The following is a 177417-nucleotide window of genomic DNA, read 5'->3' as shown; positions in this document are numbered from 1 at the left end:
TGCCAATGCCCCCTCCGCGCTGCGTGCTGCGGACGGGGCATTGCTCGTTTACAGCCCGCCCTACCCGCCCCACCACCCCTCGCGTGCCACTAAACGGGGTAGCGAAGGGGCGGATAGCGACTTAGCAGTTGCTCCTGGAAGGAATAGGGACATCACACATGTGTATGCCTTTGCTACTTATCTAATTAGTAAAGGCTATTGCTACGGCATAAGAAAAGCCCTTAGATACTGTCTAAGAGCTTTTCTTATGCCGTAGTTACTGCACAGCAAATAAGGAATCAGGGGCCTGCAACAACTTCAGTCATACTAGTAGGCGATAGATATTCTCTAGCCAATTTCTGTATATCTTCAGAAGTTGCGGCATTGATTTGCTGCAGGAAATCAGAGTAGTATGATGCTGGTAACTGCAGGAATACGATATTCTTATACTTGTCGCACTGTTCGAATACTGTACTTAATTCATTGGCGAATTTGCCAGTCATGTAGTTCTTTACGGTCTGCAATTCCTCGGTAGAAACCAAGCTATTCTGTAGCTCTGTTAGCTCATTATATATTTCCTGAATAGCTACTTGAGCTGATGCTGCATTTACATCGGTACCAATCACAAAGTTATTGGTATGCTCCCTGGAGCCAACGCTGGCATAGATACCATAGGTAAACCCTTTGTCTTCCCGGATATTCTTCATCAGGCGGGAGCCAAAATAGCCGCCCAATACTTTGACGAGCAGTTGAAGCTTATGCGTATCTGGGTGATTGAGGTTAGGCCACAGGCGGCCAATACGCAATGATGTCTGCATGGCATCCGCAACCTGTGTATATTCCTTTACTGGCTGAGAAACGATGCCTGCTGAATCATTTATTGATACTAAAACGGAGGTAGACAAAGGTGTGGTTTCTACCTGGCCGATAGCATCTCTGACAAGCTGGAGTTGTGGAGCGCTAATATTACCGCACAAAAAAACCTCAGCTTTTGCCATTTGGTAGGCAGAGCGGTGAAATTCCTGGATAGACTCTTTTGCTACTGTTGCAAACTCGCTTTCGTTGAACATGCGACCGTAAGGATACGCAGGGCCGTAGAGAGCCTGAGCGAAGCGCTCAGAAGCCAGATAGCTAGTTTTCTGTCGTTCAATGCGCACGTTCTGGATGGTGCGCGCCTTTAACTGGGCCAGCTCCGTTTCAGGAAATGATGCAGCTGTGGCCACATCTAGTACTAAAGGCAGCAGCTTCTCTAGATGGCGTGAGAGGCAATAAAGAGTTAGTGTGGACTGATCAAACCCTTGCTCGCACTCCAGGGAGGCACCGTAAAAAGCTACTTCATCTGCAATCTGGCGGGCAGAACGGGTTGGGGTGCCCTCCAGGAGCATTCGGGCAGTAAGCAAAGAGATACCTGATGTTGACTCATGCCATTTTCCGGCTGGGAAAACCAACTGCAGGCGTACTACGGGTTGAGCATCGTTGTGAATAACGTGTAGGCGTGCGCCATTGGGGAGCGAAAACACATCAGCCGCTGGTAGCGTAACGCTGGCCAGCGGCTGAACAGGAGGAGCGACTTGACGGTCGAGCATGGAAACGGGTTAGTTGATAGGAGCGGAACCGTCGCCGGTGCCGAAAGCTTCCTCAGACTTGTTGAAGTTGAAGTGCAAGGATACACGAATTGTTTGAGCCAATGGGTTGGCACGCTGGTTGGGCACTAGATAGGTGCCATCCACGCCGAAAACCTGGTAGCGGACTCCTAAGCCAAAGCTTAAGTACTGACGGTCGCCTTTTACGGGGTTTTCATAGAAGTACCCGACGCGAGCCGACAACAAATCATTGTACCAATACTCCAAACCAGCCGAAATGTTGATTTCTTTCAGCTCCTCGCTGAAGCCACCGGGCGCATCACTGAACGAGCCAACGATACCGCTGACAATGTTTTTGGCGCGGATATCAGCATTCTTGGTTTTAATGGCTTTGCCAAAACCCACAGTATCACCTTCCATATAGTATGGAGTAGGAACCAAGAGTTTGCTGGCATCGACAGTCAGCGTGATTTTATTGTACGCGTCCAGCTCACGGGTCAGAGCAGTACCCAGCTTCAGCGTCGTTGGCAGAAAATCGGCCTGCAACGCATTGGTGTAGGTCATTTTGTTGCCGATGTTGGAGATGGTAGCACCCAGGCCCAGGTTGTAGTCGCTGGGGCCAATGGAAAGGTCCTTGGTGTAATACAGACCCAGATCGACGGCGGCGGCATTGCCTGGCTTGCCGCTGATGTTGTCGCCGGTGAGGTTGGAGCGGATATAGCGCGCTGTTACACCCACACCGAGGTTGTCACTTAGCTTTTGGCCATACGAAACGCTGACCGCATATTCTTTGGGGTTAAAGTCGCCCAGAGAGCGGTTGTCTTTGTCGCGGAAAGAAATGGTGCCCAAATCGAAGTACATTAGCGAAGCCGAGATGGCCGAGCGTTGCCCGATTTTGGAGAAACCCGACAGATAGGCCAAGCCCATGTCATCGGTTACGTTGCGCAGCCAAGGCGAGTAGGAAGGCGAAACGCCATACTTGCTGTTGAGGAAACCCAGCTTACCAGCGTTATGATAGGAGGCATTGGCATCGGGCGAAATGGCTACTCCGGCTTCACCTAGTGCCGCAGAGCGGGCGTCGGGGCTTAAGGTCAGGATGGGAACGGCCGTTGTAATCGTATTCGGGGAACTCTGAGCCTGAGCTGCGATAGACACACCCAGCAAGCCGGGTAGGAGTGCTAATCGCAAAGGCAGCTTCAACAATGTCATACAGAAGAACAAGAAAAGCGGAATGGAAACGAAAAGGGCAGAATAGTGTCGGGTGCTTAGTTCAGAATAACCAGTTTTTCAAATTTTGAGGCCGTCGACTCGTGCGTCTGACACCGCACATTTACGCGGTATACATACACGCCCCGCGCTAACTGGTCTTCGTATTCGTCGCGGCCATTCCAAGTAAGAGGTTCTGCGTCGCGGCCTACGTGGGGGCCACTAGCAATGATGGTGGTGCGTAGCGTACGTACCAAGCGGCCCGATATGGTGAAGATCTGGACCTGTACGTCCAAATCGTCGTTGGTGTGGTTATGGTCGAACTGGAAGCTGGTTTTGGTCGAGAAAGGGTTGGGATAATTCAGAACGTGTGCCAAAGCTAACTTTTCCTGATTAGCCGCAATAAACTCTATTTCCTGCTGCGCCGAATTATTGAATGTGTCCCAAGCCTTGAGGCGCAGTACGTGCGGACCGGGTGTTAGTTCTTTAAACAGGTACTTTACTTTGCCAGCCCGGAAGTTGTCGACATCGGCAGTGTAGAAGTCGTTGAGGACGGTGAGCTTCGTCGGGTCGTTGTCGAGAGTAGCCGTGATTTCGTGGCCGATACCGGAGCCGGCAGTGTTGATGCCGCTGTCGTCGGAGAGGTGCGAAATCAGTGTTGTAGTGGTAGCCGTAAGTCCCCCGAACACGAAAGACTCCCGGTCCATGAAGAGACGAATAACCGGCGGAATAGTATCTAGTGGAGCCGAATCATCGGCTCCGCCCACGGCACTAGCCCGGTAACCTTTCGCGTCAGCAATTCGAATGGAGTCTTTGGCGTAGAGCTGAATCTTGCCCAGGCCCACACTATAATTAATGTCTTTGGGAACTACGAAGTTGAGCTTGAAACGGCCGTTACGAACGGATGCCTGCCCGTCATAGATGACGTTTTCCTGAACTTTCACCGGAATAACCAAGTCATCAAACTCATTTTTCAGAGTGTTGACAACAGCTGGCTTTTCGTACACCGTCACGTGGGCTTGTCCGGTAAAACCGGTGTTGACAGCCTGGCCAGACTTAATCAAGCCGGACAGCTGAACGGTCGAAAGAGCCTTGAGCGTGTCGTTGGAGGCAGCACTGAGCAGCTTGCCATTGATGGAATCGAGGGCTATTTCCTGCTGGCCGGTAGCTAGGTGGGTAGTAGGGTCACCCAACAACGCGTAGTTACGATTGTAACTGGCGCTGACACTGTTGTTTTTAGCAATCATTACAGCTTCGCCTAGAGGGGGCAACTGACCGGTGGCGGGCTTGAAGAGGAAGTTGTAGAACTGGCTGGACAGATTGAAGCTATAGTTTGAAAAAGCCAGACGGGTCGTTGTTAGCAGACCAATGGCGCCGCCAGCAACGTCGGTCAGAACAAGCTCTCCACCGGAGTCCTCCTCGGGGTTATCGTAGGTGCTAAAGTCACAGGTACCGGTAACCATAAAGGTCATACGGTTGCGGTTCTGCAGAGCCAGCACCGACTGCTTGGTTAGAATCTGCTCGTCGGCCCAGCCTTTGGGCCCACCGTGGCCGCTATAGTGTACTAGCAAGGAGCCCTGCTCTAGCGACTCATCGAGCGCCCGGTTACATTCGGGGGAGCGTTGGCCGCCGGCCGCAATCAACTGCGGATACAGATCCAGATACACTTTATGGACATTGTATTCGGGATGCCGCACCGCAATACTATCGGCCTGCGGATTGGCCGATTCGCTGATGTGGATAGAGTTGTTGCCATCATCGGCCACGAACGTGACGCGGTTGCGCCATTTACCAAAGCTGATGGGCTCGTCGTAGCGGATCAGCTTATCAACAACCAGCGTTGCCTGCGCGGTGGAGCCGGGCTGGTCGCGTGGAGTGCGGATCGGCAACCGGCCGATACCGATGTCGATTAGCTCGTTGCTGTTGTTCTCGTCCCACTCACCTTCATCATCATCCAGGAGGCCAAAATAGTCATCGGAACAGAACGTAACGCCCTTGCCCTGAGGGAAAGAAGAACCACGCGGATATGTCAGCGCGAAGGACTCGCGCGATTCGTACGTTGGCACAAAGTTCTGGGCAATTTTGTCGCCATTGAGCGGGGAGCGTTCCGACCACCAAGGCGGCAGGAACTTCGGGTCATTGGACGGGTCTGATTTGTAGTCGTACGAGGCGTCGCCGAACAGCAGAAGGTACTTAAGCTTGGCAGCGGAAGAATTACGGTCATAAACCATCTTCATCATATCCCGGATAGCCGTTATATCCTGGCCCCCGGAGCTGAATTCGTTGTATACTTCCGTCGTCGTTACCACTTCTACCTTGAGCTTGTCGTGGATGCGGCGGTAGGCGGCCAATCGGCTAGCTTCCTGCTTGAAGAGCGGATGGGTTACGATAACCAGGTCTACATCGCCAGTAAGGCGGGCATGTAGGTTCTGGTTGGCAACGCGGCCGAAAAAGCGGGGTGGGGCCGGAAAGTCGCTGCCGGTGAAGGCCACAAATTCGCGGGCACTATCGGTAGCTGCTATAAAGTTGCCGGCCCCATTGAGCAGTATTGGCCGGGGGTGGCGCGGATTAGTGACATCCCAAACGGAAGTGCCGGCAGGGGCGCCCAGCTGAAAATCGCTGAAAGGCACGGTTGGCACGCAATTGAACTGGAGCAGGTTGCCGGTAAGCCGCAGTCGCCGCGGAGCATTTACTTCCAGATAATCGAGGTAGCCCTGGCCCGATGGGTCGCTGGGGCTGCTGAAGCTAAGCCGGACGCGCACATCGGCAGCCGGTGCGGCGGGCAACGGGTAGGAAAACGTCTGTAAGTCGGAATTGGCTACTTCAGGGTAAAAGTCCGGGGTAGAGCTATAGCCACGCACTGTTTGGACGGTACCCAGCGCCGACCCATTCAGCGCCAGCTGAAAACGAGTGGCGCTACCATATACTGACGCGCCCACCACCTGCGAGGTCAGTTGCAGGGTAGAATTGGGTACCATATCCGGAATGTTAAAAGTTACTTCCCGGGACGTGGAGTTGTTCGTGAATCCTTCGCCCAGCCACTGCCGGCCAGACTTACCCAAGTTGAGCAACTCCTGCTCGTGAAATTGGCGTTCCAGAAACTGACTAACAATAGTCGTCGACGATACAGGTGCACCAGGGACGAAGCGGGGTGAACCTACCCGCAGCCCAGCTGTAGTACCTACCGTAACAAAGTAGTAAGCCGTATCGGCGTACACGTTCAGATTGTGCCGAAAGCGCGGGGTTGCACCGTTGGGGTCGAAGCTCCAGGTGTGGGGGCCGCGGGCGTAGAAGAGTACGTAGTCGGCATCATCGAAGCTGTTGTCGGCTTCGCCGGCCACGTAAATGGCGTTTTCGGCCAGATCATCGGGACGGTAGACGCTGTTGGCCTGGGGCAGAGTACCCATTGCATTGCCGTAAATCTTGAGGCGGCGTGGGTCACGGCCCTGCATGTTGATGCCGAGCGTTTCGAGGGCTTTTTTATCCAGCTTATAAATGCCGCTGGTAGCCACACCAATTTTGAACCACTCACCTTGGTTGAGCACGGAGGAGTTGGCGTAGGTACGGGCCTGGGTACGGCGCTGGTCGGTGCTTAGAGAGTAAGCATACTCAAATGAAACCAGCTTCTCGGCCTGCCCGGTCTGGGAGTTGCGCCGCACAGCCTGAACAAGCGTAATGGTGAAGAGCTGACGCCGCTCTGTGCCCGTCGTCAGGCGTACATCGGCGGCAGCTGGCAGCTTGGCGGCATCAAACAGTTTGGCATCGGCGGCGGAAAATGGCTCGTAAACGGCATTGCGCACCTCGCCTTGGCTAACGCGCCCGGCAATGCGCAGCTGGTAGTTGGGATTTTGTTCGCCGGCCCGGAAGGCAGCACCGCCGAAAGTCGGCACTTTACGCCGTTGGCCGGTCTGGAGTATTGCCTCGGTGTAGCCCTGCCATTTCAGCTGGCCCCGCACTACTTGCTCCCCACCTTGAGCGTTGGCCGTACTAACCGCGCCAAAGGCCAGCTGCCACAAAATAACCAGTAAAGTAGAGTAGCGCATAGATGTTGGTCAGGAGCAGTAGGGTAGGTTTGCAATGAAGGATGAGCTTGCAACACGCCCACTAAAAAAGCGGTTCACCAGATCATCGGCTACTTAACTACCGACAAAGGCAAATATTGTGGTGTTGCTATCCAAAATATCAGCCGTAGGCCGGCCGCACAACCGACAGGGCTACATACAACAATACAACGAGCGGAATGGCGGTGGCGCCCAGCACAATCAGCAAAGGCAAAGCCAACAGCAGGAAGATGAACCGTAGAGAGTTATCCTGCCAGGTGAGGTTCTTGAACTTGAGCGCAAACAGCGGAATTTCGGCCACCAGCAAGCCCGACAGCAGCACCGTTAGACCCAGCAGCACCCAGGGGTGCAGAATGAAGCCGGTGAGGCCGAACGTATCGTGGGCCAGAATGAGCGGTAGCGAGGCTACTACCAGCGTGCAAGCCGGTGTGGGCAGCCCGATAAAGGAAGTCGTTTGGCGGGTGTCGTTGTTGAACTTGGCTAGGCGCAGGGCCGAAAATACCGTGACAATGAAGCCTGCGTAGGGCAGCCACTCGGGCAGGCCGGCGGCGCGGCCCAGCAAATGAAACAGGATGGCGCCCGGCACCACGCCGAACGAGACCATATCGGCCAGTGAGTCGAGGTCTTTGCCGATGGGGGAGGAGGCGTGCAGGGCGCGGGCCAGCAGACCGTCGGCAAAATCGAAGGCGGCAGCCAGGCCCACCAGGTACGCGGCGGTTTCGAGGTGGCCGGCAAAGATGTTGCACAGGGCCAGGCACCCCGCAAACAGGTTGAGACAGGTAACGGCGTTGGGAAGGTGATTCTTCATGCAGGGGAAAAGACAAACGAACTTAGCGCAAAAACGGATTGGACTGTCGCTCAGCGCCAATGGTGGTGGCCGGGCCGTGGCCGGGGTACACCGTAACGGTATCGGGCAGCGTCAGGAGCTGCTGGCGGATACTGGCAATAAGGGTGTTGTAGTCGCCGCCGGGCAAATCGGTGCGGCCGATGCTGCCCTGAAACAGCACGTCGCCGCCGATAACGACTTCAGTAGGCGCGTGGTAGAACACCACGTGACCGGGCGCGTGGCCCGGCGCAAAGCGCACTTCCAGCTCGGTGTCGCCGAATTTAACTGGGGTGCCGGGCGTGAGGAAACCGGTGGGCTCAGCGGGCTGGTACTGCGGAAAGCCGTAGGTGGGCGCGTAGGTGGGCACAGCGCGCAGGGTGCTCAGGTCGGCCTCGTGAATCAGGAACGGCACCTTATACGTGTCCAGAACAAAGGCATTACCGAAAACGTGGTCGATGTGGCAGTGTGTGTTCAGTAGCAGCACTACCTGCAGGCCCTGGGCTTCGATGAAAGCGCGTAGCGCCTGCTGCTCGGCCTTGTCATAGCAGCCCGGGTCTACTACCGCGCACTGGCCGGTGGCATCGTGGAGCAGGTAGGTATTTTCGGAAAAAGCGTTGAAAGTAAAACCAGAGACGGTCATGCAGCGGAGAGAATAAGTCGGGCAGATTGGGGAGGTAAGTTACGAGACTTGCCGGGAAGATACACCGCCCGGGCTTTGTGGAAAGCAAGTGGGGCCGGCACCAGGCCCGATTTTGCCCGACCGGCTCCGGAGTACAGCGACTGTGGTTTTCGGCTTACCTTGCCAGCCATGACTGCTTACGATTACCTGATTATCGGCCACGGCATTGCTGGCGCCACTATGGCCTATGAGCTGCGTCGCCGAGGCTACGCCGTGCTGGTGCTCGATACCGCCCAGCCCGATTCGGCTTCCAACGTGGCCGCCGGGCTCATGAACCCCGTGGCCGGCCAGCGCTTTGCCCTCACCTGGCGCGCCGATGAGCTGATGACGGCGGCCACAGCTTTTTACCGCGAGCTGGAAGCCCGTTTCGGCCTGCCTTTCTTCTTTGAGGTGCCCATTCTGAAGCTGCTCTCGTCGGTGGCCGAGCAAAATGCCCTGCTGGCCCGTAGTGCCGATAATCCGTGGCGGGACTTCGTGCAGGAAATCAACCTGAACCCGGCGCCCATTGAAGGCGTGCGACAGGATTTCGGGGGCGTTACCATCCGGCGCGGGGGCTACGTTTCCCTGCGCGAGGTACTGGCGGCGCTGGCCGCCGAAGGCCTGCAAAAAGGGTGGCTGCGGTGCGAAACTTTTGCTCCGCAGCAACTTGTTGTCGAACCTGGTGGGGTAACTTATAAGGAAGACGTGCGCGCTCGGCACATTATCTTCTGTGAAGGAGCCGCAGCCACGCAAAATCCGTACTTTAACTGGCTGCCGCTGCGGCCCAACCAGGGCGAGGTGCTCGATGTGGAGTGCGCTGGTCTGTCGCAGGCACAGGTGCTCAACAAGGGCGCCTACGTGGTGCCGCTGGGGCAGCAGCAGTTTCGGGTGGGCGCCACGTATCGGCGGCCGCCTTTTGCCGCTTCCATTACGGAGCAGGCCCGGCAGGAACTCAGCCAAAAGCTGAGCGGCATGACGGACCAGCCGTTTTCGGTTACCGGTCAGCGCATGGGAATGCGCCCGACCGTGCCCGACCGAAAACCCCTGGTGGGTACGCATCCGGCCTTGCCGGTTGTGAGTATATGCAATGGCTTCGGCTCCAAAGGAGTAATGATTGCTCCGCGGCTGGCCGCCCATTTTGCCGATGTGCTGGAAGGCACCGCGGAATTATGGCCCGAAGTCAATATCCGGCGGTATTCTGCGTTATATACAGCTAGCCTTTTCGAGGCCGGCCTTTCTTCCTGATTTCTCCGCTTTTCGCCTTCTCTATGAAGCACCTATCCTTACTCATGGCGTTATCGGCAGCCCTGGTGCTGTCGGCCGGCGACGCAGCTCAGGCCCAGACGGCTCAGGAGCCTTTTGGGCGGGTCCGTATTCAGTACAAGGACTTCAACTGGCAGCAGCTGAGCACCCAGAACTTTAATATCTACTTCTATGCCGGCGGCGAAATTACGGCCCGGCGAGCGGCGGAGTACGCCGAGAAAGAGCTCCAGCGCATCACGGCCCTGATTGGCTACTACCCGTATTCTAAGACTACTATTATGCTCTATAACTCCGTGGGCGACCTGCGGCAGAGCAACGTAGGTCTCGATACCGACAAGTACCAGACCGGCGGCGAAACCGAGCTGCTGCGCATGAGCAAGGTGCAGCTGGCTTTTCAGGGCCAGCAAACCACCTTTAAGCGTGATTTGAGCTTTCAGATTACCCGCGTGCTGCTCAACGACATGATGTATGGCGGCTCGCTGAAGGAAGTTATTCAGAGCAGCTACCTGCTCCAATTGCCCGACTGGTTTGTGTCAGGCGCTTCGGCCTATGCCGCCGAGGGTTGGAGCGTGCAGGTCGACGACTACATGCGCGACATGACGCAGAAGGTAGATTCGAACCGGCCCGCACAGTTTTTCGTGCGCAACCCCGAGTTAGCCGGCCAGAGCATCTGGAACTACATTGCTGAGCGCTACGGCTACACCACCATTCAGAATATTCTGAACCTGACGCGCATCACGCGCGACGTGGAAGTGGGCATCAGCAGCTCGTTGAATGTACCCTACAAAGTCTTTCTCAAGGACTGGATAGCCTACTACCGCCAGCTGAATGCCCAGCCCCAGACGCCGTTTGTGCTGCCCGAAGAAGCCCGGCAGCTAACCAGAAGCAACCGAAAAAATATCCTGTACTCGCAGCCAGTGCTGAGCCCCAACGGCCAACGGCTGGCCTACGTATCGAACGAGCGGGGCCGTTACCAGGTGACGGTAGTCAACCGCGACGGCTCGAAGCGGCGTACCGTGCACCGGGGCGGCTTCAAGTCGCCGGATCAGCAGGTGGAAACCCGCCTGCCGGTGCTGGCCTGGCGCAGCAATAGCCAAATGGCCGTGGCCGAGGAATACCGGGGCAGCATGACGCTCCGCTCGGTTTCGGCCGATGCCGGCCCTACCAACTTCGTGTTCCGGCTCGTCGATGACCTATTTGGCCGTAGCGGCTCCACGGTTTTCAAGCCCTTTTCACAGGTGCTGGATCTGAGCTATTCGCCCGATGGTAAGTCGCTGGTGTTTAGCGGCGTGCGCGACGGGCAAAACGACCTATATTTGCTGCGGGCCGGCAGCCGCACCCCCGAAAAGCTTACCAACGACGTATTCGACGACGTGCAGCCCGTGTTTCTGCCCGGAGGTGGCGGTATCGTGTTCAGCTCCAACCGCTGGCTCGACTCGGCCGGCACGGCCAAGGGTAATTTCGGCAGCGTGGTTAACAACTACGACCTGTTTCTCTACCACCTCGATGGCCGCGCCCAGCCCATGGAAATGCTGGTCAGCACGATTTCCAACGAAGGCCGGCCCCGAGTGGTATCCGACGATGAAATCTTGTTTCTGGGGGAAGAAAGCGGCATCAGCAGCATCTACCGCTACTCCTTTAAAACGAAGCAGCACGTACCGGTGAGCAGCTTTCAGCCCAACATCGAGAACTTCGACTACAATGCCGCTACCGGCGCGCTGGGCTTTGTGGCCGCCGATAAGTCGCGAGACTTCATGTACCTCTACCCGACGTACGCGCTGCCCGAAAACCTGATTCTGTACAAGACGGCCCGACAGGAAACCCTGGAAGACCGTTCGCGCGCGCCACAGAAAGCTGCTGTTCAGCCGGCCAAATCTGTAGCTGCCGAGCCGCAGGACAACCCCACAGCACCCCGCAAGAGCGACGCGCCGATTAATACCAGCGACTACCAGTTTGAGGAAGACGTGCCCAGCCGGGCCAACGCGCCCCGCCGCAAGCGCACCGATGTAGCCGCGCTGCCCACCGCTCCGCCCGCCGACGCGTTTGCCGTAGTGGGTCCCTACAAATACGACAAGCGCTTCAGCATCGACAACGTAGTATCGTCGCTCTACGCCGACCCATTGCTGGGTGTCGGTTTAATCGGGCAGGCCAACATGACGGATCTTTTTGAGGACCACCGCATCAAGGCCGGTATTTTTGCCCTTACTGATTTGCGTACCAGTAACATCTATGCCGAGTATACCAACCTGCGCAAGCGTTACGACTGGAGCGTCGGCTACCAGAAACAAGCCTACTTCTTCGATACCGAGACGCAGCGGCAGCGCTTTGGCCGCCACGAGGTTTCGCCGACTATTGCCTATCCACTTTCGCACAACCTAAGTGTGCGGGGCGGCCCACGCTTCGTGAACGTGAGTCGGACGGTTATTACCCAGTTTACAACTGATGACGACCTGAACCGGAACTACATCGGAGTAAGCGGCGAACTGGTGTTCGATAACTCTATTTCGACGGGCGTTAATATGATGGAAGGCACCCGAATGAAAATCGGGGTGTTGAAGCTCAACGGCATTGATGATGGCGCGCAAAATTTTGGCAAGGTTTACATCGACCTGCGCCATTATCAGAAAATCCATCGTCAAATCATATGGGCCAACCGGGCCAGCTTCGGCTCTTTCTTCGGCACGGCCGCGCAAACTTTCCGCCTGGGCGGCATGGATAACTGGGTGCTGAACACCCGCTATGACGACGCGCGCCTGACACCGCTGACGCCCAATATGAGCGACCCTACCCAGGTGTTCTACCAGCAGTTTGTAACCAACCTGCGCGGCTTCGACTACAGCAAGCGCAGCGGCCCCCGCTACGTGCTGTTCAACTCTGAGCTGCGGGTGCCCATTATTCAATATTTGTCGCGCAAGCCCATCTATTCCGGCTTCTTCCGCAATCTGCAGCTGACCACCTTTACCGATGCGGGCTCGGCTTATTCGGGCTCGAACCCATTTAATGAAAACAACTCCTTCAATACGCAGGTGAAAGGCGGCGCCGGCAACTCCTTTACGGCTACGGTGGTAAACTTCCGCAACCCGCTGCTGATTGGCTACGGCTTTGGTATGCGTACCACGCTGCTGGGTTTCTACGGAAAGGCCGATATTGCCTGGGGCCAGGAAGACTACGTGCAGAAAGGCCCCAAATTCTACTTCACGCTGGGCTACGATTTCTAAGCCGGCCTGAACTTCTGCAATTACACTGAATAGAGCCAGCCGGGGCAACCGCGCTGGCTCTATTCGTGTTTATTACCCATCTTACCCCCGTTCTACGCGCCCTTTACTTTGCTCTACTATGAAAAAAATCTTACTCCTGAGTGCGCTGTGCATCATAGCATGGCTACCCACCGCTGCGCAGTACCAAACGCCGGGCACAGGCGTGCACTGGAATCTGGCGCAGTTGGTTGCCGCTTCCAGTGGCTACGTCACTACTTCTGGCAGTACCAATTTCCAGGTGAATGACACCATCCGGATTTCGGCGCGCGACACGCTCGAAATCCGTAGCAACGCCATCATTAGGATGGCCTCTCTGGCCTTGCTCTACGTGGACGGCGTACTGTTGATTAACCCCCGCGACTCAGTCAAAATAACGGCCGTCAATCCGGCGGCCCCCTTTCACAGCATCTCGTTTTCGGGCACCAGCACCGGCTCGGAGCTACGCAAGACGGTGGTGGAATACGGCGGCGGCATCAAGGCCGTGGACGTGAGCTTGGTGCTCGACAGCTGCGTGGTGCGCTACCAAGTGGCTTCCATCGGTACCAAAGCCACCAACAGCGGGGCCATCAGCCTCTCGGGCGGTACGCCGCGCATCACTAACTGCCGCATCTATAACAACGCCCGCTCCGGCATCCTGAGCCCGGCCAACCGGCCGACTTCAGTCATCATCCGCAACAACGTGCTGGTGGCTAACAGCACCGAGAATGGCAACTGGCCGCAAATCAATCTGGGCGTGGGCGGCCCTGCTACCACTATCATCCAGGGCAACCTCGTCGTGGGCCGTTACATCATGGCCGGCGGCATTAGCGTGTCGAACCTGCTGGGGGCCAGCGCCCTGACGCAGGTGCAGATTCGGCGTAACATCGTGCGCAACAACCGCTACGGCATTGCTATTGTGGGCGGCAACATCAGCAGCTACATCACCCAGAACATCGTTTCCGACAACAACATCAACCCCAACGCCCAGACCGGCGGTAGTGGATTGAACTTCAACGGCACCCAAACGCAGGTTGGCGTAGTATCGCGCAATATTCTGCGGGGCAACCTCTACGGCGTCACGCTGCAGCGCTCCAACTCCAGCACCCCCGCCCCGCGCATCAGCTTCGGCGACCTGAGCAGTACTGATACTACCAACGTGGGCCGCAATCTGCTGACGGGTAACGGCAACGGTGGGCAAGTGTACGATATCTTCAACAATACCGCCGAGAGCTTCAAGGCCGAAGGCAACGATTGGGGCACCAGCTCGGCTGCTGAAATTGAAGCGCACGTGTACCACCAGCCCGACAACGTAGCACTGGGCGTCGTCGATTATCTGCCCTTCCGCCCCACGATACTGGCGGCCCGGCCTGCGCAGCCGCTACAGCTGGCCGTGTATCCCAACCCGGCTACCGACCTGCTCACGTTTGAGCTGCCAAATACGCAAGCCGCTGCCGAGCTGCGCGTGCTCGATCTGACGGGCCGGCTGGTAGCTACTTACGCGGCCAAACCCGTGAATGGCCGCCTTCAATTATCCACTTACACCCTGGCTGCTGGCCTCTACACCTACCGCCTGACCCAGGAAAGTGCTACCGCCACCGGCAAGTTTGCCGTGGTGAAGTAAGCCGCATCTGTCCCGAAAAAAAGCCTTCTGCCGCCGGTAGAAGGCTTTTTTGTTTTCAACAGAGTGCACCGATTCGTAGCCCCGGGGCGAATAATGAACTTAGGTGAGGCCTATCCGAAGGTTGGGTTGTATCTTTGCGGCCCTGTTCACCAGCCGCTGTACCGTGTTGCTCCTCCGCGAGATTTGGTATTTGATTCAGAAGGACTTCCGCCTGGAATGGCGGCAGCGCGCGGCCCTCAGCGGCATGCTGCTCTACGTGGGCAGCACCGTATTCGTGTGCTATCTGAGCTTCGCGCTGCGCGGTGGAGAGCTGCCGGTACCTGCCTGGAACGCCCTGTTCTGGATTATTCTGCTCTTTACGGCCGTCAATGCCGTGGCTAAGGGCTTTTTACAGGAAAGTCGGGGCCGCCTGCTCTACTACTACACGCTGGTGCAGCCCCAGGCCGTTATTATGGCCAAAATCGTGTATAATGCTTTGCTGCTCTTAGGCTTGGCCTTGGCTGGGTTTGGCCTGTATGCGGTAGTGCTGGGTAACCCCGTGCAGAATATGCCGCTGTTTCTGGCCAATGTGGTGCTGGGCGCGGTGGGCTTTGCTTCCACGCTCACGCTGGTATCGGGCATTGCGGCAAAAGCCACCAACAGCAGTACGCTGATGGCCGTGCTGGGCTTCCCGCTGATGGTGCCTATGCTACTGCTGCTCATCAAAGTATCGAAAAATGCGCTGGACGGGCTTGAATTCGATGCCAGCCGCAGCTCTTTGCTCACGCTGGTGGCCCTCAACCTGATTGTCAGCGCCGTGTCGTACTTGCTGTTTCCTTTTTTATGGCGGAGCTAATGCAACACTGGGGTAAATCCGGCACAAATGCCGGCCAGCGGAGTGTGACAAACTACCCGGCTTGGCTGTTATTCTCGGGCACCGTTTTCCCGCGTGCCACGCCGTTAATTTCTTGCTGCTTATGAAAAACAACTGGTGGAAAGCCCTGGCCGTGGTGCTGCTGCTGTATACGGCGGTGGCCGGCCTGCTGGTGCCCGTGCCCCGGCTGGCTATTCTCAACGAAACCATCCGCAATTTGTACTTCCACGTGCCGATGTGGTTCGGCATGACCTTTATTCTGATTGCCTCGGTCATCTATTCCATTCGCTACCTGCGCAACCCCACGCCCGAGCTGGATATCCGCTCCCACGAGGCGGCCCGCACCGGTATTCTGATGGGCTGCGTGGGGCTGGCTACGGGCAGTATCTGGGCCAAGTACACCTGGGGCACCTGGTGGACCAATGACCCCAAGCTCAACGGCGCGGCCATTGCCATGCTCATCTACGGGGCTTATTTGGTACTGCGCTCTTCCTTTACCGATGAGCAGCAGCGGGCCCGCATTTCGGCCATCTACAACATTTTCGCCTTCGCTACGGCTATGCCGCTGTTCTATATCCTGCCCCGCCTCACAGATTCGCTCCACCCCGGCGCGGGCGGCAACCCGGCCTTTGCCAAGTACGACCTCGACGACAACATGCGGCTCGTGTTTTACCCCGCCGTTATCGGCTGGACGCTGCTGGCCTTCTGGCTGGCCCAGGTGGCCAGCCGCATTGCTCTGCTCAAACAAAAAGTATATGAAAAACAGCTTGCTTAAGCTCCGTTCGGCCTTTTTGCTGCTGGCCGCCCTGCTGCTGCCCGTGCTGCATGCCGCCGCCCAAGCCGGCACCGACTCGCCCGAAATGGCCGACGCTCTGCGCCAGAACGGCAAAATCTACGTGGTAGTGGCCGTCATTGCTGTGGTGCTGGCCGGGCTGCTAGCCTTTCTCATCTCCCTCGACCGCAAAGTAGGTCGGCTGGAAAAGGAGCTGAAAGACTAGTAACGGCTACCACCAGCTACGGCCGCCAACCGTGCGGAGTGACCCGCCTGACGAAAATCAGGTGGTTGGGTGACAAATGAATTCCGCCCCGACGGATTTTTCGGGGACTTTTGGTTGTTCAGTAAAGCCGGTTTATAGAGTCCGGCGCTGTTGAAGCATCATGAAAAAATCTCATATTCTCGCCATTGCCGTCATTGCCGTTGCTATCGGCATCATCATGAGCACTGTCGGCGACGCCAGCGTGTACGTGTCGTTCCGCGAAGCCCGGGAGCGGGCCGCCGATGGTAACCTCACCAAAGTACACGTAGTGGGCCGTCTCCCGCGCGACGGGCAGAAGAACATCATGGGCCTGGAATATAATCCGACGCTCGACCCCAACTACTTCGCCTTCACCCTGGTTGATACCAACCGGATTGCCCAGCGCGTGATTTACTTCAACCCCAAGCCCCAGGATTTCGACAAGTCGGAGCAGGTCGTCATTACCGGCGCGATGCGCAACGACGTGTTCGTGGCTGATAAAATTCTGCTGAAGTGTCCTTCCAAGTATGTGGAGAAGGACCTCAAAGGCGCTACCGCTTCGCGGTAATTGGCAACTACTGGCTGAGCGTTGCTGCGGGGCAGCTGATTGCATAAACCTGCATTTCAGCCTCCGGCGCCTCAGTTCTTAGTTGCTGATTTTACTACTTAAAGAAAAAAGCATGCTTAATACCTTCATCGGCGACCTAGGGCACCTGAGTGTCATCGTGGCGTTTGTGGCTGCCACGGTAGCGGCATACTCCTACTACATGGCGGCCCGCAACCGGCCGCTCGGCGACACCGATGCGGGCTGGCTGCGCATCGCGCGCACGTCGTTTCTGGTACACAGCGTGGCCGTGGTTTCCATCATTGCCTGCCTGTTTACCATCATCTATACCCACCGGTACGAGTACTACTACGCCTGGAGCCACTCCAGCAACCACCTGCCGGTGCATTACATGATTTCCTGTTTCTGGGAAGGGCAGGAGGGCTCTTTCCTACTCTGGATTTTCTGGCACGTGTGCCTGGGCCTGGCTATTATGCGCTTCCACCGCCGCTGGGAGGCCCCGGTAATGGCCGTCTTTTCCTTCGTGCAGCTCTTCCTCACGTCCATGATTCTGGGCGTTGTAATTCTGGATCTGAAGCTGGGCTCGTCGCCCTTCATCCTGCTGCGCGACTTCCTGACCGACCTGCCGGTATTTAAAACCAACCCGAACTTTGTGCCCAAGGATGGTACCGGCCTGAATGCCCTGCTGCAGAACTACTGGATGGTAATTCATCCGCCCACACTGTTTCTGGGCTTTGCTCTCACGCTGGTGCCGTTTGCCTTCGCCATTGCTGGCCTCTGGAAAAATGAGCTGAGCAAGTGGATCAAGCCGGCTTTACCCTGGGCCCTGTTTGGCGGTCTGGTGCTGGGCGTGGGCGTAATGATGGGCGCTTACTGGGCCTACGAAACGCTGAATTTCGGGGGCTACTGGAACTGGGACCCGGTCGAAAACGCGGTGTACATTCCTTGGCTGGTGCTGGTGGCCGCTATTCACGGCATGGTGCTCTGGCAGCGCAGCCGCACGGCCCTGCGCACCTCTTTCGTGCTGGTTATTGCCAGCTTCCTGCTCATTCTCTATGCTACTTTCCTCACCCGCAGCGGCGTGCTGGGCAGTGCTTCCGTGCACTCCTTCACCGACCTGGGCCTCTCCGGTCAGCTGTTGATTTACCTGCTGGCCTTCGTCGGCTTGGCCCTTTGGCTGCTGGTGGCCCGCTGGAAAACCATTCCAATTTCCGAGAAAGAGCTGACCACCTACAACCCCGAGTTGTGGGTATTTGTGGGCGCTACGGTGCTGTGCCTAGGTGCTTTCCAGGTGCTCTTTACCACCAGTATTCCGGTGTATAACGCCTTCCTGGGGTTCCTGGGTATTAAATCGAACTTGGCTTTACCCGCCGACCAGATTGCCCACTACACCAAAATTCAGCTGTGGATGGGCGTGCTCGTGGCCTTCCTGACCGGCCTCGCCCAGATTATGTGGTGGCAGAAAAACGACAAGAATACCTTGTCCAACTCGTTGGCGGTGCCCGGCATCATCACGCTGCTCAGCGCGGCCCTCGTAATTCTGCTGGTGCGCTACAACAAGCTGCAGATGAGCCCGACCTATATCGTGCTGCTCACGACGGCCTTGTTCGGCGTACTGGCCAACCTGGGCGTGGTCCTCACGCTGCTTCGGCGCCGGGTGGCGCTGTCGGGCGGTGGCGTGGCCCACATCGGCATTTCGCTGATGCTGCTGGGTATTCTGGCTTCGGCCGGCTACTCCAACATCATTTCCAAAAACGTGTCGGGCCTCGTGTATTCCAAGGAATTCCCCGAAGACCTGAACCGTGACAACGTGCTGCTGTGGCGCAATGAGGCCACGCCAATGGGCGGCTACGACATTAGCTACACCGGCCAGTACTACGATGTACCCGGCGTGCCCAGCTACGTCAATAAGGAGCTGCTCTTCCGCACCGACGATGAGTACAAGGCTCTGGCCCGCGCCGATATCAAGGCTGAAGGCAAGACCTACTACAAAGCCGGCGATACGCTCGAAATCCTGCCCGAAAACACGTACTACCGCGTCGAGTACAAGCAGAAAAAATCCGGTGACGCCTTCACGCTTTACCCCCGCGCCCAGGTAAACGAGGAAATGGGCGGCCTGCTGGCTTCGCCCGACATCAAACGCTTTGCCGACCACGACATCTACTCCCATATCAGCTCCGTGCCCGACCCCAGCAAGGAAAAGGACTGGAGTGAGGTGAAGGAGCACGTACTGGCCGTCGGCGACACGATTTACCTGAACGACTACTTCGCCGTGTTCCGCGGCGTGGAGCCGGCCCACGAAACGGCTGGCCTTGGCTTGGCCAAAGACGACCTGGCCATTCAGGGCGACTTCCTGGTGTTCGGCGAGAAAAAGCAGTACCACGTGCACCCAATGTTTGTGGTGCGCAACAATCAGGTCGGCCGCGTGTCGGATGAGGTGGAAGACCTGGGCCTGCGCCTGACGTTTATCAACGTGGACCCGACCAAGCAGAAGTTCACCTTTGGCGTCAGCACCACCCAGAAGGATTATATCATTCTGAAGGCCATGGAAAAGCCCTTTATCAACCTGCTATGGAGCGGCACACTGCTCATGGCTGTGGGCTTTGGCATGGCCCTGGTAAAGCGCCGCCGCGAAGCCGCCCGGGTTGTTACGCCAGCTCCCGCAGCTTCGGCTGGCAAAGCCCCGGTGAGCCGCCAACCTAAGCCGCAGGTGGCGTAGTATATAGCTGCCATCAGCCCACAGAAAAGGCCCTGACTACGTTATAGTCAGGGCCTTTTCTGTGGGCTGGTATCTCCGCACCAGTAATTCGGGCGCTACTGTCTGCTGTGCAAGCAATGTTTACCAAGCATAGGAATGAATGCCTTGCGGCTCCTTGTAGAGGTGGCCAGCAGTATTTACTGGCTGCAGCCGCGCAACGGCTACAGTCGAGGCAGCAAGTTTGGCTGAACTCTGGCTTGTAGGAGAAGTACCCGAGGCAAACCAGAATGTGCGTACACAAAAAAAGGGCAGCCCAGTGGCTGCCCTTTTTCAATAACCGAAGACTGCAGAAATTACTTCTGGATCGACAGGTTGCGAACGGTGAATTCGTTGCCCGATTTCACTTTCAGCACATACATACCAGCCGACAGGTTCGACAGGTCGAGCTTGTTCAGCTCGTTGTCGCGCACGGAGGCTGTGTGAACCGTCTGGCCGAGCGAGTTCAGTACTTCTACCTGCATGGCACCCTTGGCTTTGGCACCCTGAATGTCAACCGTTACGATACCGGTCGAAGGGTTCGGGAATACGCTGATGGCGCGCTCCAGGGCACTCGACGTGCTGGTAATGGCAGTAGCAACCACCTGCAGATCATCGACAGAAAGGAAAAACTGGTTGGCCAGGCTGTATGCGTGGAAGCCGATGTAGTAGTTACCCGTCGTGGCAGGCTGAATGGCCAGCACAGGAATGGTGCTCGTGGCGTTAGCCGTCTGGTAGGAATTGGCAACGATGTTGGCGTTAGTCCACAGAGCCGTGGTCTGGCTGGTGGCGGAAGCAGCCGGGCCATATTTCACTTCCAGTCGCTCAGGATAGGCAGGGTTGCCACTGGTGCGGTACTTGAACGAGAGCTGATACGAAGTGCCGGCGCGCAGGAACAGGGCCGGCGTGTAGAACCAGTCGTTGGCTGGCGTAGTGATGCTGTTCTCGTTATAGTAGTACGTCATGGCGTTTGGAGCCGATGAAGCCACCACGATGTCGGTAGGGTCAGCGGGTACGGTGGATCGGTTCTGCCAGCCTACCTGGTCGGCATTCACATCTTCCACGGTAATTCCACAGGGGAGCGTGCCGGTTGATACAGCGTCAAAGTTTTCCGAATAAGGGAAAGCCGTAACGGTTTGGGGAACGCAGATAACCGGAGCCGACGTAGTGGCTTCAATCATCATCCGGCCGAGGTCAGCCGAGCCTTGGTCGCCGGGAGCACCACCATTCAGCGCGATGCTGTAGAAAGTGCTCAGACGGGTTGGCTTCTCATTTTGGGTACCAATGGGGTAGTGAGCCACCGTAGAGGCCGTCTGGGCAAGACCGGCGTAGAAATCACCAGCGGGTACGCTGGCGGGAGTGGCCAGGGTGAATACCTTGTCCGTGTTGATGTCGGCAGCTACTACCGTGTAGTTGGGCGTGCGGCCCACGATAACACCGGCGCTGTTGGTTACTACGGCATAAACTACTTGGCCAACCGAGGCTGGATCAGCCAGACGGACTGTTACGGCTGATACTTGGCGAGCAACAGTGGTATTATACTTCACGGCCAGGATCGAGGCGTTGACGCCAAAGCCGATGCTACCGCTAACAGCAACGCCGGGCTCTGCAACAGCATACGTATTGGTCGTTACCTGCTGCAAATACGTTTTGGTGCCGTTCGAGGTAATATCATCGGCAGCAGCCGTCACTGTGATGGTTTCGTTACCTACAACGGTAGGAGTAAATGGATCAAACGAAACGGTCGTTTGCGCATCTACGGCCAAGGACGCAATAGTCTTGGTGCTTGTGTAAGTATTCACACCCGCAACCGTCGCTGTAACGCTCACATTCGTCATGGGGCTCGTGCCTACGTTGCGTACTACGGCCTGGATGGTATGCGGTACGGCGCTGGTCAGCGGGAGCTTGCCCAACGAATACACGGCCACAACCGCGGCGTCGTTAGCTGCAATCTTTTGGAAACGATAGGTACGGCCGGCATCTGGCAACACCGTCAGGCGGAAGTTGTGCGCGTTAACGGTGTAGTTACCAGCCAGGAAGGTAGCCTGTGCCCAAGCAGTGGAAGATGCTTTGGTAACGGTAATAGTCTGAGTAGCCGTGCTACCCGAGCCCTTGATACCGATGGCCGAGGTTTTCAGCGCATTTGGGCCCGGACCAGCCACGGCGTTACCGTAGACAAAGTCAATCATGCTATTGGCCTCGTAGAGCTTCACCTGAAACTCCATGTTGGCGTACTGCTTGCCCAATGTTGCCGTCGAGAGCTTGTCGCTTACGTTCTTCCACTGAATAGTGCAGACACGGTTTGGGGCCGTACCAGTGGTGGCTACGCGGTATTCAGCCGGGGAGGTGCCATCCACCAAATCAACGTTGAAAGGCAGCAGTATATTCACGTCAGCGGCGTTAGTGCTGCTGATTGGGTCGCCAGTAGCGCCGTTTGGCGTGGTGTAGTACAGGTTAGCTGCCGAAGGAGCCTGGTTGCCCAGTTTGAGGAAGCCGTTCGTATTCAGAACGAATTCTGTGAAAGCAGTGCCGTTGTAGTTGAACGTAAAGCCAATGGGCTGGGCAGCCGAGTTGGCGTCGTCGGTGTTGGCCGTGGTAATGACCGTGCCCGTGGTGCCAAGGTCAGTGTAGGTGGTGGCGGTGTTTTGGGTGCCGAAAGCATTGTAGTTCAATACTTGAGCCTGGGCTGCCGTTGCACCGGTAGCCAGCAGTGCAGCCAGTGCTAGCTGCCGCCAGCGCTGAGTTGAACGACCCGTTTTGTACCAGTTTGTCATAGGTAATGGGTTGGAAGGAAAAAAAGTTGGAAAAGGAAAAGTTGAAGAAAGACACGCGCTGCTTTAAAAAATAGCCGGCGCAGGATTCGCGAGTACAAGGTGCTAAAAATCCCGGAAAAACGGATGCGGAAAAAGAAACCATTGCCGGCTACCTACTTTTTCGCTTGATTTCGGTTACCTGTATTTTCTCATGCACCAGACTCCTGTTTGCCGCCGAATTGTTCTGCTTGGGGCCGGCCGGGTAGCCCAGCATCTGGGCCCGGCCCTGTGGCGGGCTGGCCACGCCGTAACGCATATCTGGAGCCGCACACCGGCCAGTGCCGCCGCCCTGGCCGCCCAGGTTCCCGGAGCGGTGCCCGTTACCAGTCTGGCCCTGCCCGCCGCCGACCTCTATATTCTCTGCGTACCCGATGGCGCTGTGTCGGCTGTGCTGGCGACAGCCGAGTTTCCGCCCGGAGCATTGGTGGTTCACACGGCCGGAGCGCTGCCGCTGGCCGTGTTTGCGGCCTATCCGGCCGTGCGGGGCGGGGTGCTATATCCACTCCAAACCTTTAGCGCCGGGCGCAGCATCGACTGGCCTACCATACCGCTCTGCGTGGAAGCTGCCACTGCTGCCGACCAGGAATTGCTGCTACAAGTGGCATGCAGCCTGAGTCAGGTGGTTGAACTAGTGGCTACGCCCCAGCGCCAGGCCTTGCACGTAGCGGCTGTGTTTGCCTGCAACTTCACCAATCACCTGCTCGGCATCGGCCACGCCCTGCTGCAGGAGGCTGTGCTGCCATTTGGCCTGCTCGAGCCCCTGATCCGGGAGACGGTGCACAAGGCTTTGGCCCACCCGCCCTTCACAGTTCAGACTGGCCCGGCCGTGCGCCACGATGCGGCTACGCTGGCCCGCCACGAAGCCATGCTGACCGCTCATCCCAGCTGGCAGCAGATTTATAAACAGCTAACAGCCAGTATTCAAGGGCAGCAGGAGCCGCAGCCGTCAAACAACGAACTGCCCCCGCGGCTTTAATTACGAACCGGGGTGCGTACCTTTGCCCCAAATTCTGCCCTGCTCAAGTTTCTACTCCGTGAAAGCCGTTAATATTACCTTCCAGTTTCAAGACGGCCAGCCCGACCAGACGCACGTAGCGGCGGAAGGCGAATCGGTGCTCGACGTAGCGTTGAACAATGGAATTCACCTCCAGCACAATTGCGGTGGCGTCTGCGGCTGCAGCACCTGCCACGTCTATGTGCTCAAAGGCGAGAGTGACCTGCCCGAAATCAGCGACAAAGAAGAAGACTTCATCGACCGCGCCGTCGACCCGCGCATCAACTCCCGCCTGGGCTGCCAGTGCGTAGTGCAGGGCAATGAGGACGTCGTGATTCTGATACCCCGCCAGGAATTCCTGGGCCACTAACCTTTCTTAATGTGCTTATGCGGGAATGTGCGGCTGTGCTAACGCAGCCGCAGCCCTTCCCGCTGGTATTAGCACATTATCCACATTCGCACATTAGCACATTCAACCCGATGGCCCATTTTGAACTCCCTATTCATTGGAACGACCACGAGGACATTGCTATGGCCCTCTATGAGAAGTTCGGTGACTCGTTTGACGAGGCAAAAATCTACCGTATCCGTTTCACCGATCTGCTTGAGTGGGTGCTGACCCTGCCCAATTTCGTTGGTACCCGGGAGCAATCCACCGAGGGCCACTTGGAGCAGATCCAGGCCAAGTGGGTGTACGAGTGGCGCGACAACCAGAACTAAGCACCATTCCAGCCCGATTCGATTTCTCTTTTCCCGCTTGCTATGCGTACAAACGGCACTAGTCCGGACTTATCTGCTATTAAAGCCTTTATATTCGATGTGGATGGCGTGCTGACCGATGGTACGCTGCTAGCCCTCAACTCGGGCGAGCAGGCCCGGGCTTTCCATATCCGCGACGGCTACGCCATCCGGCACGCGCTGGCGCGGGGCTACCGAGTTATTGTTATTTCGGGCCGCGAGGAAGAAGGTGTGCGACGCCGCCTGGAGTCGCTGGACGTGCACGATATTTTCCTGGGGGTGGATGATAAGATGAAGATCTTTAACACCTACATCAACACCTATCGCCTCGACCCCGCCACCATTGCCTACATGGGCGACGATATGCCCGATATCGAGGTCATGAAGCGCTGTGCCGTAGCCGCCTGCCCCGCCGATGCTGCCGCCGACGTGCAACAGATCAGCAACTATACGGCGGGCAAGAACGGGGGCCACGGCGCCGTGCGCGAGCTGGTGGAGGCCGTAATGAAGCTCCAGAAAACCTGGTATTAAGCGGCCTCAAAGCCAGGCTGTTGCCCATTGTTGAGCCAGCGGAAGAGCCGGGAAAGTAGATTGCGGTTTTTCCAAAATCCCTTTATATTTACCCGATCATCCAATCATCCATTTTCTTTTTTATTTCATGAAAACAGGAACCGTAAAATTCTATAATGAGTCGAAGGGCTACGGCTTCATTACAGAAGATGGCACGAAGGAAGACTTCTTCGTCCATGTAACCGGCCTTAACGGGGGCCAGATCCAACAGAATGACCGCGTAGAATTTGAAACGCAGGAAGGCCGTAAAGGCGTGAATGCCGTTAATGTAAAGAAACTGTAAGCCAAAGGCTTATCCGGATTTTTTGCTTTTCAGAAAGCCTCTCCCGGTAGGAGAGGCTTTCTTTTTGTTGCCGGTCTGGTGGCCGCACAACATAGTACACAGTGGGTAGCTATTCTTTTTGAGGTCTATATGGCGCATTCATCCTCCAGGCAGGTTTCGACGGCTCCGGCCGGCTCCGGCGGGTGGCGGTCCATTTTGCGCCTGATCCGGCTGCCCAACCTGCTCATCATGGCCTTGTGCCTGGCGCTGGTACAAAGCTGCCTGCTGCATCCCAACCAGCCGATAGCGGCCTTGCTGTCGGGTCGCTTTCTGCTGCTGGCCCTGACCTCGCTGAGCATTGCGGCGGCGGGCTACATCATCAACGACTACTACGACGTCAAGATTGACGTTATCAACCGGCCCGACCGGCTGGTGGTGGGGCGCGTGGTGAACCGGCGGCACGCCATGCTGGCCCACCTGCTGCTCTCGGGCGGGGGAGTGGTGCTGGCCGGCGCATTGTCGCCGGTGCTGGGCGTGGTGAACATGGGCTCGGCGCTGCTGCTGTGGGGCTATTCGGCGCGCTTCAAGCGGCTGGCTTTGGTCGGCAACCTCAGCATTGCCCTGCTCACGGCCGCCCTGGTGCTGCTGCCCGAACTGCAGGCCCGCACCGGCCAAACGATGGTGTGGGTGTATGCTCTGGCCGCTTTTCTGCTGACGGTGGTGCGCGAAATCGTGAAGGACGTGGAAGACATGCGCGGCGATGCAGAGCACGACTGCCGCACACTGCCCATTGTGTGGGGCGTGGCGCGCACCAAGTGGATCATTAGCTTTTTCCTGCTGAGCTTAGTGCTGCTGGTGGCCGGAGGCGCGGCCCAGAGCTTGCAGGAGTACCGCTGGGCGCTGGGCGGTTGGCTGCTCATTACGGTGGTGGCGCCCTGCCTGGCGCTGGGCCGCTACTTGCTTCGTGCCGACCGACGCCGCGACTTCGCCCAACTCAGCGCGTGGTGCAAGTGGATTATGCTGGCCGGGGTGCTGTCGATGGTATTGGTCGCGCTGAGCTAAAACCGTAGACAAGGTGCTTGCGTTAGGCTAAGCGGGGCCGCTGAATCGTTACGGTTCAGCTTCGCCCCGCTTCTGTTTTCGCTCCAACCCGTTCCTATGCGTTTCCTGTACCCTCTGCTGGCGCTGACTTTAGCCGCCGCAGCCGCCCACGCCCAAACGGCCCCCGTGGTGCCCGATATTGCCCTGCCTGAAGCCCCGGTGCCGGCCGCCGCCAGTACAGCTAAGCCGCCTAAGCTGGGTGAAGACGACAAGCCCAACTTCATCCCTGTGCCGGTGCTGTTCTACCAGCAGGAAACCGGTTTCGGCTACGGTGGGGCCATTTTGCCGGTATGGCGCTTCGGTCAGGATACTACCGTGCGCAAGTCGAATGCCCGCCTGATTGCCTGGTACACCCAGAAAAAGCAAAGCACCATTCAGCTCACCCACACCATTTTTACGCCCGATGAGAAGGTGTACCTGGCCGGCGAGCTGAGCCAGTACGATTTGTCGTTTTTCTACTACGGGCTGGGCAACGAGACGAAATCCAGTGACGAGTCGCTCATTGGCTACAAGCTGTTCGTGTTCGATGAGAAGATAATGCCGCGCATTACGGCCCACAACCTCTACGCCGGGGTGCGCTACCGCCTCACCAATACCACCAAGGTGCGGGTGCTGGAAGACATCAACGAAATGCGGCCGAGCCTGTTCCGGAATTTACCCCTGCAGGAGCAGGCCGGTGGCATGGTGTCGGGCATCGGCCCCTCGATCCTCTACGAAGGCCGCGACAATGTGCTGGCAACCTACAAGGGTATTTACCTCGATGCCCACGCCCTGTTTATGGGCAAAGGCCTGGGTGGCGACTACAACTTTCAGCGCTACCAGCTCGATCTGCGCTACTTCAGGCCGCTGCTGGGCTCCAAGCGCACCACGCTGGCGCTGCAGTACCTGGGGCAGTTTCACAGCGGCAGCGTGCCATTTCGGGAGCTGGCCAGCATGGGCGCCAACATCGGCGGCTCGCTCTACAACAACGCCGGCATTATGCGCGGCCTCTACGAATCCCGCTTCCGCGACCGGCAGATGATGACGGCCCAGGCCGAAATTCGCCGCAACCTGTTCTGGCGCATCGATGGCGCTGTTTTCGCCGGTGCCGGGCAGGTGGGCAATAGTGTGGGCGACTACAGCCTTAGTGGTACCAAAGTAGCCGGGGGCGGTGGCCTGCGCTTCCGCTTCAACCGCCGCGACCGGCTCAACATCCGCCTCGACTACGCCGGTGGCACCGACACTGCTCCCAGCATTTACTTCGCGGTAGGAGAGGCCTTTTAGCCCCCACATTTCTGCCTTCTGTCACCACCGGGCTTCGCTGAATTCATTCGGCGAAGCCCGGTGTCGTTTTGGGTCTTGGGCAATAGGCAGGATAACTTCATTGGGCGCAACCAGAGTAGGATATTTTATTGCTTATTTGGCAATAAAACCCACCGCTTTACTTATCTGCATGCGCTTTTTGTACGCTTTATTGCTTGGCGGCCTGCTGGCACCCGGTGCCCATGCTCAAACCACCTTGCCTGAGCCGCCTGCCACAGCTGCGCCCGAAGCGCCGGCCGCCGCAAAAAGCAAGAAGGATAAACCCAGCTTCTGGCCTTTTCCCATCGTATTCTCGCAGCCCGAAACCGGCATCGGCTACGGCATTGCGGTGCTGCCCGTGTGGCGCTTTGGCCAGGATACCACCGCGCGCAAGTCGAATGCGCGGCTGCTGGCCTGGCGCACTCAGAACAACCAGAGCCTGGTGCAGCTGAACCACAATATGTTCACGCCGGGCGAGCGGTTCCTGGTTTCCGGCGAGCTGAGCTTCTACTACAAATTTCCCATCAACTACTACGGTTTCGGGCCCAACACCAGCCGCGACGATGAGTCGCTGATTGAGTATAAGGTCTTCATCCTCAACCAGCGGGTGCTGCGCCAGGTGCGCCGCAATACCTTTGCCGGCCTGCAATACCGCTTCACCAACCTGCGTGACGTGCAGGTGCGCGAGAACATCGACCAGGGCACGCCCCAACAGCGGCCCAGCCTGCTGCTCCAGCGCCCGGCCCGCGAATACGAGCAGAACAGCACTGTGTCGGGCCTGGGTCCGTCGTTTCTCTATGATGGCCGCGACAATATTCTGAGCACTTTCCAGGGCAACTATTTGGAAGTAGCAGCTCTTTTCAACGGCAGCGCCTTGGGCAGCGACTACCGCTTCAGCCGCTTCCTGGTAGATGCGCGGCACTTTCAGCCCCTGAGCAAAAACAGCAAAACCATTCTGGCCACCCAGCTGATCGGGCAGTTTAACGCCGGCAACGTGCCGTTTCGGGAAATGGCCAACCTGGGCGGCGACAAGATTCTGCGGGGCTACTACGACGGCCGCTACCGCGACCGGCAGCTGCTGGCCCTGCAGGCCGAGCTGCGCCGGCCCCTGTTCTGGCGCGTCAACGCCGTCGTGTTTGGCAGCCTGGGCCAGGTAGGCAACACCCTCGGGGCGCTGGCCGACAACCCCGTGAAGGCCAGCGGCGGGGCCGGTATCCGCTTTAAGTACAACCGCCGTGACCGGCTCAACATCCGCCTCGACTACGGCTTCGGCCGCGACGGGTCGTCGGGGCTGTATTTCAGCATCGGCGAAGCATTTTAAGTACCCCGGCGGCCGGGGTACCGTAAACTGCCCAACCTCCTTGCACGCGGCTGGGCACCGCACCGGTCGATGAAAGCCCCGCGCCAGTCGAGGCAATGCGGGCGGCGGTCCATTGCCCGGGCGCGCCGGCCCGGATTGTGCTAGGTTTGGGCTTCTGATTTGGCTCTTCGCTCCATGGCATCCTTCCCAATCCGGCGCTACCTGACGCCGCTTATTCATGTGCTGGTATGGGGCCTGTTTGGGCTGAGCCTGCTGCTGCTGAACCCCATTCTGGGCCGGTTTTCGATTCCGCCGCAGTTCTGGGTAAAGCAAGTCCTGGTGTTTGCCTTCTGGGTGGGTGCCTTCTACCTCACGGCCTACGTAAGCGTGCCCCGGCTACTATTCCGCAACCGCATCGGCTGGTTTGTGGTAGCCATTTTGCTCACGGCCGCCGCCGTAATGCTGCTTTCCCAGCTCACCGAGTCGTGGCTGAACCTGCAGCAGCTCATGGATCAGCACCTACGCCCGCCCGGCGGTAATGGCAATTTCGGGGGCGGAGGTCAGTTCCGGCCCCGGCCGCGCCGCTTCGATATGATGAGCCTGCTTACTACGCTGCTCGTACTAGGCATCAGTACCAGCATGGCGGCTGTGCAGAAGTGGCAAACCGATACCCAGCGGCGTCAGGAGCTGGAGCAGCAGAAAGTAAACTCTGAGCTGTCTTTCCTCAAGGCCCAGATCAATCCGCACTTCTTCTTCAACACGCTCAACAACATCTACGCCCTCACGGTAATCGACGCCGACGCGGCCCGGCAGGCCATCCACACCCTCTCGCGCATGATGCGCTACGTGCTCTACGAAACGCCGTCCGACGTGACTTCCCTGAGCAAGGAGCTGGCCTTCGTGCAGGATTACGTGGCCCTGATGAAGCTACGCCTCACCGAGCGGGTGATGGTGGAGCTGGAGTGGCCCGCGCCCGTGCGCGACGTGCCGATTGCGCCCATGCTGCTGCTGCCCTACGTCGAAAATGCCTTTAAGCACGGCGTGAGTGCCACCCAACCCAGCCGCATTCTGGTGGCCGTGCGCCAGCCCACGCCCCAGGTGCTGGAGCTCGAAGTTAGTAATACGCGCTTTGTCGCCCCGGCCACCAGCCTCGACGAAGGCAGCGGCATTGGGCTGGCAAACACCCGCCGCCGCCTCGACTTACTTTACCCCGGCCGCTACACCTTGCGCGTGGAGGAAGCCACGCTGGAAGGGGAGTTTCGGGTTCATTTAACCTTGCAGATAGTATGACCACGCTGAAGTGTATTGCCGTCGACGATGAGCCCCTGGCCCTGGGCATGGTGGCCGCTTTTATCGAGCAAACGCCGTTTCTGGAGCTGGTAGGCAAGTATTCGAGCGGCGTGCAGGCTCTGCGCAGCCTGCACGAGCACCCTGATCTGGACCTTATTTTCCTCGACATTCAGATGCCCGAACTCACGGGCCTGGAGCTGGCCCGGGTGCTCGACCGGGGCCAGCCCGGCACCGGTCCGCGCATCATCTTCACCACGGCCTTCAACCAGTACGCCCTCGACGGCTACCGCGTCGATGCCCTCGACTACCTCGTGAAGCCTTTCAGCTACGAGGAGTTTCTGCGGGCCGCTACCAAGGCCAAGGCCTACGCCGAGCATAACCAGGCGCCGCTGCCCGCGCCGGCCGCGCCGGCCGAGGAGGAGTTCCTGTTTCTGAAGGTGGAATATGAGCTGGTGCGCGTCGCGCTGGATGATATTCTGTACGTGGAAGGCCTCAAAGACTACGTGAAGGTGCATTTGCGCAGCGCTACCCGGCCGCTGCTTTCCCTTATGAGCCTGAAGTCTATGGAGGAAAAGCTGCCGGCCCGCCGGTTTCTGCGCATCCACCGCTCCTTTATCGTGGCCCTAGATAAGATTGAGGCCGTGCGCCGCAACACCGTGCAGATCGGGCCCGCCACGCTGGCCGTCAGTGACCAGTACAAGGAAGCCTTCGTGCAGTTTCTGAGTCGCTGGACCTGATTGCGGCGTCGAGAGAATTCGGCAAAAACGCCACCCGGTGCCCAAGCCCGGAGTGGCGTTTTTTTGTGTTGTCGATTGACAGGGTAAGGGCCGGGTTTTTCGGCTTTGCGGCCTTTTCAATGCGGGGCCGGGAGCCCGATTCCGGCCGATGAAACAGGCGGGTTGGTCTAGGAAGTAGGGGCAGTGGCCGAGTGCGGTGGCAGCCTCGAAACGCGGACGGTAGGTTTGGGTCAGTGAGTGAAAAAGCGGGAGGAAGGTCGGCGCGCTGCAACGAATCGGCCTTCCCGATGCTCCTCCTGAAAAATTAACTAACCGATTAGCTGTTTTCCGTATGAAAAAATTACTCTCGCTGGCCCTGCTTTTATTTCTGGCGCTGGGCTTCACGGCCTGCTCCAAAGACGACGACGCCACGGCCGAAATTCTGGGCGTCTGGACCAGCCGCTCGCAGTTTGAGGGCCTGGCCCGCAACTCGGCTATCAGTTTCACCATCGGCGACAAAGCCTACGTGGGCCTCGGCACCGACGGCATCGACAAGTTTACCGATTTCTGGGAATACACCCGCAGCACCAATACCTGGCGGCAGCGCGCCGACTTTCCCGGCGTGGGCCGGCAGCTGGCCGTGGCCTTCGCCGCCGATGGCAAGGGCTACGTGGGCACCGGCTACGACGGCGTAAACAAGCTGCGCGACTTCTGGCAGTACGACCCCACCACCGACCAGTGGACCCGCAAGGCCGATTTCGGGGGCTCGGCCCGCTATAATGCCACGGCCATGAGCATCGGCAACAAAGGCTACGTGGGCACCGGCTACGACGGCAATTCCAAAAAGGACTTCTGGGAATACAACCCCGCTACCGACGCCTGGACCCAGAAACCGAGCTTCGGGGGCAACAAACGCATGGGCGCCACGGCCTTCAGCATCGGTAGCACCGGCTACCTGCTGCTGGGCGCCGACAACGGCGTATTGCAGACCGATATATGGTCGTATGACCCTGCCACGGAGCTTTGGACCCAGCACAAGGACCTCGTGTACCACGACGACAGCAATGACGACCTCGACTACGACTACAGCGCCCTGCCCCGCCAGAACGCGGCCAGCTTCGTTATTGCCGATAAAGGCTATGTGGCCGTGGGCACCAGCAGCGGCACCAAAACCGACTGCTGGGAATACAACCCCAGTGCCGACACCTGGACCCAGAAAACCGACTTTGCCGGCGCCGGCCGCACCTATCCCGTCGGCTTTGCCCTCGGCGACCGGGGCTACGTGAGTCTCGGCGCTGCGGGCAGCACCCGCCTCGATGATACCTGGGAGCTGGACCCCAACGCGGAGAATGAATAAGCGCATCTTTTTCGCGGCCGACCGGCAATGGTTTGCCGGTCGCGCCTGGGCGCTGCTACTCGCGCTGCTTAGCATCATGCCGGCTTGCACCGAGGTGGAGGAAACAGTAGGCGAAGCCTTGCCCAGCCCCAGCACCGAGCTGAACGCCACCTACACCGATACCATCACCGTGCGGACCAGCACTGTTCTCACCGATTCGGTTCCGTCGTCGGCCACAAACTACCTGCTGGCCGGCCGCTACCTCGATTCGCCGCTGGGTACGCTCGTAGCCCGCAGCTATGTGCAGGTAGGCTTGTCCGGGGCCTTCACGCCCGACCCCGCCCTGCGCTACGACTCCTTGGTACTGGCCGTAACGGCCGACGCCTACCGCTACGGCGACACCACCCGCACCCAGCAGCTGGAAGTGCACCGGCAAACCCAGACGTTCCAGGCCACTAAAACCTACTTCACCGCCGATGCCCTGAGCTACGACGATGCCGTGCTGGGCCGCCGCAGCTTCCGGGCTGGGGCCCATACCGATTCACTACGGATTCGGCTAGATAATGCCCTGGGCCAGGAACTGTGGCAGGCGGGGCAAAATGGTCAGTTGACTACCTACGATGAGGTGAAGGCCCGGCTGAAAGGGCTGGTGCTTGCGCCGGGCAGCGCCGACAATGCCGCTCTGATGCGCTGGAGCGCCGCCGCCGGGGCCACGCACTTATATATGTACTACCACGACCCGGCCGCGCCCACCGAGGCGCTGGTCTACGCCTTTCCGGTAGCTGGCGACTACCCGCACTTTTTCCAGCTCTCCACCGACCGCACCGGCACCGCCCTGGCCTCGCTCTCCAACACGCGCCAAGGCATCAGCAGCGCCGCTACGCAGGAAGAGGTGTTCATTCAGGCCGGGCTGGGGCTGAAAACCAAGCTGGAGTTTCCCTATCTGGCGCAGCTGAAGGAACTGGGCGGTATTATCATTATCAACAGCGCCCAGCTGAGTCTGGAAACGATAACCAGCGCCAACAACCGGTTTCTGCCGCCGCCGGCCGCGCTGTATCCGCGCCTCACCAACCGCGCCAACCAGAACGGCTCCTATTTCCTGACCAGCGCCGGTACCATCGTCACGTTGCCCTACCAGAAGAGCACTTCGGCGCGCACCGGCCTCGAGCAGGGCAGCTACGTGCTGGGCATGACGACCTACGTGCAGGATGTGCTGCGCGGCACGCTCGTCAACGACGGTATTCTGCTGGGTACCGAAACCACGGGCTCTACGGAGCGCACCCTGCTGGGCTCGGCCCGCAACACGGCCCATCCGCTACGGCTGCGGCTGTATTTCACCCGCGTGACGCGCTAAGAAGGGATTTTGAGGAGAATATAAGGTCCGGATTCGGTCGGAGAAACCCGGGAAGCGGCCGATGGAACCGGGCTTTCCGTCGAGCAAACCGGCCTGTGGCGGCAGCGGCGCAGGAGGTGGCACCAGGCTTGCAAGTAGGGAATCAAGCGCTTGAAAAAACTTCACTGGCTTGCCCTCCACCGCTTCGGCGCGGCAGTCCTTCTCCTTCTTCCTTCCTCATATGAAAACCTCCCTGCTTTCCTTCGCTGCCGCCGTTGCCCTGCTGGCTTCTTCCACCGCTTCATTTGCCGCTCCCGCCACCGACTGGCGCGACGATGCCCGCCGCGAGGCCGAGCGCCGCAAAGATGATGACCGCCGCAACGACCGCAACGACAAAGACTTCAACTATGGCTACGACCGCAGCCACAAAGTAACCAACGCCGAGCGTAGCCGCTGGGAAGCCGCCCACAAGAACGACCGCCGCGACGACCGTAACAACGACCGTCGCGATGATGACCGTGACCGTAACAACCGGGACGACCGCAACGGCAAGGATTTCAACTATGGCTACGACCGTAACCACAAAGTGAGTACCGCCGAGCGGGCGCGCTGGGAAGCCGCCCACAAAAACGACCGGAATGACCGCAACAATGGCCGCCGCTAGTTGGCCGGGCCCGGTTTTCTCCTCTATTTATTCTCTGTCTTAAATCCTCTTTCTTGCTTCCAATGAAAAATCAATTGCTTTCGCTGCTGGCCGCTTTTGTCCTCACTATTGGCGCTGCCGCCGCCCAAACCCAACCTACCACCCGGCCCGCCGGCGGCCGTGAGCACCGCCAGCAGGGTACGCCTGAAGAGCGTGCCACTCGCCAGAGCGAGAAAATGACCACAGAGCTGGGCCTGACTGCCGACCAAAGCAGCCGCATCAAGCAGATTCTGCTGACCCGTGACCAGGAAATGCAGGCCTTGCGCGGCCAGGGTAAGCCCGCCGAAGGCTCCCGCGAGCAAATGGGTGCCCAGATGAAAGCCAACCGCGAGAAATACGACGCCCAGTTCAAGCAAGTGCTGACGGCTGAGCAGTACACGAAATACACCGCCCTGGGTAAAAGCCACATGAAAGGCGGCCGTGGTGCCGGTCTGAACCAAGGCGAAGCCGGGAAGGTGAAAGCCAAAAACGGCAAGCTGAAGGTGAAAAAGACGGATAGCTAAGCCCTGGCTTACCGCTCGTTGCCAAGCCCCGACCACATTTGGTTGGGGCTTTTTTGTGAGTTTTTAAGCCGCATCCATAGACGAATACCTGCCTGCTCGGGCCTGAGCTACTGTTGTGCTTGTAAAATATGTAGTGCGGAGCTTCTATCTTCCGACGGGCTGCCGCGTACAACCCGTTGATGACCCACGCTTCCCCTTCCCGCTTCCACGCCACCCACGACGCAGCAGCGGCCCCGGCTGTAGTTGCCGTTTTACATATTGCTGCACTACCTGCCCCCGAATTACATGCAGTGGTAATAGTGCCAGTGAAGGATGAGGCGGAAAACCTGTCCCGCACGCTGGCCGCGTTGGCCACACAGCAGGATTTGCAGGGACAGAGTCTACCAATTGGCTTTTTCGAGGTTATCGTGCTGGCCAACAACTGCCACGACCAGAGTGCGGCCGTGGCGCGCCGCTTTGCCGACGCGCATCCGCACCTCGTGCTGCACGTAGTTGAAATGACGCTGCCGCCGGCCGAAGCGCATATCGGGCGGGCCCGCCGGCTGCTCATGGACGAGGCCTGCCGCCGCCTGGAGCTGGTAAACAGCGCCACCGGTTTCATTGCCAGCACCGACGGCGACACCGAAGTAGCGCCCACCTGGCTGGCCGCCACCCTAGCCGAGCTGACTACCTACCGGGCTGCCGCCGTGTGTGGCCGCATCCTGACGCCGCCGCGCCCCACCAGCTGCCCCGTGCGGCGCTACCACCTGCGCGATGCCGCCTACCGCTTGCTGCAGGCCCGTCTCGAAGCCGAGCTGGACCCCAGCCCCGGTGACCCGTGGCCCCGGCACCATCAGCATTTCGGGGCCAGCTTTGCCATCACTGTCGCCGCTTATCGTCGGGTAGGTGGCCTGCCCGTGGTGCCTTATCTGGAAGACGAAGCGCTGTACCAGGCCCTACGCCGCCACGATTTAAGGGTGCGCCACAGCCCGGCCGTGCGCGTCTTCACTTCCGACCGCCAGGAAGGCCGCGTGGCGGTGGGCCTATCGTGGCAGCTGCGCGAATGGGCGGTGCTAAGCGTGCAGCAGCAGGAGCCGCTGGTGGCCGGTGTGCCTTGCCTCGTAGCGGCACTGGAAGTACGACGGCAGCTGCGCCACTTCTGGCAGGCCACCCGTCCGGCTGAGCCCACCGAAATTATTCCGGCCACTCAGACTCAGTCCATTGCAGAAATAGCCTCTACTCTGGGCGTTTCGGCCGTTTCCCTAACGCTGCGCGTACACCAAGCGGCTGCCTTTGGCGAGCTATGGGAATGGGTAGAGCATAGCCTGCTGACCAAAGCTAGCTGGACCCAGCAATGGCCGCCGGTGCCGCTGAGCGAGGCCGTAAGTGAGTTGCGGCGGCTCCTGTCTTTAACAACAACGGCCAAGCCTTAAACTTTCTCCAGCAGATCCAGCCGGTAGGTTTCGCGACGGAAGCCGTGCAGATGACGCAACGAGCCTCCCAGCGCGGTCTGGTCCAGGAAAAACGCGTGGACTTCGTCGCCCGTGAGTGGGTAATCGTGCACTGGGGGCGTCCAGTGCACCAGCAGCAGCTGCCCGCCTGGCACGAGGGCCGCTAGTAGCTTTTCGGCGGCGCGGGCCAGGTCGGGGGCGGCCCAGTAGTAGCCTACTTCCGACAGCACAATCAGGTCGAAGCCGGTTTCAGTGGGGAACTCCTCGGGCAGGCGCATCTGTCGGAATTCTACCTGCTGCAAATTAGCGCAACGCTGCCGGGCTTTTTCCAGGGGCGCGGCGGCAATATCTACGGCCAGCAGATGGCCGCACCGGGCCGCCAGTTGCTCGGTGAGTACCCCCAGGGAGCAGCCTACTTCAAAGGCGTGGGCATAGTGCGCGCGAGGCAGGGCCGCTACCGACGCAGCATACTTTTCGCGCTCATACGGGCTGGTTTCGAAGTTCCAGGGGTCTTCGTTGGCCCGGTATACCTCTTCGAAGTAGCCTGGGGATAGGGTATGGGGCTGGTTGGTATTCATTGGAATAACTGCTAAAAAGGACCAGGGTAGGGGCCGCCGGGGAAGCTCTTTACGAAGAAGGGTTAATCTCCAGATAGACCTCGAATGGTCGGGCGAAATGGGCCAGCATCTGCTCCGAAAGCTGAAAGCCGCCGGGGTCGTCATCAATCAGGTTGGTAAGCTGGGAGCGGTGCGCTGCTATGGCCCGCTGCTTTTGCGCCACCACCGGCCCGATATCGAGCTGCCAGCCGGTTACCTCGCCGGAGCGGGGCAAATCATCAGGCGCGGCCCGCTCCCAGGCCCACACCACGTATTCCAACAGGCGGGGCGGGGCAGCGGCGCCGTGCAAAGCGGCCTGCACCAGCTGGCTGGTGGCGCGGTGGTCGGGGTGGGGGTCGCGCCGCCAGGGCACCAGCAGGGTAGCGGGCTGGTGCTGCGCAATATGCTGCTGTATCTGGCTTGCCGCTGCTGTGAAGCCCGGGCTTTCTGCCGTGGGCACCGCGCCATCGGGCAGTCCCATATATACTGTGTCGGGCGTTTCTACCCCCAGAATTTCCAGCGCCTCGCGCAGCTCAGTCGCGCGCAACGCCTGCCGGGCCGCCGGCGGAAACTTGTGGGAGTTGGGGTGCGACATCGTACCGTCGCTCACCAGCACGGCCTGCACGGGGAGCCCGGCCTGCCGCAGCAAAGCCAGCAGCCCGCCACACCCCAGCGACTCATCATCGGGGTGGGGAATAATAACCATCGTAGGTCCTAGCGCAGCAGCATAGCTGGCGGGCTTTACGGGAAAATTGGCAAACGAAAACTCGGCCTTACTCATCTTTCCACAATGAGTAAGCCGGTGACGGCTGTTGCAGCACGAAGCGGCCAGCGTCGGCTAGGGCGGCATCGGGGGCGGGCTGGCGCAGGTAGTGGGTCAGGTCGCGGTGCAGCCGCTCAAATGGCTCGGGACGCAGCAGGCCGCGGGCCCCCACGCAACGCTCGGCCAGCAGCAGGGTTTTCAGGCAGATTTCTTCGATGGCCGTGCGCACCATATTGGCATATGCCACGGTGGCATCCGCATCGGCTTCGGGGCGAGCGGCGTGGTCGGCGGCTCCGCGCAGCCAAAGGTTGCCGCTTTCGATGAGCACGGCCATTTCGCCCAAGCGCATGCGCTGGTACGGGTCGTCGGTGCGGCCGGTGGCGCGCAGAAAGCGCCGGGTTTCGTCGAACACGGCTTCGGCCCCACCCAGCTGCACGGCCGCAAACCGGATGGCCCCGCCGCTGAAGGCAGGCTGCTGATAATAGTCGCCGGGCTGGCCCAGCAGGTCGTCGGGCCCGATTTCGGCATTGGTCAGGTCAACCCGGAAGCTGGCAGTGGCCTGCATACCAAGTGGCTGCCAGAAGCTGGGGTCAATGGCAGTGGGCTGCTGGTCGGTGGGCAGAACAAACATCTGCCAGCCGCCATCGGGCAGCTTGCCGGTGATGAGCGGGCGGGTGAGCTGGCCCGCGCCCGAGCCAAAGGTTTTACTTCCGTGCAGCCGGTAGCGGCCCCCGGCCAGCGGCTCCAGCCATACGCCGTCCTGCGCTTCGGTGTTCCAAACACCGAACAGGTGTCCGGCCCGGGCGTTGGCGGCCCACTGCTGCACCTGGGCGGGTCGGCCGTAGCGTTGCAGCAGCTGCAGGGCATTGGCGTGGCCTTCGTACACCCGCCCCACCGCCAGGTTGCCGCGCCCGATATGCTTGAGGGTATGCAGCAGATCTAAGGTGTAGGCTGGCCGCATTAAATCGGCGCCGCCCAGCTTGTGGGCCAGCGGCGCAGTTAGCAGCCCGGCCGCCCGCAGCCATTGAAATTCCTCTTTCGGAAAGCCACCGGGCTGGTCGGAGCTGGCGGCCTGCCCAAACAGGCGGGGCGCCAGAGCTGCCGCGGCGGCTACGGGAGACACAATGGCCTCTTCGGCAGTAGCTGTTTCGTCGGGGAAAACAGTCTCGGCCGCCGGCTGGAGCGGGAAAAGGGAGAGAAGTTCGGCAGGCATGAAAAGGGCAGATAAAGGAAGAAGGCCGGGTGGCTTAGGGCGCTAAGGGCGGCGTGACGGCTGGTGTTGAACGGCTGAGCTTCTTGTACGGCTGAGCTGGCGGAATGGATCAGCATAACAATTCGGTAACACGGCGGGTTGGCTCTGCGTCAGGCAGCAGGCTACCTTCGCGCCGTCAATCGTTTAGACCAAACCCCTTCTTGCTATGTCGCAGCCCATTCGTTCCGCCCTTGTTTCCGTCTATTACAAAGACCGTCTGGAGCCGCTGGTGGCGCTTCTGAAAGAGCAAGGCGTGAAGCTGTACTCCACGGGCGGCACGCTCAAGTTTATTCAGGAGCTGGGCGCCGAAGTAACGGCCGTTGAGAGCCTAACGGGCTTTCCGGAGGTGTTTGGCGGCCGGGTCAAAACCCTGCACCCCAAGGTATTTGGGGGCATTCTGCACCGCCGGCACGAGGCCGGCGACCTGCAGGAAGCCGAGCAGCATGATATTCCGCCCATCGACCTGGTGATTGTGGACTTATACCCCTTCGAGGAAACCGTGGCCTCGGGTGCCGACGAAGCCGACGTTATCGAGAAAATCGACATCGGCGGCATTTCTCTGCTGCGGGCCGCGGCTAAAAATTACCGCGATGTACTCGTCGTCAGCAGCCGTAGCCAGTACGAGGCCGTAACCGAGCTGCTGCGCGCAAAGAACGGCGCTACTGATCTGGAAGACCGCCGCTACTACGCCGCCGCCGCCTTCGAGGCCACTTCCCACTACGATACCCACATTTTCAACTACCTCAGCCAGGGCACGGCCGTAGCCGGCACCGCTCTGAAAGTAAGCCAGAAGCCTGCTACCAGCCTGCGCTACGGCGAAAACCCCCACCAGGCCGGCACTTTCTACGGCGACCTGTCGGCTCTGTTCGACCAGCTCCACGGCAAGCAGCTCAGCTACAACAACCTCGTAGACGTGGACGCGGCGGTGCTGCTGATGCAGGAATTCCAGGATGGCCTGCCCGCCTGCGCTATTCTTAAGCACACCAACGCCTGCGGTATTGCCCAGGCCGCCACGATTTCCGAAGCCTACGCCAACGCCCTGGCCTGTGACCCGGTGTCGGCTTTCGGCGGGGTGATTATCGTGAACAAGCCGGTGGATGCGGCCACGGCCGAGGAGCTCAACAAGCTGTTCTTCGAAGTGCTGATTGCACCCGAGTTCGAGGCCGACGCGCTGCCGATTCTGCAAAGCAAGAAAAACCGCATTCTGCTACGCCAGAAGCCGGTACAGTTCCCGGCCAAGCAGGTGAAAACCTTGCTCAATGGTGTAATCGAGCAGGACTTCGACCGGCAGACCGAAACCGCCGCCGACTTCAAAGTAGCTACCAAGTCAGCCCCGACGGCGGAGGAAACCGAGGCGCTGGTCTTCGCGGCCAAGGTTTGCAAGCACACCAAGAGCAATACCATCGTGCTGGCCCGGGCTGGGCAGCTGCTGGCCTCCGGCGTGGGCCAGACCTCGCGCGTGGATGCCCTGCGCCAGGCCATTGAGAAAGCCAAGTCCTTCGGCTTCGACCTGCAGGGTGCCGTAATGGCTTCCGATGCCTTCTTCCCTTTCCCCGACTGCGTCGAAATTGCCGGAGCCGCCGGCATCCGTGCCGTGGTGCAGCCCGGCGGCTCCATCAAGGACGCCGACAGCATTGCCGCCTGCGACCAGCTTGGTATGGCTATGGTCATGACCGGTGTGCGCCACTTCAAACACTAGGCTTGTTAATGTGCTAATGAATAATGTGCTGATGTGCTATTGTCCAATGTGTCATGGCGAGCGAAGCGCGGCCATCCGTCCTCTGAAATGAGCTGAGCTGCCTTCAGTAAAAAGCCCTTTCCAGAACGTTCTGGAAAGGGCTTTCTGGTAAAAGGTCATTACGTACTGCGCAGAGGACGGATTGCTTCGCGCTGCTCGCAAGGACAGATATGCAGCTGGCAGCGCAATGTTTTTGCTCCCGCGTCGTTTGGGGCGTTTTGGGTACAAATCCACTTGCTTTCGGGCCGGCTGCTTCCCGGCCATGCCATGATTATACCGGTGGCGCTTCGGCGAAACTTGTGTACTTTTGCGCCCACTTTGCACGGAGCTAAACTGTGCATTCTCTTTTAATTGCCGCTACTCAATGGGTTTCTTCAACTTCCTTACCAGCGACATCGCCATTGACCTGGGGACGGCCAATACGCTCATTATCCACAACGATATTATCGTGGTGGACGAGCCGAGCATCATCGCCAAAGACCGCACAACGAATAAAGTAATTGCCGTGGGCCGGCAAGCGCAGCAGATGCACGAAAAGACCCACGACAACATCAAAACCATCCGGCCCCTGAAGGACGGCGTAATTGCCGACTTCCACGCCGCCGAGGAAATGATAAAGGGCATGATTAAGATGATCGACACGCGTCGGCGTCTGTTTCAGCCCTCTCACCGCATGGTTATCTGCATTCCCTCGGGCATCACGGAGGTAGAGAAGCGCGCTGTGCGTGACTCCGCCGAGCACGCCGGAGCCAAAGAAGTGTGGATGATTCAGGAGCCCATGGCCGCCGCTATTGGTATCGGCATCGACGTGGAGCAGCCCATCGGCTCGATGATTATCGACATCGGGGGCGGCACTACCGAAATTGCGGTTATTGCCCTCTCGGGTATCGTCTGCGACCAGTCGATCAAAACGGCGGGTGACGTCTTCAACCAGGATATCTTGGACTACATGCGTCGGCAGCACAACCTGCTGATCGGTGAACGTTCGGCTGAACGCATCAAAATCGAAGTAGGCGCGGCCCTGACCGAGCTCGACGTGACCCCGCCCGACTTTGAAGTGCGCGGCCGTGACCTGATGACCGGCATTCCGAAGGTTATCAAGGTAACGTCGTCCGAAATTGCCATTGCCCTCGATAAGTCAGTAGCCAAAATCGAGGAAGCTGTGCTGAAGGCGCTGGAAATTTCGCCGCCCGAATTGTCGGCCGATATTTACGAAAATGGCATCCATTTGACCGGCGGCGGCGCTTTGCTGCGCGGCCTCGACAAGCGCCTGGCCGTGAAAACCAAGCTGCCGATTCACATTGCCGAAGACCCGTTGCGCGCCGTGGTGCGCGGCACCGGCAAGGCCATCAAGGACATTCAGGCCTTCAAAGGCGTACTGCTGACCTAATCCAAGGCGGAATATGGAGGGAGGAATGAAGACGGAAATTGCTCCGATATCTTCATTCCTCCTTCTGTATTCTCTGTTTTCCTGACTCCCGCATGAACAACCTGCTCAACTTCCTTTTCCGCTACCGGGGCATCCTGGTGTTCGGACTATTGGAGGTGCTGAGCTTGTATCTGTACGTGCGCAACAGCTCTTACCAGAAGGCGGCGTTTTTCAACTCGGCCAATGCCTACACCGGCGAAGTGCTGGCCGCCCGCACCCGGGTGTATGACTATTTCCGGCTGTTTGAAGTAAACCAGGGCTTGGTGGCCGAAAATGCCCGCCTGCGCCAGCAACTCTACCGTCCCGATATGGCCGGCCGCGTAGCCGATACCTTACCCGTGGCCAAAGACAGCCTAACCCAGGCCCGTCTCCAGAAACTAGGCCACCCCGACTCGCTGCTGCTCGGATTGCGCCAATTGCCGGCCCGCGACCCGGATTATCCACTGATTCCGGCCCGAGTTATCAACAATTCGCTCCGAAAAGTGGATAACTACCTTACTCTGAACGTGGGCACCGTAGACGGCGTGAAACCGGGCATGGGTGTGCTGGGTGCCGCCGGCGTAGTGGGCCGGGTGAAAGTAACCAGTGAGCATTACGCCACCGTAACGTCGGTGCTGCACTCCAAAACCTCGATTTCGGCCAAGCTGCAGCGCGACGGTACCTTCGGCAGCGTGAAGTGGCTCGGCGACGACCCTACCCACGTCCTGCTCGACTACATTCCGCGGCAGAACAAGCTGGTGCGCGGCGACACGGTGGTGACGTCGGGCTACAACGCCATTTTCCCCGAGGGCGTTATGATCGGGCAAGTGGAGTCCTTTGTGAAGGAGGCCGACAAGAACTTCTGGACGGTGCGGGTGCGCCTGGCCGTCGATTTTTCCAAGCTTACCTACGTGTACGTCGTTAGCAGCCGGCCCAAGGCCGAGCGCGACACGGTGGAAGTACGGGCGGGTATCAAGCCGGAAGAGGAGGAGAAGCCGTGAGGGGAGTAGGCGACATCATTATTCAGCTGCTGCGCTTCGTGCTGTACGTGGGCCTGTACGTGTTCCTGATCAGCGGCACCGACTTCGTGCTGTTTGACCTGGGCTGGTGCATTCTCTACATCGGCTTTCTGCTATTTCTGCCCATCGGCACGCCCATTGTGGTACAGCTGGTGTTGGGCTTCATTACGGGCTTTGTCGTCGACCTCTTTTTCGATACCGGGGGGCTGCACGCCGCCGCCGCCCTGGTGCTGGCTTACGTGCGGCCCTGGGTGCTGCGCCTGCTCACCCCGCGCGACGGCTACGACTCGGCCGATTCGGCCAGCATCCACCAGATGGGCTGGCAGTGGTTTGTGGTGTACCTGAGCCTGCTGGTGCTCATTCATCACGCCACATTTTTTCTGCTGGAGCTAGGCAGTTTCCACTTTCTGGGTCTCACGCTGGCCAAAATCCTCATCAGCACGCTCTACACCAGCCTCACGCTGCTCATCACCCAGCTGGTATTCTTCCCCACGCGCCGCCGCAGTAGGTGATTTAGCGACTTAGTGATTTAGGGAGTTTGCTGTTCAAAGCTGCGTTATTAGCGCAAGCCGAGCGACAAACTCACTAAGTCACTTAATCACTAATTCACTTCCTCACCTGTTATCTTTGTAAATCCGGCGGATGGGTCGGAAGGCGTTTACCCTCAGTTTCTTCTCGCTTTGCAATACCTTGAAGGCCGCAAATACGTTGTTCAGGCCTTATTCCTGGTCGTGGCGCTGGTATTTGGGGCCCGGCTCTTCTACATTCAGGTGCTCGACGGCAGCTACAAGCTGGCCGCCGACCGCAACACGCTCCAGCGCATCGTGCAGGTGCCCTACCGCGGCCTGATCTACGACCGTAACGGCCAACTGCTGGTGCAAAACACGCCCGTGTACGACCTGATGGTGGTGCCGCGCGAAGTAAAGCAGCTCGACACGGCCCGCTTCTGCCAGCTGTTGCAGCTGCCGCTGGAGGAAGTGCGTGCCGGGCTAAAAACGGCCCGTACCTACTCGCGGGTGAAGGCCTCACCGCTGGTGCAGAACCTAAGCACGCCCGAGCTGGCCGCCATTCAGGACAACCTGATTGACTTCCCCGGCTTCAGTATCAAGGCCCGGATGGCCCGCTCCTACAAAACCGAAAACATGGCCCACGCTCTGGGCTACGTGGGGGCCATTACGCCGGCTTTCCTCGAAAAGCCCAAGTACGCCAAGTACCTGCCCGGCGACAACCTGGGCATTACGGGTCTGGAGTCGTTCTACGAAAGCACGATGATGGGCCGGCGCGGCGTGCAGTACCGCATGGTAAACGTGCGTGGCATCGAGAAGGGCGCCTTCCGCAACGGCGAGTTCGATACGCTCTCCATTGCCGGCCAGGATTTGCACACCAGCATCGATATTGAGCTCCAGAAATACGGCGAAATGCTGATGCAGGGCAAGCGCGGCTCCATCGTGGCCCTCGACCCCAAAACCGGCGAAATCCTGGCCCTGGTGTCGGCCCCAATGTATGAACCCTCCATTCTGACGGGTAAGGGCATGGGCAACCGCTACATGGAGCTGCTCAATAACCCCGAGCGGCCCCTGTTCAACCGCCCGCTGATGGCTACCTATCCGCCCGGCTCGGTGTTTAAGATGGTGAATGAGCTGGTGGCGCTGCAGATGGGCGTGGTGACGCCCGAAACCGGCTTCGACTGCAACTGGAAGCTGGTGCGCTGCACCCACCGCCACGAGGCACCCCGCAACGTGACGCTGGCCATCAAGAACAGCTGCAACCCGTATTTCTACCAGGTAATGCGGGCCAGCGTGCTGCGCGGGCGCTCTACCAACAAGTTTGAGGATGCCCGCCTGGGCCTGGCCGAGTGGCGGCGGCAGGTGATGTCGTTTGGGGTAGGTGACAAGCTGGGCGTGGATATGGCCAGTGAGAAAAAGGGCCTGATTCCTTCGCCCGAGTTCTACGATAAAGCCTACGGCTACCACCGCTGGGGCTACAAAACGGTGTACTCGCTCAGCATCGGGCAGGGCGAAATCGGCATTACGGGCTTGCAAATGGCTAATATCATGGCCATCATTGCCAACCGCGGCTACTACTACACCCCGCATTTCGTGCGCGGAATCGGGCAGGGCGGGCCGCTGCCACAGTTCACCCAGCGCCACGTTACCACCGTCGACCCGAAGTATTTCGAATCGGTAGTGCCCGGTATGCAGGCGGTGGTAGATGGGCGCGGCGGCACCGGCAACTTCGCCAGCCTGGCCCAGTTCGGCATTTCGGTGGCGGGCAAAACCGGCACCGTGCAAAACCCTCACGGCGAAGACCACGCCACCTTCGCCGCCTTTGCTCCGGCCGAAGACCCCAAGATTGCCATTGCCGTGTTTATCGAAAACGCGGGCTTCGGCGGCACCTCGGCCGCACCCCTGGCCTCGCTCATGATTGAGAAGTACCTGCGGGGCAAAGTGGTGCGCAAAAACTGGGAATACTGGCTGCAGGGCAGCGCCGACAAATTTATCCGACGTCGTTAATCATGGCCTTACCCGCCCGCTATAGCCGCAGCATCGACTGGGTCACCGTGCTTATCTATGCCCTGATGGTGGGCCTGGGCTGGCTGAACGTGTACGCGGCCAGCTACTCGCCTGAGGCCCCGGCTGGCGGCCTCTTCAGCGGCCTAAGCTTTCAGGAGCTGATGGCCTTCAACTGGTTTAAGCAGATACTCTGGATTGGCACGGCCGTGGTGCTCATCGTTATCCTGGTCGTCATCGACTACAAGGCCTACGACACGTTTGCCTTCGTGCTCTACGGCAGCATGATTGCGCTGCTCATCATCACGCCCTTTATTGCCCGGCCCATTGCCGGCTCTCGCTCCTGGCTCGAATTGGGCCCGATTCGGCTCCAGCCGGCCGAGTTTGCCAAGTTTATAACCGCCCTGGCCGTGTCGCGCTACATGGCCGGCATCAATCTGCGCCAGCAGAATTTCCGGGACCAGATGGTGCTGGCCGGCCTCACGCTGCTGCCCCCGCTGCTGATTGTGGCGGCCAACGAAACCGGGCAGGCGCTAGTATTCGGCGCTTTCCTGCTGGCCTACTTCCGGGAAGGTATGTCGCCCCTGATTCTTATCATTCTGGCCGCGGCCGGAGCCATTCTCATTCTGGCCCTGCTGGTGCCCAAGCTGTGGCTGGTGGGCGCGTTTACGGCTATTCTGCTGATTGTTTTTGCCGTCAATACCAAGGTGCTGCGCCATCATCTGCCACTGGCTTTGGCAGTGTGGGGCGTGGTTATCGGTATGGTGTTCGGCGTTGATTTCTTCTTCAACAACGTGCTGCAGGACCACCAGCGCAAACGCATTGAGGTGCTCATCAACCCCTCGGCCGACCCGCTGGGCGTGGGCTGGAACGTGACGCAGTCCAAGATTGCCATCGGCTCGGGCGGGCTGGTGGGCAAGGGCTTTCTGCAGGGCACCCAAACCAAGTTCGACTTTGTGCCCGAGCAAAGCACCGACTTCATTTTTTGCACGGTGGGCGAGGAGTGGGGCTGGGTCGGTACCACGGTCGTTATCATCCTGTTTATGGCCCTGCTGGCCCGGGTGCTGTATGTGGCGGAGCGTCAGAAATCCGTGTTCGGGCGCACCTATGGCTACTGCGTGGCCAGCATTATCTTCTTTCACTTCGCCATCAACGTAGGCATGACCATCGGGCTGGCGCCGGTAGTAGGCATTCCGCTGCCGCTTTTCAGCTACGGCGGCTCCTCGCTGTGGTCGTTTACCACGCTGCTTTTCATCCTGCTGGCCATTGATGCCTACCGCAAACAGGATCTGGTCCGGTAATTATGAAAGTTGAGTTATGAATTCTGAATTCCGTTCGGGTCCAGGTCAGCTGCGCCAATTCAGAACTCATACATCAGAATTTGTAATTCTTTTCCTGACGCTGCTTTATCTACTGCTGCCTACCCACAATTCCTCACTGGATGCGTGGTATTACGCGGCCTGCGTGCGGCACGGCCACGAGCTGCTGCTGGCCCACCACCTGCTCTACAACCCCACGGGCTGGCTCTGGGTGAAAGCCCTGCAGGGCTTGGGCCTGCCGGTGGAGAGCCTGGCAGCATTGAAGGCCCTGAATGCCCTGGCAGCCGGCACCGGCCTGCTCGTGCTGCACCGGCTGCTACGACTGCTGTTGCCCGAAAAAGCTACCTGGCCGTGGTTGCTGCTGACCGGAGCCAGCTTCGGAATGCTGCGCTTTGCCACCGAGAATGAGACGTACGTGGAGCCGCTGCTGCTCTCGTTGCTGGCCAGCCTGGCCTGGGCGCGGTACCAGCTGGGTGGGCAGCGCGCCGGGCACCTGCTGTGGGCCGGGCTGTGGGCGGCGTTGGCCTGCCTGGTTCACCAGATTCACTTTTTCTGGTGGCTGGGGCTGCTGCTGGGCACGGGTTGGTACGCCGGCCATAAGCTCCGCAGCCTGCTGCTCTACATCCTGCCTGCACTGCTGGTGCCCCTTGCCTACGTGGCCGCGCTACCCTCGTGGCACGAGCCGCTGACGATTTCGGCCCTGTGGCGCTTCGTGTTTCACGATTACTATGCCGGCACGGCGGGCGGCAGCGTCTCGGGTCATGGACTACTGCTTTCGGGTATCAATCTGGTGCGCACCTTTGGGCAGCTCCACGGCTCCACGCTGGCGCTACTGCGGCTGTATCCGGGGTTGTGGGCGGTAGCAGCCGGGTTTCTGGGGCTGTTGAGCTACGCAGCCTGGCTGCTGTGGCAGAGCTTTCGGCAGCGTCTTCGGGTGCCCGTGCCAGCAACTGCGCCGGCAGTGGGGCCTGTTATGCGTACCCATCTGCTGATTCTGGCCCTGCAGCTACTCTTCGCAGTGTACTCCGAAGGCAATGCCGAATTCATGGTGATGGTGCCCGCGCTGCTGGCGGTGGTAGCCAGCGTGGGTTTGCCGTGGGTGCCGGTGCGGGCGGTGGCGGTTCTGGGAGTTGCTTTGCTGGGCTGGAACCTGGCTTTCGGACTGGTGCCGGCCAACCAGCTGCGCTTTACCAACAACGATGCGCTGCTGACCCGCATCCAGCGGGAGCCGGCCAGCTGGTTTTTGCTCGATAATCATAACCTGGTACTCAACCAGCTGCATTACCGTACCGGGCAGCCCGTAGCTCCGCCCAACGTGCTGCCCGTGCCCACGCTGCTGGTGCAGCGCCCCGGCCAGTCGCCGGCCCGGCTCCGGCAGTGGCTGCGCGCCCAGCTGCAAGCCGGGCACCGCGTATATACCAACGGGCTGGCCGGTCCGCAGCTGCTGGACCGGGCCCAGTTGGTGTATGGCAACCAGAACGCCGAGCTGCTTCAGGGCTTCCAGACGCAGAAAGTCGACTCCTTTGCCACTTCGTTCGGCTCGTACTACCTCACCGAAATCCGCTAGTCTTGCAAGGGGCGCTGAGCCGGCGTTGCCGCCAGGCAGCTACTTACGCACCCAAACAGCCACAGCGCCCCTTGCCTTTACCGGTAAGAAGTTCTGTGTACTACTCCGGTATAACTATCATCGAGTGAGGAAGCGCGTTTGATAGTAGGTAGACGACCTTGCCAAAAGTAGGACGGTCGTCTACCCACTTAGGTAGGCGACCCTGTCAAAAACCGGAGGGTCGCCTACCTGAGTGGATTGGGCTACTCCGGATTACAAGCCGCCTGAGCGTTTTTCGAGGCTTCCGATGGACGCGCCCAGAGCCACTGGAAGGCTGGGTGGTGGGTTAGAATCAGAGCAAAGGCCACGGCAAACACCGGCGCGGCCAGGTAGCCCATGCGGCCCAGGTCGCCGGAGAGCAGCATGTGCACCAGCACCACGGCCAGCAGCGCGGCCCCGCCCGCGCCCAGCGGCCGGAGCCACCGCCCGGCCCCGCCGCGCAGCCCTACCAATAGCACCAGCCAGAAGAAGCCGAAGATGCTGAAGATTTCCCCCGCGCCCTTCACCGACAGCAGCCGGCGCAGGGAGTAAGCCAGGTTGTGGAGATGGTCGAGGGCATTGCTCAGGCTTTCCTGGGGCGGGGCACCCACCTGCGCGTCTATCCAGTGGCGCACGCCGTAGGCCACGGCCCCCGAAACGGCCAGCCACACCAGTTGCCGGGGCCAGGGCATGGCCCGGTGGCCAAACCACAGCAGCCAGGGCACCAGAAAAACAAACGACTCCTTGGCGTGCGGCCCCAGCACAATGCAGGCCGCTACGGCCACCGCCGAGCCACTCCGGGCCCCGTAGAAAGCCAGGGCAAACACCAGAATATAGAGGCTGTCGACCAGTGGCAGGCCGGCCGTGTACACAGCCCAGCGGCTCGCCAGCACGGCTACCATGGCCAGCACGGCCGCCCCCGGCGACGCCCCGTAGAGCAGGCAGCTGCGAAAAAACACCAGCCCGGCCCCGGCCAGCACCAAGGTGTTGACAAGATAAAAAGCCAGGCGCAACGGCCAGTCGGTGGCGGCGCGCTGGGGCCAGATGCGGGCGTAGACCTGCTCTACAGGCCAGGCCACCGCCGCCGCTACAGCCGGCACCACCACCCGGTAGCGCCGCGTAATGCTCACGCCCCGAAACTCGCCCCGGGCAATGCTCAGGTAGCTGCGCGTGTCGAGGGAGTGGGAGAAGTCGTAGTGCACGTACATGGTGTAGGCACTGCCGGCCAGCAGGCCCACGGCCAGCACGTACACTAGCAGCAGATGCTGCCAGCGCCGCCCCGCAGAAATCAGCCCGTCAGCCGCGGAAGGATGCACGCCGCGCTTCGGTTAAGCAAACTTGCGGTCCAGCAGCTTGAGCAGCTTGTTGACGTGCTCTTCCTTGCGCACCCAGCCGTATTTATGGGCCAGGTCTTCCGTCACGTAGCGCTTGGCCACGTCGGCGTTGGGCAGAGTGTCGAGGTGTTGAATTGCGGTATGGTACTCCATATTCTCCCCGTTGAACAGCTCGTTGATGAAGCTGAAGCGCTGGTTGATGGAAATGGCTTCCCGCAACGACTCCACCTTGGGCGCTGACTTCTCGGCCAGCGTGGCGCTAGGACGCTCCCCGCGCAGGGTTTCGCTGAGCGGGGCCGAAGTCGGCCGCTCAGCGCGCAGCTTTTCGTGCAGCGGCACATTGGTGGAGGCAGCGGCTTCGGCCAGCGGACGGCGCTCTGGCTCCGGTTCGGCTGTTTCCTGCGGCGCTGCTGGTATCGGGGCTGGTGCCGGCGTTGGGGAGGCTACGAAGGTCGGCGGGGTGGGTGCCTCAGGCTTGGCCGGGGCAGCTTCTGGTAGGGGTGGGGCAGTAGTTTCCTTCGGGGCCGGCGGGGTTTCCACGGCCGGGGCCGGGGCTGGGGCTACGGCCCCGGCTACCGGAGTTTCCACGGGCGTTTCAGCAACGGGTGGCGCAGCCTGCGGAGCAGCCAAAGAATCAGTTGCCTCCGTCAGCTCGGCGGTAGTCAGGGGCCGCAGCTGGTTGAATTCGGCCACAATCTTCTCCAGCGGCGCGTGGTTTTTGTAATTGGCTTCCTGATAGAGGCGGAAGCGGTTTACCAGAAAGTCGCGCTCCAGCGCTGGGCCAGGCGTCAGCGTGTCGAGGAAGCCCTGGAAAAGCGCCTTATCCAAGTCCAGGTAGCGCAGCGCGTCGCGGAGCTGCTCGGCCGTGGCCGTGGGCTGGTTACCCAGCAGCTTCTGCTCGAAGGTCAGCACTGGGTCGGTGGCTACGCCCAGCGTGTCGCTGATAGCCCGGGCCAACAGGGGCTCGAAAGCGGCCCGACTCAGCTTGATGCGGCGCGACAGGATGTTCATAAACTGGGTGAGAGCCTGCCGCACGTCGTCGGCTTCAAAGTCGAAATAGGGACTGCGCAGCCGGGCCATTTCAGCCGTCCACTGGGCCAGCAGCTGCTGCACCACAAACAGGTTTACCTGCCGGATCGGGGTGAAGCGCAGTACGGCCGGGCCGTCGAGGGTGGTAGTGGGCGTACCGCCAAAGTGCTGGTCGCAGAGCTGGGAGGCCAGCTGCTGGCCGTATTGTTCGCGTTTTGCTGAGCTATATTTGTCCTTCATCGAAAGCCTGGTTCAACGGGCAATTTAAGCAAAGATGCCCACTCTAACCGTGCAAAACCTGCCTGGCGCCGTAGTTTCCGTGCCCGCCGGCACCACCTTGCTGGCCGCCCTGCAGGCCGCCGGCCACGACTGGATGCACGCCTGCGGCGCGAAAGGACGCTGCACTACCTGCCGGTTGGAGGTAGTCAGGGGGCTCGAATTACTAACGCCACCCACCGACGCCGAGTTGCGCTACCGCACGGCCGGCCGCCTGCTGCCCCACGAGCGGCTCACCTGCCAGGCGCGCCTGCCCGATGGCGACGTAGCGGGCCGGGTGCCGCACGCCACCATGCTGCCCCACCAGCGGTATTCGGAGCCACTGGAACCGGGCGGGTAAACCCCAATCGTATTTCCAACCGGCTGATACTCTAGCCGGTGATGAAAACCTCCGGAATTGACCTTTGAGGCTCCGGCCCGAAAGCCGTACTTTAGAGGTTCCAACCGGAGCCGGCGTGCCTGCTCCCGACCACCGCCAACTGCTACCACCGTGTTTATAGAACCTCGCGTCGGCACGAGCCGCGACACGCCCCGCCGGGGCTGGATTGAAGTAGTGTGCGGCTCCATGTTTTCGGGCAAAACCGAGGAGCTGATCCGGCGGCTGAACCGGGCCAAGATTGCCCGGCAGCGCGTCGAAATCTTCAAGCCCGCCCTCGACACGCGCTACCACGCGCAGGATGTCGTGTCGCACAACTCTACCAGCATCCGCTCGACGCCCGTGCCGCTGGCCCAGGAAATGCTGCTACTGGCCGGCTCCTGCGACGTAGTGGGCGTAGACGAGGCCCAGTTTTTCGACGAGTCGCTGGTGGAAGTGTGCACCCAGCTGGCCAACCGCGGCACCCGCGTCATCGTGGCCGGCCTCGATATGGACTTCATGGGTAAGCCTTTCGGCCCCATGCCCACGCTGATGGCCATTGCCGAGTTTGTTACCAAAGTGCACGCCGTGTGCGTGTGCTGCGGCGAGCTGGCTACCTATTCCTTCCGCATTGCCGCCTCCGATGACAAGATTCTGCTGGGCGAAACCGACTCTTACGAGGCGCGCTGCCGGGCCTGCTTTCAGGAGGGCATGAAGGAGAAGAGCACCGAGCCTACTACGGCCGCCACTGTCAAGCACTAATCCGGCCGGCGTGGCGTTATGGCTGCCTGAGCTTATCTTCCGGGACTTTATTCGCTGCCAATGAATCGTTTGCTACGCGCCTGCCGGTGGTCCGGTGTTGTCTTCCTACTGTTACTTACCCTGTCCCACAACCGGACCCTGGCACAGAGCACCGCCGGCTACGGCGACTGGCAGCTGCACCTGCCCAATAACCGCACCCTGGCCTTGGCCGAAGCCGGCAACCGCATTTACGTAGCTACCGAGGACGCCTTTTTTTTCTACGATAAAGAGCTGAATACCACCCAGCTGCTCTCTAGTCGCGACGGTCTGAACGATGTGGGCGTGAGCAGCGTCGGCTACGACCCCACGACCAAGCGGGTGCTGGTAGCCTACCGCAACGGCAACCTGGATGTGCTGACCAATGACGGCTCGATTGTCAACATCGGCGACATTGCGCGCAAGCCTCTTACGGGCAGCAAAAACATCAACCATATCAGCTTCAGCAAGGGCCGTGCCTACCTGAGTTGCTCTTTTGGGCTGGTAATAGTGGATATGGCCAGGCAGGAAATACGGGATACGTACACCAGTATCGGTCCCGCCGGCGCGAATGTGGAAGTATATGCCACTACCGTGCTCGACAATACGCTGTTTGCCGCCACCTCGGCGGGCCTGATGCGAGGTCTGCTGACTGACAACCTGCTCGACTACCGGCGCTGGACGATAGATTTGCCGGGCATCAACAGCAGCTACACGCCGTACCATACCCTGGCTACGCAGGGTAAAAACGTGTATGCCGGCCGTGATGGGTTGGCCGTGCTATGCTACAACTGCAGCAGTACCCGTTGGCAGCCCCTGCCCGATACCTACGCCGGCACCTACCGGCAGCTCAGTGCCGCTACGGCCGGCCTGTTTATCATCGGCGACCAGAAAGTGCTGCTGCGCAAAACCGACGGCACCACAACGCAATTGCTGACCACGGCACAAAGCCCGTTTCCGGCGGCGGCTATTCAGAGCCAGGAGGGCCCTTACTACATTGCTGACGCGCAGAACGGCCTGATAAAAACCGCCGACGGCAAGCAGTCGGAGAATTTTGTTACCAATGCCCCGGCTTATGCCCGCTCCTTCAGCGTGCTGGCCGACGCCCGCTCCAATACGGTGGATATCTTCGGCGGCGGCTATTTTGACCGGTATGGGCAGCAGGAGTTTCTGGGCGGTTTTTATGAGTACAAAGACGGCCGCTGGACCAACTTCACCAATGAAAATGTTCCGCCTACCCCCGGGCTACCGAAATTTAAGGACATCAGCCGAGGTGTGCGGACCAAGGACGGCACACTATACATTGCAACTTATGGTGATGGTGTGCTGCAATGGAAAGGCCCTTCAGACTACAAGCAGTTTACCCAGGGAACCCCTGGCGTAACCTTGCGCAGCGAATACGTTGATAATCCTAGGTACACGCGTATTACCGACCTGGCAGTCGATTCCAAGAACAATGTCTGGGTTGTAAACCGCCATACCTTACGGCAAAGGACCTCGGGCCTGCACAAGTATACTCCTGCTGACAATACATGGCAGAATATGCCCTACTTCACGGGCTTCGAAAACCTCGAACGTATCGTAATCGACAATAATGATTATGTGTGGGTTTCTCTGTCGCGTAAAGACGGCACCGGGCTGGTTGCCTACGACCCGGCAAACCAAACCACTCGCTACTTCAACAGTGGCAACAGCCAATTGCCTTCCGACGAGGTTTACGACATTGCCAAAGACCGTAAAGGCGACATCTGGGTGGCTACGGCCAAAGGTATTGCCGTTTTTCCTGATCCTAGCTCGGTGTTTCTGCCCGAGTCGAATACCTTTCAGCAACCCATCATCCGGGGAGGTATTACGGATGGCTTCCGGGCCCTGCTCAACGAGGTAGTGAAGGCCGTGGCCGTGGATGGCGGCAACCGCAAGTGGTTTGGTACTGACCGGGGCCTGTGGCTGTTCAGTGAGGAAGCCGACGAGAGCCTGCTTCATTTTACCACCGAAAACAGTCCGCTGCCGTCCAACAACATCGTGGATGTGGAGGTGAATGACCGCACGGGCGAAGTGTTTGTCGTAACCGATGCCGGCGTGGTGTCGTACCGGGGCGCGGCCAGCATAACGGAAGGCAAGCCCGACTGCGCGAAAGTGTCGCCCAACCCCGTCCGCACCGATTTTACCGGGCAGGTGGGCATCAGCGGCCTGGCCAACAACGGCATTGTGAAAATTACCGACGTAACGGGCAAGCTCGTGTACCAGACCAAGGCCAATGGCGGCACCGTGGTCTGGACCCTAACCGACTACAACGGCCGCAAGGTGCAGTCGGGCGTGTATCTGGTGCTGTCATCGGATGCGGACGGGAAAAACGGCTGCGTCAGCAAAATTGCCGTTGTAGAGAAATAATGGCCGTTTACGGCCGCCAGCGGGAATAATCGGGCCCCGCAGTTTGTTGCAGATCAGGCGGCGCAGCTTATTGCTGCGTCCATACCAGCTTCTCGCTTTCCCATGCTGATCAAAACCCGGGGCATCGTCCTGAGCTACATCAAATACCGCGAAACTTCCATCATTGCCCGCGTTTACACCGAGCGGCTGGGGGTGCAAACCTACATCGTAAACGGGGTGCGCAAAGCCAAGCCGCCGGGGCGTATTGCGCTGTTTCAGCCCTTCACCCTGCTCGATCTGGTGGCTTATACCTCGCGCAACGGCGGCATCACCCGGCTTTCGGAATATCGGTGCGCCGTGCCCTTTAGCACCTTGCCCTACGACGTGCGCAAGAGCAGCGTGGTGCTGTTCCTGTCGGAGGTTGTGAGCCGCACGCTGCTGGAAGAGGAAGAGAACGAGCCGTTATTTCACTTCCTGCACGATTCCATCGTGGAGTTTGACCAGCAAAAAGAAGGCTTCGAGAACTTTGCCCTGGTATTTCTGATACAGCTGGCCAGCTACCTGGGCTTCGGCATCGAGTCGGGAGAAGAAATTACCTCGCAGGTGGCTTTTGCCACGGTGGCCCCGGCCACGTCGGCGGTCAGTACGCCGGCCGCCCTACGCTTCCGCGAGTTCGACCAGTATTTCAACGAATTGCTGCACAACCCCGAGCAGGCCACAATTCCCAACGGCCGACTCCGGCGCGAGCTGCTCGACGTGCTCATTCGCTACTACCAGCTCCACGTCGAGAAGCTGGGCGACATTCGCTCCCTGGATGTGCTGTCGGAGGTCTTGGCTGAATAAAGAGGCGGCCGAAAAGGATATAAAACCAAAAAGACCTGCCGTTTCGGGTAGGTCTTTTTGGTTGTGGGAGCTAAGGTTACCGTACTTTCACTACCTCCACCTCAAAAATCAGGTTGGCGTTAGGTGGTACGATAAACTGCGTCTCGTCGTCCGGGTTGCGGACTCCGGCGCTGCCATAGGCCAACGCGGCCGGAATCCAGATGCGGGCCCGGCTACCCATGGGCAGCAGTAGCAGCACTTCGTCCCAGCCCGGAATTACCTGACCGGTGCCCACGCGGAGCCGCAACGGCTTGCCTTGCGCCACCGACGAGTCGAAGATGTGACCATCGGGCAGCAGGCCGGTATAATGTACCAGCATTCGGTCACCTTTGCGGGCTTTGGGGCCGCTACCAAGTTGGCGCACCGTGTAGCGCACGCCGCTGGCGGTTCGTTCGCTCAGCGTAGTATCGGCTACGGCCGGGCGTGGGCTAGTCTGAGCCTGGGCAGTCAGCGCCAAGTGGCTCAGCACCAAACCCAGGAAACCGAAACGAAGCAGCAGGCCGGCAGTCATCCGGTTACTGATAGCTCACTTTCGAGATGTTCATCTCGAACTGTAGCGGCTCGTCACCACCGATGGTAGCATTGCCATACTGGCCATAAGCGAGGTAAGAAGGAATGAAAATCCGCTTCTCGTCACCTTGCTTCATCAGCAGCAGCGCTTCTTCCCAGCCTTTGATTACGCTGTTTTGACCTACTATCACCTCCGTGCATTCGCACAGGGTACGGTTGCCGTACGACTTATCAAAAACGACGTCTTCGCGGGCCTGCTTAACGTATTTGCCGATGTACTTCACCTGTACCTTGTTGCCAGCCACGATTTTGTTGCCGGTGCCTTCCTTCAGCGTCAGGATATACAGGCCTGACTCGGTGCGCTGGTAGTTACTGCTGGTGATGCCTTTACGGGTGAAGTAGTCCTGAATCAACTGGTCGTCGATTTTCTTGTACTCTTCCTCATGCTCACGAGCTTGCTTTACGGAGGCAGTTTCGGTGTTGCAGCTCGAAAGCACGGGCGCCGTTGCCAGCAGCAGCACTACCAGGCGCATGAATACCGAGCGGGTGAATAAATCTTTCATCTCTTTTGCTTGCTCTCTTGTACTGAAAAAATGAAGCGGGCCGCCACAAGTCTGCCGGCCAGCTTTTTACTTAACGTCCACGAGCTCCACGTCGAAGCGCAGAACCGAATTCGCCGGAATAGAACCGGTGGCCTGAGAACCGTAGCCCAGCTGGGACGGAATCAAAAGGGTAGCTTTTTCACCCTTTTTGAGCAGGGCAATGCCCTCGTCCCAACCTTTAATCACCTCGTTGCGGCCCAGCGAAAAGCTGAAAGGTTTGTTACCTCGGTTTGAGGTAGCATCGAACACCGTGCCGTTGAGCAGCATACCCGTGTATAACACGGAGACTAATTGCCCCCCTTTAGGTTGCACGCCACTGGTCTTGGTAATCGGAACAAAATACAGCCCCGACTCCTGACGCTGGGCATCCACGAGCTTGTTGTCGGCAATATACTGCTTGATAAGGCCCTCGTCGATGGCGGCGTAGTCCTTGTCCTTTTCGCAGGCCGTGAGCAAGCTGACGGCGCTGAACAACACCAGGAACAGCCGGCTGGAGAGGGAACGGGAAAAGAAGGATGGTAGCATGATGCCCGGATAAAAAACCGCCGCGCCCGGCCCCAGGGCGCAAGCGCGGCGGCTCGTGTAAGTGACGTTACTTACTTAACATCTACGAGTTCCACGTCGAAGCGCAGAGGTGCGTCGGCCGGAATGTCGGCGCCGGCGCCGCGCTGCCCGTAGGCCAGCGACGAAGGAATCAGCAGGATGGCCTTGCTGCCTTTGTTGAGCACAGCAATGCCTTTGTCCCAGCCCGGAATTACCTGGCCTACACCCAGCGGGAAGTCGATTGGCTTGTTGCCCATCTTCTCCGAGGAGTCAAATACTTTGCCGTCGAGCAGCGTGCCCTTGTAGAGCACCGAAACCGTCTGGCCGGGCGAAGGCTTGGCGCCCGTGCCGGGTTTGGTAATCACGTAGTATACGCCGGAAGCGTCTTTCTGCGCGGTCAGGTTGTTTTTCTTGATGTAGTCCTGCAGAATCACGTCGTCCTTCTTGAGCTGCTGCTCGGCGTAGGCCATCATTTTCTTCTGCTGCTCTTCCATCTGCTTCTGCTGGTCTACCTTGGCTTCTTCCTCGGATTGCAGCTTATCAGCCTTCACGTACATAGTCATCGTGTTGCCGGCCTTCTTCATAAATGGCGGCACAGGCTGCTTGAACGACTTGGCGAAGATGGTGTCCACGTTGAACTTGAACACGGCCGAGTCGCCGGGTTGCAGCAAAGCAATGGCTTCTTCAATACCACCTTTGGTAGTTACTTCCTGCAGCTTAATGCGCATCGGAATGCCCTGCTGCTTGCGCGAGTTGAACAACACCGAGTCCTTGGCCGTGCGGTATTCCACGTTCAGAGCCAGGATTTTGCCCAGCCGGTCCTTGTAAGCAGCGTCGCCTTCGGCCGCTACCGACTTGTCGCTGTACTTGCCACCTTCGTTTTTGAAGATCTTATACTCGATGCCCGACTTGGTCTTGGTGAAATCACCGCCGCCCTTGTTGCAGGAGGCCAGGCCCAGAACGCCGGCAGCAAGGGCCAGGCTCAGAAAATTGCGTTGAAGAAACATGAAAAGGGAAGGGGTTGGAAAAATTGAATTTGGGGCAAGTTACACCGAAGGGGGCGCAACTGCCAAGGGCGCCGTTACGAGCTGAGTCTGATACTGCGGCAACAGCGCCAGGAAACGCTCGACGGTCGGCTCCAGGGGCTCGTGGCTAATGCCGCCGGCCGCGTTGTGGTGCCCACCCCCGTTGAAGTTCTTGCGGGCAAACTCGTTGACGGAGAAAGCGCCAACGGAACGGAAGGAAATCTTCACAGCCTGGCCCCGGTCAATGAGCACGGCAGCAAATACTACGCCTTCAATGCTGAGCGCGAAGTTTACCAGCCCTTCCGTGTCGCCGGTTTTGGACTGGTACTGGCGCAGCTCGTCCTGGGTAATGGCAATGTAGGCCGTGTTGTATTCGCGCAGCACCACCAGCTTGTCTTTGAGCACGAAGCCCAAAAAGCGCAGGCGCATTTCGGAATGCGAGTCGTAGATGCGGCGGTGCACCGACGAGAGGTCGATGCCGGCGTTGAGCAGCTCGGCAATGATAAGGTGCACGTTGCGCGAGGTGCTGGGGTGGCGAAACGAGCCCGTATCGGTCATGATACCGGCGTAGAGGCTCTCGCCGATTCCCACGTCAATCATATCCTGGTCGCCCAGGTCCCGGATGACCTCAAACACCAGCTCGGCCGTAGCTGCCGCTTTGGGGTTCGAAAAGTCGAGGTCGGCAAACTGCTCGGGCTCCAGGTGATGGTCGATGAGCACCTTCGTACCCGGAGCACTGCGGATGTATTCGCCCATCTCGTTGATGCGGCCCAGACAGCTGAAGTCGAGGCAGAAGATAACCTCGGCCGTGCCGATAATCTCGCGGACCTGCGCGTCGTTTGTCCGGGCGTCGTATACCACTACTTCGTCGTTGCCGGGCATCCAGGACAGGAAGCTTGGGTAGTCGGAAGGAGTGACGACGGTGACGTGGTGGCCTTTTTTGCGGAGGTAGCCCGCCAAGCCCAGCGAAGAGCCGAGGGCGTCGGCATCAGGCTTGTGGTGCGTGGTGATGAAAATCTGCCGGGGCTGCGCGAGCAGCTCCTTCAGGTCGCTGATAGTGGACATTGCCTACTGATAGGTGGCTGAAATTCGGTTGTTTAGGCCGGAAGCAAGGCGGCAAAAGTCGGAAATATTCCGCAGATAATCGCCGAAGCTCTAACAAAGCTTGCCCGGCTTTGGGTTCGCGCTAAGTGTCGCCAGCTACTGTGGCCGGCCTGATGTGCCTCGGCGGCAGGTCGAAGAAAGGCGGAACCGGCGCCAGAAAGCGGCAATAGCCCGCCGAAACAGACGAGCTGAAATGCCAAACAAAGTTGTGCAACCGCCTCGGCCTGGGGCCGTAGCGCAGGCGTAATTTGCGGAGTATTGTACTTAACTGCGGAGATTCGGCTACTTTTGCGGCCACATTCTGCCCGGCAGATTATTTCCCCGCATTTCACATTTACCGTTTTAACTTCTCCCAGCATGGCAACTAACCGCACGTTCACGATGATTAAGCCCGACGCGGTGCAGGACAACCACATCGGTGGTATCCTGCAGATGATCGAAGAGGGTGGCTTCCGCATCGTTTCTCTGAAAAAAGTACAGCTGACGGCCGAGCGCGCTGGTCAGTTCTACGAAGTGCACAAGGAGCGTCCCTTCTACGGCGACCTAGTGAAATATATGTCGTCGGGCCCTATCGTAGCGGCCATTCTGGAGAAAGACAACGCCGTAGCTGATTTCCGCACCCTGATTGGCGCTACCAACCCGGCCCAGGCCGCTGACGGCACCATCCGGAAGAAGTACGCCAAGAGCATCGAAGCCAACGCCGTACACGGCTCCGACTCCGATGAAAACGCCAAAATCGAAGGCGACTTCTACTTCACCGCCGACGAGCAGTTCTAAGCAGCACTGATTCGCATGGATTTTAGCTGATGACGCAGATTATGTAGTCGAAGCTGAAACCTATAGTGGAAAACACGAAAAATCCCGCCCTGCAGTGCGCAGGGCGGGATTTTTCGTATGCTGCTAACAGACTGTTTTTATACTGTGTTTGTACCAATTTAAAACTAACAGCCCAGCGCTACACGAGAGCCGGGGCGTTAGGAAAAGAGGTAATCGTCAGATACTAAGCGTTTTCAACCGACAGTACTGGCTCGGGGTAGGCCTCCTCAGTAGTGGTGGTGTGCTTATGTTTGAAGAAGATAACAAACAGGATGGCAATGAGCAAGGAGTAGCCAGCAAAGGAGAGCCAGATACCGGTCCAGTCCTTATTGCCGTTGGCCAACGTGAAGTATTTCTCGATAACCACGCCGCTCACCAGGCTGCCCAGTACCGCGCCAAAGCCGTTGGTCATCATCATGAACAGGCCCTGGGCGCTGGCCCGGATAGACGGGGCCGTTTGGGTTTCGACGAACAGCGAACCGGAGATGTTGAAGAAGTCGAAGGCCATGCCGTAGACGATGCAGGACAGCACAATCAACCAGATGCCGGGGCTGTCGGGGGTGCTGTAGGCCAGCAGGCCGAAGCGCAGTACCCAGGCAATCATGCTGAAGAGCATTACCTGCTTGATGCCGAAGCGGCGCAGGAAAAACGGAATAGCCAGGATAAACAGCGTTTCGGAAATCTGTGAGATGGACATGATGATAGCCGGGTACTTCACCGCAAACGTGTCCTGGTAAGCCGGCACCTTGTCGAAATCGTGCAGGAACGTGTCGCCGTAGGCATTGGTGAGCTGCAAAGCGGCACCCAGCAGTAGAGCAAACAGGAAGAAGGTCAGCATCTTACCGTCGCGCAGCAGTGCAAACGACTTGAGGCCCAGCACTTCCATCAGACTCTGGCTGGAAGTAGTAGACGACTGTGGCGGACACTTGGGCAGGGTAAAGGAGTAAAAGCCCAGCAGAATAGCCGCGCCGGCGGCTACGTAGAACTGGCTGGCCGACTTTTCGAAGCCCAGCAAGCTCACCGTCCACATGGCTACGATGAAGCCGATGGTGCCCCACACCCGAATGGGCGGGTAAGACTTCACTACATCGAAGCCCTGCTTTTTCAGCACCGAGTACGACACGGCAATGGATAGGGCCAGCGTGGGCATGTAGAAAATCATGTTCAGCAGCATTACCCAGAACATGGTGCCCGGGTCGGTGACGAGGGGCACGGTGAAGAGCACGATACCGCCCAGGATGTGCAGCATGCCGTAGAGCTTCTCGGCATTTACCCACTTATCGGCCACGATGCCCATGAGCGAGGGCATGAAGATGGAGGCAATGCCCATGGTGGAGAAGATGGCGCCAAACTGTGCGCCCGACCACTGCTTGGTTTGGAACCAGTATGCTCCAATGGTTATCAGCCACGAGCCCCAGATGAAAAACTGGAGGAAGCTCAGAATAATGAGGCGAAGCTTAGTGCTCATGCAAATTCAACTTAAAGGAAAAGGGAGGGAATTTTGCCCGGTAAGATACAAGGTTCTAACCGGAGGGATTGGGAAGAAAAGCGCGGAAAACGGGTGATAAGCGGGAAATAATGGGTCGGTACTTGGAGCCAACCCGGCTTGCTGACGGTGGAGGAGCGAAGGGCAGCGGCCGTGAGCACCGGGTAGGGCTGCAGCAAAGGAAGCCGCCAGCTGGCTAACAGCCCAGGCCGGCCGCAGAACCAACGTGGATTTACCCCAGACCGGAAAATATTTCCATAGAAGCAGAGAGTGGGGAAACGTAATAGGCCCGCACGGGAAGGAGCGGGGACGTCAAAGATAAATAAAAATGGAAACGCCGCCGCGTCTGGTTTTCTGGCCGGATAGGGTGATGGAAAATAAAGTTTGCGTCGTGATGTAGTTTATATTGTAAACTAGTTTATGTTTGCATCGTTCAATCAGTCATTCACAACCATCCAACACCCTACCGCTATGTCGACTGCCGCCGCCTTCACCGCCTCCTTTTCGTCCAATAGCCAGCCATTGCCCATCACGCCGCAGGAACTGGCTACCAATGCTACCGACTACCTGCTCTGGGGCACGGCAGTGGGCGCCGCCGCAGTGGTGCAGGCTACTGCACCTCAGTTGCATGGGTTGCCTTTTCAGGTAGCCATAGCCGGGGCCGGTTTAACGGCCTTTGCCTTTCACTTCTACCGCGGCTGGAAACAGCCGGTACGTTCGGGGCAGGGCGAGGCGGTGCGGCTGCTACGCTTGGCTACGTGGGTGCTGCTGGCCGTATTGCCGGCGCTGGTTCCGCAGCTTGGCTGGGCCACGGTGCTGCCCCTAATGCTGTTTGTGCTGGGCACCCGCACGTTTGTGGCTGGTGGTATTCTACAGCACCGCACCCTGATTTTCGGCGGGGCGGCGGCCTGGGTTTTTGGCGCATTGGCCTTCCGCTTTTCGGCTCCCGTGGATCAGCTGATTCTGCTGGCAGCCAGTGCGGCAGCGGCTTTGCTGGTGCCGGGTGCCATGCTGCGCGCTGCTACCCGCCGCTAGCATTTACTTGTAACACTGGCTTGAGTCGTCGCCGAAATTTCTCTCAACACTTCAATGCTTACTGCCATGATGCCCGCTCGTTCACTTGCTGAGCTCCAACAGGAAAACATTCAGGCCTCGCGCCGAGGCGTGACCATTATTGCTACGGCGGCTGTAGTGCTGGCCCTGGTCGGAATGCTGGGCTGGTGGCTGCCGACCCGTACCATGGGCTTGGTGTTGTTTGCCGGCATGGGCCTGATTTTCCCGCTTGGGCTGCTGGTGAACCGCCTGCTGGGCATCAACTTCTTTATTAAAGACAACCCATTGGGCACGCTGGGGGGCCTTGCTGCAGTGTGGCAGCAGTTCTTTACCCCGTTGCTTATCTGGTGCTACTTCCGGCACGTGCCGCAGCTGCCAATGATGGTAGGCGTGGTGGCCGGCGCGCACTTTTTCGTGTATGCCTGGCTCTACAGTAGCCGCACCTACTGGTTTCTGACTCTGGCTACCGTGGCCGTGGCTTACGGCGGCGGACTGCTGACGCCGGCCCATAGCTTTGTGGTAGTGCCCTGGGGCATGGCCGTGGTATACGCGCTGGGCGTGCTGGGCCTGCTGGGCGAAAATCGGGCCGACCGGCAACGGGTGGGCGCTAGCCTAACTCAGCCAAAAGCTCCGGCGCGCCGGGAACCAGTCGGCGAAATCCGCTGCAACCCGTTTTTCGAGCTGCTTTCTTCCCCCTCCCTGTAACCCCGATTTCTCACTTCTCTTCTCCCAACTTTACATGGATACCACTGACAAACCGCTGACCGGTCCGGAAAGCCTACTTATCATTCAGGAAATGATTCAGGCCGCCAAGCAGGATATAAGTGACCGGTCATTCGACTTTCTGTTTTGGGGCTGGCTGGTGCTGGCCGCCGCCCTCAGCAACTATGTACTGCTCGTGGTAGGCTACGAGCGGCCCTGGCTGCCCTGGGCCACGATGCCGCTGGGAGGAATCGTCGTGGGTATTTATCATTACCGGGAGGAAAAGCGTCGGAGCGTGCATACGCCCGTCAACGACTTCCTGGGCTTTTTCTGGGCCGGTATGGGCGTGTTGATGGTCATGATTATCGGCATTGGCATGGTGCAAGGTTGGCAAAAGGCCTACCCGCTGCTCATTGCTCTTTACGGGCTGGGTACGTTCGTTTCGGGCGGAGCGCTGCGTTTCCGGCCACTGGTGTACGGCGGGGCGGCGTGCTGGCTGCTGGCTACGGCGGCCTTCATGGTACCTTTCCAGACCCAGCTGCTGCTGCTGGCTGCCGCCGTGGTGGTTAGCTATATTATTCCCGGGCATCTGCTCAAAGCTCGTTTCCGCCGTGGCCGCGCCGTTTGAGGAACTCGACCCGCTGCTGCATTCCCAGCTGCGGCTGGCGGTAATGTCGCTCCTGCTGGGCGTGCGAGAGGCTGAGTTTACTTTCCTCAAGGAGAAAACCGGGGCTACGGCCGGCAACCTGAGCGTGCAGCTGGGCAAGCTCAAGGAGGCCGGCTACCTGACCATGACCCGCGAAATGAACGGCAGCTACCCGCTCACGCGCTGCGCCATTACGCCCGTGGGTGTCACGGCCTTCGAAACCTACGTGCAGGCCCTGCAGCGCTACCTCAAGCCGCCCGAATCGACCTGATCTAACAACAAAAAAGCCCGCTCCAGCAATGGGGCGGGCTTTTCTGTTGAGGCTTAAAACCTACTTGGCTTCGCTGAAACGACGGTTTACTTCGTCCCAGTTGATGAGGTTGTAGAAGGCCGCAATGTAGTCGGGGCGGCGGTTCTGGTACTTCAGGTAGTAGGCGTGCTCCCACACGTCGAGGCCCAGCACGGGGGTGCCTTTGCAGCCGGTGTCAGGCATCAGCGGGTTGTCTTGGTTGGGCGTCGAGCAGATCTGCACCGAGCCGTCGGGCTGCTTGCAGAGCCAAGCCCAGCCCGAGCCGAAGCGCGTGGTGGCGGCTTTGGTGAATTCTTCCTTGAACTTCTCGTAGCTGCCGAAAGCCTTGGTAATGGCTTCGCCTACGGCGCCGGTCGGCTCACCGCCGCCATTCGGTGCCAGGATGGTCCAGAACAGGGAGTGGTTCCAGTGGCCGCCGCCGTTGTTGCGCACGGCCGGAGGAGCCGAGGCAATGCCGTGCATCAGCTCTTCCAGCGTCTTGCCTTCCAGATCGGTACCGGCAATGGCGTTGTTGAGGTTGGTGACGTAGGCCTGATGGTGCTTGGTGTGGTGGATTTCCATCGTCTGCGCGTCAAATTGGGGCTCTAGCGCGTCGTAGGAGTAAGGAAGCTGGGGCAGTTCGAAAGCCATAAGCGTAGGGGTTGAAATTGGATGAATGGTGGTGGAAGAGGTTAGGGTATAACTCCGCTGCCCCTGATATGGTTGTGGGCGGCGGTACCCAAGCGGCCAAAAGTAGATTATTTACGCCGTTGCGCGAAAAACTCCCGCATCAGCTCGGCCGCCTCCTCGCCCAGAATGCCCGCTACCAGCTCGGTGCGCGGGTGCAGTAGGTTACCATGCCGCCGAAAGCCGCGCTTTTCCTCGGCGGCGCCGTACACCACGCGCTTCACCTGGGCCCAGAACGAGGCGCCCGCGCACATCACGCAAGGCTCCACCGTCACGTAGAGCGTGCAGTCAGCCAGGTACTTGTTGCCCACGTAGTTGGCCGCCGCCGTCAGGGCCAGCATTTCGGCGTGCGCCGTTACGTCACGCAGCTTTTCAGTCTGGTTGTAGGCCCGGGCAATAATCTGCTTATCCATCACGACCACCGCCCCAATCGGAATTTCCTCCTCCTGCAACGCGTAGCGCGCCTGCTTCAGCGCCTCCCGCATATAGTGCTCGTCGGAATACAAGGTTAATGTGCTCAAGTGCTAATGTGGTTGAATGTGGGCAATGTGTCATTGCGAGCAACGCGAAGCAATCCGTCCTCTGAAATGTAACGCGCTTCCTTAAGGGAAAAGCCCTTTCCCGTTGTCACAGGAAAGGGCTTTGTGGTGAAAGGTCACTTCATACTGCGCAGAGGACGGATTGACGCCGCTTAATGCGCGGAATGGCTTACGCCTCGCAAGGACACAACTTCACAACCTCACCATTTCACCATCTCACTATTTCACCATAATGCTCTGCATCAGGGCCTGGGCGGTGGGGCGCCACTGGGGCTGCTCTTCGGCGGGGCAGTTGAAGGTGAAGACCAGCAGCTGGTCGCCTTGGATGGCGTACTGAACGAACTGGTAGCGCCGGATGGGGGCCAGGTTGCTACCGCGCTTATTGTCGGCTACCGACGAGACAAACTCCAGGGCAATAAAGTCGCGCTTGTTGATGGTGCGAATATCCTCGGACAGGAATTCAACCTTGGAATACATGTTCTGGATGCTCGACTTGTAGATTTTGAGCAGCAGGCCGTAGTCCCGGTCGGTGAAAGTGGTAGGCTTCTGGGCCACGCTCAGATCCACGCGGCCACTGGGGTTGGTAAACACGGCCAGCGGCTTGCGGGGCGACGGGTATTTGGCGGCAATACCGTCATCGGGCAGGGCCGAAAAGCCCTGAGGCACGCCGATGGTAATGTTCTTGCCCACCGGGGTTTTGGTGAGCTTGGGACCGGCAAAAGCCACGAGCAGGGCCGCTACCAGTAACAGGGCAGTCAGGCGGCCAAACAGGGAGGATGTTTTCATAAGAGAGCAGCAAGGTAGCCGGGCCAGCGCAAAAGGCCGCGCCCGGCGGAAAAGTCCAGAGTGAAACGCGCAAACAACGGTCAGCCGTTCCGGAAGAACCGGCCGAAACAAAACGCCTCCGAAACCAGAACGATTTCGGAGGCGAAATAGGGTAGTAAACCCAACTTAGCGGCGCTTTTTCGATACGGCTGGGGCCGGATACTTGATTTTTACCTTCTTCCAGTACACGTAATTGCCGGTTTTGGCCTCAATCAGGTAGGTGCCGGCTGGAATGCGGCCCAGGTCCACGGGGGCGCCGGTGTTGTTGGCCGGGTCCAGGGCGGTGGTGTACACGGGCTTGTTTTTGTAGTCGGTCATTACCAGCGTGCCGGGCTTGGTAAACTGCTGGGTGAAGCTGAGCATGATGCTCTGCCCGCCGGAAGCCGGGAATACGTCGATGCCCGACAGCGTCTCGACCCGCTTGATGGGGCCGTTCAGGGTCACGGGCTCGGCGTCGGCTTCAGTTTTGGTTTTAATCGAAGCGCCAGTCTCCGATTTCGACTTGGTTTTAATCTTGGTCGGCGACGTTTGAGCCTGGGCCGTAGAAAAAGCCAGCAGGGCGGCAGCAGCGAAAAGAACGGTACGTTTCATATTCAGGAAGAGAGGAAAAAGCGGGAAAACGAGGTCGGGAAGGCACATTGCAGAATCCGGGCCAAACTATTCCGGGTCCGGCCGCCGACTGTGCAGGCTACGAAGGTAGCACGGTTGCGGTTGGCAGCACCGGGGTAGGGTGGGCAAATTCGGCGGCATTGCCCGCCGCATGTGGCGCACGCGCCCATGAATCCTATCTTTGCGCCGAGCGGCCCGCTTGTTTCATCTGAATATTCCTGATTATGCTCCGTACGCACACCTGCGGCGAACTTCGCCCCGACCATATTGGCCAAACCGTAACCCTGACCGGCTGGGTGCAGCGCACCCGCGACGCGGGCGGCATCTTCTGGATTGTGCTGCGCGACCGGTACGGCCTCACCCAACTGGCCCTCGAAGAAGGCGTGGAAAGTGATGAGGTGCGGGCCAAAGGCCGGGAGCTGGGCCGCGAATTTGTGATTAGCGTGACGGGCAAAGTAGCCGAGCGCTACTCCAAAAACGACAAAATCCCGACCGGCGCCATCGAAATCCGGGTCGAGAAGCTTGAGGTGCTCAACGCGGCCAAGCTGCCGCCTTTCCTCATCGAAGACGAAACCGACGGCGGCGACGACCTGCGGATGAAGTACCGCTACCTCGATTTGCGCCGCACGCCGGTGCGCAACAACCTGATGCTGCGCCACCGCCTGGCCCAGGCCGTGCGCCGTTACCTCGACGGCCAGGAGTTCATCGAAGTGGAAACGCCGGTACTCATCAAAAGCACGCCCGAAGGTGCCCGCGACTTCGTGGTGCCCTCGCGCATGAACCCCGGCGAATTCTACGCCCTGCCCCAGTCGCCCCAGACCTTTAAGCAGCTGCTCATGGTCTCGGGTTTCGACCGCTACTTCCAGATCGTGAAGTGCTTCCGCGACGAGGACCTGCGCGCCGACCGTCAGCCGGAATTCACTCAGATTGACTGCGAAATGGCCTTTGTGGAGCAGGAAGACATCCTGAACACCTTCGAAGGACTGGTGCAGTACCTGTTTAAGGAGGTAAAAGGCCTGGAAATCGGGAAGCTGCCCCGTATGACCTACGCCGATGCCATGCGCTTTTACGGCAACGACAAGCCCGACACACGCTTCGAAATGAAGTTCGTGGAGCTCAACGACGTGGTGAAAGGCCAGGGTTTCCCGGTGTTCGACGCGGCCGGCCTCGTGGTCGGCATCAACGCCCACAACTCAGCCATGTATACCCGCAAGCAGATTGACGAGCTGACTGAGTTTGTGAAGCGGCCCCAGGTGGGCGCTACCGGCTTGGTGTATGCCCGCGTGGAAGCCGACGGCAGCGTGAAGTCGTCGGTCGACAAGTTCTATTCCCAGGACGAGCTGCAGAAGTGGAAAGCCGCTTTCAACGCCCAGCCCGGCGACCTGCTGCTGGTGCTGGCCGGTGAGCCCACCAAAACCCGCAAAGCCCTGAGCGAGCTGCGCCTGGAAATGGGCCAGCGCATGGGCCTGCGCGACAAAGATACTTTCTCGCCGCTGTGGGTCATCGATTTTCCGCTGCTCGAATACATTGAGGAGGAAGGCCGCTACTTCGCCATGCACCACCCCTTCACCTCGCCCAAGCCCGAGGATATGGCCCTGCTCGACAACCCCGCCACCATCGGCGAGGTGCGGGCCAATGCCTACGATATGGTTATCAACGGCGTGGAAGTGGGCGGCGGCTCCATCCGCATCCACGACCGGGCCGTGCAGGCCCGCATGTTCTCGTTGCTTGGCTTCTCCGATGAAGAAGCCAAGGCGCAGTTCGGCTTCCTGCTCGACGCCTTCGAGTACGGCGCGCCGCCCCACGGTGGCATTGCCTTCGGCTTCGACCGGCTCTGCAGCCTCTTCGGCGGCGCCGACTCGATTCGAGACTTCATTGCCTTCCCCAAAAACAACTCCGGCCGCGACGTCATGATTGATTCCCCGTCGCAGATTTCCGGGGCTCAGCTCAAGGAATTGAGCATTGCTACGGCGGTAGTGGAGAAGAAGGCGTAAGTGGAGCCCGAGGAGTACCCGCACGTTTTTCACACTTCAGCGCAAGGCGGGTACTTCGGGTTGTTCATTGGCTTTGTTTTGCTGGTCGTGGCAGGCTGGGAATCGGTAAATCAACCACCGAATTTTACGGCTGTAGTCTTCTTTTCATGCCTGGGTACGGCTTCCATTTTGTTCAGTGTAAAGGCACTGGCTTATCCCAGCGTCGCATTGAAGCTTGCCTCTACCGGCCTCTGGACGCCTGCAACTGGTTTTTTGCGCTGGAAATTTATTCAGGTAAAGATTGAATCCGTTTACAGCGGGAAAGCAGGTTCGCTGGATTACTTAATCGTAACCCAGCACCAGACTCAGCGGCGGCTCGATGCAATTGCTATTGCTGGGCTCAACGGTTCAACAGATGAAATAGAAAGGCTGCTAAATAGATACAAGCACAACTAAAAGCAACAGCGGCACCTGAGTCTTCAGGCGCCGCTGTTGCTTTATAGCAAGTTTCGAATAGAATACTTCCTGGCTCGGTAAGGCAAACTTCCTCGTTCGAGATACCGAAAACCACTGGTGAAGCTTGCGAAGCAAGTAGCGCCGCTTTGGCAGCCGAGCCGCCGCGCCTGTTCATTAATATCGAGCCGGCCGATACATTCGAATCGGTCGGCACAGGCTAAGAGGTCTTTGTGGGTAATGCCAATAGCGGTAAACGCAATTCGCTCACTTATAGAGCCCGGTACAGCAGGATGCGCCAACACTTTCCCTTTCATAACGTCATCCATCGTCGGTTTGGTGGCACCGGTGTAGGTATGGAGAATGAAATTATATCCGCTATATCGGCCCTGAGATATCGAGAGTAAGACAGTTATGCAGTAAACGCCGTCGGGAATAAGCTGAAAGGTCAGCACGTCGTCGGTATTGAAGACGGGCTTCTTCGGGGGCTTCGTGGCTTCATGCTTCCGGATACAGGCATTGGGCCGGTTGATTTTCTGCCAAAACTGCTCCAGCATCTGCTGCCTGCTGCGGGCTTCACCGGATTGTCCTTCTTCCTGCGTCAGGTATCGGGCAAAGGCATCTTGCTCAATAGCGTGCTGCACCTGGACTAGTATTTCCGGGCTAAGCGCCCCGATTTCCCAGAGCGCCAATGCATAGACCGTTATAAAAATCTCGTCGTCGAAGTCGTCATTATTACCGGCCTGCAACTGCTCAACGGTAGCCTGTATTTCGGATAGGGGCTTGCCGGCATCATACATATCCATAAAGGTGTAGTAAACATCGTGGGCTAGGTCGCCGTCAATAACTTTTACTCCGTCAGTAGCCATTGTTTCATAATTTTTAAGTGCACACATATTTACAGGCTCGCCATACTTTCCCGAAACTCCACCGGGTACATATTCATGTATTGCACGATGCGGGGGTAGGTGCCACGGTTGGGGCTGCTGCCGTGGGGCAGGAAGTGGTGCCAGATAACCAGGTCGCCAGCCTGGGCCGCAATGGGCACGGCCTGCGCGTCCAGATTCACGCGCTGGGGGTCGGTGCCGGCGGGTAGGTCGGCCAGCCACTGTTCGAGCCGGCGGTGAAAGCCCGGCACGCAGCAGAACGCGCCCTGCTCGGCGGGCGTGTCGCAGAGGTAGAGCAGGCCCTGGGTGCCGAAGTGAAACGGCGGTTGCAGGCGCATATCCCAGTGCAGCCGGGGACCCTGAAAGGGTAGATTAGGCGTTTCGGGCGGATTGAAGCTGGTGCGGTCGGTGGTAGCCCATAGGTCGGGGGTACGCCAGAGCTGGGCAAAGGCCTTCTGAATCCGCATCGACTGCCGGTTGGCCCGCAGCGTAGGGTGGTGGTAGAAGTTCATCATGATGCCCTTGCCGATAGGCTTTTCGTACCAGGAAGCGGGCTTGTCAGGGTCCATGTCCAGCGCCTCCCACACCGCCCGTTCCGTGGCTCGGGCTTGCTCCCGCGGCACCGCCTCGCGCACCACCACGTAGCCGTTTTCCTCCCAAAAGCGCAGGTCGGCGGCGCTGAGCACGTTTTCGTGGGCATCAATTTCGCGCAAATGCGCCCGGAGCGTTTCCCCGTAGGGCTGGCCGGAGAAAATACTGTTCAGCCGCTCAATCTGCTCGGGGGCAATTGTGCCCTCGTTCTTACCCAGAATCCAGTGCTCAAACTCAGCGAAGTCCGGGGCCGCCTGCAATAAGTACCCCAGCGTTTCTTCCAGCGGCAGGCCCAGGCCATTCAGCAAGATGTTGTTGAAGCGCCAGTCATTCTCAGCCGACTCGGTTGGTTGGCCGGTGCGCCGGGCCAGGGTGTGCGCCCAGAAGCGCTTCAGGTGCCAGACACCCAACTGCCCGGTTTCCGCCGAACTGACGCTGATTATTTGCTTGCTCATAGGCTGGTGATAGAGGCTGGGCCGGGTTGAAGCGGCAATAAATCAAAAGTAGCCGGCTATTCCACCAATCCACGCTAGGCCGTGCTACCAGCCGTTGAGTCAGTTAAAAAATATTCATCCAAACCGAAGCACTTCCATATGCCTGCTGCTTCCGCCAGCTTGGGCAAAAGCAGGAAATTCCTAGGTTGCAGTCCGATATCAGCTAGGTTTCATGCGGTATCATTGTGTGCTGATTAGCAGCTTAGCTTCCTGTATGACTTACTCACTTCTGGCGTGGCTGCGCATTGGGTTACTGAGCTTGGCGCTGAGCGGGGCGGGCTACGCCGCTACGGCCCAAAGCACGTCCTCGCTCACGTTTCACACGCTCACGGCCGCCCAGGGCTTATCGGAAAACAGCGTCTACAGCATTGTGCAGGACCGGCAGGGCTTCCTCTGGTTTGGCACCCAGGACGGCCTGAGTCGCTACGATGGCGTCGAGTTTCGGGTGTTTCGCAACGACCCCCAGCACTCGGGTAGCCTGAGCAGCAACTTCATTCTCTCTCTGGCCCAGGACCAGCAGAGCCAGCTCTGGGTGGGTACCGGAGGGGGAGGAGTGTGCCGCTACAACCCCATTACGGGCCGATTCCGCACTTTCGAATATGAGCCCAACGACGTGAACGGCCTGGCCGACAACTTCGTGCGGGTCGTGTTCTGCGACCGGCAGGGGCAGGTGTGGGCGGGTACTGAGGGCGGGCTGCACCGTTTCGTGCCCACCCGCAACCACTTTCAGCGCTTTATTCACGCCATTACGCCCACCGAAAACCTGCGGCGCAACTCCGTGCGGGCCATTGCCCAAAGCACCGATGGCCGCCTGTGGGTGGGCACCGGCGAAGGGCGCCTCAGCTTTCTGAATACCCGCACCGGCCACCTGCAGGCCGACCCGCGCTGGCAGGCCGCCAGCGCCATTACCACCCTGCAGCCCGATACGCACGGTGGCCTGTGGGTGGGCACCGAAACCGACGGACTGTGGTACATACCGGCTACCGGTGCCCCGCGCGCCGTGGGAAGCCGGCCCGATGGCCCCGGCGAGGCCATCCGGGCGCTGTTTCTGGATCAGCAGCACACCCTCTGGATTGCCACCAACAAAGGCCTGCTGCGCCATGACCCGGCAACCAACTCCTTCAGCACTTATCAACACCAGAGCGGCCGGCCCCGGAGTCTGCCCGATAACACGGTGCTGTCGGTATTCCAGGACCGCTCGGGGCTGCTCTGGACCGGTACCGAAGGCGGCGTAAGTAGCTTCGAGGCGCAACCCAGCGCCTTTGCCGCTTACCCCGAGCCGAAAGGGCCGGTGTGGGCTGTGAGTGAGGACGCCGCCGGCCGGGTGTGGGTGGGCACCGAAAGCCAGGGCCTGATCTGCTACGAGCCCGGCACCGGTCAGCAGCGCACGTTCCGCCACGACCCCAACGATGCTGGCAGCCTGAGTGAAGACTTCGTGCGGGCCCTGTGCCTCGACCGGCGCGGGCGGCTGTGGGTGGGCACCCAGAGCCAGGGCCTCGACTGCCTGGAGCCGGGCGCTACCCGGTTTGTACACTACCGCCACGACCCGGCCGTGCAAGGCAGCCTGAGCGAAGACTACGTGCGCACCATCTACGAAGACCCCAAGGGCCGGCTCTGGGTGGGTACTGAGGGCGGCCTGAACCGGTTTGAGCCCGAACGGCAGCAGTTTACGGCCTTTCGCAACGTGCCCCACGACCCCACCAGTCTCAGCAACAACTTCGTGCGGGTGGTGCACCAGGACCGCGCCGGCAGCATCTGGGTGGGCACCGGCGGGGGCGGACTGTGCCGCTACAACCCAGCTACGGGCCGTTTTCAGTCTTTCCGGACCGACGACCGGAATCCGCGCAGCTTGAGCAGCAACTTTGTGCGCTCCATTCTGGAAGATCATACCGGACAACTGTGGGTGGGCACTGAGGGTGGTGGCTTCTGCCGCCTCGACGATGCCAGCCGCGGCCTGTTTACTACGTTCCGGGAGCCCCAGGGCCTGCCCAACGACGTGGTATACGGCATTCTGGAAGACAACCAGAACAATCTGTGGCTGTCGACTAACAAGGGGCTGGCCCGCTTCACGCCCGGCACCAGTCAGTTCTACACCTTCGACACGCGCGACGGGTTACCCTTCGACGAGTTCAATGCCGGTGGCTACTACAAGGGGCGGCGCGGGCGGCTGTACTTCGGCGGCGTGCAGGGGCTGGTGAGCTTTGTGCCGGCGGCCGTGCGCACCAACGCCACGGCCCCGCCGGTGGTACTCACCGGCTTCCGCAAGTTCAATCAGCTCGTGGAGCTTGATACCAGCATTACGGTGCGCCGCGCTATTCAGCTGGCCCCGAGCGACTATTTCTTCTCCCTGGAATTCGCGGCCCTCAATTTCCGGCTGCCCGAGAAGAACCGCTACGCCTACATGCTCGAAAACTTCGACCCCGACTGGGTGCAGGCCGGCACCAAGCGCGAAGCCACCTATACTAACCTCGACCCCGGCACCTACACCTTCCGGGTGCGGGCCACCAACAACGACGGTATCTGGAACCCGCGCGGTACGGCCCTCACTATTGTGGTGCAGCCGCCGTGGTATGGCACCTGGTGGTTCCGTATTCTGGCGAGCTGGGTGCTGTTTGGGCTGCTGTTTCTGGCCTACCGGATGCGCATCAACCAGCTGCTGGCTCTGGAGCGGGTGCGCCACAACATTGCCCGCGACCTGCACGACGACATGGGCTCCACGCTCAGCAGCATCTCCATTCTGAGCCAGATTGCCCGCACCCACCAGCACAACCAGCGCACCGAGCAGGCCACCGCGTTGCTCGACCAGATTGGCGACAGTTCGCGCCGCATGCTCGATGCCATGGACGACATCGTGTGGTCCATCAACCCGGCCCATGATTCGATGGAGGACGTGGTGGCCCGCATGCGCAGCTTCGCCTCCGACGTACTCGAAGCCCGTGGCATCGACTTTACCTTCAAGGCGGATCCTTCTACCACTGGCCTGCGCTTGAACATGCGGGTGCGCCGGGAGTTTTTCCTGCTCTTCAAGGAAGCCGTAAATAACCTCGCCAAGTACGCGCAGTGCAGCCAGGCCGCCATTGCCCTCACCTACGAGCACCACCGGCTGGAGCTTACCGTGCAGGACGATGGCGTGGGCTTCGACCCGAACGCGCCGGCCCAGGGCGGCGGCAACGGCCTGACCAACATGCGCAGCCGGGCTGCCGCCATGAAAGGCCAGCTCGACATCCGGACCGCGCCCGGCCAGGGCACGCTGCTGCACCTGAGCGTGCCGCTAAAAAGCTGATTATAAGCCTGACCGAAGGGTTCTTATCGGCCAGTCACATTATCATGTAGGCCCAACTAAGCCTAGGGCTGCCGTATCTTCACTGCTCCAACACACCTGCTTACTACCGATGGAAACTCCCACCCGCGTCCTGATTTACGAAGACAACTCCGATCTGCGGGCCAGCCTTAGTCAGCTGCTGGCCGGCAGCCAGGGGCTGGAGCTGGTGGGAGCCCTGGGCAACTGCACCCAGGCCGCCACCGACGTGGCCCGCCTTACCCCCGACGTTATCCTGATGGATATCGATATGCCCGGTATGACCGGCATCGAGGGGCTCAAGTGCATCAAGAAGGCCGCGCCCCAGGTAAACGTGGTGATGCTCACCGTATTCGAAGACAACGACCGGGTGTTTGAAGCCATCTGCGCCGGGGCCGACGGCTACCTGCTCAAGAAAACGCCTCCCGTAAAGCTGCTCGATGCCATTGGGGAAGTGCGACTCGGCGGGGCCCCCATGACGCCCGCCATTGCTCGGCAGGTGCTGCGCCTGTTTCCGCGTTCCAAGCCGCCGGTAGCCGCCACCGATGAGTCGCCGGCCAACCTGAGCGCCCGGGAACAGGAAATTTTGGGGCTGCTCGTGGAAGGCTACAGCTACAAGATGATTGCCGCCGACCGCGGCATCAGCATCGATACCGTCCGCTCCCACATCAAGAAAATCTACGAAAAGCTGCACGTGCGCTCCATGACCGAGGCCGTTTCGAAGGCCCTGCGCCAGGGCCTCACCTAAGCGCCTCACATATTCATGTGATTGACTGGCCTCGTAAAAAGCCGCACCTTCAGCATGACCAATGACCCCGCCAAATCCGCTGCAAACGGAGGGCAAGCGGAGTCACTGGAGGTTGGTTCCTAAACTGTCGGTTGCCATGCCAAAACCACGTCGCCAGGTCCTGATTGTTCTGCTGGGTTTATGGCTTACCGGCCGCCCGGCGCTGGCCTAAAGCCAGCTGGCGCACCTCCGCGCGCTACCCAACCGACATCCGCCGCCCGCTTTCCGGTTTCACACACCGCCGGAAGGTGGGCGGCGTAGTGTTTGAAAGAAGGCTTGACCAAGCTGAGGCAATGGGCAAAAATATTGAGTTGGGGCCTTGTAGCCCGCTATTCTTCGCGCAATTCTTTGCGCTGCTACTGTTGCTATGCGCCGCAAAGGCCTATCTTCGGTATTCAGATACTGGTTGGAGCGCCTCGTTATGCAGATTCTACGCAATATTTCCCTGGAGCAGCTGTTTGTGCTCGACATTGAAACTGTGCCTTGCGTAGGCTGCCACGATGAGCTAAACGAGATGCTGCGGCTGCTCTGGGAGCATAAGTGCCACGCGCTGCGCCGCGAAAAAGGCTGGAGCTCCTCCCGCGCCGATGTGGAGGAAATGCCTTCCCAGCTGGAAGCCGCGTCGCTGTTTGAGCAGGCCGGTATCTACGCCGAATTTGGCCGGGTGGTGTGCATTTCGGTGGGCTGCTTCACTTTCGATAAGCAGGAGGAGCAGTGGAATTTCCGCGTCAAGAGCTTCGCCGACCACGATGAAGTAGCAATGCTGCGCGAATTTTCGGCCCTGCTGGCCCGCAAGCCCAACTATCTGCTCTGCGCCCACAATGGTAAGGAGTTCGACTTTCCCTACCTGGGCCGGCGCCTACTCATCAACGGGCTACCACTGCCGCCCCAACTCGATATTGCCGGCAAAAAGCCCTGGGAAATTGCCCACCTCGACACGATGGAGCTCTGGAAGTTCGGTGACCGGAAATCCTACACGTCATTGGCGTTGCTGGCGGCCATGTTCAACATTCCTACGCCCAAGGACGATATCACCGGGGCCGACGTAGCCCGGGTGTACTATACCGACAACGACCTGCCCCGCATCGTGCATTACTGCCAAAAGGATATCATCACCACGGCCCGACTGCTGCAGAAATTCCGCGGTGAGGAGCCCTTTACCGACGAGGCAGTCATCTACGCCGACGGTATCAGCGCCGTAATGAAGCGCGTATAAAATTCCGGTTTTAGCTGGGCAAAAGGCAGGGCTGTTTCTAATGCAGAAACGGCCCTGCCTTTTAACTTTTTCCACGTTTGGGGAGCTAAAACGCTGGCTGGCAAAGTATTATTGCGAATCTATATTTGGTAGTATTTAAATAAAAATTAGTATTATTATTTATCGTAAACGTCTAAACTCGACAGTTATGCATCAGAACCTACTGGAGGAAGTGGAAACGTACTTTACGGGTAATACCGTAAGCCAGACCAGCGTAGTGGTGGGCGAGAGTGAGGAGGGAGTCCGGAAGGCTTTAGTAAAGATTACCCCGCTTGTTCTCAGTAGTTTCATTGGTCGCGCCGAGCGGCCCGGTGGCCCGGAAGTTCTCTGGACCCTAACCCACGAAGCCGCCGAATCGGGCGTGCTGCCCAACCTGCTCACGGCCGATACCCTGCACCGCCGCTCCGACCTGATGCGGGCCCTGCTGGGCGAAGCCTACGAAGCCACCGTGGCCCGCATTGCCAGCACGACGGCCGTAAAGCCCTCGTCCGTGGAAACCCTGCTGGCCATTGTGGCCCAGGCTGTGCTGCACCGCATGGCCAGCTATGCAGCCTTACACAACATGAACACGGACGAGCTGTTCGACTTTCTGAAAAGTCAGCGCACCCAGGTACTGGAGGCTATGATGCCGGGCAGTGCCGCGTTGCCTTTTAGTGCCGAGCCCATTGCGCCGGTGGTGCCCAAAGCCGAAGCTCCGGCCCACGCCCTGGCCGAAGCCGGTGGGGCCATGGGTACCTGGGCACCGGTGGGTGGCGGCCACACCTACAGCGCCCCCCCAGTAGCCACACCGGCTCCACCGCCCGCTGCCAATAATTCCCGCTGGCTCTGGCTGCTGGCGCTGGTGCTGCTGGGAGCCGCGGCCGAGTATTTTTTCATGCGCAGTAAGTCGGCGGCTCCAACGAGCACAGTTACTGCATTGGCCGCTGCTGAGAGTGAAAATGCGGCTTTGCCCACGGTGACCGAAGCCACCGAGAAACCCTCAGCTCCCGGTGGCCGCTACGACGCTAGCACCGACACCTACATCTACGACCCCGGCCGGGCCATTACCCTGACCATGATAGACGGAACGAGCCAGACCGTGGGCGTCAATTCGACCGAAAACCAGCTCTACACGTTTCTGGCCGACCCCGCTATGCAGGTTGACCCCGTAAACCGCACCAAAGGCTGGATCAATTTCGACCGGGTGTACTTCGATACCAAAAAGGCCACGCTCACCGATGAGTCGCGGCAGCAGCTGCGCAACGTGGCCAGTATCCTGAAAAGCTTCCCGGGCTCTACCGTTAAGATTGGCGGCTATACCGACAGCACGGGCAACTGGATGAGTAATCTGAAGCTGAGCGAAGCCCGGGCCAATGCCGCCCTAGGCGAGTTGGTGGCCATGGGCATTCCGGTGAACCGGCTGGAAGCCAAAGGCTACGGCGGCAAGCACGGCGTGGCCAGCAATGAAACGCCCGTTGGCCGGGCCCTGAACCGGCGCATCAGCATCCGGGTCACCAAAAAGTAGTCGTGCGCCACGCGCTTAGCCCATTCCCGACAAACGAAAAAGAGCGGCCCATATCGGGCCGCTCTTTTTGTTGGAAGTAGCGTAGAACGTGCTTATGCTTACTTGAATACTTCGCTGAACAAACCGGGCAGAATACCCAGCACGAGCGTAAATACGGCCAGCACCACTAGCACTACCGACTGAAACGCACCGACCACGATGGGCTCAGCGTTGTCGTCTTCGGCGGGCTGCATATACATGGCAATGATGGGCCGCAGGTAGTAATAGATGCTGACCATCGACATGAGCACGGCAAAAACAATCAGCCCGATATAGCCCCGGTCGATGGCGGCCCCGAAGGTGAAGAACTTGCCGAAAAAGCCGCCGGTGAGCGGAATGCCGGCCAGAGAAAGCATGGCCACGGTCATCACGAAAGCCAGCAGCGGGTTGGTTTTAGCCAGGCCGTTGAAGCCGGCGTAATCTTCGCGCTGGCGCTGGTCGGATACCAGTTTCAGGACGGCGAAAGCAGCAATGGTGGCTACCGAGTACGCCAGGGAGTAAAAGAACAGAGCGTTGACCGACAGCTTGCCATTGACGGCTACCAGGGCAATGAACAGGTAACCGGCGTGCGAAATACTCGAATAGGCCAGCATCCGCTTCACGCTGTTCTGAGCCACGGCGCCCACGTTGCCGATCAGCAGCGTCAGAACGGTGATGGCCATGATAGTCGGAATCCAGAAGCCCTTGGCAGCGAAGAAGGCAGCCATCAGCAGCTTGAAGAAAGCGGCAAAACCAGCGGTTTTTACCACCGTGCTCATGAAGGCCGTGAAGAAGGTGGGAGTGCCTTCGTACACGTCGGGCGTCCAGTAGTGGAAGGGCGCAGCCGACACCTTGAAGCTGATACCGATGAACATCAGCAGCATGCCGATATACAGCATGGGCTGCAGCGTGGCATTGGCCGGATTTACGATACCCGCGTTGATCTGGGTGAGCTGGAAGGTGCCGGTAGCACCATACACCAGGGCAATGCCGAAGAGCAGGATGCCGGTGGCGAAGGAGCCCATCAGAAAGTATTTTAGCGCGGCCTCGTTGGAGCGCACGTTGCGCTTGTCGGTGCCGGCCAGCACGTACATCGATACGCTCAGGATTTCGATGCCCACGAACAGCATCAGCAGGTTGTCGTAGCTAACCATCATGATGGCACCCACGAGCGAGAAGAGCAGCAGCGAATAGTATTCAGCCAGGTTTTCCTGACCGTCGCGCACGTATTTCTGGGAGAAGGGAATCAGCAGCAGCGTGGTGAGCACCACAATGCCGGTGAAGGCCACCGAATACCGGTCGATGGTGAGCATGTTGCTGAAGTACGACTCGGGAGCCGCATTCCAGTCGTAGAGGTTGGCCCCAAAAACAATGGCCAGGATGACCATAGCGGCCGGCAGCAGAATCTTGTTGGAGCGCAGAAAGCCCAGAAACAGATTAATGATGCCAAAGACGGAGAGCAGAATGATAGAAGTCATGTCGTCGGAATCGGGGGCTTAGCGGTTGACTATCGTCATGATCTGCATGATGGCCGGCTCGGAGATGCGCATGAACGTGCCAGGAAACAGGCCAATCCAGAACACCATCAGAATGAGCGGCACCAGCACGGCCAGCTCGGCGCCCGTGAGGTCCTTGATAGTAGCGGTAAACTGCGTGTCGGGGCCCAGCATCACGCGCTGGAACATGCGCAGCAGGTACACGGCGCCCAGAATAATGGTAACGCCGGCAACGGCGCCCATCCAGTGGTTGTACTGATACACACCGCCGAGCAGCAGGAACTCACCCACGAAGCCGGCCGTGAGGGGCAGGGCCACAGTACTGAGCAGCAATACCAGAAAGGTAACGGACAGCACGGGCGTGTGCTTGGTCAGGCCGCCGAGCTCGGAAATGTCGCGGGTACCGGTGCGGCGCTGAATGATGTCGGCAATGAAGAACATACCTACCACATTGACGCCGTGGGCCAGCATCTGAATCACGGTGCCCTGCAGGCCCATCATGGTCAGCGAGAATACGCCGGCGGCCATCAGGCCTACGTGGGAAAGGGAAGAATAGGCAATCAGGCGCTTCACGTCGCGCTGGCGGATGGCAATGATGGCGCCGTAAATGATGCCGATAATGCAGAGCACCATCACCAGCGGGCCCCAGTGGCTCACGCCCTTGGGCACTACGGGCAGCAGCCAGCGCAGCGTGCCGTAGATACCCATTTTGAGCATAATGCCCGAAAGCAGCATCGTAGCCGGGGCTGGCGACTCCGTGTAGGTGTCGGGCTGCCAGGTGTGGAAGGGGAAAACCGGCATCTTCACGGCGAAGGCAATGAAGATCAGCCAGAACACCCAGGCCTGCTGGTCGGAGCTGAGCGTGAGGTTGTAGAAGGCAATGATGTCGGAGGAGCGAACTGCGCCGTTGATGCCGGTCTGGAAGTAGAGGTACACGAAGGCGGCCAGCATAAACAGCGAGCCGATGATGGTGTACAGAAAAAATTTAAACGTGACGGCAATGCGGCGCTCCGAGCCCCAGACGCCAGCCAGAAAGTAAATCGGAATCAGGGCTACTTCCCAGAAGAAGTAGAACAGGAAGGCATCCAGCGACACGAATACGCCGATCAGGCCCGTCTGCATGAACAGAATCAGGGCGTAGAAGGCCGAGGCGTTGGGGTAGTCGTGGCGGAAGGAGGCCAGGATGATGAGCGGCACCAGAAACGTGGTGAGCAGCACCAGCACCAAACTCAGCCCGTCCATGCCGACGTGGAAGTTGATACCCGCCGAGGCAATCCAAGGCACGTTGACTTCGAACTGCGTCTGGGCGGTGACCTGCGACACAACGGCGGCGTACACCGCCACCACGAATTCGACCAGCGCCGCGCCCAGGGCCATTACGCGGGCCGCGTTGCCTTTGGCAAAGTGCAGCAGCAGGGCCGCCGCGACGGGAAAGAGTAAGAGAAAGACAGTCAGCATTGGCTAATCAGATGCAGATGGAGCCGGGGAAATTTTCCGCGCCGGCCGTCAGAGGAAGCGTTAGAAGCGGAAAAGATTCAGGCCCAGCACCAGCACAATGCCGACGACAATCAGAATCAGGTAGAGGCCCACATAGCCAGTTTGCACGTAGCGCAGCAGCTGCCCGCCGCCGAGCGTGACGCGGCCGAAGCCATTCACAATCGGGTCGATGATGCCTTGCTCCACGAAGCGGTAGAGGCCGGTGGAAAGCCACATGACGGGCCGTACGAACAAAGCGTTATACAGCTCGTCGATGTAGTATTTGTGGTAAACCAGACTTTCTGGAGCCGACCGGTGGGCGTCGTCCTCGGACGGCCGCACCTTGCGGCTCACGTATTGCACGTAGGCGAAGAGAATACCCAGCACACCAGCCGCTACCGACAGGCCGATGAGCATCAGCTCGGTGCCGTGGTCCAACTCGGTGGCAAAGGCTTCGGGATTCAGCGCCTTTGAGTAGGTGAACAGGGGAGCCAGGTAATCGGCCAGGTAGTGCTTGCCCACGAACATCGGGGCGCCCATGAAGCCGCCCACGGCCGCCAGGATGGCCAGCACAATCAGCGGCAGCGTCATCGAAGCCGGCGACTCGTGCAGGTGATGCTTCTGCTCCTCGGTGCCGCGGAACTCGCCAAAGAAGGTCAGGAACAGCAGGCGGAACATGTAGAAGGCCGTCAGGAAGGCCGTAACCATGCCGATGCCCCACAGAATCTTGTTGTGCTGGTAGACGTGCTCCAGGATTTCGTCCTTGGAGAAGAAGCCCGAAAACGGCGGAATGCCCGAAATGGCCAGGCAGCCGATAAGGAACGTGAGGAACGTAATGGGCAGCGCTTTGCGCAGGCCGCCCATGCGGCGAATGTCCTGCTCGTTGCTCATAGCGTGTATTACGGAGCCCGCGCCCAGGAACATCAGCGCCTTGAAGAAAGCGTGGGTAAGGACGTGAAACAGCGAAGTGCTATAGCCCATGACGCCCAGGGCCAGAAACATGTAGCCGAGCTGCGACACCGTGGAGTAGGCCAGCACCTTTTTAATATCGTTCTGGGCCAAGCCGATGGAGGCGGCAAACAGCGCGGTGATGCCGCCAATCCAGGCAACGACGTGGAGGGTGTCGGGGGCCAGGGTGAAGAGTACGTTGGAGCGCAGCACCATGTAGATACCGGCCGTTACCATCGTGGCGGCGTGAATCAGGGCCGACACGGGGGTGGGGCCGGCCATAGCGTCGGGCAGCCAGGTGTAGAGCGGCAACTGGGCCGACTTACCCATGGCGCCCACGAAGAGCAGCAAGGTAATGGCCGTCACGACGCCCGTACCGATCTGCATCGTGGAGGCCTTGTGGAATACCTCGGCGTACTGTACCGAGTCGAAGGTGAGGTAGATCAGGAAGATACCGAGCAGAAAGCCCAGGTCGCCAACGCGGTTGATGATAAAGGCTTTCTTGGCGGCGTTGTTGTTGCCGTGGTCCTTGTTCCAGAAGCCGATAAGCAGGTAAGAGCAAAGGCCTACGCCTTCCCAGCCGATGAACAGAATCACGAAGTTGGCCCCGAGCACCAGCACCAGCATGCTGAACACGAACAGGTTCAGGAAGGCGAAAAACTTGCCCACGTTTTCGTCGTGGTGCATGTAGCCGATGCTGTAGACGTGAATTAGGAAGCCCACGCCCGTGACGAGCAGCAGCATTATCAGGCTGAGCTGGTCAATCTGGTAGGTGAAAGGAATCTGCAGGGTGCCGACCGAAATCCAGTCGAACAGGCGCACCGTGTAGGCCTGGTGGGCAGTGGCGCCGGGAGCCAGCCACTGAGCCGTAGGGTGTTGAAACTCCCAGAACAGCATCACCGAAATCAGGAAGGAGCCCAGTACCATCAGGCTGCCGATAGCACCGGCTACCGTGCCGGAAAGCTTTTTGTTGAGCAGCCCATTGATGAGGAAGCCCAGGAATGGCAGCAGCGGAATCAGAACGTACAGCAGCGTGGAATAAGGCGCGCTGGCCGCGGGAATTACAGTTTCTTGCATAGGAGGTATGCTAAAAGAAAGCCATTTGTTGCCCTGAGCCTCCAAAAGAGCTTATCACGCTGGAACGGGGCGTAAGTATGGCCGTCGTTCTACGGTGCTAAGGTCCTTTGCTCTGCTCAGGATGACAAACGAGTTATCATTACCACTTAAGGCGGTTAAGCAGGTTGACGTCGGTGTTCTGGAAGTTCCGGTAAATCATGACGATGATGCCCAGCCCGACCGAAACTTCGGCGGCAGCTACGGCCATAATGAAAAACACGAAAATCTGGCCGTTGGGGTCGGAGCGGTAGGCCGAAAAGGCCGTCAGCAGCACGTTCACCGCATTGAGCATCAACTCGACGCACATGAAGATGATAATGGCATTGCGCCGGGTAAGCACGCCCGTTACGCCGATGGCAAATAGCGCCGTGGCGAAGTATATATAATACTCAAGCGGGACGGTGCGAATGACTTCCGGGATGGTCTGTTCCATGCAGTGGGGTCAGCGGACAAGGCAAAGCCCGACCAAAGTGCAGTCGGGGTGAATTAGCTGGCAAAGGTATCCTGAAAATCGGTAAATCCACAGGGAAAAGTACAGTTCCGGCCGTTGCTGCATGAACGGATAGGTCATCAGGAAGGAATTAGAAATATTTAATTCGTGCGTCCTGTTGAGCGAAGGGAGTCAAGCCGTTCCATTCGGCGCCTGCCTCCGCTATATATTCCGCAAAATATTCTGCGGTGGATAAAGTATTTTTCCGCCTTGCGCGTCTGGTTAGTCAGAATGGACGCACTTGCACTAAACGCCTTACCCGTAGGCACGATGAGAGGACAGGACCGGCAGATTCAGGAGGCCGTGCAGGAACAGCGCGGCCGGCTGCTGGCCTTCATTCGTCGCCGCGTACCCGACCCGGCCGACGCCGAAGACATCCTGCAGGATGTCTTCGGGGAGCTGGTTGAAAGCTACCGGATGCTCAAACCCGTGGAAAAAGTGGCCTCCTGGCTATTTCGCGTGGCCCGCAACCGTATCACCGACCTCTACCGCAAAAAGAAGACGGCCTCGCTGGAAGAGGAAATGCTCCGCTACGCCGACGACAACGAGGAAGGCGCCCTACTGCTGGCCGACGTGCTGCCCGCCGACGACGATGCCCCCGAAAACCGCCTCCTGCGCGAAACGCTCATGGAAGCTCTGGCCGAAGCCCTCGATGAGCTCCCCAAAAACCAGCGTGACGTGTTCGTGTGGCATGAGCTGGAAGGCAAGAGCTTTAAGGAGCTGGCCGAGGAAACCGGGGTGCCGCTCAAAACCCTTATTTCGCGCAAGCACTACGCCGTCCAGCACCTGCGTCAGCGCCTGCAAGTGCTCTACAACAACTTGTTCACTGACTGAAGAAAGAACGAACGTTATGCCGAGGCAAAGCCGAAGCATCTCGCCCGCAGTCGTCAGCTTCCTAATTTCAACATCAGCACGCGAGATGCTTCGGCTTCGCCTCTGCTTGACCGTTTAATCACCACAGCAACATGAATCCGAAACCCTGGCCGCTTCGCGTCCTCAAATTCATTCTCCTTGGCATTCTGTTCGTGGCCGTTATGGGCTTCGTCACGATGCGCCTGTGGAACTGGCTCGTGCCCGACCTGTTTCACGGCCCCGTTCTCACCTTCTGGCAAACCATCGGCCTGCTCTTGCTTACGCGCCTGCTCACCGGTTTCCGGGGGGGCGGAGGGCGCCCGGACTTCAGCCGTAAGTGGCAGCAGCACAAAAACGACTGGAAGAAGCAGATGGAATCACGCCTGGCCGGCATGACTCCGGAGGAACAGGAAAAATTCCGCCAGAAAATGCGCGCCAGCTGCGGCCCACCCTGGATGCGTCGCTCGACCCCCGAAATGGGGCAGCCGGCTACTGCCGAGTAAAAACCGTTTGCTGCCTTCGCCATGAAAGCCGCTACCGAACGCAAAGCTATCCGCGGGCTGCACCTGCTGCTTAGCATCCCCATTCTAGGCTTCATCTACGGCCCCGTAGCCGACATTCCTCAGGCGGCCTTCGCCGTGCGCTTCGTGTTCGTGCCCGTTGTGGTGTTATCGGGCCTGTAGCTCTGGAAGGGCCATATAGTGAGGAGGTGGCTAACAGCAAAGCTCGGGTAGGCTCATACCGTAACGCAAAAGCGGCTCCTGATTGTTCAGGAGCCGCTTTTGCGTTGGGAAAGGATGCACTAGCAATGCCAGCCAGTGCGCCGGCAGCTGGCCGCGACGCTACAGGGCTACATATACCGGAGGCGCGTCCTGCTGATTGTCAAACACAATCTGAGCCCGTTTGAAGTCTCTTTTTGCTATCCTATAGATGCTTACCTGGTGATCATACTGTCCAGAGGTAAGTCCTGGGGTAGTGGGTGCCGGTAGGGCTGTCGACGACAGCTCCAGCCGGACGGTATTATCCGCTTCCACTTCCGCCTCCACACCATCCAGGAAAGTAGCCCCGCTAAAAGCGGCAGGCGGATGAATAAGCAACACGACAAAGTAGTGTCGGAAGTCGATGGGTTTGGCATTGGGCTGGAAAGCGCCAAAGGTCTGCCTCTCCAGCATCTTCTGAAACGCGGTGCTGTCGGAAACAACTAAGTAGTCGGTGTCAGTCGGCGGTTGCGGCACTTCTACCGTGCCATCCTCCTGCACTTGCCCCAAGCCCGTATATTGGTCTTTGCCGTCGGCTGCGGCTTTTTGGGCCTGCTGCTCATTTACCTGCCCCAGAATCATCCCAACCGTTTCTTGTGCTGAAGAACCCTTGGGATTGATGGAGAAGCTATAGCCTTCTACTTCCTGGGTGGGTACTTTTTCGCGCGAGCAGGCCAAAACCGTGAGTAATAAGGCCGTCTGGCCAATCGACTTCAATAACTTCATAAGCAGTGCGAGTAAGTGGGTTTCCTGTTTTGCGGGTAAAGATGGCCGAATTTCTATATTCCGCGTTCCATATTGCCGTCAACAAGCCCCACAAGCTCTGGTAAGCCAGAAAATTTCAGCGCAAGTAATGTACTGCCAGAATGATGGCGTACAGCCAGCTCACGTACAAGGTGGTGTAGGTGAGGCCGTAGCGTAGGCTGCGGCTGAAATTGCCCCGGCAGGTGGCGGAATGTCGAAATACGAACCGCAGGGCGCGAAAGAACAGCCAGTAAAGTACGGCGGTGCAGGTCAGAAAAGTGGCCCACACTACCGCGGCAGCCGCCCAGAACAGAACCACCACTAGTAGGGCCACCATAACCCAGAGGAAGATGTCGCCGATGTCGTGGCTGCAGCCGTCGCCGTGCCCCTCCACGTGACCACCACCGTCACTGCCGCCCGACTTGCCCGTGCCACTGCCGAAGCCAAAGTCCGGCACGTTGTCCGCGAAAGGAAATTTCCGGATATGGTCGGTTACGTTGCCAAGCGTATCCTGCAGCTTCACGCCCAGAAACAGGCCAATGGTGAGGAAGGAAAAAAGCGAAACGGATAGAATGGAAATAGAAATAAGCGAGTCTTTGAACAGACTCCAATCCTGGCGCAGGCCAACAAACCAAACCGCCAGCACCGTGGCCGTAGCTACGAAAAGAGTAGCAAAGAAAGCGCGCTTCGAGCGAATCAGACGGAAGGAGCGGGGCTTCCTCATAAAGTGGAATTACGAGATTGGCAAGCGGCATCTGTCGCCTCAACGGCCGCTTTCGGTCATACCAGAGAAGCCCGGTCTGGGTTTAGGTAATCCAATCTAGTTTCTTCAAATAAGTCTTCCAGTGCCTCGTACCCTTGCTCAATTTTAAAGTCCCTTTCCGACTTTGTAATTGGAATAAGCCAGTAGCAGTGCGTGGTTGCTTCAGTATGCTGTAACAGCTCCAGTTCTTCGCCATCAAGGTACGGGAGGGAGATAAAAGCATGGTCACACGTTGAGTTATTAAGCCACGGCTGACCGATGTTCACTGTGTGGTGCAGATTCAGCGGTAGTACATTCCTGTGATACGAAGCGCAAACCGTTAGCAATTCGACCAAGGAAGCATCCTGTTGAGGGGAGTAAATAAAAAGCTCAATCAGATTAGTGTCTTCCCGATCTAAGGACATGCCAACTGTGCTGTAAATCCAAAAGTCGTGGACCTGATCCGGAGGAAACTCTAGAACGAAGAAGGTTGGATGTAGCTTCTCTCGCGGACCGGCTTCCAGATGCCTTACGGTACTCTCAGGCCCGAAGAATCTTGCGTAATGCTCTTTGCACTTGGTTATATAGCTCATTGCATAAATTAGAACGGTAGGTTGCAGAATAAACAAAAGCGGCGCCTGATGCCTCAGACGCCGCTTTGCGGTTCTAGAATTTCCACTCTGTAGCTTGGTCGAATTCCGCTCTTTCCTTGGGTGACATACGGTTACGGATTACTCTAATAGAGTAGCCGCCAACCAGTCTGCTGTTCTTCGTATAATTCCAATCGGTAATTGAGTCTTTGTGTATCGCTACACGTTGCCCCATAATGACGGCCTTAGTGTATTCTGGTTCATTATCAATCACTCCATATATGGAATCACCTTTAACAGTCAGATTGCCTAGCCAGATGTGCTCCTGGAATCCATCGGCGGGAAAAGCAGCTTTGACACCAAAATTATAGGCGGTTGTGTCACCACTTTTTAAAGCAGTTATAAATTCTCCAATGGTCTTACGACTCTCCTGCTGAGCAGCAGCCATCATTAGGTCGTCTGCCTCAGCATTGTATATCTGCGTTTCCTCACTCCAGCCAAGTTCTTTACCGGCTGGATTGCACCCCGATAAAAAGAAAACAGCTCCTGAAATCAGGAGCTGAATCTTGAGAAGCTGTTGCAGCTGCATAGTTGCTTTAGAAGTTCCGCTCGCCGGTTTCGCGCTTGGCCAGCATTACGGCACCCACCATGGCTACCAGAAACAGCACTGAGGCCAACTCGAAGGGTAGCAGGTATTTGGTGTAGAGAATCATACCCAACTGGCTTACCATCCCGATCTGGGAGTTGAAGACGGCAGCATTATAAGTAGTGCCGGGCTGCACGTCGCGCAGGGCGGCTACCATTACTACCAACAGCAGGCCACCGGTTACGGCCGCGGCTACCTTCGCTAGCATCGGTTTGTGGGGCTCCGTGTCGGCATTCAGGTTCAGGAACATAATCACGAACAGGAACAGCACCATGATGGCACCGGCGTACACGATGATATTGACGGCGGCCAGAAACTGCGCGTTCAGAATCAGGTAGTGCCCCGAAAGTGAAAAGAACGTCAGGATCAGGAACAGTACGCTATGGACCGGGTTTTTGGCCAGTACCACGCCCAGGGCCGCAAACAGCGCTACAAACGACAGGAAGAAAAACAGGGAAGGAGAGGAGGCCATTGGCGGAAAGCTGAAGCTAGGAAAGCTAGAAAACTAGTTCTCCTCCTCAGCTGAGGAAGAGAATTGATGTTCTACGAAAGTTGCTGGCTGGTTTTCTGGCTCAGCGCGTGTGCCTGCTCGGGCGTGAGCTGGATGCCGCGGATGCTACGGGCATTGGGGTCCACGGGCTCCACGAGGCGGTCTTTGCCGTAGATGAACTCGTCGCGCTCGAAGCGTGGCGGGGCCATCTTGTCGGGCTGTAGGTACACGGCGGCTTTCGGGCAGGCTTCCTCGCAGAGGCCGCAAAAAATGCAGCGCAGCATATTTACCTCATAGCTGACGGCGTACTTCTCTTCGCGGTAGAGGTTTTCCTCACCCTTTTTCCGCTCACCGGCTACCATCGTAATAGCTTCGGCCGGGCAGGCCACGGCGCAGAGGCCGCAGGCCGTGCACCGCTCCCGGCCCACCTCGTCGCGCTTGAGCACGTGTAAGCCGCGGAAGATGGGGGAGAAGGGACGCTGCTCTTCGGGGTATCGAACCGTTACCTGCTTTTTGGTAGCGGCCCGGAAAAAGTGGCGCATGGTAATGCTCAAGCCCTGGAAGATGGCCGGCAGGTAAGCCCGCTCGGCCAGCGTCATCGGCTTGGCCTCCAGCTTTTTCGCTCTATTGCTTAAGGACTGCATAGGTTCTCTTACTTAATGATACCGCCCAGAATCAGGCCACCGGTGAGCAGGATGTTGAAGATGGCCAGCGGAATCAGGATGGTCCAGCCCAGACGCATCAGTTGGTCGTAGCGGAAGCGGGGCAGGGTCCAGCGCACCCACATGAAGAAGAAGATGAAGGCGAAGATCTTGCCGAACAAACCCAGCAGGCCGAGCACGGAAATCAGGTTCTGAGCCGACATCAGCTCCCAGCTCTGGGCCGATACCAACCAGTCGCGCAGCTCGTACTGAAAGGGAAAGTTGAAGCCGCCAAAGTAGAGCACGCTCATCACGGCCGAAGCCACGAATACGTTTACGTACTCGGCAAATAGGTACAGACCCATTTTCATGGAGCTATACTCGGTATGGTAGCCGCCCACCAGCTCGGTTTCGCACTCGGGCAAGTCGAAGGGCGTGCGGTTGGTTTCGGCAAAGGCGCAGACCAGGAAGATGATGAAGCCCAAAGGCTGCTTCACGATGTTCCAGAAGTGCCACTCACCGGCTTGCGACTGTTGCAGCGTGATTTCACGCAACGACAACGTACCCGAAATCATCAGTACGGCGATGAGCGCCATACCCATAGCCAGCTCGTAGCTAATGTTCTGGGAGCCAGCCCGAATAGCGCCTAGCAGGGAGAACTTGTTGTTGGAGGCCCAGCCCCCAATCATGACGCCGTACACGCCCAGCGACACAATGCCGAACACCCACAGCATGCCGATGTTGACTTCAATGCCCTGCAGGTTAAAGACGTTGTTGCCAAACTGAATGACGTTGCCGAACGGAATTACCGCCGACGACATCAGGGCCGTAATCATAGCCAGGCAGGGGCCCATGATGAACAGGGCTTTGTTGGCACCAGCCGGAAAGAATTCCTCTTTGGTAAACAGCTTCACAGCGTCGGCCAGGGGCTGCAGCAGGCCAAAAGGCCCGGCGCGGTCCGGACCTACGCGGTCCTGCAGAAACGCGGCAATAACTCGCTCGGCGTAGGTGCAATACGTGGCAATAAGCAGGGAAACGCCGAATACGACGAGGATAACAATGGATTGCCAGCCTAAGGTTGGTAGTTCGATCATCAGATTAGTTACCTAAACGCATGGGAGGATTCTGTTCAAGGTCGCGGACGGAGCTTTCGGGCAAGTCGGCAATTACCTGGGCGTTGAGCACGGGCAGCTCGTAGTGGTTGGCCGAAATCACCGACGAACGGTCGATGTGGGCGGGGCCTTCCAGCGTCCAGTCGGACGTTTCCTTCTTGTCGAAGCGGCAGGTGTTGCAAATCCACTCCTTTACCTCGCCGTACTGGTCCTTGCGGGCCGTCACGCGCAGCACGTCCTTGCCCTTGTACCAGAGCACCACTTTACCGCAGCACTTGGGGTTTTCGCAGTCCCGGTGGGCGTTTACGGGTTTCGTAAACCACACCCGCTGCTTAAAGCGGAAGGTTTTATCGGTCAACGCGCCCACCGGGCACACGTCGATGACGTTGCCGCTGAACTCGTTGTCGATGATGTTCTCGATGTAGGTACCGATTTCGGCGGCGTCGCCGCGGCCTAGTACGCCGTGCACGCGCTTCTCGGTGAGCTGGTCGGCGGTGTACACGCAACGGTAGCACAGGATGCAGCGCGTCATGTGCAGCTGAATCAGCGGCCCGATGTCGATTTTCTCGAAGGTGCGGCGCTCCTCTTCGTAGCGGGTGGTGCTCACGCCGTGTTCGAAGGCAAAGTTCTGGAGGTCACACTCCCCGGCCTGGTCGCACACGGGGCAGTCCAGCGGGTGGTTGATGAGCAACATTTCCACGATGCCCTTGCGCACGTTGAGCACCTGCTCGGAAGTTGTATTCTCGACTACCATGCCATCCTGCACCGGCGTCACGCACGAGGCGACGAGCTTGGGCATGGGACGGGGGTCTTTGGCCGAGCCGGCCGCCACGCGCACGAGGCAGGCGCGGCACTTGCCGCCCGAGCCTTTCAGCGGCGTGTAGTAGCACATGGCCGGGGGCACGATGCCGCCGCCGATGGTGCGGGCCGCGTTGAGGATGGTCGTTCCGTCCGGAACGTCAACCTCGATGCCGTCAAATGTTATTTTAGCCATTATTCAGAGCTTCCTAAGGGACGGAAGTGAAAGTCAGTTAGTACAAATTAAGCCAGTACCGCTTTGCCGGGATACACCGCGCCGGGGCGGGTAGCTTCCTGGGGGTGGCGGATGTGCCACTCAAATTCGTCGCGGAAGTGGCGAATGGCGGCTGAAACCGGCCAGGCAGCCGCTTCACCCAGTGGGCAAATCGTGTTGCCTTCGATTTGCTTGGCCACGCTGGCCAGCACGTCGATGTCGCGCTCATTGCCGTGGCCATGCTCCAAGCGGTGCAGGATTTTTTCGAGCCAACCCGTCCCCTCGCGGCAGGGCGAGCATTGCCCGCACGACTCGTGGTGGTAGAAGCGGCTGAAGTTCCAAGTGTTGCGCACGATGCAGGTAGTTTCGTCCATGGCAATGAAGCCTCCCGAACCCAGCATGGTGCCCGTCACGAACCCGCCGTCCGACAGCGACTCATAAGTCATCAGGCGGTTTTCACCGGCCGCCGTTTTCAGAATCAGCTCCTTGGGTAGAATCGGCACCGACGAACCGCCAGCTACGACGGCCTTCAGGTCGCGGCCTTTCCAGATGCCGCCGCAGTACTCGTCGGAGTAGATGAATTCCTCGACCGGCACGCCCAGCTCAATTTCGTAGATGCCGGGCTTGTTGAGGTGGCCACAGGCCGAAATCAGCTTGGTGCCGGTGCTCTTGCCCACGCCAATCTTGGCGTACTCGTCGCCGCCGTCATTCACAATCACCGGCACGGCGGCAATGGATTCGACGTTGTTCACTACCGTGGGGCGGGCGTAGAGACCCTGCACGGCGGGGAATGGGGGCTTGTTGCGCGGGTTGCCCCGCTTGCCCTCTAGAGACTCGAGCAATGCCGTTTCCTCCCCGCAGATGTAGGCGCCCCCACCGGGGTGCACGTACAAATCCAGGTCGTAGCCCGAGCCCAGGATATTCTTGCCCAGGAACCCGGCCGCGTAGGCTTCGGCAATGGCCTTTTCCAGGATACGCAGCACGTACAACAACTCGCCGCGGATGTAGATGTACGAGGTATTCGCGCCCAGGGCGTAGGAGCTCGTAATCATGCCCTCGATGAGCAGGTGGGGCAGTTTCGACATCAACTGCCGGTCCTTGAAGGTGCCCGGCTCCGATTCGTCGGCGTTGCAGACGAGGTAGCGCGGCACGCCTTCGGGCTTGGCCAGAAAGCTCCACTTCAGGCCCGTAGGGAAACCGGCGCCGCCACGGCCGCGCAGGCCCGACTTCTTCACCTCTTCCACCACCTCGTCGGGGGTCATGGTTTTGAGGGCCTTCTCCACCGAGCGGTAGCCGCCGTGCTTGCGGTATACCTCAAAGGTATCGATGCCTTCAACATTGATATGTTCGGTCAGCAGTTTGCGTCCCATAGTGTCTGAGCGGTAAGCTGAAAGAGGTTAATTGTTGGCTACGGCGTTGGGTAGGCCTTTTTCTTCCCAGGGAAGCGCCGGGCGGTGCACCATGTTGCGCAGCTCGCTGAGCATGGCATTCACCGAAGCTTCGGTGTCCAGTTGCTCGTAGTATTTCTCGCGCACCTGCACCACCGGGGCAAAGCCGCAGGCGGCCAGGCACTCCACCTCTTTCAAGGTAAACAGGCCGTCGGCCGAAGGTCCTTCCCCGACTTTGGCGCCGGTGATACGCTCCAGCTCCAAGGTCAGCTCGTCGGAGCCGCGCAGCTGGCAAGGGCCCGTGCGGCAGATTTCCAGCACGTGCTTGCCTACCGGCTTGAGGTTGAACATGGTGTAAAAGGTCGAAACCTCGTACACCTCGATGGGTTTCACGCCCAATACCTCGGCCACCAAGTCCTGCACCTCCGGGGCTACCCAGCCGCCAAATTCGGCCTGGGCAATGTGCAGCACCGGCAGCATGGCCGACTTGCGGCGCTCCTCCGGGTATTGCTTGCAGATACGGTCTATTTCAGCCTTGGCAGCTTCCGAAAACTGGGGTTTCACGGGCGCGGTTGTCGATTCCATAAAGTCAAATTCAGCAAAAAACTACGCGTCCAACTCGCCGGCAATTACGTTCATCGACGACAAGGTCACGATGGCGTCGGAGAGGCTGCTGCCCACCACCATTTCGGGGTAGGCCTGGTAGTAAATGAAGCAGGGGCGGCGGAAATGCAGGCGGTAGGGCGTACGGCCCCCGTCGGAAATCAGGTAGAAGCCCAGCTCGCCGTTGCCGCCTTCCACGGAGTGGTATACCTCGCCCACCGGTGCTTCAATCTCACCCATGATGATTTTGAAGTGGTAGATCAGGGCCTCCATGTTCTTGTACACGGCCTGCTTGGGAGGCAGGTAGTAGTGCGGGGCATCGGCATGGAAAGGACCTTCGGGCAGGTTTTCCAGGGCTTGGTTGATAATGCGCAGGCTCTGCCAGATTTCCTCGTTGCGCACCATGAACCGGTCGTAGGTGTCGCCCTTGGTGCCCACGGGAATTTCAAAGTCGAAATCCTCGTAAGAAGAGTAGGGGTTCATGGCCCGCACGTCGTAATCAACGCCGGCGGCGCGTAGGTTGGGGCCGGTGAAGCCGTAGTTCAGCGCCTTTTCCGCCGTAATCGGGCCCACGTTCACCACGCGGTCCATGAAGATGCGGTTGCGGTTGAACATGGACTCAAACTCCTTCATCACCGCGGGGAAGGTCTTGAGCCAGTCGCGCAGCTTCTGAATGGCGACATCCGAAAAGTCGCGCTCCATGCCGCCCACACGGCCCATATTAGTGGTGAGGCGGGCCCCGCAGATTTCCTCGTAAATCTCGTACACTTTCTCCCGCTCCTGGAACACGTACAGGAAGCCGGTAAAGGCTCCGGTGTCCACGCCCAGGATGGAGTTGCAGATCAAGTGGTCGGTGATGCGGGCCAGCTCCATGGCAATAACGCGCATGTACTGGGCGCGCTTGGGCACCGTCACGCCGAGCAGCTTCTCTACCGTCATGTGCCAGCCCATGTTGTTGATGGGACTGGAACAGTAGTTCATCCGGTCGGTGAGGGGCGTGATTTGGTAGAAGGGCCGGCGTTCGGCAATCTTCTCAAAGGCCCGGTGGATGTAGCCAATAGTCGGGACACCCGAAATAATCCGCTCCCCATCCATTTGCAGGATGTTCTGGAAAATGCCGTGCGTGGCCGGGTGCGTCGGACCCAGGTTCAGGGTCGTCAGCTCCTGGCTGAAGTCGTTGAGCGTGGGAACGAGGCCGCTGTTCTGCTGCTGTTCCTTGGCTTCCTGGATGATCTTGTGGGTACCTTCCAGCGTGTCGTTTACTGCCATGATGTATAAATCAGGGGCCTAGCGGCCGAAGAAAAGGTCTGTTTTGTCTTCGCGGGTACCGTCTTCCAGCGCGTATTCCTTACGCATGGGGTGGTAGTCCATATCCTCCACATTCAGAATGCGGATCAGGTTGGGGTGGCCCGTGAAGATAATGCCGTAGAAGTCGTAGGCCTCGCGCTCCATCCAGTTGGCCGTGGCGTAGAGGTCGGTGAGCGTAGGCACGACGGGGTCGGCAATGGGGAAGAAAATCTTGATGCGCAGACGCAGGTTGTTTACCAGGCTGTGCACGTGGTAAATCATGCCCAGCTCCTTGCCCTCGTTTTCGGGGTAGTGAATGCCGCACATCGTGGTCAGGAAGTGAAGCTGCAGCTCCTGGTCCTGCTGCAGGCCGGCAATGATTTCGTGAATCCGCTCCCGGGTGGTCGTCACCGTCAGCAAACCGTAGGGCTCGTGCACATCGGTAAACGCGTCGGCGCCGAACAGGCGGTGCAGTAGCGCCAGCAACTGGGCATTCTTCACTGCTTGCGGGTCCAGCGGGGCCGCAGCTTCCTGAGGTGCTGCCGCGGATTCTTGGGTATTTTCAGCCATTCCTATTGCGAGAAGCTAAGAGGCAGAAACTGGCCCTTTCGGCAGAGTACCGAAAGGGCCAGCGTCAATTTACTTGATGTTGTAAGAAGCCAGCAGCGCCTGGTACTCGGGCGCGTTGCGACGGCGAATCGATTCGGTGCGGGCCAAATCCTGGACGCGCATCAGGCCGTCGAGCACCTGCTCGGGGCGGGGCGGGCAGCCGGGCACGTACACATCGACGGGGATGATCCGGTCGATGCCCTGGAGCACGGAGTAGGAGTCGAAGATGCCACCCGAGCAGGCGCAGGCACCCATGGCCAGCACCCAGCGGGGCTCGGCCATCTGCTCGTACACCTGCTTCACGATGGGCGCCATTTTCTTGGCAATGGTACCCATCACCATCAGCAGGTCGGCCTGCCGGGGCGAGAAGGAGGGGCGCTCCGAGCCGAAGCGGGAGATGTCGTAGTGGGAGCCCATGGTAGCCATGAACTCGATGCCGCAGCAGGAAGTGGCGAAGGGCAACGGCCACAGGGAGTTGGCCCGGGCCATACCTACTACCGACTCCAGGGACGTAGCAAAAAAGCCCGCGCCTTCCACGCCGTCGGGCGCGTCCACCATCTTTATTTCAGGAACACGAATATCGCTCATGAGATTTGTCAGTTTGGAGGGGTTATTATCCCCTTATCCGAACACCAGCGCGCCGGCAAAAGTTTGGATGAGTTGGACTTAGGCGTGCGTGCCGGTCCACTTCAGAATGCCCTTTTTGATGACGTAGGCAAAGCCCGCCATCAGCAGCGTCAGGAATACAATCATCTGAATGAAGCCTTCCATGCCCAGGGTGCGGAAGTTCACGGCCCAGGGATACATAAAGATTACCTCCACGTCGAAGAGCACGAAGAGGATAGCCGTGAGGAAGTATTTAATCGAAATCGGGGTGCGGGCGTTGCCCACCGATTCGATACCGCACTCAAACGAGGAGTCTTTCACCTTGCTCTGGCGCTTGGGACCCACGAGGTGGGATACAATCATGGCGAAGGCGACGAAGGCAATGGCTAGGCCGAATTGCACCACAATAGGCAGAAAATCAACCGGCTGGTAATTAGTCGTGACGGCGAGAAGCATACGATTCAGCAGTTAAAGGCCCTTTGAAATGGGCGTTGGAGGGCAAAGGTAGCGCTTGAAGGCTTGGGAACAAAGGTTACGGTGGGTGGGGGTCGGAATGGTATCTATTTGGACAAATTAAGTTTTGACCATATGGTTCCGCCCCCAGCTGCACTTTAAGCTGCCCCAGTGAGACGCGACTAGCTTCAGAAAAGGATTTAGGGCTGCCTCACAAGTGTTTTGGGTGCGAAACAGCTACTTTATTACGCAACATATGATCAAGCAAAAGGCCGCTCCGAAATTCCGGAGCGGCCTTTTTAATTCTCAAAACCAAGCGGCCTACAGCCCCTTGTCCCGGTTCAGGTCTTCGGCCGGGGCCGAGCCCAGGAACGGGTAGCGATAGTCCGTAACCGGCACGAAGGTTTCCTTGATGGCGCGCGGCGACACCCAGCGCAGCAGGTTCAGCATGGAGCCAGCCTTGTCGTTGGTGCCGGAGGCGCGGGCGCCGCCGAAGGGCTGCTGGCCCACCACGGCGCCGGTGGGCTTGTCGTTGATGTAGAAGTTGCCGGCCGCGTGTACCAGCTTCTTCGAGGCCAGGTCGATGGCGTAGCGGTCCTGGGCGAAGATGGCGCCGGTGAGGGCGTAAGGCGAAGTCGTGTCGACTAGTTCCAGCGTCTCCTCAAACTTGTCGGCGTCGTAGATGTGCACGGTAAGCACGGGGCCAAACAGCTCCTCGCACATGGTTACATACTTCGGGTCCTTGGTCACGATGACGGTGGGCTCCACGAAGTAGCCTTTCGACTTGTCGTAGTTGCCGCCAGCCACGATTTCGGCGTTCGGGTCGGCCTTGGCGCCATCGATATACTTGGCCAGCTTATCAAACGAGGTTTCGCTGATAACGGCGTTAATGAAGTTCGAAAAGTCTTCCACGTCGCCCATCTTGAACGAGGCCAGGTCTTCCTTCACGTAGCCCAGAATTTCGTCGGCCAAGTTGGAGGGCAGGTATACCCGCGAAGCCGCCGAGCATTTCTGGCCCTGGTACTCAAACGCGCCCCGGCTCATGCCCACGGCCACAGCCTTGGCGTGCGCCGAAGGATGGGCCAGGATAAAGTCCTTGCCGCCGGTTTCGCCCACGATGCGCGGGTAGCTCTTGTAGGAAGCAATGTTCTGGCCGATGGTCTTCCAGATGTTCTGGAACACGCCCGTAGAGCCGGTGAAGTGGATACCGGCAAAGTCGCGGTGCTTGAAGATAACGTCGCCGGCGGTGGGGCCATCCACATACACCAGGTTGATGACGCCATCGGGCACACCAGCTTCCTTGAAGAGCTCCATCAGCACCTGGGCCGAGTAGATCTGGGTATTGGCAGGCTTCCACACCACCACGTTGCCCATCATGGCCACCGAGGCGGGCAGGTTGGCGGCAATGGAAGTGAAGTTGAAGGGCGTGAGGGCAAACACGAAGCCTTCCAGCGGACGGTGCTCCAGGCGGTTCCACATACCGGGCAGGCTCTCGGGCTGCTGCTGGTAGATCTGCTGCATGAAGTGCACGTTGAACCGGAAAAAGTCAATCAGCTCGCAGGCCGCGTCGATTTCGGCCTGGAAGGCATTCTTGCTTTGGGCCAACATAGTAGCCGCGTTGATGCGCGCCCGGTAGGGGCCGGCCAGCAGGTCGGCGGCTTTCAGGAAAATGGCGGCGCGGTGCTCCCAGGGCATTTCGGCCCACAGCGGGCGGGCGGCCAGGGCGGCATCAATGGCCTGCTGCACGTGCGAGGCGTCGCCTTCGTGGAACTGGCCCAGCACGTGCTGGTGGTCGTGGGGTGGGGTGATATTCTGGGTTTTACCGGTGCGTACTTCCTCTCCGCCGATGTGCATCGGGATGTCGCGCTGCTGCTGCTTGAGCTCTTTGAGGGTCTTGAGCAGCTCTACCCGCTCGGGCGAGTTGGGCGCGTAGCCCTTCACGGGCTCATTGATCGGGGTCGGGACGTTGAAAAAGCCGTTAGCCATAGTAAGGTGCTGGATTTGGGTTTTCGTTTTGGGAGGGTGCCGCGCAAAGGTACCGCCCAGATTTGGGAATGCTACCGTGCAAGCGTTTAGCCGCCTGCCAAAATCCGGAACGGCAGCCGACAGGCGTTAGGGAGCCTTCCAACTTTGTGAATGGCCGCTACTGGCTGCTTGATCCTGTGAATGTGGGCATTGGTGTAATAAAATTAGCGCGGTGCAAGGCCTTAACCACCTTTCGGAAAGTAAGCTACGGCGCCCTGAGCGGTGCAGGCGCTGCCCCGGCTATTGCGAGTCATTCATCTTCCTCATTCTATATTCTATTTCTCATGAAAAAACTTCTATCTCTGACAATGTTTCTGGGCCTGTGGTTCAGCCAGCGGCCCGCATTTGCCCACAAAGAGTGGGTGCACCAGTATATGGTGAAACAGTCGTATCTGTATCTGGAGCAGCAGATTGGCGCTATTCCTGCCTTGCGTGATGCCATTGGGCTGAACTTCCACGGCAAAGGCAGTGACAGCCAGCCCTTCAACAACAGCTACCCCATCGGCATTGGTGCCTGGCGCGAAGACTCCGAAGACCCGGTGTATGGCTACAAGCTGGGCGCAAATAACCTGACGCCCTCCATCACCCACTTCTGGGATGCCGACAATTCCAATGAAAATTACGAGTCGATGCCGCTCAACATTACGGGCAGCTCGAAGGCGCCCAACGCCTGGGAAAAAGCCCGCGTGTATCTGTTCTGCCAGGACCGCAACGGCGCCCACGACGTCACCATCCCGTTTATAATGCCTGGCTCCGGCACCGTGCGCAACTATATCATCACGTATACTTCCTTGCCCGAGCTCTACAAGGGAAACTATTTCCTGGAAGGCATCAGCAATACCGATGGCAGTGGCCGTACCAACTACTATCACTGGCCGCAGTTTAACCAAAGCTTCGGCCGGCCCGTGGCTCTGCAGCTGCTGGGACGCGTAGCGCACCTGCTCGGCGACATGAGCGTGCCGGCCCACACCCATTCGCACCTGCACCCCTGCCCGGCCAACCTGCCCGACCACTACGAAAACGACATGGGCAACACTTACGCGTCGAACAACAACCTGAACGTGTGCGAAAGTGACCCAGGTGGAAACTACCCCGCCTACAGCTGGTCGGCGGCCACGGCGGCCCAACAGGGGGGCATCCTTTCGGACATCTATTGCCTGCCCAATGACCGGGAACGAGCCAAGTACCTGTTCTACACGGTCAACCAGCTGGCCGATTTCTTTCCCAGCGGGGTGAACTATGCCGATATGGGCGCTTTCCACCGGGGCGGCTACCAGTCGTTCGGCTACGGCGACGCCAACCTGTCGCAGGGCTCCAACGCCCACATCAATGCCGTGTACAACTCCTTCAACTGGACTTCGCCCAACACCATCAACACGGCCCAGATTGCCAATGTCAACTTCAATTTTGCCATTCGGTCGGTAGCTACGCTGTTCCAGTGGTTTGCCCTCGATGCCGGTATTATTGCGGACCTGAAAAATCAGAAAATCGGCAACTCCGGCACGCTGCTCTGCGCCAATGGCAACCTGACGTTTGATGTGCCCACTGCCGACCCCTTCGCAACCAATGGCGGCATCACCTGGTCGATAGAGCCGGCTGAGGCGGGCACGGGCACGGCCCAGGGTGCTTCGTGGAGCAAAGCCTATTACAACGTGACGCCCGCGGCGGGCTACAATGGCATTCTGACCGTGAAAGCCAGCTACACTAGCACCTATGGCTGCTTTTCCAGCCCTGTCACGCTCACGCGGCAAGTGTGGGTGGGTGGCCCCTCGGCCACTTTCGAGCGGGGGCCGGGTGAATACTATATTCCGCAGGGCAGCGGCTTCGAAATGGCCGCCGGCGTGTCGCGCCCCGAGCTGGAAGGCGCCGTATCGTATCAGTGGACGCTGAGCGGGGCCAACGGCATACTAGGTAATACCTCGTCGATTTACGTGGAAGCACCCTGGGGCTACGACCAGTACTTTGAGCTCTCGTGCACCGTCACCAACGCCTGCGGCCTGTCCTCGACCATCTACCGCGGCTACCGCACCGCGCCCTACACCGGCGGCGACGGGCAGAGCTGGCGCAGCAGCAAGCAGCAAGCCGGCAACGCCCTGGCCGGCAGCAGCGACGAGCTGGAAGTATTCCCCAACCCCAGCAATACCAGCTTCGAGGTAATAGTAGCCCCCGCCGCGCTGCTGAAAAAAGCCGACTCGGATAAGCCTCTGGTGCTGACCTATACCCTGCGCGACAACCTGGGCCGCGTGCTGGCGCAGGGCAGCAGCCCGGCCCCCAAGGTGCAGATTGACACGCACGAGTTGCCGGCCGGCGTATACTCCCTCTCTTGCTCGGTGAATGGGCAAACCTTTCACAAGCGGGTGCAGGTGCTGCACTAGCCCGCCGGATTTAGTCAGCTTCTTGTTGTAAAAAAGGCCAGTCTGCCCACGCAGACTGGCCTTTTTTGTGCTAGGGAGTTGTGCCGGCAAAAGAATAGTCAGCTATTCCGGAGCGCCTAGCTTCGTTTGACCCCGGAGACATTGCCAGTGCTGAAGAATACCACCAGGCAAACGAGGGTGATGCCCATCAGCTGCCAGCTGTAGCTTTGTTCGGTACTCAATAGCGCGTTAGCAGGGTCGGTGCTACGGTAGCACACCTGCACGGGGGTACCAGGAGGCAGACTGTCGGAAGTGCTTCGGTCCGTTGAGACTTGGGCAAACTGCTGATGTTGCTGGGGCGGGCTGTAGCGTACCACCAGCGTATAAACGCCACTGCTCCCGGAGCCCTCTTTGCCCAGCCGCTGATGCACCACGGCCGCGGCCGGCGTGCCATGCAGCATGCGCCACCGCTTCCCGGCATTCCACAAGACGAGTACTATGCACAGCAAGCACAGGGGGCGCAGCAGCCAGCGCCCAACTGCCCGGGTGAAGCCATTCTGCCAACTCATAGCGTGGCCTGACTTACGACAGCAGCGGCAGCACCTGCTGCTCTACTTGGCGACGCAGCGCCTCGCGGGAGCCCACGTTGGGCAGCACGGCGGCAAATTGCGCGTACGTATCCATCACCGTTTCGCTGGGGTGATTGTCGTCGCGGGTGCCGTCGCCCTGCTGCTTCAGCGGGTCGCCTTCCACGCGCAGCATCAGGCCGCCCCGGTCCAGAATGGGCTGGGCCTCGTTGGGAAAGCGCACGTCGGGCACGATGATAAACCGGTCGGGGGGCAGGCGGGCAAAGAAGGCCTTCACCCAGATTTCGTAGTCCCAGGCCCGGAGCGCGGCGCCCACCTGCTGGAGCATCTCGCCCCGGGTGCGGCCAAAGTCATTCAGCAGCTCGGTCTTGCCGGTTTGGGTGTAGTAGGGCGCGGTACTTTCGCCGGCCAAGGTGGCACACACGGCCTTGATGGCGTCGCCGAAAGACATAATCTGCCAGTTACGCTCGGGCTGGAGCTGTTGCAGCAGCCGCGCCACGGTGTCTTTGCCGCTACCCCGGCGGCCCGAAATTCCAATGAGATGCACCATAGCTGAGGAAAACCCGCCGTGAGCCGGCCCGGGTAAAGCAGAAAAAGTCGCAAGGTCCGATGGGTTTTGCTGGCTTCCAACGCGGTGCCCGTTTTTCCCTCGCGGCCCGGTGGCTGCTGCGCTGCTGCTACCCGCCGTGGCTGCTACCCACCCAACGCAAAGAGGCGGCCCGGAAGGTTCCGGGCCGCCTCTTGCGGTAAGTGCTACACGAAGGATCAGATAGATTTTACACGGTCCAGCAGCCGGTCGAGCAGGCGCTTATCGGCCGTGATGATGCGGGCCGCACCTTCACTGCTGCCCCGAATCGCCAGAATCTTGTGGTAGGTAGTGGTGTAGCCGGCCGTCATATACACCCGCACGGAGGCTTGCTGCGGGCCAGCGGCTACCGGAGCCGTAGCCACTACACCGGTGAGCGTGCCGTATTCGTCGCTCGGAAAGTTATTCAGGCTGATAATGACTTTCTGGCCGGGCTGCACACTGCGGGCCGCCACCGCCGACAGCGTGACGATGGTTGGGCCCTGAGGAGCCAGCACGGCTTTGCCGCTGAGCGTAGTAGGGTAGCGGAAAAAGCTGGCCGAAGCGAGAATGGCTACGATGGCTGCCAGTAGCAGCACATTGCCCCAGCGCACCAGCCACACCGGGGGCGTATCCAGAATGAGCTTCACTTCCTGGCTCAGCACCGGCGCGCCGGGTAGGGTTTTGGTAATGGGCATAACGATAGAAGATTAAAGTGTAAGCAACAAGAAAGGCTGAACGAGCAGCTGATAAGTAAAGCGCTATTCCGAGCCTGCGAGGAATCTCGCGTGCTAAAGTTGTAATGGCATCGATTACCACTGCACGTGAGATTCCTCGGCTCCGCTACGCTGCACTCGGAATGACGTTCTTTTCGGTAGCGGTGCGGGGCACTAGTCGCCCAGCTCCAGTTGGTTTTTTACCAGGTTGAAATAGATGCCGCGCTCCTGAATGAGGGAGGTATGGTTGCCGGTTTCTACGATCTGGCCTTTTTCCAGCACAATGATCTGGTCGGCGTTGCGTACTGTGCTCAGGCGGTGGGCAATGACGACCACCGTTTTCTGGGCGAAGAAGCTGCTCAGGTTTTCGCTGATGATGCGCTCATTCTTGGCGTCGAGGGCGCTGGTGGCTTCGTCGAAAAACAGGAACTCCGGGTTTTTGTACACGGCCCGCGCAATGAGGATGCGCTGCTTCTGGCCCGTACTCAAGCCCATGCCGTTCTGCCCGATCTTGGTGTTGTAGCGCAGCGGCAGCGTGTCGATGTACTCCTGAATGTTGGCAATGTGCACCGCGTGCTTTACCCGCTCCGGGTCGATTTCCTCCTCGCCCACGGCGATGTTGTTCAGGATGGTGTCGTTGAAGATGTAGCCTTCCTGCATCACGGCCCCGCACTTGTCGCGCCAGCCGCGGTGGCTCAGGCCCGTCAGGGCGCGGCCAGCCACCGAGATGCCGCCTTTCACGGGCTCGTAAAAGCGCAGCAGGAGCTTGAGCAGCGTGGTTTTGCCGCTGCCGCTGGCTCCCACAATGGCCGTCACCTTCTGGTGCGGAATCACCAGGTTGATGTCGCGCAGGGACAGGGTGGCGCTGCTGTCGTACTTGAACGAGAGCTCCTGGATGGCAATGTCGCCGGCCGCAATGGCCTCCTGCGACTCTACCTCCGCTACGGTTTCCTCGTCGTCCTTGCTGTGAATCTCGTTGATGCGGGCAATGCTCAGGCGCGCATCCTGCCACGATTTGATAAACTCGACGACCTGCAGAATGGGCGAGTTGAGCTGACCGATGATGTAGGAAATGGACAGCATCACGCCCAGCGAAATCTGGCCGTCGAGCACGAGGCGGGCCGCCAGAAACGAGATGAGAATGTTCTTGAGCTCGTTGATGAGCGAGGCCCCGCCGGTTTGTACCTGGCTGAGCTTGAGGCTGCCCAGGTTGGTCTGAAACAGTTTCACCTGCAGCAGCTCCCACTGCCAGCGCTTTTTCTGCTCGGCGTTGTGGAGCTTGATTTCCTGCATGCCGTGAATCAACTCCAGGTTTTTCTCGTGGTTCTGGGCCAGCTGGCTGAAGCGCTTGTAGTCGAGCTTGGCACGCTTGGCCAAGAAAAACTGAATCCAGATGAAGTAGGCCGCGCTGAAGACGGCAAACACCAGGAAGATAACCGGGCTGTAGATGGCCAGCACCACGCCGAAAATCACCAGGCTCACAAAGGAGAAAATGACGTTCAGCGTACCCGAGGTCAGGAACAGCTCCACGCGCTGGTGGTCGTTGATGCGCTGCAGAATGTCGCCGGTCATCTTGATGTCAAAATACCCCAGCGGCAGCTTCATCAGCTTAATGAAAAAGTCGGAGAGCAGGTTGATGTTGATGCGGCTGCTCAGGTGCATTAGAATGTAGCCCCTGAGCACCTCGGCGCTGGTTTTGCCCAGAAAGAGCAGCAGCTGAGCTACCAGTATCAGGTGAATAAAGCCCAGGTTGTTCTGCTGAATACCCACGTCGACCAGGCTCTGGGTGAGGAAGGGAAACACGAGCTGCAGCAGGCTGCCCGCCACCAGGCCCACGATGAGCTGCAGCATCAGGGTCTTGTACTTGAGCAAGTACTTGTAGATGAACTGCATACCCTCCGACATCGTGCCGGCTTCCGACTCAATCTGCTCAAACTCGGGCGTCGTGTCCAGGGTCAGCACGATGCCTTCCTCGCCGGCTACGGCCCAGCTTTTCAGGAATTCCTCCTTGGTGTAGGTTATCAGGCCGTGGGCGGGGTCGGAGACGTAGACTTTGCCGCGCTTGATTTTGTAGACAATGACGAAGTGGCGCTGATTCCAGTAGGCAATGCACGGGAAGGGCGCTTCGGCCTGCAGATCGTCGAAGCACAGGCGCGCCCCCTGGGTCTGGAAGCCCACTTTGCCGGCCGCCTCACTGATGCCCAACAGGCTGGAGCCGGCCCGGGTGGTGTTGGAGAGCTTACGGAGATAATCGAGCGAAAGCAGCTTGCCGTAGTACTTGCTGATGATGCGCAGGCAGGTAGGCCCGCAATCCATTTCGTCGTATTGCTGATAATGGGGGAAGGTCGTAAACATAGCAATTCGCCTAAGTGATAAGGAATAATTAGACTGCCACCGGCCGGGGCTTGGCCCGGGCCAGCGCCGACTGGTAATAGCGCGACAGGAAATCGTAGAGCACCAACTCGTGCAGGCGCGGGTTGGAGGTCGTAATGCGGTTCAGCACCATGTGGATGTAGCTGCTCAGCAGACTGCCCACGCTCAGGCCCAGCTCCTGGCGGGCTTGCAGGGCCAGCAGGGCTTCGGCTACGGGCTGCACCTGCGCGGCTTTGCGGGCCAGCACTTCCAGCAGCGGATACAGCTCGTTCTGCAGGTCCTGGTCGCGGTTCAGAATCTGGTCAATTTTAGCCTTGTTGCTGCGGTACTTGAAGTCCATCTGCAGCTTGAGCGGCTTTTCCATGCTGAACTCGGTGGCAAAGGAGTTGCGCAGCTGCAGCAGCAGGGCGGCTTTTTCGCTCAGCGAATACCGGAACCCGTCGAGCAGCTCGTCCACGGCGCGCAGGCCCCAGAGCCACTTCACGTTTTCGCGCTCGTCGCCTTCGGTCAGGTCGAGCAGGCCGAGCAGGGCCACGCTGTCGTGGTAGAAGAAGGTTTCGGCCAGCTCAATGGCGTTGCTGCCGTAGCGGTCCAGCTCCCGGTTGTAGGTGTCGAGCTGCTGTTTCCAGAGGTAGCCGGCGGCCTGGAAGGGCTGCAGATACGAGTGGATAATGCGCATAGCATCCCCGATTTTGCTGATGTCGGTGAGGTGGAAGCGCAGGCGCAGGTGAAAGTCGGGGTCGGTGAAGCGGATGAAAAACCACTTGTCGATCAGGCCCAGGGCCAGCAGTTCCTCGCTCAGGGGCTTGATGGCGTTAAGCAAAATCTTATCGGCCGACTTAATACCGCAGTACAGCTTAAAGTAAATCCACTCGGAGCCGGGCGCGAAGCTGGCCGTGACCGGCGCGGGAGCCTGGGGCTGCCGGCGGCTGGCCGGCACTACGGCCTGGTACGAGGGCTCGTGCTTCACGAGCACGGCCACAAACTGGTTGACGTAAGAAGCCTGCTGCTCATCGACGACCACCGTCTGGTTGAGTAAAAACTCGCGCAGCATGAAGTTGGGCCGGTTTTTCACCGAGTCGAGCCAGATCTGCACCATCGACTCGTTGTGGAAGTCAATCAGCAGCTCGTGGTCATTATCGGCCAGCACTACCACCTGGGGCAGGTTCCACTGCTCCCGGAAGGCCTGCAGGCCAGCTTGCAGCGCTTCGCCTTCGAGGCCCAGCAGGGGCTTCACGTTTTTGTGGCCGAAGCTCCAGCGGGCCAGGTGAATAATGGTGTTGTGGCACGTCACGCGGGGCAAGAACTGGTGCTGCGACTGCAGCGTGCCCCAGTTGAAATGCAGCGACTGGCGCTTGCCCTGCAGCTGCAGGTCGCACAGAAACTGGTACACCGGCAACGAGTTGTTGCTGTAGTTGTGGGCCGTGCTCAGGCGCGGAATGATTTCCTTGTTCAGGCGCTTGGAGCGCAGCACCACGCGGCCGGCCTTCACCGAAATAGTGAGGTCCTGCACGTCCAGCTGAAACTCCTGGGGCAGCGACGACTTGGCCAGGTAGGGAATTTCGTAGGCCCGGAAGGCCGGGTGCAGCAGCACGTTGCCTATGCGGCTTTCGGGCAGGTGCACCACTTCGGCATACACCACCTCGGGGTTTTGCTCCTGCTCGGCGCGGGTAATGTCGCACACCAGCTCGTTGATGGCGGGGTTGGCGTGGGCGAAGCGGCCCAGCAGATTGGCCGCGCTGGAGCCGCCGATGCTTTCCATGTACAGCGTGTCGGTGGTCGAGTCCAGCAGCCGGAACATTACCGACAGAGAAGGGGGAAGGTCGGTCCAGTTTTCGGTGAAGTTGCCCAGCTCGGCCTCGGAAATATCCACGTTGAGCGCCTTTTGCTCGTAGGCTTTCTGCAGCTTGTCATTGAGGAATACTTCGAGCTTGCCCCAGCCAAACTTCTGCTCCGGCTCTTTGCCGCCCACGTGAATGTTGCCCACTAGGGGCGAAATGCTGCTACCCGTGTTTTCGAGGTAGCCCAGGCCAGTTTCGGTGTCCATTACCTCCAGTAGCGGCATTTCCTTGTCTTCGTAGCGGGCCCGAAATCGTTTGATAAACGACTGAATTCGCTCGTTTTCCTTGCGCACCGTGAGCTTGTTCATAATGCCCAGCGCTTGCTTGATGCGGCTCTGGAAGCCCACGTTCAGGCCGCCTTGCACGGTGGTGCCCAGGTCGGTCTGGAAGAGCTTGCCTTCCTCGTAGGCCACGCCCAGCTCGTCGAGTAGGCCCATGAGCCGGCGGTAGTCGGCGGCTTGGTTCTGCGGGTTCTGGTCGAAGCTCAGCAGCAGATTATCCACCGTGCGCAGCGTGTGAATAATGGCGGTCAGTTCGGGGTTTTCCACCTGGTTGAGGCGCTCCAGGGTTTCGAGAATCTGGTAGATAAACTCCGGGCCCGTAATGGCGGGCTCCAGCTCGTTCACCAGCAGCTGCGAGGCTACCACGGCCTCAATAAACTCGCGGGCCTCCTCCTCAGTAATTTCCTCACTCACGAGCCGGCCTATCATCTGGTCGATGGTAATGCCGGCCGTGGCGGCCTGCAGCACGTCGCGCAGGTATTCGGAAGCCATTACCGAGCTAATCTGATGCTGGCGGCCACTGCGGCCGTACATATATTCGACGTAGCGCAGCTCGTCGCCGATGGAGTAGATGCTGGTATTGGGGAAGAACAGCAGGTTTTGCTTGACGCTGGGCAGGGTAGCCAGCTTCTGGGCCAGGGCGCAGAGGTAGAGCATATCCAGGCGGGTGTGGCGCTGCAGCCGGCGGGTATCGAGGCGCACGGCGCTGGGCTGGTCGGTCCAGGCGGTGAGGCCGCAGCCCGAAAACAGGCCGAATGGTGTGCAGCGCGTGCTCATGCGGCGGAAATACTTGCTCACCGATTTGGCCAGCTTTTCCACCTCCTTGCGGCTACCGCGCTGGCCCTGCCGGTGTTTCAGGCACTCATCGTAAAGCACCGGCGAGGCTAGGTACAGGGCTTCCAGAAACGAGTCGTCTTGCAGTAGTTCATCCAGCTCCACGGTGCCGAGTCGGTCGGTAAAGGGCAGGCGTGGCGTTCTTACAATCAGGCGGTTATCAAATAAATAGGCAGCACTCATAAAAACGGATTTAGAATGACAGAGTATGATTTTAAGGCAGGAAGCGGCCGAATGGGCGAGTGGCGAGGCTAATGCGGATGCGTTACCCGGCAGCTACTGCTCACCCGCTCAAAAGCGGGGGCAGAACACCCCTATTCTTATTCTTCTTACCAAAAATACCCCGGTCCTTTCCCGTCCTGAAAAAAAATACACGAACCCGGTCATTGCCTATACCAACCCGAATTTCGGGGTCAATAGGCCTGATTTTGCCGGCAAAATGACCCAGCCGCTGGCCGCTGGCTCAGGGCATGCCGGTTGCTTTGAGCTGGCCAACTGGTACGCCGGAAAGCCACCGGGCCGGCTTCCCCAAGGAGAAGCCGGCCCGGTGGCGGCATTGCTGAGTGCCGCAAGAGGAGTTACGACAGCGAAAAGAACCGGTCCCAGTCGGAAGGCTGGCCGTGCACGTAGTCGGCCAGCACCAGGCCCACGCCGCTGGCCCCGTCGAGCAGGCCAAACTTGTTGGAGTACTTATTATTGCCCTCGAACTTTTTGAAGCCGCCCAGCCCATCGGCGTGGTTGGTCAGCTCCAGGGTTTGGCGCAGCCAGTGCAGATGGTTTTCCTCGAAGGCCTCGATGCCCGTGGCCTGGTGCCATTTTTTGTACATATGCGCCAGCCCGGCGCTGCCGTGGCACATGCCGCCGTCGTTGATGATGGCCGTTTCGCAGCTGTTGCGGGCCGTGGTGCGCAGGGCCAGTGCCGTAGCCTCGGCCACTAGGTCGGCATCGTGCAGGGTTTGGCCGGCAGCCAGCAAACCGAGCGAAATCATCGTGTCGCCGTAGCACCAGCCATTGGGCACGCTATAGGCCGCCTCATCGGGTGTGCCGGAGCCGGCGAGCTGCACAATTGCCGGGAAAATGGACAGCGTAGCCGCATTGGCCGACTGATACCCAAGCAGGCGCTGGGCAATGAGGCGGATGGTAGCTGCTACCGCGGCCGGATTGGGGGCCAGGGTGTGGTATTTGGTCAGAAAAATCAGGCTTGACACCTGGCCGTGCGCCATGCCGCAGTTGAAAACCTCGGCCGTACTCGTAGCCGGGTCGACCATGTGCGCTACGTGCTCGTGAATGGCGGCGCCAATGGTAAGCAGCTGGGGCAGCACGGCCGGGCTGGTGCGGTAACGGTTCAGGAAGTAGGTAGCCACGCCCAGCGAGCCGTGCAGGTAGTCGAGGTCGGCCTGCGCCATGAGCCGGGTAAATACTTTGAACAGAGCCTCGTCGCACTGGCTCAGGAAATCGTCCATTTCGTCGCCAATAAACTCCTTTTCCACCAGATAGCTCAACATAGTGGCTACGCCCGTCAGACCGTCGCAGTACGTGAAGGAGGTAATGCCCTGGTTGAGCTGGTCGAGAATATGGTCCAGAATTACTTCCGCCTTTTCCCGGTACGTTTCGTCCTGGTAGGTGTGGTAGAGGCTATAGTAGAAGATGGGCAGCGCGCCGTTACCACACATTACCGACAGGGACGGCTTGGCCGTGTACGTGGCAAAAATATCTTGCTCGATCTGCAGCAGCTTGGTGCTGATTACTTCTTGCGTAGGCATAAAACAAAATCGATTAGCAGCGAAAAGCTAGTATGAGAAAAGGGGCAATTGCCCGTTAAGTCGAAAGGAAAAGACAGGACGTCAGGAAGATGAAAAATAGGGCGACCTGTCTATAAAAACTGTTACACAGGTCCCTTTTAAGTAGAGCCCTGTGTAAACAGTATTGCGACGATTGCCGTCCGGATAGCTAAATAAAATAGGTAATAAAGCAGGTAATAATAAAGGCTAAAATAAGGCAAATAATAGGCAACGAAAGCAGCTAATGATATAATGTAACTCAATGATAACAGAGGCAATAAGTAGGAGAGTAGCCTCGGTGCCTGCCCCCGGTGGGAGTGCCACAAGGGGCAGGCGAGGGGCTCCATCTTCAGCCTTTCGCTACGCTACTAAAGCTTCGCTGGCGACGCATTGACATAGCTCGTTGCGTGTAGGGCCAATCTGGTCGGCGTAGGCGGGGAACTTCGTGAAGTAGCGAAAGGCTGGAGATGATAAGCTAGCGGTTCAGAAACCTAGGCCTGCTCTTCGGGAGCAATACCAGTCAGCGTGGTGCACAGGCTGCAGGTGAAGTTGGCGTGGGTGCTCGTGTCGGTAGCGGCCGGAGCCTCTTTGCCACCTACTACCTGGTCCAGATCAGCTGACGACAGGTTAGCTACTTTTTCTTTGTTGAAGGCGAGTTTAGAATCTTGCTTTTTCATAATAGTGGTAAATAAGAAATGAAGAAAAATGAAATAAAAAGTGAGTAAGAATACGTGCTACAGTAGGGGCAATTAAGCCTGCTCTTCGGGGGCAATGCCGGTCAGCGTGGTGCACAGGCTGCAAGTGAAATTAGCGTGCGTGCTGCCATCCGTAGGGTGAGTAGCGGCTTCTTTGCCACCTACTACTTGGTCGAGGTCGGCCGACGACAGGTTAGCTACTTTTTCTTTGTTGAAGGCGAGTTTAGAATCTTGCTTTTTCATGATAATAGAATTGATAGAGTGAAAAGAATGAGAAATTAGAATTAAGAGAAATTACGCCTGCTCTTCGGGAGCAATACCAGTTAGCGTGGTGCACAGGCTGCAGGTAAAGTTGGCGTGGGTGCTGCCGTCGGTGGGGTGGGTAGCGGCTTCTTTGCCACCTACTACCTGGTCCAGATCAGCTGACGACAGGTTAGCTACTTTTTCTTTGTTAAAGGCGAGTTTAGAATCTTGCTTTTTCATGATAGTGGTAAATAAGAAATGAAGAAAGATGAAATAAAAAGTGAGTAAGAATACGTGCTACAGTAGGGGCAATTAAGCCTGCTCTTCTGGGGCAATGCCGGTCAGCGTGGTGCACAGGCTGCAGGTAAAGTTGGCGTGCGTGCTCGTGTCGGTAGCGGCCGGAGCCTCTTTGCCACCTACCACTTGGCCCAGGTCGGCCGACGACAGGTTAGCTACTTTTTCCTTGTTGAAGGTGAGCTTGTTGGAATCTTGCTTTTTCATGATAATGGGTTAAATAAAGGATGAAAGTGAATGAAGAAAAGTGAGTAAAAAAAGGTTAAGGTTTGTCTTTGATTTCGACGTGAACGTCAGTGCACAAGCCGCAGGTAAAATCGTGGTAAGTGCTGATTCTTTCGCCGTCTTGCTGGCCACCTATTATCTGGCCCAGTTCCGCGGCCGATAGGTTGGCTATTTTCTCTTTGCTGAAGGCGAGCTTGTTCGAATTTTGCTTTTTCATAACGGTGGCTTATTGATTGGCAATAAGTTATATGAGGAGCCGGGGGCTATACTTGCTCCTGCGGTGCAATGCTGGTATCGGGCCCGATGGTAGTACACATTTCGCAGGTGAAAAGCCACCGGGTACTGGCGTCGCCCACAGTAGGAGCTTCTTTGCCGCCTACCACCTGGTCGAGGTCGGCCGCCGATAGATTGGCGATTTTTTCCTTGCTGAAATTAAGCTTACGGGAATCGTGCTTTTTCATAATAGTGGTAGTAGTGTGTTGATTATAATTGAGCTATATGAATTTCTATTCGGGCTGTACCAGCGCCTGCCCATCGTTGTGGGTTACTCCCGTGCAGAGTTGGCAGGTGAAATCGTGGCGGCTGCTGTTGCAGTCGGCCTGAGCCGCGCCACCCACAATCTGGGCAAGTTCCGGGGCGGAGAGGTGGGCTATTTTCTCTTTGCTGAAGAGCAATTTGCTGTTGCTGAAGGAGGCTTGCTTTTTCATAGTGGATATCGGTAGTAGAGATAGGCAGGATAAAGTGGGGCAGGGAAGGCCGGCTAGCGAGTCTCGTACTGAATCAGCTGGGTGTTGCCGCCTAAGGTGGTGCACATGTTGCAGGTGCCTACGCCGTTGGTGCTGTACTCGTGGGCATCCACCTGGAAGCCGCCGATGATGTGTTCCATGTCGCTGGCCGAGAGGCAGGCAATACGCTCTTTGTTGAGGAGTAACTTGCTGTTATTGAGGGAAGCGTGCTTTTTCATGAGGTATAGTGGTTATAGCTAAGACAAGAGAATAAGGAGATAAACAAGCGGTTTTGGTGGGCTGAGAGTTGGGACTAGTTTGCTTCCATACGCCGCTGCTCACTTTCGGTCCCTATTTTGCGGGCCTTGCTGGCCTTCACATTCTTGTTGCCAAACCGGTAGCTGAAGTTGAGCCGGACAAACCGGCTTTCGGCTTTGCTTTCGTTGGTCGAGTTCACCCCAAAGGAGCTGATGGTGTAGCGGCTGGTTTGGGTGTTAAGTAGGTCGGTCACGTTCAGCGTCAGGGTGCCGGCACCTTGCAATACACTCTTCGACATGCCCAGGCTGCCGGCATAGCGGGCGGCGAAGTCGTAGGCCCCGAATTTCATGGGAGAGTAGTAGTAGGCTGAGAGTTCCAGCTTGAGGCCCTTGGCCACCTGGAAGGAGTTGTTGGAGCTGGCGTAGAGCGAAGGAGTGGCCGAGTTCAGACTTGCATCGGTCGTCGAGTTGACTTTGGCGTAGCTCAGGCCGCCGGTGTTGGTACTGCTCCACTTGTTGTGCAGTAGCTGCTTGGAGTGGGCCACGTTGATGTCAATCGACTCGGCGCTATTGGAGTTTTCGAAGGTGCTTACTACTGCGGTGGCGTCTCGTTTGCGGAACACCTGCGTCAGTACGTCCTGGTGGTGCGAGTAGCTGATGGAGGTCGAGAGCTGGTTATTGTAAGTGTGCGAGAAGGAGAAGTTGTGGGAAGTCGAAGGCCGCACGTTGGGGTTGCCCTGATAGTATAAATACTGGCTGACGTAGGTTACGAAGGGGTTTACCAGGTCGAAGCGGAATCGGTCGATGCGGCGCTGGTAGCTAAAGCTGAGCTGCTGCTTGTCCGACTGGTCGTAGTTGACCGTCACGCTGGGGAAGAAGTTCAGGTAGTTGCGCCTGGTAGTTTGCCCCGTGGTCAGGGAAGTGCCTTCCGTGTTGGTTTGCTCGGTGCGCAGCCCGGCCTGCAAGCCTACTTTCTGGATTTTTTTGTTGTAGGTGATATACGCCGCGTTGATATTCTCGCGGTAGATGAAGTGGTTGGTCTTGCCCGCGTCCGTTTGCCAGGCCCCGTCGGTCAGCTCCTGCCAGCGAATGTCGTTGTCGGTGGTAGTGAAGGTCGATTTGGCCCCCATTTCCAGCGTTGCCTTTTCCAGGGGCCGGGTGTAGTCCACGGCCAGGGATTTGACGTCGTTGCTGGCCGGCGAGTTGTTGCGCAGATACCACGGGTCGGCGTAGTCGGTGCCGTCGGCATTCTGATAAAAGGTGCTGATATCGTCGTGCCAGGCTTTCTGGTAGCGGAAGTAGTCGGCGCTGAGGCGCAATTCCGTACCCGGCTTGCCCGCCGTCGATTTGTAGTAGAGGTTCACCGTGGGGCTAATGAAGCGGGAGTCGCCGGTGGTGCGCACGTTGGAGAGCAGGTCGTTGGTGCCGGTGCCGGCCAATACTGAGCCTGTACCCCCGGCCCGGTTGCGGAAGCTCATGATACCCTTCACCAGGATGCCGGCTGAGCTGGTTTTGTTAATGTCGTAGTCTAGGCCGAGCTTGGCGGTGTTGCTGTGGCGCTCGGCCACTTCGTTGCCGTTTTCGGCCAGCGCTGCCTCCGGACTTACGGCGCGCTGCGTTTCCGAGCGGCTATAGTTCTTCAGGCGCAGGTAGTCGTAGCTGCCGTAGAGGTTGAATTTCTCCTGCCGGTGGTTCAGGCTAAGGCCGCTGCTGTAGCGGGCGTAGCGCCCCGTGCCGAGGCCGCTGGTCAGGGTGCCGTTGGTACCAAACGACTTGCTTTTGGTGGTCACAATGTTGATAAGAGCGCCACCGTGGGCGTCGTACTTGGCTGAAGGGTTGGTGATTACCTCTACCTTGTCGAGCGTGTTGCTGGGCATGGCAGCCAGCATGTCTTTCAGGTCCGAGCCGCTCATGTTGGTGTATTTGCCATCAATGAGCACTGCTACCTGCTTGCCCCGCACCGAGTAGCTGCCGTTCGACTCAACTACGCCTGGGGCGCGGCCCAGCACTTCGGCAGCGGTGCCGCCAGTGGCTATCGGGCTTTCGGCTACGTTTAGTACCACTTTGTCGGCGCGCATCTCGATGAAGGGCTTCACGGCGGTTACCGTCACGGCCTTCAGCAGCTTGCGGTCGGGGGCCAGCAGCACGTTCAGCTGCGGGGCGGCACCGGCCTCTACCGTAATGGCTTCCTGCACAAAGCTGCGGTAGCCGATGAAGGTGCCCAGCAGCGAGTAGCTGCCGGCCTGCAGGCCCTCGAAGCGGAAGCTGCCTTTTTCATCACTCATCGTGCTGAGCACGAATTGTGGATCGGAAGCTTTTTTCAGTACAATCGTAGCGTAAGGCAGCACTTGTTTGGTGAGGCTGTCGGCTACGGCTCCGGTCAGAATACCGTTGGTGCTTTGAGCCTGGGCGGAGTGAAATCCGGTGCAGGCGGCAACCATAAGGAAAGTGGCAGGAACTATACTTTTCATAGCGGTAGGCGGTAAGGATTGATACAAACTTAGGCGGCTCAGCGGCTGGTTGATAATTTATTACACCAACCGGCTCTTTGTAAGGACAAACCCAAAATCAGGTTTTTAACGGTCAGGAGGGCGTTTTGTGGCTCGTTTGCCGTGCTATTCCCGACCTGATGATACAAACATAGAGCGCCGGTCCGGGCCGGTGAAATCAATTACACCAACAGGACTTTCCAAAGGACCAATCCGGTGATTCGGGCTATAGTCGGGCCTAGTTCCAGCTACCTAGCCCATTGCACCCGGTAATGATGCACCGCTAAGAGGCGCGCTAAAGTGCCGCGCACTGGCCAGAATGAGCTTGGCAGGCCGCAAATGTTTGCGCAACTTGTTGCTGCGCAAATCCAGGCTCTGGTGGCCTACCTGGCTGCGGCATCTTTTCAACTCCTCGTTCTGCCGCCTCTCCCTATAGCTATGTTGAAACAACTCTACCATTTTCACCCCAACCTGATTCTGCGCACGCCCGCCGGCCCTTTCGACAGCGCCTTCGATACTGATGCATTGCGCCTCCGCCTCCGCGACGCTGCCTTTATGGAGGCGCTCTACCTGGCCTCTCCCGACCTGTGTCAGGAGTGCCAGAAGTGGCAGAGCGGCGAACTGACCGACCCCAAGAAGGTGGAAAAGCTGCTGGGTACCGTGGCCCGCTACTATGCCCGCATGACCAGCCGCTGCACGCCTTTCGGCCTGTTTGCGGGCTGCTCGGTGGTGAGCTGGGGCGAGGAGAGCCGCATTACGCTGACCCCGGAAAACAACACCCGCCACACCCGCCTCGATATGCACTACCTGTGCACACTGGCCTATCAGCTCTCGGAGCTGGAAGCCGTAAAGCAGCGGATTCTGTATTTCCCTAATACCAGTATTTACCAGATCGGGGAGGAAATCCGCTACATCGAGCACCGTTTCGTGCAGGAAGAGCGGGTGCACCAGATAAGCTCGGCCGCTGTGTCGGAGTATCTGCAGCGAGTTGTAGAGGCCAGCCGGCCGGGTATCACGCGCACAGCCCTGGCTTGCCTGCTGGCCGCCGATGAAACCGAAATGGAAGCCGCTCTGGGCTATATTGATGAGCTGATTGGGGCGCAGGTGCTGGTCAGTGAGCTGGAGCCCACCGTTACCGGCCCCGAGTTTTACGTGCATATACAGGCCGTATTGGCCCGGTTGCACGCCGCCGCGCCCAATGCTGGCATTCAGGCCCTACAGCACCGGCTGCAGCAGGTGGCCGACCAGCTCGCCGTGCTGGACCGCAACCCGGTAAATTCTGCCGAGGCCTACGAGCAGATTGTGGCCACGCTACAGCCGCTGGGCATCCCGATTCAGAAAAACAAGCTATTCCAGACCGATTCTATCCGGGGCCTGGAGGCCGGCGCTACCCTGGGCACGCCGGTGCAGGAGCAGCTCCTGCAAGCCCTCGAAGTACTGACGCACCTAACCCCGGCGGCCAAAAACGAGCGGCTGGAGGACTTTAAAGACCGATTTCAGGCCCGTTACGAAAGCCAGGCTGTACCGCTGCTCGAAGCCCTCGACAACGAAAGTGGCCTGCGCTACTCCGATTTTGGCAAAAGCACCTATTCACCCCTGGTTCACGACCTGGCCCTGGCCGGGCAAAGCAACAAGGGCCGCGCCCTGCGCCAAAACGAGGTACAGCAGTTCATGTATCAGAAGCTGCGCGAGGCCGACCGCAACCGGCAGTACAGCGTCAGCATTACCAAAGAGGAAGTGCAGGGCTTTGCGCCGGCCACCAATCCGCTGCCGCCCTCATTGCCTGTCGTGTTCCGGCTGCTGGATGAGGGTCAGGTGCTGCTCGAAACGGTGGGCGGCTCCAGCGCCGTGAATATTCTGGGCCGCTTTGCCCACGCCGACGCCCACATTGAGCAGGTAGTGCGGGAGGTGGCCCGGTACGAGCAGGAGCAGAACCCGGCCGTGTGCTTCGCCGAAATCTGCCATCTGCCCGTAAGCCGCATCGGCAATATTCTGCTGCGGCCCTCATTCCGCGACTTCGAAATTCCTTATCTGGCGCAGTCGGGGCTGCCAGCTGCGGGCCAGGTCCGGCTCCAGGACCTGACGTTGTCGATGGAAGGGCGGCAGCTGGTTATCCGCTCCCGGCACACCAATCAGATTATTGTGCCCCGGCTTGGTACGGCCCACAATTTTGCCCACCAGGCCTTGCCAGTCTACGAGTTTCTCTGCGACCTGCAAACCCAGGGCCTGCAGCCTCAGCTGGGTTTCTCGTGGAGTTCGGTGTCGCTCTACGCCAAGTTTCTGCCCCGCCTCACGTTTCAGCAGGTTATCCTGCAGCCCGCGTCCTGGCAGCTCGACCGTACTGATCTGCGGGAGCTGCTGGCGGCTCCGGCGGCGGAAGTAGGTGCCCGGCTGCAGGAGCTGCGCAGCCGCTGGCAGCTGCCACGCTTTTTCACCCTGGCCGACGGCGACAATGAGCTGCTCGTTGATGCCGATAATGCAACCAGCGTGGGCGTATGGCTGGCGGCTATTCGCGCCCGGCCTTCTGTTAAGCTCAAGGAGTTCTTGTTTGCCAATGAAACCAGCCCGGTGCGCAATGCCGCCGGCCAGCCTTATGCCCACCAGCTAGTAGCCCTGCTTGTGCGCGATGCACCCTGCTATACAGCTTTGGGCAAGACGTACGTGGGCCGTCAGGCCGAGCTGACGCGTGAGTTTTCCCTGGGCTCCGAGTGGCTCTACTATAAGTTCTATTGCGGCCAGAAAGTGGCCGACCGGGTGCTGGTAGAAGTTATCCGGCCCCTCACGGAAGAGTTGCTGGCCCTGGGCCTGATCGACAAGTGGTTTTTCATTCGCTACGCCGACCCCGACAACCACATCCGGTTGCGCCTGCACCTGCCCGATACCCAGCGTATCGGCGACATTGTGCACTTGGTGAACAGCTACGTGCAGCCCTACGTGAGCAACGGCTACCTCTGGAAAACCCAGATTGATACCTACCGCCGCGAGCTGGAACGCTACGGCACGCCTACCATGGAGCTGTCGGAAACCTGGTTTTACGAGAATAGCCGCGCCGTGCTGGCCAAGCTGGCCGAAACCGCCGGCGACGACAGCGCCACGCCCTGGATCTGGGGCCTGTGCCAGATAGACGAGCTGCTGGACGCCTTTGCATGCCCGCTCGCGGAAAAGCTGACGCTGCTGCATACGCTCAAGGAAAGCTTTGGCCGCGAGTTTGGTATGAACAAAAGCCTGAAGCTGCAGCTCGACGCCAAATACCGCAGCTTCCGGCCGGCCCTGCAACAGGCCCTGCAAACCTGGGAGCTAACGGGCAAGCCCAGCCCGGAAGTACGAAGCCTGGCCCGCCAGATAAACGACCTGGGCCAGCTAGGGCTGCTCGATGTAGAGCGGCACAGTCTGCTGGGTAGCTATATTCACATGCTGCTCAACCGGCTCATTCCGGTCGATGCGCGCCTGCACGAAATGGTGCTCTACGATTTTCTGCACCGGCAGTACCAGTCGCAGCAGGCTATACAAAAAGTAGCGCCCTAGGGCGCTACTTTTTACCTCCCATTACCTTTTCCTGCAGCGCCTCGAAAAAGGCGTTGCGGTAAGTTTCGCCCAATGGCACGTAGGCTTTCATGTCCTTAAACAGAATCTGGTTGCCATCCAGGGCCTTGATTTTGTTCAGCGACACGATGTAGGACTTGTGCACGCGCATGAAATTCTTGGGCGGCAGGCGGTCCTCCATGTCCTTTATGTTCAGGAGCGTTACAATCCGGTCTTCGGCCGTATTGATGGAAATATAGTTCTTCATGCCTTCCACGAACACAATTTCGTCGAAGTTAACCTTGGTCATTTTGCCCTTGCTTTCCGTCTTGACGAAGATGTAGTCGTCTTCCTTTTCGGCGGGCTGCCAGCGGGCCGAGGTTTCCATGGACGTGTTCAGCGCCTTTTGGGCGGCTTTCAGAAACCGCTCGAAGGCAATGGGCTTGAGCAGGTAGTCGAGGGCCTCGAGCTCGAAGCCTTCTACGGCAAACTCGCTGTAGGCCGTCGTCAGGATAACCTTGCTCTTGCCCTTGTGCAGGCGCATGAAGTCGAGGCCGGAGAGCTGGGGCATGTGAATATCCAGAAAGATCAGGTCGATGGCCTGATTCTGCACGATGCTCAGCGCTTCAATGGGGTTGGTAGTACTACCCGCAAGGGTCAGGAAGGGCGTTTTGTCGATAAACGTCTTCAGAATGTCAATAGCACCTTGTTCGTCATCTACTATCAGGCAGGAAATCATCTAGTTAGAGGTCAATGGTGAGTTGGCAGGTATAGTACTCCGGGTCGTTGGTAACGGCTAGGGTATAGCGGTTCGGGTAAACAAGGTCTAATCTTTTCTTAGTATTTACAAGTCCGATTCCGGTGGTCTTTTCCTTGGGTCCGTTACGCTTCTTGTTATAAGTCAAAAAGAAGAGGCGGTTGTTTTCCGTCTTAACCTGAATCAGGAGTGGATGTTCCGGATCGGCCAGCTCCCCGTGCTTAAAGCAGTTTTCGACGAAGGTGATGAGCACCAGCGGCAAAATCATGAGAAACTGTAGGCTGCCCACTACCTCAAACCGAATTTGAAGTCGGTTGCTGAAGCGCAGCTGATTGATGTCGATATAATTCTGCAGGTGCTGTACTTCTTTTTCCAGCATCACTTTACCGTTGTCGTCATCGTCTTTTAGCGCGTAGCGCATAATGTCGGATAGCAGCAGAATGCCCTTGGCCGTATCCTCGGAGTGGGGGTAGGCTTGGGCGTAGAGAAAGTTGAGGGCATTGAAGAGAAAGTGCGGATTGATCTGGCTTTTCAGAAAAGCCAGGTCGGCCTCCATCAGGCTTCGCTCAGCAGTCCGCAGCTGCTGCTCGTGCAGGCGCTTCTGCTTTTCCAGTCGAATGGCGTTCAGCGAAAACCAGTAGCCGAAGCTGAGCAGTACAAAGTAAACCCCGCGGTAGATGGCAATGCCCCAAAAGAGCCGCACGGAGGTGTAGGTGTAGAGGATGTTCGTGGTGAGGTGCGGCAGGATATGAACGGTGACGACGTAGCGCATCAGGCCAAAAATGACCAGCACCACCATAAGGCTCAGGCCATATTCGATGTAGCGGCGCTTCGCAAAAAGCTTGGGCAGCAATAGCAGGCTATTGACATAGAAAAGACCGGCAAAAAGCATAAACTGCAAGCCGGTCTCCCAATAATTATACTGTATCCGATTGACAATAGTCAGGAACAGCCCTTCATATGATATGTAGCAGAGCCAGATGATGAAATGGATAAGAATCGGTTTCAGCGAGGTAGTGCGAAGCGCCATAAGGAAGCCAGAAGTCGGAGGGCCGCCTCGGCGGCCGGGAAGAGAGTTGGAGAGGAAAGTAGCCCGGGCAAATATGCAGCTGCTTAGAGGTCCTCAAAAATTCCGGGTTGGTGTAGAGGAAAGGCGGGTTGGTGTAATTTTTTATGGGCGCTGTAACCGTAACCCTACGTTTGTTTCATCCAAAGCAAACAACAGCAGATTCTTCATACACACAGCTTTACTCGCCAGAATACTATGAAAAACATCGACGCCACCGCCAAATTCGCTTTCAAGAAAACGACCGTTACCGTCTTCAATAAAGCTGCGGCTTCTGCTGTGCAACATGCCGATGATACGTCGGTGGCCTCAACCATCTACTGCCAGTGGACTTCGATTTGGACTTCCTCAGTAGCAGACACCCAGCGTGGGTAAATCTACGCTTCCGCTTGCAAATCACACGATTTTCTGTTCCATCCCCACCCTTTCCTGCAAAACGTTATGAAAACCGCTGACACCACCGCCAAATTCGCTTTCAAAAAAACGACCGTTACCGTCTTCAACAAAGCCGCAACGGAGCAAGTGAAGTATACCGACCCCGGTGAACTGCCCGCCTCGACCCTGAACTGCCAGTGGACTTCTATTTGGTCGTCGTCCGTCATCGGCACCCTGGATACGCTGATGGGCTAAGGCTACGCAGCTGCTGGAAAAACGATTACCCGCTTCAAACTCCCAACCTTCTCTTCTGCAAACGCTATGAAAAACATCGATACCACCGCCAAATTCGCTTTCAAGAAAACAACGGTTACCGTCTTCAATAAAGCCGCGGCTGAGCAAGTAAAGTATACCGACCCCGCCGGTGAAATGCCCGCCTCGACCCTTAATTGTCAGTGGACTTCGGTGTGGTCGTCTTCCATCATGGATGTCGTTTTTGGCTAAAATCTCAGCTTTCCCTTGCGAAGCACCACATTTTCTGGCAGAGCCCGACGGCTGAAAACCGCCGGCTTTGTCAGAAAATCCGCTTGACCACCACCGCCCGCTGCGCGCTGCAGCTTGGATAAGCACTGCTAATTCATAATAATTATCTCCGGAGACAAAGTAGTATGGCAGGGCTTGACTTTTACTCTCCTTTCTTGAAAAGTAAAATGGTAAAGCCTTATTTATCATCTGCCTATAAGGATAAAGACAGCCTGATTGCAGGCTGGCGCGATATCCACGTTATCATCACCAACAAAAGCGGCGAGACAAGCTCCGTCACCGATTTGTTGGGCTATGCTCTCTATTATTATACTGTTTACAAAGCATTCGGGCAGGAGCAGGACGCCAGTCGGGCCAAAGAGCTGCTGGAGCAGCTGCTTCAGCAGTTGGCCCACTATTCGGTGGGTAGCTGGTCGTCGGCCCAACTCGATGAAGTAGTGACCCTGGCTTGGCTATACGCTGAATTTGTAGAGCAGGGCATTGCTAAAAAAGAGCATAATGCCCTGTTGGTCGAGCTGGACCACCGCCTGCTGGCTCAAGCCGGCCTGCTGCTGCAACACGAGGCCAGCAGCGTTCCTGACTTTCTGCGCATTGTCCGGTATTTCTGCCTGCGCCACCCCGGGCAGCCGCTTGCCACGAATCTGTTGACAAAGGCGCTGGCACAGAAAACGGCAGGATTCTGGCCGTCTTTGGTAGCTAGCTCACCCGACCTCGACGGCGCAGAGTCTGTAACCCGCCTTGGCCTGGCCGATGGTTTGGCCGGCGAGTTGCTGCTGCTCATTCGGCTAGCCGAAACCGGCGCCGCGCCCCAACTGGACGACATTCGGGAGCAAGTCCACCAGGGTATTGTTTATATCCTGTCGGCCAAGCGGGAAGTCGACTTTTCGGAGCGGAAGTACGCCATCTTCCCCGATTACATTGCCAATGACCAGGACGAGGCCACTTTTAGCAACGAGCTAAGCTGGCGCCACGGCGACCTGGGGCAGGCGTTGCTGCTCTACACTAGCCACAAGCTGCTGCAGGATCCCGAATTGCTACGGCTGGCCGAGCTGGTGGGCCTTAACACGCTGCTGCGCACCGACGTGCGGTCGACGGCCGTAACCAACTCCCGCTTCAGCTCCGGAGCGGCCGGCGTAGCCCATTTATACCGCACGCTTTACCAACTCAGCGGCCACGACGCCTACCGCAAAGGCTACGCGTTCTGGCTGACCCAAACCCGCAACTGGCTGACGACGGAGTTGAACACGGACTTCTACCGCCACCACGAAGGCGACTTGCTCCACGGGCTGGTTGGGGTGGGTCTGGTGCTGCTTTCCGCCATCAGTGAGCAGGAACTGCCCTGGGACCGGGCGCTGCTGTAAGCCCAGCCAACGGATGCTCTAAAACGCCACTGGGCGCAGCCTCCTGACCCTATGGTTCGGAATGCTGCGCCCAGTGGCTTTGGGTAGAGCTGGCAGTAGGCTACAAAAACTCGCGCAGCTCGCTCAGACAGCTTATTTCGTAGGTAATGCTGGCAAAGTGCCGCCGCTTGTCGGGGTTGAAATACACCTGGTCGATACCGGCGTTGTAGGCGCCCAGCACGTCGCACTCCAGGTTGTCGCCAATCATGAGGCTTTCGGCGGCGGTGGCCCCGGTGCGCTCCAGCGCGTGGCTGAACATGCGCGCGTCGGGCTTGAGGTAGCCGCTGCACTCGGAAGTAATAACCTCCTGGAAGTAGTCGGTAAGGTTGGACGAGGTCAGCTTGATGTGCTGAATATCCTTGAAGCCGTTGGTAATCAGGTGCAGCGTGTATTTCTCCTGCAAGTAGTCGAGCACCTCGTGGGTGAAGGGAAACACGGCCGACTTGCGGGGCAGCAAGTCAGTAAACTGCTGGGAGATATTGAACGGCACGTCTTCCTCGCTCAAACCCAGGCGGGTGAGGGTGCGCACAAACCGCACGCTGCGGAGCTGCTGCTGCGAAATCTGGTTGTTCTGGTACATGCGCCACAGCGCGTGGTTCACGTCGCGGTAGCGGTTAATAAACTCCTCGACGGTGAACAGGCCGAAGCGGCCCAGCGCGTGCTGGTCGAACAGGGTGCGCAGGGTTTCGTCGGCATTCTTCTCAAAGTCCCAGAGCGTGTGGTCGAGGTCGAAGAAGAGGTGGCGGTACGGCTTGGCAGGCGGAAAGTGGGGCACAGAGAAAAAGGTTAATCCAGCAATAGTCGTTTAATAACCCGGCCTTCGAGCAGATGTTCCCGCACGATTTCGGGCGCGTCCTTGGGCTTCACGTCGCCGTATAGCGTGCCCTCGGGGTAGACGATAAGCGCCGCGCCGGGGCCTTTCTTGCAGTGCTTGCACACGTCGAGGCAGTTGCAGGTCTGTACGCGGGTTTTGCGCTTCGTGCCGCCCAGCAGCAGGCTTTTCAGGCCCTGCTTCTTGATTTCAATCTTCAGGGCGCGGGCCACGTCCTTGCCGATTTCGTCCTTCTGATTGTTGCAGACAAACAAGTGATACGCCAGATTCATACGGTAACGGCTAGGGGGCAAAGCCACCGGACGCGGCCTACTCAGGCCATGCCGGTCCAGCGGCGGTTTTGGAGCTTGTACGCGGCCAGCTCCCGGTTCGACCACAGCGTCTGGTAAATCTGCTGGTCGCGCACGAGCTGGGCGTCTTTCTCCATGAAGGCCAACAGCTGTTGCACCAGGTCGGCGGCTTCATCCTTGAGAAAGTAAAACGCCCAGTTGTCGAGTCGCCGGAAATTCACCAGCCCCGCGTTTTTCAGATATAATAACTGGCGCGAGGTTTTGGTTTGGGTGAAGTCGAGCACCTGTTCCAGGTCGGAAATGCACATTTCCTGGTTGCGCCAGAGCAAATGCAGGATGCGCACCCGCGACTCGTCGCCGAAAGCCTTGAATAGTTGCTGACCAAATGCAACGTTGAAGTGTTTAAGGCGCATCTTTTGTCGGAATGGCGAAGGGAGCCGCGGGGCCGGGGCGGGAACAAATTTACACCTTGCCGGGCTTACACCCTCAAAGAGCCGTATTATTGTAGTCTGTAATTTCCTCTATGTCTGTTCGTGTTCGAAATTCTTCCTGGTGGCTGGCGCTAGTGCTGGTCGTTGTCGTGCTCGTCGGGTTTAGCCCTTCGCTGGTGCGCGCCCAGGGCCAGCGCCGCGTGGTGCAGTTCACCGGTATCATTGCCACCGGCGACTCGCTGCTGGGCGTGCCCGGGGCCACCGTGTTTGTGCCCAAAGCCGGCCGCGGCACCGCTACCAACGCCTACGGCTACTTTTCGCTGCCCGTGCTTACCGGCGACAGTATCGTGATTCGCTCCCTGGGCTACCGAAACCAGACGGTCGTGATTCCCGGCGACTACCAGCGGCAGAGCTACTCGGTGATTGTGCAGCTCAAGGAAGACGCCACCATTCTGCCCGAAGTCCGCATCTTCCCCTACGCCACCGAAAAGGAGTTTAAGCGTGCTTTCCTGGCGTTGAAGCTGCCCAAGGAGCGTGGCTCGAGCGTGGCCGACAACCTCAACGAGCAGATTCTGCGCCGCATCTTCAACAACGCGCCGGTAACCAGCATGGGCAACTACCGCCAAACGATGCAAAACCAGCAGTACAGCCAAGACCGGCGCATGGGCACCGCGCCCACGCCCCAAACCAACAACCCGCTGTTAAACCCCTTCAGCTGGCTGCAGCTCATCAACCAGATCAAGCAGGGCGAATTCAAGAAGAAGGAAGGCACCGATTATTAACGACGAAGCACACTGTCACAGAAAGCCCGCCGAAATGCGGGCTTTCTGTCTTTTAACCAGTTAGGCCAAGCGTATAAACAAGCAGAACGGTAACCAGAAAGCCGGTTTTCGGGTAAAGGCCTATGATGCCGCGGCCGCTATATAAAAGCGGTTACCTTGGCTCGTTCCTTTCAGCAAACTTCTATGGATACCAATCTTCCGGTTTCTACTCAGCCCCGCGTGGTTATCGTGGGGTGCGGCTTCGGGGGCCTGCGCCTGGCCAAGGCCCTGCGCGACGCACCGGTGCAGGTGGTCGTCGTCGACCGCAACAACTACCACAACTTTCAGCCTCTGCTCTACCAGGTAGCCACCGGCGCGCTGGAGGCCGACAGCATTGCCTACCCGATCCGCAAGATTTTCGCGGGCCAGAAGAATTTCTTCTTCCGTATGGCCGACGTACAGCGCATCAATACGGCCGGCAACACGCTACACACCAGTGTGGGCGACATTCGCTACGACTATCTGGTGCTATCTACTGGCTCGCTCACCAACTTCTTCGGCATCGAAAGCCTGGAGAAGAATGCCATGCAGATCAAGAGCATTCCGAATGCGCTGAACCTGCGCAGCTTCATTTTCCAGAACTTCGAGAAGGCCCTGCTCACCGAAAATCCCGAGGAAAAGCAGGCCCTGATGAACATCGTAGTAGTAGGTGGCGGCCCCACAGGTGTCGAAATCAGCGGCTCCTTGGCCGAAATGCGCAAGCACGTACTGCCCAAGGACTACCCCGAGCTGGATCTGAGCAAGATGCAGATCATCCTGGTGGAAGCTGGGGCCGAGCTGCTGGGGCCGATGTCGGTGAAGTCGCAGCAGGATGCTATGCGCTACATGAACGAGCTGGGCGTGCAGGTGCGGCTCAATACCCACATCAAAGGCTACGAGAACTGCCGGGCCTACTACTCCGAAACCGAGTTTATTCCGACCGAAAACCTGATCTGGGCCGCTGGCGTGAATGGGGCGGAAGTGCCCGGCCTGCCGCCCGAAATCGTGGCCCGCAACAAGCGCATCACCGTGAACCAGTGGAACCAGGTGCAGGGCTTGACCAACGTGTTTGCCATCGGCGACGTGGCCAACATGGTAACCGACGAGATGCCGCGCGGCCTGCCCATGCTGGCACCCGTGGCCCAGCAGCAGGCCGAGCACCTGGCCGACAACCTGCAGCGCCTGCTTAAAGGGCAGGAACCGGTGAATTTTGTGTACAAGAACAAGGGCGTAATGGCCATTGTGAGCCGCAATAAGGCCGTGGTGGACTTGCCGAAGGACGTGCATTTCAGCGGCTTCTTCGGCTGGCTCACCTGGCTCTTCGTGCACCTGATGACGCTCGTCGGCTTCCGCAACAAAGTGGTGGCCTTCGTCGACTGGGCCTTCAGCTACTTCAGCTCCGACCAAGCCCTGCGCCTCATCATCCGCCCTTTCAGCCGCCGCGACGTGAAAGACGACCAGGGCAAGAAAAAAGCTGAGCACAACACCGGCACCCCGCAATACAATCCCACCCCGCCCGCCATCCAGACCCCGGCGGCATAAAGGTGAAATGGTGAGTTTGTGAAGTTGTGTCATTGCGAGGTACGAAGCAATCCGTCCTCTGAAATGTACTAAACATCCTTAAGTGAAAAGCCCTTTTCCGTTGCTAACGGGAAAGGGCTTTCTGGTAAAAGGGCGAGGCGTACTGCGCAGCGGACGGATGGCTTCGGCTTACACCTCGCAATGACACAATTTCACAACTTCACCTACAGCGCGTACTCGGCCAGGGCGCGGCAGATGTCGTGGATGCTGCGGTCGTCGCGGAAGGGCTTGCTGATGGGCTCGGTCTGGCCCCGGACCCATATTTTGAGCTCGGCGTCGAGGTCGAAGTGGCCGGTGGTTTCCATCGAAAACCGCTCGATGCTGCGGTAGGGCACGCTCAGGATTTCCCGCTTTTTGCCCGTTACGCCCTGCTTGTCTACCAGAATCAGGCGCTTGTTGGTGAAGATGATCTGGTCACGGATGATGGCGTAGGCCTTTTCCACCCGTTCGCCGGTGGCTAGTAGCTGCGTGAGCTCCTGCTGGAGTTCCTGCGCGTCGTTTTCGGAAGCATTGCCCAGCAGGCCGTCGAGAAGTCCCATGATAAATATGGATTGGTGTCGGCCTCAATATACAGGATTCGGCTCCGCTTGGGGTTGTGACGATTCGCATTGTGACGAAATAAACCGTCACAATGCGAATCGTCACAATCGGCTTCGTGTGAAAAATGGGAGGGCTCTGCCGGCCAGGTAACAGCGTGAAGAGGAATATGAGGGTGCAGATTTACCCGGCCAGAAACCCGCCGTCCACGATAATCAGCTTGGCCCCGTGTTCGGTAGAGGAACGGTGGGAACTCAGCTCGTCGGATACCTCGTATGACATGCCCGAGGTCATGCGGAACGTCTGGCCGTCGGTCAGTTCGGTTAGCAGCTCGCCTTCGGTTACGAACAGCAAATGGCCTTTCTGGCACCAGTGGTCGGCTTTATAGCCGGCCGAATATTCCACCATACGCACGCGCAGGCTGCCCAGCTGCAAGGTGCGCCAATGGGCCACGCCCGTTTCGCCGGGGTGCTCGGTGGCCGGAATCATAGCCCAGTCGGTGACCTGGAACGGAATGGTGGTTGTAAGCATGGCGGTGGATATGAGCTGGATTTAGCGAAATGCCTCGATAAGCAGGAGCAGCAGCATGAACGGGGCGAAAACGACCAGCCCCGGCAGAATGAGGTTCAGAATAGCCTTGCCGGTTGTAAAATTCTGGACCAGCGCCGTGCCTTTGACCAGAATAACGATAGTCCAGATGCCCAGCGTGGCCTGCAGCAGGCTTACTACGCCCCACATGATATTGTTGAAGTGGGAAGTGTTTTCGGGCTCACTTTTAAAGAGGTCTTCGCCAAACACAACTACTTCGGGCAGCACCAGAGCCAGCGAAACCACGGAAGGCACCAGGGCCCAGGCAATAACCGTCCGGAACTTGTGGGAGGAGGCTGTGCCCTGCAGCCAGCGGCCCGTGGTGCTGAGCAGCCAGGCGTAGAGGTAATACGATAGCCACCCAAAAAGCCCGCCGCCGAGTACAGCTGTCAGCAGAATAGTGGCCGTCGACATTTTGTCGCCCATGTCTTTCATCGAGGCTCGGTCGATGGCCCGGGTGATGCCGCCAAGTACCAACAGGGGCAACACGTATTTGTCGGGGTGGTTGGCGAGCAGAAACGCTAAGGTGCGCTTGGGCTTAAACCAGATCTGGCTGAGGGCGTTATCGGCTTGTATTTGCGGATACTCGGACATGCGTAGTGTGGTGAGGCAAAGGGACCAAAGCTACCGGAATTCCGGTGGACGGCACGGCAAAAATGAAGAAGTAGCCGGATGTGTAAGCACCCGAAAAAACGGCCAGCCACGGATACGGTTGGCCGTGGTCCTACCTTCTTACGGCTTTGCCCGGCGTCTCATCACCTGGAAATGACTGTCGCGCAGCTGGTAGGTGAGCACCGAGTCGGAGCAAGTAATGTGTTCCATCGTGGAGTCGGTGGGCGAGCAGTGCTGCTGATCAATGGTGATGAGCAACTGTTTCTTCGCGTCGCGGCTGATGGTAGAGGTGCGGATGTAGGCGTCGCCGGCGTCGCCAAAGGTTTCGGCCACTTCGCACTCGTCAAGAATGCGGCCCGACGGTGGGTCCAGAACCAGGAGCTTGATGCGGGTGGAAGCATACTCGCCCGGCATGCGCGTGAGCAGGCCCACCTTCCGATCCGGTAAGTCGAGCCGAGCCAGCGCAAATACGCCGTTGCCTTCACTCTGCTGAACAGCCTGGCCGAAAAGAGCCAGCAGTGGCTCCGGCACCGGCCGGCCCTGCACCAGCGTGGGCTTGCTGGTCGAGTTTTCGTCGAGCTCCGTGGTGGAGAGCCGCAGCGGCAGCGGATACACCGGATACAGCGCCAGTAGCTGCTGCACCGAGCTGTAACTTGCTGCTATTTCAGGCGCTGGCGCGGCCGCCTCGGCGGCCGGCGAAACCATCACGGAGGCAGGCGCCGTGTTATCCTGGCAGCTGGTAAAGACGCCGAGGGTAGTGAGAGCAAGCGGCAAAAGGGCGGCGTAGCGCAGAGTAAGCATGCAGTAGCGGGCTATAAAAAGAACGAGCCGAACATACGGCAAAAGCCCGAAGTGGTGAGCCCGGGCTTTTCGTTGTGCAGAATCGAGTGAATGAGTGAAGCCAAAGTAGCGGCCGTGGTGCGGCCGGTGAGTCACAGCGTATGGTTTTACAACATATGTTGTAAAACCATACGCTGTGACACTTTGCTAGCGGCTGGCTGACGTGGGGCAGGCGGTAGTGCCCACGTTGCTCAGCACCAGGTGCGGAACGGGCAGCGGCACCGTGTTTTGGGGGCACATGGCTTCCCGGGCTTTTGAGCTGACGACGTAGGTGAAGCTAATGGTCTGGCCTTCCTTGAAGGTCTGGCCATCCACAACCAGCTCGGGATTGGACGACTGCACCAGATTCACGGCGGCCACCAGGTTGGTGTGCTGGCCGTGAGGTTTGCCAATGGCGTATTGGCTGTCGACTTCAATCAGCAGGCCGTCCATGCAGGCGGCGCCTACTACCTTGCCGGAGTAGCAGGCCGGCGTGGGCTCCTCGTCGATGCAGCCCTCCACGTTGCAGCCGGGCAGCGCCAGCAGGGTGAATAAGGTAACGGCGGGTAAAAAGTGTCGCATAGCGCAGTCGGTTTTTAGGGCGGGAGTTGAATAACAGTCCTCTTTATGAGGCGGTAGCGCCGCTAATGGTTGCACCCGGAAAACGAAAAAGCCCAGAGGTTTTCCTCCGGGCTTTTTCTCACTTAAACAGGTAGCTTAGTTGGTGCCGCTGGTGCTGCTACCGCCGGGCTTGCCCTGCTGCGAGGTGCTTTGCTGCTGCATGGGGTTGGGCGTGGCCTGTTGCTGCTGCTGATACAGCTCGAAGCGCGAGGGCGCCAGCTTGCGCGGAAAGCTGTTGTTGCTCATATCCGTGTCGGCCGTCTCCAGGTAAGGGTCGAGGGCAAAGCTGACCACGGGCTTGGGCGTGATGAAGACTTTAGTGACGCGCTCATTGTTTTTGCGCCAGATTTCGGCCGGAATGTTCACTAGCTCAGTCTTGCCATCCTCGTAGGTCATCTGCACGATGACGGGCATGGTGAGGCCGCCGATGTTGCGCAGGTCCAGCTCGTAGAAGTGCAGGCCGGCATTGAGGCGGCTTTGCTGCTCAGGCTTCAGCGACTGTACGTACTGCTGGTAGCGGGCCTTGTCGGCGTCGGTAGTAGCGGTGGGGTCGTAGTTGTTGTAGAAGTCCTTGAGCTCGGGCTTGTCATCCACCAGCGTCTTTTTGATATCCTGCAGGTTGCGCTGCTGGCTCAGGGTCTGGGGCGCGCTGTTGAGCATTTCGCGCGTCTTGGCATTCTCGATTTCGGGGTTTTTCGAGTCTACGGTATACCACTTCACGCTCTCGATGCTGAGGTCGGTGTAGTCGGTGGTGTAGAACCAGCCGCGCCAGAACCAGTCGAGGTCGGTGCCCGAGGCATCTTCCATGGTCCGGAAGAAGTCGGCCGGCTCGGGGTGCTTGTAAGCCCAGCGCTGGGCGTAGGTTTTGAAGGCGTGGTCGAATAGCTCCCGGCCCATCACCGTTTCGCGCAGAATATTCAGGCCGGTAGCGGGCTTGGCGTAGGCGTTGGGCCCAAACTGCAGCACCGACTCCGAGTTGGTCATAATTGGGGTTTGCAGGCTCTTATCGGTCCGCATGTATTCCACGATATTCTTCGGCTCACCGCGGCGCGAGGGGTAGTTTCGCTCCCATTCCTGCTCGGTGAGGTACTGCACGAAGGTGTTCAGGCCCTCGTCCATCCACGACCATTGCCGCTCGTCGGAGTTGATGATCATGGGGAAGAAGTTGTGGCCTACTTCGTGGATAATCACCGAAATCATTCCGTATTTCCGCTCGGCCGAGTAGGTGCCATCCTTCTCGGGCCGGCCGCCGTTGAAGCACAGCATCGGGTATTCCATACCGCCCACCGGACCGTGTACCGAAATGGCCACCGGATATTCGTAGTCGATGGTGTGCTTGGAGTAGGTTTTGATGGTGTGGGCCACCACTTCCGTCGAGTACTGGCCCCACAGCGGGTTGCCTTCCTTGGGGTAGTAGCTCATGCAGAGCACCGGGCTGCCGGCCTGCTCAATTTCCATGGCATCCCAGATAAACTTACGGGACGAGGCCCAGGCGAAGTCGCGCACGTTTTTGGCGGCGTAGGTCCAGGTTTTAGTGCCCGGCACGCGCTTCTGCTCAGCCCGCTCGGCTTCCATCTGGGTTACAATCAGCACCGGCTTCTTGGCACCCCGGGCCTGGGCCAGGCGCTTGCGCTGGGTGGCGCTCAGCACCTGTTCGGGGTTTTGGAGCACGCCCGTTGCGCCCACCACGTGGTCGGCGGGGGCCGTGATGCTCACGCGGTAGTCGCCGAAAGGCAGCGTGAATTCGCCACTGCCCAGAAATTGCTTGTGCTGCCAGCCGCGCACGTCGTTGTAGACGGCCATGCGGGGGTAAAACTGGGCAATTTCGTAGAGGTAGTTCTTATCCTCGGGGAAGAACTCGTAGCCGCTGCGCTGGCTTAATTTGAGCTGGTCGTTGATGTTGTAGTGCCAGGCCACGCTGAAGGTCACGGCCTGCTTGGGCCGCAAGGGCGTGGGCAGGTCGATGCGCATCATGGTGTGGTTGATGGTGTGCTTCAGGGCCTTGCCGCCCTTCATCGTCACCGACTCAATCTTGAAGCCGCCGTCGAAGTCAGAACGCATCAGGTAGTCCATGGCCTGAAACGACATCTTATCCTTCACCTCCGCCACCTGGGTGCTGGTGGTAATGGAGTTCTTGTCGAGAATATTCTGGTCGAGCTGCACCCAGAGGTAGGTCAGCACGTCGGGCGAGAGGTTGGTGTAGGTAATATCCTCGGAGCCAGTAATAGCCTGCTTGTTGTCGTCCAGCGTCACGCGAATGTTGTAGTCGGCGCGCTGCTGCCAATAGTCGGCACCCGGGGCGCCGGAAGCCGTCCGGAACGAGTTGGGTGTGGGCAGCAGCTGGTCGAGCTGCTGGAATTTGTCGGTGCCGGAGTTGGTGCTCTGGGCGAGGAGCGGTCCGGCCGTCAGCCCCAGCAGGCCAGTGGCCAGCAGTAAGTTTCTGAACATAGAAACAGGAAATAGAAAGCGAAAAGAAAAGGCAAAAATCAGCAAAACCAGCCGCGCACAGCACGGCGCACACTACTGGGAGGCAAAGACACGGGTGCGGGCCAAACGCTGCATCCGGCGGGCATAGTTTCTTAGCCAGCAATATTTTGCAGCAGCAGCACCGCCGCAATACCTGCGCCAGCCCCGCTCACCACCAGAATCCAGTCGCGGCGGGCCATGCCGGCGGCGCGCAAGGCCACGAACCCCACTGCCAGAATAAGGGCCACAATCAGCAGTTGGCCCAGCTCTACCCCCACGTTGAAGGCCAGCAGTTCCAGCACCGGGCGGCTGTTTTGGCCCAGTAGCTGGCGCAGGTAGCTGGAAAAACCCAGGCCGTGAATCAGCCCGAATACGGCCGCCAGCAGGTTGGGTGCAGCCCACAGCAGGGCTTGCCGGCGCGTATCCTGGCCGGCCTTGCGCAGATTCAGCCCGCAGGTTAGCAGAATGGTAATCGGAATCAGCACCTCAATCACGCGCGGGTTGTACTGCACTAGCCCCAGCGTAGCCAAAGCCAGCGTAACCGAATGCCCGATGGTGAAGCTGGTAATCAGGGCCAGCACCCGCCGCCAATCAGCTGCTACGTAGGGCGCGCACAAGGCCAGCAGAAACACCAGATGGTCGTAGGCCTGCAGGTTGAAAATGTGGAAAAAGCCAAGCTGCAGGTAGGTCTGGAAAACGGACATAGGGCAAAGTTACGGGTAAGCCCAGAAAGTAACTGGCTCATGCTGATGTTGTCCACAGCCTGAGCCGGGGCCTAAAAAAAGCCCTGACCAAGTAGGCCAGGGCTTTTTCAGCGGAAAGAAAGCAGCCGTGAGGCTTATTCCTTGACGATACGGCGGGTATCGATGCCGCCCTCGGTGGCTGCGCGCAGGATGTAGATGCCGGCCGGCAGCTGGCTCAGGTTCACGGCCTGCTTGCTCGTACCGCCCGAGGCGGGCACGGCAGTCGTGAAGACCTGCTGGCCCAGAGCATTGACTACGCTCAGTGTGGTGGCGGCGCGGTAGCCGCTGAGCTCCACCGTAAGCTGGCCGTCGTGGGTCGGGTTAGGATACACGCTCAGGCTGCTGCCGGCCAGGGGCTTCACGCTGGAGCTGACCACCAGGGCCAACGATGGTAGCGAAGCGCAGCCGGCCGACGAGGTCGTAACGACGGTGTAGGAGCCGTACTGGGCCGGGGTGTTAACCACGTAGGTCTGGCCCGTAGCGCCGGGGATGGCCACGTTATTGAGGTAGAACTGGTTGCCCGTAGTCGCGCTGGAGGTCAGTGTGGTGGTCGGGCCGTTGTACTGCACGCTCAGCGTCGGCGTGGCCGGGCGGGCGTTGATGGTCACCGTGGTGGTGGCCGTGGCTGAAGCGCAGGAGCCGGAGGCCGCCACTGTGTTGGTCACAGTGTAGGTGCCGGCCGTGCTCGTGCCCAAGTTGATGACACCGGTCGTAGCATTCAGCACCAGACCCGCGGTGGACGTAAACGTACCAGCCGAAGCGCCGGCCGCCAGCGTGGGGCTCACTGTGCCGGTAGAGCCGGCACAGTACGTGGCATTGGCATACGAGAATGTAGCCGACTGCGCAGTGCTGATGGTAACCGAAGCTGTGGCGCTCGAAGGGCAGGTACCGCCCACGCTGTAGGTCACGGTGTAGGTGCCAGCCGTCGAAGCGGCCAGGTTGATAGCACCCGTTGTGGCATTCAGGCTCAGGCCCGAAGCGGAGCTAAACGTACCGCCAGTTGTGCCGGTAATAGTAGGTGTGGGGTTGGTGCCGCTCTGGCAGAAGGTGGTGGCACTGTAGCTGAAGGTAGCTGTCGTGGCCGGATTCACAGTGACCGTCGTGGCCGCCGAAGTGGCCGAGCAGCCGCTGGCGTTGGTCACCGTAACGCTATAGGCGCCACTGGCCGTGGCCGTGTAGGTAGCCGAAGTAGCGCCCGTAATGGCCGTGCCGTTGAGCAGGAACTGGTAGGTGTTGCCCGTCCCAGCCGGAGCTGTGAGTACCACCGAACCGCCGGCGCAGAAGGTCGTCGGGCCACCAGCCGTCAGCGTGGCCGTTGGGGCCGCATTGATGGTCACCGAAGTAGTAGCGGAAGAACCAGCGCAGCTACCGGACGCAGCTACGGTATTAGTTACGGTGTAAGTGCCGGGCGTGCTGGTTGCCAGGTTGATAGCGCCAGTCGTGGCATTAATCACCAGGCCTGCAGTCGAGCTGAAAGTTCCGGCTGAAGCGCCTGTGCCCAATACTGGCGTTGGAGTACCCGCTCCGCCGGCGCAATACGAGCCACTGGCATAGGAGAAGCTGGCCGACAGCGCATTGGTAATGGTGACGGAAGCCGTGCTCGAAGAAGGGCAGGTACCGCCCACACTGTAGGTGACGGTGTAAGTACCGGGCGTGGAGGCCGTCAGGTTGATAGCACCGGTGCTGGCGTTCAGGCTCAGGCCCGCAGTCGAGCTGAACGTGCCACCCGCCGTGCCGGTAATAGTCGGCGTAGGATTGGTGCCGCTCTGGCAGAAGGTCGCAGCACTATAGCTGAAGGTGGCCGTAGTGGCCGGATTCACGGTTACAACAGTAGCCGAGCTGGTAGCCGAGCAGCCAGCAGAGCTGGTTACTACTACCGAGTAGCTGCCGCCCGTGGTAGCGGTGTAAGTAGCCGACGTAGCCCCGGTAATAGCGCTACCATTGAGCAGAAACTGATATGTGTTGCCCGTCCCGCTCTGGGCCGTCAGCACCACCGAGCCACCCTGGCAGAACGTGGTAGGGCCACTGGCCGTCAGCGTCGCCGTTGGGGCCGCCTGAATCGTTACGGTAGTGTTGGCCAAAGAAGCCGCGCAACTGCCGGAAGCGGCTACGGTATTGGTTACTGTGTAGGTGCCGGGTGTGCTGCTACCTAGCGCAACAACGCCGGTAGCGGCATCAATTGCCAGGCCGGCGGGAGTTGCCGAGAAGGTGCCGGCACTGGCTCCCGAAGCAAAAACCGGCGTCGGATTCGTGGTACCCGTTGCGCAGTAGGCGGCATTGCTATAGGAGAAAGTTGCCAAAGGTGCACCGGTAATGGTTACCGTCTGCGTGCTGTTCGAAGGGCAGTTGCCGGCTACGCGGTACGTCACGGTATAAGTGCCGGGCGTGGAGGCCGTCAGGTTGATAGCGCCTGTTGCGGCATCCAGGCTCAGGCCCGCAGTCGAGCTAAACGTGCCGCCCGTAGTGCCGCTTACCGTGGGCGTGGGGTTGGCTGCGCTCTGGCAGAAAGTAGCGGCCGAATACGCAAACGTGGCCGTCGTAGCGGGGCTGATAGTTACGGTAGTGGTGGCCGTTACGGCCGCGCAGGCGCCGGAAGCAGCCACTGTGTTGGTCACGGTGTAAGTGCCGGGCGTACTCGTCACCAGGTTGATTGCACCAGTGCTGGCATTGATAGTCAGGCCGGCAGTAGAGCTGAACGTGCCGCTAGTGGCGCCCGTGGCTACGGTAGGGGTAGGGGTAGCCCCGTCGCCGGAGCAGTAGGCTGCATTAGCGTAGCTGAACGTAGCCGTGGGCGCTGCCGTCACCGTGATAGTAGCGGTACTCGAACAAGCGGCGCCGGTGCTGTACGTCACAGTGTAGGTGCCGGGCGTGGAGGCCGCCAGGTTGATAGCACCGGTGCTGGCGTTCAGGCTCAGGCCCGCAGTCGAGCTAAACGTGCCGCCCGTGGTACCGCTTATCGTGGGTGTGGGGTTGGTGCCGTTGGTGCAGAAGGTCGAAGCCGCATACGAGAAGGCCGCGTTGCAATTAGACGTAGTAGTAGCCTGACCTACAATGCGCACGTCGCGTAGCAGGGCGTAGCGGCCGGCGCTGTTGCTACCGCTGGCGTAGTATAGGCGCACGGTCAGGGTTTGGCCGGGGCTGAGCGTCACGCCGCTCGCCGAGTTCAGGGCCAGGCGGTAGGTCTGGTTAGAGCCCGTGTTCTGGTTGCGCAGAAAGATTGGGTCGGCAAAGGTGCCGGTACCGGTGCCAGGCGTGGTAGTGCGCGTGGTCAGCGGGCCAATCGGGCCGGTGCCACCGCCAGTGATGCTGGTCGAGTCGTTGGTTGTGAAGCCGGTTTTGGAGTATACTACGGCCAGCTTCAGGTTGCTGGCGGTGTTATTGAAGGCCGACCACAGCACCAGCGAGTCGGTCCGCAGCGTGGCATTGGCCGCCGCCGTAATAGTGAACTGGGCGTAGTAGATGCGGTTCAGATTGCTGCCCGGCAACGGAATAAACGACCCGTCGCCGCTGGGAGAGGAGCCAAAAGCCGCGCCAAAGAGGGCTGAGTAGGGCCGGATAGCCGTGCCCAAGGTTACGTCAGATAAATAGAAATTACGCAGGGTGCTGCTGCTGGGTAGCACGCCCGGCGCCCGCACGGCGGCGCTGTCCTGGTTGTTAGCCTTCAGCGGCCACCACTGCAGGCGGCCTGTAGTCGTGGTTTGGCCAAAGCCCGGTTGGGCAGCAGCTACACCAAAGAGCAATACCCAGAGCAGCAGAAGCAGCCGGGCTGGCCGCCGCTTTTGGGAGCTAGGGGTCTGGCCTGCTGTGCCAGACAGCGGGCCGGAGAGTAAGGTTGCAGTCATGGAAAACTGGAAGTAGGGGTGGGAAATAGAGAAGCTGTGAGGCGCTGGTGATAAAGAAAAAATCCTCTTTCGAGGGCAACTCTCCGCCGGGGGCAAGGAGGGGTAGCGTATGCCAGTACGGCATTGCTGCTGAAAGGGTGCATTGCGGCTGAAAATGCCCGGTCAGCGTTCCTCAGCCCCTATTCAGGGCCCGAAAAGGTCGGCTTGTGCCGGCCCGTCGAGGAGGTCTGAGTCAAGCCCTGTCAGGGTTGAGTATCAACGTTTTTCCGGAACGAGGTATCTGCTGAATATTCAAAAATATGCATGTACTCTGTTCGGGTGCGGCCGGTAGGGTTGGTGGCGGGGTGTTATAGTACTAGTCGGGGCTAGTTCAATCCGGTCTGCGGCCGCATCGTCGACGTGGGTGCGGATTTCCATTGTTTCCTTGCCCTGCAATACCCCTGAACAACTCAGAATCAGAATGCAAAAAGCCCCGCGGCACTGTGCCGCGGGGCTTTTCTACGCTTAGCCAGCAACGGGCTACCAAGGTTTAAAAGCCGACTTTGACGATGGCAAAGCGGGGCGAGGTAGCTTGGTAAGGATAGAGCACGTAGGCATCGGAAGGACTGCGGCGGGTGATGGTAGTAGGGCTTACTGCCCCGGTAATAAACGTGCCGTTGACGCCGGCCGTGACCCAGGCATCGGTGCTGGTCAGGCGCAGCACCCGGGCCTGGCTGCCTGATACGAGCAGCAGCGTCTGGGCATCAAAGAGCAGCAAGCCGTCGGCCCCGGTCAGGCTTTGCGTGGCTGGCACTGTGACCTTGGTGAAGCTGGCGGGGTTGCTGACGGGGACTTTGAACAGCGTGCCGTCGTTGGCCTTGGCCACCAGCAGGTAGCCGTCGGGGTGAAATACGATGCCGTTCAGGCCAAAGCCGGTGCCGCCGCTCAGCTGGGCATTTTCCAGAAATATGGACGCGTTGCCCTGCGCATCCACTTTGTAGATGATAGGCGACAGGCTGTCGGTGATGTAGGCGTTGCCCTGGGCGTCAACGGCAATGTCGTTGGCAAAATGGTTTTGCCCCGACCGGAGGCCGCCTAGGTCCACGTAGCGGATCAGGCTACCGTTGGTAGAGTTGTAGATGGCCACTGCCGCCAGCTGCCGCAAGGTGGCCGAAGTGGAGCGGGTAGTGTTGGCTCCGTTGTCGGATACGGCTACCAGCAGGCGTTGGCGGGTGGCGTCGAGGTTGAGGCCAATGGTGGAAATCAGCCGGGGGTCGTCGGCAAACACGGTGTAGGTGCTGTCGTCTTTCACGGTCCCAATCTTGCCCTGGGTGCGGGAGCTAACCAGGAAGTGTTTCCGGCTCTCGTCGTACTGAATGCCTTCGGGGTGCAAAGCCTGCTGCGGAACGGTGATTTTGGCCGGAGCCGCCGCCTCTGGCTCATTTTCATCATCGTCGGAGCAGGCTGGCAGCAGACCGCCTAGCAACAAGCTCAATGCGGCTAGCCGCAAAAAGCGGGATACTGCCAACGAACCGACCTCAGAAAGAAGGGAAGAGTAACGCATACCTAATGGGCTAAGAGTGAATGGTTCAGTCTACGTTCTTCACAAACAAGGAGTTGGCCGGAGTGTTGGTGGGCAGCCGGCAGAAAAAGCGCCGAAGCCCGGCCGCGTGATGCGGCCGGGCTTCGGGCAATGGGGTGGGGAAGCTAGTCTTTGCGGAATACCAGCGTGCTGACCGGCGCGCTGGCCTGGCTACTACCAAAACTGTTGACCAGCCGGTAGCCTTCCGCATACAGCCGGTCGATGATGCGCTGGAGCTGCTCGGTGTTTTCTTTCTGTTCTTTCTTGCCCGTAATACCGGCCAGCTCCTGCAGCTCGGTTTTGCCGTCGCCGTAGCTAATATATAGACGACTGCTCGGCGCTTCGAACAGGCGTACCACAACTGTTTTGCCGGTTGTTTGGGCCTGCGCCCCGGGCGGCACTGCCAGGCACAGAAAGAAGGTGGCTACCAGAATCAGCTTTTTCATAGAGTTAGGAATAAGGTAAGCCGGAAGATAGAAAAAGCCCCGCTGGTACATGACCAGCGGGGCTTTTTACCGGGGCAGGGCAATTACCCGACGGCCGGAATTTCCACGTTGTTGAAGCGGATGTGCTCGTCTTCCAGCACGGCTTCCACTACCGCGTCTTTGCTCACGCGGCCCGAGAGAATGTCCTTGCTCAGCTCATTGAGCACCAGACGCTGCAGCACGCGCTTGAGCGGCCGGGCGCCAAACTGCGGGTCGAAGCCCTGCTCGCCGAGGAAGTCGAGCACCTCGTCGGTGGCTTCGAGGCGGATGCCGGCCTCGTGCAGGCGCTGCTGAATCTGCCGGAACTGGATATCGACAATCTTGCGGATTTCCTTGCGCTTGAGGGGCTGGAACATCACGATTTCGTCGATGCGGTTCAGGAATTCGGGGCGCATGTGCTGCTTGAGGCGCTCTACTACTTCCTCGCGGGTGCGGTCTACCACCTCGTCGTGGTTGTATTCATTGAGCTCCTTGAAGTTCTTCTGAATGATGTCGGCGCCCGTGTTGGAGGTCATGATGATGATGGTGTTCTTGAAGTTGGCCACCCGACCCTTGTTGTCGGTGAGGCGGCCGTCGTCGAGCACCTGCAGCAGGATGTTGAACACGTCGGGGTGGGCCTTCTCGATTTCGTCGAGCAGAATCACCGAGTAGGGCTTGCGGCGTACGGCCTCGGTCAACTGACCGCCCTCGTCGTAGCCCACGTAGCCGGGAGGCGCCCCGATGAGGCGCGACACGGCGTGGCGCTCCTGGTACTCACTCATGTCGATGCGGACCATGCTGTTCTCGTCGTTGAACAGGTACTCGGCCAGGGCCTTGGCCAGCTCGGTTTTACCCACGCCGGTAGTGCCCAGGAAGATGAACGAGCCGATGGGCCGCTTGGGGTCCTGGAGGCCGGCCCGGGAGCGGCGCACGGCATCGGAAATGGCCATAATGGCCTCACTCTGTCCGGCCACGCGCTTGCCCAGCTCGGCTTCGAGGTTGAGCAGCTTTTCCCGGTCACTGGCCAGCATCTTGCTGACAGGGATGCCGGTCCACTTGGCCACTACCTCGGCAATGCTTTCGGCCGTCACGACTTCCTGGAGCATGGTGCCCCCGGCTTCGTTGGCGTTGGCCTCGTCCTGGAGTTGCTTCAGCTTAGCTTCGGCCTCCTGAATCTTGCCGTAGCGCAGCTCGGCCACGCGGCCGTAGTCGCCCTGGCGCTCGGCCTGCTCGGCTTCGAGCTTGAACTTCTCGATGGCCTCCTTTTGCTCTTGAATACCGGTGAGCACCGATTTCTCGTTTTCCCACTGGGCTTTCAGCGTGTCGCGCTTGGCCGTCAGCTCGCTCAGGTCTTTGTTGAGCACGGTTTCGCGGTCCTTGTTTTCCTCGCGGCGGATGGCTTCCCGCTCAATCTCGAGCTGCATGATGCGGCGCTGGATTTCGTCGAGCTCCACAGGCATGGAGTTCAGCTCGATGCGCAGCTTGGCCGCGGCCTCGTCCATGAGGTCGATGGCCTTGTCGGGCAGGAAACGGTCGGTGATGTAGCGGCTGCTGAGCTCCACGGCGGCAATGACGGCGTCGTCGGTAATGCGCACGCCGTGGTGCAGCTCGTACTTCTCCTTAATGCCGCGCATGATGCTGATGGCGTCCTCGATAGTGGGCTCGTCCACCATCACGGCCTGGAAACGGCGCTCCAGGGCCTTGTCTTTCTCGATGTACTTCTGGTACTCCTTGAGGGTGGTGGCGCCGATGGAGTGCAGCTCGCCCCGGGCCAAAGCGGGCTTGAGCAGGTTGGCCGCGTCCATGGCGCCTTCGCCACCACCGCCGGCCCCAATGAGGGTGTGCATCTCGTCGATGAACAGAATGATCTGCCCATCGGAGTCGGTTACTTCCTTGATAACGGACTTGAGGCGCTCCTCAAACTCGCCCTTGTACTTGGCGCCGGCAATGAGCAGGCCCATGTCGAGCGACATGATGATCTTGTCCTTGAGGTTTTCGGGCACGTCGCCGGCCACGATGCGCTGGGCCAGGCCCTCGACAATGGCGGTTTTACCCACGCCGGGCTCACCGAGCAGCACGGGGTTGTTCTTCGTGCGCCGACTCAGGATTTGCAGGACGCGGCGGATTTCCTCGTCGCGGCCGATGACGGGGTCCATCTTGCCGGTGCGCACCTGCTCGTTGAGGTTGCGGGAGTAGCGGTTCAGGCTCTGGTACTGGTCTTCGGCCGTGGCGCTGGTGACCTTGCGGCCCCCGCGCAGCTCCTTGATGGCGGCTTTCAGGTCCTTTTCGTTGAAGCCGGTGTCTTTGAGCAGGGTGCCCACGGCGTCTTTGCCGCCGAGCAGCCCGAGCAGCAGGTGCTCCACGGATACGTACTCGTCGTCGAACTCCTTGAGGTAGTTATTGGCGCGCTGCAGGGCGGCGTTGGCCTCGTTGGCGAGGTAGGGGGAGCCCCCGCTTACTTTAGGATACCCGGCCACAATGGCATCGAGGCGGGGCGTGAGGATGTTGAGGTTGACGCCCAGCTTATTGGCCAGAAACGAGAGTACATTCTCGTCGCTCTGGAAGAGGCCCTTGAGCAGGTGGCCCGTTTCGATGGCCTGCTGCTGATTGCCGCCGGCAATTTCAGTGGCCTTCTGCACGGCCTCCTGGGCCTTGATGGTGAAATTATTGAAGTTCATAGCTGCTAGGTCTTAGGTAGTTGCCTTCGGGGTAAGAAGGTCTACGCAAGGCACAGCAAACGGGGTGCGAGAAGGGTTTTGCTGACTTTTTGGCGGGATTGTGAGCTTTGTAATAAGTTAATTCGCGCCATAATGTCTATAGGTTGCGCTGCAAACCTAATAAATTTAGTAATTATGTTCTCGGTTTCTACTTATGGCGTTTGCTTTTAGTAACTTGGGGATATGATAGAAGCTATAGGATCTGAAGAACAAAGAGATGCTCAGCTAAAGCTAGCAGAAGAGATTCGGCAGGCAGATATCCAAAGACAGTCAATGAAAGAAGTCATTGACATATGTAAGGACAATCAGAAAGCATCAGGGCAAGAGTTTGATAAATTGCTTGTCTACATAGCTGGGGGTGGGCTAGCATTGACCGTTGGTTTCGTTAAAGACATTGTTAGCATAACCAACGCTAAGTACTTGTGGCTACTATTTCTGACTTGGGTAAGCTTCACTCTGACTCTTCTATTTAATCTGATTTCTCACAAGCTCGCGGCTACTGCTTCAGATGAATCATTAAGTCTTTGGTCGTATCGTAAGCATTGCTTTGACTTCAACAAAGAAATTGATAATGACTACGATAAAAAGCTTGATACTAAAGCCAATTGGGCAAATGATTGGGTGAGCAGGCTGAATGATCTTAGTATAGCCAGTACTATCATCGGCATATCATTTTTCATTGTTTTCACTTTCATAAATCTTAATAATGGTAGACCCACAGAACCTAGAAAACCTGAACCCAGCCCCATTGCAAAAATCAATGGAGCCGAATATTATCAAAGGATTAAAGCTTCCGTCGATAGTAATGGCAGCTCCTCAATCAGAACTAACATCTCAACCAGTGTCAATGACTCCTCCCATAGCATCAAATAGTGGGAAAGAGCAACAAGCATCTTAATCTCTCATAGATGGCCAAAACTAATCCACATCCGACTGAACCAACTCGACCAAACGAGCAGATTAGAGGCAATCCTCTTCCGCGTATAGTCATTCAACCTCATAATCCACCGAAACCAAATAGATAAGATGGCAGAGAAAGAGAAACCAGGACCAAAATCAGGAGAAAAAATAGCATTAGGCAACGTCCTGCCTAAGATGGTGATGGCACCTATAGCTAAGGCCGCAGCACCTAAACCTTTGGATTCAGATAAGAAGTAAGATGGCTAAGAAAGCTTCTCCCAGTTATGTATCGCCAAAGGCTGGGCCTTTGAACGGTCAAACCCTTCCCTCTTTAGTAGTGAAACCCTTCACGCCACCCATAACACCTTCCCATACAAAAGGAGAAAAGTAATGATGACTCATAAATAAAAAGGCCTTGCAACTGCAAGGCCTTTTTATTTATGAGCAGCGAAGCGCAAGAGGTCCTTCGTTGCGCTTCGCTGCACTCAGGATGACAGAGAGTAAAGGCTACTCCGGCTTCGGTGCTTCCCCATCCCCACTACCTTTCTGCTTGCCGGGCCGGTCTATTACCAGGCGGGCGGCGGTGATGCGGTGGTAGAACTCGGGGGCGAAGCGGGCATACTTGCGCAGGCTGCGGTCGAGGCGGTCTTCGAGAAGGGTAGCGAGCTTGGTAAACTCGGCTTTGATGACGATACGGGCGGCTTTGCCTTCGGTTATTTGCTGGCGCGGGGCGTTTTTGGCGCCGCTGAAGGCGTCGAGGGCGGCTTGCAGCTCCTGGAGGCGGGCGGGGGTGAGGCCGTATTCGAGCAGGGGCGTTTGGTGGGTCTGGGCCTCGTTGTGGATGTGTTGGGCCAGGTCGGTGAGGGCAGTGGCGCGCAGGGCGTAAAGCGTGGAGTAGCTGTAGTCGGCGCTGGTTTGGAGGGTGCGGTTTTGCTGGTCGGTGGCGTAGGAGTACAGGTCGCCGGCTATTTCGGCGGCGGCGGTAGCCAGCAGCTCACGGCGCTGGCCCTTGGTTTTGCTGGCGCCCTGGCTGGCGGTGCGCAGGCCCTGCTGGCGCAGGGGGAGCAGGGCGGCGAGGTAGGCCTGCAACTCCTGGCTGATTTGCAGGAAGGCTTTGTCGTGGTCGTAGGGGGCAGTATCCTGGGCCAAGGCGGCCGCGAGGTTTTCGGCCGCGGTGAGGCGGTTATCCTGTTTGATGGTAAGCATGAGGAAGTAGGGGAAGAGGATAGAAAAAGAGGAATACCTGGCGTTGAAATAGGGAGCGGTAGAATAAGGGGCGGATAAGTAGCTTAAGGTTAGGGGAATTTGCCGGGAAAAGCACCGTCGGGCGCGGAGAAAAGTGTAACCGTAGCCGGAACCATCGGGCCTACGGCCGGAACCGCGGCAACCACCCCCGGAACGGTTGGGGCCGGGCCCGGAACGACTGCGGCCACGGCCGGAACCATCGGGGCCACACCCGGAGCCATCGGAGCCGTACCCGGAGGCGTTGGGGCTACACCCGGAACCATTGAAACCACCCCCGGAACGCCCGGGACCAGGCCCGGAGTCGTTGGGACCACAGGTTGGGGTTTTGGTGGCCATGCGTCGGGGTTTGCGCTGTTTTTGGGTTTCTTTGGTCGTGCGCGGTACCTTTAGGCAGAACTTTTGTTTCCTTCTGTACATCAGCAGCACTTCAAGGGTGGGCTTTCGGCAGCCCAATCTTACGCTACTTCTCCTTTGGCTATGACTTCTCATTCTATTATGCACGGCGCGACCATGCAGCGCGAAATTGCGGAGTTCACCAGCATCCTGAAGCAGGGCGGAATACACGCCGGGCTGGAGTACCTGAACGGTCGGACGCCCCACCAGTACACGGGCATTTTCAAATTCGACGGGGATACCCTGCGTAATCTGGCGTTGTTCGACCGGTACCAGCCGGCGGTAGAAAAGGGCGGTGATACGCCCATGGAAGCAACATATTGCTCGTTGGTAGGCAAGCAAGAGGCGCCCCTGGAAATCAATGACGCCGCGGTAGATCCGCACGTAAAAGGCCTCATCAAGACGCCCGTAATTTCCTATTGTGGGGTACTGATCCGGGATGCGCAAGGCAAGGCTTTCGGTACGTTGTGCCACTACGATATGCAGCGCTGCGAAGAGCGGACTACCGACCTGCCGCTGCTACAGGCGGCGGCCGGCTTGCTGCATGGGCAATTGCCTGAGTCCGGGGGCTAATTCTTAGCTGGCGCACTTCCAGCTTGTAGCTCGCTATGCAGTCAGGCTGGTGTAATGGGTAGCGCATAACGACGAGCTACCCAGAAAGAGTCTCCGTTGCCAGCAGCGCGGGCGGTGAGAGTACAGCTTCTAAATATGAAATGCCACGCGTTACGTCGCCATTTGATGCGCGGCATGCTGAACCCGCGTTGGCCGTTGGGCTACCGGGCGTTATCGGACCCGTCAGGCTTTTCACCGCTGCTCCAGGCGCCACGGAACCACTCGGGGAGAGGCTCGCCGAAGGGGTGAGGTGGCGGGCTTTGCACTCGGCAAGCCACCAGATGACTTCGTCAGAGTTCGAGGGCGAAGGTCATTTTTTTCGGCCCCGCCGTGTTTCGTGGGTTGCTACCTTCTAAGTGCCACCGCGGGAGAGATGCCCCGGCTGCGTGGACGACAGATAAAGCATGACAGTTACCATTGCACGCGTGATGTCTCACACTGTTCGACACGACGTGCTTTTGTTGCGGTAGCGCGGCGGAAAAGGCTATATCTTTACACCTGATTAGATGAGTCTTACCGGGTAACTAGAGGTATGGGGATACGTTTTACACGTTTTTTACTGGTCGTATGTATGCTGCTGGCGGGCGTGGCGGCTAGGGCGCAGGCACCTACTTGGCAGGTGCTGTCGACGATAGAGCGGCTGAGCGGCAGCGACTGTACCATTACCGCCATTGATGCCGCCGACTGGCAGACTGTGTGGGTGGCGGGTATTTTTGAGGGCTCCATTCGGCTGGGTGGTACGCAGCTGACCAGCGCCGGCGGCATGGATGGCTTCGTGGCCCGGTGGAACATGACGACCAACAGCTTTACCTGGGCAGCACGGTTTGGGGGCAGCGCCGACGAGTTTGCCGGTACGCTGGTGGTGAATGGCTACCAGGTGTACTTGGCCGGGCATTTCTACAGCCCCACGGCCACCTTTGGCTCGCGGAGCCTGACCCAGACGAGCAGTCCGGGCGAGGCCGATGGGTTTGTGGTTAAGATTGCGGATGCCAATACCAGCCCCTATTTTCAGTGGGCGCAGGCGGTTGCGGGGCCGGGGCAGGAGCAGATCAACAGCCTGAGCGTGAGTGGCCGTCAGGTGGTAGTGGGTGGCTCTTTCACCAGCGCCACGGCCCGGCTGGGCACGGTTACTCTGGCCAACCTGGGCATACCGGGTTCAGCCGATGGGTTTGTGGCCGAGTTGAACGACACCGATACGGCCGGCAACTTTACATGGGCCTGGGGAGTATCGGGCAGCAGTAAGGAGCAGGTAACGTCGGTACTGCACGGGGGTACGGCTATCTACTACGGCGGCGAATTTGACAGTCCCACGCTCCGGACCGGCACCACCACGCTCACGCATTCGAGCCCGGTAGTTGGGCCAGACGTATTTCTGGGGGCTCTGAAAACAGGCAATGCGCCGGTAGCCTCGGCCTGGGCCTACCAGGCGGGCGGGGCCGGCATCGATTACCTGAGCACCCTGGGCCGCGCCGGGCAGGGCTTTTATGCCACCGGCAGCTTTTCGGGAGCCACGGCTACCTTCGGCCCCCACACCCTGACCAATACCAACCCCGCCGGCACGTCGAGCGACGCCTTCCTGACGCGGCTGAATGACCTGGGTACGACAGGCTCGTTTGGCTGGGCCGTGAAAGCCGGAGGGCCAGGCAGTGACAGTGGGCAGGCGGTGGATTTTGCCACGAATGGCTCCGTGCGCCTGGTAGGGATGTTTGAAGGCACGGCGGCCTTCGGGCCGCACCAGCTGACCAGTCAGGGCGGCTACGATATTTTTGTAACCCGCCTGGACGATACTCCCTCTTCAGCCTCCTTTGCCTGGGCGCAGCGGGCAGGCGGGCCCGGCACCGACCTGGCTTTGGCGGTACTGCCCGGGTTTCAGAACCGGATATACGTGGCGGGCTCCTCGACGCCCCCGGCGCAGTTCAGCGCCCTGCCGGTGCCGGGCCCGGCCCAAGTCCGCATCGGCTACCTGGCTACGCTCCTGGATGCCGGGCCTTCCCTCACGGCCAGCATCAGCGGCGAAGCCCTGCTGTGCGCGGGCGGGCAGCTGACGCTGACGGCGGCGGCCTCGGCCGGGGTGCAGAGCTACCGGTGGAACACGGGTGCCTCTACGGCCAGCATTACTGTCACTCAGCCCGGCGTATACTCGGTAGTAGCCACCTTCGGGAATGGCGAAACCCGCACGGCCCAGCACACAGTAGCGGCTTTCGTGCCGGCCGTGCAGCTGGTGGGGGATAGTGTGGTGTGTGGCGGCTCGGCGGTGCAGCTCACGGCGGTAGCGTCCGGGGCCACGTCCTTTCTCTGGAACACCGGCGCTACCACCGCCGCGCTCAGCATCAGTCAGCCCGGCACCTACACTCTCACGGCCCGCTTCGGCGGGGGCTGCGCGCTTACCCGCAAGGTGGTGGTGCGGGCGGCGGCGTTGGCGGTGACCGGGCCAGCCCAGCTGTGCTCCGGGGCGGCAGGTAGCCTCACGGCCACGGCCCCCGGGGCTACGGCTTACCGCTGGAACACGGGCGGCACCAGCGCCACGCTGCCCATTACGCAGGCCGGGAGCTACACGGTGCAGGCCACTTTCGCCTCGGGCTGCACCCTGAGTGCGACTCACACGGTAACGGCCCCGGCTGCCCGCCTCAGCGGCGACTCGGTGGGGTGCGCCGGGCAGCCGGTGCGCCTGCGGGCTACGCAGGCGGGAGCCAGCGGCTACCGGTGGAGCACGGGCGAAACCGACTCTATTGTGTACGTGCGCCAGACGGGGAGCTACACCGTGACGGTGGACTACCCGGGCGGGTGCCAAAGCCAGGCCACGACATATGTGCGGATGGCCCCGGAGCTGCCCGTCTTCACCCTGGGCCCCGACACTATACTGTGCGAGGGGGAGCGGCTGCTGCTGAAGCCGCTGCTGCCTGAGGCGCTGTTGCGCCATGCCACCTACCGCTGGTCGACGGGGGCTACCACGCCTACTATCTGGGCCCAGGGTGCCGGCACCTACGTGCTGCAACTGCAAACTAGTTGCGGTATGCGCACGGCCAGCCTGCGCGCGGAGTCCCGTACCTGCCTCACGATTCCGAACGTAATAACCCCGAACGGTGACCAGTTCAACGAGCATTTTGCCATTGCGGGCCTGCAGGGGGCGTGGTCATTGCAGGTGTTTAACCGCTGGGGGAAGCGGGTATTCCAGACCGAGGCCTACGCCAACGACTGGGGCCCGAATACTGCCCCCGGCCGCTACTATTACCTGCTGGCCCGGCCCGGGCAACCTACGGTGTACAAAGGCTGGCTCGAAGTTATTCGGTAAGCCGCAACGACTGAGACTAGTTCCTTAGATGCAGGGTCTGGGAGTGAGCGTAGAGACGCAACCTTGCGCCTCGTCGTTGAACAATGGTTGTATGAACCGCGCGGACGACGAGATGCAAGGTTGCGTCTCTACAGCATGCTGGCAGCTTAACCGGCGTTCAGGGTTACTTTGGCCAGCTTATCGGTCATCATTTCCGTGAACCAGAGGTTGCCCGCCGGGTCGGTTTTGATGCGGTGCAGCATCCCGCGGGAGCTGGGCACCTTGTGGGTGGTGAGGGCCACGCCGAACAGGTAGGGGTCGGTGCTGGTGCGGATGGCCTTGTCGATGCAGAGTAGGTAGTCGGGGCCGGGCAGGCCGGGCAACGTGGTATCGATGTAGACCTGCACCCAGAGGTTCATTTCCAGGTCGAAGGTGAGGGAGCCCAGGATGTGGTTGGGCTGGAGCAGGGGCAGGGTAAATTCCTGGATGCGGCCTTCCATGTTGATACGCCCGATTTTGCGGCCTGCTTCCTCCGAAAACCACATGTAGGGCAGCAGCGGGTCGGGAATGATGCCGATGGGGCGGCTGTTGGGCGTGGGCGTTTTGTATTCCAGCACCCGGCCCTGGTTAGGGTTGATGCGCAGAATGGCGCTGCCCAGCAGCTCGGTGCCCCAGATGCTGCCGTCGGGGCCGGGGCTGAGGAAGATGGGCAGGGCGGCCAGGGTGTTGAGCTGGAAATGCACCGCGTATTGTTCGGGCATGACGCGGCCGATGGTGCTGGTGCGCTTGCCCGTGAACCAGATGCTGCCGTCGGGGCCCTGGCAGATGCCGTGGGGCGCGGGGTTAAACTGGCCGCCGGAGGCCCGAATGGTCGTGTCGATGTGGTCGGTGATGCCGCCGTTTTCATCGAGGCGCACGATACTGCCGGCAAACTCCAATGACACCCAGAGCTGGTCTTCGTGGTCGATGAGCAGGCCGTGGGGGCCGCTACCGGCGGGCATATTGAAGTGAGTGAGCAGCTGGCCGGCGTGGTCGAACTTGGCTATCTGGTCCATCAACTGCCCGCTCACAAACACGAAATCCTTGGTAATGGCCACCTCGTGGGTGGAGCCCGTGTTGGGCCCCTGCCAGTAGGGGTCGTACTCGGTAATGAGCGGGGAGCAGGGTGACTCAGCGGTAACGGGCAGGTTATCGGCAGGCATATCCATAAGTTAATAAGAGGGAAGAGGCTACCCCGGAAGTGGGAACAGCAGGCTAAGGATAGGGGAATTGGGCGGTATTAGCACCACCACAGCGCCGAAAAGCAGGCTGGGGCCGAAGTGTAGAGTACTGGCGTCGGCCGCGTATCTTAGCTCATGAGGGTGGCCCAACGCTGCCTTGCCGGCCTGCCATGCACCAACCCCTGCTTGCTCACATTACCCGCTACGTACCGCTGACGGCAGCCGAGGGGGCGTGGCTGGTGGCGCAGCTGCCAGTGCAGACGCTGGCCCGCAAAGAACTGCTGCTAACTGAAGGGCAGGTATGCGGGGCCAACTATTTTATCCTGCGCGGCTGCCTGCGCACTTACCTCACCACCGAAAAAGGCACCGAGCAGACCGTGCAGTTCGGCATTGAAAACTGGTGGCAGACCGACTACGCCAGCCTCGACACCCAACAGCCGTCCCAGTTCAATATTCAGGCCGTGGAGCCCACTATGGTAGTCGTGTTCGGGTGCGGGGTGCAGGAGGAGGTGTTTGGGCGGCTGCCGCAGCTGGAGCGGTATTTTCGGCTGGTGCTGCAGCGGGTGGCGGCGGCTACGCTGTTCCGGTTCAAGTTTCTCTACAGCTTGTCGGGGGAGGCGCGCTACCATCATTTCAACGACGCTCACCCCGAGTTTGTGCAGCGGGTGCCGCAGTATTTGCTGGCGTCGTACCTGGGCTTTACACCCGAGTTTTTGAGCAAGATTCGGGCGCGGGTGGGGCATCGGTAGCAGCCCGCGTTTCTTAATCAAGATTAAGTAGATCGGGCTGGCCGGGGCCGACCTTTGAGGCATACTTCAACGCTAAACCAACCTAGTTGACCATGCGACTCAAACTGCAAAAAACCGACCCCGAAGCCTGGAAACTCATGTACGGCATCGAACAGCACCTGGCTACTACCGGGCTCAGCGCCACTCACCGGCACCTGATAAGAATGCGGGCCTCCCAGCTCAATGGCTGCGCCTTCTGCCTCAATATGCACAGCAAAGAGGCGCGCAAAGACGGCGAAACCGAGCAGCGCCTGTATCTGCTGTCGGCCTGGCGCGAAACCACGCTGTTTACGGCCGAGGAAAAGGCTCTGCTGGCCCTCACCGAGGAAGTAACGCTCATCGGACAGCACGGCGTTTCGCCGGCTACCTACCAGCAGGCCGCGGCCCTGTTTGACGAGCACCTGCTGGCGCGGGCCCTAATGGCCATTGTGATGATAAATGCCTGGAACCGGATTGCCATCAGCACCGAAATGCCGCTGGAGGCGTAGTGTTGCGGGTCCTTGCACAAAAAAGCCCCTGCCACGCTGGCAAGGGCTTTTTTGTTATAGCATGAACGGCTGTTGTTGGCTTACCGCAGCACCACACGCTGGCTGAGCTTGGTACCGGGGCCGCGCACCAGCAGTACGTAAGTACCGCGGGGCAGGCCGTCGAGCAACAAGGGGTGCTGTTGGCCACCACTGAGGGCTGTGCTCCGGAGCTGGCGCCCCACGGCGTCAACGAGCGTAACCTGGTAGCTACCGGCGGGTAGCACGCGCAGGTCGAGGGTAGCCGGGCCGGTGGCGGGGTTGGGATACACTGAGAGCTCCTGCGTGCCTTCGATGTTGACGGAGCGTACGGGTGAGTAAGTGCTGGTGCCATCGGTATCTACCTGGCGCAGGCGGTAATACACGGTGCCGCTGAAGCTGGCGCCCACGCCCCGGTCGGTGTAGGTGTAGCTGGTGGCGCTGGTGGTGGTGCCGTGGCCGGCTACGGTGCCTACCACTGTGAAAGCCTCCTGATCGGTGCTGCGCTCCACGTCGAAATGGTCGTTGTTGTGCTCCTGAGCGGTGCGCCAGATGAGCTGCGCGTCCTGGGTACCCACGAGCTTGGCGGCAAAGGCCGTTAGCTCAACCGGCAGCGGGGTGCTTTCCACCGGAATGGTGAAGGTAGCAGTGTTGTTGCTGCCCGAGCCGCTGGTATCGGAGCCGGTGTAGGTGAAGGTGGCAGTGCCCACGTAGCCATCGGCCGGGTCGAAGGTGAGCTGGTTGGCTTCGCTGGTAGAAAGAATCTGGCCGGGTAGTACTGCGGCGCCCCGCAGGTAGAGCACGCCAGCCGCGGCGGCGGGCAGCGTCTGGATGGTGTAGCTGCCCACCGGCGGACCGCTGGTAACGGTGGCGCTGAGGGCCGAAATGCTGTTGGCGGCGGCCTTGTTGTTCATGCGGGCGTTGCGCACGTCATTCACCCTCAGCGACACGGCGCAGGTGCCGATGTAGATATCGTCGAGGCCGAAGTCGTTGCCGCTGGCCACCTTGTTCACGTCCCGGATTTCAATAACGGCCGAGGTATTGCTGCCCGAAAACCAGAGGTCGGAAATCGGGACGAAGACGTTGGCCTCGGTGGGCAGCGTGGTTACCGACGACGTAGACTTGCCGTTGATAACAAAGCCGAGCTGAGCCGGATTGCCAGTATTTACGCTGGAAGCGTAAGCCGAAAACGTGTAGTAACGGTTGGGTTGCACCGTCACGGTCTGCGAGTACACGATGCTCAAATCGGCCGAGCCATTCACAATCATGAACTTGTCGTTGGCACCTGTGCGGCCGTAGCCGACGAAATTGTTGTGGTAGGACGCCGCATCAGAACCCACCATGTAGAGGCCCTCGGGCTGCAGGCTGGTGGCGCCGGTGCCGGCGTAGCCGTAGGCCGAGTTGAAGCCCGTATTGTTGGCCGTGAAGCTGGGGTTAGCCAGCAGGTTAGTACCCGTGCCGCTGAGGCACACCAGGCTGGCGTCATACACGTTCAGGCTCACCGTCGCCACGTTGGAGCTGGGAGGGGTGGCCGATGGCACATTGATCTGGTAAGTGAAGCTGTCGGGTCCGAGGTAGCCACTGTTGGGCGTGTAGCTGTAGCTACCGTCGGGATTGATGGTGGCGCTGCCGTGGGCCGGGCCCGTCACGAGCTGCACGCTGAAGGCGCTGTTGGGCAGGTTGGCTGGGTTGGGGTCGTTGAGGATAATGTTGCCCGTCTTGGTCGAGTTAGCCGGCACTTCGTTGCTGTCGTCGTTGGCCACGAAGAAGTTACCGGCCGTGATGGTCACGTCCACGCGGTCCGTGTCGGGGTCTTTATTGGCAGCCTGGTTGGAACTCGTGCCCACGGTGCTGGTCAAAAAGCCCGTGCCCTGGGTAGTAGGTGAGGTAAAGCTGAACGTGTAGGTCTTCGAGCCGTCCTTGGCCAGTACCACGCTGCCGAAGTCGATGACGTTGGTAGTTGAGTTATACACGGCCGTGCCGGGCAGGGCGGCGCGCTGGGCCACCGAGAGGGTAGCGCCGGCGGGCAGAGCCACTTTCTGGGTTACGTCGAAGGCGTCGCCGGGGCCATTGTTGGTGAAGGTAACGGTGTAAGTGCCCGACGAAACACCCGCGCCCAGTGTGGTAGGGCCCGTCAGCGTGGTCGTTACATCAGCCACGGGAGCCCGTAGCGCGGCTGGCTGGGTAGCGGTGGCTAGCGGTTGGGCGTGGCTGAGGCCCGCATACGGCAGCGCCGCCAGCAGCAGGCACGAGGTGAGTAGAGAAGATGTTTTCATTTTAGGAAAGAGTAGGACAATAGTACTTTTTTGGAAAATGCAAAAAGCATATATGTGACAAACGTAATGTAAATTACTTGTTAATGAGTTATTTGGCTCAAATTAATGTGCGAAAGCTCCGCAGTTTGGCGCTGCCAACTAATTGTTGAATAGGGATTTATTCAATACTGCCAGCAGTCGGCAAGGGCCGTCTGGCAGACGGCTTGGGCTAGAAACAGCTACGTCTTCCAGGCCCGAGGGCGGAAGGCGTAGCTGTTGGCAGGCTATGATAGTGGCGCCAAAGAGTGGCGGCATAAGGGCGGTTTAAAGCTCTTTGCCGGGCAGGGTCGCGTCGAATACTACCGACTGCAGAAAGTGCTTGCGGTCCTGCACGGCATCGTTGGTTTCGGGCAGGCGGTAGCCGCAGCCAAAGAGGTAAATGGTATCACCGCGCCAGAGGAAAATCATGTCGAAGTAGGCCGGCTGCTCGCGCACTTCATCCAGATAGCTGTAGCGCACAGCCCGGGCGGGCGTCTTGGCAAAGATGACGTTACCCTGCGACTCCATCTTGAAAGCCGCGCTCTTCAGTTTCTTGCTCTGGTGGCGAATAAGGCGGTTGAAGCTCTTATTCAGCGTTTCGAGCGTAACGACTCCGTTAGGATTATACTTGGGCAAGTAGCGCAAATCGACGCTGCCCGCCAGCAGGATAATGCTTTCCGTTTCGGTAACGAAGCTCTGCGTGCCGGGGGCCTTGGTGTCGGGGTCGGGCAGCGTCACGTAGGGCAGCTGCACCACCAGGTGCTCATCAATGCGCGTTTCGACCCACTCCGTAACGGCCCATTGGGCGTGGCCGCGCAGCGGAAAAGCGAGCAGGCAGAGCAGGAGCAGTCGATACATATACAGGCGCTGAAAAAATCGGCCGGGCCGAGGTAGCATAGCCAATCAGCCGATAAGGCCAAGGACGACTATAAGCTACGCAAGCGTCGGCGCTTTGCCAAGCATCCGGCCGCACATTGGTGGTTGTAAACCGGCGGCCCGGAAACAGTTGCGCCTTCCGGCGGCGGGGCCGGAAGGCGCAAAGGCAAGCACTACCGCAGCAGGGGCTTATTTCTCGGCCGCGTGCAGCTGGGTGTTCATTAGCGTGGCCAGCATCGAGTCGGGCAGCAGCAGGCTGGAGAAGAAGTTGACCTTGGCCCCGAGTGTGGGCAGAGAGCGGGCCGCGCCGTCCATGAGGGCATCGTAGCCTTCCTCGGCCACGGCGCGGGCCGAGGCGGCGTGGCTGGCGGCGCGGGTGTTTTCGGCGTGGGCCACGTGGAAGAAGTTGGTGTCAGTCGGCGGCGGGCAGAGAATGGTCATCGTCACGGCCGACTTCTGCTGCTTTAATTCGTGCTGTACGGCCTCGGTGAAGCTGAGCACGAAGGCCTTGGTGGCGGCATACACGGCCTGGCAGGGGCTGGGCGCAAACGAAGCCACCGAGCCCACCTGCAGAATGCGCCCCTCGTTGCGCCGCACCATGTCGCGCAGATACAGCTTGGTGAGGTGCACGAGCGAGGTAGCGTTTACCTGAATGATGTTCAGCTCGGTTTGCATGTCGGTATCGGTGAAGTAGCCGGTTTCGCCGAAGCCGGCGTCATTGACCAGCGCATCAATCTGCAGACCGCGCCGGGAAGTTTCGGCGTAGAGCTGCTCGGCAGTTTCGGGCCGGCTCAAATCGAAGGGCAGCAGCAGCACCTCGACGCCCCAGAACTCCTGTTGCAGCAGGCGGGCCGCTTCCTGCAGCTCATCGAGGTGGCGGGCCACCAGCATCACACGGTATTCGTCGCGGGCAAAGCAGCGGGCCAGCTCGAAGCCGATGCCGCTGGAGGCACCCGTAATCAAGGCAGTTTGGTTGTTCATGGCTGACAGGGTTTAGGGTTGGAGGATGGTAGTGTAATTTACTGATAAACAGACAAATTAATTCGGAAAAGGTGGCTCAGAAACGGAGTAAAAAACCAGTGTGTTTCAGAAAGAGTAGCTGAGGCCAACGGCTTTTGTGGGCCCCGCCGACAGGGCAGCAGTATTGCAGTCTTCTATATTTATTTGTAACTATATAAAAGCGGCGCATTGCCAGCAGGCGGCAGGAGAAAAAGGAAGGCTCGGGCCGGGCTGAAAGAAGCGGCAGGAGCAGGGCGTAGACTATACTTTTCAGTTATTCCCATGAAAATCAATTCTATTGGTGGCGCCCTACTGCTGCTGGCCGGCTGCTCTACCCGGCCGCAACCAGCAGCTACTACCAGCACTATCGTGCCGGCCCGGGCTCAGCCCGCTTCCGTAACCATGTGCGAGGCCCCGGTGCTGGCCGATACTTCCTGGTATCTGTCGGGCCGCAAAGCGCCGCTGCTGCCGGGGCTGGCGGGTGTTACGCTGGCTATTTCCACCACCAGCCCCGCGGCGCTGGCCTATTTCCGACAGGGGCTGATGTTGGCCTACGGCTTCAACCACGCCGAGGCAGCCCGCTCATTCTACGAAGCCACCCGCCAGGACTCGACCTGCGCCATGTGTTACTGGGGCTATAGCTACGTGCTGGGACCCAACTACAACGCGGGCATGGAGCCCGACAATTTCAGCCGGGCCTACCGGGCCGTGCGGCAGGCCCAGCACCTGGCCGCCAAAGCCACGCCCAAGGAACAGGCCCTCATTGCGGCCCTGGCCACGCGCTACCCGCCCACGCCGGTAGCCGACCGCAGCCCCTACGACCAAGCCTACGCCAAAGCACTAAAAGCCGTGTATCAGCAATATCCTACCGACCCCGACATTGGGGCCATGTATGCCGAGGCCGTGATGAACCTGCACCCCTGGGATATTTGGCAGAAAAATGGCCAGCCCCAGCCCTGGACGGCCGAAGTGGTAGGCGCGCTGGAGCAGGTGCTGCGCGGCACGCCCGACCACGCCGGGGCCAACCACTTCTACATTCACGCCACTGAAGCCTCGAAACACCCCGAGGCAGCCACTAAAAGTGCGCAGCTGCTGGCCCACTTGGTGCCGGGGGCCGGGCATTTGCTGCACATGCCCTCCCACACCTACATCCGGACCGGCGCTTACCACGAGGGCACCCTGGCCAACCAGCAGGCTCTGCAGGCCGACAGCAACTACATGGCCGCCTGCCACGCCCAGGGCATGTATCCGCTGGGCTACCATCCCCACAACTACCACTTCCTGACGGCCACGGCTACGCTGGAAGGCAATCAGGCACTGGCCTTGCGCGGGGCCCGCAAGCTGGCCGCCTACGTAAACAAGCTCCTGATGAAAGACCCGATGCTGGGCCCTTCTGCTCAGCATCTGTACACCACGCCCTACAACGTAGCCGTAAAGTTCGGGCGCTGGAACGAGGTGCTGGCCATGAAGAACTTCGATACCACGATGGTATATCCGGAGGCCATCCGACACTATGCCCGGGGGCGGGCCTGGGTGGGCAAAAACAACCTGCCCGCCGCCCGGCAGGAGCTGGCGCGGCTGCGGATGGTAATTCGGGATACGGCCGCTTTGCAGGGTATTCTCTTCGGTATCAACCCCATGCGCACCCTCACCGACATTGCTTGGCGCGAGCTGCAGGGCGCCATTTGGCAACAGGAGGGCAAGTACGCCGAAAGCATTGCGGTGCTGCGCGAAGCTGTAGCCCTGGAAGACCAGCTGCGCTACGACGAACCGCCGGACTGGTTTTTCTCGGTGCGTCACCAGCTGGGTGCGGTGCTGCTGGCGGCCCGCCGCTACAACGAGGCTGTAGCCGTGTACCAGCAGGACCTGGAGCGGCTGCCCCGCAACGGCTGGGCGCTGTCGGGGTTGTATGAGGCCTACCGAGCCAGCGGCAACTCGGCCAAAGCCCAGCAAACCAAGCCCGCCCTGGATGCTGCTTGGCGCTACGCCGATACGAAGCTGGTAGCCTCCGTGGTGCCGTAAGTGGCGTCATTCACGCCAGCTTTTCAGCAGCGGTAGTCCTTCTCTCAATAGCTGGTTTTGCCTAGTAACAAACCGGGTCCGCCTCGTCAGAAGCGGACCCGGTTTGTTAGGGTTCAGGTCAGGAGCGGTGGTTAGCCGTGGCGCTGCTTCCATTCATTAGACAGCCCCAGCTTCTTGGCAATGTCCTTGAACATTTCAGGGTCGAAATCATCCTCACCGGGCGAGTTGAGCTGCGGCTCCTCTTCCAGCACGGGGTAGGGCACGCCTTTGATAGCGCCTTCAATTACTTCTAGCTTCGAGCCGTCTTCCGGGTGGTTGCCGTTCCAGATCAGGCCGGCTTCCTTATAGGCATTGGGCGAGAAGGTGTAGAGCTGGCGGTGCAGGCCGTGCTGCATAAACTTGACGGCTTCCGGGAATTTGGCATTCGACAGCGGCGGCACCGGCATTATCTTCTTCACATCGACACCCGTAATAACTTCCAGGGCTTTGGCATAGGCATACACGTGCAGGCCGCCGCGCACCAGCAGGTAGCCCACCATAGTGCGGGCACAAGGGTCTGTCACAGTTTCGTAGGCCCTGATTTTGTTGGCCCGGGCTCCGCATTCGAGGAAGAAGTTGTGCAGCAGGTCGAGGCGCAGGTTGCCCGAGCTGTTCACGTACTGACCCGTCCAGGGGTTGCCCATCGAGTCGAAGGGGAGGGCGGCCTGGCCGCTGGATAAAAAATGGTAGGTGTTGCGAGCATCGGCGGCCCCGGCCAGCGGGCCGGGTACAGGGTCAGTACCGCGCTGGCTCACGCCGGTCAGCAGCAGATTGATGGCGTAGCTGACGGCCTCGATATGTGAATATTCCTCGGCGGCAATGGCCGACGTAAGCGCGTAGAATGGCCGTAGCCGGTCGCGGCCCCGGAAATTGAACGACTGGAACGTATAGTTCATCAGCGTGCTCATTTCCCCGAATTTGCCACCCAGCAGTTCCTGGATAGCAGCGGCATCATTGGCCGAAGGGTTCTTGGGTTTGGGCAGATCAAGTGCCAACTCATCGAGACGAAGAATCATAGCTTTTAGGATAAATGGTGGCGCGGAATATGGCTTGCCCACCAAGCCCGAAAAGCCAGGTCCGACAACCCAAGCGGCAGCACCAACCCCGGAGCAGGATGCACTACCGCTTAGGCTTACGGCAATAGTAAACGGTCTGACCGTATAGAATTTGGCGGCTCGACAGTAAAATAAGTCGCGATTTTAAGGGTTAACTATCTGACTTTTAGTTGTTAATATGAGATTTAGTCATTGGTAGCTAAAGCAGCCTTTTGTAAAACCGCGGCTACATAGTCATTTGCGCAACTTAGTTTCTGAAGGCTGACAGCTCCCCCGGCAGGATCTTTGGCAGCAGGAGTTTCTAAAGCTGCTGCTCCAGGTTGGGCAGCGTGGCCGGTAGCGTCATTACCCGCCGCAGAATGGAGTAAAACAGATGGTAGATTTCCCGGAGCTGCTCGGGGTCGGTAATAGCGGCTTCTTTGGTAAACGTTAACAGCACGTCCGATTCGGGCATTTCGCTCTCGGGTGCCAGGTCGAGGCGCAGCTCCTGATAGCGCAGCAGGGTCTGCCGCAGCGTTTCGTCGGCCAGCAAATCATGGAGCGTGGCAGGGTCATTAGTGGTAATGATATACGCCGCATCTATTTCCGGGTCGCCCAGTTCCACGTCCGTTAGGCCCAGCAATTTCCCCATTTTGTGCATCCAGTCCTGCTCGTGCAGGGCAAACCGGAAGGGAATACGCCGCGGTACAATGGCCGTGAAAGTGGTCAGCTCAATGCCGCTTTCAAAGCCGCCGCCCAGGTCGATTTCAATGCTGAACCGGGTTCGGTAGCCCGCCTGGTCCAAGTCGGCGGTATATTCCCAGTCGTCTTTCTGATAGGCCATGTCGGCCAGTACCTGTTGCCAGAGAGCATCTTCTGTATTGGCAGAAAATGTGCGAATAGTGTCCATGAAGTGTGGTTTTGCGAGTGAAAGAATAGGAATGAGTAAGGCGCAGAATTAGGCCGCTAGGCCCGGGGCCGCCTGCAACAGCCAGCGGTAGAGCCGGTCTACATCCTCTTTGCGAAACAGCTCGGTGCCAGGATTCATGGTGGCCGCCGTGCCGCAGGCCACGCCCAACCGCCCGGTTTCGCGCACCGAGAGGCCAGTGGCCAGCCCATACACCAGGCCGGCCACCATACTGTCGCCGGCGCCCACGGTGCTGCGCTTCTTCACGGCCGGAGCCGGAATATGGTCCACGAAGTCGCGGCTGACTACGCAGGCGCCCTGCGGCCCGAGCGACACCACCACGATGTCGCACTTGCCTTCCTGCACCAGCTTGCGGGCTGCGGCGGCCACGGCTTCGTTGTCGAGCTCATCTACGCCGGCCATTTTGCTTAGCTCGCCCACGTTGGGCTTGGCCAGGTACACGCCTTCGGCCAAAAGCTGCTGCAGGGCCGGGCCCGAGGTATCGGCCACCACTTTCACGCCCAGTTCCTTGGCGGCCCGCGCAATCCGGACCAGGAACTCGGGCTCAACGCCGGGCGGCAGGCTGCCGCTGATAACCAGGAAATCGGGCACTGTCGGCAGGCTTTTGAGCGTGGTCAGAATCTGCTGCTGCTCCTCGGGGGCCAGCGGTGTGCCGGGCATGCCGAAGCGGTACTGCTGCCCGGTAGAGGCATCGACCACGATAAAATTCTCGCGGGTGCGGCTCACGGTTTCCACCGGGGCCTGCCGGATCTGCTCCTGAGTGAGCAGCTCCCGCAGCAGCGTGCCGGTGGGGCCGCCCACCGGAAACACGGCCAGCGAATCGGCCCCCAGCCGCTTCAGCGCCCTCGATACGTTGATGCCGCCCCCGCCGGGCTCAAACTTGGGCGCGGCGCACCGCAGCTTCTGGTCGGGAATAATCTGGTCGGCGGTGGTGCTTTTATCGACGGTCGGGTTCAGAGTCAGCGTGACGATGTTGTTCATAGGTAGCGGCATTAGGAGAAGACCGGCCAGCAGCAGGCCAGTAGCGTGTACTGCGAGGAGCTGGCTTGGTTGCGCCCCGCGCCCCGGCAAGGCGGTAGTCCAATCCGGCTCCCGGATTATATTGCCCCCGATTCGCCCGTGGTTTTTGCTTCCAATATGACGCTGCAGGATTATTACGCCGCCATGCGGACCAAGGCCGTCCGCCACTTGTTGCGAGGTGACGCTGAGTTGGATATTCAGCTCGACTCGGGCCACGATACGCGCCGCGGAGTTACGCTGCTCACCCGGCCACCCGCATCTATTATTGCCGCTTTGGAAGCTCTTATGGACGATTTTCGCCGCCTAGAGCCCGAGCAGTACTACTATCCCGCTACCGATATTCACCTCACCATTCTGGCGGTTATTTCCTGCTACCCCGGCTTCACACTGGCCCAGATTAACCCAGCCAACTACCGCGCGGCCGTCCGCCAGATTCTGCAGACCAGCCGCCCGTTCACTATCACCTATTCCGGCCTCACGGCCTCACCGGGGGGTATTATCGCGCAAGGCTTCCCGGAAGACGCCGGCTTGCAGCAGATGCGCGACAACACGCGGCAGTTTTTCCGGCACTCGGCCCTGCCGCAGTCCATCGACCAGCGCTACAGCATCCAGACCGCGCATTCCACCCTGATCCGCTTCCGCCGGCCCCTGCGCAATCCGGCCGGCGTGGTGGAGCTCCTTGGCCACTACCAGCACCAGTTTATCGGCTCTTTTGCGGTGAATACCGTGGAGCTGGTCTACAACGATTGGTACCAGCGGGCCGCCCACACGGTGCTGCTGGAAAAGTACGCACTGGGCCACAACCGGCAGCCGGCCGATTGAAGCCTTATTTGCGCCTGATTCAGAACCAAAACTACCTCATGCGGCTTTCCTGACTGCCGCTCCTAATTACGGAGCGGCCACTACCTTTGACTATGGAAAACGAGATTCAGGAACAGGTTCAGAATTACTACGGCACGCAGTTGCGCACCAGTCAGGACCTAAAAACCAACGCCTGTTGCACCGACGACATTCCGGCTGCCCACAAGCGAATCCTGGCCCAACTGGAGCCCGAAGTGCTGGAGAAATACTACGGCTGCGGCGTGTGCGTGCCCTCGGCCGTGCAGGGCCTCACCGTGCTCGACCTGGGCTCGGGCAGTGGACGCGACGCGTTTCTGCTCTCGAAGCTAGTGGGTGAAGACGGCCACGTTATCGGCGTGGATATGACCGAGGAGCAGCTCGCCGTGGCTCGGCGCCACATAGCGGCCCACACCGAGCGGTTTGGCTACCAGCAACCCAACGTGGAATTCCGCCACGGCTTCATCGAAGACCTGCGCACCGCCGGCTTGGCCGACAACAGCGTGGACCTGGTAGTAAGCAACTGCGTGCTGAACCTGAGCACCGACAAAGCCGCCACCTACCGCGAGATTTTTCGGGTACTCAAGCCCGGCGGGGAGCTGTTCATTGCCGACGTATTCGCCGACCGCCGCATTCCGCAGGCCCTGCGCCACGACCCAGTGCTGTACGGCGAGTGCCTGAGCGGGGCTCTATACACCGAGGATTTCCGCCGCCTGCTGCGTGAATTGGGCGTGCACGACTACCGCCTCACTGCCCAGCGCCGCCTCACCATCGACAATGCCGAGATTGAGCAGAAAGTAGGCAACATCAAGTTCTACTCGCTCACGGTGCGCGCCTTCAAGCTCGATCTGGAAGACCAGTGCGAAGATTACGGCCAGGTAGCCACCTACCTCGGCACCGCCCCCGACGAGCCCAACGGCTTCACCCTCGACGACCACCACTACTTCGAAACCGGCCGGCCCATGCTCGTGTGCGGCAACACGGCCGATATGCTCAGCCAAACCCGCTTTGCCGTCTACTTCCGCGTCGATGGTACCAAGGAGCGGCATTTTGGCCTGTTTCCCTGCGGCCCGGCCCCGGTCAGCGAGGCTCCCGGCGAAACTGCGGCGGCTTCCTGCGGCTGTTAGCGTTGGCTATGCAAAAGACCCGGGAGTGGCTCGACCGGCACGGTAGCAAGGTAATGGTGGCGCTGAGCCTGTTTCTGTTTGCCAGCGGGCTGGTGGGCCAGCTGCGGGGCCGAAGCGCGGTGCTGGTAACGGACCACGACCAGCCGGCGCAGGTAGCCCAGAGTCCGGTGTGGCTGCTGTATTGCTGCGCGGCCGTGCCGCTGCTGATTATTTTGCTTTCCAAAAGAGCGGCCGCGCAACGGCGCCGGGCAGTAGCTAACACAAAACTCAACCGGGCGGGCAGACGCAGTAGGCGTTAAGTATCACCCGGTTGGATTTTGCATTGCATACAAATGCCCAGCGCCGCCTAGCCCGTACCACGGCGGGCACTTCGACGGCCCGTACCGCCCCGGTTACGGGTGCTTACGGTTGAGCTTGATTAAACTGTTGAGTCGGCAAACCAGCCCAGCGCTTACTTATACTGATTATTGATAAGACTAAAACAGGGAAAAGAATCATTCTGGCTATAACACCAGCCCAGCTTGGGGCGTATGAAATGGACGGTGCCTGCCAGCTACCGTCCCGCCCGGCCACTTAGCGCCGGGCTACTACCGCCCCTGATTCTTTCACCTCATTATCTGTGCTGTTTATGAGTACATCCACAACCCAGGCTCCCCTGGGGCCCCCGGCTATTGCCCTAGCCCCCGTCGGCACTGTTACGCTGAAAATCAACGGGGTGGAGCGGCAACTGCAGATTGCGCCCTGGACCACCCTGCTCGACGCCCTGCGCGAATACCTCGACCTGACCGGCACCAAGAAAGGCTGCGACCATGGCCAGTGCGGCGCCTGCACCGTGCTCGTCGATGGCAAGCGCATCAATTCCTGCCTCACGCTGGCCGTGATGAAGGAAGGCGCCGACATAACGACCATTGAGGGCCTCGGCACCGAGGAAAAGCTGCACCCGCTGCAGCAAGCCTTCATCGACCATGACGCCTTCCAGTGCGGCTATTGCACGCCCGGCCAAATCTGCTCGGCTGCCGCGCTGCTCACCGAGGGCAAGGCCAAAACCACGGCCGAAATCCGGGAGCTGATGAGCGGCAATATCTGCCGCTGCGGGGCCTACACCAATATCGTGGCGGCCATTGAGGAAGTGCTGAACACGCCCAAAGCCTAGCTCTATGAATAGCTTTACCTATACCCGCGCCACGGCCGTGGACGCGGCCGTGCGCGAAAAATCGGCCGACGACGGCGTCAAGTTTATTGCCGGCGGCACCAACCTGCTCGACCTGATGAAGGAAAATATCGAGCGGCCCACTCGGCTGGTCGATATCAACACCCTGCCGCTTACCACCATCGACAGTACCCCCGAAGGCGGGCTGAGGCTGGGCGCCCTGGCTACCAACGCCGACACCGCCTGGCACCCCGAAGTGGAGAAGCGCTACCCGCTGCTGAGTCAGGCCATTCTGGCCGGGGCCTCGCCCCAACTGCGCAACATGGCCACCGACGGCGGCAATCTGTTTCAGCGCACCCGCTGCTACTACTTCTACGACCTGGCCACGCCCTGCAACAAGCGGGAGCCCGGCTCGGGCTGCTCGGCCATTGGCGGCTACAACCGGATTCACGCCATTCTGGGCACCAGTGAGAGCTGTATTGCTACGCACCCTTCGGATATGTGCGTGGCCCTGGCCGCCCTGAACGCCACGGTGCGCGTAACCGGCAAAAACGGCGAGCGGACGGTGCAGTTTGCCGATTTTCACCGCCTGCCCGAAGACCAACCCCAGTTCGACAACACCCTGGCCCCCGACGAAATCGTGACGGCCATTGACCTGCCCAACGAGGATTTCAGCCAGAACTTCAGCTACCTCAAGCTGCGCGACCGGACGAGCTACGCCTTCGCGCTGGTGTCGGTAGCGGCGGCGTTGCAGCTGGAGGGCAACACGATAAAGGAGGCCCGGCTGGCCCTGGGGGGCGTGGCCCACAAGCCTTGGCGCGACTCGGCCGCCGAAAACCTGCTCAAAGGGCAGCCCGCCACGGAGGAAACTTTCCGCCGCGCCGCCGCCGCCGTGCTGCAGGATGCCAAAGGCTACGGCCACAATACTTTCAAGATTGAGCTGGCCAAGCGCGCCATCGTGCGGGCCCTGAAACAGGCCGCCGAAGGAACCCAGCACGCCACCGAAGCCTTCAAAAACTCGAATCCATGAGCACTACCAACTATATCGGCAAGCCCACCAGCCGCGTCGAGGGTCCGGCCAAAGTAACGGGCGCGGCCAAATATGCGGCCGAGTACAATGTGCCCGATCTGGCCTACGGCTACGTCGTCAGCAGCCCCATTGCCAAGGGCAAAATCACGAAGATTCACGCCGACGAAGTCCGGGCCATTCCGGGCGTGCTGCAGGTTTTCTCCCACGAAAATGTGCCGTCCCTAGCTTGGTTCGACCGCAGCTACAAGGATGACGTGGCTCCCGGTGGCTCGCCCTTCCGACCCCTGCAGGGCGCCGAGGTGAAATACAGCCAGCAGCCGGTGGCCGTCGTCATTGCCGAAACCTTCGAGCTGGCCCGCTACGCCGCTTCCCTGCTGCGCATCGACTACGACGTGGCCCCGCACGATACCGACCTGGAAACCAAGCGCGACGACGGTTTCGAGCCCGGCCGGGGCAAAACCGGCTGGGTACCGCCGCCCAAGCCCCGCGGCAACCCGAATGAGGCACTGAAAAACGCCGTGCACAAGGTAGAGGGCGAATATATTCACCTCACGCAGCACCACAACCCGATGGAAATGTTTGCCAGCACCGTGGAGTGGCTCGGCGACAAAAAGCTCAAGATCTACGACAAAACGCAGGGTGCTTTCAACTCCCAGCAGTACGTCACAAAGGTATTTGGGCTGAGCAAGGACGACGCGCAGGTGATATCCAAATACACCGGCGGCGGCTTCGGCTCGGGCCTGCGGCCCCAGTACCAGCTCTTTATGGCTGTGCTGGCCTCGTTGGAGCTGAAACGCTCGGTGCGGGTTTCGCTCACGCGCCAGCAAATGTTCAGCTTTGGCCACCGGCCCCACACGCTGCAGTACGTAGAGCTGGGCACCAACGCCGACGGCACCCTGGCCGCCCTGCACCACCACGCCCTGCACGAAACGTCGCAGTTTGAGGATTACACCGAAAACGTGGTCAACTGGTCGGGCATGCTCTACCAGTGCGACAACGTGAAGCTGACCTACCAGTTGGCCAAGCTCGACGTGTATACGCCCCAGGACATGCGAGCTCCGGGCGCGGCTACCGGCTCTTTTGCCCTGGAAATTGCCATGGACGAAATGGCCTACGCCGCCGGCCTTGACCCGCTGGAATTCCGGCTGCGCAACTACGCCGAGCGCGACCAGAACGCCGACAAGCCCTTTTCGAGCAAGAAGCTGCGCGAGTGCTACCACGAGGGCGCGGCCAAATTCGGCTGGGACAAGCGCAATCCTGAGCCCCGCTCCATGCGCGACGGCAACATGCTGGTGGGCTGGGGCATGGGCGGCGGCGTCTGGGATGCCAGCATTCAGAAGTGCGCGGCCAAGGTCACGCTCACGGCCGATGGTCACCTGAACGTGCTGAGCGGAGCCAACGACATTGGTACGGGCACCTACACCATCATCACCCAGATTGCGGCCGAAACCCTGGGCTTGCCCCTGGAGGCTGTTACCTTCACCCTCGGCGATACCACACTGCCCGAAGCGCCGCTGCAGGGTGGCTCCTGGACGGCTGCCTCCGTAGGCAATGCCGTGAAGGAAACCTGTGATAAGCTGGGCGAGAAGCTGCTGAAGCTGGCCCAGAAAATGGCCGGCAGCCCGCTCAAGGATGCCAGCTACGAAGACGTACAGTTCGTCAACGGCCAGATTCGGCTGAATGCCGACCCTACCCAGGCCGTCGTTATCCGCGACGTTCTGCCCGCCAGCGGGGAAAAGGAGCTGACCGTCGAAAATACGATGATGCCCAACCCCGCCAGCCAGCTGACGCATTCCCTGCACGCCCACAACGCGGTGTTTGCCGAAGTAAAAGTAGACCCCGAGCTGGGCACGGTGCATGTCACGCGGGTGGTGAATGCCGTGGCCGCCGGCCGCATCCTGAACCCCAAAACGGCCCGTAGTCAGGTGCTGGGCTCGGTGGTGTGGGGCATCAGCATGGCTATGATGGAAGAAACCGTTATGGACCACGGCTTCGGCCGCTACATGAACCACAACCTCTCCGAGTACCACGTTCCCGTGTGTGCCGACATTCACGACATCGAGGTGATTTTCGTGGAGGAGGAAGACGACAAGGTAAACCCGCTGGGCATCAAAGGCCTCGGCGAAGTGGGCCTGTTGGGCGTAGCCGCCGCTATTGCCAACGCCGTGTACCACGCCACCGGCAAGCGCATCCGCAACCTGCCCGTCTCGATTGATAAGCTGCTGTAGCTGCGTGCTGCCGAAGCATTAACAGCAACGCCCCGGAACCTGAGTGGTTTCGGGGCGTTGCTGTTAATGCTTATGGACGAATGCGCCTAGCTACTGGTTATTTAACAGTTCGTTCCAAAAGTAGCTTCAACTCGCCTCTGTATGAGCTTGTGCCGTTTGGCCTTTGTTCAGTAATCCAATTTTCAGATTCATAGAAGCTAATATCAACTGAATTTCAGGTGACTCAATCATCGGTTTTATTCGTTGCCTGGTTTGTTGTCTTCATCGACTCTTGCAAGACCGCAAAAAACGCCATAACCCTCTCTTCCGCCTCGGGGTTGCTATGCTCCGAGACTTCAGCCTATTCTTCGGCAGCCTTTAACTCCTGAAAGCTGGTATAACGCTCCATACTGGGATAGGGGAAAGTAACGTGGTTTTGCTGAGTTGAAGTCGCCGGGTTGCGGAGCAAGTTAATGACAAGGTAACACCTAGCGCGGTTCCTAGGGTACAAGGAGCACTACTGCTGTTGTATGTCGCGCAGTGTCTTAAAATAGATATAAGGCTGAGAAGCAGAGGCCAGCCACTAGTGTCTGTTGTTCATTGATACTTTGTAGGCTATTTCTGAAAACCTACACAATAGTCTACACAAACGATACAACGGTCCGTAGACTATTTTATGATTTTTCCATAATAGTCTACAAAAATGGTGGTGCAAACTAGCATCATCTTGCGTAGAAGCCATTTCCACCCAAGCTATACTGTATGCCCGCTCCCTACATCGGCTGCTCCGGCTTTTCCTTCCGCGACTGGAAAGGCGTGTTTTACCCGCCCGACGTGCCGCCGCGCAAGTGGTTTGAATACTACTGTACCCACTTCAACACCCTGGAGCTGAACGTGACCTTCTACCGGATGCCGGAGCTGAGCTTCTTCGAGAAGCTCTACCAGCAGAGTCCGCCCGAGTTCCGGTTTGCCGTGAAGGCCCCACGGCAGGTGACGCACTACAAGAAGTTCAACGCCGAGGCCGAGCCGATTCTGGCCGAGTTCTACGCCACCATCCGGGAAGGACTGCAGGACAAGCTCGGACCGGTGCTGTTTCAGCTGCCGCCCAAGGCTGCCTACACCGACGAGCTGTTTCAGCGCCTCGTGGATAACCTGGACCCGGCTTTCGACAACGTGGTGGAGTTTCGGCACCCGAGCTGGTGGGAAGGGGAGGTGTTTCAGCAGTTGAGTCGGCACAAGATTTCCTTCGTGGGCCAAAGCCACCCCATGCCGCTACCCGACGAGGCCGTGGCGACTACCAACCTGCTCTACTACCGTTTCCACGGCGTGCCGGAGCTGTATAAGTCGGAGTACAGCGTGGAATTCCTGCAGCGCATTGCCGACGAAATTGCGGTCCTTCCCAACCTGCAGCAGGTGTATCTGTACTTCAACAATGGCATCGGCGGCGTGGGAGTCGGCGACGCGCAGAAGATGCAGCAACTGCTAGGAGGCAAGTAAGCGTAGAGCAGGAGTGGTGGTATGCCTCGCGTCTGTCAGCCTTTGTAGGGCGTACGCCAGATGAAGGACGACCGAATAAACAACGTCAGCTCGTGCGGTGCCTTGCTTCCGCTACTCCTCCAGCTTTTGAAAACAGCTTTATCCAGATGAAAAAGCAGCTTTACTCCGCAGCATTCTTATTGGGGATGCTTACCCTGCAGCCCGAAACCAGTCAGGCCCAAACCACCGTGACGGGCACTATCGTCAGTGGCGGCATTACGCGCGAATACCGTGTGTACGTGCCGGCGGCTTACTCGCCGAGCAAGGCTGTACCGCTGTTGTTCAATCTGCACGGCTACGGCTCCAACAATCTGGAGCAGGAGTTCTACGGCGACTTCCGGCCCATTGCCGACACGGCCAACTTCCTCATTGTGCATCCCAACGGCACTATTGACGGCACCGGCAGCCGCTTCTGGAACACGTTTGTAGCCCCCGGCTCCGGCGTCGACGACGCGGCTTTTCTCTCCGAGCTGCTCACCAATCTGCAAAGCCGCTACAATATCGACGCCGACCGGGTATACAGTACCGGCATGAGCAACGGCGGCTTCATGAGCTACGAGCTGGCCTGCAAACTCAGCAACCGGGTGGCGGCCATCGGCTCAGTAACGGGCAGCATGGTGCAAAGCCGCCAAAATGCCTGCACGCCCCAGCACCCGGTGCCCGTCATCGAAATTCACGGCACCGCCGATGGCACCGTGCCTTACACCGGCAACATCCTGTTTATTCCCGTGCCGGCGGTGGTCGACTATTGGGTGCGTTTCAACGGCTGCTCTCCTACACCGGCGTTTACGGCCGTGCCCAACACCAACACCGCCGACGGCAGCACGGCCGAGCGCTACGTGTACGGTGGCGGCCGCAACGGTAGCGTGGTTGAGCACTTCAAAATCATTGGGGGCGGGCACACCTGGCCGGGTGCGGCCGTCAGCATTGGCGTCACCAACCAGGATATCAGCGCCAGCCGGGAAGTGTGGCGCTTTTTGCGACGCTACCGGCTCAGTCAGCTCAGCACCCCGCTGGGCACTGCCAAAGCCGGGGCTGAGTCGGAAATTACCGTGTACCCCAATCCGGCCACCGACGAGTTGATGGTGCGGGCCGGCAGCCGCAAGTTGCGGTCCGCGCAGCTTACCGCTACCGATGCGCTGGGCAGAGCAGTGCGCGTGCCGGCCACCCCCACGGCCGACGGCGCCCTGCGAGTTTCGACCAGCACCTGGCGCAGCGGTGTGTATCTGCTGCGCCTCGATACTGAGGGCGGTAGCCAGTATCAGAAAGTAGTGAAGCCGTAACGGCTCGTCGGGCTCAGTATAGCACAAAAAAGGCCCCGGACGTGTGCATCCGGGGCCTTTTTTGTGTTGCTAACCAACAGGTGAGTCGCTGTAGCTAGTCTTTCTTGGTGTATTCGGCGTGCCGAACCGGGTCTTTCTTCTTGTCCTTCTTGCGACCAATCAGGCCACCAGCTGCGGCTCCGGCCACGCCCCCGATTACCGCGCCTTTCGTGCCACCTACTACGGCACCACCTACTACGCCCGCGCCGCCGCCAATAGCTGCACCTTTGGCTTTTTTACTCCAGCCTTTCTTGGGTTCAGTCTGGGCCTGGGCTTCGGTGAAGGTGCTGCCGAGCATAAATACAGCCAGCAGCATGGTCAGATATATCTTGAACGTTTTCATGACGTTTGAATTTAAAGGTGATGCAATAGAACTATGAGCTTGAAACGAAGCTGGGCCGCGCAGGGTTGCGGTAAGCTTTTCGGCCTGGTATGCGTATAAATTTCCGGGCTTTCTTAACCGTATTCTGCGTATGAATTTCTGGTATATCGGTTGCTCCGGCTTTCATTACCGGCATTGGCGCGGGGCGTTTTACCCCGAAAAGCTGCCCCAGCGCCGCTGGTTCGAGTTTTACAGCCAACACTTCAACACGCTGGAGCTGAACGTGACCTTCTACCGGTTTCCCCAGCTCTCCTTCGTCGAAAACTGGTATGCCATCAGCCCCGCCGACTTCTGCTTTTCGGTGAAAGCGCCCCGGCTGATAACCCACTATAAGCAGTTCAACGACTGCGCCCCGCTGCTCGCCGATTTTTACGGCACTCTGCGCGAAGGGCTGCGCGAAAAGCTCGGGCCGGTGCTGTTTCAGTTGCCGCCCCGCACGGCCTATTCCCAGGAGCGGCTGCACCGAATTGTGGAAAGCCTCGAACCGGGGTTTACCAACGTGGTGGAGTTTCGGCATCCGAGCTGGTGGCATGAAGAGGTATTCCAGGAGCTAAGCCGCCACCGCATCAGCTTCTGCGGGCAGAGCCACCCAGCCTTGCCCCCGGCTGTTATTGCCAACACGCCTGTGCTCTACTACCGGCTGCACGGCGTGCCCGAGCTCTACAAGTCGCCGTATGCCGAAGCCGAGCTGGAGCAGCTGGCCGATAGCATCGCGCAGGAGTCCGGCGTGCAGCAAGCTTTCATCTACTTCAACAACGATATCGACGCCTCCGCTATTCGCAATGGCCTGCAGCTACGCGGCTACCTGCGCGTGGGGCCTCAGTAAAGACACCAAAAAAAGGCCCCGTTCAGTAAAGAACGGGGCCTTTTGACACTAAGTCCGCACGGTGAATCGGTACTAGTTGCCGCCTGCCTTCGTCTCTACGGCACTCTGGTCGGCGGGAACGGCCGGCGTGGCCGGCGCTGCAGCGGTGGGCGTCTTCACGTACTTTTCGAGCCAGGTGTTCATTTCCCAGAGCGTGTGCATGATGGACTCGCGGGCGGAATAGCCGTGGGCCTCGAAGGGCAGCACCACGTAGCGCACGGTGGCGCCGTGGCCTTTCAGGGCGTTGTAGAACCGCTCACTCTGCAGCGGGAAAGTGCCCGAGTTGTTGTCGGCCTCGCCGTGAATGAGTAACAGCGGCGTCTTGATCTTATCGGCGTAAGTGAAGGGCGACATCTGGTTGTACACTTCCGGCGCTTCCCAATACGTGCGCTCCTCGGCCTGGAAGCCAAAGGGTGTGAGCGTACGGTTGTAGGCGCCGCTGCGGGCAATGCCGGCCCGGAACAAATCGGTGTGGGCCAACAGGTTGGCCGTCATAAATGCGCCGTAGGAATGGCCCATTACAGCCACCCGCTTCCGGTCAACCACGCCCAGGCGGGCGCCTTCGTCGATGGCGGCTTTAGCGCTGGCCGTCAGCTGCTCCACGTAGGTGTCGTTGGGCTCTTTGGTGCCTTCGCCCACAATCGGAATGCTGGTACCCTGCAGTACGGCGTAGCCCTGTGTAACCCAGTAAATGGGCGAGCCCCAGCTCAGGCGCGTGAAGGCGTAGGGCGAGCCTTTCACCTGGCCGGCGTTGGCCTTGTTCTTAAACTCGACCGGGTAAGCTTCCATCAAGGTGGGCAGCGGGCCGTCCTCTTTCTTGTAGCCGTAGGGCAGATACAGGTTAGCAGTCAGGTCAACTCCGTCGGCGCGCTTGTACTTGAGTACCTGCTTGGTGAGGTTGCCCACGGCTGCGTAAGGATTCACAAACTTGGTCAGGGCCGTCAGCTTGGCGCTTTTCACCTCGCGTAGGTAGTAGTTCGGCGTTTCCTGCTGCGACTCGCGCCGGGTGAGCAGGTGGCGCTTGTTGAGGTCCAGAATCGTGACGGGTACTTCGTAATACGGGGCTTCGGAACGCCACCAGCGGGTACTTTTCTTGGACGCTACATCCAGCTCGTCCACGAAGGGCCGGTCGCCTTCCGGCGATGCGCCAGTGCCGATGAAGTACAGCGTTTCGCCCTTGGCATCGGTCGCCAGCACCTCGTTGCCGGTGATGTTGCGCTGGGTGTAGGGCGTGCCGGGGTTGGTGTAAGTATCCTGCGACGAGCGGTCGAAGAGCACGGTTGGCGCGGCCTTGGTGGTGGGGTTCAGCGTCCAGGTCATTTCCTTACGGTCAGCCCAGCGGTAGCCTTCTACCAGCGCCAGGTTGGCATTGCCCCAGTGCATGTCGCGGAAGCGCAGCGGCAGGGCGGCCAGCTCCTGGGGCTCGGTTTCAAACGGGGCGGCCAGCGTAAAAATCTTGTCGCGCACCAGAGCCGGGGTTTTCGGGTCGCCGCCGTCCTGGGCTTCCACCCAATACAGCGTCGAGGGCGCGTCGGCGCGCCAGTCATGGTGGCGCTGCCCGGTAGGCACGGCGTCGAAGCTGCTAGGTACGTTGTCGGCCAGCGGCAGGTCGGCCAGGGTTTTCACCAGCAGGCCTTCCATGCTCATGATATCCACCTGCAGCGGAAAATCGGAGTAGGGCAGCGTATAGGAATAAGGGCGGTGGCGGGTTTTGATGAGGGCGTAGCGGCCGTTGGGCGAGGGCGAAGCCTGCTGCACGATGCCGGGCTGACCCAGGGGCTGCATCCGGCCCGTCACGGTCACCTTTACCACCTGGGCAGTGGCGTAAAACTCGAACAGCTTCTCGTCGGTCGGGTTTTTTAGCAAATCCTGGTAGGTGCGGGCCGGGGCCTTGCGGCCGATATTCTCCTGCACCGTGGGGCCCATGGGCACCGGGCTCAGAATAGGGGTGTCGCCGCGGCCGCCCACGATGGCGCGGGCCAGCAGCGTCTGGCTATCCGATACCCACTCGAAGGACTTGCCGAAGACGTTGTTCAGAAACAGGTTGGGCATCAGCCGGGCCGAGGCCGAGGCTACATCCAGAATCCACAGCTCCACGTGCCGCTCGGACGTGTGCGTGAAAGCCACCTTCGTGTTGTCTGGCGACCAGGTTACTTCGCTGATGCGGGCTTTAGCCGGCAAGCCTTGCACCAGCAGTTCCTTGCCATCGGGCAGGTGCTTGAGCCGGAGCTTGGTGATGTAGCTCACCCGGCTCGGGCCGTTGGTCTTGGGATTGATGCGCAGCCCGCCGATGCGTAGCTCCGGCTGCGACAAATCTGCAATGCCGGGCATGTCCTGGTTGTCGAGTAGTAGCAGCCATTGCCCGTTCGACGAAACGCTTACGCGGGGCGTGCTAGGTGCATCAGCCAAGGCCGCAATGGACTTGGGCGGCGTCTGGTACTGCAGATCCTGCGCCGAGCCAGCCAGACTACAAAAAGACAGGGCCCCAAAAATGTACAATAATTTCATAGAGAACTTGTAGTGGGCTCCGGGGAGCAATCCGAAAAAGCTGCGTAAGATACGATAACACAAGCTGCTATGCGAGTAGTTTCCGCCGCCGATACAAAGTTAGCATTTTTGCAAAGCTGGATTTTACCAATGTAGCTACTTTGGTTGCGACAGTCATTTTGCTTAAAAGTACAATTGCCGCTTATCCTGTCGGCCTCCTACAGCTTCTACCTCAGGGGCATAAAAAAAGTGGCCAGCTACGGGAGCTGGCCACTTTTAGGAGGTACTCAATCTGCTGCGAGGCAGATACCGGGGAGCTTATTTACGACGCGGGGCGGCTTTCTTTACCGGCGCTTTTTTCACCGGGGCCTTCTTCACTGGCGCAGCTTTCACCGGCGCGGCAGGAATCTCGGGGGCTACACCATACTTCGTCTCAGCAGGATTCGGGTCACCGGGCAGGTACACATCGAACTCTACGCGGCGGTTGATGGCACGACCGGCTTCGGTAGCGTTGTCGGCAATCGGCTTGGTTTCGCCGTAGCCATGCGACACGATACGGTCGGCGGCAATACCCTTGCTGAGCATGTAGGTGCGGGCCGAGGCGGCGCGGGCATCCGACAGACGCAGGTTGTAGGCATCATCACCCTTGTTGTCGGCGTGGGCCGAGATGCCCAGCGAGTAGTCGGGGTAGTCGTTCAGGATTTGTACCAGACCATTCAGGGTTGGGAACGAAATCGGCTTCAGGGTCGCCTTGTCGAACTCGAACTGGATGTACTTGGTAGCTTCCTGCAGACGCTTCTTCTCTTCCACCTTCATTTCTGGGCAGCCTTTGTTCGAAGCCGGACCGGGACGGTTCGGGCAACGGTCGAGGTAATCCGGAACACCGTCACCGTCTTTATCGAGTGGGCAGCCGGTAGCATCTACAGCTACACCAGCCGGGGTGTCGGGGCACTTATCGGCCGAGTCAATCACGCCGTCGTTGTCAGCATCTGGGCAGCCTTTCAGCTCAGCCTTGCCGGGGGTATCGGGGCAGGCGTCGTCGCCGTCGCGCACACCGTCACCGTCACGGTCGGGGCAGCCTTCCAGCGCCGCCAGGCCTTTTTCGGTGGGGCACTTATCCTGGTAATCCGGAACACCGTCGCCGTCGCCATCGAGTGGGCAGCCATTGGCATCCACGGCTACGCCGGTTGGAGTGCCGGGGCACTTGTCTTTTTTGTCGCCTACGCCGTCACCATCGGTGTCGACTACCTGGCCGAAGTTGAATGTGAGGCCGGCAGTGTGCTGCAGGTAACGGTCGTTGATGTGGCCTTTCTCCGTGATGCCGTCAATCTGGTCGGTCAGGATGTAGTGCTGGCCGGTTTGCACGAAAGCCGACAGGCCGGGCGTGAAATTCAGGCGGATACCCGCTGCACCGTGAATGTCGAAAGCGTACAGGTCACGGTTGTCAGGGGCTCCACCGTTGGCTTTAAACCGGTCGGTGCTGGCGAAGAAGATACCAGGGGCCAGGCTCAGGTAAGGAGCAAAGAAGCCGTCTTCCTTCAAGGCCCAGCCGTTGTTCAGCTTCAGCGTTACGGGAATGCCGATGTTTACCACGTTGGCCCGGAAGCCGCTGGTTACCTGGGTCAGGTTTTTGGGGGGCGTAGCGGAGTACGCCATTTCGCCGTAGCTCAAATCCAGGCCCAGATCGATACCCGGCGTGATGTAGCGGCCAATTTTCAGGCCCGCGCCGAACTCAATCTTGTCGTTTTTGAACCACTCGGAGCCATGGTCGCCGTGGTACTGCAGCGTGGAGCCGTAGAGACTGATGCCGGTTTTCTTCTCGGCGCTCTGACTGTAACCGTTGTGTGACGCGCCGGCCAGCAGCGCCACCCCCAGCGCCAGGGCTTTCGGGGAGGTAAGGTGTAGTTTCATATGTAGAACAAAGGTTGGGAAAGCACGAATGCCCTCTATGGTGGTGTCGCTATATACCTGACGACGCCGGATAAGGTTGTTCTCTATTCTCCGATCTAATCTGAGTTATGTACCAACGGGCCACCGGCAAGCCCCGCTGTTTCGGATTACCGAGCTAGTGTTGAGCTTACTCGATACGCCGGTTGTGCTGCTGCCGGCAGAGCTGATTAGATGGAATGCGTTGCATACAGTGTGTTGTGTAAGTATCTGTTAATAAATGGATTGTATTGTTGTTGGGAGGTACGGCAAAACGCTTGAGTCACCTCTGGCCCAGCAGGCCGAACGGCGCGCGAAGAGCCCGGCAAACCGGCAGCCCGCGAAAGTTTTACGACCTGTTCAGTTGCCTCTTTTGATCCAAAAAAGATGTTTAGTCAAGCTGGTCAGGCTCCGGTTTGTCAGCGCAATATGCCGAGCCGGACAACAGCCACAGGCGCTAAACCAACAACGCCTCACTCGGTGCAGAATGAGGCGTTGCGGGTAAAAAGAAGCAGCTGTTGGGCCTGCGTTGAACTAATAGCTTAGCCCAACGCCGTGCTTATTGGCACGGCACCCATCAGGGTTTTATGAATGGGGCACAGCTCGGCCACGCGCAGCAGGCGCAGGCGCTGCTCCTCACTCAGCTCGCCCTGTAGCTGTAGCACGCAGCTGAGCTGGGTAACGGTGTGCTGCTCGTTGCGCTCAAACGATACCTGGGCTTCGAGGCCCGTGAGGGGCCACTGCTTGCGGGTGGCATACATGCGCACCGTGATGCAGACGCAGGCGCTGAGTGAGGCGGCCAGCAGCTCACCGGGCGTGGGGCCCTGGTTGTGGCCGCCATTGTCGAGGGGCTCGTCGGCCAGCAACTCGTGGCCGGTGTCGGAGCTGATGCGCGTCAGGTAGGGCTCGGGGCCGCTACGGCCGGTGAGGGTGGGCATGACTGGTGGCGCTAGTGGTTAATAGGAGCTTCGATAACGATAAACTTGCTTTCCTGGCTGCAGGCAATTTGCACCAGGTCCGTGTCCCAGAGGCCGATACTGTCGCGCTTGTTCAGCAGCTGGCCATTCACCGTCACTTCGCCTTCCATCAGAAATACGAACACGCACTTATTCAACGGCTTCAGGGCGTAGTCCACGGTCTGGCCCTGGTCGAAGTAGCCCAACGAGAGCTTAGCGTTCTGGTTGATCCAGACGTGGGCCGTGCCTTCCTCGTTGCTGACGATGGTAGTAAGCTGGTTTTTGCGCTTTTCGGCCGGAAAGCTGCGCTTCTGGTAGCGCGGCGTCACGTTCTGGAGTTTGGGCTCAATCCAGATCTGCAGGAAGTTCACCTCGTCGTCGCCGATGTTGTGCTCCTCGTGGCGCAGGCCGCTGCCAGCACTCATGATCTGGACCGAGTCGGTAGCCACTTCCTCGCGGTAGCCCATCGAGTCGATGTGGTTCATGCGGCCGGCCAGCATCACCGAAATGATTTCCATGTTGGCGTGGGCGTGTAGGCCAAAGCCATTGCCGGGCTTCACAAAGTCGTCGTTGAACACGCGCAGCAGGCCAAAGCCGGTCCGCTCGGGGTTGTAATAGTTGCTGAAGCTAAGCGAAAAGTTGCTTTGCAGCCAGCCAATGTCTTTCAGGCCCCGCTCGGCGGCCCGGATGATGCGGTGATTCATAGGTTGAGTGTTAGTTGCTGATTGTTGATTGCTGGGAGTTGATTGATAAGGCAGCTGTTCGGCTTGCAGGGTTTTCCATTAGCAAGCAACCAATAACAATCAACTCCCAACAATCAACAGCCAACCCTACTCCGGCAGTTGGGCTTCGAAGGCAATGTCGGCTACGCTCTTGCGTTGGCGCGGGGCTTTTTCGCGGCTCAGAAAAGGCTCTTCCAGCTGTTCAGCCTCGCCCTGGTAGCCCAGAGCAATCATCACGGCGGGCTGCAGGCTGTCGGGGAGCTGGAAGGTTTGCTTGGCCTTGTCCCGGTCGAAGCCGCCCATAAAGTGGCCGTGCAGGCCCAGGGCCGTAGCTTCCAGAATCAGGTTGCCGTTGGCCAGGCCCAGGTCGTGGAGGGCGGCGCCGTTGGGCGTACCGTTGTCGTACTGATTTTTGGCCAGGGAAAGCACCAGTACGGCGGCGTTTTTGGCCCAGGGCTGGTTGCCGGGCATCAGCACGTCCACCATTTTCTGGAAGTTCTCGGTATCGGTGCGGTGGGCGTAGATGTAGCGCCAGGGCTGCTCGTTCATGGCGCTGGCAGCCCACGACGCGGCTTCAAAAACCTGGCCCAGGGTTTCGGGGGCAACGGGCTGGGAGGTAAAGGAGCGGGGGCTCCAACGTTGGCGAATCAGCTCGTGCACGGGGTAAGTAGTGGGGGCAGTTTTCATCCTAATTGTTGATTGTTGGGAGTTGCTTGTTAATTGTTGGGAGTTGTAAACCTAAGTCAAACTTGATTATTAGAGGCCGAGTATACCGTAGCCATCAGCCTATGCCTAACAAACAACCATCAACTCCCAACAATCAACAACTTACAGCGACATGGGCACATCCATCAGCAGCAGCTGGGCCTGGCTGTCGGCCTGAATGCTGAGCGTATCGGTGTCCCAGATGCCGAAACCGTCGCGGCGGTGCAGTTTTTGGCCGTTGATGGTCACGTCACCTTCCAGCACGAAGGCATACACGCCGTTGCCAGCTTTCTTGACGCTGTACTCGGTGCTGAAACCCGGGTCGAAGTCGCCGAGGCTAAACCAGGCATCCTGGTGAATCCAGACGCCGGCATCAGTGGACGAGGGCGAAATTACCTGCTGGAACTGGTTGTGACGGTCTTCGGAGCGGAAGCTTTGCTGGTCGTAGCGGGGTTGCACGCCTTTCTTGTTGGGAAACACCCAGATCTGCAAAAACTTTACTTCCTGGTCCTTATTGTGATTTTTCTCGCTGTGCACAATGCCTGTGCCGGCACTCATCACCTGCACGTCGCCGCGCCGAATAATGCCGTGGTTGCCCATGTTGTCTTTGTGCTCCAAGTCACCGGACAGCGGAATGGAAATAATTTCCATGTTGTCGTGGGGGTGGCCGCCAAAGCCCATGCCGCCCGCTACGGTATCGTCGTTGAGCACGCGCAGCACCCCAAAGTGGACGCGGCTGGGGTTGGAGTAGCCCGCGAAGCTGAAGGTGTGGTAAGAGTTGAGCCAGCCGTGACTGGCGTGGCCCCGGGAGTCGGCAGTATGAAGGACGGTTTGCATGATAAGGGGAAGTAAAGTCGAAGGTTGAAATATTAGCTGTGTGCTGACTTATGTACATACATATATTGAGCCGTAAAGTTCAAAACCGGCCGCAAATGAATGTTTGCGGCCGGTTTCGGCGGGTATGGCAGTATGCATAGCCGGGCTGGCAGGGTGGGCCGGGCAATATGGCAGGCGCTACGGCTGATATAGTAGCAAAGCTGTTGAGGGATTAAAATACAACGCCATGTCGGCCAACGTCCTAGCTAGCTTCGTCAACAGATGTATTTGCATAAGCTCTGTAATGCAAAAAACCGTACAATGCTCCTGTTAATCCATAAACTATTATTAGTGGCAGAATTTCCTTTTTCCTCCATAAAGAATTAGTTGCCACGGCAACAACAAAGTATCCGA

At 59.0% G+C, this 177417-nt stretch carries 160 protein-coding genes (1 of these 160 only partly in view); 71 read left to right on the top strand and 89 right to left on the bottom strand.

Features of this window, described 5'->3' with window-relative positions; all coding sequences use genetic code 11:
- Window positions 1-278: 278 nt before the first annotated feature.
- The 5 genes from LGH74_RS18250 to LGH74_RS18230 form a co-directional block, all read right to left on the bottom strand.
- Entirely contained in the window at window positions 279-1565 is a 1287-nt protein-coding gene (locus tag LGH74_RS18250) for a M16 family metallopeptidase (protein WP_226177798.1), read from the bottom strand.
- 9 nt (window positions 1566-1574) lie between these two features.
- Complete coding sequence (gene porV / locus LGH74_RS18245; protein WP_226177797.1) at window positions 1575-2717, bottom strand: type IX secretion system outer membrane channel protein PorV; 1143 nt, start codon at window positions 2715-2717, stop codon at window positions 1575-1577.
- 110 nt (window positions 2718-2827) lie between these two features.
- Window positions 2828-6811, bottom strand: coding sequence for a type IX secretion system sortase PorU (gene porU, locus LGH74_RS18240; RefSeq protein ID WP_226177796.1), 3984 nt, complete (start codon window positions 6809-6811; stop codon window positions 2828-2830).
- A 139-nt stretch (window positions 6812-6950) separates the two neighbouring features.
- Window positions 6951-7637 carry a CDP-alcohol phosphatidyltransferase family protein gene (locus tag LGH74_RS18235; protein ID WP_226177795.1) on the bottom strand — a complete coding sequence of 229 codons (687 nt, stop codon included), beginning with the start codon at window positions 7635-7637 and terminating at the stop codon, window positions 6951-6953.
- Window positions 7638-7659: 22 nt separating this feature from the next.
- Complete coding sequence (locus LGH74_RS18230) at window positions 7660-8295, bottom strand: MBL fold metallo-hydrolase (protein WP_226177793.1); 636 nt, start codon at window positions 8293-8295, stop codon at window positions 7660-7662.
- Between the two features lie 168 nt (window positions 8296-8463).
- Here LGH74_RS18230 and LGH74_RS18225 point away from each other — a divergent pair, with 168 nt between their 5' ends.
- The 8 genes from LGH74_RS18225 to ccsA all read left to right on the top strand — a co-directional run bounded on the left by LGH74_RS18225 (window position 8464) and on the right by ccsA (window position 19586).
- Complete coding sequence (locus LGH74_RS18225; protein WP_226177792.1) at window positions 8464-9558, top strand: NAD(P)/FAD-dependent oxidoreductase; 1095 nt, start codon at window positions 8464-8466, stop codon at window positions 9556-9558.
- Between the two features lie 23 nt (window positions 9559-9581).
- Window positions 9582-12794, top strand: coding sequence for a hypothetical protein (locus LGH74_RS18220; RefSeq protein WP_226177791.1), 3213 nt, complete (start codon window positions 9582-9584; stop codon window positions 12792-12794).
- A gap of 118 nt (window positions 12795-12912) precedes the next feature.
- The gene (locus LGH74_RS18215) at window positions 12913-14433 is read left to right on the top strand and encodes a T9SS type A sorting domain-containing protein (protein WP_226177790.1); all 1521 of its coding nucleotides are present in this window, start codon (window positions 12913-12915) and stop codon (window positions 14431-14433) included.
- A 166-nt stretch (window positions 14434-14599) separates the two neighbouring features.
- Window positions 14600-15268 carry a heme exporter protein CcmB gene (locus tag LGH74_RS18210; RefSeq protein ID WP_262904698.1) on the top strand — a complete coding sequence of 223 codons (669 nt, stop codon included), beginning with the start codon at window positions 14600-14602 and terminating at the stop codon, window positions 15266-15268.
- A 121-nt stretch (window positions 15269-15389) separates the two neighbouring features.
- The gene (locus LGH74_RS18205; RefSeq protein ID WP_226177788.1) at window positions 15390-16061 is read left to right on the top strand and encodes a cytochrome c biogenesis protein; all 672 of its coding nucleotides are present in this window, start codon (window positions 15390-15392) and stop codon (window positions 16059-16061) included.
- Window positions 16042-16284, top strand: coding sequence for a CcmD family protein (locus LGH74_RS18200; protein WP_226177787.1), 243 nt, complete (start codon window positions 16042-16044; stop codon window positions 16282-16284). The genes LGH74_RS18205 and LGH74_RS18200 overlap by 20 nt, the downstream gene beginning before the upstream one ends.
- A 160-nt stretch (window positions 16285-16444) precedes the next feature.
- Entirely contained in the window at window positions 16445-16870 is a 426-nt protein-coding gene (locus LGH74_RS18195; RefSeq protein WP_226177786.1) for a cytochrome c maturation protein CcmE domain-containing protein, read from the top strand.
- 112 nt (window positions 16871-16982) lie between these two features.
- Window positions 16983-19586, top strand: a complete 2604-nt coding sequence (gene ccsA / locus LGH74_RS18190) for a cytochrome c biogenesis protein CcsA (RefSeq protein WP_226177785.1) — start codon at window positions 16983-16985, stop codon at window positions 19584-19586.
- Window positions 19587-19918: 332 nt separating this feature from the next.
- Here ccsA and LGH74_RS18185 read toward each other — a convergent pair whose 3' ends face one another.
- The gene (locus LGH74_RS18185; protein WP_226177784.1) at window positions 19919-22375 is read right to left on the bottom strand and encodes a T9SS-dependent choice-of-anchor J family protein; all 2457 of its coding nucleotides are present in this window, start codon (window positions 22373-22375) and stop codon (window positions 19919-19921) included.
- Between the two features lie 190 nt (window positions 22376-22565).
- Between LGH74_RS18185 and LGH74_RS18180 the strand changes: the two genes are divergently transcribed.
- From LGH74_RS18180 to LGH74_RS18110, 15 genes are all read left to right on the top strand, one after another.
- Window positions 22566-23390 carry a Rossmann-like and DUF2520 domain-containing protein gene (locus LGH74_RS18180; RefSeq protein WP_226177783.1) on the top strand — a complete coding sequence of 275 codons (825 nt, stop codon included), beginning with the start codon at window positions 22566-22568 and terminating at the stop codon, window positions 23388-23390.
- Window positions 23391-23448: 58 nt separating this feature from the next.
- On the top strand, window positions 23449-23778 hold the full coding sequence (locus LGH74_RS18175) for a 2Fe-2S iron-sulfur cluster-binding protein (RefSeq protein ID WP_226177781.1): 330 nt from the start codon (window positions 23449-23451) through the stop codon (window positions 23776-23778).
- Window positions 23779-23888: 110 nt separating this feature from the next.
- Window positions 23889-24128, top strand: a complete 240-nt coding sequence (gene iscX, locus LGH74_RS18170; protein ID WP_226177780.1) for a Fe-S cluster assembly protein IscX — start codon at window positions 23889-23891, stop codon at window positions 24126-24128.
- Window positions 24129-24170: 42 nt separating this feature from the next.
- Complete coding sequence (locus LGH74_RS18165; protein WP_226177779.1) at window positions 24171-24677, top strand: KdsC family phosphatase; 507 nt, start codon at window positions 24171-24173, stop codon at window positions 24675-24677.
- A 127-nt stretch (window positions 24678-24804) separates the two neighbouring features.
- Window positions 24805-24999 (top strand): cold-shock protein, encoded by a 195-nt coding sequence (locus tag LGH74_RS18160; protein ID WP_226177778.1) that lies wholly within the window; start codon window positions 24805-24807, stop codon window positions 24997-24999.
- Window positions 25000-25128: 129 nt separating this feature from the next.
- Window positions 25129-26040 (top strand): geranylgeranylglycerol-phosphate geranylgeranyltransferase, encoded by a 912-nt coding sequence (locus LGH74_RS18155; RefSeq protein WP_226177777.1) that lies wholly within the window; start codon window positions 25129-25131, stop codon window positions 26038-26040.
- Window positions 26041-26136: 96 nt separating this feature from the next.
- Window positions 26137-27342: a BamA/TamA family outer membrane protein gene (locus LGH74_RS18150; RefSeq protein WP_226177776.1), complete on the top strand. Its 1206-nt coding sequence runs from the start codon at window positions 26137-26139 to the stop codon at window positions 27340-27342.
- Between the two features lie 169 nt (window positions 27343-27511).
- On the top strand, window positions 27512-28681 hold the full coding sequence (locus LGH74_RS18145; protein WP_226177775.1) for a BamA/TamA family outer membrane protein: 1170 nt from the start codon (window positions 27512-27514) through the stop codon (window positions 28679-28681).
- Window positions 28682-28855: 174 nt separating this feature from the next.
- Window positions 28856-29950, top strand: a complete 1095-nt coding sequence (locus tag LGH74_RS18140; protein WP_226177774.1) for a sensor histidine kinase — start codon at window positions 28856-28858, stop codon at window positions 29948-29950.
- Complete coding sequence (locus tag LGH74_RS18135) at window positions 29947-30687, top strand: LytR/AlgR family response regulator transcription factor (RefSeq protein WP_226177772.1); 741 nt, start codon at window positions 29947-29949, stop codon at window positions 30685-30687. Before LGH74_RS18140 ends, LGH74_RS18135 begins: the two co-directional genes overlap by 4 nt.
- A 331-nt stretch (window positions 30688-31018) precedes the next feature.
- Complete coding sequence (locus LGH74_RS18130; protein WP_226177770.1) at window positions 31019-32023, top strand: Kelch repeat-containing protein; 1005 nt, start codon at window positions 31019-31021, stop codon at window positions 32021-32023.
- On the top strand, window positions 32016-33356 hold the full coding sequence (locus LGH74_RS18125; RefSeq protein ID WP_226177769.1) for a DUF4270 family protein: 1341 nt from the start codon (window positions 32016-32018) through the stop codon (window positions 33354-33356). Before LGH74_RS18130 ends, LGH74_RS18125 begins: the two co-directional genes overlap by 8 nt.
- A 220-nt stretch (window positions 33357-33576) precedes the next feature.
- Window positions 33577-33999 carry a hypothetical protein gene (locus LGH74_RS18120; protein ID WP_226177768.1) on the top strand — a complete coding sequence of 141 codons (423 nt, stop codon included), beginning with the start codon at window positions 33577-33579 and terminating at the stop codon, window positions 33997-33999.
- Window positions 34000-34061: 62 nt separating this feature from the next.
- The gene (locus tag LGH74_RS18115; protein ID WP_226177767.1) at window positions 34062-34541 is read left to right on the top strand and encodes a DUF4890 domain-containing protein; all 480 of its coding nucleotides are present in this window, start codon (window positions 34062-34064) and stop codon (window positions 34539-34541) included.
- A gap of 179 nt (window positions 34542-34720) precedes the next feature.
- Window positions 34721-35953, top strand: coding sequence for a glycosyltransferase family 2 protein (locus LGH74_RS18110; RefSeq protein ID WP_226177766.1), 1233 nt, complete (start codon window positions 34721-34723; stop codon window positions 35951-35953).
- Here LGH74_RS18110 and LGH74_RS18105 read toward each other — a convergent pair.
- Genes LGH74_RS18105 through LGH74_RS18095 form a run of 3 tightly spaced genes read right to left on the bottom strand, consistent with a single transcriptional unit; the run spans window position 35950 to window position 38543 of the window.
- Window positions 35950-36549: a class I SAM-dependent DNA methyltransferase gene (locus tag LGH74_RS18105; RefSeq protein WP_226177765.1), complete on the bottom strand. Its 600-nt coding sequence runs from the start codon at window positions 36547-36549 to the stop codon at window positions 35950-35952. The two genes, LGH74_RS18110 and LGH74_RS18105, sit on opposite strands and share 4 nt — an antisense overlap.
- Window positions 36550-36598: 49 nt before the next feature.
- A complete protein-coding gene (locus tag LGH74_RS18100) occupies window positions 36599-37348 on the bottom strand; it encodes a PIG-L deacetylase family protein (RefSeq protein WP_226177764.1) in 750 nt (249 codons plus the stop codon).
- Window positions 37341-38543, bottom strand: coding sequence for an acyl-CoA dehydrogenase family protein (locus LGH74_RS18095; protein ID WP_226177763.1), 1203 nt, complete (start codon window positions 38541-38543; stop codon window positions 37341-37343). Before LGH74_RS18095 ends, LGH74_RS18100 begins: the two co-directional genes overlap by 8 nt.
- A 205-nt stretch (window positions 38544-38748) precedes the next feature.
- On the opposite strand from LGH74_RS18095, the gene purH reads away from it, so the two are divergent.
- From purH to LGH74_RS18060, 7 genes are all read left to right on the top strand, one after another.
- Window positions 38749-40281: a bifunctional phosphoribosylaminoimidazolecarboxamide formyltransferase/IMP cyclohydrolase gene (purH, locus tag LGH74_RS18090; protein ID WP_226177762.1), complete on the top strand. Its 1533-nt coding sequence runs from the start codon at window positions 38749-38751 to the stop codon at window positions 40279-40281.
- 403 nt (window positions 40282-40684) lie between these two features.
- On the top strand, window positions 40685-41710 hold the full coding sequence (locus tag LGH74_RS18085) for a rod shape-determining protein (RefSeq protein ID WP_100339144.1): 1026 nt from the start codon (window positions 40685-40687) through the stop codon (window positions 41708-41710).
- A gap of 92 nt (window positions 41711-41802) precedes the next feature.
- Window positions 41803-42729 carry a rod shape-determining protein MreC gene (gene mreC, locus LGH74_RS18080; protein WP_226177761.1) on the top strand — a complete coding sequence of 309 codons (927 nt, stop codon included), beginning with the start codon at window positions 41803-41805 and terminating at the stop codon, window positions 42727-42729.
- Window positions 42726-43259: a hypothetical protein gene (locus LGH74_RS18075; RefSeq protein WP_226177760.1), complete on the top strand. Its 534-nt coding sequence runs from the start codon at window positions 42726-42728 to the stop codon at window positions 43257-43259. The genes mreC and LGH74_RS18075 overlap by 4 nt, the downstream gene beginning before the upstream one ends.
- A gap of 168 nt (window positions 43260-43427) precedes the next feature.
- On the top strand, window positions 43428-45260 hold the full coding sequence (gene mrdA, locus LGH74_RS18070) for a penicillin-binding protein 2 (protein ID WP_226177759.1): 1833 nt from the start codon (window positions 43428-43430) through the stop codon (window positions 45258-45260).
- A 2-nt stretch (window positions 45261-45262) separates the two neighbouring features.
- On the top strand, window positions 45263-46558 hold the full coding sequence (gene rodA / locus LGH74_RS18065; RefSeq protein ID WP_226177758.1) for a rod shape-determining protein RodA: 1296 nt from the start codon (window positions 45263-45265) through the stop codon (window positions 46556-46558).
- Window positions 46559-46574: 16 nt separating this feature from the next.
- Window positions 46575-48143, top strand: a complete 1569-nt coding sequence (locus LGH74_RS18060; protein ID WP_226177757.1) for a hypothetical protein — start codon at window positions 46575-46577, stop codon at window positions 48141-48143.
- 242 nt (window positions 48144-48385) lie between these two features.
- Here the strand turns inward: LGH74_RS18060 and LGH74_RS18055 are convergent, their stop codons facing one another.
- Together LGH74_RS18055 and LGH74_RS24930 are read right to left on the bottom strand one after the other, a co-directional pair.
- Window positions 48386-49477 (bottom strand): hypothetical protein, encoded by a 1092-nt coding sequence (locus LGH74_RS18055; protein WP_226177756.1) that lies wholly within the window; start codon window positions 49475-49477, stop codon window positions 48386-48388.
- Between the two features lie 12 nt (window positions 49478-49489).
- Window positions 49490-50764 (bottom strand): DUF8457 domain-containing protein, encoded by a 1275-nt coding sequence (locus LGH74_RS24930; RefSeq protein ID WP_262904688.1) that lies wholly within the window; start codon window positions 50762-50764, stop codon window positions 49490-49492.
- 34 nt (window positions 50765-50798) lie between these two features.
- Here LGH74_RS24930 and LGH74_RS18045 point away from each other — a divergent pair, with 34 nt between their 5' ends.
- The 4 genes from LGH74_RS18045 to recO all read left to right on the top strand — a co-directional run bounded on the left by LGH74_RS18045 (window position 50799) and on the right by recO (window position 55145).
- Window positions 50799-51140, top strand: coding sequence for a 2Fe-2S iron-sulfur cluster-binding protein (locus LGH74_RS18045; RefSeq protein ID WP_226177755.1), 342 nt, complete (start codon window positions 50799-50801; stop codon window positions 51138-51140).
- Between the two features lie 150 nt (window positions 51141-51290).
- Complete coding sequence (locus LGH74_RS18040; protein WP_226177754.1) at window positions 51291-51917, top strand: thymidine kinase; 627 nt, start codon at window positions 51291-51293, stop codon at window positions 51915-51917.
- A 60-nt stretch (window positions 51918-51977) separates the two neighbouring features.
- A complete protein-coding gene (gene porZ / locus LGH74_RS18035; protein WP_226177752.1) occupies window positions 51978-54323 on the top strand; it encodes a type IX secretion system anionic LPS delivery protein PorZ in 2346 nt (781 codons plus the stop codon).
- A 102-nt stretch (window positions 54324-54425) separates the two neighbouring features.
- Window positions 54426-55145: a DNA repair protein RecO gene (gene recO, locus LGH74_RS18030; protein WP_226177750.1), complete on the top strand. Its 720-nt coding sequence runs from the start codon at window positions 54426-54428 to the stop codon at window positions 55143-55145.
- A gap of 76 nt (window positions 55146-55221) precedes the next feature.
- On the opposite strand, the gene LGH74_RS18025 is transcribed toward recO, so the two are convergent.
- From LGH74_RS18025 to LGH74_RS18005, 5 genes are all read right to left on the bottom strand, one after another.
- Complete coding sequence (locus LGH74_RS18025; RefSeq protein ID WP_226177748.1) at window positions 55222-55695, bottom strand: FKBP-type peptidyl-prolyl cis-trans isomerase; 474 nt, start codon at window positions 55693-55695, stop codon at window positions 55222-55224.
- Between the two features lie 4 nt (window positions 55696-55699).
- The gene (locus tag LGH74_RS18020; RefSeq protein WP_226177747.1) at window positions 55700-56257 is read right to left on the bottom strand and encodes an FKBP-type peptidyl-prolyl cis-trans isomerase; all 558 of its coding nucleotides are present in this window, start codon (window positions 56255-56257) and stop codon (window positions 55700-55702) included.
- A gap of 66 nt (window positions 56258-56323) precedes the next feature.
- Window positions 56324-56821 carry an FKBP-type peptidyl-prolyl cis-trans isomerase gene (locus LGH74_RS18015; protein ID WP_226177746.1) on the bottom strand — a complete coding sequence of 166 codons (498 nt, stop codon included), beginning with the start codon at window positions 56819-56821 and terminating at the stop codon, window positions 56324-56326.
- A 71-nt stretch (window positions 56822-56892) separates the two neighbouring features.
- Window positions 56893-57846, bottom strand: a complete 954-nt coding sequence (locus tag LGH74_RS18010; protein ID WP_226177745.1) for an FKBP-type peptidyl-prolyl cis-trans isomerase — start codon at window positions 57844-57846, stop codon at window positions 56893-56895.
- A 39-nt stretch (window positions 57847-57885) separates the two neighbouring features.
- Window positions 57886-58929 (bottom strand): DHH family phosphoesterase, encoded by a 1044-nt coding sequence (locus tag LGH74_RS18005; RefSeq protein ID WP_226177744.1) that lies wholly within the window; start codon window positions 58927-58929, stop codon window positions 57886-57888.
- Window positions 58930-59325: 396 nt separating this feature from the next.
- Here LGH74_RS18005 and LGH74_RS18000 point away from each other — a divergent pair, with 396 nt between their 5' ends.
- Window positions 59326-59745, top strand: a complete 420-nt coding sequence (locus LGH74_RS18000; RefSeq protein ID WP_226177743.1) for a nucleoside-diphosphate kinase — start codon at window positions 59326-59328, stop codon at window positions 59743-59745.
- 223 nt (window positions 59746-59968) lie between these two features.
- On the opposite strand, the gene LGH74_RS17995 is transcribed toward LGH74_RS18000, so the two are convergent.
- Entirely contained in the window at window positions 59969-61252 is a 1284-nt protein-coding gene (locus LGH74_RS17995) for a nucleoside permease (protein ID WP_226177742.1), read from the bottom strand.
- Window positions 61253-61741: 489 nt separating this feature from the next.
- Between LGH74_RS17995 and LGH74_RS17990 the strand changes: the two genes are divergently transcribed.
- From LGH74_RS17990 to LGH74_RS17975, 4 genes are all read left to right on the top strand, one after another.
- On the top strand, window positions 61742-62305 hold the full coding sequence (locus tag LGH74_RS17990; RefSeq protein WP_226177740.1) for a hypothetical protein: 564 nt from the start codon (window positions 61742-61744) through the stop codon (window positions 62303-62305).
- 66 nt (window positions 62306-62371) lie between these two features.
- A complete protein-coding gene (locus LGH74_RS17985) occupies window positions 62372-63028 on the top strand; it encodes a DUF7010 family protein (RefSeq protein WP_226177739.1) in 657 nt (218 codons plus the stop codon).
- Window positions 63029-63062: 34 nt separating this feature from the next.
- Entirely contained in the window at window positions 63063-63653 is a 591-nt protein-coding gene (locus LGH74_RS17980; protein ID WP_226177738.1) for a hypothetical protein, read from the top strand.
- Window positions 63637-63942 (top strand): winged helix-turn-helix domain-containing protein, encoded by a 306-nt coding sequence (locus LGH74_RS17975; protein ID WP_226177737.1) that lies wholly within the window; start codon window positions 63637-63639, stop codon window positions 63940-63942. Before LGH74_RS17980 ends, LGH74_RS17975 begins: the two co-directional genes overlap by 17 nt.
- Before the next feature lie 60 nt (window positions 63943-64002).
- Here the strand turns inward: LGH74_RS17975 and LGH74_RS17970 are convergent, their stop codons facing one another.
- The 4 genes from LGH74_RS17970 to LGH74_RS17955 form a co-directional block, all read right to left on the bottom strand.
- The gene (locus tag LGH74_RS17970) at window positions 64003-64611 is read right to left on the bottom strand and encodes a superoxide dismutase (protein ID WP_226177736.1); all 609 of its coding nucleotides are present in this window, start codon (window positions 64609-64611) and stop codon (window positions 64003-64005) included.
- A 107-nt stretch (window positions 64612-64718) separates the two neighbouring features.
- Window positions 64719-65168: a nucleoside deaminase gene (locus LGH74_RS17965; protein ID WP_262904687.1), complete on the bottom strand. Its 450-nt coding sequence runs from the start codon at window positions 65166-65168 to the stop codon at window positions 64719-64721.
- Between the two features lie 237 nt (window positions 65169-65405).
- Complete coding sequence (locus tag LGH74_RS17960; RefSeq protein WP_226177735.1) at window positions 65406-65972, bottom strand: DcrB/PsbP domain-containing protein; 567 nt, start codon at window positions 65970-65972, stop codon at window positions 65406-65408.
- A 165-nt stretch (window positions 65973-66137) separates the two neighbouring features.
- Window positions 66138-66602 (bottom strand): T9SS type A sorting domain-containing protein, encoded by a 465-nt coding sequence (locus LGH74_RS17955; protein WP_226177734.1) that lies wholly within the window; start codon window positions 66600-66602, stop codon window positions 66138-66140.
- Between the two features lie 242 nt (window positions 66603-66844).
- On the opposite strand from LGH74_RS17955, the gene aspS reads away from it, so the two are divergent.
- Window positions 66845-68614: an aspartate--tRNA ligase gene (gene aspS, locus LGH74_RS17950; protein ID WP_226177733.1), complete on the top strand. Its 1770-nt coding sequence runs from the start codon at window positions 66845-66847 to the stop codon at window positions 68612-68614.
- 87 nt (window positions 68615-68701) lie between these two features.
- Window positions 68702-69049, top strand: a complete 348-nt coding sequence (locus LGH74_RS17945) for a hypothetical protein (RefSeq protein WP_226177731.1) — start codon at window positions 68702-68704, stop codon at window positions 69047-69049.
- Between the two features lie 41 nt (window positions 69050-69090).
- On the opposite strand, the gene LGH74_RS17940 is transcribed toward LGH74_RS17945, so the two are convergent.
- Both LGH74_RS17940 and LGH74_RS17935 read right to left on the bottom strand, forming a co-directional pair.
- A complete protein-coding gene (locus LGH74_RS17940; protein WP_226177729.1) occupies window positions 69091-69915 on the bottom strand; it encodes a hypothetical protein in 825 nt (274 codons plus the stop codon).
- Between the two features lie 29 nt (window positions 69916-69944).
- A complete protein-coding gene (locus LGH74_RS17935; protein WP_226177727.1) occupies window positions 69945-70979 on the bottom strand; it encodes a phytanoyl-CoA dioxygenase family protein in 1035 nt (344 codons plus the stop codon).
- Window positions 70980-71232: 253 nt separating this feature from the next.
- Here LGH74_RS17935 and LGH74_RS17930 point away from each other — a divergent pair, with 253 nt between their 5' ends.
- The 4 genes from LGH74_RS17930 (at window position 71233) to LGH74_RS17915 (ending at window position 77862) form a co-directional block, all read left to right on the top strand.
- Window positions 71233-74301: a sensor histidine kinase gene (locus LGH74_RS17930; RefSeq protein WP_226177726.1), complete on the top strand. Its 3069-nt coding sequence runs from the start codon at window positions 71233-71235 to the stop codon at window positions 74299-74301.
- A 109-nt stretch (window positions 74302-74410) separates the two neighbouring features.
- Complete coding sequence (locus tag LGH74_RS17925) at window positions 74411-75064, top strand: response regulator (protein WP_226177725.1); 654 nt, start codon at window positions 74411-74413, stop codon at window positions 75062-75064.
- Window positions 75065-75524: 460 nt separating this feature from the next.
- Window positions 75525-76319: a 3'-5' exonuclease gene (locus LGH74_RS17920; RefSeq protein WP_226177724.1), complete on the top strand. Its 795-nt coding sequence runs from the start codon at window positions 75525-75527 to the stop codon at window positions 76317-76319.
- A 187-nt stretch (window positions 76320-76506) separates the two neighbouring features.
- Window positions 76507-77862 carry an OmpA family protein gene (locus LGH74_RS17915; RefSeq protein WP_226177723.1) on the top strand — a complete coding sequence of 452 codons (1356 nt, stop codon included), beginning with the start codon at window positions 76507-76509 and terminating at the stop codon, window positions 77860-77862.
- 98 nt (window positions 77863-77960) lie between these two features.
- On the opposite strand, the gene LGH74_RS17910 is transcribed toward LGH74_RS17915, so the two are convergent.
- The 4 genes from LGH74_RS17910 to nuoK form a co-directional block, all read right to left on the bottom strand.
- Window positions 77961-79358: an NADH-quinone oxidoreductase subunit N gene (locus LGH74_RS17910; RefSeq protein WP_226177722.1), complete on the bottom strand. Its 1398-nt coding sequence runs from the start codon at window positions 79356-79358 to the stop codon at window positions 77961-77963.
- Between the two features lie 18 nt (window positions 79359-79376).
- Window positions 79377-80834, bottom strand: a complete 1458-nt coding sequence (locus tag LGH74_RS17905; RefSeq protein WP_226177721.1) for a complex I subunit 4 family protein — start codon at window positions 80832-80834, stop codon at window positions 79377-79379.
- A 60-nt stretch (window positions 80835-80894) separates the two neighbouring features.
- Complete coding sequence (nuoL, locus tag LGH74_RS17900) at window positions 80895-82877, bottom strand: NADH-quinone oxidoreductase subunit L (protein ID WP_226177720.1); 1983 nt, start codon at window positions 82875-82877, stop codon at window positions 80895-80897.
- A gap of 139 nt (window positions 82878-83016) precedes the next feature.
- A complete protein-coding gene (gene nuoK, locus LGH74_RS17895; protein ID WP_100339108.1) occupies window positions 83017-83349 on the bottom strand; it encodes an NADH-quinone oxidoreductase subunit NuoK in 333 nt (110 codons plus the stop codon).
- Window positions 83350-83676: 327 nt separating this feature from the next.
- Here nuoK and LGH74_RS17890 point away from each other — a divergent pair, with 327 nt between their 5' ends.
- From LGH74_RS17890 to LGH74_RS17880, 3 genes are all read left to right on the top strand, one after another.
- The gene (locus LGH74_RS17890; protein ID WP_226177719.1) at window positions 83677-84240 is read left to right on the top strand and encodes an RNA polymerase sigma factor; all 564 of its coding nucleotides are present in this window, start codon (window positions 83677-83679) and stop codon (window positions 84238-84240) included.
- 131 nt (window positions 84241-84371) lie between these two features.
- Window positions 84372-84761 (top strand): DUF1682 domain-containing protein, encoded by a 390-nt coding sequence (locus LGH74_RS17885; RefSeq protein ID WP_226177717.1) that lies wholly within the window; start codon window positions 84372-84374, stop codon window positions 84759-84761.
- Window positions 84762-84782: 21 nt separating this feature from the next.
- On the top strand, window positions 84783-84941 hold the full coding sequence (locus LGH74_RS17880; RefSeq protein ID WP_226177715.1) for a hypothetical protein: 159 nt from the start codon (window positions 84783-84785) through the stop codon (window positions 84939-84941).
- 159 nt (window positions 84942-85100) lie between these two features.
- Here the strand turns inward: LGH74_RS17880 and LGH74_RS17875 are convergent, their stop codons facing one another.
- The 15 genes from LGH74_RS17875 to pruA form a co-directional block, all read right to left on the bottom strand.
- The gene (locus LGH74_RS17875; protein ID WP_226177713.1) at window positions 85101-85742 is read right to left on the bottom strand and encodes a hypothetical protein; all 642 of its coding nucleotides are present in this window, start codon (window positions 85740-85742) and stop codon (window positions 85101-85103) included.
- Between the two features lie 115 nt (window positions 85743-85857).
- The gene (locus LGH74_RS17870) at window positions 85858-86484 is read right to left on the bottom strand and encodes a hypothetical protein (RefSeq protein WP_226177711.1); all 627 of its coding nucleotides are present in this window, start codon (window positions 86482-86484) and stop codon (window positions 85858-85860) included.
- A 56-nt stretch (window positions 86485-86540) separates the two neighbouring features.
- On the bottom strand, window positions 86541-87095 hold the full coding sequence (locus tag LGH74_RS25225) for a suppressor of fused domain protein (protein ID WP_226177709.1): 555 nt from the start codon (window positions 87093-87095) through the stop codon (window positions 86541-86543).
- Window positions 87096-87168: 73 nt separating this feature from the next.
- Window positions 87169-87681 carry a DUF2314 domain-containing protein gene (locus LGH74_RS17860; RefSeq protein WP_226177707.1) on the bottom strand — a complete coding sequence of 171 codons (513 nt, stop codon included), beginning with the start codon at window positions 87679-87681 and terminating at the stop codon, window positions 87169-87171.
- 7 nt (window positions 87682-87688) lie between these two features.
- On the bottom strand, window positions 87689-88210 hold the full coding sequence (locus LGH74_RS17855) for an NADH-quinone oxidoreductase subunit J family protein (protein WP_226177706.1): 522 nt from the start codon (window positions 88208-88210) through the stop codon (window positions 87689-87691).
- A gap of 71 nt (window positions 88211-88281) precedes the next feature.
- Window positions 88282-88872, bottom strand: coding sequence for a NuoI/complex I 23 kDa subunit family protein (locus tag LGH74_RS17850; protein ID WP_226177705.1), 591 nt, complete (start codon window positions 88870-88872; stop codon window positions 88282-88284).
- An 8-nt stretch (window positions 88873-88880) separates the two neighbouring features.
- A complete protein-coding gene (nuoH, locus tag LGH74_RS17845) occupies window positions 88881-89963 on the bottom strand; it encodes an NADH-quinone oxidoreductase subunit NuoH (protein ID WP_262904686.1) in 1083 nt (360 codons plus the stop codon).
- Between the two features lie 4 nt (window positions 89964-89967).
- A complete protein-coding gene (locus tag LGH74_RS17840; RefSeq protein ID WP_226177704.1) occupies window positions 89968-90975 on the bottom strand; it encodes an NADH-quinone oxidoreductase subunit G in 1008 nt (335 codons plus the stop codon).
- Between the two features lie 47 nt (window positions 90976-91022).
- A complete protein-coding gene (gene nuoF, locus LGH74_RS17835; RefSeq protein WP_226177703.1) occupies window positions 91023-92363 on the bottom strand; it encodes an NADH-quinone oxidoreductase subunit NuoF in 1341 nt (446 codons plus the stop codon).
- A gap of 27 nt (window positions 92364-92390) precedes the next feature.
- On the bottom strand, window positions 92391-92966 hold the full coding sequence (locus tag LGH74_RS17830) for an NADH-quinone oxidoreductase subunit NuoE family protein (RefSeq protein WP_226177702.1): 576 nt from the start codon (window positions 92964-92966) through the stop codon (window positions 92391-92393).
- A 21-nt stretch (window positions 92967-92987) separates the two neighbouring features.
- Complete coding sequence (gene nuoD, locus LGH74_RS17825; protein ID WP_226177701.1) at window positions 92988-94253, bottom strand: NADH dehydrogenase (quinone) subunit D; 1266 nt, start codon at window positions 94251-94253, stop codon at window positions 92988-92990.
- 18 nt (window positions 94254-94271) lie between these two features.
- Complete coding sequence (locus tag LGH74_RS17820; RefSeq protein WP_226177700.1) at window positions 94272-94841, bottom strand: NADH-quinone oxidoreductase subunit C; 570 nt, start codon at window positions 94839-94841, stop codon at window positions 94272-94274.
- A 69-nt stretch (window positions 94842-94910) separates the two neighbouring features.
- On the bottom strand, window positions 94911-95468 hold the full coding sequence (locus LGH74_RS17815) for an NADH-quinone oxidoreductase subunit B (RefSeq protein ID WP_073109614.1): 558 nt from the start codon (window positions 95466-95468) through the stop codon (window positions 94911-94913).
- Window positions 95469-95546: 78 nt separating this feature from the next.
- Window positions 95547-95942, bottom strand: a complete 396-nt coding sequence (locus tag LGH74_RS17810; RefSeq protein WP_226177699.1) for an NADH-quinone oxidoreductase subunit A — start codon at window positions 95940-95942, stop codon at window positions 95547-95549.
- 318 nt (window positions 95943-96260) lie between these two features.
- Window positions 96261-97925 carry an L-glutamate gamma-semialdehyde dehydrogenase gene (gene pruA / locus LGH74_RS17805; protein WP_226177697.1) on the bottom strand — a complete coding sequence of 555 codons (1665 nt, stop codon included), beginning with the start codon at window positions 97923-97925 and terminating at the stop codon, window positions 96261-96263.
- Window positions 97926-98248: 323 nt separating this feature from the next.
- Between pruA and LGH74_RS17800 the strand changes: the two genes are divergently transcribed.
- Window positions 98249-100339, top strand: coding sequence for a T9SS type A sorting domain-containing protein (locus LGH74_RS17800; RefSeq protein ID WP_226177695.1), 2091 nt, complete (start codon window positions 98249-98251; stop codon window positions 100337-100339).
- A 116-nt stretch (window positions 100340-100455) separates the two neighbouring features.
- Here LGH74_RS17800 and LGH74_RS17795 read toward each other — a convergent pair whose 3' ends face one another.
- The 15 genes from LGH74_RS17795 to LGH74_RS17725 all read right to left on the bottom strand — a co-directional run bounded on the left by LGH74_RS17795 (window position 100456) and on the right by LGH74_RS17725 (window position 114206).
- Window positions 100456-100887, bottom strand: coding sequence for a DUF3592 domain-containing protein (locus LGH74_RS17795; protein ID WP_226177693.1), 432 nt, complete (start codon window positions 100885-100887; stop codon window positions 100456-100458).
- A 13-nt stretch (window positions 100888-100900) separates the two neighbouring features.
- Window positions 100901-101455 carry a nucleoside/nucleotide kinase family protein gene (locus tag LGH74_RS17790; RefSeq protein WP_226177692.1) on the bottom strand — a complete coding sequence of 185 codons (555 nt, stop codon included), beginning with the start codon at window positions 101453-101455 and terminating at the stop codon, window positions 100901-100903.
- 215 nt (window positions 101456-101670) lie between these two features.
- Window positions 101671-102168, bottom strand: coding sequence for a hypothetical protein (locus LGH74_RS17785; RefSeq protein ID WP_226177691.1), 498 nt, complete (start codon window positions 102166-102168; stop codon window positions 101671-101673).
- Between the two features lie 192 nt (window positions 102169-102360).
- Window positions 102361-104541 (bottom strand): peptidase domain-containing ABC transporter, encoded by a 2181-nt coding sequence (locus tag LGH74_RS17780; protein ID WP_226177690.1) that lies wholly within the window; start codon window positions 104539-104541, stop codon window positions 102361-102363.
- Window positions 104542-104569: 28 nt separating this feature from the next.
- Entirely contained in the window at window positions 104570-107698 is a 3129-nt protein-coding gene (locus LGH74_RS17775; protein ID WP_226177689.1) for a lantibiotic dehydratase, read from the bottom strand.
- A 395-nt stretch (window positions 107699-108093) separates the two neighbouring features.
- Window positions 108094-109278 carry a lanthionine synthetase C family protein gene (locus tag LGH74_RS17770; RefSeq protein WP_226177688.1) on the bottom strand — a complete coding sequence of 395 codons (1185 nt, stop codon included), beginning with the start codon at window positions 109276-109278 and terminating at the stop codon, window positions 108094-108096.
- Between the two features lie 509 nt (window positions 109279-109787).
- Window positions 109788-109973 (bottom strand): class I lanthipeptide, encoded by a 186-nt coding sequence (locus LGH74_RS17765; protein WP_226177687.1) that lies wholly within the window; start codon window positions 109971-109973, stop codon window positions 109788-109790.
- A gap of 72 nt (window positions 109974-110045) precedes the next feature.
- Window positions 110046-110234 carry a class I lanthipeptide gene (locus tag LGH74_RS17760; RefSeq protein WP_226177686.1) on the bottom strand — a complete coding sequence of 63 codons (189 nt, stop codon included), beginning with the start codon at window positions 110232-110234 and terminating at the stop codon, window positions 110046-110048.
- Between the two features lie 51 nt (window positions 110235-110285).
- Entirely contained in the window at window positions 110286-110474 is a 189-nt protein-coding gene (locus LGH74_RS17755) for a class I lanthipeptide (protein WP_226177686.1), read from the bottom strand.
- Window positions 110475-110546: 72 nt separating this feature from the next.
- On the bottom strand, window positions 110547-110735 hold the full coding sequence (locus LGH74_RS17750; protein ID WP_226177685.1) for a class I lanthipeptide: 189 nt from the start codon (window positions 110733-110735) through the stop codon (window positions 110547-110549).
- Between the two features lie 55 nt (window positions 110736-110790).
- Complete coding sequence (locus LGH74_RS17745; RefSeq protein WP_226177683.1) at window positions 110791-110970, bottom strand: class I lanthipeptide; 180 nt, start codon at window positions 110968-110970, stop codon at window positions 110791-110793.
- Between the two features lie 46 nt (window positions 110971-111016).
- Complete coding sequence (locus LGH74_RS17740) at window positions 111017-111214, bottom strand: class I lanthipeptide (RefSeq protein WP_226177681.1); 198 nt, start codon at window positions 111212-111214, stop codon at window positions 111017-111019.
- Window positions 111215-111259: 45 nt separating this feature from the next.
- Window positions 111260-111460, bottom strand: coding sequence for a class I lanthipeptide (locus LGH74_RS17735; RefSeq protein WP_226177679.1), 201 nt, complete (start codon window positions 111458-111460; stop codon window positions 111260-111262).
- A 53-nt stretch (window positions 111461-111513) separates the two neighbouring features.
- Window positions 111514-111717 (bottom strand): class I lanthipeptide, encoded by a 204-nt coding sequence (locus LGH74_RS17730; protein WP_226177677.1) that lies wholly within the window; start codon window positions 111715-111717, stop codon window positions 111514-111516.
- A gap of 74 nt (window positions 111718-111791) precedes the next feature.
- Complete coding sequence (locus LGH74_RS17725) at window positions 111792-114206, bottom strand: TonB-dependent receptor (protein ID WP_226177676.1); 2415 nt, start codon at window positions 114204-114206, stop codon at window positions 111792-111794.
- Window positions 114207-114662: 456 nt separating this feature from the next.
- On the opposite strand from LGH74_RS17725, the gene LGH74_RS17720 reads away from it, so the two are divergent.
- Window positions 114663-117749 carry a lantibiotic dehydratase gene (locus LGH74_RS17720; protein WP_226177674.1) on the top strand — a complete coding sequence of 1029 codons (3087 nt, stop codon included), beginning with the start codon at window positions 114663-114665 and terminating at the stop codon, window positions 117747-117749.
- Between the two features lie 4 nt (window positions 117750-117753).
- On the opposite strand, the gene LGH74_RS17715 is transcribed toward LGH74_RS17720, so the two are convergent.
- Both LGH74_RS17715 and LGH74_RS17710 read right to left on the bottom strand, forming a co-directional pair.
- On the bottom strand, window positions 117754-118485 hold the full coding sequence (locus LGH74_RS17715; protein WP_226177672.1) for a LytR/AlgR family response regulator transcription factor: 732 nt from the start codon (window positions 118483-118485) through the stop codon (window positions 117754-117756).
- Between the two features lie 4 nt (window positions 118486-118489).
- Complete coding sequence (locus tag LGH74_RS17710; RefSeq protein WP_226177670.1) at window positions 118490-119533, bottom strand: sensor histidine kinase; 1044 nt, start codon at window positions 119531-119533, stop codon at window positions 118490-118492.
- 234 nt (window positions 119534-119767) lie between these two features.
- Between LGH74_RS17710 and LGH74_RS17705 the strand changes: the two genes are divergently transcribed.
- From LGH74_RS17705 to LGH74_RS17690, 4 genes are all read left to right on the top strand, one after another.
- Entirely contained in the window at window positions 119768-119944 is a 177-nt protein-coding gene (locus tag LGH74_RS17705; protein WP_226177668.1) for a hypothetical protein, read from the top strand.
- A 66-nt stretch (window positions 119945-120010) separates the two neighbouring features.
- Window positions 120011-120199, top strand: a complete 189-nt coding sequence (locus LGH74_RS17700; RefSeq protein ID WP_226177667.1) for a hypothetical protein — start codon at window positions 120011-120013, stop codon at window positions 120197-120199.
- A gap of 66 nt (window positions 120200-120265) precedes the next feature.
- Complete coding sequence (locus LGH74_RS17695; RefSeq protein ID WP_226177666.1) at window positions 120266-120448, top strand: hypothetical protein; 183 nt, start codon at window positions 120266-120268, stop codon at window positions 120446-120448.
- A gap of 206 nt (window positions 120449-120654) precedes the next feature.
- On the top strand, window positions 120655-121848 hold the full coding sequence (locus LGH74_RS17690; protein WP_226177665.1) for a lanthionine synthetase LanC family protein: 1194 nt from the start codon (window positions 120655-120657) through the stop codon (window positions 121846-121848).
- A gap of 100 nt (window positions 121849-121948) precedes the next feature.
- On the opposite strand, the gene LGH74_RS17685 is transcribed toward LGH74_RS17690, so the two are convergent.
- Genes LGH74_RS17685 through LGH74_RS17675 form a run of 3 tightly spaced genes read right to left on the bottom strand, consistent with a single transcriptional unit; the run spans window position 121949 to window position 123422 of the window.
- Window positions 121949-122662 (bottom strand): YjjG family noncanonical pyrimidine nucleotidase, encoded by a 714-nt coding sequence (locus tag LGH74_RS17685; protein WP_226177664.1) that lies wholly within the window; start codon window positions 122660-122662, stop codon window positions 121949-121951.
- An 11-nt stretch (window positions 122663-122673) separates the two neighbouring features.
- Window positions 122674-122991: a (2Fe-2S) ferredoxin domain-containing protein gene (locus LGH74_RS17680; RefSeq protein ID WP_226177663.1), complete on the bottom strand. Its 318-nt coding sequence runs from the start codon at window positions 122989-122991 to the stop codon at window positions 122674-122676.
- A 41-nt stretch (window positions 122992-123032) separates the two neighbouring features.
- A complete protein-coding gene (locus tag LGH74_RS17675; protein ID WP_226177662.1) occupies window positions 123033-123422 on the bottom strand; it encodes an ArsR/SmtB family transcription factor in 390 nt (129 codons plus the stop codon).
- Window positions 123423-123532: 110 nt separating this feature from the next.
- On the opposite strand from LGH74_RS17675, the gene LGH74_RS17670 reads away from it, so the two are divergent.
- Window positions 123533-124222 (top strand): carboxypeptidase-like regulatory domain-containing protein, encoded by a 690-nt coding sequence (locus tag LGH74_RS17670; RefSeq protein WP_226177661.1) that lies wholly within the window; start codon window positions 123533-123535, stop codon window positions 124220-124222.
- A 183-nt stretch (window positions 124223-124405) separates the two neighbouring features.
- The gene (locus tag LGH74_RS17665) at window positions 124406-125782 is read left to right on the top strand and encodes an NAD(P)/FAD-dependent oxidoreductase (RefSeq protein WP_226177659.1); all 1377 of its coding nucleotides are present in this window, start codon (window positions 124406-124408) and stop codon (window positions 125780-125782) included.
- 203 nt (window positions 125783-125985) lie between these two features.
- On the opposite strand, the gene LGH74_RS17660 is transcribed toward LGH74_RS17665, so the two are convergent.
- The 11 genes from LGH74_RS17660 to clpB form a co-directional block, all read right to left on the bottom strand.
- Complete coding sequence (locus LGH74_RS17660; RefSeq protein ID WP_226177657.1) at window positions 125986-126360, bottom strand: PH domain-containing protein; 375 nt, start codon at window positions 126358-126360, stop codon at window positions 125986-125988.
- A gap of 181 nt (window positions 126361-126541) precedes the next feature.
- Window positions 126542-126889, bottom strand: a complete 348-nt coding sequence (locus LGH74_RS17655) for a DHCW motif cupin fold protein (RefSeq protein ID WP_226177655.1) — start codon at window positions 126887-126889, stop codon at window positions 126542-126544.
- 21 nt (window positions 126890-126910) lie between these two features.
- Entirely contained in the window at window positions 126911-127540 is a 630-nt protein-coding gene (locus LGH74_RS17650; protein WP_226177653.1) for a Yip1 family protein, read from the bottom strand.
- Between the two features lie 138 nt (window positions 127541-127678).
- A complete protein-coding gene (locus LGH74_RS17645) occupies window positions 127679-128359 on the bottom strand; it encodes a hypothetical protein (protein ID WP_226177652.1) in 681 nt (226 codons plus the stop codon).
- A 186-nt stretch (window positions 128360-128545) separates the two neighbouring features.
- Window positions 128546-128959: a hypothetical protein gene (locus LGH74_RS17640; RefSeq protein ID WP_226177650.1), complete on the bottom strand. Its 414-nt coding sequence runs from the start codon at window positions 128957-128959 to the stop codon at window positions 128546-128548.
- A gap of 135 nt (window positions 128960-129094) precedes the next feature.
- Window positions 129095-131446 (bottom strand): M1 family metallopeptidase, encoded by a 2352-nt coding sequence (locus tag LGH74_RS17635; RefSeq protein ID WP_226177649.1) that lies wholly within the window; start codon window positions 131444-131446, stop codon window positions 129095-129097.
- A gap of 131 nt (window positions 131447-131577) precedes the next feature.
- A complete protein-coding gene (locus tag LGH74_RS17630) occupies window positions 131578-132168 on the bottom strand; it encodes a HupE/UreJ family protein (protein ID WP_226177648.1) in 591 nt (196 codons plus the stop codon).
- A gap of 134 nt (window positions 132169-132302) precedes the next feature.
- Window positions 132303-136049 carry a beta strand repeat-containing protein gene (locus LGH74_RS17625; protein WP_226177647.1) on the bottom strand — a complete coding sequence of 1249 codons (3747 nt, stop codon included), beginning with the start codon at window positions 136047-136049 and terminating at the stop codon, window positions 132303-132305.
- Between the two features lie 529 nt (window positions 136050-136578).
- A complete protein-coding gene (locus LGH74_RS17620) occupies window positions 136579-137592 on the bottom strand; it encodes an SMP-30/gluconolactonase/LRE family protein (protein ID WP_226177646.1) in 1014 nt (337 codons plus the stop codon).
- Window positions 137593-137735: 143 nt separating this feature from the next.
- Complete coding sequence (locus LGH74_RS17615) at window positions 137736-138056, bottom strand: OmpH/Skp family outer membrane protein (protein ID WP_226177645.1); 321 nt, start codon at window positions 138054-138056, stop codon at window positions 137736-137738.
- An 83-nt stretch (window positions 138057-138139) separates the two neighbouring features.
- Entirely contained in the window at window positions 138140-140752 is a 2613-nt protein-coding gene (gene clpB, locus LGH74_RS17610; protein WP_226177644.1) for an ATP-dependent chaperone ClpB, read from the bottom strand.
- A 222-nt stretch (window positions 140753-140974) separates the two neighbouring features.
- Between clpB and LGH74_RS17605 the strand changes: the two genes are divergently transcribed.
- Window positions 140975-141664: a hypothetical protein gene (locus tag LGH74_RS17605; protein ID WP_226177643.1), complete on the top strand. Its 690-nt coding sequence runs from the start codon at window positions 140975-140977 to the stop codon at window positions 141662-141664.
- A gap of 534 nt (window positions 141665-142198) precedes the next feature.
- Here the strand turns inward: LGH74_RS17605 and LGH74_RS17600 are convergent.
- Window positions 142199-142897: a hypothetical protein gene (locus LGH74_RS17600; protein ID WP_226177642.1), complete on the bottom strand. Its 699-nt coding sequence runs from the start codon at window positions 142895-142897 to the stop codon at window positions 142199-142201.
- 516 nt (window positions 142898-143413) lie between these two features.
- Between LGH74_RS17600 and LGH74_RS17595 the strand changes: the two genes are divergently transcribed.
- Both LGH74_RS17595 and LGH74_RS17590 read left to right on the top strand, forming a co-directional pair.
- Window positions 143414-143902 carry a hypothetical protein gene (locus tag LGH74_RS17595; RefSeq protein WP_226177640.1) on the top strand — a complete coding sequence of 163 codons (489 nt, stop codon included), beginning with the start codon at window positions 143414-143416 and terminating at the stop codon, window positions 143900-143902.
- Between the two features lie 610 nt (window positions 143903-144512).
- On the top strand, window positions 144513-147233 hold the full coding sequence (locus tag LGH74_RS17590; RefSeq protein ID WP_226177638.1) for a T9SS type B sorting domain-containing protein: 2721 nt from the start codon (window positions 144513-144515) through the stop codon (window positions 147231-147233).
- A 146-nt stretch (window positions 147234-147379) separates the two neighbouring features.
- On the opposite strand, the gene LGH74_RS17585 is transcribed toward LGH74_RS17590, so the two are convergent.
- A complete protein-coding gene (locus tag LGH74_RS17585; RefSeq protein ID WP_226177637.1) occupies window positions 147380-148414 on the bottom strand; it encodes a Vgb family protein in 1035 nt (344 codons plus the stop codon).
- Between the two features lie 188 nt (window positions 148415-148602).
- Here LGH74_RS17585 and LGH74_RS17580 point away from each other — a divergent pair, with 188 nt between their 5' ends.
- Window positions 148603-149181 carry a Crp/Fnr family transcriptional regulator gene (locus LGH74_RS17580; RefSeq protein ID WP_226177636.1) on the top strand — a complete coding sequence of 193 codons (579 nt, stop codon included), beginning with the start codon at window positions 148603-148605 and terminating at the stop codon, window positions 149179-149181.
- 92 nt (window positions 149182-149273) lie between these two features.
- Window positions 149274-149708: a carboxymuconolactone decarboxylase family protein gene (locus LGH74_RS17575; RefSeq protein WP_226177635.1), complete on the top strand. Its 435-nt coding sequence runs from the start codon at window positions 149274-149276 to the stop codon at window positions 149706-149708.
- 80 nt (window positions 149709-149788) lie between these two features.
- On the opposite strand, the gene LGH74_RS17570 is transcribed toward LGH74_RS17575, so the two are convergent.
- From LGH74_RS17570 to LGH74_RS17560, 3 genes are all read right to left on the bottom strand, one after another.
- On the bottom strand, window positions 149789-151999 hold the full coding sequence (locus LGH74_RS17570; RefSeq protein WP_226177634.1) for an Ig-like domain-containing protein: 2211 nt from the start codon (window positions 151997-151999) through the stop codon (window positions 149789-149791).
- Window positions 152000-152302: 303 nt separating this feature from the next.
- A complete protein-coding gene (locus LGH74_RS17565; RefSeq protein WP_226177633.1) occupies window positions 152303-152875 on the bottom strand; it encodes a hypothetical protein in 573 nt (190 codons plus the stop codon).
- 207 nt (window positions 152876-153082) lie between these two features.
- Window positions 153083-153874, bottom strand: a complete 792-nt coding sequence (locus tag LGH74_RS17560) for an SDR family NAD(P)-dependent oxidoreductase (protein ID WP_226177632.1) — start codon at window positions 153872-153874, stop codon at window positions 153083-153085.
- A gap of 300 nt (window positions 153875-154174) precedes the next feature.
- Here LGH74_RS17560 and LGH74_RS17555 point away from each other — a divergent pair, with 300 nt between their 5' ends.
- A complete protein-coding gene (locus tag LGH74_RS17555) occupies window positions 154175-155914 on the top strand; it encodes a tetratricopeptide repeat protein (protein ID WP_226177630.1) in 1740 nt (579 codons plus the stop codon).
- Between the two features lie 131 nt (window positions 155915-156045).
- Here the strand turns inward: LGH74_RS17555 and LGH74_RS17550 are convergent, their stop codons facing one another.
- The 3 genes from LGH74_RS17550 to LGH74_RS17540 all read right to left on the bottom strand — a co-directional run bounded on the left by LGH74_RS17550 (window position 156046) and on the right by LGH74_RS17540 (window position 158896).
- Window positions 156046-156969 (bottom strand): manganese catalase family protein, encoded by a 924-nt coding sequence (locus LGH74_RS17550; protein ID WP_226177628.1) that lies wholly within the window; start codon window positions 156967-156969, stop codon window positions 156046-156048.
- Between the two features lie 340 nt (window positions 156970-157309).
- Complete coding sequence (locus LGH74_RS17545; protein ID WP_226177626.1) at window positions 157310-157897, bottom strand: hypothetical protein; 588 nt, start codon at window positions 157895-157897, stop codon at window positions 157310-157312.
- A gap of 48 nt (window positions 157898-157945) precedes the next feature.
- Complete coding sequence (locus LGH74_RS17540; RefSeq protein WP_226177624.1) at window positions 157946-158896, bottom strand: 1-phosphofructokinase family hexose kinase; 951 nt, start codon at window positions 158894-158896, stop codon at window positions 157946-157948.
- Between the two features lie 156 nt (window positions 158897-159052).
- Between LGH74_RS17540 and LGH74_RS17535 the strand changes: the two genes are divergently transcribed.
- From LGH74_RS17535 to LGH74_RS17500, 8 genes are all read left to right on the top strand, one after another.
- Entirely contained in the window at window positions 159053-159757 is a 705-nt protein-coding gene (locus LGH74_RS17535; protein ID WP_226177622.1) for a 2'-5' RNA ligase family protein, read from the top strand.
- Window positions 159758-159849: 92 nt separating this feature from the next.
- Complete coding sequence (locus LGH74_RS17530; protein WP_226177621.1) at window positions 159850-160899, top strand: methyltransferase domain-containing protein; 1050 nt, start codon at window positions 159850-159852, stop codon at window positions 160897-160899.
- Window positions 160900-160907: 8 nt separating this feature from the next.
- Window positions 160908-161198, top strand: a complete 291-nt coding sequence (locus tag LGH74_RS17525) for a hypothetical protein (protein ID WP_226177620.1) — start codon at window positions 160908-160910, stop codon at window positions 161196-161198.
- Window positions 161199-161527: 329 nt separating this feature from the next.
- The gene (locus tag LGH74_RS17520; RefSeq protein WP_226177618.1) at window positions 161528-162052 is read left to right on the top strand and encodes a (2Fe-2S)-binding protein; all 525 of its coding nucleotides are present in this window, start codon (window positions 161528-161530) and stop codon (window positions 162050-162052) included.
- Window positions 162053-162056: 4 nt separating this feature from the next.
- Window positions 162057-163079 carry an FAD binding domain-containing protein gene (locus LGH74_RS17515; RefSeq protein WP_226177616.1) on the top strand — a complete coding sequence of 341 codons (1023 nt, stop codon included), beginning with the start codon at window positions 162057-162059 and terminating at the stop codon, window positions 163077-163079.
- Window positions 163076-165307: a xanthine dehydrogenase family protein molybdopterin-binding subunit gene (locus LGH74_RS17510; protein ID WP_226177614.1), complete on the top strand. Its 2232-nt coding sequence runs from the start codon at window positions 163076-163078 to the stop codon at window positions 165305-165307. Before LGH74_RS17515 ends, LGH74_RS17510 begins: the two co-directional genes overlap by 4 nt.
- 741 nt (window positions 165308-166048) lie before the next feature.
- On the top strand, window positions 166049-166783 hold the full coding sequence (locus LGH74_RS17505) for a DUF72 domain-containing protein (RefSeq protein ID WP_226177612.1): 735 nt from the start codon (window positions 166049-166051) through the stop codon (window positions 166781-166783).
- A gap of 185 nt (window positions 166784-166968) precedes the next feature.
- Window positions 166969-168105 carry an extracellular catalytic domain type 1 short-chain-length polyhydroxyalkanoate depolymerase gene (locus LGH74_RS17500; RefSeq protein ID WP_226177611.1) on the top strand — a complete coding sequence of 379 codons (1137 nt, stop codon included), beginning with the start codon at window positions 166969-166971 and terminating at the stop codon, window positions 168103-168105.
- A gap of 94 nt (window positions 168106-168199) precedes the next feature.
- On the opposite strand, the gene LGH74_RS17495 is transcribed toward LGH74_RS17500, so the two are convergent.
- Window positions 168200-168487: a YMGG-like glycine zipper-containing protein gene (locus LGH74_RS17495; protein WP_226177610.1), complete on the bottom strand. Its 288-nt coding sequence runs from the start codon at window positions 168485-168487 to the stop codon at window positions 168200-168202.
- 130 nt (window positions 168488-168617) lie between these two features.
- On the opposite strand from LGH74_RS17495, the gene LGH74_RS17490 reads away from it, so the two are divergent.
- Window positions 168618-169352 (top strand): DUF72 domain-containing protein, encoded by a 735-nt coding sequence (locus LGH74_RS17490; protein ID WP_226177609.1) that lies wholly within the window; start codon window positions 168618-168620, stop codon window positions 169350-169352.
- Between the two features lie 72 nt (window positions 169353-169424).
- Here LGH74_RS17490 and LGH74_RS17485 read toward each other — a convergent pair whose 3' ends face one another.
- The 7 genes from LGH74_RS17485 to LGH74_RS17445 all read right to left on the bottom strand — a co-directional run.
- Window positions 169425-171899 (bottom strand): alpha/beta hydrolase family protein, encoded by a 2475-nt coding sequence (locus tag LGH74_RS17485; protein WP_226177608.1) that lies wholly within the window; start codon window positions 171897-171899, stop codon window positions 169425-169427.
- A gap of 297 nt (window positions 171900-172196) precedes the next feature.
- Complete coding sequence (locus LGH74_RS25020; protein WP_284439292.1) at window positions 172197-173789, bottom strand: OmpA family protein; 1593 nt, start codon at window positions 173787-173789, stop codon at window positions 172197-172199.
- A 557-nt stretch (window positions 173790-174346) separates the two neighbouring features.
- Entirely contained in the window at window positions 174347-174742 is a 396-nt protein-coding gene (locus LGH74_RS17465) for an OsmC family protein (protein ID WP_226177607.1), read from the bottom strand.
- Window positions 174743-174753: 11 nt separating this feature from the next.
- Entirely contained in the window at window positions 174754-175464 is a 711-nt protein-coding gene (locus LGH74_RS17460; RefSeq protein ID WP_226177606.1) for a pirin family protein, read from the bottom strand.
- Window positions 175465-175590: 126 nt separating this feature from the next.
- Window positions 175591-176169 carry a nitroreductase family protein gene (locus LGH74_RS17455; RefSeq protein ID WP_226177605.1) on the bottom strand — a complete coding sequence of 193 codons (579 nt, stop codon included), beginning with the start codon at window positions 176167-176169 and terminating at the stop codon, window positions 175591-175593.
- 141 nt (window positions 176170-176310) lie between these two features.
- Window positions 176311-177024: a pirin family protein gene (locus tag LGH74_RS17450; RefSeq protein ID WP_226177604.1), complete on the bottom strand. Its 714-nt coding sequence runs from the start codon at window positions 177022-177024 to the stop codon at window positions 176311-176313.
- Window positions 177025-177265: 241 nt separating this feature from the next.
- Window positions 177266-177417, bottom strand: partial view of a hypothetical protein gene (locus LGH74_RS17445; RefSeq protein ID WP_226177603.1) — the 3' portion only. Its footprint extends 277 nt past the window's final position; only the last 152 of its 429 coding nucleotides appear in the window; the start codon falls outside the window, past its right edge; its stop codon occupies window positions 177266-177268.

This window comes from Hymenobacter lucidus (genome assembly GCF_020447265.1).
Classification (GTDB): Bacteria; Bacteroidota; Bacteroidia; order Cytophagales; family Hymenobacteraceae; genus Hymenobacter; species Hymenobacter lucidus.
The sequence above is the reverse complement of the archived record's forward strand: the minus strand, read 5'-3'. Positions and strand labels throughout refer to the sequence as shown.

What these genes read in the sequence shown, in the direction of transcription:
- LGH74_RS18250 (WP_226177798.1), bottom strand. Translation starts at nt 1,565, where the DNA reads ATGCTCGACCGTCAAGTCGCTCCTCCTGTTCAGCCGCTGGCCAGCGTT.
- porU (WP_226177796.1), bottom strand. Translation starts at nt 6,811, where the DNA reads ATGCGCTACTCTACTTTACTGGTTATTTTGTGGCAGCTGGCCTTTGGC.
- LGH74_RS18235 (WP_226177795.1), bottom strand. Translation starts at nt 7,637, where the DNA reads ATGAAGAATCACCTTCCCAACGCCGTTACCTGTCTCAACCTGTTTGCG.
- LGH74_RS18230 (WP_226177793.1), bottom strand. Translation starts at nt 8,295, where the DNA reads ATGACCGTCTCTGGTTTTACTTTCAACGCTTTTTCCGAAAATACCTAC.
- LGH74_RS18225 (WP_226177792.1), top strand. Translation starts at nt 8,464, where the DNA reads ATGACTGCTTACGATTACCTGATTATCGGCCACGGCATTGCTGGCGCC.
- LGH74_RS18220 (WP_226177791.1), top strand. Translation starts at nt 9,582, where the DNA reads ATGAAGCACCTATCCTTACTCATGGCGTTATCGGCAGCCCTGGTGCTG.
- LGH74_RS18215 (WP_226177790.1), top strand. Translation starts at nt 12,913, where the DNA reads ATGAAAAAAATCTTACTCCTGAGTGCGCTGTGCATCATAGCATGGCTA.
- LGH74_RS18205 (WP_226177788.1), top strand. Translation starts at nt 15,390, where the DNA reads ATGAAAAACAACTGGTGGAAAGCCCTGGCCGTGGTGCTGCTGCTGTAT.
- LGH74_RS18200 (WP_226177787.1), top strand. Translation starts at nt 16,042, where the DNA reads ATGAAAAACAGCTTGCTTAAGCTCCGTTCGGCCTTTTTGCTGCTGGCC.
- LGH74_RS18195 (WP_226177786.1), top strand. Translation starts at nt 16,445, where the DNA reads ATGAAAAAATCTCATATTCTCGCCATTGCCGTCATTGCCGTTGCTATC.
- ccsA (WP_226177785.1), top strand. Translation starts at nt 16,983, where the DNA reads ATGCTTAATACCTTCATCGGCGACCTAGGGCACCTGAGTGTCATCGTG.
- LGH74_RS18185 (WP_226177784.1), bottom strand. Translation starts at nt 22,375, where the DNA reads ATGACAAACTGGTACAAAACGGGTCGTTCAACTCAGCGCTGGCGGCAG.
- LGH74_RS18180 (WP_226177783.1), top strand. Translation starts at nt 22,566, where the DNA reads ATGCACCAGACTCCTGTTTGCCGCCGAATTGTTCTGCTTGGGGCCGGC.
- iscX (WP_226177780.1), top strand. Translation starts at nt 23,889, where the DNA reads ATGGCCCATTTTGAACTCCCTATTCATTGGAACGACCACGAGGACATT.
- LGH74_RS18165 (WP_226177779.1), top strand. Translation starts at nt 24,171, where the DNA reads ATGCGTACAAACGGCACTAGTCCGGACTTATCTGCTATTAAAGCCTTT.
- LGH74_RS18160 (WP_226177778.1), top strand. Translation starts at nt 24,805, where the DNA reads ATGAAAACAGGAACCGTAAAATTCTATAATGAGTCGAAGGGCTACGGC.
- LGH74_RS18155 (WP_226177777.1), top strand. Translation starts at nt 25,129, where the DNA reads ATGGCGCATTCATCCTCCAGGCAGGTTTCGACGGCTCCGGCCGGCTCC.
- LGH74_RS18150 (WP_226177776.1), top strand. Translation starts at nt 26,137, where the DNA reads ATGCGTTTCCTGTACCCTCTGCTGGCGCTGACTTTAGCCGCCGCAGCC.
- LGH74_RS18145 (WP_226177775.1), top strand. Translation starts at nt 27,512, where the DNA reads ATGCGCTTTTTGTACGCTTTATTGCTTGGCGGCCTGCTGGCACCCGGT.
- LGH74_RS18140 (WP_226177774.1), top strand. Translation starts at nt 28,856, where the DNA reads ATGGCATCCTTCCCAATCCGGCGCTACCTGACGCCGCTTATTCATGTG.
- LGH74_RS18135 (WP_226177772.1), top strand. Translation starts at nt 29,947, where the DNA reads ATGACCACGCTGAAGTGTATTGCCGTCGACGATGAGCCCCTGGCCCTG.
- LGH74_RS18130 (WP_226177770.1), top strand. Translation starts at nt 31,019, where the DNA reads ATGAAAAAATTACTCTCGCTGGCCCTGCTTTTATTTCTGGCGCTGGGC.
- LGH74_RS18125 (WP_226177769.1), top strand. Translation starts at nt 32,016, where the DNA reads ATGAATAAGCGCATCTTTTTCGCGGCCGACCGGCAATGGTTTGCCGGT.
- LGH74_RS18120 (WP_226177768.1), top strand. Translation starts at nt 33,577, where the DNA reads ATGAAAACCTCCCTGCTTTCCTTCGCTGCCGCCGTTGCCCTGCTGGCT.
- LGH74_RS18115 (WP_226177767.1), top strand. Translation starts at nt 34,062, where the DNA reads ATGAAAAATCAATTGCTTTCGCTGCTGGCCGCTTTTGTCCTCACTATT.
- LGH74_RS18110 (WP_226177766.1), top strand. Translation starts at nt 34,721, where the DNA reads ATGACCCACGCTTCCCCTTCCCGCTTCCACGCCACCCACGACGCAGCA.
- LGH74_RS18105 (WP_226177765.1), bottom strand. Translation starts at nt 36,549, where the DNA reads ATGAATACCAACCAGCCCCATACCCTATCCCCAGGCTACTTCGAAGAG.
- LGH74_RS18100 (WP_226177764.1), bottom strand. Translation starts at nt 37,348, where the DNA reads ATGAGTAAGGCCGAGTTTTCGTTTGCCAATTTTCCCGTAAAGCCCGCC.
- LGH74_RS18095 (WP_226177763.1), bottom strand. Translation starts at nt 38,543, where the DNA reads ATGCCTGCCGAACTTCTCTCCCTTTTCCCGCTCCAGCCGGCGGCCGAG.
- purH (WP_226177762.1), top strand. Translation starts at nt 38,749, where the DNA reads ATGTCGCAGCCCATTCGTTCCGCCCTTGTTTCCGTCTATTACAAAGAC.
- LGH74_RS18085 (WP_100339144.1), top strand. Translation starts at nt 40,685, where the DNA reads ATGGGTTTCTTCAACTTCCTTACCAGCGACATCGCCATTGACCTGGGG.
- mreC (WP_226177761.1), top strand. Translation starts at nt 41,803, where the DNA reads ATGAACAACCTGCTCAACTTCCTTTTCCGCTACCGGGGCATCCTGGTG.
- rodA (WP_226177758.1), top strand. Translation starts at nt 45,263, where the DNA reads ATGGCCTTACCCGCCCGCTATAGCCGCAGCATCGACTGGGTCACCGTG.
- LGH74_RS18060 (WP_226177757.1), top strand. Translation starts at nt 46,575, where the DNA reads ATGAATTCTGAATTCCGTTCGGGTCCAGGTCAGCTGCGCCAATTCAGA.
- LGH74_RS24930 (WP_262904688.1), bottom strand. Translation starts at nt 50,764, where the DNA reads ATGAAGGACAAATATAGCTCAGCAAAACGCGAACAATACGGCCAGCAG.
- LGH74_RS18045 (WP_226177755.1), top strand. Translation starts at nt 50,799, where the DNA reads ATGCCCACTCTAACCGTGCAAAACCTGCCTGGCGCCGTAGTTTCCGTG.
- porZ (WP_226177752.1), top strand. Translation starts at nt 51,978, where the DNA reads ATGAATCGTTTGCTACGCGCCTGCCGGTGGTCCGGTGTTGTCTTCCTA.
- recO (WP_226177750.1), top strand. Translation starts at nt 54,426, where the DNA reads ATGCTGATCAAAACCCGGGGCATCGTCCTGAGCTACATCAAATACCGC.
- LGH74_RS18025 (WP_226177748.1), bottom strand. Translation starts at nt 55,695, where the DNA reads ATGACTGCCGGCCTGCTGCTTCGTTTCGGTTTCCTGGGTTTGGTGCTG.
- LGH74_RS18020 (WP_226177747.1), bottom strand. Translation starts at nt 56,257, where the DNA reads ATGAAAGATTTATTCACCCGCTCGGTATTCATGCGCCTGGTAGTGCTG.
- LGH74_RS18015 (WP_226177746.1), bottom strand. Translation starts at nt 56,821, where the DNA reads ATGCTACCATCCTTCTTTTCCCGTTCCCTCTCCAGCCGGCTGTTCCTG.
- LGH74_RS18010 (WP_226177745.1), bottom strand. Translation starts at nt 57,846, where the DNA reads ATGTTTCTTCAACGCAATTTTCTGAGCCTGGCCCTTGCTGCCGGCGTT.
- LGH74_RS18005 (WP_226177744.1), bottom strand. Translation starts at nt 58,929, where the DNA reads ATGTCCACTATCAGCGACCTGAAGGAGCTGCTCGCGCAGCCCCGGCAG.
- LGH74_RS18000 (WP_226177743.1), top strand. Translation starts at nt 59,326, where the DNA reads ATGGCAACTAACCGCACGTTCACGATGATTAAGCCCGACGCGGTGCAG.
- LGH74_RS17995 (WP_226177742.1), bottom strand. Translation starts at nt 61,252, where the DNA reads ATGAGCACTAAGCTTCGCCTCATTATTCTGAGCTTCCTCCAGTTTTTC.
- LGH74_RS17990 (WP_226177740.1), top strand. Translation starts at nt 61,742, where the DNA reads ATGTCGACTGCCGCCGCCTTCACCGCCTCCTTTTCGTCCAATAGCCAG.
- LGH74_RS17985 (WP_226177739.1), top strand. Translation starts at nt 62,372, where the DNA reads ATGATGCCCGCTCGTTCACTTGCTGAGCTCCAACAGGAAAACATTCAG.
- LGH74_RS17980 (WP_226177738.1), top strand. Translation starts at nt 63,063, where the DNA reads ATGGATACCACTGACAAACCGCTGACCGGTCCGGAAAGCCTACTTATC.
- LGH74_RS17970 (WP_226177736.1), bottom strand. Translation starts at nt 64,611, where the DNA reads ATGGCTTTCGAACTGCCCCAGCTTCCTTACTCCTACGACGCGCTAGAG.
- LGH74_RS17960 (WP_226177735.1), bottom strand. Translation starts at nt 65,972, where the DNA reads ATGAAAACATCCTCCCTGTTTGGCCGCCTGACTGCCCTGTTACTGGTA.
- LGH74_RS17955 (WP_226177734.1), bottom strand. Translation starts at nt 66,602, where the DNA reads ATGAAACGTACCGTTCTTTTCGCTGCTGCCGCCCTGCTGGCTTTTTCT.
- aspS (WP_226177733.1), top strand. Translation starts at nt 66,845, where the DNA reads ATGCTCCGTACGCACACCTGCGGCGAACTTCGCCCCGACCATATTGGC.
- LGH74_RS17940 (WP_226177729.1), bottom strand. Translation starts at nt 69,915, where the DNA reads ATGGCTACTGACGGAGTAAAAGTTATTGACGGCGACCTAGCCCACGAT.
- LGH74_RS17935 (WP_226177727.1), bottom strand. Translation starts at nt 70,979, where the DNA reads ATGAGCAAGCAAATAATCAGCGTCAGTTCGGCGGAAACCGGGCAGTTG.
- LGH74_RS17930 (WP_226177726.1), top strand. Translation starts at nt 71,233, where the DNA reads ATGACTTACTCACTTCTGGCGTGGCTGCGCATTGGGTTACTGAGCTTG.
- LGH74_RS17925 (WP_226177725.1), top strand. Translation starts at nt 74,411, where the DNA reads ATGGAAACTCCCACCCGCGTCCTGATTTACGAAGACAACTCCGATCTG.
- LGH74_RS17920 (WP_226177724.1), top strand. Translation starts at nt 75,525, where the DNA reads ATGCAGATTCTACGCAATATTTCCCTGGAGCAGCTGTTTGTGCTCGAC.
- LGH74_RS17915 (WP_226177723.1), top strand. Translation starts at nt 76,507, where the DNA reads ATGCATCAGAACCTACTGGAGGAAGTGGAAACGTACTTTACGGGTAAT.
- LGH74_RS17910 (WP_226177722.1), bottom strand. Translation starts at nt 79,358, where the DNA reads ATGACTTCTATCATTCTGCTCTCCGTCTTTGGCATCATTAATCTGTTT.
- LGH74_RS17905 (WP_226177721.1), bottom strand. Translation starts at nt 80,834, where the DNA reads ATGCTGACTGTCTTTCTCTTACTCTTTCCCGTCGCGGCGGCCCTGCTG.
- nuoL (WP_226177720.1), bottom strand. Translation starts at nt 82,877, where the DNA reads ATGCAAGAAACTGTAATTCCCGCGGCCAGCGCGCCTTATTCCACGCTG.
- nuoK (WP_100339108.1), bottom strand. Translation starts at nt 83,349, where the DNA reads ATGGAACAGACCATCCCGGAAGTCATTCGCACCGTCCCGCTTGAGTAT.
- LGH74_RS17890 (WP_226177719.1), top strand. Translation starts at nt 83,677, where the DNA reads ATGAGAGGACAGGACCGGCAGATTCAGGAGGCCGTGCAGGAACAGCGC.
- LGH74_RS17885 (WP_226177717.1), top strand. Translation starts at nt 84,372, where the DNA reads ATGAATCCGAAACCCTGGCCGCTTCGCGTCCTCAAATTCATTCTCCTT.
- LGH74_RS17880 (WP_226177715.1), top strand. Translation starts at nt 84,783, where the DNA reads ATGAAAGCCGCTACCGAACGCAAAGCTATCCGCGGGCTGCACCTGCTG.
- LGH74_RS17875 (WP_226177713.1), bottom strand. Translation starts at nt 85,742, where the DNA reads ATGAAGTTATTGAAGTCGATTGGCCAGACGGCCTTATTACTCACGGTT.
- LGH74_RS17870 (WP_226177711.1), bottom strand. Translation starts at nt 86,484, where the DNA reads ATGAGGAAGCCCCGCTCCTTCCGTCTGATTCGCTCGAAGCGCGCTTTC.
- LGH74_RS25225 (WP_226177709.1), bottom strand. Translation starts at nt 87,095, where the DNA reads ATGAGCTATATAACCAAGTGCAAAGAGCATTACGCAAGATTCTTCGGG.
- LGH74_RS17860 (WP_226177707.1), bottom strand. Translation starts at nt 87,681, where the DNA reads ATGCAGCTGCAACAGCTTCTCAAGATTCAGCTCCTGATTTCAGGAGCT.
- LGH74_RS17855 (WP_226177706.1), bottom strand. Translation starts at nt 88,210, where the DNA reads ATGGCCTCCTCTCCTTCCCTGTTTTTCTTCCTGTCGTTTGTAGCGCTG.
- LGH74_RS17850 (WP_226177705.1), bottom strand. Translation starts at nt 88,872, where the DNA reads ATGCAGTCCTTAAGCAATAGAGCGAAAAAGCTGGAGGCCAAGCCGATG.
- nuoH (WP_262904686.1), bottom strand. Translation starts at nt 89,963, where the DNA reads ATGATCGAACTACCAACCTTAGGCTGGCAATCCATTGTTATCCTCGTC.
- LGH74_RS17840 (WP_226177704.1), bottom strand. Translation starts at nt 90,975, where the DNA reads ATGGCTAAAATAACATTTGACGGCATCGAGGTTGACGTTCCGGACGGA.
- nuoF (WP_226177703.1), bottom strand. Translation starts at nt 92,363, where the DNA reads ATGGGACGCAAACTGCTGACCGAACATATCAATGTTGAAGGCATCGAT.
- LGH74_RS17830 (WP_226177702.1), bottom strand. Translation starts at nt 92,966, where the DNA reads ATGGAATCGACAACCGCGCCCGTGAAACCCCAGTTTTCGGAAGCTGCC.
- nuoD (WP_226177701.1), bottom strand. Translation starts at nt 94,253, where the DNA reads ATGGCAGTAAACGACACGCTGGAAGGTACCCACAAGATCATCCAGGAA.
- LGH74_RS17820 (WP_226177700.1), bottom strand. Translation starts at nt 94,841, where the DNA reads ATGGCTGAAAATACCCAAGAATCCGCGGCAGCACCTCAGGAAGCTGCG.
- LGH74_RS17815 (WP_073109614.1), bottom strand. Translation starts at nt 95,468, where the DNA reads ATGAGCGATATTCGTGTTCCTGAAATAAAGATGGTGGACGCGCCCGAC.
- LGH74_RS17810 (WP_226177699.1), bottom strand. Translation starts at nt 95,942, where the DNA reads ATGCTTCTCGCCGTCACGACTAATTACCAGCCGGTTGATTTTCTGCCT.
- pruA (WP_226177697.1), bottom strand. Translation starts at nt 97,925, where the DNA reads ATGGCTAACGGCTTTTTCAACGTCCCGACCCCGATCAATGAGCCCGTG.
- LGH74_RS17800 (WP_226177695.1), top strand. Translation starts at nt 98,249, where the DNA reads ATGAAAAAACTTCTATCTCTGACAATGTTTCTGGGCCTGTGGTTCAGC.
- LGH74_RS17795 (WP_226177693.1), bottom strand. Translation starts at nt 100,887, where the DNA reads ATGAGTTGGCAGAATGGCTTCACCCGGGCAGTTGGGCGCTGGCTGCTG.
- LGH74_RS17790 (WP_226177692.1), bottom strand. Translation starts at nt 101,455, where the DNA reads ATGGTGCATCTCATTGGAATTTCGGGCCGCCGGGGTAGCGGCAAAGAC.
- LGH74_RS17785 (WP_226177691.1), bottom strand. Translation starts at nt 102,168, where the DNA reads ATGCCCATTACCAAAACCCTACCCGGCGCGCCGGTGCTGAGCCAGGAA.
- LGH74_RS17780 (WP_226177690.1), bottom strand. Translation starts at nt 104,541, where the DNA reads ATGTTTACGACCTTCCCCCATTATCAGCAATACGACGAAATGGATTGC.
- LGH74_RS17775 (WP_226177689.1), bottom strand. Translation starts at nt 107,698, where the DNA reads ATGAGTGCTGCCTATTTATTTGATAACCGCCTGATTGTAAGAACGCCA.
- LGH74_RS17770 (WP_226177688.1), bottom strand. Translation starts at nt 109,278, where the DNA reads ATGCCTACGCAAGAAGTAATCAGCACCAAGCTGCTGCAGATCGAGCAA.
- LGH74_RS17765 (WP_226177687.1), bottom strand. Translation starts at nt 109,973, where the DNA reads ATGAAAAAGCAAGATTCTAAACTCGCCTTCAACAAAGAAAAAGTAGCT.
- LGH74_RS17760 (WP_226177686.1), bottom strand. Translation starts at nt 110,234, where the DNA reads ATGAAAAAGCAAGATTCTAAACTCGCCTTCAACAAAGAAAAAGTAGCT.
- LGH74_RS17755 (WP_226177686.1), bottom strand. Translation starts at nt 110,474, where the DNA reads ATGAAAAAGCAAGATTCTAAACTCGCCTTTAACAAAGAAAAAGTAGCT.
- LGH74_RS17750 (WP_226177685.1), bottom strand. Translation starts at nt 110,735, where the DNA reads ATGAAAAAGCAAGATTCCAACAAGCTCACCTTCAACAAGGAAAAAGTA.
- LGH74_RS17745 (WP_226177683.1), bottom strand. Translation starts at nt 110,970, where the DNA reads ATGAAAAAGCAAAATTCGAACAAGCTCGCCTTCAGCAAAGAGAAAATA.
- LGH74_RS17740 (WP_226177681.1), bottom strand. Translation starts at nt 111,214, where the DNA reads ATGAAAAAGCACGATTCCCGTAAGCTTAATTTCAGCAAGGAAAAAATC.
- LGH74_RS17735 (WP_226177679.1), bottom strand. Translation starts at nt 111,460, where the DNA reads ATGAAAAAGCAAGCCTCCTTCAGCAACAGCAAATTGCTCTTCAGCAAA.
- LGH74_RS17730 (WP_226177677.1), bottom strand. Translation starts at nt 111,717, where the DNA reads ATGAAAAAGCACGCTTCCCTCAATAACAGCAAGTTACTCCTCAACAAA.
- LGH74_RS17725 (WP_226177676.1), bottom strand. Translation starts at nt 114,206, where the DNA reads ATGAAAAGTATAGTTCCTGCCACTTTCCTTATGGTTGCCGCCTGCACC.
- LGH74_RS17720 (WP_226177674.1), top strand. Translation starts at nt 114,663, where the DNA reads ATGTTGAAACAACTCTACCATTTTCACCCCAACCTGATTCTGCGCACG.
- LGH74_RS17715 (WP_226177672.1), bottom strand. Translation starts at nt 118,485, where the DNA reads ATGATTTCCTGCCTGATAGTAGATGACGAACAAGGTGCTATTGACATT.
- LGH74_RS17710 (WP_226177670.1), bottom strand. Translation starts at nt 119,533, where the DNA reads ATGGCGCTTCGCACTACCTCGCTGAAACCGATTCTTATCCATTTCATC.
- LGH74_RS17705 (WP_226177668.1), top strand. Translation starts at nt 119,768, where the DNA reads ATGAAAAACATCGACGCCACCGCCAAATTCGCTTTCAAGAAAACGACC.
- LGH74_RS17700 (WP_226177667.1), top strand. Translation starts at nt 120,011, where the DNA reads ATGAAAACCGCTGACACCACCGCCAAATTCGCTTTCAAAAAAACGACC.
- LGH74_RS17695 (WP_226177666.1), top strand. Translation starts at nt 120,266, where the DNA reads ATGAAAAACATCGATACCACCGCCAAATTCGCTTTCAAGAAAACAACG.
- LGH74_RS17690 (WP_226177665.1), top strand. Translation starts at nt 120,655, where the DNA reads ATGGTAAAGCCTTATTTATCATCTGCCTATAAGGATAAAGACAGCCTG.
- LGH74_RS17680 (WP_226177663.1), bottom strand. Translation starts at nt 122,991, where the DNA reads ATGAATCTGGCGTATCACTTGTTTGTCTGCAACAATCAGAAGGACGAA.
- LGH74_RS17675 (WP_226177662.1), bottom strand. Translation starts at nt 123,422, where the DNA reads ATGCGCCTTAAACACTTCAACGTTGCATTTGGTCAGCAACTATTCAAG.
- LGH74_RS17670 (WP_226177661.1), top strand. Translation starts at nt 123,533, where the DNA reads ATGTCTGTTCGTGTTCGAAATTCTTCCTGGTGGCTGGCGCTAGTGCTG.
- LGH74_RS17665 (WP_226177659.1), top strand. Translation starts at nt 124,406, where the DNA reads ATGGATACCAATCTTCCGGTTTCTACTCAGCCCCGCGTGGTTATCGTG.
- LGH74_RS17660 (WP_226177657.1), bottom strand. Translation starts at nt 126,360, where the DNA reads ATGGGACTTCTCGACGGCCTGCTGGGCAATGCTTCCGAAAACGACGCG.
- LGH74_RS17655 (WP_226177655.1), bottom strand. Translation starts at nt 126,889, where the DNA reads ATGCTTACAACCACCATTCCGTTCCAGGTCACCGACTGGGCTATGATT.
- LGH74_RS17650 (WP_226177653.1), bottom strand. Translation starts at nt 127,540, where the DNA reads ATGTCCGAGTATCCGCAAATACAAGCCGATAACGCCCTCAGCCAGATC.
- LGH74_RS17645 (WP_226177652.1), bottom strand. Translation starts at nt 128,359, where the DNA reads ATGCTTACTCTGCGCTACGCCGCCCTTTTGCCGCTTGCTCTCACTACC.
- LGH74_RS17640 (WP_226177650.1), bottom strand. Translation starts at nt 128,959, where the DNA reads ATGCGACACTTTTTACCCGCCGTTACCTTATTCACCCTGCTGGCGCTG.
- LGH74_RS17635 (WP_226177649.1), bottom strand. Translation starts at nt 131,446, where the DNA reads ATGTTCAGAAACTTACTGCTGGCCACTGGCCTGCTGGGGCTGACGGCC.
- LGH74_RS17630 (WP_226177648.1), bottom strand. Translation starts at nt 132,168, where the DNA reads ATGTCCGTTTTCCAGACCTACCTGCAGCTTGGCTTTTTCCACATTTTC.
- LGH74_RS17625 (WP_226177647.1), bottom strand. Translation starts at nt 136,049, where the DNA reads ATGACTGCAACCTTACTCTCCGGCCCGCTGTCTGGCACAGCAGGCCAG.
- LGH74_RS17620 (WP_226177646.1), bottom strand. Translation starts at nt 137,592, where the DNA reads ATGCGTTACTCTTCCCTTCTTTCTGAGGTCGGTTCGTTGGCAGTATCC.
- LGH74_RS17615 (WP_226177645.1), bottom strand. Translation starts at nt 138,056, where the DNA reads ATGAAAAAGCTGATTCTGGTAGCCACCTTCTTTCTGTGCCTGGCAGTG.
- clpB (WP_226177644.1), bottom strand. Translation starts at nt 140,752, where the DNA reads ATGAACTTCAATAATTTCACCATCAAGGCCCAGGAGGCCGTGCAGAAG.
- LGH74_RS17605 (WP_226177643.1), top strand. Translation starts at nt 140,975, where the DNA reads ATGATAGAAGCTATAGGATCTGAAGAACAAAGAGATGCTCAGCTAAAG.
- LGH74_RS17600 (WP_226177642.1), bottom strand. Translation starts at nt 142,897, where the DNA reads ATGCTTACCATCAAACAGGATAACCGCCTCACCGCGGCCGAAAACCTC.
- LGH74_RS17595 (WP_226177640.1), top strand. Translation starts at nt 143,414, where the DNA reads ATGACTTCTCATTCTATTATGCACGGCGCGACCATGCAGCGCGAAATT.
- LGH74_RS17590 (WP_226177638.1), top strand. Translation starts at nt 144,513, where the DNA reads ATGCTGCTGGCGGGCGTGGCGGCTAGGGCGCAGGCACCTACTTGGCAG.
- LGH74_RS17585 (WP_226177637.1), bottom strand. Translation starts at nt 148,414, where the DNA reads ATGCCTGCCGATAACCTGCCCGTTACCGCTGAGTCACCCTGCTCCCCG.
- LGH74_RS17580 (WP_226177636.1), top strand. Translation starts at nt 148,603, where the DNA reads ATGCACCAACCCCTGCTTGCTCACATTACCCGCTACGTACCGCTGACG.
- LGH74_RS17575 (WP_226177635.1), top strand. Translation starts at nt 149,274, where the DNA reads ATGCGACTCAAACTGCAAAAAACCGACCCCGAAGCCTGGAAACTCATG.
- LGH74_RS17570 (WP_226177634.1), bottom strand. Translation starts at nt 151,999, where the DNA reads ATGAAAACATCTTCTCTACTCACCTCGTGCCTGCTGCTGGCGGCGCTG.
- LGH74_RS17565 (WP_226177633.1), bottom strand. Translation starts at nt 152,875, where the DNA reads ATGTATCGACTGCTCCTGCTCTGCCTGCTCGCTTTTCCGCTGCGCGGC.
- LGH74_RS17560 (WP_226177632.1), bottom strand. Translation starts at nt 153,874, where the DNA reads ATGAACAACCAAACTGCCTTGATTACGGGTGCCTCCAGCGGCATCGGC.
- LGH74_RS17555 (WP_226177630.1), top strand. Translation starts at nt 154,175, where the DNA reads ATGAAAATCAATTCTATTGGTGGCGCCCTACTGCTGCTGGCCGGCTGC.
- LGH74_RS17550 (WP_226177628.1), bottom strand. Translation starts at nt 156,969, where the DNA reads ATGATTCTTCGTCTCGATGAGTTGGCACTTGATCTGCCCAAACCCAAG.
- LGH74_RS17545 (WP_226177626.1), bottom strand. Translation starts at nt 157,897, where the DNA reads ATGGACACTATTCGCACATTTTCTGCCAATACAGAAGATGCTCTCTGG.
- LGH74_RS17540 (WP_226177624.1), bottom strand. Translation starts at nt 158,896, where the DNA reads ATGAACAACATCGTCACGCTGACTCTGAACCCGACCGTCGATAAAAGC.
- LGH74_RS17535 (WP_226177622.1), top strand. Translation starts at nt 159,053, where the DNA reads ATGACGCTGCAGGATTATTACGCCGCCATGCGGACCAAGGCCGTCCGC.
- LGH74_RS17530 (WP_226177621.1), top strand. Translation starts at nt 159,850, where the DNA reads ATGGAAAACGAGATTCAGGAACAGGTTCAGAATTACTACGGCACGCAG.
- LGH74_RS17525 (WP_226177620.1), top strand. Translation starts at nt 160,908, where the DNA reads ATGCAAAAGACCCGGGAGTGGCTCGACCGGCACGGTAGCAAGGTAATG.
- LGH74_RS17520 (WP_226177618.1), top strand. Translation starts at nt 161,528, where the DNA reads ATGAGTACATCCACAACCCAGGCTCCCCTGGGGCCCCCGGCTATTGCC.
- LGH74_RS17515 (WP_226177616.1), top strand. Translation starts at nt 162,057, where the DNA reads ATGAATAGCTTTACCTATACCCGCGCCACGGCCGTGGACGCGGCCGTG.
- LGH74_RS17510 (WP_226177614.1), top strand. Translation starts at nt 163,076, where the DNA reads ATGAGCACTACCAACTATATCGGCAAGCCCACCAGCCGCGTCGAGGGT.
- LGH74_RS17505 (WP_226177612.1), top strand. Translation starts at nt 166,049, where the DNA reads ATGCCCGCTCCCTACATCGGCTGCTCCGGCTTTTCCTTCCGCGACTGG.
- LGH74_RS17500 (WP_226177611.1), top strand. Translation starts at nt 166,969, where the DNA reads ATGCTTACCCTGCAGCCCGAAACCAGTCAGGCCCAAACCACCGTGACG.
- LGH74_RS17495 (WP_226177610.1), bottom strand. Translation starts at nt 168,487, where the DNA reads ATGAAAACGTTCAAGATATATCTGACCATGCTGCTGGCTGTATTTATG.
- LGH74_RS17490 (WP_226177609.1), top strand. Translation starts at nt 168,618, where the DNA reads ATGAATTTCTGGTATATCGGTTGCTCCGGCTTTCATTACCGGCATTGG.
- LGH74_RS17485 (WP_226177608.1), bottom strand. Translation starts at nt 171,899, where the DNA reads ATGAAATTATTGTACATTTTTGGGGCCCTGTCTTTTTGTAGTCTGGCT.
- LGH74_RS25020 (WP_284439292.1), bottom strand. Translation starts at nt 173,789, where the DNA reads ATGAAACTACACCTTACCTCCCCGAAAGCCCTGGCGCTGGGGGTGGCG.
- LGH74_RS17465 (WP_226177607.1), bottom strand. Translation starts at nt 174,742, where the DNA reads ATGCCCACCCTCACCGGCCGTAGCGGCCCCGAGCCCTACCTGACGCGC.
- LGH74_RS17460 (WP_226177606.1), bottom strand. Translation starts at nt 175,464, where the DNA reads ATGAATCACCGCATCATCCGGGCCGCCGAGCGGGGCCTGAAAGACATT.
- LGH74_RS17455 (WP_226177605.1), bottom strand. Translation starts at nt 176,169, where the DNA reads ATGAAAACTGCCCCCACTACTTACCCCGTGCACGAGCTGATTCGCCAA.
- LGH74_RS17450 (WP_226177604.1), bottom strand. Translation starts at nt 177,024, where the DNA reads ATGCAAACCGTCCTTCATACTGCCGACTCCCGGGGCCACGCCAGTCAC.